Origin of the sequence: Streptosporangium sandarakinum (assembly GCF_050942225.1) — a bacterium.
Lineage (GTDB): Bacteria > Actinomycetota > Actinomycetes > Streptosporangiales > Streptosporangiaceae > Streptosporangium > Streptosporangium nondiastaticum.
Genome location: NZ_CP192034.1, coordinates 4855405 through 5086090 on the forward strand (window position 1 = coordinate 4855405; position 230686 = coordinate 5086090).

General features: G+C 73.3%; 188 protein-coding genes and 4 pseudogenes (2 of these 192 running past the window's edge). 87 read left to right on the plus strand and 105 right to left on the minus strand.

Features of this window, described 5'->3' with window-relative positions; all coding sequences use genetic code 11:
- A protein-coding gene (locus ACQP10_RS22860) for a MurR/RpiR family transcriptional regulator (protein ID WP_346022392.1) crosses the window boundary here: on the plus strand, positions 1 to 537 show its 3' portion. 357 nt of this gene lie to the left of the window's left edge; only the last 537 of its 894 coding nucleotides appear in the window; its start codon lies off the left edge, out of view; it ends in the stop codon at positions 535 to 537.
- Positions 538 to 711: 174 nt separating this feature from the next.
- On the opposite strand, the gene ACQP10_RS22865 is transcribed toward ACQP10_RS22860, so the two are convergent.
- From ACQP10_RS22865 to ACQP10_RS22900, 8 genes are all read right to left on the minus strand, one after another.
- Positions 712 to 1701, minus strand: a complete 990-nt coding sequence (locus ACQP10_RS22865; RefSeq protein WP_399501392.1) for an ABC transporter ATP-binding protein — start codon at positions 1699 to 1701, stop codon at positions 712 to 714.
- Positions 1698 to 2681: an ABC transporter ATP-binding protein gene (locus ACQP10_RS22870; protein WP_346022394.1), complete on the minus strand. Its 984-nt coding sequence runs from the start codon at positions 2679 to 2681 to the stop codon at positions 1698 to 1700. Before ACQP10_RS22870 ends, ACQP10_RS22865 begins: the two co-directional genes overlap by 4 nt.
- Complete coding sequence (locus ACQP10_RS22875; RefSeq protein ID WP_399501390.1) at positions 2678 to 3508, minus strand: ABC transporter permease; 831 nt, start codon at positions 3506 to 3508, stop codon at positions 2678 to 2680. Before ACQP10_RS22875 ends, ACQP10_RS22870 begins: the two co-directional genes overlap by 4 nt.
- On the minus strand, positions 3505 to 4485 hold the full coding sequence (locus tag ACQP10_RS22880; RefSeq protein ID WP_346022396.1) for an ABC transporter permease: 981 nt from the start codon (positions 4483 to 4485) through the stop codon (positions 3505 to 3507). The genes ACQP10_RS22875 and ACQP10_RS22880 overlap by 4 nt, the downstream gene beginning before the upstream one ends.
- Positions 4482 to 6113: an ABC transporter substrate-binding protein gene (locus ACQP10_RS22885; protein WP_433539683.1), complete on the minus strand. Its 1632-nt coding sequence runs from the start codon at positions 6111 to 6113 to the stop codon at positions 4482 to 4484. The genes ACQP10_RS22880 and ACQP10_RS22885 overlap by 4 nt, the downstream gene beginning before the upstream one ends.
- An 8-nt stretch (positions 6114 to 6121) precedes the next feature.
- The gene (locus ACQP10_RS22890) at positions 6122 to 6832 is read right to left on the minus strand and encodes a PIG-L deacetylase family protein (protein ID WP_433539684.1); all 711 of its coding nucleotides are present in this window, start codon (positions 6830 to 6832) and stop codon (positions 6122 to 6124) included.
- The gene (locus ACQP10_RS22895) at positions 6829 to 7764 is read right to left on the minus strand and encodes a GNAT family N-acetyltransferase (protein WP_346022399.1); all 936 of its coding nucleotides are present in this window, start codon (positions 7762 to 7764) and stop codon (positions 6829 to 6831) included. The genes ACQP10_RS22890 and ACQP10_RS22895 overlap by 4 nt, the downstream gene beginning before the upstream one ends.
- A gap of 837 nt (positions 7765 to 8601) precedes the next feature.
- The gene (locus ACQP10_RS22900) at positions 8602 to 11124 is read right to left on the minus strand and encodes a collagenase (protein ID WP_433539685.1); all 2523 of its coding nucleotides are present in this window, start codon (positions 11122 to 11124) and stop codon (positions 8602 to 8604) included.
- A gap of 366 nt (positions 11125 to 11490) precedes the next feature.
- On the opposite strand from ACQP10_RS22900, the gene ACQP10_RS22905 reads away from it, so the two are divergent.
- The 6 genes from ACQP10_RS22905 (at position 11491) to ACQP10_RS22930 (ending at position 18369) form a co-directional block, all read left to right on the plus strand.
- Positions 11491 to 12444, plus strand: coding sequence for a LysR family transcriptional regulator (locus ACQP10_RS22905; RefSeq protein ID WP_346022401.1), 954 nt, complete (start codon positions 11491 to 11493; stop codon positions 12442 to 12444).
- 178 nt (positions 12445 to 12622) lie between these two features.
- A complete protein-coding gene (locus tag ACQP10_RS22910) occupies positions 12623 to 14326 on the plus strand; it encodes an ABC transporter substrate-binding protein (RefSeq protein ID WP_433539686.1) in 1704 nt (567 codons plus the stop codon).
- Positions 14323 to 15276, plus strand: a complete 954-nt coding sequence (locus ACQP10_RS22915) for an ABC transporter permease (RefSeq protein WP_433539687.1) — start codon at positions 14323 to 14325, stop codon at positions 15274 to 15276. Before ACQP10_RS22910 ends, ACQP10_RS22915 begins: the two co-directional genes overlap by 4 nt.
- A complete protein-coding gene (locus ACQP10_RS22920) occupies positions 15273 to 16262 on the plus strand; it encodes an ABC transporter permease (protein ID WP_433539688.1) in 990 nt (329 codons plus the stop codon). Before ACQP10_RS22915 ends, ACQP10_RS22920 begins: the two co-directional genes overlap by 4 nt.
- Complete coding sequence (locus ACQP10_RS22925; RefSeq protein WP_433539689.1) at positions 16259 to 17365, plus strand: ABC transporter ATP-binding protein; 1107 nt, start codon at positions 16259 to 16261, stop codon at positions 17363 to 17365. Before ACQP10_RS22920 ends, ACQP10_RS22925 begins: the two co-directional genes overlap by 4 nt.
- Positions 17362 to 18369 (plus strand): ABC transporter ATP-binding protein, encoded by a 1008-nt coding sequence (locus ACQP10_RS22930; protein WP_433539690.1) that lies wholly within the window; start codon positions 17362 to 17364, stop codon positions 18367 to 18369. Before ACQP10_RS22925 ends, ACQP10_RS22930 begins: the two co-directional genes overlap by 4 nt.
- Positions 18370 to 18672: 303 nt before the next feature.
- Here ACQP10_RS22930 and ACQP10_RS22935 read toward each other — a convergent pair whose 3' ends face one another.
- Entirely contained in the window at positions 18673 to 19155 is a 483-nt protein-coding gene (locus ACQP10_RS22935) for a hypothetical protein (RefSeq protein ID WP_179828295.1), read from the minus strand.
- 349 nt (positions 19156 to 19504) lie between these two features.
- Between ACQP10_RS22935 and ACQP10_RS22940 the strand changes: the two genes are divergently transcribed.
- A complete protein-coding gene (locus ACQP10_RS22940) occupies positions 19505 to 20374 on the plus strand; it encodes an alpha/beta fold hydrolase (protein ID WP_389999099.1) in 870 nt (289 codons plus the stop codon).
- Between the two features lie 154 nt (positions 20375 to 20528).
- Here the strand turns inward: ACQP10_RS22940 and ACQP10_RS22945 are convergent, their stop codons facing one another.
- The 4 genes and pseudogenes from ACQP10_RS22945 to murQ form a co-directional block, all read right to left on the minus strand.
- Positions 20529 to 21410: an alpha/beta fold hydrolase gene (locus ACQP10_RS22945; protein WP_389999102.1), complete on the minus strand. Its 882-nt coding sequence runs from the start codon at positions 21408 to 21410 to the stop codon at positions 20529 to 20531.
- Between the two features lie 147 nt (positions 21411 to 21557).
- A complete protein-coding gene (locus tag ACQP10_RS22950; RefSeq protein WP_346022406.1) occupies positions 21558 to 22313 on the minus strand; it encodes a VOC family protein in 756 nt (251 codons plus the stop codon).
- A gap of 16 nt (positions 22314 to 22329) precedes the next feature.
- Positions 22330 to 23414: pseudogene (locus ACQP10_RS22955) on the minus strand (serine hydrolase domain-containing protein).
- Positions 23407 to 24351 (minus strand): N-acetylmuramic acid 6-phosphate etherase, encoded by a 945-nt coding sequence (gene murQ, locus ACQP10_RS22960; protein WP_346022408.1) that lies wholly within the window; start codon positions 24349 to 24351, stop codon positions 23407 to 23409. The pseudogene ACQP10_RS22955 and the gene murQ overlap by 8 nt, the downstream one beginning before the upstream one ends.
- A 67-nt stretch (positions 24352 to 24418) precedes the next feature.
- Between murQ and ACQP10_RS22965 the strand changes: the two genes are divergently transcribed.
- Positions 24419 to 25639: an exo-beta-N-acetylmuramidase NamZ family protein gene (locus ACQP10_RS22965; protein ID WP_389999112.1), complete on the plus strand. Its 1221-nt coding sequence runs from the start codon at positions 24419 to 24421 to the stop codon at positions 25637 to 25639.
- A gap of 187 nt (positions 25640 to 25826) precedes the next feature.
- Here the strand turns inward: ACQP10_RS22965 and ACQP10_RS22970 are convergent, their stop codons facing one another.
- The 6 genes from ACQP10_RS22970 to ACQP10_RS22995 all read right to left on the minus strand — a co-directional run bounded on the left by ACQP10_RS22970 (position 25827) and on the right by ACQP10_RS22995 (position 32862).
- Positions 25827 to 26828 carry a GNAT family N-acetyltransferase gene (locus tag ACQP10_RS22970; protein WP_433539691.1) on the minus strand — a complete coding sequence of 334 codons (1002 nt, stop codon included), beginning with the start codon at positions 26826 to 26828 and terminating at the stop codon, positions 25827 to 25829.
- 5 nt (positions 26829 to 26833) lie between these two features.
- Entirely contained in the window at positions 26834 to 27844 is a 1011-nt protein-coding gene (locus ACQP10_RS22975; protein WP_346022411.1) for an ABC transporter ATP-binding protein, read from the minus strand.
- Entirely contained in the window at positions 27841 to 28998 is a 1158-nt protein-coding gene (locus ACQP10_RS22980) for an ABC transporter ATP-binding protein (RefSeq protein WP_433539692.1), read from the minus strand. The genes ACQP10_RS22975 and ACQP10_RS22980 overlap by 4 nt, the downstream gene beginning before the upstream one ends.
- A gap of 103 nt (positions 28999 to 29101) precedes the next feature.
- On the minus strand, positions 29102 to 30034 hold the full coding sequence (locus ACQP10_RS22985) for an ABC transporter permease (RefSeq protein ID WP_246424771.1): 933 nt from the start codon (positions 30032 to 30034) through the stop codon (positions 29102 to 29104).
- Positions 30031 to 31038, minus strand: coding sequence for an ABC transporter permease (locus ACQP10_RS22990; RefSeq protein WP_346022413.1), 1008 nt, complete (start codon positions 31036 to 31038; stop codon positions 30031 to 30033). Before ACQP10_RS22990 ends, ACQP10_RS22985 begins: the two co-directional genes overlap by 4 nt.
- Before the next feature lie 3 nt (positions 31039 to 31041).
- Positions 31042 to 32862 (minus strand): ABC transporter substrate-binding protein, encoded by a 1821-nt coding sequence (locus ACQP10_RS22995; RefSeq protein ID WP_346022414.1) that lies wholly within the window; start codon positions 32860 to 32862, stop codon positions 31042 to 31044.
- A gap of 320 nt (positions 32863 to 33182) precedes the next feature.
- Here ACQP10_RS22995 and ACQP10_RS23000 point away from each other — a divergent pair, with 320 nt between their 5' ends.
- The 3 genes from ACQP10_RS23000 to menC are packed head-to-tail and all read left to right on the plus strand — an operon-like array spanning position 33183 to position 35645.
- Positions 33183 to 33623 (plus strand): histone-like nucleoid-structuring protein Lsr2, encoded by a 441-nt coding sequence (locus ACQP10_RS23000; RefSeq protein WP_389999128.1) that lies wholly within the window; start codon positions 33183 to 33185, stop codon positions 33621 to 33623.
- 41 nt (positions 33624 to 33664) lie between these two features.
- Entirely contained in the window at positions 33665 to 34513 is an 849-nt protein-coding gene (locus ACQP10_RS23005; protein ID WP_346022416.1) for a GNAT family N-acetyltransferase, read from the plus strand.
- 31 nt (positions 34514 to 34544) lie between these two features.
- Complete coding sequence (gene menC / locus ACQP10_RS23010) at positions 34545 to 35645, plus strand: o-succinylbenzoate synthase (protein WP_346022417.1); 1101 nt, start codon at positions 34545 to 34547, stop codon at positions 35643 to 35645.
- Positions 35646 to 35702: 57 nt separating this feature from the next.
- On the opposite strand, the gene ACQP10_RS23015 is transcribed toward menC, so the two are convergent.
- The gene (locus tag ACQP10_RS23015) at positions 35703 to 36488 is read right to left on the minus strand and encodes a hypothetical protein (protein WP_433539693.1); all 786 of its coding nucleotides are present in this window, start codon (positions 36486 to 36488) and stop codon (positions 35703 to 35705) included.
- Positions 36489 to 36786: 298 nt separating this feature from the next.
- The gene (locus ACQP10_RS23020) at positions 36787 to 37332 is read right to left on the minus strand and encodes a ferritin-like domain-containing protein (RefSeq protein WP_179828279.1); all 546 of its coding nucleotides are present in this window, start codon (positions 37330 to 37332) and stop codon (positions 36787 to 36789) included.
- Positions 37333 to 37569: 237 nt separating this feature from the next.
- Between ACQP10_RS23020 and ACQP10_RS23025 the strand changes: the two genes are divergently transcribed.
- Positions 37570 to 38655: a YihY/virulence factor BrkB family protein gene (locus ACQP10_RS23025; protein WP_246424770.1), complete on the plus strand. Its 1086-nt coding sequence runs from the start codon at positions 37570 to 37572 to the stop codon at positions 38653 to 38655.
- Positions 38656 to 38765: 110 nt separating this feature from the next.
- On the opposite strand, the gene ACQP10_RS23030 is transcribed toward ACQP10_RS23025, so the two are convergent.
- The 3 genes and pseudogenes from ACQP10_RS23030 to ACQP10_RS23040 form a co-directional block, all read right to left on the minus strand.
- Positions 38766 to 40832 (minus strand): xanthine dehydrogenase family protein molybdopterin-binding subunit, encoded by a 2067-nt coding sequence (locus ACQP10_RS23030; RefSeq protein ID WP_433539694.1) that lies wholly within the window; start codon positions 40830 to 40832, stop codon positions 38766 to 38768.
- 92 nt (positions 40833 to 40924) lie between these two features.
- Positions 40925 to 41074: pseudogene (locus ACQP10_RS23035) on the minus strand (hypothetical protein); the annotation flags it as partial.
- Between the two features lie 81 nt (positions 41075 to 41155).
- A complete protein-coding gene (locus ACQP10_RS23040; RefSeq protein ID WP_346022421.1) occupies positions 41156 to 41569 on the minus strand; it encodes an SRPBCC family protein in 414 nt (137 codons plus the stop codon).
- Between the two features lie 336 nt (positions 41570 to 41905).
- Here ACQP10_RS23040 and ACQP10_RS23045 point away from each other — a divergent pair, with 336 nt between their 5' ends.
- The 7 genes from ACQP10_RS23045 to ACQP10_RS23075 all read left to right on the plus strand — a co-directional run bounded on the left by ACQP10_RS23045 (position 41906) and on the right by ACQP10_RS23075 (position 48210).
- On the plus strand, positions 41906 to 42556 hold the full coding sequence (locus ACQP10_RS23045) for an RNA polymerase sigma factor (protein ID WP_346022422.1): 651 nt from the start codon (positions 41906 to 41908) through the stop codon (positions 42554 to 42556).
- A 41-nt stretch (positions 42557 to 42597) separates the two neighbouring features.
- Positions 42598 to 42879 (plus strand): anti-sigma factor family protein, encoded by a 282-nt coding sequence (locus ACQP10_RS23050; RefSeq protein WP_179828274.1) that lies wholly within the window; start codon positions 42598 to 42600, stop codon positions 42877 to 42879.
- A gap of 110 nt (positions 42880 to 42989) precedes the next feature.
- The gene (locus ACQP10_RS23055) at positions 42990 to 44405 is read left to right on the plus strand and encodes a glutamate-cysteine ligase family protein (RefSeq protein WP_433539695.1); all 1416 of its coding nucleotides are present in this window, start codon (positions 42990 to 42992) and stop codon (positions 44403 to 44405) included.
- Positions 44406 to 44534: 129 nt separating this feature from the next.
- Positions 44535 to 45857 (plus strand): ergothioneine biosynthesis protein EgtB, encoded by a 1323-nt coding sequence (egtB, locus tag ACQP10_RS23060; RefSeq protein ID WP_433541935.1) that lies wholly within the window; start codon positions 44535 to 44537, stop codon positions 45855 to 45857.
- A 63-nt stretch (positions 45858 to 45920) separates the two neighbouring features.
- Positions 45921 to 46715, plus strand: coding sequence for an ergothioneine biosynthesis protein EgtC (gene egtC / locus ACQP10_RS23065; protein WP_433539696.1), 795 nt, complete (start codon positions 45921 to 45923; stop codon positions 46713 to 46715).
- 34 nt (positions 46716 to 46749) lie between these two features.
- The gene (egtD, locus tag ACQP10_RS23070; RefSeq protein WP_346022425.1) at positions 46750 to 47730 is read left to right on the plus strand and encodes an L-histidine N(alpha)-methyltransferase; all 981 of its coding nucleotides are present in this window, start codon (positions 46750 to 46752) and stop codon (positions 47728 to 47730) included.
- Between the two features lie 126 nt (positions 47731 to 47856).
- On the plus strand, positions 47857 to 48210 hold the full coding sequence (locus tag ACQP10_RS23075; RefSeq protein WP_312873647.1) for a hypothetical protein: 354 nt from the start codon (positions 47857 to 47859) through the stop codon (positions 48208 to 48210).
- A 4-nt stretch (positions 48211 to 48214) separates the two neighbouring features.
- Here the strand turns inward: ACQP10_RS23075 and ACQP10_RS23080 are convergent, their stop codons facing one another.
- On the minus strand, positions 48215 to 48886 hold the full coding sequence (locus ACQP10_RS23080) for an Lrp/AsnC family transcriptional regulator (protein ID WP_433539697.1): 672 nt from the start codon (positions 48884 to 48886) through the stop codon (positions 48215 to 48217).
- A gap of 119 nt (positions 48887 to 49005) precedes the next feature.
- Here ACQP10_RS23080 and ACQP10_RS23085 point away from each other — a divergent pair, with 119 nt between their 5' ends.
- From ACQP10_RS23085 to ACQP10_RS23115, 7 genes are read left to right on the plus strand one after another with little or no spacing between them, the layout of a single operon-like run.
- Positions 49006 to 50619: an ABC transporter substrate-binding protein gene (locus tag ACQP10_RS23085; RefSeq protein ID WP_346022426.1), complete on the plus strand. Its 1614-nt coding sequence runs from the start codon at positions 49006 to 49008 to the stop codon at positions 50617 to 50619.
- Between the two features lie 9 nt (positions 50620 to 50628).
- A complete protein-coding gene (locus ACQP10_RS23090; RefSeq protein ID WP_346022427.1) occupies positions 50629 to 51726 on the plus strand; it encodes an ABC transporter permease in 1098 nt (365 codons plus the stop codon).
- Positions 51723 to 51845 (plus strand): hypothetical protein, encoded by a 123-nt coding sequence (locus ACQP10_RS23095; RefSeq protein ID WP_433539698.1) that lies wholly within the window; start codon positions 51723 to 51725, stop codon positions 51843 to 51845. The genes ACQP10_RS23090 and ACQP10_RS23095 overlap by 4 nt, the downstream gene beginning before the upstream one ends.
- Entirely contained in the window at positions 51842 to 52681 is an 840-nt protein-coding gene (locus ACQP10_RS23100) for an ABC transporter permease (RefSeq protein ID WP_179828265.1), read from the plus strand. Before ACQP10_RS23095 ends, ACQP10_RS23100 begins: the two co-directional genes overlap by 4 nt.
- Entirely contained in the window at positions 52678 to 53448 is a 771-nt protein-coding gene (locus ACQP10_RS23105) for an ABC transporter ATP-binding protein (protein ID WP_346022428.1), read from the plus strand. The genes ACQP10_RS23100 and ACQP10_RS23105 overlap by 4 nt, the downstream gene beginning before the upstream one ends.
- On the plus strand, positions 53445 to 54359 hold the full coding sequence (locus ACQP10_RS23110) for an ABC transporter ATP-binding protein (protein ID WP_179828261.1): 915 nt from the start codon (positions 53445 to 53447) through the stop codon (positions 54357 to 54359). Before ACQP10_RS23105 ends, ACQP10_RS23110 begins: the two co-directional genes overlap by 4 nt.
- Complete coding sequence (locus ACQP10_RS23115; protein ID WP_346022429.1) at positions 54356 to 55339, plus strand: M24 family metallopeptidase; 984 nt, start codon at positions 54356 to 54358, stop codon at positions 55337 to 55339. The genes ACQP10_RS23110 and ACQP10_RS23115 overlap by 4 nt, the downstream gene beginning before the upstream one ends.
- 178 nt (positions 55340 to 55517) lie before the next feature.
- On the opposite strand, the gene ACQP10_RS23120 is transcribed toward ACQP10_RS23115, so the two are convergent.
- Together ACQP10_RS23120 and ACQP10_RS23125 are read right to left on the minus strand one after the other, a co-directional pair.
- A complete protein-coding gene (locus ACQP10_RS23120) occupies positions 55518 to 57845 on the minus strand; it encodes an ATP-binding protein (protein WP_433541936.1) in 2328 nt (775 codons plus the stop codon).
- Positions 57761 to 58504 (minus strand): annotated as a pseudogene (locus tag ACQP10_RS23125) (AfsR/SARP family transcriptional regulator); the annotation flags it as partial. The pseudogene ACQP10_RS23125 and the gene ACQP10_RS23120, both read right to left, overlap by 85 nt.
- Before the next feature lie 209 nt (positions 58505 to 58713).
- Here ACQP10_RS23125 and ACQP10_RS23130 point away from each other — a divergent pair.
- Positions 58714 to 59721, plus strand: coding sequence for a M23 family metallopeptidase (locus ACQP10_RS23130; protein WP_346022431.1), 1008 nt, complete (start codon positions 58714 to 58716; stop codon positions 59719 to 59721).
- Positions 59722 to 60214: 493 nt separating this feature from the next.
- Here ACQP10_RS23130 and ACQP10_RS23135 read toward each other — a convergent pair whose 3' ends face one another.
- Positions 60215 to 61138, minus strand: a complete 924-nt coding sequence (locus ACQP10_RS23135) for an SDR family oxidoreductase (protein ID WP_346022432.1) — start codon at positions 61136 to 61138, stop codon at positions 60215 to 60217.
- Between the two features lie 172 nt (positions 61139 to 61310).
- On the opposite strand from ACQP10_RS23135, the gene ACQP10_RS23140 reads away from it, so the two are divergent.
- The 4 genes from ACQP10_RS23140 to ACQP10_RS23155 are packed head-to-tail and all read left to right on the plus strand — an operon-like array spanning position 61311 to position 68986.
- On the plus strand, positions 61311 to 64613 hold the full coding sequence (locus tag ACQP10_RS23140) for an FtsX-like permease family protein (RefSeq protein WP_433539699.1): 3303 nt from the start codon (positions 61311 to 61313) through the stop codon (positions 64611 to 64613).
- On the plus strand, positions 64610 to 67240 hold the full coding sequence (locus tag ACQP10_RS23145) for an FtsX-like permease family protein (RefSeq protein ID WP_433539700.1): 2631 nt from the start codon (positions 64610 to 64612) through the stop codon (positions 67238 to 67240). The genes ACQP10_RS23140 and ACQP10_RS23145 overlap by 4 nt, the downstream gene beginning before the upstream one ends.
- A complete protein-coding gene (locus ACQP10_RS23150; RefSeq protein WP_433539701.1) occupies positions 67237 to 68256 on the plus strand; it encodes an ABC transporter ATP-binding protein in 1020 nt (339 codons plus the stop codon). Before ACQP10_RS23145 ends, ACQP10_RS23150 begins: the two co-directional genes overlap by 4 nt.
- Positions 68249 to 68986, plus strand: a complete 738-nt coding sequence (locus ACQP10_RS23155) for an ABC transporter ATP-binding protein (protein WP_246424769.1) — start codon at positions 68249 to 68251, stop codon at positions 68984 to 68986. Before ACQP10_RS23150 ends, ACQP10_RS23155 begins: the two co-directional genes overlap by 8 nt.
- Before the next feature lie 94 nt (positions 68987 to 69080).
- Here ACQP10_RS23155 and ACQP10_RS23160 read toward each other — a convergent pair whose 3' ends face one another.
- Positions 69081 to 72527 carry a phosphodiester glycosidase family protein gene (locus ACQP10_RS23160; protein ID WP_433539702.1) on the minus strand — a complete coding sequence of 1149 codons (3447 nt, stop codon included), beginning with the start codon at positions 72525 to 72527 and terminating at the stop codon, positions 69081 to 69083.
- A gap of 466 nt (positions 72528 to 72993) precedes the next feature.
- Here ACQP10_RS23160 and ACQP10_RS23165 point away from each other — a divergent pair, with 466 nt between their 5' ends.
- Together ACQP10_RS23165 and ACQP10_RS23170 are read left to right on the plus strand one after the other, a co-directional pair.
- Positions 72994 to 75567 (plus strand): M4 family metallopeptidase, encoded by a 2574-nt coding sequence (locus ACQP10_RS23165; RefSeq protein ID WP_433539703.1) that lies wholly within the window; start codon positions 72994 to 72996, stop codon positions 75565 to 75567.
- Between the two features lie 186 nt (positions 75568 to 75753).
- Positions 75754 to 78315, plus strand: a complete 2562-nt coding sequence (locus ACQP10_RS23170; RefSeq protein WP_346022437.1) for a M4 family metallopeptidase — start codon at positions 75754 to 75756, stop codon at positions 78313 to 78315.
- Between the two features lie 87 nt (positions 78316 to 78402).
- Here ACQP10_RS23170 and ACQP10_RS23175 read toward each other — a convergent pair whose 3' ends face one another.
- Positions 78403 to 80271, minus strand: a complete 1869-nt coding sequence (locus ACQP10_RS23175; RefSeq protein ID WP_346022438.1) for a S8 family serine peptidase — start codon at positions 80269 to 80271, stop codon at positions 78403 to 78405.
- Positions 80272 to 80578: 307 nt separating this feature from the next.
- Here ACQP10_RS23175 and ACQP10_RS23180 point away from each other — a divergent pair, with 307 nt between their 5' ends.
- A complete protein-coding gene (locus ACQP10_RS23180; protein ID WP_346022439.1) occupies positions 80579 to 81592 on the plus strand; it encodes a zinc-dependent alcohol dehydrogenase in 1014 nt (337 codons plus the stop codon).
- A gap of 44 nt (positions 81593 to 81636) precedes the next feature.
- Here the strand turns inward: ACQP10_RS23180 and ACQP10_RS23185 are convergent, their stop codons facing one another.
- Positions 81637 to 82869: a PP2C family protein-serine/threonine phosphatase gene (locus ACQP10_RS23185; protein WP_433539704.1), complete on the minus strand. Its 1233-nt coding sequence runs from the start codon at positions 82867 to 82869 to the stop codon at positions 81637 to 81639.
- A gap of 449 nt (positions 82870 to 83318) precedes the next feature.
- On the opposite strand from ACQP10_RS23185, the gene ACQP10_RS23190 reads away from it, so the two are divergent.
- From ACQP10_RS23190 to ACQP10_RS23215, 6 genes are all read left to right on the plus strand, one after another.
- On the plus strand, positions 83319 to 83888 hold the full coding sequence (locus ACQP10_RS23190) for a hemerythrin domain-containing protein (RefSeq protein ID WP_346022441.1): 570 nt from the start codon (positions 83319 to 83321) through the stop codon (positions 83886 to 83888).
- A 119-nt stretch (positions 83889 to 84007) separates the two neighbouring features.
- Positions 84008 to 85123, plus strand: a complete 1116-nt coding sequence (locus ACQP10_RS23195) for a S1 family peptidase (protein ID WP_346022442.1) — start codon at positions 84008 to 84010, stop codon at positions 85121 to 85123.
- Between the two features lie 195 nt (positions 85124 to 85318).
- Positions 85319 to 85888 (plus strand): snapalysin family zinc-dependent metalloprotease, encoded by a 570-nt coding sequence (locus ACQP10_RS23200; RefSeq protein WP_433539705.1) that lies wholly within the window; start codon positions 85319 to 85321, stop codon positions 85886 to 85888.
- 227 nt (positions 85889 to 86115) lie between these two features.
- Positions 86116 to 86784 carry a PadR family transcriptional regulator gene (locus ACQP10_RS23205; protein ID WP_346022444.1) on the plus strand — a complete coding sequence of 223 codons (669 nt, stop codon included), beginning with the start codon at positions 86116 to 86118 and terminating at the stop codon, positions 86782 to 86784.
- Between the two features lie 169 nt (positions 86785 to 86953).
- On the plus strand, positions 86954 to 87634 hold the full coding sequence (locus ACQP10_RS23210) for a class I SAM-dependent methyltransferase (protein ID WP_399501367.1): 681 nt from the start codon (positions 86954 to 86956) through the stop codon (positions 87632 to 87634).
- Positions 87635 to 87674: 40 nt separating this feature from the next.
- Entirely contained in the window at positions 87675 to 88109 is a 435-nt protein-coding gene (locus tag ACQP10_RS23215) for a CBS domain-containing protein (RefSeq protein WP_346022446.1), read from the plus strand.
- An 83-nt stretch (positions 88110 to 88192) separates the two neighbouring features.
- Here ACQP10_RS23215 and ACQP10_RS23220 read toward each other — a convergent pair whose 3' ends face one another.
- The gene (locus tag ACQP10_RS23220) at positions 88193 to 89299 is read right to left on the minus strand and encodes a serine hydrolase domain-containing protein (RefSeq protein WP_433539706.1); all 1107 of its coding nucleotides are present in this window, start codon (positions 89297 to 89299) and stop codon (positions 88193 to 88195) included.
- 161 nt (positions 89300 to 89460) lie between these two features.
- Between ACQP10_RS23220 and ACQP10_RS23225 the strand changes: the two genes are divergently transcribed.
- The 3 genes from ACQP10_RS23225 (at position 89461) to ACQP10_RS23235 (ending at position 91799) form a co-directional block, all read left to right on the plus strand.
- Positions 89461 to 89994, plus strand: a complete 534-nt coding sequence (locus ACQP10_RS23225) for a hypothetical protein (RefSeq protein ID WP_346022448.1) — start codon at positions 89461 to 89463, stop codon at positions 89992 to 89994.
- A 24-nt stretch (positions 89995 to 90018) separates the two neighbouring features.
- Positions 90019 to 91131, plus strand: a complete 1113-nt coding sequence (locus tag ACQP10_RS23230) for a DUF4037 domain-containing protein (protein ID WP_346022449.1) — start codon at positions 90019 to 90021, stop codon at positions 91129 to 91131.
- Between the two features lie 227 nt (positions 91132 to 91358).
- Positions 91359 to 91799: an SRPBCC family protein gene (locus ACQP10_RS23235; protein WP_346022450.1), complete on the plus strand. Its 441-nt coding sequence runs from the start codon at positions 91359 to 91361 to the stop codon at positions 91797 to 91799.
- Positions 91800 to 91876: 77 nt separating this feature from the next.
- Here ACQP10_RS23235 and ACQP10_RS23240 read toward each other — a convergent pair whose 3' ends face one another.
- The 6 genes from ACQP10_RS23240 to ACQP10_RS23265 form a co-directional block, all read right to left on the minus strand.
- Positions 91877 to 92491 (minus strand): FxsA family protein, encoded by a 615-nt coding sequence (locus tag ACQP10_RS23240; RefSeq protein ID WP_399501365.1) that lies wholly within the window; start codon positions 92489 to 92491, stop codon positions 91877 to 91879.
- A 239-nt stretch (positions 92492 to 92730) separates the two neighbouring features.
- Complete coding sequence (locus ACQP10_RS23245) at positions 92731 to 93474, minus strand: polyprenol monophosphomannose synthase (protein ID WP_179828212.1); 744 nt, start codon at positions 93472 to 93474, stop codon at positions 92731 to 92733.
- On the minus strand, positions 93474 to 95135 hold the full coding sequence (gene lnt, locus ACQP10_RS23250) for an apolipoprotein N-acyltransferase (RefSeq protein ID WP_399501364.1): 1662 nt from the start codon (positions 95133 to 95135) through the stop codon (positions 93474 to 93476). Before lnt ends, ACQP10_RS23245 begins: the two co-directional genes overlap by 1 nt.
- A gap of 591 nt (positions 95136 to 95726) precedes the next feature.
- Positions 95727 to 98054: a HelD family protein gene (locus ACQP10_RS23255; RefSeq protein WP_346022453.1), complete on the minus strand. Its 2328-nt coding sequence runs from the start codon at positions 98052 to 98054 to the stop codon at positions 95727 to 95729.
- Between the two features lie 436 nt (positions 98055 to 98490).
- Entirely contained in the window at positions 98491 to 98958 is a 468-nt protein-coding gene (locus tag ACQP10_RS23260; protein WP_179828206.1) for an Lrp/AsnC family transcriptional regulator, read from the minus strand.
- Between the two features lie 77 nt (positions 98959 to 99035).
- Positions 99036 to 100805: a sensor histidine kinase gene (locus ACQP10_RS23265; protein WP_399501363.1), complete on the minus strand. Its 1770-nt coding sequence runs from the start codon at positions 100803 to 100805 to the stop codon at positions 99036 to 99038.
- 193 nt (positions 100806 to 100998) lie between these two features.
- On the opposite strand from ACQP10_RS23265, the gene ACQP10_RS23270 reads away from it, so the two are divergent.
- Positions 100999 to 102414 carry a dihydrolipoyl dehydrogenase family protein gene (locus tag ACQP10_RS23270; RefSeq protein WP_433541937.1) on the plus strand — a complete coding sequence of 472 codons (1416 nt, stop codon included), beginning with the start codon at positions 100999 to 101001 and terminating at the stop codon, positions 102412 to 102414.
- A 463-nt stretch (positions 102415 to 102877) separates the two neighbouring features.
- Positions 102878 to 103627, plus strand: a complete 750-nt coding sequence (locus tag ACQP10_RS23275; RefSeq protein ID WP_399501361.1) for a hypothetical protein — start codon at positions 102878 to 102880, stop codon at positions 103625 to 103627.
- A 170-nt stretch (positions 103628 to 103797) separates the two neighbouring features.
- On the opposite strand, the gene ACQP10_RS23280 is transcribed toward ACQP10_RS23275, so the two are convergent.
- A complete protein-coding gene (locus ACQP10_RS23280; protein WP_346022457.1) occupies positions 103798 to 104943 on the minus strand; it encodes an acyl-CoA dehydrogenase family protein in 1146 nt (381 codons plus the stop codon).
- Positions 104944 to 105017: 74 nt separating this feature from the next.
- Entirely contained in the window at positions 105018 to 106133 is a 1116-nt protein-coding gene (locus ACQP10_RS23285) for a M24 family metallopeptidase (RefSeq protein WP_179828196.1), read from the minus strand.
- A 234-nt stretch (positions 106134 to 106367) separates the two neighbouring features.
- Between ACQP10_RS23285 and ACQP10_RS23290 the strand changes: the two genes are divergently transcribed.
- The 3 genes from ACQP10_RS23290 to ACQP10_RS23300 all read left to right on the plus strand — a co-directional run bounded on the left by ACQP10_RS23290 (position 106368) and on the right by ACQP10_RS23300 (position 110343).
- Positions 106368 to 107597 carry a PP2C family protein-serine/threonine phosphatase gene (locus ACQP10_RS23290; RefSeq protein ID WP_346022458.1) on the plus strand — a complete coding sequence of 410 codons (1230 nt, stop codon included), beginning with the start codon at positions 106368 to 106370 and terminating at the stop codon, positions 107595 to 107597.
- 85 nt (positions 107598 to 107682) lie between these two features.
- On the plus strand, positions 107683 to 108591 hold the full coding sequence (locus ACQP10_RS23295) for a 5'-3' exonuclease (protein ID WP_433539707.1): 909 nt from the start codon (positions 107683 to 107685) through the stop codon (positions 108589 to 108591).
- A gap of 345 nt (positions 108592 to 108936) precedes the next feature.
- Positions 108937 to 110343, plus strand: coding sequence for an RNB domain-containing ribonuclease (locus ACQP10_RS23300; protein WP_399501357.1), 1407 nt, complete (start codon positions 108937 to 108939; stop codon positions 110341 to 110343).
- Between the two features lie 117 nt (positions 110344 to 110460).
- Here ACQP10_RS23300 and ACQP10_RS23305 read toward each other — a convergent pair whose 3' ends face one another.
- The 8 genes from ACQP10_RS23305 to ACQP10_RS23340 form a co-directional block, all read right to left on the minus strand.
- Positions 110461 to 110628, minus strand: coding sequence for a hypothetical protein (locus ACQP10_RS23305; protein ID WP_346022461.1), 168 nt, complete (start codon positions 110626 to 110628; stop codon positions 110461 to 110463).
- 255 nt (positions 110629 to 110883) lie between these two features.
- Positions 110884 to 113613 carry a DEAD/DEAH box helicase gene (locus ACQP10_RS23310; protein WP_346022462.1) on the minus strand — a complete coding sequence of 910 codons (2730 nt, stop codon included), beginning with the start codon at positions 113611 to 113613 and terminating at the stop codon, positions 110884 to 110886.
- A gap of 60 nt (positions 113614 to 113673) precedes the next feature.
- Positions 113674 to 114549: a diacylglycerol kinase gene (locus ACQP10_RS23315; protein ID WP_346022463.1), complete on the minus strand. Its 876-nt coding sequence runs from the start codon at positions 114547 to 114549 to the stop codon at positions 113674 to 113676.
- A 17-nt stretch (positions 114550 to 114566) separates the two neighbouring features.
- On the minus strand, positions 114567 to 115469 hold the full coding sequence (gene tatC / locus ACQP10_RS23320; protein WP_346022464.1) for a twin-arginine translocase subunit TatC: 903 nt from the start codon (positions 115467 to 115469) through the stop codon (positions 114567 to 114569).
- A 56-nt stretch (positions 115470 to 115525) separates the two neighbouring features.
- Positions 115526 to 115840, minus strand: a complete 315-nt coding sequence (gene tatA / locus ACQP10_RS23325) for a Sec-independent protein translocase subunit TatA (protein WP_179828180.1) — start codon at positions 115838 to 115840, stop codon at positions 115526 to 115528.
- Between the two features lie 65 nt (positions 115841 to 115905).
- Positions 115906 to 116115: a hypothetical protein gene (locus ACQP10_RS23330; protein ID WP_179828178.1), complete on the minus strand. Its 210-nt coding sequence runs from the start codon at positions 116113 to 116115 to the stop codon at positions 115906 to 115908.
- A gap of 55 nt (positions 116116 to 116170) precedes the next feature.
- Positions 116171 to 117124: a helix-turn-helix transcriptional regulator gene (locus ACQP10_RS23335; RefSeq protein ID WP_179828176.1), complete on the minus strand. Its 954-nt coding sequence runs from the start codon at positions 117122 to 117124 to the stop codon at positions 116171 to 116173.
- A gap of 136 nt (positions 117125 to 117260) precedes the next feature.
- Positions 117261 to 118220: a helix-turn-helix transcriptional regulator gene (locus ACQP10_RS23340; RefSeq protein WP_179828174.1), complete on the minus strand. Its 960-nt coding sequence runs from the start codon at positions 118218 to 118220 to the stop codon at positions 117261 to 117263.
- Positions 118221 to 118259: 39 nt separating this feature from the next.
- On the opposite strand from ACQP10_RS23340, the gene ACQP10_RS23345 reads away from it, so the two are divergent.
- From ACQP10_RS23345 to ACQP10_RS23360, 4 genes are all read left to right on the plus strand, one after another.
- Positions 118260 to 119405 carry a DUF3866 family protein gene (locus tag ACQP10_RS23345; protein WP_433539708.1) on the plus strand — a complete coding sequence of 382 codons (1146 nt, stop codon included), beginning with the start codon at positions 118260 to 118262 and terminating at the stop codon, positions 119403 to 119405.
- Between the two features lie 341 nt (positions 119406 to 119746).
- Entirely contained in the window at positions 119747 to 119872 is a 126-nt protein-coding gene (locus tag ACQP10_RS23350; protein WP_346022466.1) for a hypothetical protein, read from the plus strand.
- A gap of 268 nt (positions 119873 to 120140) precedes the next feature.
- Positions 120141 to 122954 (plus strand): carbohydrate-binding protein, encoded by a 2814-nt coding sequence (locus ACQP10_RS23355; protein WP_433539709.1) that lies wholly within the window; start codon positions 120141 to 120143, stop codon positions 122952 to 122954.
- Between the two features lie 83 nt (positions 122955 to 123037).
- A complete protein-coding gene (locus tag ACQP10_RS23360) occupies positions 123038 to 125131 on the plus strand; it encodes a ThuA domain-containing protein (protein ID WP_433539710.1) in 2094 nt (697 codons plus the stop codon).
- 244 nt (positions 125132 to 125375) lie between these two features.
- On the opposite strand, the gene ACQP10_RS23365 is transcribed toward ACQP10_RS23360, so the two are convergent.
- The 5 genes from ACQP10_RS23365 to prcB form a co-directional block, all read right to left on the minus strand.
- Positions 125376 to 126329: an FKBP-type peptidyl-prolyl cis-trans isomerase gene (locus ACQP10_RS23365; protein WP_179828161.1), complete on the minus strand. Its 954-nt coding sequence runs from the start codon at positions 126327 to 126329 to the stop codon at positions 125376 to 125378.
- Between the two features lie 95 nt (positions 126330 to 126424).
- A complete protein-coding gene (gene pafA, locus ACQP10_RS23370) occupies positions 126425 to 127783 on the minus strand; it encodes a Pup--protein ligase (protein WP_346022469.1) in 1359 nt (452 codons plus the stop codon).
- Positions 127784 to 128028: 245 nt separating this feature from the next.
- Positions 128029 to 128574, minus strand: a complete 546-nt coding sequence (locus ACQP10_RS23375; RefSeq protein WP_433539711.1) for a hypothetical protein — start codon at positions 128572 to 128574, stop codon at positions 128029 to 128031.
- 116 nt (positions 128575 to 128690) lie between these two features.
- Entirely contained in the window at positions 128691 to 129506 is an 816-nt protein-coding gene (gene prcA, locus ACQP10_RS23380; RefSeq protein ID WP_386150844.1) for a proteasome subunit alpha, read from the minus strand.
- 19 nt (positions 129507 to 129525) lie between these two features.
- A complete protein-coding gene (gene prcB, locus ACQP10_RS23385) occupies positions 129526 to 130344 on the minus strand; it encodes a proteasome subunit beta (protein WP_179828885.1) in 819 nt (272 codons plus the stop codon).
- Between the two features lie 214 nt (positions 130345 to 130558).
- Between prcB and ACQP10_RS23390 the strand changes: the two genes are divergently transcribed.
- The 7 genes from ACQP10_RS23390 to ACQP10_RS23420 all read left to right on the plus strand — a co-directional run bounded on the left by ACQP10_RS23390 (position 130559) and on the right by ACQP10_RS23420 (position 140764).
- Positions 130559 to 131938 carry an extracellular solute-binding protein gene (locus ACQP10_RS23390; RefSeq protein ID WP_433539712.1) on the plus strand — a complete coding sequence of 460 codons (1380 nt, stop codon included), beginning with the start codon at positions 130559 to 130561 and terminating at the stop codon, positions 131936 to 131938.
- A gap of 317 nt (positions 131939 to 132255) precedes the next feature.
- The gene (locus ACQP10_RS23395; RefSeq protein ID WP_346022472.1) at positions 132256 to 133140 is read left to right on the plus strand and encodes a carbohydrate ABC transporter permease; all 885 of its coding nucleotides are present in this window, start codon (positions 132256 to 132258) and stop codon (positions 133138 to 133140) included.
- The gene (locus ACQP10_RS23400; RefSeq protein WP_433539713.1) at positions 133137 to 134087 is read left to right on the plus strand and encodes a carbohydrate ABC transporter permease; all 951 of its coding nucleotides are present in this window, start codon (positions 133137 to 133139) and stop codon (positions 134085 to 134087) included. The genes ACQP10_RS23395 and ACQP10_RS23400 overlap by 4 nt, the downstream gene beginning before the upstream one ends.
- On the plus strand, positions 134084 to 135166 hold the full coding sequence (locus tag ACQP10_RS23405; RefSeq protein ID WP_433539714.1) for an ABC transporter ATP-binding protein: 1083 nt from the start codon (positions 134084 to 134086) through the stop codon (positions 135164 to 135166). The genes ACQP10_RS23400 and ACQP10_RS23405 overlap by 4 nt, the downstream gene beginning before the upstream one ends.
- Positions 135163 to 136371, plus strand: coding sequence for a CehA/McbA family metallohydrolase (locus ACQP10_RS23410; protein ID WP_433539715.1), 1209 nt, complete (start codon positions 135163 to 135165; stop codon positions 136369 to 136371). Before ACQP10_RS23405 ends, ACQP10_RS23410 begins: the two co-directional genes overlap by 4 nt.
- The gene (locus ACQP10_RS23415) at positions 136362 to 137450 is read left to right on the plus strand and encodes a Gfo/Idh/MocA family protein (RefSeq protein ID WP_346022476.1); all 1089 of its coding nucleotides are present in this window, start codon (positions 136362 to 136364) and stop codon (positions 137448 to 137450) included. The genes ACQP10_RS23410 and ACQP10_RS23415 overlap by 10 nt, the downstream gene beginning before the upstream one ends.
- Before the next feature lie 86 nt (positions 137451 to 137536).
- Complete coding sequence (locus ACQP10_RS23420) at positions 137537 to 140764, plus strand: alpha-mannosidase (protein WP_433539716.1); 3228 nt, start codon at positions 137537 to 137539, stop codon at positions 140762 to 140764.
- A 184-nt stretch (positions 140765 to 140948) separates the two neighbouring features.
- On the opposite strand, the gene ACQP10_RS23425 is transcribed toward ACQP10_RS23420, so the two are convergent.
- The gene (locus ACQP10_RS23425) at positions 140949 to 141158 is read right to left on the minus strand and encodes a ubiquitin-like protein Pup (protein ID WP_179828145.1); all 210 of its coding nucleotides are present in this window, start codon (positions 141156 to 141158) and stop codon (positions 140949 to 140951) included.
- A 458-nt stretch (positions 141159 to 141616) separates the two neighbouring features.
- Between ACQP10_RS23425 and ACQP10_RS23430 the strand changes: the two genes are divergently transcribed.
- A complete protein-coding gene (locus tag ACQP10_RS23430) occupies positions 141617 to 142354 on the plus strand; it encodes a serine/threonine-protein kinase (protein ID WP_433539717.1) in 738 nt (245 codons plus the stop codon).
- Between the two features lie 101 nt (positions 142355 to 142455).
- Here ACQP10_RS23430 and dop read toward each other — a convergent pair whose 3' ends face one another.
- From dop to ACQP10_RS23450, 4 genes are all read right to left on the minus strand, one after another.
- Complete coding sequence (gene dop / locus ACQP10_RS23435) at positions 142456 to 143973, minus strand: depupylase/deamidase Dop (protein ID WP_179828141.1); 1518 nt, start codon at positions 143971 to 143973, stop codon at positions 142456 to 142458.
- Positions 143974 to 144059: 86 nt separating this feature from the next.
- Entirely contained in the window at positions 144060 to 145322 is a 1263-nt protein-coding gene (locus ACQP10_RS23440) for an acyltransferase family protein (protein ID WP_433539718.1), read from the minus strand.
- Between the two features lie 309 nt (positions 145323 to 145631).
- On the minus strand, positions 145632 to 147395 hold the full coding sequence (gene arc / locus ACQP10_RS23445) for a proteasome ATPase (RefSeq protein WP_179828137.1): 1764 nt from the start codon (positions 147393 to 147395) through the stop codon (positions 145632 to 145634).
- Between the two features lie 206 nt (positions 147396 to 147601).
- Entirely contained in the window at positions 147602 to 148468 is an 867-nt protein-coding gene (locus ACQP10_RS23450) for a tRNA (adenine-N1)-methyltransferase (protein ID WP_179828127.1), read from the minus strand.
- 115 nt (positions 148469 to 148583) lie between these two features.
- Here ACQP10_RS23450 and ACQP10_RS23455 point away from each other — a divergent pair, with 115 nt between their 5' ends.
- Positions 148584 to 149690, plus strand: coding sequence for a GNAT family N-acetyltransferase (locus ACQP10_RS23455; RefSeq protein ID WP_346022479.1), 1107 nt, complete (start codon positions 148584 to 148586; stop codon positions 149688 to 149690).
- A 94-nt stretch (positions 149691 to 149784) separates the two neighbouring features.
- On the opposite strand, the gene ACQP10_RS23460 is transcribed toward ACQP10_RS23455, so the two are convergent.
- Both ACQP10_RS23460 and ACQP10_RS23465 read right to left on the minus strand, forming a co-directional pair.
- Positions 149785 to 151113: an FHA domain-containing protein gene (locus ACQP10_RS23460; RefSeq protein WP_433539719.1), complete on the minus strand. Its 1329-nt coding sequence runs from the start codon at positions 151111 to 151113 to the stop codon at positions 149785 to 149787.
- 337 nt (positions 151114 to 151450) lie between these two features.
- The gene (locus tag ACQP10_RS23465) at positions 151451 to 152542 is read right to left on the minus strand and encodes a site-2 protease family protein (protein ID WP_346023216.1); all 1092 of its coding nucleotides are present in this window, start codon (positions 152540 to 152542) and stop codon (positions 151451 to 151453) included.
- A gap of 170 nt (positions 152543 to 152712) precedes the next feature.
- Between ACQP10_RS23465 and ACQP10_RS23470 the strand changes: the two genes are divergently transcribed.
- A complete protein-coding gene (locus ACQP10_RS23470) occupies positions 152713 to 153582 on the plus strand; it encodes a RecB family exonuclease (RefSeq protein ID WP_179828121.1) in 870 nt (289 codons plus the stop codon).
- Between the two features lie 244 nt (positions 153583 to 153826).
- Positions 153827 to 154513 (plus strand): response regulator transcription factor, encoded by a 687-nt coding sequence (locus ACQP10_RS23475; protein WP_346022481.1) that lies wholly within the window; start codon positions 153827 to 153829, stop codon positions 154511 to 154513.
- Between the two features lie 159 nt (positions 154514 to 154672).
- Here the strand turns inward: ACQP10_RS23475 and ACQP10_RS23480 are convergent, their stop codons facing one another.
- Positions 154673 to 155977, minus strand: coding sequence for an aspartate aminotransferase family protein (locus tag ACQP10_RS23480; protein ID WP_346022482.1), 1305 nt, complete (start codon positions 155975 to 155977; stop codon positions 154673 to 154675).
- Between the two features lie 131 nt (positions 155978 to 156108).
- Here ACQP10_RS23480 and ACQP10_RS23485 point away from each other — a divergent pair, with 131 nt between their 5' ends.
- Positions 156109 to 157041, plus strand: a complete 933-nt coding sequence (locus tag ACQP10_RS23485; RefSeq protein WP_346022483.1) for a LysR family transcriptional regulator — start codon at positions 156109 to 156111, stop codon at positions 157039 to 157041.
- Positions 157042 to 157091: 50 nt separating this feature from the next.
- Here ACQP10_RS23485 and ACQP10_RS23490 read toward each other — a convergent pair whose 3' ends face one another.
- On the minus strand, positions 157092 to 157979 hold the full coding sequence (locus tag ACQP10_RS23490; RefSeq protein WP_433539720.1) for a LysR family transcriptional regulator: 888 nt from the start codon (positions 157977 to 157979) through the stop codon (positions 157092 to 157094).
- Between the two features lie 181 nt (positions 157980 to 158160).
- On the opposite strand from ACQP10_RS23490, the gene ACQP10_RS23495 reads away from it, so the two are divergent.
- Positions 158161 to 158982 carry a GNAT family N-acetyltransferase gene (locus ACQP10_RS23495; RefSeq protein WP_346022485.1) on the plus strand — a complete coding sequence of 274 codons (822 nt, stop codon included), beginning with the start codon at positions 158161 to 158163 and terminating at the stop codon, positions 158980 to 158982.
- Positions 158983 to 159161: 179 nt separating this feature from the next.
- Here the strand turns inward: ACQP10_RS23495 and ACQP10_RS23500 are convergent, their stop codons facing one another.
- From ACQP10_RS23500 to metH, 7 genes are all read right to left on the minus strand, one after another.
- Entirely contained in the window at positions 159162 to 160217 is a 1056-nt protein-coding gene (locus ACQP10_RS23500; RefSeq protein ID WP_312873635.1) for an ABC transporter ATP-binding protein, read from the minus strand.
- On the minus strand, positions 160214 to 161269 hold the full coding sequence (locus tag ACQP10_RS23505; RefSeq protein WP_346022486.1) for an ABC transporter ATP-binding protein: 1056 nt from the start codon (positions 161267 to 161269) through the stop codon (positions 160214 to 160216). Before ACQP10_RS23505 ends, ACQP10_RS23500 begins: the two co-directional genes overlap by 4 nt.
- Positions 161266 to 162279, minus strand: coding sequence for an ABC transporter permease (locus ACQP10_RS23510; protein ID WP_346022487.1), 1014 nt, complete (start codon positions 162277 to 162279; stop codon positions 161266 to 161268). The genes ACQP10_RS23505 and ACQP10_RS23510 overlap by 4 nt, the downstream gene beginning before the upstream one ends.
- Before the next feature lie 78 nt (positions 162280 to 162357).
- Positions 162358 to 164136, minus strand: coding sequence for an ABC transporter substrate-binding protein (locus ACQP10_RS23515; protein WP_346022488.1), 1779 nt, complete (start codon positions 164134 to 164136; stop codon positions 162358 to 162360).
- 68 nt (positions 164137 to 164204) lie between these two features.
- On the minus strand, positions 164205 to 165215 hold the full coding sequence (locus tag ACQP10_RS23520; protein ID WP_346022489.1) for an ABC transporter permease: 1011 nt from the start codon (positions 165213 to 165215) through the stop codon (positions 164205 to 164207).
- A gap of 1032 nt (positions 165216 to 166247) precedes the next feature.
- Complete coding sequence (locus ACQP10_RS23525; protein ID WP_346022491.1) at positions 166248 to 166898, minus strand: HAD family hydrolase; 651 nt, start codon at positions 166896 to 166898, stop codon at positions 166248 to 166250.
- Between the two features lie 22 nt (positions 166899 to 166920).
- The gene (gene metH, locus ACQP10_RS23530) at positions 166921 to 170385 is read right to left on the minus strand and encodes a methionine synthase (RefSeq protein ID WP_433539721.1); all 3465 of its coding nucleotides are present in this window, start codon (positions 170383 to 170385) and stop codon (positions 166921 to 166923) included.
- A 247-nt stretch (positions 170386 to 170632) separates the two neighbouring features.
- Here metH and ACQP10_RS23535 point away from each other — a divergent pair, with 247 nt between their 5' ends.
- Both ACQP10_RS23535 and ACQP10_RS23540 read left to right on the plus strand, forming a co-directional pair.
- Positions 170633 to 171487 (plus strand): PAC2 family protein, encoded by an 855-nt coding sequence (locus ACQP10_RS23535; RefSeq protein ID WP_179828102.1) that lies wholly within the window; start codon positions 170633 to 170635, stop codon positions 171485 to 171487.
- A 422-nt stretch (positions 171488 to 171909) separates the two neighbouring features.
- Entirely contained in the window at positions 171910 to 172515 is a 606-nt protein-coding gene (locus ACQP10_RS23540) for a hypothetical protein (RefSeq protein ID WP_389999325.1), read from the plus strand.
- A 125-nt stretch (positions 172516 to 172640) separates the two neighbouring features.
- Here ACQP10_RS23540 and ACQP10_RS23545 read toward each other — a convergent pair whose 3' ends face one another.
- The 6 genes from ACQP10_RS23545 to ACQP10_RS23570 all read right to left on the minus strand — a co-directional run bounded on the left by ACQP10_RS23545 (position 172641) and on the right by ACQP10_RS23570 (position 181903).
- Positions 172641 to 173777 (minus strand): uroporphyrinogen-III synthase, encoded by a 1137-nt coding sequence (locus ACQP10_RS23545; RefSeq protein WP_386150909.1) that lies wholly within the window; start codon positions 173775 to 173777, stop codon positions 172641 to 172643.
- Between the two features lie 91 nt (positions 173778 to 173868).
- Positions 173869 to 174282 carry a nitrite reductase small subunit NirD gene (gene nirD / locus ACQP10_RS23550; protein WP_346022495.1) on the minus strand — a complete coding sequence of 138 codons (414 nt, stop codon included), beginning with the start codon at positions 174280 to 174282 and terminating at the stop codon, positions 173869 to 173871.
- Positions 174279 to 176762: a nitrite reductase large subunit NirB gene (nirB, locus tag ACQP10_RS23555; protein ID WP_433539722.1), complete on the minus strand. Its 2484-nt coding sequence runs from the start codon at positions 176760 to 176762 to the stop codon at positions 174279 to 174281. Before nirB ends, nirD begins: the two co-directional genes overlap by 4 nt.
- Complete coding sequence (locus tag ACQP10_RS23560) at positions 176759 to 178237, minus strand: FAD-dependent oxidoreductase (RefSeq protein ID WP_389999333.1); 1479 nt, start codon at positions 178235 to 178237, stop codon at positions 176759 to 176761. The genes nirB and ACQP10_RS23560 overlap by 4 nt, the downstream gene beginning before the upstream one ends.
- Positions 178234 to 180375, minus strand: coding sequence for a molybdopterin oxidoreductase family protein (locus ACQP10_RS23565; RefSeq protein WP_433539723.1), 2142 nt, complete (start codon positions 180373 to 180375; stop codon positions 178234 to 178236). The genes ACQP10_RS23560 and ACQP10_RS23565 overlap by 4 nt, the downstream gene beginning before the upstream one ends.
- Before the next feature lie 205 nt (positions 180376 to 180580).
- The gene (locus ACQP10_RS23570; RefSeq protein WP_346022499.1) at positions 180581 to 181903 is read right to left on the minus strand and encodes an MFS transporter; all 1323 of its coding nucleotides are present in this window, start codon (positions 181901 to 181903) and stop codon (positions 180581 to 180583) included.
- A 289-nt stretch (positions 181904 to 182192) separates the two neighbouring features.
- On the opposite strand from ACQP10_RS23570, the gene def reads away from it, so the two are divergent.
- Together def and ACQP10_RS23580 are read left to right on the plus strand one after the other, a co-directional pair.
- Positions 182193 to 182672 (plus strand): peptide deformylase, encoded by a 480-nt coding sequence (gene def / locus ACQP10_RS23575; RefSeq protein WP_346022500.1) that lies wholly within the window; start codon positions 182193 to 182195, stop codon positions 182670 to 182672.
- A gap of 217 nt (positions 182673 to 182889) precedes the next feature.
- Positions 182890 to 183093, plus strand: a complete 204-nt coding sequence (locus ACQP10_RS23580; RefSeq protein ID WP_179828083.1) for a cold-shock protein — start codon at positions 182890 to 182892, stop codon at positions 183091 to 183093.
- A 95-nt stretch (positions 183094 to 183188) separates the two neighbouring features.
- Here the strand turns inward: ACQP10_RS23580 and ACQP10_RS23585 are convergent, their stop codons facing one another.
- Positions 183189 to 184025 carry an MBL fold metallo-hydrolase gene (locus ACQP10_RS23585; RefSeq protein ID WP_346022501.1) on the minus strand — a complete coding sequence of 279 codons (837 nt, stop codon included), beginning with the start codon at positions 184023 to 184025 and terminating at the stop codon, positions 183189 to 183191.
- 118 nt (positions 184026 to 184143) lie between these two features.
- Here ACQP10_RS23585 and ACQP10_RS23590 point away from each other — a divergent pair, with 118 nt between their 5' ends.
- Positions 184144 to 185154, plus strand: a complete 1011-nt coding sequence (locus tag ACQP10_RS23590; protein ID WP_433539724.1) for a GlxA family transcriptional regulator — start codon at positions 184144 to 184146, stop codon at positions 185152 to 185154.
- Between the two features lie 160 nt (positions 185155 to 185314).
- Here ACQP10_RS23590 and mshC read toward each other — a convergent pair.
- The 4 genes and pseudogenes from mshC to ACQP10_RS23610 form a co-directional block, all read right to left on the minus strand.
- Positions 185315 to 186541 (minus strand): annotated as a pseudogene (mshC, locus tag ACQP10_RS23595) (cysteine--1-D-myo-inosityl 2-amino-2-deoxy-alpha-D-glucopyranoside ligase); the annotation flags it as partial.
- Positions 186542 to 186666: 125 nt separating this feature from the next.
- Positions 186667 to 187428 carry an SCO1664 family protein gene (locus ACQP10_RS23600; RefSeq protein WP_179828075.1) on the minus strand — a complete coding sequence of 254 codons (762 nt, stop codon included), beginning with the start codon at positions 187426 to 187428 and terminating at the stop codon, positions 186667 to 186669.
- Complete coding sequence (locus ACQP10_RS23605; protein WP_433539725.1) at positions 187425 to 187997, minus strand: DUF3090 domain-containing protein; 573 nt, start codon at positions 187995 to 187997, stop codon at positions 187425 to 187427. Before ACQP10_RS23605 ends, ACQP10_RS23600 begins: the two co-directional genes overlap by 4 nt.
- A gap of 10 nt (positions 187998 to 188007) precedes the next feature.
- The gene (locus ACQP10_RS23610; RefSeq protein WP_346022503.1) at positions 188008 to 188706 is read right to left on the minus strand and encodes a histidine phosphatase family protein; all 699 of its coding nucleotides are present in this window, start codon (positions 188704 to 188706) and stop codon (positions 188008 to 188010) included.
- Positions 188707 to 188771: 65 nt separating this feature from the next.
- On the opposite strand from ACQP10_RS23610, the gene ACQP10_RS23615 reads away from it, so the two are divergent.
- Together ACQP10_RS23615 and ACQP10_RS23620 are read left to right on the plus strand one after the other, a co-directional pair.
- On the plus strand, positions 188772 to 189716 hold the full coding sequence (locus ACQP10_RS23615; protein WP_346022504.1) for an aldo/keto reductase: 945 nt from the start codon (positions 188772 to 188774) through the stop codon (positions 189714 to 189716).
- Between the two features lie 285 nt (positions 189717 to 190001).
- A complete protein-coding gene (locus ACQP10_RS23620; protein ID WP_433539726.1) occupies positions 190002 to 190958 on the plus strand; it encodes a hypothetical protein in 957 nt (318 codons plus the stop codon).
- Between the two features lie 189 nt (positions 190959 to 191147).
- On the opposite strand, the gene fabI is transcribed toward ACQP10_RS23620, so the two are convergent.
- Positions 191148 to 191912, minus strand: a complete 765-nt coding sequence (fabI, locus tag ACQP10_RS23625) for an enoyl-ACP reductase FabI (RefSeq protein ID WP_179828064.1) — start codon at positions 191910 to 191912, stop codon at positions 191148 to 191150.
- 2 nt (positions 191913 to 191914) lie between these two features.
- Positions 191915 to 192619 (minus strand): beta-ketoacyl-ACP reductase, encoded by a 705-nt coding sequence (locus ACQP10_RS23630; RefSeq protein WP_346022506.1) that lies wholly within the window; start codon positions 192617 to 192619, stop codon positions 191915 to 191917.
- A gap of 77 nt (positions 192620 to 192696) precedes the next feature.
- On the opposite strand from ACQP10_RS23630, the gene ACQP10_RS23635 reads away from it, so the two are divergent.
- Both ACQP10_RS23635 and ACQP10_RS23640 read left to right on the plus strand, forming a co-directional pair.
- Positions 192697 to 194196 (plus strand): TldD/PmbA family protein, encoded by a 1500-nt coding sequence (locus ACQP10_RS23635; protein WP_346022507.1) that lies wholly within the window; start codon positions 192697 to 192699, stop codon positions 194194 to 194196.
- Complete coding sequence (locus ACQP10_RS23640) at positions 194193 to 195560, plus strand: metallopeptidase TldD-related protein (protein WP_346022508.1); 1368 nt, start codon at positions 194193 to 194195, stop codon at positions 195558 to 195560. The genes ACQP10_RS23635 and ACQP10_RS23640 overlap by 4 nt, the downstream gene beginning before the upstream one ends.
- A gap of 48 nt (positions 195561 to 195608) precedes the next feature.
- Here the strand turns inward: ACQP10_RS23640 and ACQP10_RS23645 are convergent, their stop codons facing one another.
- The gene (locus ACQP10_RS23645) at positions 195609 to 195821 is read right to left on the minus strand and encodes a dodecin (RefSeq protein ID WP_179828059.1); all 213 of its coding nucleotides are present in this window, start codon (positions 195819 to 195821) and stop codon (positions 195609 to 195611) included.
- An 84-nt stretch (positions 195822 to 195905) separates the two neighbouring features.
- On the opposite strand from ACQP10_RS23645, the gene ACQP10_RS23650 reads away from it, so the two are divergent.
- Positions 195906 to 196217, plus strand: coding sequence for a DUF3099 domain-containing protein (locus ACQP10_RS23650; protein WP_179828057.1), 312 nt, complete (start codon positions 195906 to 195908; stop codon positions 196215 to 196217).
- A gap of 321 nt (positions 196218 to 196538) precedes the next feature.
- On the opposite strand, the gene ACQP10_RS23655 is transcribed toward ACQP10_RS23650, so the two are convergent.
- The 5 genes from ACQP10_RS23655 to ACQP10_RS23675 all read right to left on the minus strand — a co-directional run bounded on the left by ACQP10_RS23655 (position 196539) and on the right by ACQP10_RS23675 (position 200957).
- Positions 196539 to 196790, minus strand: a complete 252-nt coding sequence (locus tag ACQP10_RS23655; protein WP_179828056.1) for a DUF6457 domain-containing protein — start codon at positions 196788 to 196790, stop codon at positions 196539 to 196541.
- A 4-nt stretch (positions 196791 to 196794) separates the two neighbouring features.
- Positions 196795 to 197364 (minus strand): molybdenum cofactor guanylyltransferase, encoded by a 570-nt coding sequence (gene mobA, locus ACQP10_RS23660; protein WP_346023217.1) that lies wholly within the window; start codon positions 197362 to 197364, stop codon positions 196795 to 196797.
- Entirely contained in the window at positions 197361 to 198350 is a 990-nt protein-coding gene (gene moaA, locus ACQP10_RS23665; RefSeq protein ID WP_346022509.1) for a GTP 3',8-cyclase MoaA, read from the minus strand. Before moaA ends, mobA begins: the two co-directional genes overlap by 4 nt.
- Positions 198351 to 198635: 285 nt before the next feature.
- The gene (locus tag ACQP10_RS23670) at positions 198636 to 199823 is read right to left on the minus strand and encodes an RtcB family protein (protein ID WP_346022510.1); all 1188 of its coding nucleotides are present in this window, start codon (positions 199821 to 199823) and stop codon (positions 198636 to 198638) included.
- A gap of 237 nt (positions 199824 to 200060) precedes the next feature.
- Positions 200061 to 200957 (minus strand): UbiA family prenyltransferase, encoded by an 897-nt coding sequence (locus ACQP10_RS23675; protein WP_346023218.1) that lies wholly within the window; start codon positions 200955 to 200957, stop codon positions 200061 to 200063.
- 193 nt (positions 200958 to 201150) lie between these two features.
- Here ACQP10_RS23675 and ACQP10_RS23680 point away from each other — a divergent pair, with 193 nt between their 5' ends.
- The 4 genes from ACQP10_RS23680 to ACQP10_RS23695 are packed head-to-tail and all read left to right on the plus strand — an operon-like array spanning position 201151 to position 203869.
- A complete protein-coding gene (locus tag ACQP10_RS23680) occupies positions 201151 to 202296 on the plus strand; it encodes a type III polyketide synthase (RefSeq protein WP_433539727.1) in 1146 nt (381 codons plus the stop codon).
- 6 nt (positions 202297 to 202302) lie between these two features.
- Positions 202303 to 202860: an isoprenylcysteine carboxyl methyltransferase family protein gene (locus ACQP10_RS23685; protein WP_433539728.1), complete on the plus strand. Its 558-nt coding sequence runs from the start codon at positions 202303 to 202305 to the stop codon at positions 202858 to 202860.
- On the plus strand, positions 202857 to 203663 hold the full coding sequence (locus ACQP10_RS23690; RefSeq protein ID WP_433539729.1) for an NAD(P)/FAD-dependent oxidoreductase: 807 nt from the start codon (positions 202857 to 202859) through the stop codon (positions 203661 to 203663). Before ACQP10_RS23685 ends, ACQP10_RS23690 begins: the two co-directional genes overlap by 4 nt.
- A complete protein-coding gene (locus tag ACQP10_RS23695; protein WP_433539730.1) occupies positions 203648 to 203869 on the plus strand; it encodes a hypothetical protein in 222 nt (73 codons plus the stop codon). The genes ACQP10_RS23690 and ACQP10_RS23695 overlap by 16 nt, the downstream gene beginning before the upstream one ends.
- Positions 203870 to 203999: 130 nt before the next feature.
- Here the strand turns inward: ACQP10_RS23695 and ACQP10_RS23700 are convergent, their stop codons facing one another.
- Positions 204000 to 204962, minus strand: coding sequence for a hypothetical protein (locus tag ACQP10_RS23700; RefSeq protein ID WP_433539731.1), 963 nt, complete (start codon positions 204960 to 204962; stop codon positions 204000 to 204002).
- Between the two features lie 167 nt (positions 204963 to 205129).
- Positions 205130 to 206965 carry an AMP-dependent synthetase/ligase gene (locus ACQP10_RS23705; RefSeq protein ID WP_389999368.1) on the minus strand — a complete coding sequence of 612 codons (1836 nt, stop codon included), beginning with the start codon at positions 206963 to 206965 and terminating at the stop codon, positions 205130 to 205132.
- Between the two features lie 263 nt (positions 206966 to 207228).
- Between ACQP10_RS23705 and ACQP10_RS23710 the strand changes: the two genes are divergently transcribed.
- Positions 207229 to 208737, plus strand: a complete 1509-nt coding sequence (locus ACQP10_RS23710; RefSeq protein ID WP_433539732.1) for a peptide MFS transporter — start codon at positions 207229 to 207231, stop codon at positions 208735 to 208737.
- Between the two features lie 40 nt (positions 208738 to 208777).
- Positions 208778 to 209398 (plus strand): trimeric intracellular cation channel family protein, encoded by a 621-nt coding sequence (locus ACQP10_RS23715; protein WP_346022515.1) that lies wholly within the window; start codon positions 208778 to 208780, stop codon positions 209396 to 209398.
- 123 nt (positions 209399 to 209521) lie between these two features.
- Here ACQP10_RS23715 and ACQP10_RS23720 read toward each other — a convergent pair whose 3' ends face one another.
- Positions 209522 to 210955, minus strand: a complete 1434-nt coding sequence (locus tag ACQP10_RS23720; protein ID WP_346022516.1) for a PLP-dependent aminotransferase family protein — start codon at positions 210953 to 210955, stop codon at positions 209522 to 209524.
- Between the two features lie 77 nt (positions 210956 to 211032).
- On the opposite strand from ACQP10_RS23720, the gene ACQP10_RS23725 reads away from it, so the two are divergent.
- Positions 211033 to 211638 (plus strand): YczE/YyaS/YitT family protein, encoded by a 606-nt coding sequence (locus tag ACQP10_RS23725; RefSeq protein WP_346022517.1) that lies wholly within the window; start codon positions 211033 to 211035, stop codon positions 211636 to 211638.
- 166 nt (positions 211639 to 211804) lie between these two features.
- Entirely contained in the window at positions 211805 to 213574 is a 1770-nt protein-coding gene (locus tag ACQP10_RS23730) for a glycoside hydrolase family 15 protein (protein ID WP_433539733.1), read from the plus strand.
- A 178-nt stretch (positions 213575 to 213752) separates the two neighbouring features.
- On the opposite strand, the gene ACQP10_RS23735 is transcribed toward ACQP10_RS23730, so the two are convergent.
- Both ACQP10_RS23735 and ACQP10_RS23740 read right to left on the minus strand, forming a co-directional pair.
- The gene (locus tag ACQP10_RS23735) at positions 213753 to 214703 is read right to left on the minus strand and encodes a hypothetical protein (RefSeq protein ID WP_399501330.1); all 951 of its coding nucleotides are present in this window, start codon (positions 214701 to 214703) and stop codon (positions 213753 to 213755) included.
- A 23-nt stretch (positions 214704 to 214726) separates the two neighbouring features.
- Positions 214727 to 215701, minus strand: a complete 975-nt coding sequence (locus ACQP10_RS23740; protein ID WP_346022520.1) for a S66 peptidase family protein — start codon at positions 215699 to 215701, stop codon at positions 214727 to 214729.
- A 30-nt stretch (positions 215702 to 215731) separates the two neighbouring features.
- Between ACQP10_RS23740 and ACQP10_RS23745 the strand changes: the two genes are divergently transcribed.
- A complete protein-coding gene (locus tag ACQP10_RS23745; RefSeq protein ID WP_346022521.1) occupies positions 215732 to 216613 on the plus strand; it encodes a sulfotransferase family protein in 882 nt (293 codons plus the stop codon).
- A gap of 69 nt (positions 216614 to 216682) precedes the next feature.
- On the opposite strand, the gene ACQP10_RS23750 is transcribed toward ACQP10_RS23745, so the two are convergent.
- The 5 genes from ACQP10_RS23750 to ACQP10_RS23770 form a co-directional block, all read right to left on the minus strand.
- Positions 216683 to 218554, minus strand: coding sequence for an ABC transporter ATP-binding protein (locus tag ACQP10_RS23750; protein ID WP_389999387.1), 1872 nt, complete (start codon positions 218552 to 218554; stop codon positions 216683 to 216685).
- A gap of 51 nt (positions 218555 to 218605) precedes the next feature.
- Positions 218606 to 219415 carry an enoyl-CoA hydratase/isomerase family protein gene (locus ACQP10_RS23755; protein WP_346022523.1) on the minus strand — a complete coding sequence of 270 codons (810 nt, stop codon included), beginning with the start codon at positions 219413 to 219415 and terminating at the stop codon, positions 218606 to 218608.
- 132 nt (positions 219416 to 219547) lie between these two features.
- On the minus strand, positions 219548 to 219763 hold the full coding sequence (locus ACQP10_RS23760) for a helix-turn-helix domain-containing protein (protein ID WP_030507271.1): 216 nt from the start codon (positions 219761 to 219763) through the stop codon (positions 219548 to 219550).
- Positions 219764 to 219877: 114 nt separating this feature from the next.
- A complete protein-coding gene (locus ACQP10_RS23765; RefSeq protein ID WP_179828021.1) occupies positions 219878 to 221473 on the minus strand; it encodes an ABC-F family ATP-binding cassette domain-containing protein in 1596 nt (531 codons plus the stop codon).
- Positions 221474 to 221705: 232 nt separating this feature from the next.
- Positions 221706 to 222362, minus strand: a complete 657-nt coding sequence (locus tag ACQP10_RS23770) for an acVLRF1 family peptidyl-tRNA hydrolase (RefSeq protein WP_389999392.1) — start codon at positions 222360 to 222362, stop codon at positions 221706 to 221708.
- Positions 222363 to 222584: 222 nt separating this feature from the next.
- Between ACQP10_RS23770 and ACQP10_RS23775 the strand changes: the two genes are divergently transcribed.
- Complete coding sequence (locus ACQP10_RS23775; protein ID WP_346022525.1) at positions 222585 to 223682, plus strand: EAL domain-containing protein; 1098 nt, start codon at positions 222585 to 222587, stop codon at positions 223680 to 223682.
- Positions 223683 to 223942: 260 nt separating this feature from the next.
- Complete coding sequence (locus tag ACQP10_RS23780) at positions 223943 to 224785, plus strand: siderophore-interacting protein (protein WP_179828016.1); 843 nt, start codon at positions 223943 to 223945, stop codon at positions 224783 to 224785.
- 66 nt (positions 224786 to 224851) lie between these two features.
- On the opposite strand, the gene ACQP10_RS23785 is transcribed toward ACQP10_RS23780, so the two are convergent.
- From ACQP10_RS23785 to ACQP10_RS23815, 7 genes are all read right to left on the minus strand, one after another.
- Positions 224852 to 225457, minus strand: a complete 606-nt coding sequence (locus ACQP10_RS23785) for a response regulator transcription factor (protein WP_346022526.1) — start codon at positions 225455 to 225457, stop codon at positions 224852 to 224854.
- On the minus strand, positions 225454 to 226590 hold the full coding sequence (locus tag ACQP10_RS23790; RefSeq protein ID WP_433539734.1) for a sensor histidine kinase: 1137 nt from the start codon (positions 226588 to 226590) through the stop codon (positions 225454 to 225456). Before ACQP10_RS23790 ends, ACQP10_RS23785 begins: the two co-directional genes overlap by 4 nt.
- A 26-nt stretch (positions 226591 to 226616) precedes the next feature.
- A complete protein-coding gene (locus tag ACQP10_RS23795) occupies positions 226617 to 227351 on the minus strand; it encodes an ABC transporter permease (protein ID WP_433539735.1) in 735 nt (244 codons plus the stop codon).
- Positions 227348 to 228235 carry an ABC transporter ATP-binding protein gene (locus ACQP10_RS23800; RefSeq protein ID WP_179828009.1) on the minus strand — a complete coding sequence of 296 codons (888 nt, stop codon included), beginning with the start codon at positions 228233 to 228235 and terminating at the stop codon, positions 227348 to 227350. Before ACQP10_RS23800 ends, ACQP10_RS23795 begins: the two co-directional genes overlap by 4 nt.
- A 159-nt stretch (positions 228236 to 228394) precedes the next feature.
- On the minus strand, positions 228395 to 229240 hold the full coding sequence (gene hisG / locus ACQP10_RS23805) for an ATP phosphoribosyltransferase (RefSeq protein ID WP_179828006.1): 846 nt from the start codon (positions 229238 to 229240) through the stop codon (positions 228395 to 228397).
- Between the two features lie 63 nt (positions 229241 to 229303).
- On the minus strand, positions 229304 to 229567 hold the full coding sequence (locus ACQP10_RS23810) for a phosphoribosyl-ATP diphosphatase (RefSeq protein ID WP_012892448.1): 264 nt from the start codon (positions 229565 to 229567) through the stop codon (positions 229304 to 229306).
- Between the two features lie 239 nt (positions 229568 to 229806).
- Positions 229807 to 230686: the 3' portion of a DEAD/DEAH box helicase gene (locus tag ACQP10_RS23815; protein ID WP_346023219.1), read on the minus strand. It continues 731 nt past the right edge of the window; the window shows 880 of its 1611 coding nt (coding positions 732-1611); its start codon lies beyond the right edge, outside the window; the stop codon is at positions 229807 to 229809.

Here is a 230686-nt window from a genome sequence, read left to right on the forward strand (position 1 = left end):
ACCTCGGCCCAGCTGAACCCCGACCGGCTGGGCGCGGTGATCGAGGCCGTCGCCGCGGCCCGCCGGGTGGACGTCTACGGCGTGGGCGCCTCCGGGCTCGTCGCGGTCGACATGGAGCAGAAGCTGATGCGCATCGGCCTGTCCGGCCACGCGTTCACCGACTCCCACCTCGCGCTGACCAGCTCGGCCCTGCTCCGGGCGCAGGACGTGGCGGTGGGGGTGAGCACCTCCGGGGAGACGCCGGACGTGCTGGCGCCGATGCGGGTGGCGCGCAAGGCGGGCGCGGCCACGGTCGCGATCACCAACAACCCGCGCTCGTCGCTGGCGGAGCTGGCCGACCACGTCCTGGTCTCGGCGGGCCGGGAGACCGCGTTCCGGCCCGGCGCGCTGGCCAGCCGGATCAGCCAGCTGCTGATCGTCGACTGCATCTTCGTCGGCATCGCCCAGCGCACCTTCGAGACCTCGGAGGCGGCGCTGCGGGCGACCCGGGACGTGGTGGACGAGTACGTCGCCGACACCCGCCGCCGCAACAGGTAGACCGGGGCGGCACCGGCCGGTCGCGTCCTCCAGGTACGGTGGGGCCGCCCGGGTCGGCCGCTCGCCGTACGGAGCCGCCGGCACACGGAACCCGAAGAACCTGGCAAGCCGGTAAAAGCACGGGTTCGCATCTCCGGGTGGGCCGGGTCCTGAGCCTCCGGACGGCGGGCGGGTCTAGCGGCTGAGCGCCGTGCCGGCCTGCCAGCAGTGCGTCCAGCGTCCCTCGCCCAGTTCCGTACGCCCCGGCACCTCGGTCGAGCACACCGGCAACGCCACCGGACAGCGCGGATGGAACCGGCAGCCGCCCGGCGGGTCGATCAGGCTGGGCGGCTCGCCGTGCCGCTCGCCCGCGGGCGGCGCCACCCGGTCGGGATCCGGCGCCGACTCCAGCAGCAGCCGCGTGTACGGGTGCCGCGGCGACTGCGTGAGCTCCTCGCTCGGCCCGCTCTCGATCAGCCGTCCCGCGTACATGACCGTGATGTCCTCGGCGAAGTAACGGGCGCTGGCGATGTCGTGCGTGATGTAGAGCAGCGCCAGCCCGTTCTCCCGCGCCAGCCCTTCCAGCAGCCGCAGCACGCCGAGCCTGATGGAGACGTCCAGCATCGACACGGGCTCGTCGGCGATCAGCGCGATGGGCCGCACCGCCAGCGCCCGCGCGATCGCCACCCGCTGCCGCTGACCGCCGGACAGCTCGTGCGGCATTTTGTCCATGAACTGCTCGACCGGGGTGAGGCTGACGCGTTCGAGCAGCTCGGCGACCTGCTCGCGCTCCTCGGCGTCGGAGCGGGCGTGCCCGTGCAGGCGCAGGGGCCTGGCCAGGTGGTAGCGGACCCGGTGGAAGGGGTTCAAGGAGGCGAAGGGGTCCTGAAAGATGAGCTGGACCTGGCGCCGGTACTCCTTGAAGGCGGCGCCGCGGTGGGCGCGTACCGGCTCGCCGCGCAGCAGCACCTCGCCGGACGTGACCGGATAGACCTGGGCCAGCAGCCGCGCGACCGTGCTCTTGCCGCAGCCGCTCTCCCCGACCAGCGCCGTCACCGAGCCGGCCCGCAGCGCGATCGAGACGTCCTCCACCGCCCGCACCGGCGGCCGCTTGCCGAAGCGGCCTCGGGGACCGCGGGCGGCGGTGAAGTGCTTGGTGAGGTTGCGCCCCTCCAGGATGCTCATGACACTCCCCTCCCGTCGTTGAGCAGGCACGCGACCTCACCGTCCGCCTCCGCCCTGAGCACGGGCAGGCTCTCGGAGCACTCCGCCACCGCCATCGCGCACCTGGGGTGGAAGGCGCAGCCCGGTGGCGGCGAGCGCAGGTCGGGCGGGACTCCGGGAATGCCGAGCAGCTCCTCGCGCGGCCCGCGCAGGCGGGGGAACGAGCGCAGCAGCCCCAGCGTGTACGGATGCCGCGGCGCCCGGTGCAGCGCCTTGGCCGTCCCGGTCTCCACGACCCGGCCCGCGTACATGATGGCGATCCTGTCGGAGATCTCCATGAGCAGGGACAGGTCGTGGGTGATGAAGACGACCGCGAAGCCGTACTCCTCCCGTAACGCCCTGATCTCCGCGAGGATGTCGCGCTGCACCACCACGTCGAGCGCGGTCGTCGGCTCGTCCATGATGATGATCTCGGGGTTGAGCGCGAGCGCGATGGCGATGGCGGCACGCTGGCGCATGCCCCCTGACAGCTCGTGCGGGTAGGAGCGGCGGCGGTCGGCGCTGATGCCGACGCGCTGCAGCAGCTCCACCGACCGCTCGGTGCGCTCGTTGCGGGACATGCGGGGCGCGTGGACGCGCAGCACGTCGTCGATCTGGGCGCCCACGGTGATGACCGGGTTGAGGGAGTTCATGGCGCTCTGGAAGACGACCGCCAGCTCCTTCCAGCGGAAGGCGCGCAGCTCGTTCCCGCCCAGGGCGAGCACGTCCACGGCCGAGCCGTCCTGGCGGCGATAGACGACCGACCCCGACGTGATCGAGGCGGGCGGGCGCAGCAGCCGGGCCACCGCGTTCGCCAGCGTGGACTTGCCGCTCCCGCTCTCGCCCGCCAGGCCCAGGATCTCGCCGCGGCGCAGGTCGAGCGAGACGCCGGACACCGCGTGCACGGCTCCGGAGCCGGACAGGTAGTCCACCCCGAGGCCGCGGATCTCCAGGACGTTCATGCGCGTGCCTTCCGGGGGGCCTTGATCGTGCGCAGCCGCGGGTTGGCGATCTCGTCGATGCCGAAGTTCACCAGGGCCAGGCCGGTGCCGATGAGCGCGATGCACAGGCCGGGCGGGATGAACCACCACCAGGCCCCGATGAGCAGCGCCTGCCCGTTCTGCGCGAAGTACAGCATGCTGCCCCAGCTCACCGTGGACAGGTCGGCCAGGCCCAGGAACGACAGCCCGGCCTCGGCCAGGATCGCCGCGACCACGGTGGCCAGGAAGCTGGTGGCGATGACGGGCAGAAGGACCGGCAGGATCTCGTAGAAGACGATCCGCAGCGGCCCTTCGCCGCTCGCCCTGGCGGCCTGGACGTAGTCGCGCCGGCGTACCGACAGGGTCTGGGCGCGCAGCACCCGCGCGCCCCAGGCCCAGCCGGTCACCGCGATCACCACGGCGACCGAGGCCACGCCGCGCTGCGGGAGATAGCCGGCCAGCACGATGATCAGCGGGAGGGCGGGCAGCACGAGGAAGATGTTGGTCAGCACCGACAGTGCCTCGTCCACGGCGCCGCCGACGTAGCCGCCGACCAGGCCGACCGCGACCGCCAGCACCGTGGCGATGAGCGCCGACAGCACGCCGACGCCGAGCGAGACGCGGGCGCCGTACACGATCTGGACGAGGATGTCCTGCCCGGTCTGCGTGGTGCCGAGCCAGTGCTCCGCCGACGGGCCCTGGAGCCCGTCCTCGCTGGTGGCGGCGGGATCGGTCCCGATGAGCAGCGGCCCGAGGACGGCCATCAGCGCGAAGAAGACCAGGATCCCGGCCCCGATCTTGATCTTCATTCCGTCTCCTGCCTGGTCCGGGGGTCGAGCACCACGTACGCCAGGTCGGCCAGGAAGTTGGCGACGAGCACGGCCAGCGAGATGACGAGGAAGATGCCCTGCATGAGCGGGAAGTCCTCGTTCTCCACGCCCTTGAGCAGCATCGAGCCGATGCCGGGGTAGGAGAAGACGATCTCCGTCAGCACCGAGCCGCCCACCACGAAGCCGAGCGAGAGCGCGAAGCTGGTGATGTTCGGCAGGATCGCGTTGCGGGCGGCGTAGGCCCACATGACCCGGCGCGAGGTCAGCCCCTTGGCCTCGGCCATCACCACGTAGTCCTCGCCGAGCGTGGTCACCATGACGTTGCGCATGCCGAGGATCCGGTCGGCCATGGAGGCCAGCACGATCGTGATCGCCGGCAGCGTCGCGTGGTAGAGCACGCTCCCCGCGAACTCACCGGTCAGCCCCGGCATCACGTCCAGCCCGTACGCCCGGCTGACCGGGAACCACTGCAACGTCACCCCGAAGACGAACACCAGCGCCAGCGCGACCCAGAAGTACGGCACCGCGTGCATGAACGTGGCCGCCGGCAGCACCCCGTCCAGCCAGGTGCCGCGCTTCCACGCCATGATCACGCCCAGGGAGGTGCCGATCAGGTAGCTGATCAGCGTGGCGACGCCGACGAGCCCGACCGTCCACGGCAGGCTGTCCGCGATCACCGTCGAGACCTCGGTGGGGAAGAACGTGATCGAGCGGCCCAGCTCGCCATGAGCGAGGTTGCCCAGATAGTCCAGGTACTGCCGCCACGGGCTGGCGTCACTGATGCCGAACGCCCTGCGCATCGCGTCGATGGCGGCCGGGTCGACGTTCCCCTTCATCCGGGCCACCAGCAGCTCCACCGGGTCCCCCGGCATGAGCCGGGGGATCAGGAAGTTCAGCGTGATGGCGGCCCAGGCCGTCAGGAGGTAGAAACCGAGCCGCCGGGCCAGGAACCTCAATTGCCGGCCGGCTTCAGGTGCAGCAGCACCACGGCCGCGTCGGGCGAGGTATAGGGCGACGGCATCGCGTACGGGTCCTGCTCGGAGGGCCAGCCCACGTACTTGTCGGTCCGGTACTGCGCCCACGACGGGCTGTAGAACAGCGGCAGCGTGGGCGCCTTCTCCATCATGATCCTGCTCAGGCCCTGGGTGGCCTTCTGCTGCTCGGTCTCGTCCTCGGTTGCGGCGTACGCGTCGATCAGCCTGTCGGTCTCGGTGTCCTTCCACCGCTCGTAGTTGCCGGTGGCGGCCTCGCCCACGGGCTTGGCCAGCCCGCCGAAGAGCATCGAGCGCATCTGGAAGTACGGGGTCGGCCCGGACGCGGTGGCCCTGATCGACAGGTCGTAGTCGCCCTTGCCGACCTTGGACACCCAGTCCTGGAACGCCACTCCCCTGGTCTCGACCGTGATCCCGATCTTGGCCAGGTCCTCGCGGATGAGCTGGGCGGCGTTCACCCAGTCGGTGAACGGCGACGGCACCAGCAGGGTGAACTTCAGCTGCGCCGGATCGACGTCCTTGAGCAGCTCCTTGGCCTTCTCGACGTCGACCTTGTAGGCGGCGTCGCGGTACTCGGGCGGCACGTACGCCTCCCCGCCCGGCATCGGTACGCCGGTCGGGTGCGCGACCTTGGTGTATCCCCGCTCGGCCACCCGGACGATCTTGTCCCGATCGATGGCGAGGCTCATGGCGGCGCGCACCTCGGGCTTGGCCAGCACGGGGTCGGTCAGGTTCGGCAGCAGCGTCACCACGCCCTCCGGCGGGAAGTAGAACTTGTTCTGCTCCGGCTTGCCCTGCACGTAGATCTTCTGGATGTCCGGCACGAACGCGCCCGCCCAGTCCACCTCACCCTGCCGCAGCGCCGTCTGGAGGGCGTTGGCCGTGTACGCCGGGAACCGCAGCACCGGCACCTCCGGCTTGCCCGGCTGCCAGTAGGACGGGTTCTTGACCAGCTCGTACAGCTGCGCCGAGAACTTCGACAGCGTGTACGGCCCCGTCCCGACCGGCTTGGGGTTGGTGAAGGTGGACGGGTCCTTCTCCTTCTCCCACACGTGCTTGGGCACGATGGGCGAGCTGCCGGCGATGTTGAAGAGCTTGGCGTACGAGGTGTTGCCGAAGTCGAGGCGCACCTTGTCGGGCGCGAGCGCCTCGGCTCCCTCGATCTCCAGCGCGTTCCTGTTGAGCTGCGGATGCTTCTTCAGCATTTGGAACGTGAAGGCCACGTCGTCGGCGGTGAACGGCTGCCCGTCGGACCACTTCACGCCCGGCCGCAGCGTGAACGTCACCGACCTGCCCTTGTTCGACCACTTGTGGTCAAGCGCCAGCCAGGGCGTGATCTCCCCCGGCTTGAGCTTGTTGAAGTACATGAGGGTCTCGTGGATCATCCCGCTGGTGCCGAAGTTCACGCCTTCGAGGTGGTACGGGTTGAAGTCCTCCTGGAACGTACCCGCGTCCACGGCGTGGATCACCAGCGGCGGCGCGTCCCCGCTCCCGGCGGAGCCACCGCCGCCGGCACCGCCACCGCCACCGGAACATCCCGCCAGCGCCAGCGCGGCCAGCACCGCCGCGATCCGGCTCGCCGGTCGGCTCATCGGCCGCCTCATGCGGAGGCCCCCTTCCCGAAGTACTTCGTGCGCAGCCGCCGCGAGCCCTTCGGGGCGGCGAAGGCCTGCGCGCGGCCGAACCCGGCCGGCGCGCCGCGCACGATCGTCAGCGCGCGGTAGTAGTCGACGTACGGGAAGCCGTAGGTCTCGCCCCTGGCGTAGGCGTAGCCGGTGATCGCCTGTGACCACAGTTCGTACGCCTCCTCGCTCAGCTCGACGAACACGTCGGGCGCGTAGCCCTCGGCGTCCTCCCAGTTGTCGGCGTAGTAGAGCTCGTTCGCCCAGTAGGCCGGATGCTCGCGCTCCAGGGTCTTCAGACCGCCGTAGAAGCGGGCGTCCTCGACGACCCGGTGGGTGCGGGCGTGGTCCTTGTGGATGGAGGCGCTCCAGTGCGTCAGGATCACGTCCGGCCGCAGCTCCCTGATGATGTCGCCGACGCGCATCTTGGTCTCGTCGTCCTCGGGCAGCAGGCCGTCCTCGTGGTCGAGGAACCTGACGCCGGCGCCGATCCGGTCCGCGAAGGTCTCGGCCTCCTCGCGCTTCTGCTTGGCGTAGTCGGCGACGGTCATGCGCGGGTGGCCGCGCTCGCCGAGGGTCAGGTGCAGGAGCGTCGCGCGGTCGCCGCGCAGCACGTGCTGGGCGAGCACGGCGCCCGCGGTCAGGTCCAGGTCGCCCGCGTGGGCCCCGATGGCGAGAACATGTGTCATGCGGACCGCCTCATCACGTGGAACCTTCTGGTGATCTCGTAGCCCGCCTTGGTGTAGAGGTGGCCGGCCGGGCTGGTCTCGCCGGTCCACAGGAACCAGGACGAATGCAGCCCTTCGGCGCGCATCCTGGTCATGGTGAGGTGGAGGAGGATCTTGCCGAGGCCGGTGCCGCGCAGGCCGGGGTCGACGCCGAAGGGGCCGAAGCGCTCGGGGATGCCGCGGTAGGCCGCGTACAGGGCGAAGCCAACTATGTGATCTTTTTTCGCGATAACGATGCGTTCGGGATCGCGGTGCCGCCGGACGGCTTCGCCCCAGTCGGGGTTGAAGGCGTCGGCCGCGAAACGGATCAGCTCAGGCAGCTCGCCGACGGCGGGGCTGCGGAAGACGTACCCCTCGCGCTCGCGCTCGCCGATCAGCTCGTGCACCTCGGACGGGGCTTGGTAGCCGACGAGAGTGCGGTCCATGGCGACCGGCGAGTAGAGCGTCTGGAAGCCGAGCTCGCCCAGCAGCCGGTATCCGCCGGGATAGAGTTCGGCGTCCGCGCCCGGCAGCACGTAGTTGGGGGTGTACGACGAGAAGTCCACCTTCGTGCGGCCGAGGCCCTCCAGGAACGCCACCGCCTCGCCCACCAGCCGCCGGCCCAGGCCGCCGCCGCGGCGCTCGGGGACGACGAAGAAAAACGGGATCCAGCCGACGTCCGGCTCCAGGTCGGTGCCGGGCGCCAGGGGGATCAGGCGGCGGACGGCGTACGCGCAGCCCACCACGTCGTCCCCGTCCACGGCCACGCGCAGGCCCTCGGGGTCGAAGTTGGGGTCGAGCAGCACGCAGTCCCTGAACCAGGCGGACGTCGTCGGGTCGGCGGACATGCTGCGGTTCCAGGCGTTGACCAGCGAGGTCTCATCGCCGGACCGGAAAGGGCGGACTGTGACCATGGGGAGCGGTCCTTTCACCTTTCGGCACTTCTCTCACAGCTTTCCCACCGTCAACCGGTCAGGTCAAGGAGATTTCGGAAGAAATTTTCCAATGAACCGGACACCTTGAAAATTGTTTTCTCCTGCGGTATCCATGGATGGTCGCCCCTGCCCGAGGTGTGCCCGAGGTGGTCCTTCCCGTCCTGGCGGAGGCGTTCGAGGACCGCTCGGTGCGTGCTCGTACGCCCTGTCACTCGACGTCAGTACCTGGCGCCGCCAGACCCGCGAAGTGCGTGGAGGCGGCACGAACCATCGACGAACGACACGGCGCGGCACCAAGACGCCGCCTCATGCAGAGCGGTACGCGGATCTTCCACCGGGCACCGCCGACGCCTTCGTCGTGGCCGTCGCCGAGAAGTTCCGCGCGGTCGGCATCGCGACGCTGGACCGCCGGCACTTCGGCGCCGTCCGGCCCGGCCACGTGCCAGCCCTCATTCTGCTGCCATGGCTGCCCGATCCAACGCGGAGCGGTCGTCCGTCCCACCGTTCAGCGCCACCGCCGAATCCGTAACGAGACGATAACGACTCCACTTTTTACGCCCCCCACGATGACCCTGCTGGAAATTAAGACATTTATCTAAATTTCCGTCTTTTGTATCCTCAGGAAAACCATCCTGTTTTCCAGCGGCGTGTACTCCGGTCGACTCGTCGTCCGGCGGTGCGGGCCGCAAAGACAATCGTTCGACTCGGAGCGCCGGGAACCGCCGTGGCCCGCACGTCCCGGTGGGGGACGTGCGGGCCGGATGGACCGGGCCGCCGGGGCGGGACGTGCGGGCCACGGCGGGGTTCAGGCCGTCGTCAGTACTCGACCTTGACGCTGGCTCCGGTGAAGGACTGCGCCGCGTGAAGGCTGATGTAGACGTAGCCGGCCGGTGGGTTGGTGATGGTCAGGGTCTCGGCGTTGCCCGGGTTGGCCGACCGGGCGGTGTAGGTCGTGGTGGTGGCCCAGGAGGCGGGGCTGTAGTAGAGGTCGGCGTTCCCGGTGCCCCCGGAGACGGTGATGGTCAGCTTCGGGGTGCCCGCGGGGACGCTGAGGTAGAAGTAGGCGTAGTTCCCCGAGGCCGCCGACACGTTGCCGCGCTGGCAGTTCCTGCCCAGCTCGTCGGTCCGGGGGGCGGTGCACTCGGGGGTGCCGGTTCCGCCGGTGGACACCGTGACCTGCTGCGTGCTCGTCCCGGTGGCGCCCTTGTCGTCGGTGACGGTGAGCTTCACCGGGTAGGTGCCGGAGGCGGCGTAGGTGTGCGAGGGGTTGGCCGCGGTCGACGTCGCCCCGTCACCGAACTCCCAGCGGCGGGAGGCGATCGTCCCGTCGGGGTCGGACGAGGTGTCGGCGAAGGTCACGGCGAGGCCGGTGGCGGTGGCGGTGAAGCTCGCGCTCGGCGTCTGGTTGCCGCTCCCGCCGCCCGCGCAGGCGCCGGAGGCGCAGGCCGCCAGCCACGTCTGCCAGTCGCTGTCGTAGCGGCTGCCGATGGTGCCGGTCAGGAAGGTGCGGGCGGCGTTCCAGTTGCCGGTGCGGTAGTGGCCGAGGACGGTGGCGACGTCGGCGGGGTGCTTTTCGAACATGTACCGCGCGGCGAGGTAGCCCCAGCGGTAGATGCGGGTGGTGTCGTGGGAGTAGGTGGTGTTCCACAGCGTGCTGAGCGCGTAGGTGCGCTTGGCCGCCTCGGTGATCGCGGCGTCGTAGACGACCCCGCGGTAGGAGTAGGAGACGTACTCGGCGAAGCCCTCGATCCACCAGATGGTCGGCGTGGTGACGCCGGCGTTGAAGTCGCCGTACATGTCGAACCGGCCGTCGAGGTAGTGGGTGTACTCGTGGTTGAGGTTCCAGATCTCGAAGGCCGGCCGTACCCATTCGGCCTCGTAGGCGATGAACCTCGGCTGGTTGCCGGAGGCGGACGGGTCGCCCTCCAGGTACATGCCGCCGTTGTCGGTGTCGATGCCGAACATCGCGCCGGCGTAGGTCTGGTAGTCGGTGCTGGAGTCGAAGACGCAGACCTCGATGGTGGTGTTGTTGTCGCCGGAGACCGGGCGGCCGCCGTCCTTGACGAGGTTGTGGAAGTAGGCGTCCTGGCTGGTGAGGCTGCGGCAGCTGTCGGCGAGCTGGGCCGGCGTCATGTCCTGGGCGCGGATCTTGATGCTGGGGCTGCAGGTGTGGTTGACGGTCAGGACGTTGGCGGCCAGGGTCTGCTGCAGGTTGCAGGTGCCGTAGGAGGAGCAGTTGGCCTTGTCGTAGGCGTCGGTCATCTCGGCCACGCCGACCCAGAGCGGGGCGGTGGGCCCGGTGATCCGGCTGCGGGAGAGCAGGTCCTTGGCCATCGGCCGGACCTTGGCCTGCAGGGCGGTGTGCTGCAGGAAGCGGCCGAGCTCACGGCCGGCGTTGGAGGTCAGGTAGCCGCGGCCGGTGCCGAGCAGCGACAGGTTCTTCGTCGCGAAGGCGCCGAGGGTGTCGATGACGCTCGGATCGGCCTGGACCGCGGTGACGAACGCCGGGACCTGGTGGCCGCGGAAGAGCACCGTGTAGACGTTGTTGACCGCGTTGAGCATCCACCAGTGGGCGTCGTAGGAGCTGTCGTAGCCGTTGAGCAGGCGCTTGACGACTCCGAGGTAGCGGTCGTTCTGCTGGGCGCTGTCGATCAGGGTGACCGCCTCGGAGAGCACCTCGCCGTTGGCGTCGCTGACCGTGAAGGCCCTGGAGCTGCCGAAGAAGCCGTCGAGGCCGGCGCGGATCGCGGTCTGCAGGGTGGGCCCGTAGGTGCCCACGGTGGCGGAGTCGTACCACTGCACGTAGTAGCCGGCCCGCAGGTACAGCACGAGCTGGGCGGTGCCGGTGCTGTTGTCGCCGGGGTAGCTGACGGCGTTGTCGCGCAACGCGTAGGCGACGCCGGCCATCTGCGACTCGCGGAAGGCGGAGTAGGCGTCACCGCCGGTCAGGTTGAACAGCGTGTTGACGCAGTCGGTGGTCGAGGACTTGATCTGCTGGACGAGGGCGCTGCCGGACTTTCCGGTGAAGTCGCTCACGTTGCACGCCGCCGTGGCGGCCGTCGTCTTCGCCGACTTCGCCGAGGGGCGGGGATGCTCCGACGTGCGGGCGGGCGTGTCGACGGTGCGCCGCAGCGCGTCGTCCGACGCCGGCAGCGGGGGGCGTGCCTCGACCTTCAACGGGGACGCCTGCGCGTGCCGGGCGTCGTCGGCCGCGTCCACGCCGACGGGCGGGGGCTTGTCGGCGGTGCGGGCGGTCGCGGGGGCGGCCACGGGAGCGGGGACGGCGGCCGCCGCGGGGGACGCCGCCAGCGGCTGGAGGACGATTCCCAGGGCGAACACGGGTGTGAGGAGCGACCGCAGACGCTTCCCGAGTTCACCGAGGGGCGGTTTGATCGACAACTGAACCTCCGGGGGGGTGTTCACGACGGCGCGCGAGATCGGTCCGGTCAGCCGGGTCAGGGGGGTGGGGGCCGGCGGCCCACGGGGTCAGGGGGGTCGCCGGCCTTCGGGGTCTCCGCCCCCGAAGGGACCGGGGAGCACGTCTTCCGCGACCTCACGGCCGGGCGCGGGCCGTCGCCGTGGGGCGGCGCGGGCTCCCCCGCTATGGGTTTCGCGACCCGGCGCCTTTGCCGGTTCGCGCGCTTACGTCGCAGTTTGCTCGGGAAGTTCATGCGATGGTCATCAGCCGTCACATAATTCTTGGCTATGGAGCTCGACATCAGGCATCTCCGTACGATCTGTGCGATAGCGGAGATGGGGAGCGTCACCCGCGCCGCCGCCCGGCTGGGCCTGTCCCAGCCGGCCATGACCAACCAGCTGCGCCGGGTCGAGGAGATCGTCGGCGGGGCGCTGTTCGTGCGCAGCCACTCCGGCGTGCAGCCGACTCCGCTGGGACGGCAGGTCATCGCCCGCGCCCGCATCGTCCTGACGGAGGTGGACGCGCTCTTCGGTGACCTGCGCGTCCCCACCGCGGTGGAGACCCTCCGGCTGGGCTGCGTGCACCTGTCCTGCGTGGGGAGCATCGTCGACCGGGTCGGTGAGAGGCTGCGCGGGCACGAGATCTCGCTGCGCATCGAGCCCTCGGCGACGCTGCTGGCCACGGCGCTCGCGCAGGGACAGCTCGACGTGGCCCTGCTGGGCGTCGTCGAGGGGTTCGACATCACGCTGACGGCGCCGGTCGCCAGCCGTACCCTCGTCCCCCGGTATCCGATATTCGTCGCCCTGTCGGAGGGTCACCGGCTGGCCGAACGGGAGGAGGTCCTGCTCTCCGACCTGCGGGACGAGCACTGGATCAGCCCGCCGGGCGCCGACGACGGCTCGCTCGCAGCGCTGCGCGCCGCCTGCCGCGCGGCCGGGTTCGAGCCCGACGTGCGCTACGACGCCCCGAGCGGCGCGGGCCGGCCGCTGGTGGCGGCGGGCCTGGGGGTCCGCCTGGTCGATCCCACCTGGCCCGCCGCGCCCGGTACGGTCGTCCGCCCGCTCGCCGGCCAGCCGCAGACCGCCAAGCTGACCGTGGCCTGGCGCCGGGACCGGCTGGGCACCGAGCAGGCGGCGGAGCTCTACCGCGGCCTCGCCGCCGCGTACACCGACCACCTGGACGACAATCCGTTATTCCGGCGCTGGTGGGACGCCCATCCCGAGGTGCATCCGCTCATCTGACGACCGGATCGGGGCCGCCGGGCCGGGCCCCGGAAATCCGTCGGGCCGGGACCGGGAAAACGAGGGAATGCCGGATCGGGCTAATTACGAATCGGTAACGCACTATTGCCGGTAATATTTCACATTACTATGTTACGTGTCACTCTCGCTCTCCCCCCACAACGATGCGGAGTGACACATGTCCGTGAAGACCACGACGGCCCCCTGCCTCCTCGCGCTGGCGGTGCTGTTCGGCACGGCGGCCTGCGGCGGCGGGACACCCGCCGCCGAGCGGTCCGGAAACGGCTCCCGGCCCCCGGCGGGTGAGGCCGCCAGGGGCGGGACCCTCACGATCCTGTCCAACCAGGACTTCTCCCACCTCGACCCGACCCGCAACTGGACGATGCCGGAGATGGACTTCGGCCTGCGCTACCTCTACCGCTCCCTCGTCACCTACAAGGCCGAGCCGGGACCGGCCGGCCTGCAGATCGTCCCGGACCTCGCCACCACCGTCGGCGAGATGTCCGACGGCGGCAGGACCTGGACCTTCACCCTCAAGGAGGGCCTCAAGTACGAGGACGGCTCGCCGATCGTGGCCGCCGACGTCAAGTACAACGTGGAGCGGTCCTTCGCCCCCGAGCTGCCCGGCGGCCCCAACTACGCCCGCCTGGTCCTGGCCGGCGGCGAGAAGTACCGGGGCCCCTACCGGGACGGCTCGCTGAAGTCGATCGAGACGCCCGACGAGAAGACGATCGTCTTCCACCTCGACCGCCCCGTCGCCGAGTTCCCGTACTACGCCACCCTGCCGACCTTCGCGCCGGTGCCCCGGGCCAGGGACACCAAGGCGCAGTACGACAACCGCGTCTTCTCCTCAGGACCGTACAAGATCGACACCTACGACCGGGGCAGGCAGCTCGTGCTCAGCCGGAACGAGCACTGGGATCCCGCCACCGACCCGGTCCGCAAGGCGCTGCCGGACAGGGTCGTCGTCAAGCAGGGCCTGCGGCAGAGCGTGATCGTGGACCGGCTCATCGCCGACCAGGGCGAGGACCGGACCGCGGTCACCTACGCCGACGTCAACGGCGAGAGCTTCGCCAAGATCCTCACCAATCCCAAGGTCAGGGCGCGCTTCCACAACGAGATCCGGGGCTGCACCGACACCCTGGCCATGAACACCGCCAAGGCGCCCTTCGACAACCCGAAGTTCCGCCTGGCCCTGCAGTACGCGATCGACAAGGAGGCGTACCAGACCGTCAAGGGCGGCCCGGCCTCCGGCACGGTCGCCACCGCCTACCTGCCGCCGTCGCTCTCCGGCGGCGTCCCGCAGGACACCCTGAAGATCCCGCCGACCGGTGACGTGGCGAAGGCCAAGGCGCTGATCGCCGAGTCCGGCGTGGCGATGCCGGTGAAGGTCACGCTGTCCGCCTCCACCGGCGACAAGGGAGCCGCCACCGCGATCCAGGAGTCGCTCAAGCGCGTCGGCGTCGAGACCGAGATCAGCACCTTCGACCCGTCGGTCTACTACGACACCATCGGCGACACCGCCAGGTTCGACGGGCTGGCCCTGTACGGCTGGTGCCAGGACTACCCGTCCGGGTCCTCCTTCATCCCGATGCTCTTCGACGGCCGCACCATCACCGACAAGGGCAACAGCGGCAACGTGTCGCTGTTCCGGGACCGGGAGACCATGGACCGGATCGACGGGATCCGGGCCATGACCGACCTGAAGGCGGCCGACCGCGCCTGGGTGGACCTGGACGCCGCGATCATGCGGAAGACCCCGATGATCCCCCTGCTCTGGCTCCGCAAGCCGCTGCTCACCGGCTCCAAGGTCGGCGGCGCGTTCGGCCACCTGATCTGGTCCGGCCAGTTCGACTACGCCGCCCTCGGGGTCGGGAAGTGACCACCGCCGCGCCGCGGGAGGCCGCGGCGGCCGTCGCGGCCCCCGCCGTCCGGGGCCGCTCCCCCGGACGGATCGCCTACGAGCGGCTCCGCCGCGACCCTGCCGCGCTCCTCGGCCTCGCCATCGTGACGGTCTTCGTCGTGACGGCGCTGGCCGCCCCGCTGCTGGCCGGGCTCAACGGCTGGCGGCCCGAGACCTTCGACAAGAGCGCGATCGACCAGGCGCTCGGCGGGGTGCCGAAGGGCGACTTCGGCGGCATCGGCGCCGAGCACTGGCTCGGCGTCGAGCCGGGCAACGGCCGCGACGTCTTCAGCCGCATCGTGTACGGCGCGCGGGTGTCGTTGCTGATCGCGGTCGCCGCCACGGCCGTCACCGTGCTCACCGGCACCGCGGCCGGCCTGGTCGCGGGGTACTTCGGCGGCAGGATCGACACCGTGCTCAGCCGGATCATGGACCTGGTGATGTCCTTCCCGAGCCTGATCTTCATGCTGGCCCTGCTGTCCATCGCGCCGGGCACCGACCGCGTGCTGCTGCTCGTGCTGATCATGAGCATGTTCAGCTGGCCGTACGTCGGGCGCATCGTGCGCGGGCAGACGCTGAGCGTCCGGCACCGGGAGTTCGTGGACGCCGCGCGGGTCAACGGGGCGATGGGGCCGCACATCCTGCTGAGGGAGATCCTGCCCAACATCGCCGCGCCGATCCTCGTCTACACGACACTGGCGATCCCGGCCAACATCGGCACCGAGGCCGCGCTGTCCTTCCTCGGCGTCGGCGTGCGGCCCCCCACCCCCTCGTGGGGCCAGATGATCGACAACGGGCTGCTGTGGTACCAGGTCGCGCCGACGTACTTCATGATCCCCTGCGTCTGCCTGTTCCTGACCGTGCTGGCCTTCACCCTGCTGGGCGACGCGCTGCGCGACGCCCTCGACCCGAAGGGAGGCGGCCGATGACCCGCTACCTGCTGCGGCGGCTCGCCGCGGTGGCGGGCGTGCTGCTCGTCATCTGCGCGGTGACCTTCGCCGTCTTCTACGTGCTCCCCTCGGACCCGGCCGCCCACGCCTGCGGCAAGACCTGCACCCCCGAGCAGGTGGCGCTGGTGCGCACGCAGATGGGCCTGGACAGGCCGGTGTACGAGCAGTTCGGCGGCTACGTGACCGGCATCTTCACCGGCCGCACGCTGGGCGACGGCCCGGCCGCGCTGGAGTGCTCGGTCCCCTGTTTCGGCTACTCCTACCAGAACGCGCTGCCCGTCTGGGACCTGCTGACCGACCGCCTGCCGGTGAGCGTCTCGCTGGCCCTCGGCGCGGCCGTGCTCTGGCTGGCCGGCGGCCTGGCCGTCGGGCTGGTCGCCGCCCTGCGCCGGGGGACCACGCTCGACCGCTCGCTCATGGCGGCCACGCTGGCCTCCGCCTCGGCACCGGTCTACTTCACCGCGATGATGCTGCTGCTGGTCCTGGTCCAGCGACTCGAATGGCTGCCCTACCCCGACTACCGGCCGATCTCCGAGGGCCCGGCCGCCTGGGCGGGCAACCTGCTGCTGCCCTGGATGACGCTCGCCAGCCTGTACGCCGCCATGTACGCCCGGCTCACCCGGGCCTCGATGATCGAGACGATGGCGGAGCCGTACATCAGGACGGCCCGCGCCAAAGGCCTGTACGAGCGGACCGTCGTCACCAAGCACGGCCTGCGCTCGGCGCTCACCCCCATCGTGACGATCTTCGGCATGGACCTGGGCGGGCTGCTCGCCGGGGCCGTCATCACCGAGCACGTCTTCGGACTGCCCGGCGTCGGCCAGCTCACCTACGACGCGATCTTCAAGGCCGACCAGCCCGTCGTGCTCGGCGTCACCCTGCTGGCGGCGTTCTTCATCACCCTGGCCAACCTCGGCGTGGACCTCGTCTACGCGGTGATCGACCCCCGTGTGAGGTACGCGTGATCCTGCGAGTGAGAGACCTGCGGGTCGCGTTCCCCGCCGGGACCGCGGTGGACGGGATCGGCTTCGACCTGGACCGGGGCCGCACGCTCGGCGTCGTCGGCGAGTCCGGCTCCGGCAAGTCGGTGTCGTCGCTGGCGATCATGGGCCTGCACCGCGAGGCGGCCGTCTCCGGCTCGATCGTCTTCGACGGCGAGGAACTGGTGGGCGCGCCCGCCTCACGCCTCCGCGAACTGCGCGGCCGCAGGATGGCGATGGTCTTCCAGGATCCGCTGTCGTCGCTGCACCCCTTCTACACCGTCGGCGAGCAGATCGCCGAGGCGTACCGGCTGCACCTGCGCGCCTCGCGCCGGGTGGCGCGGGAACGCGCGGTGGAGATGCTGGCCGAGGTGGGCATCCCCGAGCCGAGGCGGCGCGCGGGCGAGCACCCCCACCGTTTCTCCGGCGGCATGCGGCAGCGCGTGATGATCGCGATGGCCCTGTCCTGCGAGCCGGACCTGCTCATCGCCGACGAGCCGACCACCGCCCTGGACGTGACCGTGCAGGCGCAGATCCTCGAACTGATCAAGAGGATCCAGCAGGACCGCGGCATCGCCGTCATGTTGATCACCCATGACCTGGGCGTCGTGGCGCGGGTCGCCGACGAGGTCCTGGTGATGTACGGCGGCCGCACCGTCGAGCACGCCCCGGTGCGGGAGATCTTCAGGGCTCCCCGTCACCCCTACACGCAGGGCCTGCTCGCCTCCGCCCCCCGCCTGACGGCCGGAAGCGCGGAAGGCTCACCGGATCCGGCCGCCGGGGGCGCGGCGGGCCCGGCCGCCGGGGGACGGCTGCGGGCCATCCCCGGCAGCCCGCCGTCGCTGCTCGCGCCGCCGCCCGGCTGCCGGTTCCACCCCCGCTGCGCCCGCTACGCCGCGACCCCCGAAGACGCCTGCGTCACCGAGGCGCCTGAGCTTCGCGAGTTCCGCGGGCCCCTTGAGATCCACGAGATCCGGGAGATCCATACGGGCCGCGCGCTCCGTCCGGCCGGCCCGGAAGGCGCTCCGGCTGGCCCGGTCCACCGTACGGCCTGCCACCTGACCGGAACCCTCGGAGGCCCACGATGACCGGAGCGCCGCCTACCCGCCCGGACGGCGCGCCGGGCACCGTACCCGACGCGGCGCCGGACGCCGGGCGCCGGTCCACGCCGTTGCTGTCCGTACGGGACCTGCGGATGACCTTCGGGAAGCGGAACGGGGTCAGGGCCGTGGACGGCGTCACCTTCGACGTGTGGCCGGGAGAGACCCTCGGCCTGGTCGGGGAGTCCGGCTGCGGCAAGTCCACCACCGGCCGGATGATCGTCCGGCTGCTGGAGCCCACCAGCGGCACCGTCGTCTTCGACGGCCGCGACATCACCCGGCTCGGCCCGCGCGACATGCGCCCGTTCCGCCGCGACATACAGATGATCTTTCAGGACCCGTTCGCGTCGCTGAACCCCCGCCAGACCGTCGAGCGGATCGTCTCCGGCCCGACGCGGCTGCTGGACCGGCGCGGTGTGATCGAGCTTCTGGAGATGGTCGGCCTGGGCGCGGAGCACGCCGACCGCTACCCGCACGAGTTCTCCGGCGGCCAGGCCCAGCGCATCGGCATCGCCCGCGCGTTGGCGTCCCGACCCAGGCTGATCGTCTGCGACGAACCGGTCTCAGCGCTGGACGTGTCGATCCAGGCGCAGATCGTCAACCTGCTCGCCGACCTTCAGCGGGAGTTGGACCTGGCGTACCTGTTCATCGCCCACGACCTGTCGGTGGTGCGGCACGTGTGCGACCGGGTCGCGGTGATGTATCTCGGCCGCGTCGTGGAGATCGGCTCCCGCGACGCCGTCTACACCGCCCCGGCACACCCCTACACCCGGGCCCTGCTGTCGGCCGTACCGGTCCCCGACCCCGAGGTGGAACTCGTCCGCGAGCGGATCGTCCTGCCGGGCGACCCTCCCAGCCCGGCCGACCCGCCCCCGGGCTGCTCCTTCAACCCGCGCTGCGCCATGGCCCGGGACGTCTGCCGGGCCGAGGCCCCTCCGCTCGAAATCCACGGACCGGGAGAGAGGGAGGTGGCTTGCCACTTCGCCGGCTGACGGCGTCGCTCGCCTCCGTGCGTCCGGCGAACCCGCCGGACGCACGGAACACGCGGGAGCTTCGGACCCGGAACGCGTGGAAGCTCCGGGTCCGGAACCGCGCGGAAGCCGAACGCGCGGAAGCCGAACGCGCGGAAGCCGAACGCGCGGAAGCCGAACGCGCGGAAGCCGAACGCGGTCGCGCGCTCCCGCCGGCCCGACGACCCGGCCGGTCCCCCGAGCCGGTCACCCGAGTCGCCCATCCGAGCCGGTCACCCGAGTCGCCCATCCGAGCCGGTCATCCGGGCCGTTCATCCGGGCCGGTCAGTAGACGACGGGCACGTCCACGGAGACGGACGTCGGGCCGGGCAGGGGCGTGCCGCCTCCGCCTCCGGGGCCCGCGGGGCCGGGGGTGATCGTCACCGTGGCGCGGACCGTGGACCCGGAGGCCACGGTCGTGGTGACGCCCTCGACGGTGAAGACGTTGTTCCAGATGCTCAGGGCCCGGTGCCCGGAGCCGAGGAAGAGGCCGCCGACGATCGCGCCGGAGACCTCCGCGCCGACGTCGCGGGGGTTGACCGGCGGCTCGGAGATGCCGAGGGCGCCGACGATCCCGTACACGCGTACCCGGTCGCCGGTGACGTCCGCGCACGCCTTGACGTTCAGGCCCTGGATCGGTCCCGAGGTGCTGCACGTGGTCGTCGTCGTGAGGGTCGCGGCCGACGCGGGGGCGGCCGTGGCGAGCCCCCCGGCCACGACCGTCCCCGCCGCCAGGAACGCGAGACCACGCTTGGCGATCTGGTTCATCGAATTCCTCCAATGGAACGGGGCCCGGCCCCGTGCCGGGCGCCCGTACAGAGAAGATGTCATATGTGAAATTGCACATAAAGATCTTCGAGCCGAAGAGCAGGAAAACCGCCTGGAACGGTCCCGTGACGCCGTGATGACGCGTCCTCGCACAACAGAACGGCGGCGCGGCGGAACGGCGGCCATGACCGAGTGACGGGCGAGGCGGACGGTCGAGGCGGACGGGCGGAGGCGGACGGGCGCGCGGGACGCGGCCGGTCGCGGAAGGCGCCGCGCGATCTGCGGTTTGGATCTCGCGTCGGCTGGAAGGGGCCTTTCGACCGGATCCACGACCGGAGGGAGACACGGGATGTTCGAGGGGTTCGCCGAGGAGCGGGTCGACACCGGCGAGGCGGAGCTGTTCGTCCGGCACGGCGGCTCCGGGCCGCCGCTGCTGCTCCTGCACGGCCACCCCCGCACCCACGCGACCTGGCATCGGGTCGCGCCGCTGCTCGCGGACGGCTTCACCGTGGTCTGCCCGGACCTGCGCGGCTACGGCCGCTCGTCGAAACCGCCGACCACTCCCGATCACGAGCCCTACTCCAAGCGGGCGATGGCCCGCGACTGCGTGGCGCTGATGCGCGCGCTCGGCCACGAGCGGTTCGCCGTCGCCGGCCACGACCGGGGCGCCTACGTGGCGCAGCGGGTGGCGATGGACCACCCGGACGCCGCCGCCCGCCTCGTCGTGATGGACGCGGTGCCGATCGGCGAGGCGCTCGACCGGGCCGACGCCCGGTTCGCCGCCGCGTGGTGGCACTGGTTCTTCCTCGGGCAGACCGACAAGCCCGCCGAACGGGTGATCAACGCCGATCCCGACGCCTGGTACCGGGCGACGCCGGAGCAGATGGGCGCCGAGGCGTACGAGGACTACCGGCGGGCGATCCACGACCCGGCCACCGTCCACGCGATGTGCGAGGACTACCGCGCGGGGCTCGGCGTCGACCGGGCCGCCGACGACGCCGACCGCCGGGCGGACCGAAAGATCACCTGCCCGGTCCTGTTCCTGTGGTCCGAGCGGGACGACATGGAGGACCTCTACGGTGACCCGCTGGCGATCTGGCGCGACTGGGCCGGCGACGTCCGCGGCGCCTCGATCGACTCCGGCCATCACATGGCCGAGGAGGCCCCGGCCGAGCTGGCCGCCGAGCTGCGCCGCTTCCTCGGCGCGCGGCCGGTCTGAGATCCGCCCCGGGCGGGTCACCGGTCCGGAGGTCTCGCCGTCCCGGGTCGGGCCACCGGCCGGGGGCGTCCCGCGCGCGTCACCGGCCGGCGGGGACGCTCCGGACGGGCGCCCGCCTCCTGGCCGATGGCGCCCGTGCCCGCAGGGATCGCCGTCAGGCCGGGAGCACCTCGCGCAGCCGGGCGGCGAACGCCTCGGCCTCGGCGCCGAAGCCCCCGTGGTCGCCGGGGAACACCTCGGGCCGCCCGCCCAGCCTCTCGGCCAGGGCGAGGGTCGCCCGGTACGGCGGCTCGCCCTCCGACGCCTCCCCCACCGCCGTCACCACCCGGACCCCGGACGTCCTGAGCGCGTCGAGGTCGGGGGTGTGGCCGGAGAACGGCGGCACCTCGTACCCGATGAAGAACTCCATGTTCGCCGCCGTGCGGGCCATGATCGCGGCGGTCTCGGGGTCCGGCTCCCCCTGCGGTGCGGCGGCGTCGCCCTGACCGGTGTCCCCGTCCCCGGCGTCTTCGCCGTGGTCGTCGCCGCCCATCCCCATCCCCATGGCGAAGACCCCCATCGCCTGCCCGGCGCCTCCCTCGCGGAAGGCGTCCGCCACGTCCCGCATGAGGGCACGCCAGTGGTCGCGGTCGGGCAGCAGCTCGAAGACGGGCGGCTCGTGGGCGACCATCGCGCGGACCCGCCCGGGGTGGCGGGCGGCCAGCTCCAGGCCGATCACCGCGCCGGAGCTGTTGCCGAAGACGCAGGCCGGCTCGTCCTCGGTGACGCCCACGGCCGTCAGCAGGCGGTTGGCGTCGTCGGCGTGGACGGCGATGCTCTGCGGCTCCGGCGGCCCGTCAAGGGGGCTGCGCGAGTTGCCGCGCCGATCGTAGGTGACCACCGTGTACCGGTCGGCGAGCCGGTCGGCCAGGCCCGCGTACCCGGCGGCGTCATAGACACCGCCGCAGATCAGCAGCAGGACGGGGCCGGAGCCGCGGACCTCGTAGTAGAGGTTCGCGCCCGGCACCGGCAGGCTGTCCGTCTTCACGTTCTTCATGTCGTCACTCCAAGGGTCATGTGTCGCTGCTCCGCCCGATCCGGCCGGTACACCCATGGGTCGGAGCCGGGGCCGCCCTCTTGACATGCCCGCAGGAGGAATCCGGAGAAATTTTCGGCCCTCCGTGCGGGCCCCGCGAGCGGCGGGTCAGTCGCGGCCCTGCCAGGTCGTCACGCACGCCTCGTTGCCCTCGACGTCGGCCAGGACCCAGAAGGCGGGCGCCCGGGAGTCGGACACCAGCACTCCCCCGGCGGCCAGTGCCGCCCGGATGCGGTGCGGCGCCTCGTCGTGGGGGACGGAGACGTCGAAGTGGATCCGGTTGCGCTGGGGCCGCGGAGCGTCCATCTGCTGGAACCAGATCGCCGGGCCCTGGCCCACCGGATCGACGAGCGGGTCCTCGGGGCCGGTTGCGCCGGCCTCGTCGGTGTAGCCCATGACGGCCTTCCAGAACGGGCGGACCGCGGCGATGTCGAGCGCGTCGATGGCGATCTCGAGGATCTGGTCCGATCGGGTTTCCCGGCCGGCGGCCTCCTGGCCGGTGGTCTCCGGGCCGGTGCGCAGGCCCAGCTCGCCCACGGCGGCGGAGATCCGGTGGGCGAGCTCGATCTCCCGCTGTGTCACCGTGGCCGTCGCGAGCGACTGGAGCGTGAGGACCACCCGGTCGCCGCGCACGTCCATCCAGAGGCTCCCGTCGGCCCGGTCACCGGCCGCGGCGGCGGCCCGGGCGGCGACGTCGGTCCCGCGCGCCAGCGACGGCACGGGCACCGACGTGCGGAGCGCGCCGAGGACGTAACGCCAGCCGGCGTCGCCGACGGCGTCGGAGATCTCCCGGCGGGTCGGCTTCCCGGGGCGGCCGGAGAGGTCATCGGCTCCGGAGGGATCACTGAGGGGATTCTCGGTCATCCCGCCATGATCGCACCTACCCGTGTCCACCGGCCGCCGACAGGCGCAGCGCCTCGGCGGCGACGGCGTGGCGCAGGTCGCGGATGCCCGCGCGGCCCCGCAGCGGGTGGACGTTGTTGGTCAGCAGTACGGCCGTCAGCGCCCGGCCGGGGTCCACCACCACCGACGTGCCGGTGAAACCGGAGTGGCCGTAGGCGTCGGCGAGCGGGCCGACGATGGCCGGGTCGCCGATCCGCACCCCGAGCCCGTGGCGGAAGGCCGCGCCGCGCACCCCCTGGTCGCGGGTCATCTCGGCGACCGACTCCGGCCGCAGGATCGGGGCGCCGCCGGTGCGCAGGGTCTCGGCGAACCGCAGCACGTCGTCGGCGGTGGCGAAGATCCCGGCGTGCCCGGCGACGCCGCCCAGGTCGTAGGCGGTCTCGTCGTGGACCTCGCCGCGCACGCACCCGGATCCGGGTCGCCCGGGCTGGTCCTCGGTGGCGGCGATCCGGTGGCGCAGTTCCGCCGCGGGCCGGTAGCCGGTGTCGGCCAGGCCGAGCGGGCCGGTGACCCGGGCCCGCAGCAGCTCGTCCAGGGGCGCTCCCCGGCGATCTCCGCCACCCGGCCCGCGGTGATCATGCCCACGTCGGAGTAGACGTAGCCGCCGCCGAGCGGGCCCGCGGGCGGCGTGGCCAGGACGTGCGCGAGATGCGCGAGGTGCGCGGCGCGGGAGCCGTCGCCGGCGCCGGCGGCCTCGTGGCCGGGGGCGCGGCTGGGCGGCAGTCCGGCGGTGTGGGTGAGCAGGTGTCGCATGGTGACGCCGGCGGGCGCGCCGGGCAGCCGGGCGGCGACCGGCTCGTCCAGGCCGAGCAGGCCGTCCTCGGCGAGCGACAGGATGACGGCCGTGGTGAAGAGCTTGGTGACGGACGCCAGGTCGAAGATCGAATCGCGGCGGGCGGGCGGCCGGTCGTCGGCGAGTTTCCCGGAGGCGTCGGCGTGGCGGACCAGTTCCCCGGCCGCCGCGGCCGCCACCACGTCGCCGCCGACGGCGATCACGGCGACCGCCGCCGAGCAGGCGTCCGGTACGGCCGCCGCCAGGATGCCGCCGAGCCGGTCAGGCATGCCGCACGTCCTCGGGGGCCCGCTCCCCCAGCGCCGCGCCGTCCGACCGGGCGTCCTCCAGCCGGTCACCGTGCGCGGCGAGCAGGTCCCGGGCCGCGTCGGCGCCGATCCCGTGCTCGATCACCAGCACCGCGACCTTGACGTTCCACTCCGCCTCCTCCAGCGCGGCGCGGGCCGCGGTGAGGTCTGCGCCGGTGAGGCCGGAGACCATGCGGGTGGCCCGGCCCTCCAGCTTGGAGTTCATCGCCGACACCTCGATCATGGTGTTCCCGTAGGTGCGGCCCAGCTTGACCATGGTGATGGTGGACACCATGTTCAGCACCAGCTTCTGCGCGGTCCCGGCCTTGAGACGGGTCGAGCCGGTCACCACCTCCGGGCCGACGACGACCTCGATCGGGTGCGCGGCGGCCGCGGACAGAGGGGTGTCGGCGTTGCAGGACAGGCCGACGGTCAGCGCGCCGCGGCGTTCCGCCTCGCCGAGCGCGCCGATCACGAACGGCGCCCGGCCGCTGGCGGAGACGCCCATCACCGAGTCGAGCGGGCCCACCTCCAGGCGGGTGATGGCGGCGACGCCGGCGGCGTCGTCGTCCTCGGCGCCCTCGACCGAACGGGTCAGCGCGGGCTCGCCGCCGGCGATGACGCCCTGCACAACCTCGGGGTCGGTGCCGAAGGTCGGCGGGCACTCGGAGGCGTCCAGCACGGCCAGCCGGCCGGAGGTCCCCGCGCCCACGTAGATCAGACGTCCGCCCCGCCGCATCCGGTCGGCGACGGCGTCGATGGCGGCCGAGATCGCCGGTACGGCGGTGGCCACGGCGGCGGGCACCGTGGCGTCGGCCGCGTTCATCAGCCGGGCCACCTGCTCGGTCGAGAGCCTGTCGATCTGGCCGTAGCGCGGATCGCTCTGCTCGGTGGACAGGTCGGCGAGTGGATCAATCATGACGCCCCATGTCGCTAATTTTCACCAGAGTCTTCTATTCTGCAAATTATCTTCTATGAATGGAGCGATGTCACTCGTGCGGACCGGAATCGAACGAGTTGTTCACGACCCCGACCTCCTCGGCGGTGGGCGGATCGGCCTCGTCACCAACCCCACCGGGGTGCTGCCCGACCTCACCCCGGGCGTGACCGCCCTGCTGTCGGCGGGCGTGCCGGTGACCGCGCTGTTCAGCCCGGAGCACGGGGTGCGCGGCGCCGCCCAGGACGGTCACGGCGAGGCGGCGGGCACCGACCCGGCCACCGGCCTGCCGGTCCTCGACACCTACGGCGCCGGGAGCGCGGCCCTGGACGAGCTGGTGGAGGCGGCGAAGGTCGACACCCTCGTCTTCGACATCGCCGACATCGGGACGCGGTTCTACACCTACGTCTGGACGATGTACGACCTCATGGCCTCCGCCGCGCGGCTCGGGGTGCGCTTCGCCGTACTGGACCGGCCCAACCCGCTCGGCGGGACCGTCGCGGAGGGGCCGCTCCTCGACCCCGCCTTCGCCAGCTTCGTGGGACGCGCGGCGATCCCGCTGCGGCACGGGCTGACCGCGGGCGAGCTGGCGCGGCACGTCAACCGCTCCATCGGCGCGGACCTGCTGGTCGTCGCGGCCGAGGGGTGGCGGCGCGACATGCCGCACGCGGCCACCGGCCTGCCCTGGGTGATGCCCTCGGCGAACATGCCGACCCCGGACACCGCGCTGGTCTATCCCGGCACCGGCCTGTTCGAGGGCACGAACCTGTCGGAGGGCCGCGGCACGACCCGCCCCTTCGAGCTGATCGGCGCGCCCTACCTCGACGAGCGGTTCGCCGCCGGGCTGAACGCCCTGGACCTGCCGGGGGTACGGTTCCGCGACGCGTGGTTCACCCCGGCCTTCCGCAAGCACGCGGGTGTGGCCGTGCGGGGCGTGCAGCTCCACGTGCACGACGCCGGGGCGTTCCGGCCGGTGCTGACGGGGGTCGCGATGCTGCACCTGGCGCGCTCGCTGCACCCGGAGGAGTTCGCCTGGCGGCGCGGTGACGCCGGGCCGGGCGAGGAGACCGGGCAGGGCGAGGGAACCGGGCAGGGCGAGGGGAACGCCGGACCGGCCGGGGAGAACGCCCGGCCGTACTTCGCCGACCTGCTGTGGGGGTCGGACTCGCTGCGCCGCGTCCTGGACGCCGGGGACGACCCGCGCGGGCTGTGCCCGCCGCCGTGCCACCCGGAGGTCTGGACGGGCGGCGACCCGCTCCTCTACCGCTGATCCCGCGGGTCCGCGGGTCACCGGCCCGCGGACCGCGGATTCCGCGAACCGGCGGGGCACCGGCCCATCCGGCCCGTGACCCGCCGGCCCATGACCCCCCGGCCCGTCGCCCTCACCGGCCCGGACCGGCGCCCCTCGGCGTTCCGGTCTGCGGGCCGCCGGTGTTCGGGCCGTTGACATCCGGCCGTCACCGCAGGGTGCGGCGGTAGAGCCAGAAGACCCGCTCGGCTCGCGCGCCCGCCGCCCGGGAGTAGAACCCCAGCGGTCCCACCCAGCCGATCTGCGCGCTCTCCTGGCCCGCCGCCCGCTGCTCCGCCAGGCAGCGGCGCAGCAGCACCCGGCCGACGCCCAGCCCGCGCGCGGCCGGGGCGGTGCCCATCGGGCCGAACCAGGCGGGCCTGGCGCCCCAGGCGGCGAAGCCGATGATCTCCGAGCCGCGCACGGCGTAGTGGCAGCCGCCGGCGTGCTCGGCCTCCCAGGCCCAGTTGTCGTTCCAGTGCTCGCGGACGAAGGCGAGCAGCGCGTCGCGGTCACCGGGGCCGGCCGTGCGGACCTCGCGGAGCTCGACGCCCGACTCCGCCAGCCGGGCGGCGTCGGCGTCGGTGGACAGGTCGGCGTCGGCGGCCAGGCCGGCGGTCATGTTCCAGGCGACGTCGTAGCGCTCGTAGCCCATCCTCTCGGCGAGGGCCGCCGCCGGGGTGTAGCGCACGTCGATCCCGGGCCAGGCGTAGCAGGGCGGGTTGCCCGCGAAGCGGGCCTCGGCCGCCCCCTGCCCGCGCAGCCACTCCTCGGCCGCGGCGACCAGCGCGCGGCCCCGCCCGGCGCCCCGCGCGCGGGGGTGCACGGCCAGCAGGTCGATGTGCCCGGCCGACGGGTCGCGTCCGGAGACGGAGGCGAAGACGACGCCGGTGAGGTCACCGGTGACCAGTGCGGTCCAGCGGCGTTCCGCCGGCGGCGCCGACAGGCTCGCCACCAGGTCCGGGGCCTCGGCCGCGTCCAGGGTGAGCGCGGCCGCGGCCAGCTCGCCGAGCGCCGCCGCGTCGTCCGGGCCGGCCTCGCGGATACCGGCCCCGGGGACTCCCCGGGGCTCGCCCGGAACCCCGGGGGCGCCCGCCGGGTTCCCGGCCGCGGACGCGCCGGATGTGCCGGGCGCGGCGAACGTGCCGTCACCTCCCACGGGACTCACCATCGCCCTCACCCTCGCTCGATCGGTGTGGCCACGACGTCGCGGCGCCGAGGGTGGAAGCAGGCGTGCTCCTGTGGGAACTCCTCGTCCCGGCCCAGCACCGGCGGCTCGCTCTCGCAGCGGTCGGTGCGGAACGGGCAGCGCCGGGCGAACAGGCAGCCCGCGTCGTGGTGGCTCTCGTCCAGCGCCTCGGTCGGCACCACCGGCTGCTCGCCCGGCCGCTCCAGGCCGTGCAGCACCGGGATCGCCGACAACAGCGACTGGGTGTAGGGGTGGACGGGCGCGGAGATGATCGTGTCCACGTTCCCCCGCTCGATGACCTGCCCGCGGTAGATGACGTAGAGCTCGCCGTCGTCGCCGATGTAGCGGGCGGTCGCCACGTCGTGGGTGATGAACAGCACGCTCACGCCGAGCCGCTCGCGCAGGTCCTTCAGCAGCGCGAGGATGCCCAGCCGGAGCGAGACGTCGATCATGGAGACGGCCTCGTCGGCGACGAGCATCTCCGGGTCCACGGTCAGCGCGCGGGCGATGACCACGCGCTGGCGCATGCCGCCGGACAGCTGGTGCGGGTAGCGCGGCAGCACGTAGCCCGGGTCCAGCCCGACCAGCGCCAGCAGCTCCTCGGCGCGCTCGTCGACCCACGAGCGGGGCCGTCCGGTCTGCCCGGCGCGCAGCGACAGCGGCGCGTCCAGCGTCTGGTGGATGGTGCGGGTCGGGTTGAGCGCCGAGTACGGGTCCTGGTGGATCATCTGGATCCGCCGGAAGTACGGCTGGCGCTTCCGGGGCCGCAGCGACGACATCGGGGTGCCGTCGATGGTGATCTCGCCGGAGTCGTAGGTCTCCAGCCCGGCGATGATGCGGCCCAGCGTCGTCTTGCCGCAGCCGGACTCGCCGATGAACGACACCGCCCCGCCCTTGGGGATGGTGAAGTCGACGCCGCGCAGCGCCCTCACCTCGCGGCCGGCGAGCACGCCGCCGCGCTGTTTGAAGGTCTTGGTGATGTTCTGCCCGGTGATCACGGCTGTTCCCCCCGCGTTCCCTGTACCCCGGCCGGCTCCCCGGCCCCTGCGGCCCCCGCGGTTCCCACGGCCCCCGCGGACTCCGGCGCGTCCGCGGTCTCCGCCGGATGCGCGGCGTCCGGTACGGCGTCCTGTGCGGCGTCCGCCCCGGCCGTGGCCGTACCCGCCGTGTCCGCGCCCGTGTCCGCGGCGGCGACCGCGTGGCAGGCCGTGATCGACGGGCCCCGGACGACGACCGGCGGCTCCTCGGTCTCGCAGACGTCCATGCGCAGCGCGCAGCGCTCCCGGAAGACGCAGCCCCGCGCCGGGACGGTGCCCAGCGTCGGCGGGCGGCCGGGCAGGGCCCGCGCCTCGTCGATGTCGCCGAGCAGGCGCGGGATGGCCCGGATGAGTCCCTGGGTGTAGGGGTGGCGGGGCGCGCTCAGCACGTCCATGGTGGGGCCCTGCTCGACGAGCCGCCCGCCGTACATGACGGCCAGCCGGTCGGCGACCTCGGCGACCACGCCGAGGTCGTGGGTGATGACGAGGGTGGTCAGGCCGCGCTCGGCGTGGACCTCGCGGACGATCCGCAGGATGTTCGCCTGCGTGATCATGTCGAGCGCGGTCGTCGGCTCGTCCAGCACCACCAGGTGGGCGTTGAGCACCAGCGCGAGCATGATGCCGACCCGCTGGCGCATGCCGCCCGACAGCTCGTGCTGGTGGGAGTCGAGGACGCGGGCGCCGTCCAGGCCCATCCGGCCCAGCAGGTCCTTGGCGTCCCGGACCAGGCCGCGCAGGTCCTCGATCTCGTGCGAGCGGCCCAGGTCGAGGAGCTGCTTGCCGACGGTCTTGAGCGGGTTGAGGGAGTTCTGGGCGGCCTGGAAGACGTAGCCGATGTGCCGGCCGCGCGCCTTGCGCAGGTCCTCGCCGCGCAGCTTCACCACGTCGCCGAGGCCGTCGATCTCCACGCTGCCGGCGCTGATCCTGCCCGGCGGCTGGACCGCGTTGAGCAGCGACAGCGCCAGCGTGGACTTGCCGGAGCCGGACTCGCCGACCACGCCGGTGATGGTGCCGGCGGGCAACTCCAGGTCGATGCCGCGGACCGCGGGCAGCTCCCCGGCGGGCGTCCGGTAGACGACGGTCAGTCCGTCGACGCGCACCCCGGGGGCCTTCATCGCGCTCGCCACATTCGCCGTATTTCCAGCTTTCCCCGCGTTCCCGGTTCTCCCGGCGTTCCCCGCGTTCCTCGCGGCGGTGTTCTCGGTGGTGGGCACCCGGTCACTCCTCACGCAGGCGGGGGTTGAAGATCTCGTCCATCGCGTCGACGACGAGCACGATGCCCAGGGTGAGCAGCAGGATCGCCAGCAGCGGCGCCATGAGGTACGGCAGCGCGGCCGGCGACGACATCGCCCCTCCCCCGAACACCGCGAGGTTGAGCATCACGCCCCAGTTGTTGGCGTCGAACGGCAGCACGCCCAGGAAGAACAGGCCGACCTGGGCGTACACCGCGCCCGTGACGGAGATGAGCATGTTCATCGCGATGAAGGGGGCCATGCTGGGCAGCAACTCGCGGCCGATGATGTGCGTGGTGGACAGCCCGAGGCCGCGGGCGGCCTCGATGAAGCCGCGCTCGCGCAGCGACAGGGTCTGCGAACGCACCGCCCGCGCCACGCCGCCCCAGCCGAGCAGGCCGAGCACCAGGCCCATCTCGAGGGCGCTGGTGAACTTCCACACCGTGGACAGCACCAGCAGCAGCGGCAGGCCGGGGATGGTGAGCTTCATGTCGGTGATACGCATGAGCACGGTGTCCCAGCGGCCGCGCCGGAACCCGGCGAACAGCCCGATCGCCGCGCCAAGCACCACCGTGATGACGGCGGTGACCAGGGCGGTCAGCAGGACGTAGCGCGACCCGGTGATGAGCAGCGCGAGCACGTCGGTGCCCTCGAAGTCGGTGCCGAAGGGGTGCTCCCAGCTCGGCGGCGCGTACAGCGCGGCGGTGTCGCGGGGCAGGTGGTCGGGGTAGAACATCGGCCCGAACACGCCCATGAGGGCGAACCCGGCCACGATGACCGCGCCGAGCATGCGGCTGGGCTTGCGCCGCAGCACCCGCCAGACGCCGCGCCAGAAGTTGCGGCGCAGGGCCGCGCGTCCGGTGCCCGGACCGGCGCCGCCCGCGGCGCCGCCAGCCGCCGTGATGGTCTGCGCTGTCATGGGGCCCCCTCGCCGCCGCGCACCCGCGGGTCGATGACGGTGTAGAACAGGTCGGCCACGATGTTCGCGACGATGATCGCCCCGGTGATCAGCAGGAACGCCCCGCCCATCAGGGCGTAGTCACGGTTGGTGATGCTGTCGATGAGCATCAGCCCCAGGCCGGGATAGTTGAAGATCCGCTCGATGAAGATCGCGCCACCGAACAACATGCCCAGCGACAGGGCCAGGATCGTGAACAGCGGCAGGATCGCGTTGCGGGCGATGTAGCGGAAGACGATGCCGCGCTTCATGCCGCGCAGTTCGGCGGCGAGGATGAAATCGTCGCCGAGTACGGTGACCACGCTCGACTTCATCGCCAGGATCCAGCCGCCGTAGGAGGCCAGCGCGTAGGTCAGCACCGGCAGCGTGGCGTACTGGATCAGCGAGCCGATGTAGCCGGCGTTGAGGCCCGGCTCGTACATGATGTCGGCGGTGCCGCCCGCCGGCAGGATCGGGATCAGCGTGGTGAAGATCGCCATCAGCAGCAACGCGAGCACGTACTGCGGGACGCCGTGCAGCAGCGACCCGGAGATCGCCAGGGCGTCGCCGAGCTTGCCGGAGCGGCGGACCGCGGCGTAGACGCCGAGGACGACGCCGACCAGGAAGCTCAGCAGCGTGCCGGCCAGCACGGGCAGGATCGTCCACTTCGCCGCGGAGAACAGCACGGTGGACACGCCCACGCCCGGGACGGTGAGCGACTGGCCCAGGTCGAGGCGGAACAGGCCGGCCATATAGTCCACGTACTGCTGCCACAGGCCGCCCGACGGGGCGAAGCCGTAGAGGACCTCGACGGCCCGCTGCGCGGCCTCGGGGGACATGCCCTGCTCGACCAGCTTCTCGTACTTGGCGGCCATGGGGTCGCCGGGGACGCTGCGGATGACGAAGAAGCTGACCGTGGTGACGATCAGGATCATGACGAGCCCGCGGGCCAGGTGACCCGCGAGCCGTCGGATGAGCACCGTCATGCGTTACTGCTTCTTCTTGACCATGCCGAGCTGGATCCACACGCCGGCGGGCTGGCGGAGCAGGTCACTCTCGTTCTCCGGGAAGCCGGTGAAACGGTTGGTGTTGACGAACTGGGTGTTGACGTAGTCCCAGAGCTGGACCACCGGCAGGTCCTGGTTGGCCGCCTTGGCGAGCTTGCCGACGATGACCTTCTGCTCGTCACCGGAGACCGAGTTCAGCTGGGCGGTCAGCTCACCGGGATTGATCTTCTCGCCGTCGACCTCGATGGTCTCCGGGCCGCCCATCCAGTTGCCGCTCTTGCCGGCTTCGGCGTGCTTGACCTTGCCACTGAGGATCGACCAGCCGTTGGAGGGACCGTAGAGGCGCTGGAAGATGTTGTACGGCGCGGGCCCGAGGGCGATCAGCCAGAACCCGACGTCGTACTTGCCGGCCGCGAGCTCCTCCAGGTAGATCGGGTAGTCGGCAACGCTCAGGACCTCGGCGTCGATGCCGGCCGCGTTGAGCTGGCTGGTGATCGCCTTGGCGCCGGAGACCCAGTCGGAGAACGGCGCCGGGACGTTGATGGTGAACTTCCACGGCTTGCCGTCGGGCAGCGTCCACTTGCCGCCCTCCTTCTTGAGGCCGGCCTCCTTGAACTCCTCCTCCGCCTTGGCCACGTCCAGCTTGTAGGGCTCCAGCTTGCCGAGCTCGTCGCCGAGCCAGTCGGCGGCGGGCTTCTGGTGGATGCCGGTGGTGGTGACGGCCGGGGTACCGCCCTCGGGAGAGGCGATCTTGGTGATCTCGTCGCGGTTGATCAGGTAGGCCAGGCCGCGCCGCACGTGGACGTTGTCGTAGGGCTTCTTGGACTGGTTGAACGCCAGGCCCAGCGCCACCGGGGAGAAGCCCTTGACGACGCCGTTGCCGGGCGTGGCGGAGATGCGCTTCATCACGTCGGTGGGCACCGCGGTGAACGGCGCGCTGTCGAGCTTGCCGGCGATGAGGTAGTTCCAGATCTGCTCGTTGCCGGTGTAGTTGAGCAGCTTGACCTGGTCGGGGCCGACGTTCGCGGCGTTGTAGAAGTTCTTGTTCTTGACCAGCAGCGCCTCGCCGGGGTTCATCCGCTCCAGCGTGTAGGGGCCGGCGGAGACGTCCTTGGGCGGGGCGAAGGCGAGGACCTTCTCCGCCAGCGCGGTGATCTCCTCGCGGGCCTTGTCGGCGTCGGCGCCCTCGCCGCGGGCGGCCTTGAGCTTGTCCCAGAAGTCGGCGGGCAGCACGCTCTCCCAGACGTGCTTGGGCACGACCGCACTGTCCATGACGCCGCGCACGAACGTGACGCTGGGGTTCTTCATGTCCTGGGTGATCTTGACGGTCTTGTCGTCGACCACCTCGACCTCGGAGGCCGCGCCGGCCGCGCCCGGGGTGATGGCGAAGGCGGTGCTGCCCTGGGTGTAGGCGAGGGCGATGGAGAACTTGACGTCCTCGGCGGTGACCGGCTTGCCGTCGGACCACTTGTTGTTCGGCTGCAGGTGCAGGGTGATCGAGGAGTTGTCCGGTGCGATCTCCCAGCTCGCCGCGATGCCCGGGTAGAACTGGTTCGGGTCGGTCAGGTGGTTCTTCGTCCAGGCGAGCTTCATGACGTTGTAGCCGGCGAACGCGTTGCCCTTGGGGCTCCACGGGTTGAACGGGCCGTTGACGTCGAGGCCGGGCTTGTTGCCGTCGATCGTGGTGTAGAGGCCACCACCCCCGCCGGCGCCGCCCGCGGCGGGCTTGTCTCCGGTGTTGCCGCTGCACGCCGTGACGGCGGCGAGGCCGAGCAGTGCCGCTACGGCCGCTAGTCGCTTCATGAACCACTCCGTTGGGGCTTACGTGGCCGGGATAGCCGGGGTTGACCGGACCCTATGGTCGCCCCGCGAGGGGCGTCAATAATCTCCAGGTGTTGTGAGAATCCTGTAACTTTCCTTCATCGCCCATCGGGGGCCCTGGAGAGCCTCTCCCTGACACGGCACGCCCGCGCCGGCCGCGCGGGGGACGTCCAGGGAGGCTACCCGCCAATGGGTCAGGAAGCGGCAAAGAGCCCGTCAAGTGCGTGAACGGCCCCGCGGGGCGCGGCATGATGCCCGCTCGTGACCGAGACGGAACGCAGCTCACCGGAAAGGGGCCGGCCGTGGCGCAGAAGGTGATCCTGGTCGACGACCTCGACCACTCCGAGGGCACCGACGTGGCGAGGCGGGAGTTCTCCCTGCTGAACCGGACCTTCGCCATCGACCTGTCCGACGACAACCAGCGGCGGCTGCGCGAGGCCCTCGGCCTGATCGAGAAGGTCCTGGAGAGCTCCCGGGAGGTCAGGCAGGCGTCGCGGGCGCGGCGGCCCGCCGACTCCCCCGTCCGCCTGCGCGGGCACACCACCACCGACGTCCGCGAGTGGGCCCGCGAGCAGGGCCTGGAGGTGCCGGTCCGGGGCCGCGTCCCGGAGGAGGTGCTCGACCGGTTCCTCGCCGCCCACCCCGACGCCGTACCGGACCGGGAGGACGCGCCGGAGCGGGCGGCCGGGGCGTCGGGACGGCGGGCCCGGACGGAGCGGGACGAGGCGCCGGAGACGGCGTAGGAACCCGCGCCGGGAACCCGCGCTACGCTCCCTTGGGGGAGGTGAGCGAGCTGGTCACGGGGGTCGGCACGGGTGATGGAGGCGGCCTCGACGTGCGCGAGCTGCGCGACGTCGGGGAGTTCGAGGACGCCGTGCGGCTGTTCGACGCGATCTGGCACCCCGATCCGGGCAACCGGCCGATCACGGCGGAGCTGATGCGGGCGCTGTCGCACGCGGGCAACTACGTCGCGGGCGCCTACGAGGGCGGGCGGCTGGCGGGAGCGTCGGTGGCGTTCCTGGCCGCCCCGATCGGCCGGGCGCTGCACTCCCACGTCACCGGCGCCCTCCCCGGCCGCGGCGCCGGCCTCGCGCTGAAGCTGCACCAGCGCGCCTGGGCGCTGGAGCGGGGCCTGGACCGCATCGCCTGGACCTACGACCCGCTGGTGCGCCGCAACGCCCACTTCAACCTGGCCAAGCTCGGCGCCCGCGCCGAGGAGTACCTCCCGTCGTTCTACGGGGCCATGGACGACGCGATCAACGCCGGGGACGAGTCGGACCGGCTGCTCGCCGTGTGGCACCTTTCGGAGCCGCGCGTGCTGGCCGCCGCGCGGGGCGAGCCGTACGTCCCGGAGGTGCCCGCGGACGCGGTGGCCGGCCTGGCCGTCCTGGACGGCCTGCCGTCGCCGGTCCCGGCCGGGGCCTGGGCCGGGGCCCGTACCGTGCTGGTGGCGGTGCCCGAGGACGTCGAGGCGCTGCGCCGGGCCGACCCGGACGCGGCCCGGGCGTGGCGGCGCGCCGTACGGGAGGTGCTGGGCGGGCTGCTGGCGGAGGGCGCCCTGGTCGCCGGCTTCGACCGCCGGGCCGGCTACGTCGTGGAACGGCCCGGACCGGCGGGACGGTCCGGATCATGAGTGAGAGGAGAGGCGGCGCGGGCCGCACACCATGAAGATCACCGGAATCGAGCTGCGGCGGATCGCGATGCCGCTGGTGGCGCCGTTCCGCACCTCGTTCGGCACGGAGACCGAGCGCGACGTGCTGCTCGTGCGGGTCGTCACCCCCGGCGCCGAGGGCTGGGGCGAGTGCGTGGCCATGTCGGAGCCGCTGTACTCCTCCGAGTACGTGGACGGCGCCGCCGACGCGCTGCGCCGCTTCCTGATCCCCGCCCTGCCCGCGCACGCCGACGCCGAGGCCGTGAACCGGGCGATGGAGCCGTTCAAGGGCCACCGCATGGCCAAGGCCGCCCTGGAGACCGCCGTGCTGGACGCGTCGCTCCGCGCCTCGGGGCGGTCCCTCGGCTCGTTCCTCGGCGCCTCCCGCGACCGGGTGCCCTGCGGCGTGTCGGTCGGCATCATGGACTCGATCCCCGAGCTGCTCGACACCGTGGCGGGCTACCTGGACGAGGGGTACGTCCGGGTCAAGCTGAAGATCCAGCCGGGCTGGGACGTGGAGCCGGTGCGGGCCGTGCGCGAGCGGTTCGGCCCCGACCTGCTCCTGCAGGTCGACGCCAACGCCGCCTACACCCTCGGCGACGCCCCCCGGCTGGCCGCGCTCGACGCCTTCGGCCTGCTGCTCGTCGAGCAGCCGCTGGCCGACGACGACCTGGTGCAGCACGCCCGGCTCGCCCGGCGGATCGCCACCCCGATCTGCCTGGACGAGTCGATCGAGTCGGCCCGGCACGCCGCCGCCGCCATCTCCCTGGGCGCGTGCTCGATCATCAACGTCAAGCCCGGCCGGGTGGGCGGCTACCTGGAGGCCCGCCGCATCCACGATCTGGCCCGCGCCCACGGGGTGACGCTGTGGTGCGGCGGGATGCTGGAGACCGGCGTCGGCCGCGCCGCCAACCTCGCCCTGGCCGCGCTGCCCGGCTTCACCCTGCCGGGCGACACCTCCGCCTCGCGCCGTTACTTCGCCACCGACGTCACCGCCCCGTTCGAGCTGCGCGACGGCCACCTCGACGTCCCCACCGGCCCCGGCATCGGCGTCGACCCGCTGCCCGGCGTCCTGGACGAGGTCACCGTCTCCACGGAGTGGATCCCGCTCTGACCCGGCGGGGAGCGCCCCGACCCACCCCGGTGCGCTCCCCGGAAGCCCGGCGGGCCCTCACTGCTTCGGCGTGCCGGTGCCCAGGTCGGGGACGAACTGGGTCATGCACCCCATGGGGTCGTCCGCCGTGCCGCAGAGGACCGGCCAGGTGAGGAACGGCCCGTACTTGAGCTGCCGGTTGACCCCCCCGCTGGGGTTGAAGGCGCTGTCCGGGCCGTACTTGCCGTGCGTGCCGAACCTGCCGGCGAAGGGCACCGCCGGGCGGTCCTCGGCCCGGTCCGGCCCGGCCGCCCCGGCCGTGCCGCCCCCCTGCCCGGAGGAGGGGGCCGACTGCGACTGGCTCTGCCTGGACGGAGCCTGCCCGCCGCGCTCCTTCGACGCCCCCATCCTCCCCGGACGGCTGCGGCCCACGGCCTCCCGCCCGGCGAACCGCCCCCGTCCCTTGCCGGTCGCCTCCTCGGAGGTGGACGCGTCCTCGTCCCGCTGCGGCGCGGCGGCCTGCCGCCTCGGTGCGGCGTGCCGCCGCGACGCGTCCTGCCGCTCGGCCGAGGCCCTGCCCCGCCGCTCGGACAGCCTCCCGCCCTGCCGTCCGGGGGCCGCCCTGTCCTGCCGGAACGCGGCGTCGTCCCGCCGGGCGCCGGAGCCGTGCGCGCCGGGGCCCCGGGCGCTCGACCCTCGGCCGCCGGGACCGTGGACGCCGGGATCGTGGGCGCCGGGGGCCCGGACGCCGGTGACCGGTTCCCCGGCCGTGAACCCGGCGGTGTCCGCCCGGCAGACGCCCCCCGGCACGGCGAGGAGGGCGGTGCCCAGGGCGGCGAGCGACAGCTTCGCCATTGTGCCCACCGAAGAACTCATAATTAGTCCTTTCCGGACATTTCATCCTATTAATGCGCCACGCATCTTCTAAACCGCCGGTCACCAGATACCCGGCCACTTTCTGCGATAACGAGAAATAGTTAATCGTGGCGTTTGATTTATGGATGGAGCCGGAAATTTACCGGTGGAATCAACGGCGATACCGCGTTGTGGTCGTCACCCTCCGACGCCCAAGGCCGCGCAACGCGCCGGAAGCGGCCCGCCCAAGCGCGCGACGCGCCGGAAGCGGCCCGCCCGGAACGGCGTGGGACACGGGAGGGGCGGCTCAGCTCCCGAGCGCGGCGGGAAGCCTCTCCAGCAGGCCCTTGAGGTCGTCGGCGTGCTCCTCCTCCTGGGCGAGGAGATCCTCGAAGACGCGCCGGGTGGTCACGTCCCGGTCGCCGAGCCACTGGACGATCTCGGTGTAGGAGGCGATGGCGACCCGCTCGGCCACCAGGTCCTCTTTGATCATTTCGACGAGGTCGAGGCTCTCGTCGTACTCGGCGTGCGAGCGCAGGGTCAGCGTCTCGGGGTTGAAGTCCGGTTCGCCGCCGAGCTGCACGATGCGCTGGGCGAGACGGTCGGCGTGCTCCTGCTCCTCCGCCGCGTGCTCCAGGAACTCCGCGGCCACCGGCTCCGCGTAGAGCCCGGTGGCGGTGTAGTAGTGCCGCTTGTATCGGAGCACGCAGACCAGTTCCGTGGCCAGCGCCTCGTTGCACACCTGGATCACCCGCGGAAGGTCGGCGCCGTAGGCGGACGTGATCGGCCCCTTGCCGATCTCCTGGCGGGCCCGGGCGCGGATCTCCTTGATGTCGGTGAGAAATTCAGCCATATGCCCCCTCTAACCCATCTCGCCCCTTTTATGCCGGTTTTTGCCATTCTCCCGGAGGCCGCCGATCCGGAACGGCTGCCCGGCCGCCGGCCCTCCCCGCGAAGCCCTCCACGCAGAGCCCTCCACGCTCCCCGGACGGTGTCAGGACCGTTACCGGCGGGCCGGTTCGCCGTACGGCTCCCCGGGTAGTCGCAGACGACCATGGGAACCGCGACGGAAGTGCCGCAGACACGGAGCATGAGCGGCGAGCAGCTGTCGGCCGACCACGCCTGGGTCACCCTGCGCAGGTACGGCCGCTGGCACCTCGTGCGTGACTCCTTCGCCAGGTTCAGGTACGGCGAGGGCATGACCAACTCGCGGGCGCTGGCCTTCCAGATCTGCCTGTCGATCATCCCCGGCGCCATCGCGCTGGTGGGGCTGAGCTCGGTGGTCAACCAGGAGCACCTGGGCGAGGTGCTGGAGCTCACCCTGAGCCGGATCGCACCCGGTGCCGGGGCGGACGCCGTCCGGGACGTGCTCTCCGAAAGCCACCGGCAGGCGGGCCACGCCGGGGGCACCGTGGCGCTGTGGCTCGGCCTGTGCACCGCGCTGGTCTCGCTGACCGGCGCCATGGCCCAGGTGGAGCGGGGCGCCAACCGCATCTACGGCGTGGAGCGCGACCGCCCGTTCCACCGCAAGTACGGCAGGGCCCTGGTGATGGCGCTGACCGCGGGCGCGTTCATGACCGCGGGCTTCGTGGTGATGGTGGGCGGCGGCGCGATCGGCCGGGCGCTCGCCCAGGTCTACGACTGGGGTGGGGCCGAGTTGCGGGCGTTCACGCTGGTGCGCTGGCCGGTCGGGTTCCTGCTGGCGGTGCTGTCGGCGTCGGTGCTGTTCCGCGCCGCGCCGCGGCGCAGGCAGCCGGGCCACACCTGGCTCGCGTTCGGCGCCCTGGTCTCGATCGCCCTGTGGACGGTGTTCACGCTGCTGCTGGCGCTCTACATCGAGGGCAGCGGCACCTTCGGCTCCACCTACGGCCCGCTCACCGCCGTCATGGCGCTGATGCTGTGGTCGTTCCTCAGCTCGATGGCGCTCTTCCTCGGGCTGGCCTTCGCCGCGCAGATGGAGGCGTGCCGGGCCGGGAACGCCCGGCCGACCGAGCCGGACCCCGGGCCCACGGCCGAGGAGGAACGCGAGCCGCTGGTGGGCGCCGCCGGGACCGCCGTGGCGGACACCGTACGGCGGGTCACCGGGCTCCTGCGGGAGACCCCGGAGAGCCCTGAACAGCGCGCGTCCCGAGGTCGGGTCCCGGAGAACCCCGAACGACGCGCGTCCCGAGGGTGAGATCCCGGAGAGCCCCGAACGGCGCGCGTCCCGAGGGTGAGATCCCGGAGAGCCCCGGACGGCGCGCGTCCCGAGGGTGAGGCCCCGGGGAGCGGGGCCTCCGGCGCCGCTCAGCCGGGCTCCGCCGGGTCGTCCCCGCGCAGGAGCGACCACACCGCCTGGGAGGTGAGCGGGGTGGCGGTGACCCCGGTGGCGATCTCGGGCACGGCCGCCGCCACCGCGTTGCCGATCGCCGCGGGCGGGCCGATCGTGCCCGCCTCCCCCACCCCCTTCATGCCGCCCGGAGTGATGGGCGAGGGCGTCTGGGTCAGGACGACCTCGATGTCCGGCACCTCCCGCGTCGTCGGCGGGAAGTAGTCGGCGGCCGGCTGCCCGTCGGTGGAGTGGACGACCTCCTCGGTCAGCGCCATGCCGATCCCCTGGGCGATCGCGCCGCGCAGCTGGCCCTCGACGATCGCCGGGTTGACGAGCGTCCCGGAGTCGCCGACCACCCAGTACCCCTCGACCTCGACCGCGCCGGTCTCCACGTCTACGGCCACCGCCGCCGCGTGTGCCCCGTAGGCGTAGGTGTAGCCGGCGGGGTCGTGGGTGACGCGCTCCTCCAGCCCCGGCGGCACGCCCTCGGGCAGATCCCAGCCGCGCCAGGCCGACAGGGCGATCTCGCGCAGGGTCCGGCACGAGGCCGGGTCGCCCTTCACCCGGACGGCCCCGTCGTCGATCTCCAGGTCGTCGCCGGAGACCTCCAGCTGGTGGGCGGCGATGGCGACGATCCGGTCGCGCAGCAGCCGGGCGGCGCGGTTCAGGGCGCCGCCGCCGACCACGAGGGAGCGGCTGGCGATGGAGCCGATCGAGGAGTACGGCGTGGCCGCGGTGTCGCCGAGCACCACCTGGACCCGGTCCAGCGGCACGCCCACGCCGTCCGCGGCGAGCTGGGCGAGCGTCGTCTCTATGCCCTGCCCCATCCCGGCCACCCCGGCGTGCACGACGAGCGAGGCGTCGGGCTCCATCCGCACGATCGCGGTCTCGAACCCGCCCGCGGCCTGGCCCGCGGCCTTGAGGCCCATGGACGGCCCCATGCCGGTGGCCTCCACGTGGCAGGAGAACCCGACGCCGCGCCTGCGCCCGTCACGCGGCGGCCCGACCCGGGCCATCTCCCGCACCCGGCGCAGGGCCGCGGGGTAGTCGCCGCTGTCGTAGGACTGCCAGGTGCGGGTGGCGGCGGGCAGATCGTCGGGGCCGATCATGTTGCGCAGCCGCAGCTCGACGGGGTCGGCCCCCAGCAGCCGCGCCGCCTCGTCCACCAGCCGCTCCCTGGTCCAGGTCACCTCCGGCTGACCGAAGCCCCGGTAGGAGCCGGTCGGGGTGGTGGTGGTGACGGCGGCGCGCACCCTCGCGCCGGCCCGCTCGAACCGGTAGGGGCCGGGCAGCATGATGGCCGACACGGCGAGCGGGCTGATCCCGACGTTCGACGGATGGGCGCCCAGGTCGCCGAGGATGTCGCAGTGCAGGGCGACGAAGCCGCCGTCGGCGGTGAACGCCAGGCGGCCCCGGTGGACGGCGTCGCGGGCCGCCAGGGTGGCGGACAGGTGCTCGGCGCGCGTCTCCGACCAGCGCACCGGGCGGCCGAGCCGCAGGGCGGCCAGGCAGACGAGCGCCTCGTCGGGGTAGAGGTGCTCCTTCGCGCCGAACCCTCCCCCGATGTCGCAGCCGATCACCCGCACCGCGTTGAGGGGCAGGCCCAGGGCCTCGGCCGCGTGGTCGCGCACGTGGTGCGGGGCCTGGGCGGCGGCCCAGATCGTGAGCGTGCCGTCGGAGGGGTCGGCCGCGATCCCGCGCGGCTCGATCGGGCTCGGCGCGGCCCGGCCCAGGCGGAACGTCATCTCCACGACGTGGTCGGCGGCGGCGATCGCCGCCTCGCAGTCGGTGTCGCCGACCTCGAAGTCGGTCACCAGGTTGGTGCCCCAGGCGGGGTACAGCAGTGGGGCGCCGTCGCGGACGGCGTTCTCCACGCCGACCACGGCGGGCAGTTCCTCGATGGCGAGGCCGATCAGGTCGGCGGCGTCCCGGGCGGCCTCCGGGGTCCGCGCCACGACGACGGCGAGCGGCTGCCCGGCGTAGCGGATCTCCTCGTCCAGCACCGGGTAGGAGGACTCGCGCTGCCCCGGCGCGACCGCCACGCACGGCAGCCGCGCGCCCGCCGCGTCGGCGGGGTGATGACGCCGAGCACCCCCGCGGCGGAGCGGGCGGCCTCGGTGTCGCATCCGGTGAGCCGTCCGTGGGCGACGGGACTGCGCACGATCACCGCGTGCGCGGCGTCCGGCGGCCCGACGCCGCCGACGTATCTCCCGCGCCCGGTGAGCAGCCGCCCGTCCTCGCGGCGGGGGGCCCGCGCGCCGACGTAGGGGTGATGATCAGCCATGGACCCGATTCTGAGCGCCGCCCGCCCCCTCGCCAAGACCGTCGTGCCGTACGGCGGCGCGGCGGCCCGCACCGCCGGCCGTCAGCCGGCCGGGCTGTCGGTCTGCCGGCCCACCTGCGTGGCCAGCTTCTCCAGGCTCTCGTCGAGGGAGCGGTGGACCTCCTCGGCGGACGGGGCGTGCTCCTCGTCGAAGAACGACAGGTGGATGGTCACCTCGCTCCCCCCGGCGCCGCTGTCGGCGATCTGGAGCCAGCCGCTGTAGCTGGCGTCGTCGCGGGTGCCCCACTCCAGCCGGAGCTGCTCCGGGACGGCCCGCAACAGGCCGCGGGAGTCCTGCCCGGTGTCGTCCTCGTGCACGGTCACCGCCGGCGGCTCCTCGGCGCGCACGTGCAGTTCGCGGGGCAGCCAGTCGTCGAGCCGGTCCAGGTCGCTCACCTCGTCGAACACGATCTCCGCGGTCGCGGGCATGGTGCGGGAACGCTCGTACTCACTCATCGCAATCGTCACTCCCTGTCACGGAAACGTCGAACGGCCCCTTACCCGCCGTCGGCCCGTCCATCCCTGGACCGTCCGTTCCCGGGGCCTCCGCCCCGTGACACGCGCGGAACAGACGCGCGGGCGTGTAACGGACGGCGCCGTCGCGGGACGGTACCGGTGCGGGCGGCACGGCGGAGCCGGCAGGGCCGGCGGGGCCAGCCGGCTCCGTCCCCGGCCCCCGCGGCACCGGCGGACGCCGTCAGGTGTCGGTTCCGCCGGGTACGGGAATCCTCCTGTCCGGGTCGTTCGCTCTCCGGGAGAACGCCTCGGACGCCGGAGCGGGAGGAGAGGGTCGTGGAGTCCTTCGCGGACGGCGGGCTGCCTCCCGACGACGTGGTGGTGGCGGCGCTGCGGGCCGGGGACGAGGCGATGTTCGCGACGCTGCTGGACACCTGGTCGCGCGGGATGCTGTGGCTGGCCCGTTCCCACGTGTCCACCAACGACTCGGCGCAGGAGGTCGTCCAGGACACCTGGCTGGCGGTCATCCGGGGCATCGACGCCTTCGAGGGCCGTTCGTCGGTCAAGACGTGGGTCTACCGGATCCTGGTCAACACGGCCAGGAAGCGCGGCGTCCGGGAGAACCGCGTGGTCCCGTGGAGCAGCGCGTTCGAGCATGAGAGCCCGACCGTCGAGCCCGCGCGTTTCCAGGGCGCCGACGACCCTTTCCCGGGCTTCTGGAAGGACGTCCCGGCGGCCTGGCCCACCCCCGAGGGCGAGGTCCTGGCCGCCGAGGTGCGCGGCCTGATCACCAAGGCCCTGGCGGAGCTGCCTTCCCGGCAGCGGGTCGTGATCACCCTTCGTGACGTCGAGGGGTGCACCTCCGAGGAGGTGTGCGAGATCCTGGAGATCTCCCCCGCCAACCAGCGGGTCCTGCTGCACCGCGCCCGGGCGGCCGTGCGCGGGCGGCTGGAGGAGTATTTCGAGACGGCGGGACGGTCGGCGTAGTGAAAACGGTTCAGGTTCGAGACGGTGAGGCGGTCGGCGCTGTGAAGCGGTTCAGCTGCGACGAGGTGGTGGAACTCGTCACCGCCTACCTGGAGGGCGACCTCGACGAGACCACCCGGTGCCTGTTCGCCGAGCACCTGTCCGGGTGCGAGGGCTGCGCGCGCTACCTCGGCCAGATCCGCGCCACCGCGGACGCCCTGGGCGCCCTCGGCGCCTCCGGTCCCGGCGCGGGCGGGGAGCCGTCCCGCCCGCCGTCCGACGGGCTTCCGCGGAGCGCGCGGGAGCGGCTGCTGGGGGCCTTCCGCGAGCACCGGCGCTCCTGAGGGCCGCCGCGGCCCCTCCCCCGCCCGGGAAATTCATCGCGCCTCCGGTGTAACGCCCGCGCCCCTGCCGGGTCTGTAGTCCCGTACCCGTCAGGCGGGAGGGGCGGCCGATGAACGGTCTGGTGACCGGGGAGACTCCGATCCGGGACGCCGCGGAGGTGGAGGACTTCGCGCGCCGTTGCTTCGGCGGCGGCCCCGGCGACCGGCTGGGGATAGAGCTTGAGTTCCTGGTCTTCGACCTCGGGAGCCCGGCGAGCCAGGTCCCCCTGGACAGGGTCGCCGCCGCGCTGCCGCCGCTGCCCGGCGGGAGCCGGGTGACGTTCGAGCCGGGCGGGCAGCTGGAGCTCTCCGGGCCGGCGGGCCCGCTGCCGGAGGCCGTCGCCCGGATCGCCGCGGACGTCGACGCGGCGCGCGGAGCGCTGCGGGAGGCCGGCCTGGCGCTGGCCGGGGCGGGCCTCGACCCGGTACGGCCCGCCAGGCGGCAGCTCCGCCTGCCCCGCTACGACGCGATGGCGGCGTTCTTCGGCTCGCCGTACGGGCCGCTGATGATGTGCTCGACCGCGTCCGTCCAGGTGAACGTAGACCTGGGTGAACGGCCCGAGGCGCGCTGGGAGCGGGCGCACCTGCTGGGGCCGGTCCTGAGCGCGGCCTTCGCCAACTCGCCGCTGCTGGAGGGCGGGCCGTGCGGGTGGATGTCGGGCCGCCAGGTGGTGTGGGAGCGTCTCGACCCGACGCGGACGGCGCCCGTCCCCCTCCGGGGGGATCCGGTGGCGGCGTGGCGGGACTACCTCCTCGACGCCCGGGTGATGCTCGTGCGCGAGGAGGACGGGGACGGCGAGCGGTACCGCCCGGTCGGCGACGGGTCGTCCCTGCGCGACTGGCTGGCCGCGTCCCGGGCCGCCCCCGCCCGCCCGGCGTCGGTAGTCCCGCCCCGCCCCGCGCCCGGGTCGCCGGGCCCGTCGTACGGCTCGCCGCCGCGTCCGGCCGCCTCCGCGGCCTCCGCGGCGCCCTCGTACGCCGGACGCGGCCTGCCCGCGCGCCCGCCCACCCTGGCGGACCTGGCCTACCACGCCACCACGGTCTTCCCCCCGGTACGGCCGCGCGGCTGGCTGGAGATCCGCTATCTCGACGCGCAGCACCCGGCGTGGTGGCCGGTGTGCGCGGCGGTGACCCACGCGCTCGTGACGGACGACCTGGCGGCCGGCGCGGCGCTGGCCGCGGCGGAGCCGTACGCGGGGAGCTGGGCGCGGGTGGCGCGGCACGGCCTGGCGGACCCCGGGCTGCGCGCGGCGGCCGACGCCTGCTTCCGAGCCGCCCTCGCCGCGCTGCCCCGGCTGGGCGCGCCGCCCGCGCTGGTCCGCCGGACGGAGGCGTTCGCCGACCGGTACGTGACACCCGGCAGGTCCCCGGCCGCGGACCTGCTCGACCTGTTCGGCGCGACCGCCCCGGCGGGCCGGGCGGCGGAGCCGGAGCGGAACCTGGCGGCCTGGCTGGCCGGCGAGGAGGGGTGGACGTACGCGGCGTGACGGCCGGCCCACGGGCGCACGCGAGCGGCGCGGGCCGTACCGGGCGGCGCGGGCCACCGTACGGGCGGCACGCGGGACGGACGGTGAGGAGGACGCGGGGTGACGAAGGAGATGAGCGGGTTGGGCAGGATGATCGTTGACGGGACCGACGCGGACCGCCTCAAGGAGCGGATCGCCGCCGAGCTGATCGCGGTGCGCGGCAGGTCGCTGGCCTACACCGACGCCGAGGACGACCTGCTGGTGCGGCAGCACTCGCCGCTGATGTCGCCGCTGGTGTGGGACCTGGCGCACGTCGGCAACTACGAGGAGCTGTGGGTGCTGCGCGAGGCCGGCGGGATCACCCCGCTGCGGCCGGAGATCGACGACCTGTACGACGCGTTCAGGCATCCGCGCCGGGACCGGCCCTCCCTGCCGATCCTGGGGCCGGCCGAGGCGCGCCGCTACATCGAGGGCGTGCGCGGCCGGGTGCTGGACGTCCTGGACGGCTTCGACCCGGGCGACCCCGACCCGCTGCGCCGCGACGGCTTCGTCTTCGGCCTGGTCATCCAGCACGAGCACCAGCACGACGAGACGATGCTCGCCACCCTCCAGCTCTCCGGCGAGCCGGGCCTGGTGCGCGACGCCGAGCTGCCGCCCGGCCGCCCCGGCGGGCCGGAGGAGGTGTTCGTGCCCGCGGGCCCCTTCCTGATGGGCACCTCCACGCTGCCGTGGGCCTACGACAACGAGCGGCCCGCCCACCCGGTGGACCTGCCCGCCTACTGGATCGACCGGTTCCCCGTCGGCAACGCCGCCTACGCCGCGTTCGTCGAGGACGGCGGCTACGACGACCCGCGGTGGTGGAGCGAGGAGGGCGGGCGCTGGCTGCGCGAGAGCCGGGCCCGCGCGCCGCTGTTCTGGATCAGGGACGGCGGCGCCTGGTGGCGCACCCGCTTCGGCCGGACCGAGCCGGTCCCCATGGACGAGCCGGTGCAGCACGTGTGCTGGTACGAGGCCGAGGCGTACGCCCGCTGGGCCGGCAGGAGGCTGCCCACCGAGGCCGAGTGGGAGAAGGCGTGCGGGTGGGACCCGGCGGCCGGGCGGGCGCGGACCTACCCGTGGGGCGACGACGACCCCGGGCCCGGCCGGGCGAACCTGGGGCACCGGGCCGCGCGGCCGGCGCCGCTGGGGGCCTACCCCGCCGGGGCGAGCGCCTACGGCGCCGAGCAGATGGTCGGGGACGTGTGGGAGTGGACCGCCTCGCACTTCCTGCCCTACCCGGGCTTCCGCAGCTTCCCCTACCGGGAGTACAGCGAGGTCTTCTTCGGCCCCGGCCACCGGGTGCTGCGCGGCGGCTCCTGGGCGGCCGACCCGGCGGCGGTCCGCGCCACGTTCCGCAACTGGGACCTGCCGATCCGGCGGCAGATCTTCTCCGGGTTCCGCTGCGCCCGGTCGGCGTCCGCGGAGGAGTCCTGACATGTCGATACATGTTCGTTGGAGGGGCCCGACCCGCCGGCCCGCGGCCCGGGAGGACGCCTGATGTGCCGGCACGCCGCCTGGCTGGGCGCCCTCCGGTCCCTGGCCTCGCTGATCCACGAGCCAGAGCACGGGCTGCTGCGGCAGTCCTACGCGCCCCGAATGCAGCGCCACGGCCGGGTCAACGCCGACGGTTTCGGCATGGGCTGGTACGACGGGTCCCTTCCCGAACCGGTCCGCTACCGCCGCGCCGTCCCGATGTGGACCGACGCCAACCTGCCCGCCCTGGCCCGTGCCGCCCGCTCGGGGTGCCTGCTGGCGGCGGTGCGCACGGCCACCGTGGGCATGCCGATCGAGGAGACCGCGACCGCGCCCTTCACCGACGGCCCGTGGCTGCTCAGCCACAACGGCCGCGTCGCCCGGGACGCGCTGCGGGACCTGGCCGACGACGCGCCGAGCGCCTGCGACTCCGCGTGGGTGGCCGCGGCGGTGTTCGCCCGGCGGCGTGAGGGCCGGCCGCTCGGCGAGTCCCTCGCCGAAGTCGTCGTCCACGCCGGGGCCAAGGACCCCGGTGCCCGCCTGAACCTGCTGGCCTGCGACGGCGCCGCGCTCGCCGCGACCACCTGGGGCGACACGCTCTTCCTGCGCGCGGACCTCCCCGGCCCGGACCTGCCGCACCCGGGCTCGTTGCTCCCCGGCTCATCGCTCCCGGGCTCGCGGCCCCAGGGCTCCCTCCACGCCGGCGGAGGCGTGCTCGTGGCGAGCGAGCCGCTGGACGACCGGCCGGGCTGGCGGGCCGTACCGGACCGGCACCTCCTGCTCGTCTCCGCCGGCGGCGTGGAGCTCCTGCCGCTGTGACCGCCGTCCCGTCCACCGACCCAGGGAGGTTCCCGTGACAGTCACCCGCCAGGCCGTGGAGCTGATCGACCATCTCGACCGCGGCTACCTGCGCCAGTCCCTCGAACACGACGTCCGCACCGGGCTGACGGCCGCGGCCAAGTGGCTGCCGCCCAAGTGGTTCTACGACGCGGCGGGCAGCGAGCTGTTCTCGCGCATCACCCGGCTGCCGGAGTACTACCCCACGCGCCGCGAGCTGGTCGTCCTGCGCGGGCACGCCGACGAGATCGCCCGGCTGAGCGGCGCCGACACCCTGGTCGAGCTGGGTTCGGGCACCAGCGAGAAGACCGTCCTGCTGCTGGACGCCATGGAACGGGCGGGCACGCTGCGCGCCTACACGCCGGTGGACGTCGACGCCGTCACGCTGGGCGACGCCGCGCGCCGGCTCGCCGCCCGCTACCCGGGGGTGACCGTGCGGGCGGTGCGCGCCGACTTCGAGCGGCACCTGGCGCTGCTGCCCAGGGCCGGGCGGCGGATGGTGGCCTTCCTCGGCGGCACCGTCGGCAACCTCGACCCGGCGGCGCGCGAGGTGTTCCTCACCGGGCTGCGCGCCACGCTGGCGCCGGGCGACACCCTGCTGCTCGGGGCCGACCTGGTCAAGGACACCGGGAGGCTGGTGCGCGCCTACGACGACGCGGCCGGGGTGACGGCCGCGTTCAACCGCAACGTGCTGCGCGTGCTCAACCGGGAGCTGGGGGCGGACTTCGACCCGGAGGCGTTCGCCCACGTCGCCCTCTACGACGTGCGCAACGACTGGATCGAGATGCGGCTGCGCGCGACCCGGGACATGCGGGTGCGGATCGGCGACCTGGGCCTTTCGGTCCCGTTCACCGCCGGTGAGGAGACCCGCACCGAGATCAGCGCCAAGTTCCGCCCGGACGGCCTGCGCCGGGAGCTGTCCCGGGCCGGGTTCACGGTGATCCGCTTCCTGACCGACCCGGACGGGGACTTCGCCCTGGTGCTGGCGGGGACCTGAGCGGGTCTCGGCCGTCCCTCCGGAGCGGGGAGGCGGCTGGACACATCACCATCCCGGCGTCCCCCCGCCGGGCGAAACGTCCAGGGTCGGTTGCGTGAGCCCGGCGGAGCGGCACGATGCTGAGACGTGAACGACAGCGATCTCCTCAATCTCGACGGCCGCAGGTTCGTCATGGTCAGCTCGACGGCCAGCGAGGTGGACCCGGCCGGGCCCACCGAGTTCTCCTACCGGGAGTCCGGTGGGGTCATCTGGGGCGACTACACCGGTGACACGGTGGTCCACGGGCGGTTCGTCGGCACCCGGGACGGCGACCGGATCGAAATCTCCTACGTCCACCTGCTCAAGAGCGGGGAACGCGCCGGCGGGCGCAGCGGCAGCCGCATCGAGCCCCGCGACGGCGGCCGCCTCCGCCTGGTGGAGGAGTTCACGTTCACCGGGGACGACACGGTGCACGTGAGCGTGTGCGACGAGGTCGTCTGACCGGTCAGCCGTCCCGCTGGAGCCGGCCGCGGCCCTCGGCCGCGCCCACGAAACGCATCTTGCCCAGCGGCACCTCGCCCCCCGGGCCCGCGGCGCTCCCGGAGCCCGCGGGTCCGGTGGGCTCCGGGGCCGCACGGCGGGCGGCCCGCCCACCCGCCCGGTCCCCCGGCAGCACGTAGGGCCTCCTGATCACCTCGTCCAGGATGAAGACCGTCTCGGTCGCCTTGACCGCCGGGATGCCCGCCAGCCGTTCGGTCACCATGGCGTGCACGGCGGCGACGTCGGCCATCCGCACCTGGATCATGGCGTCGTGCTGGCCGGTGGTGATCGCGCAGTACTCCACCTCGGGCATCGCCGCGAGCTCCGCGCGGAACTGGCGCCACATCTGCTGCCGGACGGTCACGAAGATCAGCGCGGTGATGCCCAGCCCCGCTCGGACGTGGTCGATCTCGGCGGTGAACCGCCTGATCGCGCCGTCGGCGCGCAGCGCCTCGAACCGGGTGTAGGCGTTCGCCCGCGAGATGCCGACGCGCTCGGCGAGGGCCGCGACGGAGATCCTGCCGTTCTCCCGCAGCACTTCGAGGATCTTCAGGTGCGTGGCGTCGAGCTCGAGGCCGATGCCGATCCGTCCAGGCTGGGCGCCTCCGCGAGCCGGATTGCTTGATGTTTCGGTCATGCCCGTACCTCTCGGCCGAGATTCGTCTCGGCTTTCCGCCCTGTGCTGGACTTTCTGCCGGACAATACTGGACGATCGGCGACCAAACGTCCATATGGACCAATTTCGGAGGATACAAAATGGCGACCCGTTCTCGGCGCCCGGGGGCGAAGGCGGCCCTGCTGCCGGTGCTGCTCACCGGCGCCCTCGCCCTCGCCGCCTGCTCAGGCGGCGGCTCGTCTTCGGCTCCCGCGTCCGGAGGCGGCGGAGGCGCCGGTTCCAAGACGCTGGTGATCGACACCTCCTTCGACCTGAAGACGGCCGACCCCGGGCGCACCTACGAGCCCACCGGCCTGATCGTCGGCAAGGCGACCTACGAGACCCTGCTCACCTTCGAGGGCTCCGACGTCACCAAGCCGGTGCCGGCCCTCGCGGAGTCGTTCGAGCTGTCCAAGGACGGCAAGACGCTCACCCTGAAGCTCCGCAAGGACGCCACGTTCGCCGACGGCTCCCCGGTGACCGCCGACGACGTCGTCTTCTCCCTGAACCGGGTGCGCGACATGAAGGGCACGCCGTCCTTCCTGCTCGACGGCGTCGAGGTCGCCAAGACCGACGACACGACGATCACCCTGACCTCGGCGAAGGCCAACGCGGCGCTGCCGTACATCCTGCCCAACCCCGCGCTGGGCATCCTCAACTCCAAGGTCGCCAAGGAGCACGGCGCCACCACCGACCCGGGCGACAAGGCCGAGCAGTACCTCAACTCCGCGTCGGCGGGCTCCGGGCCGTACACCATCGAGTCGTTCAACGTCAGCAGCCAGGTGGTGCTGCGGGCCAACGCGAAGTACTGGGGCCAGGCCAAGCCGGCCTACGACAAGGTCGTGATCCGCAACGTCGAGGCGGCGACCCAGAAGCTCAACATCTCCCGCGGCGACAGCCAGGTCGCGCTGAACCTCTCCGGCGACCAGGTCGCCGGGATCACCGGCGGCCTGCAGGTCACGAGGACGGCGTCGGCCAACGTCATCTTCCTGCTGGCCAACCGGGACCCCTCGGTCAGCAAGGTCACCTCCGATCCCAAGTTCGCCGAGGCCGTCCGCAAGGGCGTCGACTACGCGGGCCTGCTGGAGCTGGCCGGCGAGGGCTCGGTGCAGGCGCCCGGCGTCATCCCGTCGATGCTGCTCGGCGCGCTCCCGCCGGAGGCCGCCGCCGGGCGCGACGTCGAGGGCGCCAAGGCCGCCCTGAAGGAGAGCGGCCTGGTGAACCCGACGGTCAAGCTGGAGTACCCCAGCGAACTGACCGTCAACGGCCTGTCCTTCCAGCCCTTCGCCGAGCGGATCCAGGCCAACCTCAAGGAGGTCGGCATCACGGTGGACCTTGCCCCCGCGCCGGTCACCACCGCCCTGGACAACTACCGCAACGGCAAGGAGGAGCTGGGCCTGTGGTACTGGGGCCCCGACTACCCCGACCCCAGCGACTACCTGTCGTTCCTGCCCGGCAAGCTGGTGGGCCTGCGGGCCGGATGGAAGGCGGGCGCCGACAAGGAGCTGGAGGCGGCGGGCGACAAGGCCGCCGCCGAGGTCGGCGACGACGCGCGCAAGCAGGCGTACTCCGACATCCAGACGAAGCTGAACGCCTCCGGCCCGTTCATCCCGCTCATCCAGCCCGGCCAGAACATCGTGACGGCCGCCTCCGTCACCGGCCTGAAGTTCAACCCGGTGTGGACCGTCGACGTCGCCGACCTCGGCGTCAAGTAAGGACCGTCAGTGTCGATCAAGCGTCCACCGGCGACGGGTGACGATCCGAAGGCGGCCCGGCGGGAGCCGGGCCGCCGCGGCGCCCGGAGCCCGCTGGCCCGCTTCCTGGTCCGCAGGGTGCTCACCGCGCTGCTGCTGGCGGTGGGCATCACGCTGGTCACCTTCGTGCTGACCAACCTGGTCCCCGGCGACCCCGTCGCGGCCAACCTCGGCCAGCGCGCCCTGGGCGACCCGGCGATCGTCGCCCAGTGGCGGACCGAGCACGGGCTGGACAAGCCTCTCCCCGAGCAGTACCTGCTGCACCTGCGGGGAGTCGTCCAGGGCGACCTCGGGACGAGTCAGCAGAGCCACCGCCCGGTCATGGACGACCTGGCCGATTCGGTGCCGGCCACCCTGGAACTGGCCGGCGCCGCGATTCTGATCTCCATCGTCGTGGGCGTGGCGTTCGGCGTCGTCGCGGCGCTGCGCCGCGACCGGCTCTCCGACCACGTGCTGCGCGTCCTCAGCCTGTTCGGCATCTCCGTGCCCACGTTCTGGCTGGCACTGACGGCGTTCTACGTCCTCTTCTACCGGCTGCAGATCGCTCCGGGCAGCGGTCGCATCGACCCGGGCCTGACCCCGCCGCCGCACGTCACCGGCCTTTACACCCTCGACGCCGCCCTCGCGGGCCAGTGGGACGTGTTCTCCTCGGCCGTGGGTCACCTGGTCACCCCGGCGCTGGTGCTCGCCCTGTACACGATCGGCCTGCTGACCCGGTTCACCCGGTCGGCGGTGCTGGAGGTGCTGGGCCAGGACCACGTGCGCGCCGGGCGGGCCAAGGGACTGCCGCCGCGGGTGATCCTGTTCCGCTACGTGCTGCGCCCGGCGCTGGTGCCGGTCATCACGGTCGCGGGCCTGGCCTTCGGCAGTCTGCTGTCCGGCACCGTCCTGGTCGAGGCGATCTTCGCCTGGCCGGGTGTGGGGCAGTACGCCTACAAGAGCGCGACCACCCTGGACCTGCCCGCCGTCATGGGCGTCGGCCTGGTCGTGGGCGGGGTCTACCTCGTCATCAACCTGATCGTCGACGTCCTGTACGGCGTCATCGACCCCCGAGTGAGACTGTCGTGACCCCTTCCCTCCCCGATGCCCTCCCCGATGCCCTCCCCGGCGCCGTCCCCGACAGTGCCCCCGACGGCGTCCTCGACGGCGTCCTCGACGGCCGGGACGCCCCGCGGAGGCCGCGGTGAAGCTCCCCCGCGCGTGGCGGCAGCCGCTGGCGATCACCGGTGGGGTCATCGCGCTCGCCTGGTTCGTGATCGCGCTGTGCGCCCCGCTGCTGGCCCCGCACGACCCGCTCGCCCAGGAGCTGCCGCGGCTGGCGCCGCCGGGCCCCGGCCACTGGTTCGGCACCGACCAGCTCGGCCGCGACATCCTCAGCAGGGTCATGTACGGCGCGCGTCTGTCGATCCCCCTGACGCTGCTGCTGGTCGCGATGTCGGTGCTGGTGGGCGGCCTCCTAGGCGCCATTTCCGGATATTTCGGTAAATGGGTGGATGAGACGATCATGCGGTTCGCCGACCTCGTCTTCGCCTTCCCCACCGTCATCCTGGCCATGGTCGTCGCCGCCGCGCTCGGCGCGAGCCTCGCCAACGCCGTGCTGGCCGTCCTCGTCGTCGCCTGGCCCGCCTACGCCCGCGTCACCCGCGGCCTGGTGCTGGGCGTACGGCAACGCGAGTTCGTGCTGAGCGGGCGGCTGCTGGGGTTCTCCGCCTGGCGATCCCTGCGCGTGGACGTGCTGCCGAACGTCACCGGGCCGATCCTGGTGCTGGCGACCCTGGACATCGGCACCGCGCTGCTTCTGCTGTCCGGCCTGTCCTTCCTCGGGCTCGGCGCCAAGCCGCCGTCCCCCGAGTGGGGCGCCATGGTCGCCTCCGGCGTGGAGGTCTTCGACAGCTGGTGGGTGGCGGCCTTCCCCGGCCTCGCCATCCTGACCGTGGTGCTCGCCTTCAACTTCCTGGGTGACACGCTGCGTGACGCCCTCGATCCGCGGACCGCCCGGGCCATCAAGGAGCGTGCGCTGTGACTCTCGCGATCTCCGATCTGAAGGTCTCCCTCGGCGGCAGGGAGGTCCTGCGCGGCGTCGACCTCGAACTGCGCGCCGGCCGGGTGCACGGGCTGGCCGGCGAGAGCGGCTCGGGCAAGACGATGACGGGACTGGCCGTCCTCGGCCTGCTCCCGCACGGGGCGCGGGTGAGCGGCCGGATCACCCTGGGCGAGCGCGACCTGCTCGCCATGACCCCCCGGCAGCTCAACGCGGTACGCGGCGGCGAGGTCGCCATGGTCTTCCAGGACCCGGCGACCAGCCTGCACCCGATGCTCACGATCGGCCGCCAGCTCACCGAGCACATGCGCCACCACCTGCGCCTGGACCGGCGGCAGGCACAGGCCAGGGCCGCCGACCTGCTGCGCCAGGTGCGCATCCCGGGCGCGGAGGAGGCCCTCGGCCGCTACCCGCACCAGTTCTCCGGGGGCATGCGCCAGCGCATCGCGATCGCGGTGGCGCTGGCCTGCTCGCCGAAGGTGCTCATCGCCGACGAGCCGACGACCGCGCTCGACGTGACCGTCCAGGCCGGGATCCTGCGGCTGCTGCGCGGCCTGTGCGACGACCTGGACCTGGCCGTGCTGCTCGTCACCCACGACCTCGGCGTGATGTCCGCGGTCGCCGACGAGGTGAGCGTGATGCGGGACGGCGTGGTCGTGGAGACCGGCCCGCGCGCACAGGTGCTGCGCGACCCGGCCCACCCCTACACCCGCGCCCTGCTGGACTCGCTACCCGGGGAGACCTCATGACGCTGCTGAGCGTGAACGACCTCGTCGTCGAGCACCGCACCCCCGGCCGCCCCGTGGTGCGCGCCGTGGCCGGAGCCGGCCTGACCGTCGAGGCGGGCGAGGTCGTCGGCCTCGTCGGGGAGTCGGGGTGCGGCAAGTCGACGCTGGCCCGCGCGGTGTGCGGGCTGGCCCCGGTGACCGAGGGGACGATCTCCTTCGACGGCCGTACGGTGACCCCGCTGGGCCTGCGCCGCAGGGACCGGTCGCTGACCGGGATCCAGATGGTCTTCCAGGACCCCTACTCCTCGCTGAACCCGCGGCGGCGGGTGGGCGCGCAGATCGCCGACGGACTGCGCGCGGCGGGCGACACCACGACCACGCCCACCGACATGCTGGAGCGGGTGGGGCTGCCCGGCGACTTCGCCGGCCGTCACCCGCACGAGTTCTCCGGCGGGCAGCGGCAGCGGATCGCGATCGCCCGGGCGCTCGCCGCCCGGCCGTCGCTGCTGATCGGCGACGAACCCATCTCGGCGCTCGACGCCTCCGCCCAGGCACAGGTGGCCACGCTCATGCGGGACCTCGCGGTCTCCGCGGGCGCGGGACTGCTGTTCATCAGCCACGACCTGTCGGTGGTGCGGCTGATCGCCGACCGGATCGCGGTGATGTATCTCGGGAAGATCGTGGAGGTGGGCCGTACCGCTGAGGTCTGGCGCGACCCCCGCCACCCCTACACCCGGGCGCTGCTGGGTGCGATCCCGGCGCCCGACGGCGCGGGGGTGCTGCCGGCGGAGCTGGCCGGGGACGTGCCGGACCCGGCCGACCCGCCGTCCGGCTGCCGGTTCCACCCGCGCTGCCCGGTGGCGATGGACGTCTGCCGGGAACGCGAGCCGGCGTTCGGCCCGGTCGCCTGCTGGCTGCACGAACCCCGATGATCGATGAGGTGCGCCGCAGGATGGCCGAGGAGGGGGTCGACGCCCTGGTGCTGCGCCCCTCCCCCGACTTCCGCTACCTGGGCGGCCTGGACGACGGGTACGACGGGTATCTCGTCCTGACCGGCGAGGGGCCGCCCGTCGCCGCGGCCGGTCCGCGGGAGGCGGCGGCGCTCCTCCCGGCCGCCGTCCGCCGCGTCGGGGTGGACCCCGAGATGCGGGCCCGGGAGCTGTTCTCGTTGCCGGTGGACGCCGAACTGGTGCTGGCGTCGTCCGTGCTCGCCCCGCTGCGGCTCCGCCGGGGACCGGCGGAGATCGCGGCGACCGGGCGGGCCGCCGCGGCGGCGGACGCGGTGCTGTCCGCGGCCCGCGGGCTGGCATGGTTCGGCGCCACCGAACGCGCGATGGCGCGGCGGCTGCGGGCCGCGCTGGCCGAGGCCGGGTGCGAGGAGACGCTGTCGGTGCTCGTCGCCGCGGGCGAGCACACCGCGCTGCCCCGGCACGCGGCGTGCGACCGCGTGATCAATCCTGGTGACGCGCTGCTGGTGTCGGTGTGCGGCAGATGGGACGGCCACTGCGCGGAGGTGGCCCGCGTGTTCGCGGTGGCCGAGCCGCCGGAGGACTTCGAGGCGATGTACTCGGTCGTCCTGGCCGCGCAGCGGGCCGCCCTGGACGCGGTACGGCCCGGCGTGACGGCCGCGGAGGTCGGCCGGGCCGTCCGGGAGGTGATCGACGGCAGCGGCTACGGCGAGTACGCCGGCCGGCGGCCGGGGCGCGGTGTGGGCCGCAGCCACGAGGAGAGCCCGTGGCTGGTCCCCGGCGACGGGACGGTGCTCGAACCCGGTACGACGATCTGCCTGGAACCGGCGATCTACCTGCCGGAGCTGTTCGGCGCGCGGGTGGCCGACGTCGTCGTCTGCGCTCCGGAGGGCGGCCGGCGGCTCAGCTCGCTCCCCTGGGAACTGTGCGTCGTCGACCACTGAGGGACGCCGGACCCGACGGCCGGCGACTCGGCTCGCTCCCGGTACCGATCCCGGCCCCGGCGCACCGCTGAGCATGCCCGCGCCGCCCGCGCGCACCCGCCGTACTTCCTCGCACTCCCCCGTCCGCCTCTGACGGGACCGCCGGGGACCGGCCCGGAAAGGACGCCCCGGCGGCCGGTCACCGGACCGGGGGTGGCGCGCAGGCCGCGGACCGGATCCCGCCGCCCGCCCCGCCCCGCAGCTCCTGCCGGAGCGCGCGGGCGTGGTGCAGGTAGTCGCGGGCCAGCCCGGTACGGCCGGCCGACCGGTGCAGCTCCCCGAGCCGCTGGACCGCGGCGGCCTCCCCGCTGCGGTCGCCGAGCTGCTGGAAGATCTCCAGGGACCGCTGGAGCTGCGCCGAGGCGTGCGACCGGTCGCCGCGGGTCACCTGCAGGCCGCCCAGGTTCTGCAGGGCGTAGGCGCCGCAGTGCCGGTCGCCGAGCTCCTCGAAGATGTCCAGGGCGTACCCCTGGAAGCGCATCGCCTCCTCGGCGTCGGCCGCCAGGTCGTGCAGCCGCCCGAGCTGCATCGACACGCACGCCTCCCGGTGCGGGTCGCCGATCTCCCTGGCCAGCCGCAGCGCCCCGCCCAGCCAGGCCGAGGCCCGGCCCAGGTCGCGCAGGACCAGGCAGACCCGGCCGACGGCCTGCCGGACGTAGGCCTCGCCGCCGCGGTCCTCCAGGGCGGCGAAGATCGCGAGAGCCATCCGGAAGTGGCCGAGCGCCTCGACGTGGCGGCCGCGGAAGTGGTCCACCGCCCCCAGCCCGCAGATCGAGACCGCCTCCCCTCGCGCGTCGCCCAGCTCGCGGAAGATCACCCGGGACCGCGCGAACATCTCCCCCGCCTCGGCGTAGCGGTCCTGGTAGAGGCCGACCTGGGCCAGGCCGCGGAGCATGGCGGCCTCCCCGCCGCGGTCACCGGACCGGCGGGCCGCCTCCAGCGCGGCCCGGTGCGTGCTCCGCCACTCGTCGAAGTGGCACCGCAGGTCGAAGTAGGGCACCAGGGCGGCGGCGAGTCCCCAGGCGGCCCCGGCGAGCCCGGCGTCGGCGGCCAGCCGTACGGCCTCCGCCAGGGTCTCCCGCTCGGCGTCGAACCACGGCAGCGGGTCGGCCGGCAGGCTCGCGGCGGTCTCGCCGTCCGGCCGCCAGCGGGGTTCGCCCGCCGGGGCCAGGCTGAACAGGGTGGTCGGCAGCCGCGCCATGGCGCTCCCGGCGAGGACGGTCCACCCGTCGAGCACCCGGGCGAGGGCGTCCGTACCACCGGCGCCGCCGGGGCCACCGGGGCCGCCGGCCAGCTCCCGGGCGCTGCACCGGGCGAGGCCGGGCAGCAGGTAGCGGGGCCGGCCGAGCGCGTCGGTCCCCGCGAGCCGCAGCAGGTTGGCGTCGACGAGGGCGTCGGTGACGTCGTCGGCCCGGTCCCGGCCGAGCACGGCCCCGACCACCCAGCCGGGCAGCGGCCTCGTCCCGAGGAGGCCGAGCGCCCCGAAGGCCCGGGCGGCGTCGCCGGGCAGCGTCCGGTAGCTGCGGTCGAAACTGCCGCGCACCTCCAGGTCTCCGGCCCGCAGCTCGCCCAGGCGGTTCGCCTCGTCCGCGAGCCGCCGCCGCAGCACGGCCAGCGGCCAGCCGGGCCGGGCGGCCAGCCGGGCCCCGGCGATCCTGACGGCGAGCGGCAGGTGGTCGCAGGCCCGCAGGATCTCCGCGGCGGCCTCCCGCTCCCGGCGCACCCGGTCGGCGCCCGCGATCCTGCCCAGCAGTTCCTCGGCCTCCGCGGGGGTGAGGGCGTCGAGGTCGATCTGCAGCGCCCCGGGCAGCTCGGTGATGCGCCGGCGGCTCGTCACGACGACCGCGCAGCCGCTGCCCGGCAGCAGGGGCCGTACCTGCGCGGCGTCGGCGGCGTCGTCGAGCACCACGAGCGCCGGCCGCCCGGCCAGCAGCGACCGGTACAGCGCGGAGCGCTCGCGGGTGGTGGGCGGCAGGCCGGCTCCGCCGGTCCCCAGCGCGCGCAGCGCCTCGGCCAGCAGTTCACCGGGGTCGGCGGGGGTGGGCGCGGTGCCGCCGAGATCGAGGTAGAGCTGCCCTCCGGGATAGGCGCGGCGTACGGCGTGCGCGCAGTGGACGGCCAGCGCCGTCTTGCCGGCTCCCGGCGGACCGGCCACCACCGCGACGGCCGGCGGCCCGTCCGGCGGCCTCCTCTCGCGGGACAGCGCCCGGGTGAGGGCCGAGACGGTCCCGGTCCGGCCGGTGAAGTCCGGGATGTCCGGGGGAGCTGGCGCGGGACGGTGACCGGCGGGGGCGGCGCGGCCTCCGCCGCGGGCCGTCCGGCCAGGATGTCCGCGTGCACCCGCCGCAGTCCGGCGCCCGGCTCGACGCCCAGCTCGGTGACGAGCTGCCGGCGGGCCGCGGCGTAGGCGTCCAGGGCCTCGGCCTGCCGCCCGGCGGCGTCCAGGGCGAGCATCAGCCGCCCCCAGAGGTCCTCCCGGAAGGGGTGCTCCCTCAGCAGCCCGCGCAGCCCGGCGACCGCCTCGGCGTGCCGCCCGCGCTCCATCCGCAGGACGGTCAGCTCCTCGGAGGCGGAGAGCCGCAGCCCGGCCAGCGACTCCAGCCGGGCGTCCCACAGGGGGCTGCCGGGCAGGTCGGCCAGCGGGGCGCCGCGCCACAGCGCGAGCGCCCGGTCCAGCAGCCCGGCCGGGTCCTCCGCCCGGCCCGCCGCCTCCGGCCCGCCCTCCGTCCCCGATGCTGCGTCCCCGCGGATCTCCGCGTCTCCCCCGGCCCGCGCCGCCGCCCGCGCCCCGGCCACGAGGTCCTCGAAGAGGAGGACGTCGAGCTGCCCGGCGGGCACCTCGAACAGGTAACCGGACGGCCGGGCCAGGATGCGGGCGCCGCCCGTCGCGCCGAGGACCGCGCGCAGGGAGCTGACGTAGGTGCGGAGGTTGGCCAGGGCCGACCTCGGCCGGCTCAGCGGCCACAGGATCTCGGCCAGGTGGTCCGCGGCGACCGCCCGGTTGGCGTCGAGCAGCAGCGAGGCCAGCAGGATCCGGGACTTCGTGCCCGCGATGCGCAGGGGCCGCCCCGGGGGGCCGACCTCCAGCGGGCCGAGCACCCTGAACGCGGGCCGATCAACCGCCATGACCGCACCTACCTCTCACGGGAGGCGTCGCAACCATTTCACCGGGCCGTATCACCCGGGGCTGACAGGGCTTTATAGGGATTCTGGATGTTTCATATGCGCCGCAGGCCGACGCTGGTCCGCAGCGGGAGCCTTCCGGAAGATCCAACAGACAGTGCATGGCGCCGGTCAAGGCTCTTCACCCCCCGCATCTCGCGGAAAGGATCGATATGAGACTCACAGGAGTGCTCACCACGGGATTCGCCCTGCTGGTCGGGCTCGCGGGCGCGACCGCGGCCGCGCCGGGCGCCGTCGCCGCGACGGGACTCACGGCCGTCACGGCCACCGCGGCCGTCACGGACTACGACCCGGAGCTCGAGGGAGCCGACCCGCCGAACGACCCGTCCGTCGAGCTGCCGCCGACGACGCTGGCGACGCCCGGCTTCCAGATGCCCTTCCCCTGCGGGCAGTCCTGGACCGGCAACTCCAGCGCGAGCAGCGCCCACCAGTCGTGGGAGATCGACTTCAACCGGGGCGGCACCGCCGACGCGGACAAGGGCGACACCGTCGTCGCCGCCGCGGCGGGCACCGTGGTGATCTCCGCCCACCAGGGCTCGACCAACGGCTACGGCAACCTGGTCAAGATCGACCACGGCGGCGGCTGGACCAGCTACTACGCGCACCTGGACACCCGGTCGGTCAGCGCGGGCGCCACCGTCAGCCAGGGCCAGAAGATCGGCACGGTCGGCAACACCAGCAAGCCGGGCAACAACATCTCGCCCCACCTGCACTACGAGGTGCGCCTCGGCACCAGCTACCCGTCCAACATCCAGAAGGCCGTCTTCAACGGCACCACGTTCGGTTACCCGGCCCAGACGCTGACGTCCAAGAACGGCTGCGGCTCCGGCGGCACCAACCCGTACACCGCGCAGGAGGTCTGCGGCAGCGGCTACAGCGTGATCGACAGCGCCGCCCTCGGCACCGCCGGCACGGTCTACCTGCTCTACAACGCCTCCAACGGCTACAACTGCGTGGTCACCCTCAAGAAGACCTCACTGGGCACGGACACCGCCACCACCGCCTACCTGGAGGTCCAGGGCAAGACCCGCGTCACCGACTCCGGCAGCTACGGCTACTACGCCGGACCGGTACGGGCCGCCGCCGCCGACAAGTGCGTCAAATGGGGAGGCAAGGCGGGCTCCTCCACCTACGACAGCCCCTTCGAACACTGCGGCTGACGAACCGGTCCCGAGGGCCTGCCCTCCCCTGAGGACCGGCTCTCCCCGAGGGACGGCCCGCCGCTGAGAGCCGGCTCCCCCGAGGGACGGCTCGCCCTTGAGGGCCGGCCCGAGCCGGGAGCAGGCCCGAGCCGGGAAACCCGGGCCTCGCCGGGAACCGGCGCCTTCTGAGCCCCGGCGGACCCCCGCCCGGAACGCCACCGGGACGCCGCGGGGGGCCCGCCGGACGAACCGCCTCCGCCACCCGTGGCCGGAGGCGGTCCTTTCATGTTCCCCGGACCGGGGACACGTCCCGGGCCCGGCGCCACGACCGGCCGGGGGACGCGGCTCAACCCGGAATCGTCCCCCGAGGCGTCCCGGTGATACGCCGTGGAACCCCGTCCGCCCAGGGATACGCCGGGATCGGAGCCGATATCCGGAATATCCCTGGGTTCTGCGCGCGATTGTCAGACGGCATTTCAGATATTTCCGGATATATGGATATTCCGGGTTGTCAGGCGTCGCGGCCGGGGACGCGGCCGTTCTGCAGGGCGTTGGGCGCCGCCCTGGCCACCAGGTCCGGGATCACCGCGCCCAGCTCGGCCGGCTCCCAGCGCGATCCCTTGTCCACGCCCGGCCCGGCGTGCCAGCCCTCCGCCACGCTGATCGAACCGCCGCGCACGTTGAAGACGCGGCCGGTGACGCCCGCGGCCTCCGCGCTGGCCAGCCACACGGCCAGCGGGGCGATGTCCTCCGGGTGCAGGTCGCCGAAGCTCTGGGTGGCGCCGCCGCCCCTGCCGGGCGCGAGGTTCTCGGTCATCCGGGTCAGCGCGGTGGGGGCGAGGGCGTTGACGGTCACGCCGTACCGGCCCAGTTCCTGGGCGGCGATGACGGTCAGCGCCGCGATGCCCGCCTTGGCGGCGCCGTAGTTGGCCTGCCCGGGGTTGCCGTAGATGCCCGACGAGGACGTGGTGTTGATGACGCGGCCGTGCACGGGCGCGCCCGCCTTGGAACGCTCGCGCCAGTGGGCGGCGGCGTGCCGCAGCGGGGCGAACGTGCCGCGCAGGTGGACCCGGACCACCGCGTCCCACTCGTCGGCGGTCATGTTGACCAGCATCCGGTCGCGCAGGATGCCCGCGTTGTTGACCAGGACGTTCAGGTCGCCGAAGTGCTCGACGGCGGCCCGGACGAGCCTGCCCGCGCCGTCGAAGTCGGAGACGTCCTCGCCGTTGACGATCGCCTCGCCGCCCAGGGCGCGGATCTCCTCGGCGACCTCGTGGGCCGGTCCGGCAGACGCGCCGGCGCCGTCCACCCCGGCGCCGAGGTCGTTGACGACCACCCTGGCGCCCTGGCGGGCGAACTCCAGCGCGTGGCCGCGCCCGATGCCCCGGGCCGCCCCCGTGACGACGACCACCAGTCCCTCGACGATGCCGCTCATCCGTCCTCCTTCGCGGGGACACGCCCCAACCGAATGTCACGATTTCGATATCACATCGGGGTTGCCCGGCAGTATCGGGTCGATCACCGTATCCGCCCTCATATTGATCATCCGCCTTCCCGACGGGAGCGTGCGTACATCGGGGTGTGGCGCGCACACGGGAGGCGGTTGCATGCGGGGGCTGACGCCGTTACCGCTCAGACGCGCCCTCGGCGAGCCGCTCCTGCTGCTCGCCGCCCTGGGTGCGGTCCTGCTCGCCACCACGGCTCTCGCCGGGCTGGCCGGGTACGCCGTCTCGGCGACGGACGCCGGCGTGCGCCGGACGCTGGGGACCGTGCCTGCGGGGACCGCCGCGACCGTGGTGACCGCCCCGGTTCGCGGCGGTTCCTTCCCCGCCACCGACCGGGCGGTGCGCGCCCAGGCCGCGGCGACCTACACCGGCCTGCCGGTCGAGGTGACGCTGAGCGCGCAGTCCGACTCGTACGCGATGCCGGGCCAGGAGCGCAGGAAGCGGCCGGAGCTGTTGCGCTTCGGTGTCCACCGGGGACTGCGGGAGCACGCCCGCCTGGTGCGGGGCTCCTGGCCGGCCGCGGGACGCGACGGGACGGCCGCGGGACGCGGCGGGACGGTGGAGGCCGCGGTGACCGGGGCGGTGGCGAGCGCCACCGGCTTCTCCGCCGGGGACGTGATCACGGTGGAGGGGCGGCTGGACCACCGGAGGGTACGGGTCCGGATCACCGGCGTGTTCGAGCTGGACGACCCGTACTCCGACCGCTGGGACGGCGAGCCGCTGCTCACCCGGGGTTCCGAGGTCGGCGACTACGTCACCCACGGGCCGCTGATGGTGCCCGAGGAGACGTTCGTCGCCCGGTTCGCGCCGGGTGTCACCGCGCGCTGGCTCGTCGTGCCGGACCTGCGGCCGGTGCCGCGCGAGCGGCTGCTGCCGCTGGCCGCCGGGGCCGGCCGCTTCCAGGAGGCGCTGCGGGCGCGGCCCGGCTGCGAGGACTGCTCGACGGCCACCCACCTGCCGGACCGGCTGACCCGGCTGGCCACCGCCACCCTGGTGGCCCGGTCCACGATGCTGGTTCCGGTGCTGGAGCTGCTGCTGCTCGCCGCCTACGCGCTGGTGCTGACCGCCCGGCTGCTGGCCGACCACCGGCGGATGGAGACGGCGCTGCTGCGCTCCCGCGGCGCGGGTACCCGGTGGCTGGCGCTGGCGGCCGCGGGCGAGGCCCTGCTGGTGACGCTGCCCTGCGCGGTCGTCGCGCCGCTGCTGGCCCCCTGGCTGCTCCGCGCGGCCGGGGCGCTCACCGGCGCCGATGTACGGCCCGGCCCGGAGGCCGGGCCGGTGCTCCACACCGTGTCCGCGGCGGTCGCGCTGGGCTGCGCCGTCCTGCTCACGCTGCCGGCGCTGCGCGGCGCCCGCCGGACCTACGTGGCCGACCAGGCGGCGCGCGGGCGCGGCGAGCGGTACGGCGCGGCGCAGCGGGCCGGCGCCGACCTGGCGCTGCTCGGCGTGGCCGCGCTCGCGGTCTGGCAGCTCCGCCGCTACGGCTCGACGGTCACCGCCACCGCCGGGGGCGGCCTCGGCATCGACCCGCTGATCGTGGCCGGTCCCGCGGCGGCCCTGCTGTGCGGCGGGCTGCTGGCGCTGCGGGTGATCCCGCCGGTCTCCCGGGTCGCCGAGCGGATCACGGCGCGCCGCACCGGGCTGGCGCCCGCGCTGGGCACCTGGCAGGTGAGCCGCCGGCCGGCCCGCCGCTCGGGGCCCGCGCTGCTGCTGACCATGGCGGTCGCCGTCGGCGTGGTCAGCGTCGCGACCGTCGCCACCTGGCGGGCCTCCCAGCGGGACCAGGCCGGGCACCTGGCCGGCGCCGACCTGCGGGTGGCGTCGCCGCCGAACGGCGTGGCGCTCGGGCCGCTCGGCCGGGCGGCGGCCTACCGGGCGCTGCCCGGCGTGGTGTCGCTCAGCCCGGCCTACCGCGCCGGGAGCGACCTGGCGGGCGAGGAGGTCACGCTGCTGGCGGTGGACGCCGCCGACCTGCCCGGCATGCTCAGGCTGCGCCCCGACCTGTCGGCCGACCCGGTGGCGGCGCTCGCCACCCGGCTGGCCGCCGCGCGGCCCGACCTGCCGGGGCTGCCGATCCCGGGCCGGCCGGAGCGGCTGACCCTGCGGACCCGGCTGACCGTGGACGACCCGGCCCTGGCCGACGAGTACGGGGCCGTCCCGCTGACGCTGGTGATCGCCGACGCCGAGGGGGTCCGGCACCCGGTGCGGGTCGTCCTCGGACCGGGTGAGAGCCGGCCGACGGCGGACCTGTCGGCCCTTCGCGGCCGCGCCGGCCGGCTGGCCTATCCGCTGACCGTCGCCGCGATCGTCCTGGACGTGCCGCTGCCGGCGACGGGCAGCGGCCTGGAGCTGGCCGTGGAGCGGATCGAGACGGACGCGGGCACGGCGGTGACCCCGCCGCCGGGGACCCGGCTGGCCCACGGCGCCGCGACCGGGTACGCCGCCGAGCGGCGCTACGACACCGGCCGGGGACTGTTCGCGATCGGGTTCGACGCCCCCGCGCCCCGGGACCCGTACGACGCGCTCGCGCCGCAGCGGGTCACGTTCGTCCCGGTCCGCGCGGCCGTCCCGGACGCCGGGCTGTTCACCGCCGAGGGCTCGCCGCAGGGCCCGTTCCTCGGCCCGCTGCCGGTGGTGGTCACCGCCGACCTGGCCGCCGGGCGGAACCTCACCACCGGGTCGCGGGCCACGGTGACCCTCGACCGGAGGCCCACTCTGATCACGGTCGCCGGGATCGTGGCGAAGGTGCCCGGCACGCCGCCGGACCGGCCCGCCGTGCTGGTCGACTGGCGGACGATGCAGTCCTGGGACCTGCTGGCGCACCGGGCCCCGCGCCCGCCCGCCGAGTGGTGGCTGGGCACGGGCGGGGCGGACACCTCGGCCGCCGCGGCCGAGCTGGGCCGCCACCGGGAGTGGGACGTGACCGTGGTGGACCTGTCGTCGCTGGCCCGCGGCCTCCGGGACGACCCGCTGGCCGCCGGGCTGCAGGGGGCGCTGGTCCTGGGCTTCCTCGCGGCGCTGGTCTTCGCCGCGCTCGGGTTCGCGGTCGACGCCGCGGTGACGCTCAGGGAGCGGGCCGCCGAGTTCGCCGTGCTGCGCGCGCTCGGCATGGGCTTCCGCCAGGTGCTCGGGCTGCTGCTGGTGGAGCAGGCGTTCCTGATCGGCCTGTCCCTGGCCGCCGGGACGGCGGTGGCGTTGGCGGTCGCCGCCCTGGTGGTGCCGCACCTGGTGCTGACCGGCCAGGCGACGGCCGTCACCCCGGAGGTGACGCTGGAGATCCCGCCGCTGCCGGCGCTGGCCCTCCTCGCCGGGGTGGCCGCGCTGCTGCTGGTGATCGTCGCCGGGCTGGCCGGCGCGCTGCGCCGCGGGACGGGCCGCGCCCCGCTGATCGGGGAGGACCGGTGAACCCCTGGCCACTGGTGCGGGCCCATCGGGGCGTCGCCGCCGTACTGCTGCTGCTGACGCTCAGCGCCTGCCTGCTGCTCGCCGCCGTCCCGAAGGCCACCCGGTCCGCCTACGACGGGGCGCTGCACGACGTCACCGCCACCGCGGCGGCCGGGGTCGGCGACCTGGTGGTGGTCAGCCCCCGCCGGGCCGGCCCGGACGCGCCGGTCACCCGCGGATCCCTGCTGGCGATGGAGCGGAGCCTGCGGGCCGCCCTGCCCGCCGAGCTGTCCGCCGTGACGGCCCCGCCCGGTTCCGGCTCCGGCCACCATTCCCTGCGCAAGACCCGCGAGCCGATCGCGTCGGTGGACGGGGAGCCCCGCAACTACCAGTACCTCGACCTGGGCTGGCTGTCGGACGCCGCGGCGCGGGTCCGCTACGTTGCCGGCCGGCCGCCGGGCCCGCCCGCGCGGCTCGGCGACGGGCCGCTGCTGGAGGTGGCGCTGGCCCGCGAGCCCGCCGCGGAGATGCGGCTGGGCGTCGGCGCGACCGTGCTGCTCGGCGGGCCGCAGCCGCTGGCGGCCCGGGTCAGCGGCCTGTTCGAGCCGGTGCGGCCGGGCGACCGGTACTGGGAGCACAACACCTCCGTGCGGCGGGTGGTGAAGATCCGCCCGCCGAGGTCGGAGATCGACGACCGGTACGTCACCGGGCTGGTGTCCGACGCGAGCCTGCCGGTGCTGGGCCGGCTGTACGCGAACACGACCTACCGGTGGGTGTTCGACATCGATCGGCCCGCGTTGCGCGCCGCGCGGATCCCGAAGCTGGCCGAGGCGGTGCGGGCGTTCCGCGGCGCCGTGCCGGTCGCGATCCGCGGGTCCTCGCCGGGCGCGCTGGAGACCTCCTTCGACGAGCTGCTGACCGGCTACCTCGGCAGGGTCCGCGCCGCCGACGCCCTGCTGCTCCTCGTCCTCGGCGGGCTGATGGCCGTGGCGCTGGGGGTGATCGCGCTCGCCGTACGGCTGCTGGGCGACCGGATGCGGCTGAGCCTGGCGCTGGCCCGCGCCCGGGGCGCCTCCCTGGCCCGGGTCGCGGCGACGGCGACGGCGGTGACCTCGGCGGCCGCCGTGCCGGGCGCCGCGGCGGGATACGCGCTGTCCTACGCGGTGCCGGGCGAGGTCACCGCGGTCACGCATCTCGGACCGCTGTCCGTGGCGGCGGCCGCGGCCCTGTTCGCCGCCGGGCAGGCGGTCGCCGCCCACCGGCTGCCGCTCGGCGAGCGGCGCGCCGACGTCGCGGCCGTGCGGCCCTCGCCCCGGCGGATCGCGGCGGAGGCGGCGGTCGTCGTGGTCGCCCTCATCGGCGCCTACCTGCTGCGCTCGCGCGGGCTCGGCACGGGGACGGGCGGCGCTTCCGGGCCGGGCGGCGGTTCCGCTCCGGGGACGGGTGAAGGGACCGATCCGTTCCCGCTGCTGGCGCCGGCCGGGCTGGCCGTGGCCGCGGCGCTGGTCGTGCTGCGCTGCCATTCGCTGCCGCTCCGCCTGGCCGTGCGTCTGGCGGCCCGGACGCGGTCGGCCGTCCCCTTCCTCGGCCTAGCCCTGGCGGCCCGGTCCAGGCCCGTCTCGGCGCTGCCGGTGCTGGTCCTGCTGCCCGCGCTCGCGGTGTCGGTGTTCGGCGCGACGGTCTCCGGCGAGCTGACCGCCACCCAGGAGGCCGCCGCCTGGCAGCGGACCGGGGCGCCCGCCCGGCTGGACGCCGACCTGCCCTTCTCCCCGGAGGCGATCGAGCGGGTCCGGCGCGTGCCGGGGGTGCGGCGGGTCCTGCCCGCGACGCGGACCTCCGTACGCCTGGACGAGGAGTTCCCGACGGCCACGGTGCTGGCGGTGGACGTCCGCGCCTACCGGGCCGTGCTGCGCGACGCGCCGGTCGTCCTGCCGGACGCGCCGGTGCTGGTCTCGCCGGAGCTGGCGGGCCGCGGCGCGATCGAGGCGCCCGGCGTCCCGCCGCGCCTGTCCCCCGGCGGGGTCGTCACCGGCCTGGCGGCGGCGTACGGCAGCGGCCCGCTGATCGTGGTCCCGCCGGGCGGCGCCCTGCCCAACACGCTGCTCGTCGAGGGCGACGGGCTGGACGGCGGGCGGCTGCTGGCGGCGGCGGCCCAGCCCGGGGCCCTGGCGCGGACCTTCGAGGGCGCGCTCACCGAGATCACCCGGACCCCGCTGACCACGACGTTCCGCCGCGCCCTGGCGGTCGTCACGGCCGCGCTGGCTTGCTACGCGCTGGCCGCCGTGGCCGTCGCCCTGGTGGCCGGCGCGGCCGACCGGGCCGGGGCGCTGTCCCACCTGTGCGCCCTGGGCCTGCCCGAGTCCCAGGCCCGCCGCCTGACCGTGCTGGAGGTCTCCCCGATGATCCTGCTGTCCACCGCGGCCGGGCTGCTGCTCGGCCTGGCCCTGCCCGCCGTGCTCGGGCCGGGTCTCGACCTGCGCGTCTTCACCGGCGACCTCGCCGCGGCCGGCCGGCCGCCCGGCCCGGCCGTGCCGGTCCTGCTGGCCTGCGGGGTGGCCGCGGCGACCGTGCTGGGGGCCTTCCTGCACCCGGTCCCCGGCCGCCGGGGCTCCCTGGGCACGGCGCTGCGGGCGGGTGACCTCGGGTGAGCCCGCCGCGGGAGCCCGCGCTGGCCGACCTGGAGGCGGAGGCCGCCCGGCACCGGCCCGCCTTCGGCCGGGACGCGCACGTGCTGTGCGACAACCTGGTCCGAATCTACAAGACCGAGGGCGTCGAGGTGGTCGCCCTTCAGGGGCTCGACCTGGTGATCGACGCCGGGGAGCTGGTCGCGATCGTCGGGGCCTCCGGCTCGGGCAAGTCGACCCTGCTGAACGTGCTGTCCGGGCTGGACGTGCCGACCGCCGGGGTCGCCCGGGTGGCGGGGGTGGACCTGCTGTCGATGACGGCGCGCGACCGGCTGCGGTACCGGCGCGAGGTGGTCGGCTTCGTCTGGCAGCAGACCACCCGCAACCTGCTGCCGTACCTGACCGCCGCGGAGAACGTCGAGCTGCCGATGCGGCTGGCGGGCGGGCGCCGCCGCGACCGGGCGGCGCGCGCCGGCGAGCTGCTGGAGCTGCTGGGCGTCGCGGACCGCGCGCGGCTGCGGCCCGGGGAGATGTCCGGCGGCGAGCAGCAGCGGACGGCCATCGCCGTCGCCCTGGCCAACGCGCCGAAGGTGATCCTGGCCGACGAGCCGACCGGCGAGCTGGACGGCGAGACGTCCGAGGAGGTGTTCGCCGCGCTGCGCCGGGTCAACCGCGAGCTGGGCGTCACCGCGGTGATCGTCACCCACGACCCGGCGGTCGCCGGGCGGGTGGACCGTACGGTCGGCATCAGGGACGGGCGGACCAGCAGCGAGACGCTCCGGCGGGCGTCCTCCGACGGGCGGATCGTCGCCGAGGAGTACGCGGTGCTCGACCGGGCCGGCCGCCTGCAGCTGCCCCGGGACTTCACGGCCGCGCTGCGCATGGAGCGCCGGGTCCGCCTGGCGCTGGAGCGCGACCACATCGGGGTCTGGCCGCAGGACGCCGAAAGGGAGCCGGGAGGGGCCGCGGACGGGCCGGAGCCGGGTGGAGAAGAGCGAGGGGGCGCCGTGAGCGGGCCGGGGAGGACCGGGGATGGGTGAGCCGCTGGTCGTCGCGGAGGGCCTGCGCAAGGTCTACCGGAGCGGCCCGAAGGAGGTCGTGGCGCTGGACGGGGTGTCCTTCCACGCCGTGCCGGGCGAGCTGGTCGCGATCCGCGGCCGGTCCGGGTCGGGCAAGACCACCCTGCTGAACCTCGTCGGCGGGCTGGATCGGCCGGACGCGGGGCGGGTGACGGTCGCCGGGCACGAGGTCACCGCCCTGCCGGAGGACGGCCTGCGGGTGCTGCGCCGGGACGTGATCGGGCACGTCTTCCAGTCGTTCGGGCTGATCCCGATCCTGTCGGCGGCCGAGAACGTGGGGGTGCCGATGCGGCTGGCCCGGGTCCCGGCGGCCGAGCGCGAGGAGCGCGTCCGGGTACTGCTGTCCCTGGTCGGGCTGGACGGCCACGCGAACCAGCGGCCCCACGAGCTGTCCGGCGGCCAGCGGCAGCGGGTGGCCGTGGCCCGCGCGCTGGCCAACCGGCCCCGTCTGCTGATCGCCGACGAGCCGACCGGCCAGCTCGACTCGCAGACCGGGCGTCAGGTCATGCGGCTGATCCGCGCGCTGGTGGGCAGCGAGGGCGTCACCGCGCTGGTCGCCACGCACGACCCCGGCCTGATCTCGCTGGCCGACCGGGTGCTGGAGCTGCGTGACGGCGTCCTGCACGGTGACGACTCCCGCGGTGACGGCCCGCGCGGCGGCGAGGCCGGAGCCTCCGCCGCCGCGCCCTGACCGGCGGCCCCGTACGCGACGGGGCCGGTCCGGTCCCGTACGCGACGGGGCCGGACCGGTCCCGTACGCGACGGGGCCGGACCGGTCCCGCGGGTCAGGCGGCCGAGCGGGCGGCCAGCTCGACCGTCGCCCGGCGGGTGACGCCGTTGACGGTGACCGCGACGACGACCTGCCCGGAGCGCAGCGCGGTGAGCGTGCCGGTCTCCGGGTCGAGCACCGCGACGTGCCAGGGCTTGGCGCCGGCGCGGGAGCCGACGTGCAGGTTCGGCGAGCCGGACCAGTCGGCCGAGACGGGGTGGGCGACGGGCACCCGGCGTCCGTCCTGCGTCACGGCCGCCGACACCTCGGCGGGCCGGCCGATCTCCACCGAGGCGGGTGCGGTGAGGGTCAGCTCGTCGACGTGCGGGCGGACCTGCGCGCCGATCCACTGCGGCGCGTCGGTGAACCAGTTGCGCCGCACGTGCTCGGCCTCCTTCTCCGTCACCGGGTCGACGCCCCACAGCGACCAGCCGGTGAAGCCGCCGTCATCGGCGGCGGTGGCCGGGTTCTTGCCGGAGTTGCCGTTGATGAAGTACGGCACGGCGTCGACCCGCGAGGCGTGGAAGGTGCCGACGTGGCCGCCGATGAACGCGGCGCCCTTGCCGGTGACGTGCTGGAAGTCGGCCAGCCAGCCCTCCACCAGCGCGGCCTCCTTGCGGTCGCCGAGCTGGCTGCCCTTGCCGGGCGTCGGGTCGCGCGGCGGCACGTGGAACAGCACGGTCACCGAGCCGATCGAGGGGTCCTTCGCGGCCGCGTCGAGCCGCTCGCGGAACATCGCCATCTGGTCGAACCCGCCGCCGCGCAGGTTCAGGCGCGAGGTGTCGAGGGTGATGAACCGGGTCCCCTTGTGGTCGAAGGAGGCGTGGGTGTCGCCGAAGACGGCTTCGAAGTTGTCGATCTTCCCGCCCATCACCTCGTGGTTGCCGGGCACGTAGCGGTACGGCAGCTCACCGCCGAGCTCCTCGTCCAGGATCCGCTTGGCCAGCGCGAAGTCCTCCGGGGACGCCTCGTCCACGAGGTCGCCGTCGATGACGAGGAAGTCGGGCTTCGCCGCCCTGACCTCGCGCAGGGTGCGGCGGACGTTCGCCACGATGTCGCTGTCGGGGGACCGTCCCACGAACTGCCCGTCGGACATGACGGCGAACCGCCACGGCATGGCGGCCACCGCGGCGCCGCTGCGGACGACCGGGTCGGCGACCTTGGGGGCCGCCGGGGCCGTCACCTCCGGCGTCACCTTGGCGACGAGCCCGTCGACGGTGATCTCGCCCTTGTAGCTGTGGTCGGCCGCGGTCTCGGCGACGTAGAAGCGGCGGAGCTTCAGCGGGTGGTTCACACCCGGCGGGACGGTGAACTCGACGTACTTCCAGCCGGTCCAGGTGAGGTACGGCCCGCGCAGGATCTGCGACTGGCCCTGGGCGTCGTAGAACTCCAGGCTCGGCCACTCCCCGTGCCCGGCCGAGTTGATCCACATGCCGAACGCCTGCGGCTGGCCCGGCACGGTGATCTGCGCCGGAGGGCTGGCGTAGGCGGCGCGCGTCGCGGTGGACTGCGTGAAGTCGTAGCTGAGCTTCAGCCCGCCGCCGTCGTGGCCGGGGGCCGCCGACAGCGACCCGGTGGCCCGGGCGGCGGCGAACGTCCAGGAGGCGGCGTCGTCGAAGGCGGCGACCGGGACGTCCTGGTAGCCGACGGTCACCGGCACCGCCGCGCTGATCTTGCCGACGCGTACGGTGACCAGGCCGGAGCCGGTCCCCTTCCTGGCCTTCACGGTGAACAGGCCGTGCTCGGCGGGGGTGACGTCGAACAGGGCGGCGTCGTAGTCGAGGCGCACGTCGGCGGGCTCGACGGGCGCGGAGTTGCCGTTGCGGTCGTAGCCGACCACGCCGAAGGAGCCCGTGGCGCCCTCGCCGGCGAGGCCGACCCGGTCGGCGGTGGCGCCGAGCCGTTCCAGGGGCTGCAGGACGGTGAGCTCGATCTTCCCGGTGGCGCCGCCGCGCGAGGCGGTGACGGTCGTCTGTCCGGGCACCAGGGCGTGGAAGACGCCGTCGCGGCCGACGAGCCCGTGCACGGCCGGTGTGACCCGCCAGGCCGCGTCGCCCTTGGCCGGGCCGTACGTCTCGTCGTAACCGGCGGCGGTGAGCCTGCGGGTGAGGCCGGGGAAGACGCGCTCGGTGCGGCCGCCCGCGACCGGGCCGGTGCCGGGGGCCCTGGCCGGGTCGGCGGCGGTCTCCACCCAGAAGCCCTTGAGCTTCCCGCTGCCCTCGGGGGCGTAGATGGCCAGGCCGTTGGGGACGTGGCGCTCCTCGCCGTCGGAGGGGCTGTTCTCCACCTGGGCGTCGGCGGAGCCGGGCTCGCGGGCGAGCATCGTGGAGGAGCCGCCGCCGTCGAAGTTGATCGCGTCGTGCGCGCCGAGCTCGGTCATCATCCCGGCGAGCTCGTCGAGGGTGACGCCGCGGCTGTCGGCCTGACGGCCGTCCACGGTGAGCAGGTACATCTTCCGGCCGTCGGCGGAGAACCCGACGGCGGTGCGGGGGTGGGCGGCGTTGTCGGAGGAGTGCTGGACGACGCCGTCCTTGACGAGGATCGTGCTGCCGCCGACGGCGGTCCGCACGGCCCGGCCGTCGGAGGCCTTGGGCTGGTACCTGACGTCGACGCGGTCGCCGGGCTTCAGCGCGGCCAGCGCCGCCGCCCCGGCGTCGCGGCCGAGCAGGATCGAGGTGCCGGCCGGGATCGGGCCGCTCCCGGCGGCGGAGCGGACCTCGGCGACGGCGCCGTCGCGCAGCACGACCTCGGTGACCGAGGCGGCACCCGCGACCGCGCGGCCGCGGTCGTAGGAGCCCCACAGCGGGGTGAACAGGCCGACGCCGCCGGCCTGGATGAGCTGGTTGAACTGGGTCAGGGTGATCGGGGCGCCGCCGTCCGGGGTCGCGGTGCCGTCGAAGTTCATCTGCAGCACGCGGCCGATGCCGTCGGGGGTGACGGCGACGGCGTTGGAGTGGCCGGCGACCGGCGACTGGACCAGCTCACCGTCGCGGACTCCGGCGCCCTGGGCCGCGCCGGAGTTGTTGATGTCGAAGAAGTCGCCGTTGACGGCGGCGACGGCGCGGGTGCGCCGTACCGGGCCGGACAGCGGCTCGGTCTTCGAGACCTCCCCGGAGGAGACGTAGCCGACGCGCGCGCCGCCGGTGAGGTCGGCGGTGATCGCGTCGGCGCGCAGCCAGCCGGCGGCGTCGTAGGTGTCGAAGGAGGTCAGTGTGACGCCCGGCGCGACGGGCCTGGTCTTCCTGTCGGTCTCCAGCCGCTGCGCGCCGGGGGCGACGAGCAGGGTGGAGGTCTCCCGGGCGGAGGAGGCGGGGGCCGCGTCCTCGACGAGGGCGGGCTGCGGTGGCCGGGGGTCGGCCTGGGCGGGTCCGGCGGCGCCGAGCGCCAGCAGGGGGGCGATGAGGGCCACGGCCGTGAGGCGGGGGTGGTGACGTGAACGCACGATCGAACTCAACCGCGTCATGGTTACAAGTTTCAAGTCTACAAAGTGTCATAAAAGAAAATTTCACGATCTCCGCGGCGGCGCGATCGTCCCGGCCCGCCCACGCCGCTCGCCCTTCCCGCCCTCCTTCCCGCCGCTCCGGCTCCCGCGACCTCCCGGCCCCGCACCCCCAGCGCCCCCGGCATCCAGCACCCAGCACCCAGCACCCAGCACCCAGCACCCAGCACCCGAAGATAACCGCATTTGTCATGCCGGAACCGGCTTCACGCCCTTATCTCCACGAAATTCTTCCGTTTCTCAAATCCTTTATGGTGCCAATTTTCCCATCCTCCCTAAAATGCCCCGAAGGCGTTGACGAACGCGCCAAAGCCGCCTCATGTCCCGGAAATCCGGCTGGACGCGGATATCCTCCGGAAGAGCCCGTGATCATCATCCAGGAGGACCGGGAGGTGATCATCGCAGTAACGTCCAGGAAAAGGAGCAGCGCGTGAAACGCTCCATCAAGTTCACGCTATTGACCGCGATAACCGGTATTTCGCTGATATCCCCCGTCACGCCGGCGGTGGGCCGCGCCGTTCCCGCCCAGCCGCCCGCCCCCTCCCCCGAGGACCCGCGCACGTCGGCGGACCGCTTCATCCAGTCGCAGCCGCCCCCCCTGTTCACGGCCCCCACCGACGAGTTCCACCGGCAGGAGGACTTCGTGGGCGCGGGGGGCCTCCACTACATCCCCTACACCCGCACCCATGACGGCCTGCCGGTCTTCGGCGGCGACTTCGTCGTCGTCAGCAACAACAACGGCGGCCTGCTGAGCACCTTCATCGCCCAGCGTCAGCCGCTCACCCTGGACACCACCCCGGAGATCACCCCGGCCCGGGCCGCGGCGATCTCCCGGAGGCAGATCACCGATCCCCACCGGGTCTCCGCCCCGCGACTGCTGGTGCTCGCCCGGGGCTCCGGACGGCTGGCCTACGAGACCGTCGTGACCGGCCGGGACCGCACCCAGGGCTTCGTCTCCACCCGGAGCAGCAGGATCCCGAGCAAGATGCACGTCTTCGTCGACGCCAAGACCGGCGAGGTCATCTTCAAGGACGACGAGGTCAAGACCGAGGACATCGTGCGGCCCTCCTCCGAAGCCCCCGGGACCCCCGGGACAGCCGGCACCTCCGGGACCACCCGGACCCCCGGGACCACCCGGGAACCGCGCCGGGCCACACCCGGCGACGGGACGGGCTACTACAACGGCCCGGTCGCCATCGGCACCTCCAAGTCCGGCACGACGTACTCGATGACCGACTCCACCCGCTCGGGCGTCCAGTGCGGCGGTCAGAACGGCTCCGCCTACACCAAGTCCACCGACACCTGGGGCAACGGCTCGGGCACCAGCCTGGAGACCGCCTGCGTGGACGGCCTGTACGCGGTGAACGCCGAATGGGACATGCTCAGGTCCTGGCTCGGCCGCAACGGCATCAACGGCACCGGCGGCGGCTACCCGGTCCAGGTCGGCCTGGACGACGTCAACGCCTACTGGACCGGCGAGTACGCCAACTTCGGCCACACGCAGGACGGCCGGCGCCAGGTGACGCCGATCGACGTGGTCGCCCACGAGTTCGGGCACGCGATCTTCCAGAACACGCCCGGCGGCGCGATCGGCGACAACGAGAAGGGCGGGCTCAACGAGTCCACCGGCGACATCTACGGCGCGCTGACGGAGTTCTACGCCAACGGGAAGGCGCCCTATGACACACCCGACTTCAGCGTCGGCGAGAAGGCCGACCTCGTCGGGGGCGGCCCGATCCGCTACATGTACAAGCCGTCGCTGATCTCCGGCAACCCCGACTGCTACTCCTCCTCGGTCCCCGGCCTGGAGGTGCACGCCGGGGCCGGGGTGCAGAACCACTGGTTCTACCTCCTCGCCGAGGGCACCAACCCGACCGACGGCCAGCCGGCCAGCCCGACCTGCAACAACACCACGCTGACCGGCATCGGCATCCAGAAGGCCGGCCAGATCTTCATGAGCGCGCTGAACCGCAAGACCGACACCTGGACCCACCAGCTCGTCCGCAAGGCGACCCTGCAGGCCGCGCTGGAACTGTTCTCCGGCTCCTGCGCCGAGTTCAACGCGGTCAAGGGCGCCTGGGACGCCGTCAGCGTCCCGGCCGCCTCCGGCGAGCCCACCACCTGCACGGGCGGCGGGAGCAGCGGGGGCGGGGGCGGCGTCAGCGACTTCTCGCTGACGCTCAACCCGCAGACGGTGAGCGCGCAGCCCGGGCAGCGGTCGACGGTCGCGGTGACCACGCAGACGACCTCGGGGAGCGCGCAGCGCGTGACGTTCTCGGCCTCCGGCCTGCCGTCGGGCGCGACCGCCTCCTTCGACCCGGCGTCGGTGACCTCCGGCGGCTCGTCCACCATGACGATCACGGTCCCCGCGGGCGTCTCCTCCGGCAGCCACAAGGTGATCGTCACCGGTGACGGCTCGGGGCTGGACCGTACGGCCGCACTCGTCCTGACGGTCGGCGCGGCGGGCGGCATCGTCTTCGACGACACCTTCGAGACCAGCCTGAACTGGACGGCGAACCCGAGCGGCACCGACACCGCCACCGCCGGCCGGTGGGAACGCGGCGTCCCGCAGCCCACCTCCTCCGGTCAGACCCCGCTGCAGCTCACCGCCTTCGCGGGCCGGAACGACCTGGTCACCGGCCGCCTGGCGGGCGCCTCGGCGGGCGACTACGACATCGACGGCGGGACGACCACCGTCCGCTCGCCGGAGATCACGCTGCCGCCCGGGAAGCTGACGCTGACGTTCTCCTGGTATCTCGCCCACCTGGACAACGCCACCGGCGACGACTTCTTCCAGCTCAGGGTCCTGTCCGGGACGTCCAGCACCCTGGTGTTCCGGCGGCTCGGCTCACCGGTCGGCCGCCCCGGCGCCTGGCAGGCCGCGACGATCGACCTGTCCGGCTACGCCGGCAAGCCCGTCCGGCTGCTGTTCGAGGCCGCCGACAACGCGACGCCGAGCCTCATCGAAGCCGCCGTCGACAACGTGCGGATCACCAGATCCTGAACCGGCTCCGTCCCGGCCCGGTCCTCTCCCGCGGGCGAGGACCGGGCCGGGCGGACGGGTGCGGAGACACCCCGCTCCGCGTCCCACGCGGCGGCGCCCTCCGTGAGCCGGCCGTACGGCGGGCGCGGGCGGCCGGTGACCGTGCTCCGATCCTGTCCGGACCGTCACCTGAGAAAAGGAAGCGTGATGAGACGTTCTTTCATCTCCGTGTTCACCGGCCTTCTGGTCGCCCTGTCCACCGCGCCGGCCGCGCCGCCCGCGCCGGCCCTCGCCGATCCGGCTCCGGCCTTCACCGATCCGGCCCCGGGGTCCTCCGCCATCCGGCCCACCGACGACCAGCCCCTGGTGGCCGCCGATCGCATGATCGACGCCCGGCCCGACGCCCTGCACGCCTCGGAGAAGGACGAGTTCTACCACAAGGAGGTCATCGCCGGCCTGAACAACACCTTCTACGTCCCCTACGAGCGCACCTACAACGGCCTGCCGGTCATCGGCGGCGACTTCGTCGTGGTCACCAACGCCAGCGGCGGGGTGCTGAGCACCTCCGTCTCCCAGACCGAGACGCTGAACCTCTCCACCGTCCCCCGGCTCACCCGCGTCCGGGCCTCCCGGATCGCCCGGGCCCAGCTGCCGCGGGTGACGGCGTCCACCCGCCCGGAGCTGGTGGTGCTGGCCCGCGGCCGCGGGATCCTCGCCTACCGGGTGATCGTCACCGGCCGGAAGGCCAATGTGCCCAGCAAGCTGCGCGTCCTGGTCGACGCCCGCACCGGCGAGGTGCTGGAGAAGTCCGACGAGGTCATGAGCGAGGAACCGGCCGGATCGGCTCCCCGCCGCACCACGGCGCCCGAGCCCGCCCCCTCCCCCGCCCCGGCGTCCACCACGACGCCCGTCCCCATCTCCGGGCTCCCCGCACCCGTCTCGTTCCTCTTCGGGCTGGGGGCGAGCTACTACAACGGCCCGGTCAGCATCAACACCAGGCAGCTCAACACGACGTACTCGATGAGCGACGCCGTCCGCTCGGGGGTGAGCTGCGGCGGCCAGAACGGCTCCGTATTCGTCAGCGCCGACAACAGCTGGGGTGACGGCTCGGGCGGCAACCTGGAGACCGCCTGCGTGGACGCCCTGTACGCCATCGGCAAGGAGTGGGACATGCTGGGCGCCTGGCTGGGCCGTAACGGGCTCAACGGCACCGGCGGCGGGTACCCGGCGCGGGTCGGCTTGAACGAGGTCAACGCCTACTGGGCCGGCAACTACGCCAACTTCGGCCGTTCCGCGGACGGCCGGCGCCAGGCCACGTCGCTGGACATCGTGGCCCACGAGTTCGGCCACTCCGTCTTCCAGACCACCCCGGGCGGCTCGACCGGGAGCAACGAGAAGGCGATGCTCAACGAGTCGACCGGCGACATCCTGGCCACGCTGACGAAGTTCTACGCCAACGAGCAGCCGCCCTACGACGTGCCGGACTACGCCATCGGCTCGAAGGCCGACCTGCTGGGCGGCGGCCCGGTCCGCTACCTGTACAAGCCGTCGCTGGTCACCGGCAACCCCGACTGCTACTCCCCCTCGGTGCTCACCCTGGAGCCGCACGCCGGGGCCGGGGTGCAGAACCACTGGTTCTACCTCCTCGCCGAGGGCAGCAACCCGACCAACGGCCAGCCGGTCAGCCCCACCTGCAACGGAGGCCGGGTCACCGGCGTCGGCAACCGGAAGGCCGGGCAGATCTTCATGAGCGCGCTGTTGCGCAAGACCGACACCTGGACCCACCAGCTCGTCCGCAGGGCCACCCTGCAGTCCTCGCTGGAACTGTTCCCCGACTCCTGCGTCGAGTTCAACGCGGCCAGGGCCGCCTGGGACGCCGTCGGCGTCCCGGCCGCGCCGGGCGAGCCCTCCGGCTGTGTGTCGGGCAACGACTTCGACCTGTCCATCGACCCGGCGTCGGCCGGCGTGGAGCCGGGACAGGAGGTCACCGCGACGGTCACGACCCGGACCACGGCGGGCGACCCGCAGGCCATGAAGTTCTCGGTCTCCGGGCTGCCGGACGGGACGGCCGTCTCCTTCAGCCCGGAGTCGGTGTCCTCGGGCGAGTCCACGAAGCTGAGCGTCCTGATCCCGGCCGGCGCGCCGCACGGCTCCTACAGCGCGCAGATCCTCGCCGACGGGGCCCACCTCGACCGGACGGTCACCTTCACGATCACCGTCGACGGCGGTAGCAACCTCGTCTTCTACGACGACTTCGACACCGACCTGGGCTGGGCGGTGAACCCGAGCGGCACCGACACCGCCACCGCCGGCCGGTGGGAGCGCGACGTCCCGCAGCCCACCTTCTCCGGCCGGGTCCCGCTGCAGCTCGCCGCCTCCGCGGGTCAGTACGACCTGGTCACCGGCCACCTGGCGGGCAACCGGCCGGGAGCCGGCGACGTCGACGGCGGCGTGACCACCATCCGGTCCCGGGAGATCGCCCTGCCGCCCGGCACGCTGACGATGACGTTCGCGTGGTACTTCGCCCACCTGGCCAACTCCAGCGGCAGGGACCACCTGCGGGTCCGGGTGGTCTCCCCGACCCGGGACACCGTGGTGCTCCAGCGGTACGGCGCCGCCACCCTCCGGCCCGGCCGGTGGCAGACCGCGACGGTGAACCTGTCGGACTTCGCCGGGCAGACGGTCCGCATCGTGGTCGAGGCCGCCGACGACATGCCCGACAGCCTCGTCGAGGCCGGGATCGACGACGTGCGGATCACCACGTCCTGACCCGGTACGCCGTGCGGCCCCGGCCTCCTCGGTGAGGCCGGGGCCGAACGGCGTGCGACCTCACCGAGGACGCCGGGGCGGGCCGGATCAGCCGACGGCCCGCAGGGCGTCGACGACGCCGTAGCCGAAGAAGCCGTTGCGGATCGAGGTGCCCTCGCACACCTGGGTCGTGGTGATCTCCCCGCCGCCGATCAGCCGCCGGACGTAGGTGTGGGCGGCCGGGACGGGGCAGGGCCGCCGGGTGGCGGTCGTCCTCAGCCGCCGCTCCACGACGTCCGGGGAAAGGGTCTTGCCGCCGTGCACCGGGTCGGGCACGCCGTACCGGCTGACGATCAGTGCCGCCACGCCGGCGGCGCGCGGGGAGGCCATGGAGGTGCCCTGGAGGTACTCGTAGTAGCCGCAGACGCGGCCCCGGCAGCTGCGCACGACGTCGTCTGCCCGGGGCGAGCCGTCGGGGGCCAGCTCACCCTTCTTCTCGGCAACCGCCCTGGGATAGGCCGCGAGCGTCGCCCTGGTGATGTTCTGGGTCCGGCCCTGCGTGTCGTAGACGTCGCCGCCGGGGGCGGCGAGGTGGACGTAACCGTCACCGTAGTCGGAGTAGTACGCCTTGCGGCCGCTGATGCCGGTGGCCGAGATCGCGATCACGTGGTCCCCCTCGCTCGGCATGGAGAGACAGCCCGGCGAGATGAGCCGGTTGCGGGACCGCTGCCCGGCCACCCGGGCGAAGTCGGGGCTGGCGATGTCGAGGACCTGCTTGGTGTAGTCGCTGGCGCCGTTGCCCACGGCCGAGACCAGGGTGACGTTCCGGTCATGGGCGTAGTCGAGGGCCCGCTGGACGGCCGTGATGACCGTCCGCTGCTCCTGGCGCTCCTCAGGGGTGTCGGCGGGGTTGTCGGTGCAGTTGAACAGCCAGGGGTCGACGTAGTAGCTCATGTTGACCACGTCGACGCCGTTGTCGGCGGCGTAGGTCAGCGCGTCCACGGTCGGCTGGAGGAAGAAGTAGCCGCTGTCCTGGCCGACCCGCAGGCTGACGATCGACGCGCCGGGCGCCACGCCCGCGATGCCCAGACCGTTGATCGGGGAGGCGATCGAGGACGCCACGTGCGTGCCGTGGCCGTTCTCGTCGACGGTGACCGGGTCGGTGCAGGACTTGTCCGGCTCCTGCTCACACGGGCCGTCGAGCTCCTTGCCGTTGGCGTCGGCCGGCACGTCGACGGTGAAGTTGCGGCTCAGCGTGAAGTTGTAGTTCGCCGCGATGTCGGGGTGGGTGGCGTCCACGCCGGTGTCGAGGACGCCGACCAGCACGTCGTGGGTGCCCCGCGACCGCCGGTAGGAGCCGGTGACGGTCGCGTGGATCTGCCGCATGTCCCACTGCCTGCCGGCCAGCGGCTCGGGCCGGAGGGCGGACGCGCCGGAGTCCGCGAGATCGGGCTCGTCCCCCCGGGCCGTGGCGTACCGGGCCTCCCCGGGACCGGCCTCCCCAGGACCGGCTTCCCCGGCGCCACGGGCGGACGCGGCACGGACGACTCCGGCGTGGGCGGACGCGGCACGGGGGGCGGAGGAGACGGCGGCGGACAGGAGGCCGCCCGTCCCGCCGGCCCCGGCGAGGCTCTCCCGCCCGGCCCGTCCCGGCCCGGTCGGCTGCGGGACCCGGCCGATGACCACGTCGCGGGCGACGCCCTCGATCCGGGGATCGGCCCGGAGCGCGCCGGCGAATCCGGGAGAGGCCGCGGTGACGGTGGCGACGCCGACGGCGGTGTTCTCCCTGACGACGGCGCCGCCCGCCGCCAGGACGGCCCGCCGGGCGTCGGCGGCGCTCACGCCCCCTCGGTACAGGACCACGTACTCGTTCCTGTGCCCCTCCCCGGGCGCCGTGTCCGGCCTCCGCGTCTGCGCCGGGGCCGCCAGTGTGGCCGCGGCGAGGGCGGCGGCGGCGATGACGATGACGCGCTTCACGCATACCTCCGTGTCGGGTTCTCCTCCCGCCAATGCGAATTCACCGGCGGGGCGATGCATAGGCCAGGGAATTGCAACCCGGTACGGCAAGGCAAGGACCGGCGGCTTTTCGCGCCGTGTCCGGACGTTAAGCGTGCCGGAGCGTTAACCGCGCCGCCATGTCACCACCAGCATGTTCCTTTTTCGGAAATGTTCCTCTAACGTATGGAATTCCATTGTCCGCATGGGTTCGGAAGCGCGGCCTCGGGCCGGTGCGCCGGCCGTACGGCCCCTTTTCCGGGCCGTCCCCGCATCCGGAAGGTGAGAAGTGAGAGCGTTCGTCATCACCGAACCGCGCCGGTGTTCGGTGCTGGACGTCGAGCCGCCGGTCCCGGCGCCCGGCCAGGTCGTCGTGGACGTGGAGCGGGCCGGGTTGTGCGGCACCGACGTCGAGTTCTTCACCGGCGAGATGGCCTATCTCCACCAGGGCCACGCGCGCTACCCGATGCGCGTCGGGCACGAGTGGTGCGGGACCGTCGCCGCCGTGGGCGAGGGCGTGGACGAGCGCTGGATCGGCAGGCGCGTCACCGGCGACACCATGCTCGGCTGCGGCCGGTGCCGCCGCTGCCGCGCGGGGCGGCGGCACGTGTGCGACGCCCGCCACGAGATCGGCATCCGCGGCGGGTGGCCGGGCGCCCTGGCCGAGCAGGTGGCGGTGCCGGTCACGGCGCTGCACCCGCTGCCGGAGGAGGTCGACACGGTGGCCGGCGCCATGGTGGAGCCGGGCGGCAACGCGCTGCGGGCCGTACAGGCGGCGGAGGTGGAGCCGGGTGACCGGGTGCTGGTGGCCGGTCCCGGCGCGATCGGGCTGCTGGCGGCCTCGTTCGCGCTGGCCCAGGGGGCGGAGGTGCACGTCCTGGGTGTCTCGGAGCGGTCGCTGGCGTTCGCCCGCACGCTCGGGGCGCACGGGGCCTGGACGGCCGAGCGGCTGCCCGCCCTGCCGTTCGACGCGGTGATCGACGCCACCACCTCCCCCGGCCTGCCGGCGCGGGCCCTGGAACTGGTGGAGCCGGGCGGGCGGGTGGTCTGCATCGGCCTGGCGCCGGACCCCAGCACGATCGACACCCGGGCGATGGTGCTCAAGGACGTCACGATGACGGGGGTGCTGAGCGGCTCCGGCGGGCTCGCCGAGACGATCGAGCACTACGCCTGCGGGGAGGTGGACCCGCGCCCGCTGGTGGCCGCCACGGTCGGCCTGGAGGAGGTGGCCGGCGTGCTGGCGGGCTCACGCCCGGCCGGGGCGGGCCAGGGGCCGAAGATCCACGTCGATCCGCGGCGATGACCGGCGGGGCGCCCGCGGCGGCGATCGGAGGGTGCCGGAGGACGTCACAGGTGCAGTGCCCGCTGGGCCGAGCCGCGCCACTCCACGAACAGGACGGTGGCGTCGTCCTGCAGTTTGTGCTCGTGGTATTCGAGCAGCTGGTGGACGAGGCGGCGCAGGATCTCGGAGATGGGCAGCCCGGCGGAGTTCTGGCGGACGACGAAGTCGACGAAACGCTCCAGCCCGAACTCCCGCCCCTCGTGGTCGCGGGCCTCGATGATGCCGTCGGTGTAGAACAGCAGCCGGTCGCCGGGCTCCAACTGCTCCTTGCAGAGGGTCACCGGCAGGCCGAGGTCGAGGCCCATGGGGTGCGCGGGCCGGCAGTCCAGGGTGCCGACCCAGCGGCCGTCCCTGATCAGCACCGGCGGGTGGTGGCCGCGGTTGACCCAGGTCAGCTCGCCCGTCGCGGTGTCGAGGTGGGCCAGGATCGCGGTGGCGAACCGGTGGGCCCGGCCGAACTGCTCGACCAGGACCCGCTCGACGTTCTTGCTCGCCTCGACGAGGTCCGCCCCCTGGCGGCGGCTGTTGCGGCAGGCGGAGACCGCGAGGCTGGCGGTGATCCCGGCGGCGGTGTCGTGGCCCATGGCGTCGAAGATCGCCAGGTGCACCATGTCGCCGGCGACGGCGTAGTCGAAGGCGTCGCCGCCCACCTCGTAGGCCGGCTCCTGGGCGGCGCTGATCGCCACCTCCTCGTTGGCGAAGGTCTGCAGCGGCATGAGGTTCCACTGCATCTCGGCCGCGACGTTCATCGGGCGGGTGCGCACGAGCCGGGCGTAGGAGTCGCTGTGACCGCGCTTGCTCTCGAGGATCAGCGCGGCCAGCGACGCGAGGGCCTTGATGTCGGAAAGGGCCTGGTCGTCCGGGATCCGGGCGCTGACGCGGAGGACGCCGAGGCGTTCCGTGCCGTTCAGCAGCGGCACCCACCACCACTCCACGCGGCCGTCATCACCGGTCTTCGGCAGGATCCGCACCTCCTGGAAGGCCCGGCCGGCGAGGGTGGTGTCGACGCGCAGTTCCTCCGGCCCGGAACCCTCGTTCCCGGCCGCGTCGAGCCCGCGGCCGGTCAGGAGGCGCAGGACCTCCTTCTGGAGGTCGGCGATGTACATCCGCACGTCGAACAGGCTGGCGTGTGCGGCGTGCTCGTTGACCAGTGAGGGCAGCCTTTCGAGCGCGATCAGGTGGCTGGCGGCCAGCAGGCCGGTCAGCATCCGGGCCGTGTCCCTGGGAGTGTCGGTCATCTGGCTCCCGTCTCGCGTGGACGGTCCGCGCGTCCACGGCCTCTTTCCGGGAGGTCGCGGCCCCGCCGGTGGGCGGGTGAACGGAACGCCTGCCGCGAAGCTGCCCCGAAACCAGCAGGCTATGTAAGGTTCCCCTCTACCTGGAAAAATAGCCGAAATCCTGGCCCGCTCCCCCATCGGGGATGCCGTCTCCGGGACGTACGGGAGAGCCGCCCGCGGACGGGACGGCCGGCGCGGTGGAGCGCGCCGCCCCGGGACACGCGGGACGTCCGGGCGCCCGGCCGGCGACCGCGCCGCCGCGGGGCGGTCATCGGCCGGGTATCGGGAGGAAAAGATTGCCCTCCCCCACCGTGCCCGTCACGGCCGCCCCGGCCCCGCTGTGGTCTCGTCGATGACGGAGGGGAAGCCGCCACGGAGCCATGTCGAGATCGTGTGGAGAGGAAGCCCGGATGACCACGGAGCAGGAGACGGACGTCATCAGCGTGCTGACGCACGACCACCGCGAGGTGGAGGAGATGTTCAGCGAGCTGGAACGGCTGGACGGGGCCGACGCCGAGCGGCGCGGGAAGCTGACCGAGCGGGTCATCACCGAACTGGTCCGCCACTCGGTCGCCGAGGAGGCCTACCTGTACCCGGCCGCGCGCGAGCTGATCCCGGGCGGGAACGAGCTGGCCGACCGGGAGATCGCCGAGCACGCCCAGGCCGAGCGGACGATGAAGGAGCTGGAGGGGACCGATCCCGCCGACCCCCGGCACGTCACCCTGATGGCCCGGCTCATGCGGGAGATCCGCGCGCACATCCAGGAGGAGGAGCACGAGCTCTTCCCCCTGCTGCGCGGCAACGCCTCCGCCTCCCAGCTCGCCGAACTGGGCCACAAGGTTCAGGCGATGAAGAAGATCGCTCCTACCCGGCCGCACCCGGCCGCGCCGGACAGGCCGCCGGCCAACAAGATCATGAACCCGCTCACCGGTCTGGTCGACCGGATGCGCGACGCCCTCACCGGACGCGGCAGGGAATGAGGCGACCGGGCCCGGCGGACCTCGGCCGGGCCCCATAACACGGAGATAGGGGGTTTTTGGCAGATCCCGCCGAAGCGCTCCGGCCAATACTTTGACAGCACCCCTCACAAGGAGTGCTGATGTTCAGTCGACGTACCCTCCTGACCGGAGCCACCGCCGCCCTGGCCCTCGCGGCCTCCCTGTCGCCCACCGCGGCACAGGCCGCCCCCGCACCCCTCCCCCCGGCCGCCATGGACGCCCTCCAGCGCGACCTGGGCATCACCGCCGAGCAGGCCGTGCAGCGGCTGGCCAACGAGTCCCGCGCCATCGGCGTGCAGGCCAACCTGACCAAGGCGCTCGGCGCCAAGTACGCGGGGGCGTGGTTCAACGCCGACGCCTCGCAGTTCCTCGTCGCCACCAGCGACGCCGCCCAGGCCCCCACCATCAAGGCGCAGGGCGCCCAGCCCGTCGTCGTCGGCCGGTCGCTGGCCGACCTCGACGCGGTCAAGACCAGGCTCGACCAGGCCCCCGAGGCCGCCAGGGCCAAGGCGGCCCTGTGGTACGTCGACGTCCCGACCAACAGCGTCGTGGTCGAGGCCGCCGACCAGGCCGCCGGTGAGGCCCTCGTCGCCGCGGCCGGCCTGAGCCGGGACGCGGTCCAGGTCAAGGTCAGCGCCGAGCAGCCCAAGACGTTCATGGACCTCATCGGCGGCAGCGCGTACTACATCAACGGCACCAGCCGCTGCAGCATCGGCTTCGCCGTCACCCGGTCGGGCAGCCCCGGCTTCGTCAGCGCGGGCCACTGCGGCCGGACCGGCGCCACCACCACCAACCCGTCCGGCACCTTCGCCGGCTCGTCGTTCCCCGGCAACGACTACTCCTACATCTCCACCCCGGGCCACAACCCCACGCCGTACGTGCGCGGCTCCGGCGGCTCCCTGGTCACCGTCCGCGGCTCGTCCGTGGCGGCGATCGGCTCCTCGGTCTGCCGCTCCGGCTCCACCACCGGCTGGCGCTGCGGCACGATCCAGCAGTACAACGCGACCGTGAACTACGCCCAGGGCACGGTCACCGGCCTGACCCGCACCAACGCGTGCGCCGAGCCCGGCGACTCCGGCGGTTCGTTCATCTCGGGCAACCAGGCCCAGGGCATGACCTCCGGCGGCTCGGGCAACTGCTCCTCCGGCGGCACGACCTACTTCCAGCCCGTCAACGAGGTCCTCAGCGCCTACAGCCTGACCCTCAAGGTCGGCTGACCGTCCTTCTCGACACTCATGACGACGCTGCGCGTCGCGGCTCGAGGGCTCATCACCCGGTGTCTTCCCTCGTCACTCCGCCGCTTCGCGGCTGCGTTCCTCAGTCCAGACACCGGCCCCCCCTCGCAGTCCCCCGTCAGGGCGAGGCTCCCTCGCCCTGACGGGCACCCCCCAACGGCCGAGGAGGCTCCCCAGATGTCCAGGATCATCCGCGCCCTCGCCGCCCTCCTGGTAGGGTTCGCCGCTCTGGTGGCGATCTCGCCCGCCTCGTCCGCGCAGGCGGCCGGGGCCGACGCCGGGCAGGCGGTGGCGGCGCGCGTGCTGCGCTACGACGCCAGCCGGGCCGCCGAGTTCCGCACGGCGGTCGACCAGGCCGCGCAGATCTGGAACTCCAGTGTTTCCAACGTGCGCCTGGTGGCCGGCACCCCCGCGGACTTCGTCGTCCTGGCCGACTACGGATGGCCCCGCACCCAGCCGGTCAGCCTGGGCCGGGGGACCATCTGGATGGGCAGGCAGGCCACCGCTGAGGGCCACAACCCGCTGCGCATCGCCACCCACGAGATCGGTCACATCCTGGGCCTGCCGGACCGGCGCACCGGTCTGTGCACGGACCTGATGTCCGGCGCGAGCGCGGGTACCAGCTGCACCAACCCCTACCCGAACGCGACCGAGAAGGCCCAGGTGGAGCGGAACTTCGCCGGTTTCGCCCCGGCGATCCGCTTCGGCGAGATCTACGTCGACAGCCCCGAGGCCGCCCTGCGGTAACCCTTCCGGCTGCGACCCGGCATCCCCTCCGAGCGGCGGCCGGCCCGGACGATCCGTTCGTCCGGGCCGGCCGTTCGCGTGCCCGGACCCGTCGCCGGGTCCGGAGCGGCACCGGGGAGCGGGGGAGCCGGAGGACCCGGGGAACGCGGAGAGTCCGGCGGGCACCCCTGGCCGCTTTCATACTCGTGTGCGTATACTCGTAGACGAGTATGAAAGCGGGGGCAGGTATGACCAAGCGCCGCAAAGTGAGCAACATGCTCGGCCTGGCCGTGCTCTCGGCGGTCGTCGCCAAGCCGATGCACCCCTACGAGATCGCCTCGGTGCTGCGCGAGCGCGGCAAGGACCGGGACATGAAGATCAAGTGGGGCTCGCTCTACACCGTGGTGCGCAACCTGGAGAAGCACGGTTTCCTCGCCGTGGCCGGGACCGTCCGGGACGGCGCGCACCCCGAACGGACGATCTACCGCATCACCGAAGCCGGACGCCGGGAGTACGCGGACTGGACCCGCGAGCTGCTCGCCGAGCCGGATCGGGAGCCGCCGAGGTTCGAGGCCGGGCTTTCGGTGATGGGGGTGATCCACCCGGACGAGGTGGCCGTCCTGTTGCGGCGGCGGCTCGACGCGCTGGAGCGGGAGATCGGCGACCAGCGGGAGGCGCTGGCCGGATGCGCCGGGGTGCCGCGGCTCTTCCTCGTCGAGGCCGAGTTCGACCTGGCCATGCGCGAGGCCGAGGCGACCTGGACCCGCTCGCTGCTGGAGGAGCTCGTCACGGATTCCTTCCCGGGCCTTTCGGCGTGGCGGGAGTGGCACGAGACGGGCCGGATGCCGGCGGAGATCACCGCCCTCGCGGAAGGGACCGGTCCGGCCGACCGTCCCGGGAAGGAAGACCCGCCCTAGAGGAACCGGAAGAAGAGGAGACCCGGCGGGGTGGTGCAACACCGCCGCCGGGTCGTCTACCTCGAACCGACGCCCGCGGAACGGAACCCGGCCACGAGGTGGCAACGGCAACGATAGCCGGGTTCTCCGGGGAGCGGTTCGGACACCCCCATCCGAAACCGGAGGAACCATGGAGAGAATACGTCTCACCCAGACCCAGGCGTGGCAGATGGAGGGCGCGGCGGCACGGTGGTACGCCCGCCAGCGCGCCTCGGCCCCCCAGCTCGCCGCGGTCCGCCGATACGCCGCGCGGCTCGCCGAGGGCCTGCCCGCCGGGGCGGCCGTGCTGGAGGTGGCCCCCGGCCCGGGATACCTGGCCGTCGAGCTGGCCGCGCTCGGGTTCGCGGTGACCGCGCTGGACCTCAGCCGCACGTTCGTGGAGATCACCGCCGAGAACGCCCGCCGGGCCGGCGTGCGCGTCGCCGTGCACCACGGCGACGCGGCAGACCCGCCCTTCGCCGACGGGTCCTTCGACCTCGTCGTCTGCCAGGCCGCCTTCAAGAACTTCGGCCGGCCGGTCCGGGTCCTGGACCAGATGCACCGCGTCCTGCGCGACGGCGGGACGGCGGTGATCCACGACATGAACAGGGACGCCACCTCCGCCGACATCGACGAGGAGGTCGCCCGGATGGGGCTCAGCCCGCTGAACGCCTTCCTGACGAAGGTCCCGCTGAGGGGACTCCGGAACCGCGCCTACTCCCGGGAGCGCTTCGAGGCCCTCGCGGCCGAGAGCGCCTTCGGGACCTGCGACGTCCGGGCCGAGGGAATCGGCCTGGAGGTCCGGCTGACCAGAAGCGACATATGGGTATAAATCCACCTAGAAGCATCGGCCGATCTTTCGGGGGGCATCGATGAGCACAGCGGAAACCGGCAAGAAGGCCCGGGATGTGATGCACCAAGGCTGCGAGTGCGTCGGTGAGCACGAGAACCTGCGCACGGCCGCGCGGATGATGCGCGACATGGGCGTCGGCGCGTTGCCGATCTGCGGCGACGACGACCGGCTCAAGGGGATCCTCACCGACCGCGACATCGTGGTGAAGTGCTGCGCCGAGGGCAAGGACCTCGAACGGACCACGGCCGGCGAACTGGCCCACGGCCTGGTGTGGGTGGACGCCGACACCAGCGTCGAGGAGGCGCTGAGCAAGATGGAGCAGCACCGGATCAAGCGACTGCCGGTGATCGAGAACCATCGCATCATCGGCATGATCAGCGAGGCCGACCTGGCCAAGGAGCTGCCCGACAGCAAGCTGGCCGAGTTCGTCCACCGCATCTACGCGCCCGCCTGACCGGACCGCCCGGCAGACGCGCGGGGGACCCCGGCCGGCCGGGGTCCCCTGGGACCTCTCCTCGCAGGGCCTTCTCCCCGGCCTCAGCGCAGCGCGCAGAGGGTGGCGTCGGCGAGGTCGAGGAGCCGGGGCGTGATCTCGCTCGGGTGGCGATTGATCGCGAGAGTGACCTGGCGGCGACCGTCGGGGCTGGAGGCCGCGATCGTGCGGTAGCCGTTGAAGCCGCCGCCGTGCCCGACCCAGGTGCCCGCGCAGTGCTTCAGTTCGGTCTCGTACAGCCCGAGCCCGGCGTCGGCGCCCGGCCACATGCGCGCCGGATCCGCGGGGACCGTCGTACGCATCTCCTTGAGCTGGGCCGCGGGCAGCAGCCTGCCGCCGAGCAACGCGGCCCAGAAGCGGTTCAGATCGGAGGTCGTCGACACGAGCGCGCCCGCCGCGCCGCCGTAGGTCATGTTCCACTTGGTGGTGTCGTACCGCTTGCCCTCGTCGTAGACGTAACCGTGCGCGTGCCGCCCCGGGATACGCGGGTTGTCGCCCGGCCACCACGTCCCGGTGAGCTTCAGCGGCCTGAGGATCCGCCGCGTGATCTCCGTGCCGATGTCGTTGCCCGTGGCCTGCTTCACGATCATGGCCAGGAGGGCGTAGTTGGTGCTCGAATAGTTCCACGGCTTGTCCGACCGCGGTACGCGCAGCCCGATCGCGAACAGGTCGTCGGGCTCGAAGTGCTTGAAGCGGTCACGCAAGGCGTCGATCTCGTCCGAGGACGTGTAGTCGCCGAGCCCGCTCGTGTGCCGGAGCAGGTCCCTCACGGTGATCTTCTCGTTCGGGAGGTACCGCGTCAGGGGCGTGTCCAGGCTGATCTCGCCCTCCGCCACGAGCTGGAGCACCACCGTCGCCGTGAACGACTTGGTGATGCTGCCCACCCTGATCCGCTCGTCACCGCGCATCCGTCGGCCCGCGAGGATGTCCGCCACCCCGCTGCCCAGTGACACCTGCCTGCACGCCGGGGAGCTGACCGTCGCGAGGATGCCCGGCGTGCCCCCCGCCTTCACGATCGCGTCGAGCGACCGTTGCAGCGCGCTCGTGTCGCATCCCCGTGTCGCGGCCGACGCCTCCGGCGCCACTCCGGCCGTCACCGTCCCCACAGCCGCGGCCAGTGCCAGCGCCGCGGCGGCTCTCGTGTTTCTCATGCCCCCAGTTTTCGATGTCCCGCGCGGATCCGCCTCGTGCTTCAGGCCCGACCTGCTCCTCCCGGAGGACCAGCGGGTCGCCCCTCGTGCGGCGGCGTCCGACGGCGGCGGACCCGCCGCCCCTCGTCCCGGTACAGGCGGCACGACACTAGGTTGGACCTGTGACGACCCTCGCCCAGCTTCGCAAGGCCGCCCTTTCTCACCCCGAGACCGCCGAGCAGGTCATCGACTCAGGAGTCGTCGAATTCACCGTGCACGAGAAGCGGTTCGCGTCGATGGGCGAAGACGGCCTGGTGGAACTCCGCCTCCCCGCGCCGGATACGGACGAGGTCCTTGCCGCGCATCCGGCAGCGCAGCCGCTGACCCGCGGCGCGACGCCGGTCGGCGTACGTGTCCCGATCGGGGACATCAACGGTCAGCAGCTCAACCACTGGGTGCGTCGCGCCTGGCTTTCGCAGGCGCCGAAGCGACTGGCAGCGCGAGTGGCCGCCGGGGACACCGCGACGCCCGGTGAGGTCGGCGACCTGCCCAGGGCCATCGGAGGGCCCGCCACCCGGGCCCTCACCGGCGCAGGCATCACCACGCTCGCCCAGGTCGCCGCCCTGACCGACGCCGAACTGCTGACGATGCACGGAGTCGGCCCGAAGGCTGTTCGCATTCTCCGGGCGCGGCTGATATCCGGTGGATCCGCGTGACGCGTCGTTGGCACAGTAAGCGATATGGTCACACCTGCTGCCCCTTTCGTCCCCGGCCTTGAGCTCGCGAGGACTCTGTACGAGGAGGCGGTGAGGCCGATCCTCGACACCGCCTATCCCGGGCTTCGGTACGCGGCCGCCCGGATCGGCGCGGGGTCCGAGGTCCTGGGATTCGACACCGCGCGCTCGGCCGACCATGACTGGGGACCTCGACTCGAGCTCTTCCTCACCCCCGAGGACGCGGTACGCCACGGTGGGCGGATCCGCGACCTCCTGGCGCAGCGGTTGCCGAAACAGGTGCGTGGATGGCCCACCCACTTCCGCCGCAGCAGCGATCCACTCGATCCGGTCGGCCATATGGAGCTGACCGAGGGCCCGGTCGACCACCGGGTCTCGGTGCACGAGGTGGGCTCCTGGCTGACCGCACGGCTGGGCCCTCGCGCGGCGGCCTGGGGCGATGTGGGACCGGCGATCGGCGACTGGCCGGCGCTGCCGCAGCAGAGACTGGCCGAGGTGACCGGCGGTGTGGTGTTCCGCGACGATCCGGGTGATCTCACCGCGGCCAGGCGACGGCTGGCGTGGTACCCGGAACAGGTCTGGCGCTACCTGCTGGCCTGCCAGTGGCAGCGGATCTCCCAGGAGGAGGCGTTCGTCGGCCGCTGCGCAGAGGTCGGGGACGATCTGGGTTCGGCCATCGTGGTCGCGCGCCTGGTCCGTGACCTGATGCGGTTGTGCCTGCTGATGGAGCGACGCTATGCGCCGTACGGCAAGTGGCTCGGCAGCGCCTTCGGGCAGCTGAGGATGGCCGGACGGCTGGCACCGTCGCTACGCGGCGCCCTGGCCGCGACCGACTACCCCGGCCGGGAGCGGCACTTGTGCGACGCGTACGAGATCGTAGGCCGGACGCACAACGCCATCGGGCTCACAGAGCCGGTGGATCCGACCCGCCGGCCCTACCACAGCCGGCCGTTCCTGGTCCTGCATGCCGAACGCTTCGCCCGGGCCCTGCTGGAGACGGTCACCGATCCCCGGTTGCGTGAGCTGCCTCTGACCGGAGGCGTGGACCAGTGGGCCGACAGCACGGACCTTCTGGATCGGCAGGACGCCATCGACGCGGCCGTGGACGCCATCGTCTGATCTCGATGCCCGTTCCCGCCGACGCGCCCTTCGTCGCGGAGCCGCCGCCCACCTGATCGGCGCCGACGGCCTGAAACGCATCGTCACCGCCGTGGACGAGGCTCCCGAGCAGCCCGCATCCCCCCGCGCGGAGGAGTCGTGCGGTGCGGGACCGGCGTCCGGGGTAAGAGATCTCACATGCCCCTGACGAGCCCCGGGGACCTTCTCACCGCCGGAGGTGTCCCACGATGACCAAGGGCCGCATCTGCGTGTCCGTGGCCGCCGACGCCCGCCCGGAGCGGGTGTTCTCCGTACTGACCGACTGGCCGCGCCACCGGGAGTGGATGGTCCTCACCCGGGCCCGGGTGACCGGCGGCGACGGCCGGAGCGCCGGGAGCCGCCTGGCGGCCTTCACCGGCGTCGGTCCCCTCGGCTTCCTCGACACCATGGAGATCACCGGGTGGGACCCGCCGCGGACCGTCGCGGTCCGGCACACCGGAGGGCTGGTGCGCGGCACCGGGGTCTTCCGGGTGCTGCCCCGCGGCGGGGGCAGCACGATCGTCTGGGAGGAGGAGCTGGACCTGCCGCTCGGCGCCGCGGGGCGGCTGGGCTGGGTCCTGCTCAGGCCGCTGAACGCGGTGCTGTTCCGCTTCTCGCTGCGCCGCCTGGCCGGGCTCAGCGGCCGGTGACCCGGACGGGCCGCGGCCGCGTGCCCGCCGGACCGGGCGACCCGCCGTGGAGCGGGCTCGGCCCGCGTCCGCCGGGCTCAGCCGCCGGTGAGGCCGCGGCGCGAGTCGTGGACCGGACCGGGGCCCGGCTCGTCGCGGATCACCTCTCCGTGGATCACCGGGCCGGAGCCGCCCGGACCATCCTGGCCGCCGGTCCCGCCGAACGGCGAACCCGCGGAGCCCGTACCGAACGGGGAACCCGCGCCGAACGGGGAACCCGCGCCGAACGGCGAGCCCGGCCCGAACGGCGAGCCGAGGCCCGGCCCGGCGGCCGACCGGGCGAGGGTGCTGCGGACCCGGCGGGCGAAGAACCAGGCGCCCAGGCGGCGGACCAGCGGCCGGGTGAGGGGCAGGAGGCACATGAGCCCCGCGATGTCGGTGAGGAAGCCCGGGGTGAGCAGCAGCATGCCGCCCGTGACGACCATGGCGCCGTCGGCGAGCTCGCGTTCGGGCATCCGGCCGTCGCGCAGCGCCTCCTGCAGGCCGCGCCACGCCCTGCGACCCTCGCGGCGGACGATCCAGGCGCCGAGAAGGCTGTCCGCCAGCAGGAGGGCCACCGTGGGCCAGCCGCCGATGACCTGCCCCGCCTGGATCAGAACCCAGATCTCCAGGATCGGGACCACCAGGAAAAGCAGGAACAGCACTAAGCGCATCTTTTCCTCAACTCATGTGACAGCCGTACGACTGTGACAACGCGCCGGGGCGTCGCCGCGTTCCACCGTTCTCCCTGACGTTCCCCGATGTCCCCCGGAGGTCATCCCGGGGTTCTCCCGGAGCCCGCGCGGGGGCTCCCGGCGTCCCGGCGGCCGGGGCCCGATGCCCAGCGCGAGCGACGCAGGCGGCCGGGGCCCGGCGCTCAGCGCGAGCGGCGCAGACGGCCGGGGCCCGGCGCTCAGCGCGAGCGGCGCAGACGGCCGGGCAACCCGGCCAGGCCCCACTGCATGATCCGCCAGAACGCCTCGACCATGATGCCCCGGCTCATCTTGCTGACCCCGGCGGTGCGCTCCACGAACACGATGGGCACCTCGGCGACGCGCAGGCCGTGGCGGACCGTGCGCAGCGTCAGGTCCACCTGGAAGCAGTAGCCCTGCGACTCCACGTCGTCCAGGCCGATCTTCTCCAGGGTGGCGGCGCGGTAGGCGCGGAAGCCCGCGGTGGCGTCGCGGACCGGGATGCCGAGCATCATCCGGGCGTAGACGTTGGCGCCGCGCGAGAGGAACTCGCGGGAGGCGGGCCAGTTGACCACCTCGCCGCCGGGCACCCACCGCGAGCCGATCACCAGGTCGGCCCCGCCGGCCAGCCGCTCCAGCAGCTTGGGCAGCTCCTCGGGCTGGTGGGAGCCGTCGGCGTCCATCTCCACCAGGACGTCGAAGCCCTCGGCCATGCCCCAGCGGAACCCCGCGATGTAGGCGGCGCCCAGACCCTGCTTGCCCGGCCGGTGCAGCGCGTGGACGTGGTCGTCGCCGGCCGCCAGCTCGTCGGCGACCGCTCCCGTGCCGTCGGGACTGGCGTCGTCGGCCACCAACACGTGCGCCTCGGGCACCGCGGCGCGCACCCTGCCCACGATCGCCGGCAGGTTCTCCCGCTCGTTGTAGGTCGGCACGACGACGAGCACCCGGCCCGGCATCCGCTCCATCACGCGTCTCCCACCTGCTGTTCGTCCCTCCCGCCCGCGGAGTGGGCAAGGTTGCGGATCCGGCGCGCCGCGACGGCGGCCATCGCGCCCGTACCCATAAGTATTAAGATCCATTCGGGCAACGCGCCAGCCCTGGTTGCGATGGTCTGCCCGGTTCTGACCGGCACGGTCAGCACGTCCATCGCGGGGACCAGCTCGCCGGTGCGCCAGACGACCTCGCCGTCCGGGTTCACCAGGGCGGAGATCCCGGTGATCGCCGAGGTCAGCACCGCCCGGTTGTGCTCGACCGCCCGCAGCTGCGACATGGCGAGCTGCTGGGGCGGCAGGTTCGTCAGCGCGTAGGTCGCGTTGTTGGTCTGCACCACCAGCGGGGTGGCCCCGGTCCTGGCGGTGTCGCCGACGACGCCGTCGTAGGCGACCTCGTAGCAGTTGATCGCCCCGACGGTCACCGGCCCGACCCGGAGGTCGCCGTCGCGGGTGCCGGGCACCGACTGCTTGCCGACCAGGGCGGCCCGCTCGAACAGGGCGAACATGAGTTCCTTGAGCGGGGTGTACTCGCCGAACGGGACCAGCTTCTGCTTGTCGTAGTACGCCCCGGGCCCGGTCACCGGGTCCCACACGATGCTGCGGGTCGCCCGGCCGTCCTCGCCGATCCCGACCACCGCGCCGACCAGCACGGGCACCCCGACGTCCTTGACGGCGTCGTCGATCTGGCGGCGGGCGAACTCGCTGCGGTAGGGGTCGATGTCGGTGGAGTTCTCCGGCAGCACGACCAGGTCGGGCTTCGGCATCCGGCCCTCCCGTACGGCGCGGGCCATCTCGTGGAGCATCCGGGTGTGGTTGCCCAGCACCACCGCCGGCTCGTTCCCGAGGGGGTTCATGCCGCGGCCGGGGACGTTGCCCTGGATGACGCCGATCCGGACCGTCCGGCCCTCGTCGCCGTGGCGGGGCACGGCGAACGCCGCGGCCGGCACGGCCAGCGCCCCGGCGAGCGCCAGCGCCAGCGGCGCCCGGCCCCGGCGTCCACCCGGCCCCGGGCCCGCCCCGGGGTCGTGCCCCGCCCGCGATGCCCACAGCCGCAGCGCGGCCAGCGCGAGCAGCCCGCCGCACAACGCCACCGCGAAGCCCACCAGCGGGGCCCCTCCGACGGCCGCGTACGGGGTGAAGACCGAGTCCCCCTGGCTGAAGGCCAGCCGTACCCAGGGGAAGCCGCCGAACGGGAACGACCCGCGGGCCTTCTCCATCGCCACCCACAGCGCGGCGCTCCACAGGGGCCACAGGGGCAGCCGGGACACCAGGGCCGATCCGGCGGCCCAGGCCGCGTAGAACAGGCTCTCAATGGCCGTCAGGCCCAGCCAGGCGTCGGTCCCGATCGGGCTCGCCCAGTGCAGCGCGGGCAGCAGGAACACGAGGCCGGTCAGCAGGCCCGGCCACACGGCGCGGCGGGCTCGCAGGCCGTACGACGCGAGCACGGCGAGCGCCACGCCGAAGGGCGCCAGGAACCACAGCCCGAGCGGCGGGAAGGACAGGAACAGCAGCAGGCCGCCCGCGACGGCCGCCGCGGCGCGGCCGGACGCCGGATGCGAGAGGAGCGCGGCCCACCGGTGGGGGGACTCCCCCGGCGCGGCCGCAGGCGGGACGGCCGTCTTCTCCTGCACCACGGGCGTGGCTCTCCTTCGGGGCGTCATGCGGGCGTCGTGCGGGCATCGGGCGCCCGGCCCCTCCGACCGGCCCGTCCGGCCCTTTTCCTAGCCCGAACGGTACCGTCCCCGGAGCACGGCGAGGAAACCACGGTCCGGGAAACGTCCCGGGACGAACCCCGGGTCTCCGGAAACGGCAACGGGGTGATCCCCGGGCGGACGGAGGCCCGCGGGATCACCCCGGCGCTTGCGGCGCTCGCACGGGAGCGGGAAGAGGGCCCGGGCCGCCCTTCGGACCGGTTCCGTCCCGTCGGCGGCGGGCGCGGATTGCCGTTGTCTACTGGGTGCCCGGGCCCCTCCTGGGTCCAACCCCCCGCCCGGAAGGGGTGCCCCGCCTCGACGGAACACCGATCCTGCGCCTGGCTGTACGGACGGGGTCTCCCCCGTCACGGGCGCAGGAGGCGGCGATGTCGAAAGGCGGCCAACCGGTCAGTCCCGTGCTGGACTGGGCAGCAAACTACCGACCCCAGCGCAGATGTCAACCGTGTCCCTAACAGCGGAAACATCAAGTTTCCGCAGCTGGGACAGGATCGGCGAGAGCCGTCAATGGTCTCATGTGATCCGATGTACCTCAAGTCGAGAGAGCGCCCCGGGCAGCGGACCGTCGTGGACGACGCCAAGGCGGCGGGTCGCCCTGGTCAGCGCGACGTAAAGATCGCTGGCCCCGCGTGGCGACTCCCCCAGGATCGCCTCCGGATCCACCACGATGACCGTGTCGAACTCCAGGCCCTTGGCCTCGGCGACGGTCAGGACCGCCGCCGGGGCGTCCAGCGCGGCGGCTCCAGGCGCGGCGACCGCGCCCGGGACCGCCCCGGTGACGAGCTCGCCGTACTTCTCCCGGCCGGTCTCCGGGACGATCACCACCGTGCGGCCCCCCTCGGCGATCTCGGCGGCGACCAGGCCGGGCAGGCGGTCCGCCGGGGAGGCCGCCCAGGGCCGGGCGCCGGTCTCGCGGACCGAGGTGGGCGCGCTCAGGCCGGGCCCGACCAGGGCGAGCACCTCCGCCGCCACGGCCATCAGCTCGGCCGGGGTGCGGTAGTTGACCGTGAGGGTCTCCTGCCGCCAGCGCCCGGCGACGTACGGGTCGAGGACGTCGCCCCAGGAGCGGGCTCCCGCCGAGGAGCCCGTCTGCGCCAGGTCGCCGACGATCGTCATCGACCGGCTGGGGACGCGGCGCATCACCATGCGCCAGTCCATCTCCGACAGCTCCTGGGCCTCGTCCACGATGACGTGGCCGAACGCCCAGGTCCGGTCGGCCGCGGCGCGCTCGGCGGTGGTGAGGTACACCTCGTCGGAGAGGTGGCGGGCGGCGAACTTCTCGGCGTCCATGATCTCCGCCAGGCCGGTCAGCTCCAGCACCTCCTTGGCGTAGGTGAGCTGGTGCTGCCGCTCGTCCTGGGCGGCGGCCCGCGCCAGGGCCTGCTCCTCCTCGGCGAACCACGCCCCGGCCCGCAGCACCGCCGGGTCGATGTCGCCGAGCAGCTCGGATGCCTCGTCCAGCAGCGGCACGTCGGAGGGGGCCCACCAGTCCTCGCCGCGCCGGGGCGGCTCGCGCAGCAACAGCTCGCGCTCGGCGGCGTCCAGCAGCCCGCCCGCGGCGTACTCCAGCCGCTCGCGCGAGGTGAACAGCCCCACCAGGAGCTGACGGGGGGTGGTGTAGGGCCACAGCCTGTTCAGCGCGGCCTTGACGGGCCGCTCGGTGCGCAGGTCCTCGCGGATGCCGGCCAGCTCGTCGTCGTCGATCACGCCCTTGCCGAGCTGCTTGGCCATCTGCCGGGCCAGGATGTTGAGCAGGTGGCGGACGAACACCGCGCGGGCCTCGTTGTGCGGCCTGCCCGAGCGGGCCGCCCGGTTGCGCGCCGCCTCCAGGGCCCGGCCGTCGAGCCTGAGGGTGTGGCCGTCGAGGCGGATCTCGACCGGCTTGCGCGGCACCCGCTGCCGCTCCCGTACGGCCCGCGCCACCACCTGGACCATGCGCGCGTCGCCCTTGACCGCGGCGACCTCCGGGCGCTCCCGGACCGTGGGGACGAGCCCGGGGTACAGCTCGGCGACCGTGGACAGCAGCACGTCGGTCTCGCCCAGCGAGGGGAGCACCTGGTCGATGTAGCGCATGAAGGTCGAGTTGGGGCCCAGGATGAGCACGCCCCGGCGGGCGAGCCGCTCCCGGTGGGTGTAGAGGAGGTAGGCCGCCCGGTGCAGGGCGACCACCGTCTTGCCGGTGCCGGGACCGCCCTGCACGACCAGCACGCCGTCCAGGTCGGAGCGGATGATGCGGTCCTGCTCGGCCTGGATGGTCGCCACGATGTCGCGCATCCGCCCGGTCCGCCGGGCGCCGAGGGAGGCCAGCAGCGCAGCCTCGCCGTTGAGGGTGGCGACGTCCTCGTCGGTGAGTCCGTCGAGGTCGAGCAGGTCGTCGTCCACCCCGACCACCGTGCGCCCCTTGGTCTGCAGGTGGCGGCGGCGGGTGACGCCCATCGACGCGGCGGGGGTGGCGCCGTAGAACGGCTGGGCCACCGGCGCCCGCCAGTCGATCAGCAGCCGGCGCTGGTCGTCGTCGGCCAGGCCGATGCGCCCGATGTAGAGGGCGGTCTGGTCGGTCTTGTCGAGCCGTCCGAAGCACAGGCCGTTCTCCACGCCCCACAGGCGGCCCAGGCGCTCGGCGTACATCCCGGCGAAGCTGTCGCGCTCGGAGCGGTTCTGGTGCGTGCCGCCGCTCCCACCCTGCGCGAGCACCTCGTCCAACTGGCGCTGGGTGCGCTCGCGGAGCACGTCGAGCCGCTCGTAGAGAGCGGAGACGTATTCCTGCTCCCGAGCGACCTCGTGTTGACGGACGGTCGCCGATCCATTATTGTTGATGCTAATGGGATGCTCCGGGCTCATTTGGCTGTTGTGACAGCCAGCCATCTTAGCAGCCTCGTCGAGGAACCCGCCTCCACACCCCGATCACAGCTTGGTCTCGGCCTCTCCGTCCTCGCCTGATCCCACGCGCTCCCCCGGCTCGTACCTCCCCCGCCCTCTGCCGCACGCACCGCCGCCCCCGGCCACCGTATGCCCGCCGCATGCCCGCCGCATGCCCGCCGTACGCCGCGCCCGTCATGCGGCCCGCTCACGTCTTCCGCCGCGCTCCCGCGCCCGTCGTACGGCCTGCCGCGCCTTCCCCGCCGCCGCACAGGCGGAAAGGACGCGACGGGCTCCCGCAAGGCTCCGTGAGGCTTCCGTGGGACCCCGCAGGCTTCCGTGAGGCCGGCGGGACTCCGTGGGGCACTCTCCAGGCCCGACGGGGCTCAGCGGGCCCCGTGGGGCTCGGCGGGCGGGGTCAGGCGTCCCCGCCGGGCCCGCCGCCCGCCGGTTCCGGGGGCCGGTGCTCGTACGGCGTGCTCAGCACGACGGTCGTCCGGGTCGATACGTTGGCGGCGGTGCGGATCTGGCTGAGCAGCTCCTCCAGCGCGAACGGCGACGCCACCCTGACCTTGAGGATGTAGCTCTCGTCACCGGCGACGCTGTGGCACGCCTCTATCGCGGCCAGGTGGGCCAGCCGGACGGGGGCGTCGTCGGCGGCGGCCGGATCGATCGGCTTGATGGACACGAACGCGGTCAGCGGGAGCCCGATCGCCTCGTAGTCGACCAGCGCGGCATATCCCCGCACCACCCCGCGTTTCTCCAGCCGACGCACCCGCTGGTGCACCGCCGACACCGACAACCCGGTCTCCTTGGCGAGGTCGGTGAAACTCATCCGGCCGTCACTCGCCAGTAATGTCACGATTCGGCGGTCGATCTCCTCCACCCGGTCAACGGTATAGCCACCCGGCGGTCTCCCGCGCCGCCCTCCGGTCACGTCATGGTCCCAACGCCGCCCGCGCCTCAGCCGCTCTCGGCCCGCGTGCCTTCCGCGTTCCCCGGGTCATGCGAGTCGCCGGCGCCCTTCGAGCCGCCGGCTTCCGCCCGTGCCGCCTTCCCGTCCGCCGCAACCCCGGCGGAGGGCTCCGCGGTCTCGCCGGAGGACGCCGGAGTCCCGCCGGAAGACGGGGCCGGGACGTCCGTCCGCTCGGCTCCGGCCTCGCCGTCGGAGACGTCCGGAGCGTCCGGGACGTCGGCGACCGGCAGGGTGAGGACGAAACGGGCGCCCTCGGTGTACTCGGTGTCCAGCCAGATCTTGCCATGGTGCTGCTCGACGATCTTCCGGCAGAGAGCCAGGCCGATCCCGGTGCCCTCGTAGGCGTCCCGGTGGTGCAGCCGCTGGAAGATCACGAAGATCTTGTCGGCGAAGTGGGCCGGGATTCCGATCCCGTTGTCGGTCAGGGAGATCCGCCACTCCCCGTCGCTCCGCTCGGCCTCGATCCGGATGTGCGGCCGTCTGCCGGGGGTGCGGAACTTCAGGGAGTTGCCGATCAGGTTCTGCCAGAGCATCACCAGCTGGGTGCGGTCGCCGACGACCACCGGCAGATCCCCCACCTCGATCTCGGCGTCCGACTCCTCCACGGCCGCCGCGAGGTTGGCCAGCGCGTGGCCGATCATCTCGTTCAGGCCAGCCGGGGCCGGCTCCTGGCGGACGCGGCCCACCCGGGAGAAGGTGAGCAGCTCGTTGATGAGCACCTGCATGCGCTTGGCGCCGTCGACGGCGAAGTCGATGTAGGTGTTCGCCCTCTCGTCGAGCTGGTCGGCGTAGCGCTGCTGGAGCATCTGGCAGAAGGAGGCGATCTTGCGCAGCGGCTCCTGCAGGTCGTGGGAGGCGACGTAGGCGAACTGCTCCAGCTCGGCGTTGGATCGTTTCAGCTCCTCGGCCTGGGCGGCGATCTGCTGCCGGGAGCCGCGGGCCTCCTCCAGCTCGGTGACGATCCGCAGCCGCATCGCCTCCATGTCGCTCGACAGCGCCGCCAGGTCGGCCGGGCCGCCGGTGTCGACGTGATGGGAGAAGTCGCCCCCGGTGACCCGGCGGGACGCCTCGCCCAGGCGCGCCAGGGGGCGGAACACCGCCACCCGCAGCAGCACCGCGACCGTGAGGATCGTCAGGAGGAAGCCGGCCAGGATGATGAAGAAGGTGGTGTCGCGGGTCGTGCGGCTCCGCTCCAGCTCGGCGCGGGCGCGGTCCCTCGCCGCGCTCCAGGCGGCGTTCTGGTCGTCGAGCGCGCGGCGGACCGCGTCGAAGGCGGCCTTGCTCCCCTCGGCCCGCAGCTGGGACACGGCCGAGGGGCCGCTGCGCCGTACGGCCTCGATCATCGGTTCGGCGTACTCGGAGCGCCACCGCTCGCTCAGCCGCTCGACCGACTCCAGCCGGCCCAGCGCCTTCTCCCCCGGCGCCACCGTCCGCACCTGCGCCGCGGCGGCCCGCTGGGCGCTCAGGCCGTCCTCGTACGGCTGGAGGAACTCCTCCTTGCCGGTGATGGCGAAGCCCCGCAGGCCGGTCTCCTGGTTCAGGAGACTCGTCTGCATGCGCTCGGCCTGGAGCCTGCCCACCGTGATCTGGTCGATGAGCCGGTTGGACGCCTGAGCCGCGGTGCGCAGCACGCTCGCGCCGAACACCGCGGATACGGCGAGCAGCACGGCCATGGCCAGCAGCACGACGTTGAACCATGTCTGCGCGTTCCAGCGGCCATGCCGGGAACGGGCGGCGCGCGCCTGGTCGGAGGTCATGACGTCTCATCTCGGGGATCCGGCCCGCGGAGGGCCGGGGAACACAACGGCTGACGAAAGATACCGGAACGGGTGGCCTTCGCCGTACCCGATCCGGACCGGCGGGTTCGGGGGCAGACAGGACGTACCGGCGGCAGGGTGGGAAGCTGGTGCGGTCGCCGCCGTACGACGGCACACGCGTCCTGTGGAGGTAATGGTGTCCGACGAGTTCGACGTGATCGTGATAGGGGCCGGCCCCGCCGGGGAGAACGTCGCCGCCCGGGCCGTCCGCGGGGGGCTGAGCGCCGCGGTGGTGGAGGAGGACCTCGCCGGCGGGGAGTGCTCCTACTGGGCGTGCGTGCCCAGCAAGGCGCTGCTGCGCCCGGTGGAGCTGGCCGCCGACGTCCGCCGGGTGCCCGGCATGTCCACGGGCCCCCTGGACGTCGCCGCGGTGCTCGCCCGCCGCGACGAGGCCGTCTCGCACCTCGACGACGCCGGGCAGGTGAAGTGGATCAAGAGCGTGCCCGCGGAGTTCGTACGGGGCCGGGGGCGGCTGAGCGGACCGCTGCGGGTCGAGGTGACCGCTCCCGGCGGCGCCGTCCGCCTGCTGACCGCCCGGCACGCGGTCGTGCTGGCCACCGGCAGCCGGGCGGCGCTCCCGCCGATCCCCGGTCTGCGGGAGGCGGCCCCCTGGACGAGCCATGAGGTGACCGTCGCCCGGGAGATCCCGAAGCGGCTCGTCGTGGTGGGCGGCGGCGTGGTGGCCTGTGAGATGACGCAGGCCATGCACGGGCTCGGCGCCGAGGAGACGACGATGCTGGTGCGGGGCCGCTCGCTGCTGGACCGGATGGAGCCGTTCGCCGGGAAGCTGCTGCGCGACTCGCTGGCCGACGGCGGCGTCGACGTCCGCTTCGGCGTCGAGGTGACGAAGGTGGAGCGGTCCGTACCGGGTGGCCCGGTGACCGTCCACCTGAGCGAGGGCCCGCCGATCACGGCCGACGAGCTGCTGATGGCCACCGGGCGCCGGCCCGCGACCGGCGACCTCGGCCTCGGCACCGTGGGCCTGCCCGAGAAGGGCCCGGTGGAGGTCGACGACAGCATGCGCGCCACCGGGGTCCCCGAGGGCTGGCTGTACGCGGTGGGAGACGTCAGCGGCCGCAACCTCCTCACCCACATGGGCAAGTACCAGGCGCGGGTGTGCGGCGACGTGATCGCGGCGCGGGTCCGGGGCGACCGCGACGACCTGCCGGGGCTGCGCGCCGTCGCCGACTCCCTCGGCGCGCCCCAGGTGGTCTTCACCGACCCGCAGGTCTGCGCGGTCGGCCGGACCGAGGCCGCCGCCCGCTCCGCGGGGTTCGACGTGCGCGTGGTGGAGTACGACCTGGCCTCGGTGACCGGGGCCTACCTGCTCGGCGAGGACTACCGGGGACGGGCGAAGGCGGTGGTGGACGAGCGCCGCCGCGTCCTGCTCGGCGTGACCTTCGTCGGCGCGGGCGTCGCCGAGCTGCTGCACTCGGCGACGATCGCGGTGACCGGCGAGGTGCCCCTCGACCGGCTGTGGCACGCCGTACCGTCCTTCCCCACGGTCAGCGAGGTCTGGCTCCGCCTCCTGGAGGAATACGGCCTCTGACCCGCGAGGGGGCGCCGGTGTCTGGACTGAGGAACGCAGGAGCGAAGCGACGGAGTGACGAGGGAAGACACCGGGCTCCAGCCCCCGAGCCGCGACACGAAGTGTCGCAATGAGCCCGCGAGGGGGCGCCGGTGTCTGGACCGAGGAGAGAGCGAGCGCAGCGAGCGAACGACGAGGGAAGACACCGGTCAAGAGCCCCCGAGCCGCGACACGAAGTGTCGCAATGAGCCCGCGAGGGGGCGCCGGTGTCTGGACCGAGGAACGCAGGAGCGAAGCGACGGAGCGACGAGGGAAGACACCGGGCAAGAGCCCCCGAGCCGCGACACGCAGTGTCGCAATGAGTACAGCAATGAGGGCAAATTTAGATAAGTTTTGCGATTTTTCTGACACCACCCGCGGGCAACATGCGGAATCACAACCGTAGAGGTGAGGTTCCATGACGCCCGGGGGGTGAGGCCGTCGCATGGGGACGAGTGATGACGCGGCGGGGTGGCCCGTGCCCCGGGAGTCCGCTCTCCCGGCGTCGGAGCAGCGGCATCCCTCCCCCGATCCTGACTTCCGGGTGCTGGATCGGCGGGAGCGGGCCGTCATCGGCCGGATGCTGGTGGGCCTGACGCTGGGCATGGCCCTCTCCCTGGCCGGTCAGACGGCCGCCGATGCGCTGCCCGCGCATGTCGTGGCCTTCTACGACCCCTACCTGTACGGCGTGCTGGTCCTGGCCATGACGCGCGGCATCTCCCGGCCCGGCTGGGCCCTGCTGATCGGCGGCCTCACCGGGGCGGGCACCGCGGCCGGTCACATGACGGCTCACGCGCTCGACCACCAGACCCCGCTCGTCCCCGGCGGCACCGAGGGCACGGGGGGCATCGGGGGCATCGGCTGGGAGATGGCGGTGCTGGCCGCCGTGCTGATCGCCTTCGGCCTGACCGGGCATCTCTGCCGCCGTCCCGGCCGGTGCGGCGACCTCGTGGTGGGAGTGCTCAGCGGGCTGCTGCTGGCCCGGTTCGCCCAGGAGCTCCGGTCGGCGGAGCTGCTGGACCGCGTGGGCTCCCTTGCGGTTCCGTGGTCGCTCGCGGCTCTGGCGGTCATGGGCCTGGCGTTGCCGGTCATCCTGCGGCCGACCGCGGCGGCGCGGGTCCGCACCGCCGCCGTCACCCTGGTCTGCGCCGTCCTCTGCGTGGTCGTCCTCTCCGCCCTGCCCCTGTCCGGCTGACCGGGAGGGCCGCCGGTGCCTCCGGCGGCCGGGAGGGTCCGGGTTCAGGGCGGTCCGCGGGGACGGGTTCCGGGGTCACGCCATCCGGAGGAGGCCGACCCGAACAGGCCGGCCCGAGGAGGCCGACCCCGAACAGACCGGCCTGAGGAGGGGCCCCGGCCTTCCCCCGATCAGCCCTTGGCGACGGCCCTGCTGATGACCAGGCGCTGGACCTGGTTGGTGCCCTCGACGATCTGCAGCACCTTCGCCTCGCGCATGTACCGCTCGACCGGGAAGTCCTCGACGTAGCCGTAGCCGCCGAGCACCTGCACCGCGTCGGTGGTGACCTTCATGCACATGTCGGTGGCGAACAGCTTGGCCATGGCGGCCTGCGTGCCGTACGGCCGGCCGGCGTCGCGCAGCCGGGCGGCGTCCAGGTAGAGGGCGCGCGCTGCGGCGATGCCGGTGGCCATGTCGGCGAGCATGAAGCCGACGCCCTGGAAGTCGGCGATCCGCGAGCCGAACTGCCGGCGCTCCCTGGCGTAGGAGGCGGCGGCGTCGAAGGCGGCCTGGGCCACGCCCACCGCGCAGGCGGCGATGCCGAGCCGCCCGCCGTCCAGGGCGGCCATGGCGATGCGGAAGCCCTCGCCCTCGGAGCCGACCAGGGCGTCGGGGCCGAGCCGCGCCGCGTCGAAGCGGACCTGGGCCGTCGGCGAGGACTTCATGCCCATCTTCCGCTCGGGCTCGCCGAACGACAGGCCCGGCGTGCCGGCCGGGACGTGGAAGCAGGAGATGCCGCGGGCCCCGTCGGGCGAGGTGCGGGCCATGAGCGTGTAGAAGTCGGCGGCGCCGCCGTGGGTGATCCACGCCTTGACCCCGTCCACCGTGTAGCCGTCGGCGTCGCGCGCGGCCCGGGTGGTCAGGGCGGCGGCGTCGGAGCCGGAGTGGGGCTCCGACAGGCAGTAGGCGCCCAGCAGCTCGCCGCCGAGCATCTCCGGCAGCAGTTCCGCTCGCTGGGCGTCGGTGCCGTAGGCGGCGACCGGGAAGCACGACAGGGTGTGCACCGACAGGCCGAGGCCGACCGCCAGCCATCCGGCCGCCAGCTCCTCGATCACCTGGAGGTAGACCTCGTACGGCTGCGCCGCGCCGCCGTGCTCCTCGGGGTAGGGCAGCCCGAGGAGGCCGGCGCGGCCCAGGGTGGTGAAGACCTCCCGGGGGAAGCGCCCGGTGGCCTCATCGGCCGCGGCCCGGGGCGCGACCTCCTTGCCGACGAGGTCGCGGACCAGGTCGATCAGGTCGTGGGCCTCGGCGGTCGGCAGAACACGTTCAACGGTCATATCCGCTCCAGGTCATGGGCGAGAGCGACAAAAAGGGTGACCGGGTTCACCGGCCACCCCGATTGTGACACTTGTTACACGATGACGAGCTCGCGAGGCCGGTGGTTGACCCGCTCGCCACCCTCCTCGGTGCAGACGAGGATGTCCTCGATGCGGGCGCCGTGGGCGCCGGGGAGATAGATGCCCGGCTCGACGGAGAAGGCGAAGCCCGGCGCCATCGGCTCGGCGTTGCCCGCGACGATGTAGGGCTCCTCGTGGGTCTCCAGGCCGATGCCGTGGCCGGTGCGGTGGATGAAGTACTCGCCGTAGCCCTCCTCGGCGATCACCTCCCGCGCGGCGGCGTCGATGGCCTCGCACGCGACGCCGGGCCGTACCGCCCGGCAGGCGGCCTCCTGGGCGCGCTGGAGCACGTCGTAGTACTTGACGAAGTCGGCCGGGGGCTCCCCGACGCAGTAGACCCGGGTGGAGTCGGAGCAGTAGCCGCTGGGCATCTGGCCGCCGATGTCCACCACGACCGGCTCCCCGGGCTGGATGACCCGGTCCGACAGCTCGTGGTGCGGGCTGGCGCCGTTGGGGCCGGAGCCGACGATGACGAAGTCGACGGTCGCGTGACCGGCGGCGACGATCGCCTCGGCGATGTCCCGCCCGACCTCCCGCTCGGTACGGCCGGCCCGCAGGAACTCGGGCACCTGGGCGTGGACGGCGTCGATGGCGGCGCCCGCCTCGCGCAGCGCGGCCACCTCGGCCGGGCTCTTGCGCATGCGCAGCCCCCGCAGGACCGTCCCGGCGAGCACCTGCTCGGCGCCGGGGAGCGCGTCGCGGAAGCGCAGCGACTGCATCGCCCACATGCGGTCGGCCAGGCCGACCCGGGAGACCCCGCCCAGCCGGGCGCCGATCGCCGCGTACGGGTCGTCGGTCTCGTCCCAGGGCACGAACTCGACGCCCAGCCGGGAGGCCGGGGAGTGCTCGGCGGCGGGCAGCTCCAGACGGGGCACCACGAGGAAGGCGTCGCCCTCGGCCGGCAGCACCAGGCAGGTGAGCCGCTCCAGCGGCAGCGCGTCGTAGCCGGTCACGTACCGCAGGTCGGGGCCGGGCGTCAGGAGCAGGGCTCCGAGCCCGGCGGCGGCGGTCGCCCGCTGGGCGTCGGCCAGGCGGGTAACGGGATACAGGTCAGCAGACTCCGTTGTCACATCGCCCAATCTAATACCGGAAGGACGAACGACGCATCCGGCCCCGGAGCACCAAGGAAAGTGCGGGAAAGCCCGGGAAACCCCACCCGGATCGCGACGACATCACTACACTCCGTTGAAGCACGATCACAATTTGTCAATAGAATGTCCGCAAGACCACACATTTCGAGAGCGAGCTAAATGGTCGGCGTAGTGGGCGGCCACCAGCCCCCCCTCCACCCACGAAACGACCACGTGACCGGTTCTGCCCCGCTGACCGCGACCGACACGACGCGGCGCCCGCGGGGAGAGCTGGACGAGCACCTGGCCGTCGAACACCACCTCCTCAGCGTCCGGCTGGCACAGGCCGAACGGCTGGGCGATCTCGGCTGGGCCGAATGGAATCTCCAGACCGGGGAGACCATCTGGTCCGACCGGGTGTACGCCATCTTCGGCCGCGATCCCGGCGAGGGGCCCATCCGCCTGGCGGACCTGGCCTCCCACGTCGAGACGGGTGACCGGGCCGGCCTGGACCGCCTGCTGCGGTCCGTCGTGCACCGGGCCGAGCCCGGCGAGACCGAGTTCCGCATCCGCCGCCGGGGCGAGATCCGCAACCTGCGGGCGGCCCTGGACCCCGTGGCGGCCGGCGGGCGCACCGCCGTGCACGGCGTGATCCAGGACGTCACCGGCCACCGCCTGGCCGAACACGGCATCGCCGAGGCGCGGCGCCGGCTGGGCGAGCTCCTCGGCCGGGCGACTCTGGAGCGGCGGCGGAGCGAGGCCCTGTGCGGGGCGCTGCTGCCCGGCCCCGCCTCCCCGCCCGGCCTGCCCGGCGCGCGGATCGAGACGCGCTACCATCCGGCCGGCGCCGAGGACGGCCTCGGCGGCGACTGGCACGACGCCGTCCCCCTGCCGGACGGCCGGATCCTGCTGGCCGTCGGCGACGTGTCCGGGCACGGCCTGCCCGCCGCCGCGGAGATGACCGTGCTGCGGCACGCGCTGACGGCACTGGCGATGACCGGCGAGCCGGCCGGCCGGCTGCTGTCGTGGCTCAACCACCTGGTGACGCACCGGATGGCCGAGGCCACCGCGACCGCCGTCGCCGGCCACCTCGACCCGGCCACCGGCGTGTTCACCTGGAGCCAGGCCGGGCACCCCGCGCCGGTCCTGGTCCGCGACGGGACGGCCGTCCAGCTCGCCCCGCCCGACGGGGTGCTGCTCGGCGCCACCCTCACCGAGCCGTACGCCTCGGCCGAGATCCGGCTGCGCGAGGACGACCTGCTGCTGCTGTTCACCGACGGCCTCGTGGAGCGGCGCGACCGCGACATCGACGACGGCGTCGCGCTGCTGCTGAAGGCGGCGGCCGGGTTGTCCGGGCTGCGCGGGGCCGGCCTGTCCGCCGGCCTCGACCGGCTGGTCGAGGCGGTCGGCGGCCCCAACCCCGAAGACGACGTCTGCGTGCTGGCGTTCGCCCCGGCCGGTTGAACGACCGCCATGCCCGAGCCGATGCCTCCAAGCGCCCGCCGGCGGCTTCTCCCGTTCCCCGACGACTTAAGGGCATGCTGATGCCATGACGACCAGTCCCCAGAAGCTCCTTCTGCTCGACACCCCCTCCCTTTACTTCCGTGCCTTCTACGGAGTCCCCGAATCGGTGACCGCGCCGGACGGCATGCCGGTCAACGCCGTCCGCGGGCTCATCGACATGATCGCCATGCTGGTCCGGGAGCACTCCCCCGGTGAACTGGTGGCCTGCATGGACGCCGACTGGCGCCCGGCCTTCCGGGTGGCGGCGATCCCCTCCTACAAGGCGCACCGGCTCGCCGCCGACGGCGGCGAGGAGGTCCCCGACACCCTGGCCCCGCAGGTGCCGGTGATCGAGCGGGTGCTCGACGCCGCCGGCATCGCCCGCATCGGGGTGCCCGGCTACGAGGCCGACGACGTGATGGGCACGTTCACCGCCCGCGCCCGCGGGCCGGTGGACATCGTCACCGGCGACCGCGACATGTTCCAGCTCGTCGACGACGCCCGGCCCGTCCGCGTCCTCTACACCGCGCGGGGCGTCAAGAACCTCCAGATCGTCGACGAGGCCGCGGTGTCCGCCCGATACGGCGTGCCGGGCCGCTCCTACGCCGACTTCGCCGTGCTGCGCGGCGACCCCAGCGACGGCCTGCCCGGCGTCGCCGGGATCGGCGACAAGACGGCGGCCGCGCTGATCACCCGGTTCGGCTCGCTGGAGGCGCTGGTCACGGCCCTGGACGACGGCGCGGGCGACCTGCCGGCCGGGCAACGCGCCAAGCTCGCCGCGGCCCGCGACTACCTGCGCGCCGCCCCCGCGGTGGTCCGGGTGGCGCACGACGCGCCGGTCCCGGAGCTCGACCTGTCCCTGCCCGCCGCGCCGCGCGACCCGGAGGCGCTCGACGCCCTGGCCGAACGGTACGGCCTGCACGGCCCGCTCAAGCGCCTGTCCGCCGTGCTCTGAGGGTCCGCGCCGCCGTACCGCCGCGCTTTGAAGGTTCGCGCCGCCGTACCGCCGCGTGCTGAGGGCCCGCGGCGGCCGTCCCGCCGCGCCCGCCCTCGGTGGGACGGCCGTACGGCGGGGCCCGGCGGAGACGGGCGCGGTGGGCATCATCGGGGCGCTGCGGGGAAGTCGTGTCCTTCGACCCCGCACCCGAAGGACGTCGAGATGCCAGGATCCACCGCCTCCGGCGCGGCCACCGGCCCCGCCGCCGGCCCGCGCCGTTCCGCCGGGCCCGCGCCGCGCTCCGGTGCGGCCGGCGCGACGGTGAACGATAGGTTGGCCCCCGTGTCCCCCAGAACCATACGGATGCCCGAAGAGTCCCATCCGCGGCTCGACGATGGTTTCGAGCGGATCCGCCGGGAGCTGCAGCTTCCCGAGGAGTTCCCTCTCGCCGTGATCGACGAGGCCGAATGGGTGGCCCAGGCACCCGTCCTGCCGGAGCTGGACCGCACCGACCTGCCGTTCATCACCATCGACCCGCCCGGCTCCATGGACCTGGACCAGGCGATGCACCTGGAGGAACGGCCCGGCGGCTACCGCGTCTGGTACGCCGTCGCCGACGTCGGGGCGTTCGTGCGGCCCGGCGGCGCGATCGACCTGGAGGCCCGCGAGCGCGGCGAGACCGTCTACCTGCCCGACGGGCGGGTGCCGCTGCACCCGCCCGTGCTGTCGGAGGGCGCGGCCAGCCTGCTGCCCGGGGTGACGCGCTCGGCCGCGCTGTGGTGCGTCGACCTCGACTCCGACGGCCGCATCGTGGGCGCCGACGTGACCCGGGCGCTGGTGCGCAGCCGCGAGCGGCTCGACTACGACTACGTGCAGGCCGCGGTGGACACCGGCACCGCCGACGGCACGCTGCGGCTGCTGGCCGAGATCGGCCGGCTCCGCCTCGCTCTGGAGCGCGACCGCGGCGGGATCAGCCTGCCCACACCCGAGCAGGAGGTCGTCCCCGACGGGGACGGCTACCGGGTGGAGCTGCGCGCCTCGCTCGACGCCGAGACGTGGAACGCCCAGATCTCGCTGCTGACCGGCATGGCCGCCGCCTCGATGATGCTGGACGCCGAGATCGGCCTGCTGCGGGTGCTGCCGCCCGCGCCGGCCGAGGAGGTCGCCCGGATGCGCCGGGCCGCCGCCGCTCTGGGCGTTTCCTGGCCGGAGGACGCCTCCTACGGCGACGTGGTGCACGGCCTGGACCCGAGGGTCCCCGAGCACGCCGCGTTCCTGCGGGAGTCCACGGTGCTGCTGCGTGGCGCCGGGTACGTCGCCTTCAACGGTGAGCCGCCCCGGCAGGCGGAGCACGCCGCGGTGGCGGCGCCGTACGCGCACGTGACCGCGCCGCTGCGGCGGCTCGTCGACCGCTACGCCACCGAGATCTGCCTGGCGGTCGCCGCGGGCGAGCCGGTGCCGGAGGGGATCCAGGCGGTCATGGGCGAGCTGCCGGACATCATGCAGGCCACCGGGCGGCGGGCGGGCGCCGCCGAGCGTGCCTGCGTGGACCTGGTGGAGGCGTTCGTGCTGCGTGACCGGGTGGGGCAGACGTTCGACGCGGTGGTGATCGACGTGGCCGACGACGGGCAGTCCGGCGTGGTCCAGGTCACCGGCCCGGCGGTGGTGGCCCGCTGCGACGGCGAGCGGCTGCCGCTGGGCGAGGCCGTCCGGGTACGGCTGACCCGCGCCGACCCGGCGACCCGGGAGGTCCGGTTCAGCGTGGCGTAGTGGCGTGGCCCCGGCGTCACGAAGGCCGCGCCCGGATCACCGGGCGCGGCCTTCGGCCGTGACGGGTCCTCCCGCGGCGGAGCCCCTGCGGGGCCCGCGCGGGCCGCCCGTCCTCGATCAACGCTTGAGGGTCCAGCCGGTGCCGACTCCCATCAGGTGCAGCGCGACGGCGAGCAATCCTGCCAGGGCGAGCGTGGCCGCGGTCACGACGGCGCCGACGGCGACACCGGCGATCTGGAAGATCAGGGCGAGGAGGAACAGGACTGCGGCGATGAGAGCGAACATGGTTACCTCCCTGAGCGGGGGTCCAAAGGGGCCTGATATCGGGATTTCCGTGGCGATCACCCAGGAAACAGACCCCGGGGCTACTTTCCGCGCACCGGCCGTCACGGGGTATTGACCGAGCGGTCAGTCTGCCGGTTCCGGGGCCCCGGTGGCCGCCGGTTCCCGGCCCGGAGCGGCGCCGCGCCCGGCCCGCGCGGAACCGGGACGCCCACACCCTGACGCCGTCGGCCCGCGCCGGTTCTCGGCGGCCCCGCGTCAGCCCACCGAGGAGTAGGCCACCACACCGCGCCGCAGGGCGTCCATCGCCTTGCCCGCCGTCTGCTTGACCTTACTGTTCGCCGGGGCCGCCTCGGCGATCTGGCCGAGCAGGTCCAGCAGTTGCTTGGTCCAGCGGACGAAGTCGCCCGCGGCCAGCTCGGAGCCGCCGATGCCGTCGCCCAGCACGGCGTCGAGGTTGTGGCCCCGCGCCCAGCGGAACGCCGCCCAGGCGAACCCGGCGTCGGGCTCCCGGAGGAAGGACAGGCCGTGGTCGCCCTCGATGGCCTCCAGCTCGGCCCACAGGCGGATCATGTCGGTCAGCGCCTGCTGCGCCTCGCCCCCGGGGAGCCTGGGCTGGCGGCCCTCGTCGGCCTGCCGGGACTCGAAGACCAGCGCGGAGACGCAGGCGGCCAGCTCGGCCGGGTCGAGGTTCTCCCAGATGCCCGCGCGCAGCGACTCGGCCGTGAGGAGGTCCAGCTCGGTGTAGAGGCGGCCCAGCCGGCGGCCCTCGGCGGTGACATGCTCGCCTTCGAGGTAGCCGAGCTGGTCCAGCACCCCGCAGACCTTGTCGAAGGTGCGGGCGATGACGTGGGAGCGGCCCTCGACGCGGCGGCGCAGACCGTCCGTCTCACGCAGCAGCTTGTAGTAGCGCTCGGCCCAGCGGGCGTGGTCCTCGCGCTCGTCGCAGCCGTGGCAGGGATGCCGGCGGATCTCCTTGCGCAGGCGCGCGATCTCCTCGTCCTCGGCGGCGTGGTCGCGCACCCTGGGCGGCTTGCCGAAGTCGCGGTCGCCGAGCTTGGCGTGCATCGAGGAGACGAGGTTGGCGCGGTCCTTGGGCGAGCGGGAGTTGAAGCCCTTGGGGATGCGCAGCCGCTCGACCGGCTCCACCGGCATCGGGAAGTCGGCCGGCGACAACTTCTTGACCTGCTTGCCGATGGTCAGCACCAGCGGGGAGGGACCGTCACCGCGGGAGTTGAGGCCCGGGTCGAGGACGAGCGCCAGGCCGGCCCGCCGCCCGCCGGGGACGCGGATGATGTCGCCGGGCCGCAGCGCCTCCAGCGAGCGCAGCGCCTGCGCCCGGCGGGCGGCGCCGCGCTGCCGCGACAGCTCGGACTCGCGGTCCGACAGCGCCCTGCGCAGCGCGGCGTACTCCTCGAAGTCGCCGAGGTGGCACGTCATCGCCTTGCGGTAGCCCTCCAGCGCCTCCTCGTGGCGGCGGAGCTGCTTGGCGATGCCGACCACGGCCCGGTCGGCCTGGAACTGCGCGAAGGACGACTCCAGCAGGGACCTGGCGCGTTCCCGGCCGACCTGGCCGACCAGGTTGACCGCCATGTTGTAGGAGGGGCGGAAACTGGAGCGCAGCGGATAGGTCCGGGTGCTGGCCAGGCCCGCGACCTGCAGCGGGTCGGTGCCCGGCTGCCACTGGACCACCGCGTGGCCCTCGACGTCGATGCCGCGCCGCCCGGCCCGCCCGGTGAGCTGGGTGTACTCGCCGGGCGTCAGGTCGGCGTGGGTCTCGCCGTTCCACTTGTCGAGCTTCTCGATCACCACCGAGCGGGCGGGCATGTTGATGCCCAGCGCGAGGGTCTCGGTGGCGAAGACGGCCTTGACGAGGTTGCGGGTGAACAACTCCTCGACGACCTCCTTGAAGGTCGGGAGCATGCCCGCATGGTGGGCGGCCAGGCCGCGTTCCAGGGCGTCGCGCCACTCGAGGTAGCCCAGCACCGCGAGGTCCTCGTCCGGCAGGTGCGCGGTGCGCTCGTCGACGATCTGGCGGATCTCGTGGCGCTCGGCGTCGGTGGTGAGCCGGATGCCGGAGAACACGCACTGGGCGACGGCGGCGTCACAGCCGGCCCGGGAGAAGATGAAGGTGATGGCGGGCAGCAGGCCCTCGGCGTCGAGCCGCTCGATGGCCGCGGCCCGGTCCGGCGGGCCGGGCCTGCGGGGCCGGGAGTAGCCGCGGCGGCCCCGGCCGAACGCCTGGCGCTCCTCGTCGCGGGCGATGCGCATCAGGGCGGGGTTGACCTGCGGGCGGCGGCCCTCCTCGTCGGCCACGAACAGGTCGTACAGGCGGTGGCCGACGAGCATGTGCTGCCAGAGCGGGACCGGGCGGTGCTCGTCGACGATGACGCTGGTGTCACCGCGGACCTCGCCCATCCACTCGCCGAACTCCTCGGCGTTGCTGACCGTGGCCGACAGGGCGACCAGCCGCACCGACTCGGGCAGGTGGATGATCACTTCTTCCCAGACCGCGCCGCGGAAGCGGTCGGCGAGGTAGTGCACCTCGTCCATGACGACGAACCCGAGGCCGGTGAGGGTGGAGGACCCGGCGTAGAGCATGTTGCGCAGGACCTCGGTGGTCATCACCACGATGGGGGCGTCGCCGTTGACGCTGTTGTCGCCGGTGAGCAGGCCGACGTCGGCGGCGCCGTACCGGCGGACCAGGTCGTTGTACTTCTGGTTGGACAGCGCCTTGATCGGGGTGGTGTAGAAGCACTTGCGGCCCTCGCTCAGGGCCAGGTGGACCGCGAACTCACCCACGACGGTCTTACCCGAGCCGGTGGGGGCGGCGACCAGGACTCCGTCGCCCGCTTCCAGGGCCCGGCAGGCGTCCAGCTGGAAGTCGTCCAGCTCGAAGTCGTACAGACCGCGGAACGAGGTCAGCGCGGGCCCGCTTTCGGCCTGGCTCTGACGGAAGGCAGCGTAACGTTCCGCTGGGGTCGTCATGCCTCCACCCTACCGACACCGGGTTTCCGGTCGGTCCGCCCGTGCCCCGCGGCAGGCGCCCTAAGCCAGGACGTTCAGCGCGCCGGGAACGATCTCGCAGGTCAGCGGGATGGGGCCGAGGCGCTCGCCGTCGGCGTAGGCGACGATGCCCGGGGCATCCAGCGTCACCCGCCGGGCGCGGTGGACGGTGACCGCGGGATGGGAGACGTGGGTGCCGCGGTACACCCGGGGGAAGGTGCGCAGGAACTCCCCGCGGGGGACGGCGCCGAGGATCGTCACGTCCAGCAGTCCGTCGTCGGGGACGGCGGCGGGGCACACCCGCATGCCGGCGCCGTAGGAGTCGGTGTTGCCGACCGCGACCAGCATCGCCTCGCGCTCGACCACCTCGCCGTCGAGGTCCAGGCGGAACGGGATGGGCCGGAAGGAGCGCAGTTCCTGGGCCAGCGCGACGACGTACTTGGCCATGCCGGGCGGCCAGGTGAGGCGGTTGGCCCGCTCGTTGACCCGCGAGTCGAAGCCGCAGGCCACCACCCCGGCGAACCACTCGTCCGCGCCGGCGCGGGCGGCGTCGACCACCCGGACCCGCCCGCGCAGCACCGTGTCGGCGGCGGCCAGGGGGTCGCGGGTCGGCAGGCCGAGCGCGGCGGCGATGTCGTTGCCGGTCCCGGCCGGGATGACGCCCAGCGGGACGTCGGTGCCGGCGACCGCCTGGACGGCCAGGTGGACCAGGCCGTCGCCGCCGAAGGCGACCAGCGCGCCGGGGGCCTCGGCGACCGCGGTGCAGGCGCGCTCCAGGGCGTCGTCGGCGGACTCGCCGAGGATCACCGAGACCTCGGCGCCGCCGCTCCGGAGCCGGTCGAGCACCGGGGCGAGCAGGCCACGGGAACGGCCGCCCCGGGCGGCGGGGTTGACGAGCAGGGCGATCTCTCCGGGCACAGACCGGAACTTATCCCCTACTTCGCCGGATCGGAATCCGTCGTGTCCGAATCGAGAGGAGAGACCTCGTCCGGCAGGGCGGACGCCTCGTCGTCGGACAGGTGGGAGAAGTCATCGCCCTTGGCCGCCGCCCTGCGCTCCCGCAGGTACATGAACCCCTCGGCGAGGGCGAACAGCAGGACCATGGGCAGGGCTAGCGCGATCATGGAGAACGGGTCGGTGCTGGGGGTGGCGATCGCCGCGAAGACGAACATGATGAAGATCACCATGCGGCGGTGAGCGGCCACCGTGGCGTGCGGCAGGACGCCGATCACGTTGAGGAACACCATCAGCAGCGGCAACTCGAAGGAGACGCCGAAGATGATGAGCATCACCAGCGCGTAGGTGAGGTAGTCGTCCATCTCCAGCAGCGGGATGGCGTTGGCCGGGGCGAACCCCAGCAGGATCGACAGCCCCTTGTCCATGATCACGTAGGCCAGCGCGGCGCCCGCGAGGAACAGCGGGATCGCCATGCCCAGGAACGTCGCCGAGTAGCGCTTCTCGTTGCGGTACAGGCCGGGGGTGACGAACGCCCAGATCTGGTAGAGCCAGACCGGGGAGGAGACGACCACCGCGAAGAGCGCGGCGACCTTCAGGTTGACGAAGAACGCCTCGAACACCCCGCGGATGGCGAACGTGCACTCGCCCTTGCGCAGCACCTGCGAGGCGGGCAGGTTGCAGTAGGGCTTCGTGATGAACGCCCAGATCGGGTCGAAGAAGACGAGCCCGATGATGATCCCGGCCACCAGGCCGAGCAACGCGATGATCAGCCGGTTGCGCAGCTCACGGAGATGGTCCATGAGCGGCATGCGCCCCTCGGCCGCGTCCTCGGACGGGACCGACCGGTTCTGCCCCGGCTTGGGCCATTTCAGCAGCGCCATTGACGAATCCCGGTCCGAGAGATGTGGTGGTTTGTCGCGCCTACTGCAGTTGGGGCCTACTGCGGCTTGGAGGCGGCCTGGGCGCGCAGGCGGGCGGCCTGCTCCTCCAGGGCGCGGGCCTGCTCCTCGACGGACTGCGCGGGCGCCGGGGCGATCTGCTGCGGAGCCGGGGCCGGAGCGGGCTGCTGAGGCTGCGGCTGGACGGTGGCGGCCGGGGCCTCGTCGTCATCGCGGAGCTTGGAGGTCTCCGCCTTGAAGATGCGCAGCGAACGGCCCAGCCCGCGGGCGGCCTCCGGCAGCTTCTTGGCGCCGAACAGCATCACCAGGATCACCCCGATGATGATCAGCTCAGTGGGTCCCAGACTGCCCATGACACATCCTTACGTGAGCGACGTGCGGTCTCTGCCCCCGATCGTACGCTGCCCGGGTGACAGACTCATCCCCTCGGCGGAGTCCGGCCGGCCGCCGAAAGCCGCGCCTCGGCGGCCCGCTCGGCGAGCAGCGCCCGGGCCGGCTCGATCCGGCGGTGGGCCCGGTCGACCTCCCGGCCCAGCTCACGGGCCGCGACCAGCACGCGAAGGCCGAGTACGGCGAGCACCGTCAGCCCGGCGAGGGCCAGCCCCGCCCCCGCGAAGATCCAGTTCATACCGGCCGATCCTACCGCCGACGGTCAAAGGATAGTTTTGGAATGTTCACTAACTTTATACGCTTTCGTACAGTTTGAGGGCCGACGCGGCGGCCTCCCGGACGCTCGCGGCCAGCGACGCGGGCGACAGCACCCGGCCCGTGTCGCCCAGCCGCAGTGCCAGCCGTACCAGCCAGCCCTGGTCGCGCGCGCGCAGCGCCACCCGCAGCCGGCCCTCGCCGAGCTCGGTGACCTCCTCGCACGGGTAGTACTCGGCGACCCAGCGCCCGGCGGGGGTCAGCTCCAGCTCCACCATCTCGTCGGTGGGAGAGGGCCGGAACACCCCGGGCGTCACCTCGCCGGGCTCGGCCCCGGCCGGCGGGTCGGCGGGCACGTCCAGCACGTCCACGGTGAGCATCCGGTCCAGCCGGAACAGCCGCACCGCCTCGGCGCGGTAACACCAGCCCGACAGGTAGGAGCGGCCGTCCACCATGACCAGCCGCATCGGGTCGACCTCGCGCGGGGTGATCTCGTCGCGGCCCGGCACGTAGTAGCGCAGCGACAGCCGCCGGCGGCGGCGCAGCGCCTCGTTGACCGTGGGCAGCGCGTCCGGGGCGGCGTCCACCTCCACCGCGACCTGGCTGCTGACCACCGCGGCGGCCTCCCCCGCGGCCCGCTCCAGCTTGGCGATGACCCGCGACAGGGCGTCGCGGTCGCCGAACTCCGGCAGCTCGGCGAGCATCCGCAGGGCCACCAGCAGCGCGCTGGCCTCGTCCACGGCGAGCCGCAGCGGCCGGGCGATGGTGTCGGCGTTGTCGATGATGATCTCGCCGCCGTCCCAGGAGACGTCGATCAGGTCGCCCGGGGTGTGGCCGGGCAGCCCGCACATCCACACCAGCTGCAGGTCGTCGATGAGCTGCTTCTCGGTCAGCCCGAAGACCTTCGCCACCTCCGGGACCTGCGCGCCCGGATGCGACATCAGGTAGGGCACCAGGGCCAGCAGCCTGGGCAGTCTGTCGGCCGTGCTCATCGCCCGCTCCGTTCCGCGCCGGCGGCACCGCGCCCGCGCACTCGCCGTTCCCCGTCGAGACCGGTGAGACCGGTGAGACCGGTGAGGCCCCGCTTCGCCGTACGGCGCCGCTCCCGCGCGGCGCGTCCCCGCGCCGTCACGCCAGGGCCCCCTTCAGCCTGCAGATCACCGCGTCGCGGGCGTCCGGCGGCCCGACCACCTCGGCGTCCGCCGCGAAGCCGACCACCCATCCGGCCAGCCGCTCGGGGTCGTTGAAGTCGATCTCCAGCTCGTCCCACCCGCCGGAGGCCGGCCGTACCTGCTTGGCCACCTGGCGCAGCCCCTGGCAGGCGCCCTCGCGGACCCGGATCAGCGCGGTACGCTCCCGGACCGTCAGCGCGTCGCTGTAGCCGACCATCGACTTCAGGTCGACGCCCTCGGGCACCACCACGTCGCCGGGGCGGCCGATCGGGGTGACCGGCCCGGTGATCCGGCTGAGCCGGAAGACCCGCGCGTCGTCGCGGTCACGGTCGTGGCCCACCATGTACCAGCGGCCGCGCCGGCTGACCACGCCCCACGGCTCCACCGTGCGGGTCAGCACGGTCTGGCTGGAGGCGGCGCGGTAGGGGAAGCGGACCGCGCGCCGGTCGCGCACGGCCTCCCACAGTGCCGGGAACGCCGGGTCCTGGGTGTCGAGCCGCAGTTCAAGGGCGCCGCCGAGCACCCCGCCGGCCTCCTCGGTCTCCACTCCCCCGGCGCGCAGCTTCAGCAGCGCCTTGCCGGCCGCCTCGGCCAGGCTGGCCCGCTGCCACACCTGGGCCGCCAGGCCCACCACGGCCGCCTCGTCGGGCTCCAGGGTGATCTCGGGCAGCTCGTAGCTCTGCCGGACGATCCGGTAGCCCGGATCCTCCTCCCAGGGGTCCTTGTGCACCTCGATCGGGATGCCGATCTCGCGCAGCTCGTTCTTGTCGCGCTCGAACATCCGCTGGAAGGCCTCGTCGTTGTCGGCGTCGTAGCCGGGCACGGCCTGGCGGATGTGGTCGGCGCTGAGCGGCCGCCGAGTGGCCAGCAGGCAGATGACGAGGTTCAGCAGCCGCTCGGTCTTCCGGCGTGACATCGGGCCTCCTTCCTGTCCAAGTGACGCTACTCTTCCCGCGTGATCAGATGGCGCAAGGGAGTGGTCGCGCGGGTCCGGCGCGAGTGGCCGGGAGCGGTGGAACTCGACGTCACCACCGAGGAGGGCGGCGCGCGAGCGCTCGCCTATCCCGCCCTGGTGGGGCGCCCCGAACCCGGCGACACGGTGCTGCTCAACACGACCGCGCTCGCGATGGGCCTCGGTACGGGAGGTTACGCCATGGTGGTGGCGCTTCCCGACAGGTTGCCGCAAGATCCTTCCGGCCCCGGACACCTGGTGAAGGCACGCTACACCCCGTTGCAGGCGACCGTGCTCGGCGTCGACGAGCAGGACTCGCCCTTCCATGATGTGCTGCGCGACGCCGACTCGCTCGACGGCATGCCGGTGATCGTCGCCGACCTGCACTCGGCGCTCCCGGCGATCCTGTGCGGCCTGTACGGCTCGCACCCGCCGCAGCCGCCGTCCGGGGACGCGCGGGACACCGGCGGGGAACCCTCCCGGCCGCCCCGGGTCGTCTACGTGATGCTCGACGGCGGCGCGCTGCCCGCCTGGTTCTCCATGTCGTGCGCGCGGCTGAGGGAGACCGGCTGGCTCGCCGGGACGGTCACGGTCGGCCAGGCGTTCGGCGGCGACATGGAGGCCGTGACCCTGCACACCGGCCTCCTCGCCGCCCGGCACGTCATGGGCGCCGACGTCGCGGTCGTCACCCAGGGGCCGGGCAACCTCGGCACCGGCACCCGGTGGGGCTTCTCCGGCGTCTCGACCGGCGAGGCGGTCAACGCCGCCGCCGTCCTGGGTGGGCGGCCGGTCGCGGCGCTGCGGGTCAGCGAGGGCGACCTGCGCGAGCGCCACATCGGGGTCTCCCACCACTCGCTGACCGCCTACGGACGGGTCGCCCTGGCCCCGGCCCAGGTCGCCGTGCCGGAGCTGCCGGGCGAGTTCGGCGAGCGGGTCGCCCGGCAGGCGGAGCCGCTGTCGGCCCGGCACGAGCTGGTGCGGGTGCCCGTGGACGGCCTGCGCGAGGCGCTCGCCGGCTGCCCGGTGCGGCTGTCGACGATGGGCCGGGGCCTGGACGAGGACCTGCCCTATTTCCTGGCGTCGGCCGCCGCCGGTCGCCACGCGGCCTCGCTGCCGACCGGGGAGGACACCGGCCCCCTGGCATCCTAGAACGCCGTTCCGCGGATCTCCGCCGTGCCGTGGACCGGCCGGGCGGGACGGTCCACGAGGCGGAACCCTGCCGAGCTCCCCGGCCGCCTTCGGGCGGCCGGCGTGACCGCCGCGCGGGATCGCCGGCGTCCCCGTGTGCGCGATGCCGGCGTGCTTTCAGCACCCCTCTTGCATTTGAACACTTCCCTTTGCCTCTTTCCGGCAATTCCGTATTCAGTTATGGCGACAGCGGCATAACTTTTGCTTGACCCTCGTCATAAGTCGAATTTAGCATCCGCGATATGACCCAGAAATGCCATCGATCAGCAGAAGTACGGGCTGCGATCGTCGGAACAGGCTTCATGGGACAGGTTCACGCCCGTGCCCTCCGGCAGGCCGGTGCCCGGCTCGCCGGAGCGGCCGGGCGGGCGGAGGAGGCCCGGGCGGTCGCCGCGGTCCCGTTCGCCTGCCGTTTCCACACCTCGTGACCGGCGCCGGAGCCGGCCTCGCCTTCGACCAGGAGCAGCCCGAGCCGCCGTGAGCCGGCGAGCGCTCCCAGGCCCCACACCCGCAAGGCGGCGACCGCCGGAAAGGAGGTTCGGCCCCGGCAGACAGGCAGGCGGCGGAAGCCGCCCCGGCCAACCGGCCCCACCCGCGCCCGAGGCGCCGAGCACCCGGGCACGCGACCCGTCAGGCACGTTGCGTCAGAAAGAAACCATGATGAATCACCCCCCAGCACGGCATCGACCAGGACGAATGGCCGCCGCCCTCGTCCTCCTCTCCGCAGGCCTCACCGCCCTCGTCACCGCGCCCGCCGGACCGGCCGCGGCCGCCGCGCCCGCCGATCCGGCCGCGGCCGCCGCCGACTTCCAGCAGGTCGCCCTCGCCAAGGGCGTGGCGGAGGTCGGCGAGCCGATGACGATCTCGGTGCTGCCCGACCGCTCGGTGCTGCACACCGCGCGCAACGGGACCCTGCGCCGCACCGACGCCGACGGCACGACGTCGGTCATCGCGAACATCCCCGTCTACACGCACGACGAGGAGGGGCTGCAGGGCGTGGCGGCGGACCCGGGCTTCTCCAGCAACCGGTACGTCTACCTCTACTACGCGCCGCCCCTGAACACCCCGGCGGGAGACGCGCCGGCCACCGGCACGGCCGCGAACTGGGCCACCTGGGCCGGTGTGAACCGGCTGTCGCGGTTCACCCTCAAGGCCGACTTCACCGTCGACATGGCCAGCCGGGTCGACGTCCTCGACGTGCCCGCCGATCGCGGCATGTGCTGCCACGTCGGCGGCGACATCGACTTCGACTCGGCCGGCAACCTCTACCTGTCGACCGGCGACGACACCAACCCGTTCGACTCGGCCGGCTACTCCCCCATCGACGAGCGGACCGACCGCAACCCGGCCTACGACGCGCAGCGGTCGGCGGGCAACACCAACGACCTGCGCGGCAAGATCCTGCGGATCAAGATGAACGCGAACGGGACGTACTCCATCCCGGCCGGCAACCTGTTCCCGCCGGGCACCGCGAACACGCGGCCCGAGATCTACGCGATGGGCTTCCGCAACCCCTTCCGGATGAGCGTGGACAAGACCACCGGCGTGGTCCACGTCGGCGACTACGGCCCGGACGCGGGCGCCACCAACCCGGACCGCGGGCCGAGCGGGCAGGTGGAGTTCGACCGCGTCACCGGCCCGGGCAACTACGGCTGGCCGTACTGCACCGGTACCAACACCGCCGCCGAGACGTACAACGAGTGGAATTTCGCCACCAACGGCACGGGCCCGAAGTACGACTGCGCCGGTGGCCCGGCGAACAACTCGTTCCGTAACACCGGACAGCAGAAGCTGCCGCCGGCCCGCCCCGCGTGGATCCGCTACGGCGGCGACGCGGGGAGCCCGCCCGAGTTCGGCGGCGGCTCGGAGTCGCCGATGGGCGGACCGGTTTACCGCTACGACGCGGGCAACCCGTCGGCCGGGAAGTTCCCCAAGACGTTCGACGGCATGCTCTTCGCCGGCGAGTTCGGCCGCGGCTGGATCAAGCCGATCAAGATCAATGCTGACGGCTCCCCGGGCGCGATCGGCGACTTCCCGTGGAACGGCAAGCAGGTCATGGACACGGCCTTCGGCCCGGACGGCGCCCTGTACGTGCTGGACTACGGCACCGGTTACTTCAACGGCGACGCCAACTCGGCGCTCTACCGCTACGACTACGTGGGCGGCGGCAACCGTGCCCCGACCGCCGTCGCCAAGGCGGACAGGACGTCCGGCGCGACGCCGCTCACCGTGACGTTCTCGTCGGCCGGCTCGTCGGATCCGGAGGGAGGCGCGCTGAGCCATTCGTGGGCGTTCGGCGACGGCGGCACGTCCACCGCCGCCAACCCCTCGCACACGTACACGGTCAACGGCACCTACACGGCGACCCTGACCGTCCGCGACCCGGAGGGCGCCACCGGCACGGCGAGTGTGCCGATCACCGTGGGCAACACCGCGCCGACGGTGACCATCCGCGAGCCCGCGCCCGGGCGGCTGACCGCCTTCGGTGACGCCGTGCCGTGGAGCGTCACGGTCACCGACCCCGAGGACGGCGCGGTCGACTGCGGCAAGGTCACCATGGCCTACGTGCTCGGCCACGACCAGCACGCGCACCAGATCACCTCGCAGAACGGCTGCTCGGGCACGATCACCATCCCGGTCGACGGTGAGCACGACGACGCGGCCAACATCTTCCCGATCTTCGACGCGTCGTACACCGACAAGGGCGGCCTGACCACTCACGCGCAGAGCATCCTGGCGCCACGGCACCGCCAGGCCGAGCATTTCAAGACCTCCTCCGGCGTCAACCTCATCGGCAAGACCCAGGCCGAGGGCGGCAAGACCGTCGGCGACATCAACAACGGCGACTGGATCGCGTTCGACCCCTACCAGCTGAGCAACGCGACCTCGTTCACCGCGCGGGTCTCCTCCGGCGGCGCGGGCGGCACCCTGCAGTTCCGCACCGGCTCGCCCACCGGCCCGGTCATCGGCTCGGCGACGGTTCCGGTGACCGGCTCGTGGGAGACGTTCACCACGGTCGGCGGCTCCATCACCGGCGCCCCCGCGGGCACCACGTCGCTCTACCTCACCTTCGCCGGATCGACGACCGCCGCGCTGTTCGACCTGGACTCCTTCACCCTCGCCACCGGCGGCGGCACGGGTCCGGTGAAGGGTCTGGCCGGCAAGTGCCTCGACGTCGCCGGCGCCAACCCCGCTGACGGAACGAAAGTCCAGCTCTACACCTGCAACAACACCGCCGCCCAGAACTGGACGGTCTCCGGACAGCAACTCAAGGCCCTGGGCAAATGCCTCGACGTCGCCGGCGGCGCCACCACCGAGGGAACGAAGATCCAGCTCTACACCTGCAACAACACCGCCGCCCAGAACTGGACACCACAACCCGACGGAACCCTGAAGAACCCCCAGTCCGGCAAATGCCTCGACGTCACCGGCGCCAACCCCGCCGACGCCACCCCGGTCACCCTGTGGACCTGCACCGGCGCACCCAACCAGAAATGGACCCTGCCCTGACCCACGGCACCGGCCACCCGACCTGACCGCAACACCCGGCGCCCGCACCCCACGCGGGCGCCGGCCCTTCGAAGAGAGGGACCATGCGCAGAATCCTCGCGGGCCTCGGCACCGCCGCCACCCTCGCCGCCTGCATGCTCTACGCCTCACCTCCGGCCGGCGCCGCCGACGCGCCGTACGACGTCCTCGTCTTCTCCAAGACCGCCGGATTCCGGCATGACGCCATCCCCGCCGGAGTCCAGGCGATCAAGGATCTGGGGGCGGCCGGCGGGTTCACCGTCACCGCCACCGAGGACGCCGCCGCGTTCACCACCGCCAACCTCGCCAGGTACGAGGCCGTCGTGTTCCTGCTCACCACCGGCGACGTGCTCGGCGACGCCCAGCAGAGCGCGTTCGAGTCCTACGTCCGCGGCGGCGGCGGCTACGTGGGCGTGCACTCCGCCGCCGACACCGAATACGACTGGCCCTTCTACGGACAGCTCGTCGGCGCCTGGTTCGCCAGCCACCCGGCCATCCAGCAGGCCGCCTCCAGGACCGAGAACCGTGCCCACCCGGCCACGGCGCACCTGCCGCGGACCTGGACCCGCACCGACGAGCTGTACAACTACCGGACCAACCCGCGTGGCTCCGCCCGCGTCCTGGCCACCCTCGACGAGTCGTCCTACTCCGGCGGCACGATGGGCGCCGACCACCCGATCACCTGGTGCAAGGGCGTCGGCACCGGACGGTCCTTCTACACCGGGTTCGGGCACACCAAGGAGTCCTACGCGCAGGCCGACTTCCGCACCGGACTGCTGGGCGGCATCCGCTACGCGGCCAGGCGCGCGCACGCGGACTGCCGGCCCGAGACCGGTTACGGCACGCTGTACGACGGGTCCACGACCGGCTGGAGGCAGTCCGGGCCCGGCGGCTTCACCGAAGCCGACGCGACGCTCTCCTCGACCGGCGGCATGGGGCTTTTCTGGTACAGCGCCAAGCAGTACACCTCGTACTCCCTCAAGGCCGACTTCCGGCTCACCGGCGACAGCAACTCCGGCATCTTCGTCGGGTTCCCCGACCCCGGCGGCGACCCGGACGTCGCGGTCGACCAGGGGTACGAGATCCAGATCGACGCCACCGACACCCCGGATCGCACCACGGGGGCGATCTACGGTTTCAAGGCCGCCGACATCGCCGCACGCGACGCCGCGCTCAACCCGCCCGGGGAATGGAACACCTACGAGATCCTCGTCGAGGGTCAGCGGCTCCGGGTCTACCTCAACGGCTCGCTCATCAACGACTTCACCAACTCCGACCCGAACCGCGGCCTCGACGGCTACATCGGCATCCAGAACCACGGCGGCGCCGACCAGGTCGCCTTCCGCAACATCCGCGTCAAGGAGACCTCGGCCACCAACGACGTGACCACGCAGGCCGAGTCCTACAGCTCCGTGAACGGCGCGCAGCCGTTCGCCAAGGCCGGCGCCAACAACGGCCAGACGCTCGGCTACATCGATCCGGGCGACTGGTCCGGCTACACCGGTGTCGACGTCGGCGGCGCCACCTCGTTCCGCGCCCGCGTCGTCTCGGGCGGGCCCGGCGGCCAGATCCAGATCCGCACCGGCTCCCCGACCGGCACCGTGCTGGGCACCGTGAACGTGCCGAACACCGGCGGCTGGGACGCCTTCGCGACCGTCAGCACCCCGCTCACCGGTGTCCCCGCCGGCAGCGCCGACGTCTACCTCACCTACACCGGTACCGGCGGCGGTCTCTTCGACGTCGACGACTTCACCTTCGTCAAGTCCGGCGGCTCGCCCACGGGCACGGGTCCGGTGAAGGGCCTGGCCGGCAAGTGCCTCGACATCGCCGGTGCCAACCCCGCCGACGGAACGAAAGTCCAGCTCTACACCTGCAACAACACCGCCGCCCAGAACTGGACGGTCTCCGGACAGCAACTCAAGGCCCTGGGCAAATGCCTCGACGTCGCCGGCGGCGCCACCACCGAGGGAACGAAGATCCAGCTCTACACCTGCAACAACACCGCCGCCCAGAACTGGACACCACAACCCGACGGAACCCTGAAGAACCCCCAGTCCGGCAAATGCCTCGACGTCACCGGCGCCAACCCCGCCGACGCCACCCCGGTCACCCTGTGGACCTGCACCGGCGCACCCAACCAGAAATGGACCCTGCCCTGACCCACGGCACCGGCCACCCGACCTGACCGCAACACCCGGCGCCCGCACCCCACGCGGGCGCCGGGTCCGTTCTTCCGGGGCCGGCCACCGTCCCGGCTCCGGCGGTTCACCCGCGGGATCGCGACCACGCCGAGATCATCGCCGCTCACCGCGGGATTTCAGGCTCTGTCCCGAAAACCCGTGCCGGGGCCGCTCTGGCGGCCCCGGCACGGGGAACGGATCGTGGACGGGTCCGGAAGCGGCCTCAGTAGGCGCCGAGGACGTCCACCGCGAAGACCAGGGTGTCGGTGCCCTTGATCTTGTCGCCGGAGCCCTGCTCGCCGTAGCCGAGGCTCGGCGGGATGCTCAGCAGCACCCGGCTGCCGACCGGGACGCCCACCAGGCCCTGGTCCCAGCCCTTGATGACCTTGCCGGTGCCGATCTGGAACATGATCGGCTGGCCGCCGCGCCCCCAGCTGCTGTCGAACTCGACGCCCGAGCCCCAGATCTTGCCGACGTACTGGACCAGGATCGACTGGCCGGCCTTGACCGCCGGGCCCGACCCCTTGATCACCGTCTTGGCGACGAGGTCCTTGGGCGCCTTCTCCTTGGTCTTGGTGTCCAGCTTCGGCGCGGCGTCGCCGCCGGGGTTCTCCAGCTTGATGCCCTTGATTCCGGCGTCGGTGGCCTTGCCCTGGACCGCCTTGTCCTTGGGCACGCCCACCACGTCGATCACGAAGACCTGCGACTGCCCGGCGGGGGCCTGCTGCTGCTGCTCGGCGGGCAGCGAGTCCTTGGCGACGACGGACAGGAAGCGGCCGCCGTCCTTGGTCTCGGCGAAGCCCTTGCGGAGGATCTCCGGGACCTGCTCGTTGAGCGTGATCAGCTGCGGCCCGCCCTCGTCATAGGTCGAGCCGATCATCTTGTTGGTCTTGCCGTCCCAGGTGTAGACGGTGAAGTTGGCGACCACGTTCGACCCCTTCTGGGCCGGGGCGCCGGCCGTACCGGGGGTGATCACCTGGTAGGAGGAGGTCTCGGCGACCTTGGCGGGGAAGGCCACGGCCGGCTTGGCGTTGGGCGCGCCGGTGACCTTCAGCGCCGAGACCGCCTCGCCGCTCGGGTTGGCGGAGTTCGCGGTGGCGGTGCCATCACCGGACCCACAGGCCGCGGCGAACATCAGGGGCAGGGCGGCCAGTACGGCCAGGCTGCGGCGACGCATAGATATCCCTCAGGCAGACGTCAGGTTCGCGTCACACTACTCGCCTTGACATAGGGTCGCGATAAATCATCGGTCGCCTTGCCGAAGCATGACCATCACATTCCGGCGATGAGCTTCTCCACCCTCTCGTCCACGCTGCGGAAGGGATCCTTGCACAGCACGGTGCGCTGCGCCTGGTCGTTGAGCTTCAGATGCACCCAGTCGACGGTGAAGTCGCGCCGCTTCTCCTGCGCCCGGCGGATGAACTCCCCGCGCAGCCGCGCCCGGGTGGTCTGCGGCGGCACCGACTTGGCCTCGAAGATCTTCAGGTCGCTGGTCACCCGCTCCACCGAGCCGCGCCGCTGCAGCAGGTAGTACAGGCCGCGGCGACGGTGCACGTCGTGGTAGGCCAGGTCCAGCTGGGCGACCCGGGGGCTCGACAGCGGCAGATCGTACTTCTCGCGGTACCGCTCGATGAGCTGGTATTTCGTCACCCAGTCGATCTCGCGGGAGACCAGGTCGAGGTTGCCGGTGTCGACGGCGTTGAGGGTGCGCTCCCACAGCTCCAGCACCCGCTCGCTGATCTCGTCACCGCCGCGGCGGTCGACGAAGTCGCGGGCCTTGGCGAGGTATTCCTGCTGGATCTCCAGCGAGGACGCCTCCCTGCCGTTGGCCAGCCTGACCCGCCGCCGCCCGGTCATGTCGTGGGAGACCTCCCGGATGGCCCGGATGGGGTTCTCCAATGACAGGTCGCGCATCACCGTGCCGGCCTCGATCATGCGCAGCACCAGGTCGGTCGCGCCGACCTTGAGCAGCATGGTCGTCTCGCTCATGTTGGAGTCGCCGACGATGACGTGCAGCCGGCGGAACCGCTCGGCGTCGGCGTGCGGCTCGTCGCGGGTGTTGATGATGGGCCGCGAGCGGGTGGTCGCGCTGGAGACGCCCTCCCAGATGTGCTCGGCCCGCTGGGAGACGCAGTAGACGGCGCCCCGGGGGGTCTGCAGCACCTTCCCCGCGCCGCAGATGATCTGCCGGGTGACCAGGAAGGGGATCAGCACGTCGGCCAGGCGGCCGAACTCGCCGTGCCGGCCCACCAGGTAGTTCTCGTGGCAACCGTAGGAGTTGCCCGCCGAGTCGGTGTTGTTCTTGAAGAGGTAGATGTCGCCGGCGATGCCCTCCTCGCGGAGCCTCTTCTCGGCGTCGACCAGCAGGCCCTCCAGGATGCGCTCCCCCGCCTTGTCGTGGGTGACGAGCTCCACGACGCTGTCGCACTCGGGGGTGGCGTACTCGGGATGGCTGCCGACGTCGAGGTAGAGACGGGCGCCGTTGCGCAGGAAGACGTTGCTCGATCGGCCCCAGGAGACGACGCGGCGGAAAAGGTAACGCGCGACCTCGTCGGGCGACAGCCGCCGCTGTCCCCTGAACGTGCAGGTGACCCCGTATTCGTTCTCAAGTCCGAAGATGCGACGGTCCATTGCCTCACACTATTCGCCGAACCCCTCCCGCGGGAGGGATCAGTGGGGGGTTTTCGGTCCTACGGCTTATGCCCGGCGCGGTGCTCGGCTAAGCACGCGCGGGCCCCGGCCGGGCGCACGGATCCCGGCCGGACAGGGGACCTCGGCCCGGCACGCCGCGGCCCGCGCCCGGGGACGTCCCCGGGCGCGGGCCGCGGCGTGGGTCCCCGGCGGCGCGCAGGACCGGCGAGGAGGGGTGAGGGGGGTCAGGGGGTGTAGATCTCGTGCAGCTTGACGATCCGGCCGCGGTAGACGGTGATCAGCGCCGGGCGCTGCATCTTCGCGGCCCGCTTCAGCAGCGTCGCGCGGGAGCAGCGCTTGGCGCCCAGGCCGCGCCTGTCGACGGTCATGTTCGCCATTCGCGACGAGCAGCCGAAGGCGCTCAGGTAGACCACGTTCCCGGCCACGGGCGAGCTGTAGGCGGTGGCGTTGCCCTCCGGCGGGCCCTCGAAGTGGCCCTCGGTGTACTTGTCCCGCACCCACTTGATCGGCTCGTACTCGGCCTCCCCGCCGGACACGTGGGTGATCCAGCCGCGCAGGATGCCGTCCTTGCGGGGGCTGATGCGCTTGGTGAAGTCGTGGCCGGGGTCGGACTGGAACGTCGTCCCGAAGATCTTCGGCGCCGGGAAGTGGGGGATCGCGGCCGCCTGGGCGGGGGCCGCCTGGGCGGGGATCACGGCCGCCTGGGCGGGGGCCGTACCGGCGGCGAGGGCGGCGCACAGGGCGGCGGCGGTCAGAACGGATCGTTTCATGACTGCTTCGACCACGGTCCCGCGCCTCCGGTTCGCCGAACCGGGATGTGATCCGTGTCACAATGCGCGGGCGCCGCGCCCCCGGCGGAGGGACGCGGCGCCCGCGGAGCGTGCGGTCAGCCGCCGGAGCCGGTGTCGATCTCCCCCTCGGGAGCGGTGGGCGGCGTCTGGGATCCGCCGTCCTGCGGCGCGGCGGGCGCGCCGGCCTCGGCGGTTCCGGCGTCCGCGGCGCCTTCCCCGGCGGACGACCCGGCCAGCAGCGCCTCCAGCCTCGGACCGGCCAGGCGCTGGAACTTGCGGTGCGGCCGGTTGCGGTCGAGCACCGCCACCTCCAGCTGCCCGGCGGGGGGACGCTCGCCACCCGGCTCGGTCAGCGCGAACAGCGCCGCCTGCAGCGCGTCGGCCAGCGACAGGCCGTCGCGGTAGCGCTCCTTGAGCCGGCCCGCGACCGCCTCGGCCTGGCCGCCCATCGCCACCAGGCCGGACTCGTCGAACACCGAGCCGTCGAAGGTGAGGCGATAGATGTGGTCCTCGTCGGCGGTGTCGCCGACCTCGGCCACCACGAGCTCCACCTCGAACGGCTTCAGCGACTCGGTGAAGATCTGGCCGAGGTTCTGCGCGTAGAGGTTGGCCAGGCCCCGGGCGGTGACGTCCTCCCGGTCGTAGGTGTAGCCGTTGATGTCGGCGTAGCGGATCCCGCCGAGGCGCAGCGCCTCGAACTCGTTGTACCGGCCGACCGCGGCGAAGCCGATCCGGTCGTAGATCTCGCTGATCTTGTGCAGGGCACGGGAGGGGTTGGGGGCGACGAACAGGATGCCGTCCTCGTACTGCAGCACGACGACGCTGCGGCCTCGCGCGATGCCCTTGCGCGCGTAGTCCGCCTTGTCCCGCATCTGCTGCTCGGGCGAGACATATCCAAAGGGTATGGACACCTGCGGTGATCCTCTCGTGTTAACGCAGCGGAGCGGTGGGACCGTCGGGGGAACTCTTCCGGCTCTCCACCATCGCCTCGACGTTCTCGGCGATCTCGTCGTCGCTCAGGCGGCGGTATCCGTCGGCGGTGAGCACCGCGACGACGGGCCAGATCCTGCGGATGACGTCGGGACCGCCGGTCGCCGAGTCGTCGTCGGCCGCGTCGTAGAGGGCCTGCAGGACCGTCAGCACGGTGTCCTCCGGGCTCGCTCCCTCGCGGTACAGCTTCTTCAGCGAACCCCGCGCGAAGATCGAGCCGGAGCCGATCGCGTGGTGCTGGTGCTGCTCGTACGGCCCGCCGCCCACGTCGTAGCTGAAGATCCGACCGCTGTCGCCGTTCGGGTCGTAGGCCACGAACAGCGGGACCACGACCAGGCCCTGCATCGCCATCGGCAGGTTGCCGCGGATCATCGTGGCCAGCCGGTTGGCCTTGCCCGCCACCGACAGCGAGCGGCCCTCGCGCTTCTCGTAGTGCTCCAGCTCGACCCGGTAAAGGCGCGCCAGCTCGATGCCGGTGCTCGCCGCGCCGGCGATGCCCATGGCCGAATGGTCGTCCAGGCGGAACACCTTCTCCATGTCACGCTGGGAGATGATGTTGCCCGACGTCGCCCTCCGATCCCCGGCGATCACCACGCCGCCGGCGCAGGTCGCCGCGACGATCGTGGTGGCATGGGGGATCTGGTCGCCGACCGGGGCCGCCAGCGTCTCGTTGCGGCCCGGCAGCAAGTCCGGCGCGTGGGACCTGACGAACTCCGAGAACGAGGAACTCCCGGTGTCGGTAAAGATGTGATTCACCATGCCGGCGGGCAGGTCCCTGTGCGATCCCACGCGACTCCCTCCAAAGGTGCGGTCCCTTATGGCCCGACCTTACTCACGTTGCCGTGCTGTCTGCACTTCCCTCGATCAGCTCAGCGCGAACCACCTGTGTCCCTCCCGTTGAATCTTTACGCCCGTGTAAGCCTGTGTAATCGTCGAGTTGTCGTGACATGCCTTACCTCCCCCTGGAGGTCACGTGAGACCCTTCCATCGGCCTGTCCTGATATCGACCCTGGCAGCCGCCGTGCTCGCCCTCTGCTCCTGCGGTTCCGGCTCCCCCTCCGACGGAGGCGTCACCCTGACCATCACGGCCAACGCCATCTCCGGCGGCAAGAACTCGGTCAGCGCCGACTGGATCAAGAACTGGGTGATCCCGAGATTCGAGGCCGCGCAGAAGCAGGCGGGGCGGGACGTGCGCGTGCTGTTCCAGCCCAACGGCGTGGACGACGAGCAGTACAAGACGAAGGTCGCGCTGGACCTGAAGTCGAGGACCGGCGCCGACGTGATCGACCTCGACGGGATCTGGGTCGGCGAGTTCGCCCAGGCCGGGTACATCAAGCCCCTCGGCGAGGTCGGCGGCGCCGCGGTGGACTCCTGGGACGGCTGGCGGCAGATCCCCGAGGCGGTGCAGGGCCTGGGCGTCTTCGAGGGCAAGAGGTACGGCGTGCCGCAGGGCACCGACGGGCGCATCCTCTACTACAACAAGAGCCTGTTCGCCAAGGCCGGCCTGCCGGAGAAGTGGCAGCCCAGGAGCTGGCAGGAGATCCTCGACGCCGGGACGGCGCTGCGCCGGCTGCCCGGCGTGACGCCGATCCAGATCAACGCCGGCACCGCGATGGGCGAGGCCACCTCGATGCAGGGCGCGCTGCCGCTGCTGGCCGGCACCGGCACCGAGATCTACGCGAACGGCAAGTGGACCGGGGCCTCCCAGGGCGTCAAGGACGTGCTGGACCTCTACCGGCGGATCTACGCGGGCGGCCTGGGCGACCCCAGGCTGCAGCAGGAGGCCAAGGGCCGCGACAAGTCCTTCGCCGAGTTCGCCGCCGGCAAGATCGGTATCCTCGCCGAGGGCGACTACTTCTGGCGCTCGGTGATCGATCCCAAGGCCGGCGTGGCCCCGATGGCCGACCGCGACAAGGCCGTGGGATACGCCAAGATCCCCGCGAGGACGCCCGGCGCGGGAATCCGCGGCCAGGACTTCGTCAGCATGTCCGGCGGCGCCGTACGGGTGCTGAACCCCTTCTCCAGGCATCCTCGTCAGGCGTGGGGGCTGCTGGCGTTCCTGCACTCGGCCGAGGCGGTCAAGGCCGAGCTGGCCGGGGCCGTCCGCGTCACCTCCCGCTCCGACGTCAACGACGAGGTCCTCGCCGGCGACCCGCTGCTGAGCTTCGTCTCCCGGGAGATCCTGCCGATCACCGCCTACCGCCCCGGTCTGGCCCTCTACCCCCAGGTGTCGGCCGCCCTGCAGGAGGCCACGGCCGACGTCGTCTCCGGCAGGTCCGTCGAGGAGGCCGCCACCGCCTACCGCACCAAACTGGAACGCCTCTCCGGCAACCCCGCCAACGTCACCAACTAGCTCGGGGGCGCCGGTGTCTGGACCGCGAGGGGGCGCCGGTGTCTGGACCGAGGAACGAAGGAGCGAAGCGACGAAGTGACGAGGGAAGACACCGGACACCAGCCCCCGAGCCGCGACACGCAGTGTCGCCATGAGCACAGCGAGGGGGCGCCGGTGTCTGGACCGAGGAACGAAGGAGCGAAGCGACGAAGTGACGAGGGAAGACACCGGACACCAGCCCCCGAGCCGCGACACGCAGTGTCGCCATGAACACAACGAGGGAAGACACCGGACACCAGCCCCCGAGCCGCGACGCGCAGCGTCGCCATGAGCACAACATGAGTACAGACGCGGCCGGCCTCGGGAGGAGCCGGGCGGTGGTGTTCGCGCTGCCGGCGCTGGTGCTCATCGGGGTCTTCCTGGTGTTCCCCGCCCTGTGGACCATCTACCTGGGTCTCACCGACTACCGGCTGACCGGCCTGGCGGCGGCGGACCCGCAGGTGGTGGGAACCGCCAACTACACCGCCGCGCTCGGCGACGAGCGGTTCCGCAGTTCCTTCTGGCTGACCGCGCAGTACGTCCTCGGTTCGGCGGTCATCGGGCAGGCGGGGCTCGGCTTCACTCTGGCATGGACGCTGCGCGGCCGGCGCGGGACCGTACGGCGGGTCGTCGAGGGACTGGTGCTGCTGTCGTGGATCCTGCCGGGCTCGGTGGTGGCGTTCCTGTGGATCGCGCTGCTGGACCGCGACGGCGGGACCCTCAACGCCCTGCTGGGCACCCCCGGCGCCGCCTGGCTGCTCGACCATCCGATGCTGTCGATCATCGTGTTCAACACCTGGCGGGGTACCGCGTTCTCGATGATGCTCTACTCGGCGGCGCTGGAGAACGTGCCCGTCTCCCACCTGGAGACCGCCCGCCTGGCCGGGGCCTCCACCCTGCAGCGACTCCGGGACGTGGTGCTGCCCCAGATCAGGGGGCACGTGCTGACCAACGTGCTGCTGACGAGCCTGTGGACGTTCAACGACTTCACGCCGTTCCTGATCACCGCGGGCGGCCCCGAGGGGCGGTCGGAGATCCTGCCGTTCTACGTCTACAACACCGCCCTGCGCGGTGGGCAGCTCGGTTTCGGCGCCGCCGTGTCCTTCCTCATCCTCCTGATCAATCTCGTCTTCGCGCTGGCCTACCTGCGCCTGCTGCGCAACCGCCGGGAGGTGGCCGTGTGAGTCCCGAACCCGCCGGGGAACCCGGTGCCCGCCCCGGACCCGCCGGGGGTTCCGGGCCCCGGACCCCGCCCGGCCCCGCCGTACCCGTCGGGCCCGCGCCCGGCCGGCGCTCACCCGTCCGCCACGCGCCCGTACGGCACGCGCTCGGCCGGATCTCCTCGGCCGCCTTCCTCGCCCTCGTCGCCGCCTTCTTCGCGCTGCCGATGCTCTGGCTGGCCTCGGCGCCGTTCGACGCCCACCCCTCCATCACGGTGTCGGTGCCGGAGTTCACGCTGGCCAACTTCCGCGCCATCCTCGCCAACCCCTACGCGGCGGGCTCCATCGTCAACTCCGTCATCCAGGCCGGCGGCGCGGCGGTCCTCGTGGTCGTCCTGGCCGCCCTGGCGGCCTACGCCCTGTCCCGGGTCCGGGTGCCCGGCCGCGACGTCCTGCTGTACGTGCTGCTGCTCCTGTCGTCGGTCGTCACCGGCACCGCCGCGATGGTGCCGATCTTCGAGCTGGCCACCCGGCTCGGTCTGGTCGACACCCATCTCGGCGTCATCCTCGTCGTCTCCGGCGGCCTCCTCCCGGCGGCGATCTTCATCCTCAAGGACTTCATGGACGCCACCCCCACCTCCTACGAGGAGTCGGCGCGGGTCTTCGGCGCCTCGCCGGCGCAGATCCTGCGCCACATCGTTGTCCCCCTCGTCCGGCCCGGCCTGGCGACGGTGGCGGTGTGGGCGGTGGCCAGCGTGTGGGGCGGCTTCCTGATGCAGTACATCCTGCTGCGCGACCCGGACAAGTCGCCCAGCGCGGTCGTGCTGTTCACCCTCTACACCGAGGGCGGCCAGCCCGACCTGCCGTTGATCTCGACCTTCTCCCTGCTCTACTCACTGCCGGTGGTACTGATGTACCTGTTCGTGAGCAGCAGGTACGGCTTCCGCTTCCATGGAGGGATCAAGCAGTGATCTCCGTGCACGGCCTGACCAAGGTGTTCCCCGGCGGCGTCCGGGCTCTCGACTCCCTCGACCTGGAGATCGGCGAGGGCGAGTTCTTCGCGCTGCTGGGGCCGTCCGGCTGCGGCAAGACCACGCTGCTGCGGACGATCGCCGGCCTGGAGACCCCCACCTCCGGGAGCGTCGTCATCGGCGGGACCGACGTGACCGCGCTGCCGCCCGGCCGCCGCGACGTCGCCATGGTCTTCCAGGACTACGCCCTGTTCCCCCACATGGACGTCACCGACAACATCGCCTACCCGCTGCGGATCAGGAAGGTCCCCCGCGACCGCCGCCGGGCCAGGGCCGCCGAGGTCGCCGGCCGGCTGAGCCTCACCGAGCTGCTCGGCAGGCGCCCCGGGCAGCTGTCGGGCGGCCAGCAGCAGCGGGTGGCGCTCGCCCGGGCCATCGCCTGCCACCCGCGGGCGTTCCTGTTCGACGAGCCGCTGTCCAGCCTCGACGCCCGGCTCCGCCTGGAGGCCCGCACCTTCCTCAAGCGTCTGCAGGACGAGCTCGGCGTCACCACCGTGTTCGTCACCCACGACCAGGGCGAGGCGCTCGCCCTGGCCCACCGGATCGCGGTCATGGACGCGGGCCGCGTCGCCCAGGTCGGCACCCCCGCCGAGGTGTTCCACCGCCCCGCCACCACCTTCGTCGCCTCCTTCATCGGCTCCACCCCGATGAACCTGCTGCCCGGGCGGATGGGGGACGGCGCGCTGCACGTGGCGGGCGCCGTACTGCCGGTCCCGGGGGACCCGCCCGGCGGCGGGGACGGGAGAGGCGCCGGGGACGGCGGGGAGATCGTGTACGGCGTGCGCCCGGAGTACACCGACCTGTCCACCACGCGGCGCGACGACGGGTTCGCCGGCGAGGTCGCCGTCCTGGAGAACCTCGGCACCGCCACCCTCGTCACCCTGGAGGGCCCCGGCCACCTCGTCCAGGCCGTCGTCCCCGAGGGCCGCGAACCGGCGCTGGGCACGACCGCCTGGGCGGTCCCCCGCCCGGGCCGCGCCCTGCTCTACCGCGACGACGTCCTGGTGGGCCGGGCATGAGGGCGCTGCGCCTGACCGGCCGCTGGAGCCTCGCGGACCGGGTCACCGGCCCGGTCCGCGGCGTGCCGTTCGAGCTGCCCGCCGGGGCCCGCGCCTTCACCGTCCGCCTGACCTACGATCGCTCCGCCGGTGTGCTGGACCTCGGCTGTGAGGGCCCGGCCGGGTTCCGCGGCTGGTCCGGCGGCGCCCGCTCGGAGTACACCGTCGCCCCCGGCTGGGCCACCCCGGGATACCTGCCCGGCGAGCCCGAGCCCGGCGAGTGGCGCGTCCTGCTGGGCCTGTACCGCGTCCCGCCGGAGGGCCTGCCGTACGAGGTGACGGTCATCCCGCACCTCGCCCCGCCCGTCGCGCCGCCCGCCCGCGCCGGGCTGCGGCCCCCGCCACCGCCGCCGCGGGCCCCCGCCGCGGTCCGCCGCGGCCTGCCCGCCCTCGGCGACCTGCGCTGGCTCGCCGGTGACCTGCACACCCACACCGTCCACTCCGACGGTTCGCTCGGCGTCTCCGAGCTCGCCTGCCTGGCCGCCGACCGCGGCCTGGACTTCCTCGCCGTCACCGACCACAACACCGTCAGCCACCACGCGGAGCTGCCCGCCGCCGCGACCTACGCCGCGATCACCCTGGTCCCCGGCCAGGAGGTCACCACCGACCTCGGCCACGCCAACGTCTTCGGCGACGTCGGCTGGATCGATTTCCGCGAACCCCCCGACCGGTGGGCCGAGACGGTCGGGGAGCGCGGCGGGATCATGTCGGTCAACCATCCCGTGGCCGCCGACTGCGCCTGGCGCCACCCCATGCGCACCCCTCCCCCGGCGGTGGAGGTGTGGCACTGGAGCTGGTGGGACCGTACCTGGGGGGCGCCGCTGGCCTGGACGCAGGCGTGGTCGCCCGGGGCCGTGCTGGTCGGCGGCAGCGACTACCACCGGCCCGAGGAGGGCCACCCGCCCGGCGACCCCACCACCTGGGTGCTCGGCCGCGACCCCCTGGACGGGCTGCGCCAGGGCGTCACCGCCGTCTCCGCCACCCCCGACGGCCCCCTGCTGCTGCGCCACGGCGACGACTTCCTCGTCGTCGGCGGCGACGGGCTCGTGCTGTGGGGACCCGGCACCCGGCGGGTCGTCGTCGGCGACCGGGTCGTCCTGCCCGCCCGGCCGGGGCCGCACCGCCTGGAGACGTACCGCAACGAGGTGATGGCGCTGTGCACGTAGTGAAGGTCGCGCTCGCCGGGCTCGGCGTCGCCGCCCAGGTGATGTACCTGCCGCTGCTGGCCAGGCGGCGGGACCTGTTCGAGGTGACCGACGTGTGCGACCTCGACCCGGCACGGGCCGAGGCCACGGGCCGCCTCACCGGCGCCCGCACGCACGCCGACCCCCTGGAGATGCTGGGCCGCGGCGGCTTCGACGCGCTGGTCGTGCTCACCGCCGGGTCCCACGGCGCCCTCGTCGCCGCCGCCCTGGAGGCCGGCTTCGCCGTACTGTGCGAGAAGCCCCTCGCCTACAGCCGGGCCGAGGCCGAGGCGCTGCGGGCCGGGCCGCTGCGGGCCGATGAGCGGCTCATGGTCGGCTACATGAAGCAGTACGACCCGGCCGTGCGGCGTGCCGCCGCCCTGCTGGCGGGGAGGGCCGTACGGCACCTCGACGTCACCGTCCTGCACCCCGCCGGCGAGGCCCAGCTCGCCTTCGCCCGTGTGCGGCCCTCCCGTCCCGCTCCCGAGGCGCTCGCGCCCTGGCTGCGGGCCGACGAGGCGGCGCTGGACGCCGCGCTCGGCCCGGACGCCCCCGCGGCGGCCCGGTCCCTCTACGCCGGCGTGGTGCTCGGCAGCCTCTGCCACGACCTGGCGCTGCTGCGGACGTTCGGCGGCCCGCCCGTCACCGTCGACCACGCCGCCGCCTGGGACGGCCCCTCGGTGGAGGTCAGCGGGGCGCTGCGCCGGGGCCGCTACGGCCTGCGCTGGCACTACCTGCCCGGTCACCCCGCCTACCGGGAGACCGTCAGCGTCCACCACGAGGACGGCACGCTGGAGCTGGTCTTCCCCTCCCCCTACCTGATGAACGCCCCCACCGTCCTGACCTCCTCCTCCCCGGACGGAGCCGCCGAGGTCAGGGCCGTCCACCGCGACGTGTCCGAGGCGTTCGAGCTGCAACTGGAGGCGTTCCACGCCCTCGTCACCGAGGGCACGCCCCCGCTCACCGGCCTCGACGGCGCCCTCGCCGACATCGTCGCCGCCCAGCAGATCATCCGGGCGGTCGCCGGACCGTCCGTCGGAGGTGAGGCACGTGACGCCTGACATCGCGACCGCGCGGACACCATCGGAGGTGAGGCGCGTGACGCCTGGCACCGCGACCGCGCGGACACCGTACGGAGGTGGGAGGCGTGACGCCTGAGACCGCCGGCGTCCCCGACGTCTCCGCCGCCCCCGGCATCGTGGTCGTCCCGCACACCCACTGGGACCGCGAGTGGTACCTGCCGTTCCAGCGCTTCCGGCTCGGCCTGGTCCGCCTGCTGGACGAGGTCCTCGACACCATGGCCGCCGACCCCGCCTACCGGTTCACCATGGACGGCCAGCTCGCCGCCCTGGAGGACTACCTGGAGATCCGCCCCGAACGGCTCGGCGAGGTGCGGCGGCTGGTCGCCGAGGGCCGCTTCGCCGCCGGGCCCTGGCTCATCCTCGCCGACGAGTTCCTCTGCTCCGGCGAGACCCTCATCCGCAACCTGGAGTACGGCATGCGCGGCGCCGAGGAGCTCGGCGGCGCCATGCGCGTCGGCTACCTGCCCGACCAGTTCGGGCACTGCGCCCAGATGCCGCAGATCCTGCGCCAGGCCGGCCTGGAGCACGCCTGCCTGTGGCGCGGGGTGCCCGCCGCCGTCGAGCGCGACGCCTTCGCCTGGGTCGGCGCCGACGGCACCGCGATCCGCACCCAGTACCTCCCCGGCGGGTACGGCAACGCCGTCGCCCTGTTCACCGGCCCGGCGGGCGACCTCGCCGACCGGCTGGCCGCCTTCGCCTCGATCATGCGGCCCTGGCACCCCGAGGGCCCGCTGCTGGCCATGTACGGCGCCGACCACAGCGCGCCGGCCGCGGACATCACCGCCGCCGGGCTGCGCCTGGCCACCCTGGAGGAGTACGTCACCGCCCACGACCCCGGCGTCTCCGGGCTGCCCGCCGTCCACGGCGAGCTGCGCTCCCACGCCCGCGCCAACATCCTGCCGGGCGTCATCTCCGCCCGGCTGCCCGCGAAAAGGCTCATGGCCCGCGCCGAACGCGTCGTCGCCCGCTACGCCGAGCCGCTCGCCGCGCTCTGGCTGCCCGGCGACACCGTCGCCGCCAGGCTGCTCGACCTGGCCTGGCGCCGCCTCATCGCCTGCAGCGGCCACGACTCCATCACCGGTTGCGGCGCCGACGAGACGGCCCAGCAGGTCGCCGCCCGCATCGCCGAGGCCGGGCAGATCGGCCAGGCCGTCGTCGACCTGGTCGCCTCCTCCCTCGCCGCCGGCACGGCCCGCGACGCCGTCGTGGTCGTCAACCCCTCCCCCTTCCGGCGCACCGGCCTCGTCCTGGCCGGCCTGCCCGAGTCCCGCCCGGTCCTGACCGGCCCCGGCGGGGCCCGCGTGGCGGCGCAGCGGCTGGAGCTGGCCCCGACCCTCCTCGACGAGACCGTCATGGACGACCTCGCGCTGCTCCTCGGCCGGGTCCACGACCGGGAGCTGTTCGGCCAGCGGATCGTCTCGTGGTCCGTGGGCGGGGATTCCGCGGCACCGTGCCCGGAGAAGGGCGAGGCCCCGGAGGGGGCGCCGCCGGCTTCCGCGGGCGGCTCCGGAGCGGTTCCGGCGGACGCCCCGGAAGGGGTCTTCACCGTCGTCGTGGCCCGCGACCCCGCCACCGGCTACGAGTACGCCGACCTGCGCGCGGCGGTCCTGGACGCCGCCGCGGCCCGGCCCGGCCCGTGGCGGGTGCGCATCGTCGCCGAACCCGTCGTCACCGTCGCCGCGCTGGTCACCGTCGAGGCGTTCGGCCGTACGGTGCTCACCCCGGCGGCCGGCGGGGGCTTCGGCGGGGAGAGCCCGGCGGTGGAGGACCCTATGGCGGGAGCGGTCCTCACCGGAGCCGGGTCCGCGGAGGACCGGTTCGCGGACGGGATCCCGCGGGACCCGTTCACGGAGTACGAGGCCGCGGACGAGATCGCGCGGGACCCGTTCGCGGAGGACGGGGCCGCGGACGGGATCCCGCGGGACCCGTTCGCGGAGGGCGGGGCCGCGCGTCCGGGAGACGTGCCGCGTTCCGCCGAGGGCGTCCTCGACAACGGCCTGCTGCGCGTCACGGTCGCCCCCGACGGCACCCTGTCGCTGCGGTCCGCCGGCGCCGAGGTCCACGGGGTGGGCCGCGTCGTGGACGGCGGCGACGCCGGGGACACCTACAACCACGCCCCGCCCCGCCACGACGTCCTCGTGGACGCCCCGTCCCGGGTGGAGGTCGAGACCCTCCACACCGGGCCGCTGGTGTCGGTGCTGGAGATCCGCCGCGAGTACGCCTGGCCCGCGCACGAGGAGGAGGACGGGCGCTCCGCCGCCCGCGAGGACGTCACCGTCACCACCAGGGCCGAGCTGAGGGCGGGCGAGCCGTACCTGCGGCTGGAGATCTCCTTCGACAACCGCTGCCGCGACCACCGGGTCCGCTGGCACGCGCCGCTGCGGCCCGGCGCCGCCGAGTCCTTCGCCGAGGGGCAGCTGTCGGTGACGCGCCGGGGGACGGCCGCCGAGGGCGGCTGCGGCGAGGAGCCGCTGCCCACCTTCCCGGCCGAGGGCTTCGTCGCCGCGGGCGGACTCGCGGTCCTGCTGGACCAGGTGACCGAGTACGAGCTGACCGGTGGGGAACTGGCGCTCACCCTGCTGCGGTCGGTGGGGCTGCTGTCACGCAACCGCAACGCCTACCGCGACGAGCCCGCCGGTCCCCAGATCGCCACCCCCGAGGCCCAGTGCCCGGGGCCGGCCGTGCTGCGCTTCGCCGTACTGCCCTGTCCCGGAGCCTGGCACGAGGCTGGGCTGCCGCGGCTGGCCGAGGAGTATCGGCATGACCTGCTGGTGGTGCCCGGCGGCGGTCCGGCCATCGGCCCGGCCGCGCGGGCGGAGGAGCGGGGCGCGGGGACGGCCGGGAACGGGACGGGGGCGGATCCGGTGGGCGGCGGAGCGGCGGGGACCCTGGACGGGACGGAGACCGGACCGGCGGGTCAGGCGGTGGACGAAACCCTGGACGGGACGCAGGCCGGCCCCGCGGGCCAGGTGGCGGAAGGAACCTTGGACGGGATGGAGGCCGGCCCCGCGGGTCAGGCGGCGGAGGGGACCTTGGACGGCGCGGGCGCGCGACTGGAGGTCGAGGGCATCGGCGTGGTGCTCACGGCGCTGCGCGAGCGGGACGGCGCGTTGGAGGCGCGTCTCGTCGCCGAGCATCCCCGCGGCACCGAGGCCGTCATCCGGGGGGCGTTCATCGCCGCCCGCCGCGCGGACCTGCTCGGGGTGCCGGGTGAGCGGCTGGAGGCCGCGGGCGGGGAGGTGCGGCTGCCGCTGCGCCCCTTCGAGATCGCGACGGTCCACCTCATCGGTTGAGCGGCGGGCCGGGCCCGCCCCGGCCGCCGCGCGCCGGATCCGTCCGGGAGACCGTCCCGGCCGCCGGTCGCCGAGCCCGGATCCGGAGGATCGGCTCGGCGGACCGGCCGCCAGGACGGGTCCCTTCCTGGTCCGTCGCCGGGACGGGCTCCCGTCCCGGCCGCGGGAACGCGGGTGACCCCGGCTATTCCCCGCCCTTCTGGATGTACGACCTGACGAACTCCTCGGCGTTCTCCTCCAGGACCTCGTCGATCTCGTCGAGGATCGCGTCGACGTCGTCCGAAAGCTTCTCGTTGCGCTCCTGGACGTCGGAGGTGTCGACCGAGGTGGTCTCCTCCGCCTCCCGTTCGGTCCGGCCGGTCTGCTTCTGGCCGCCGGTGTCCTTGCTAGCCATCTGTGGCACCTCCGCCTGGGGGACGCTTGTGCTTCCTATCTTCCCCGAAGCGACTGACATTGCGCGCGGATCGTCCCCCGATCTTTGTCCGGGGTCCGCGGCGACCGCCCAGGGGTTGTCGTCCGTCCAGAGAACCTCGTTCGTCCCCTTTAAGGCAAATATCCCCTTCTTTCGGCAACGACACCCCTGTCCGGAACGGGAAACCGTCCGGGCCCGACCCGGGAACGTTCCCGCGGCCCCCGGCGGCCGGGCCGGGGAGCCGGCGCCGCCCCGCGCCGGGAGCGGCCCCGCACGTTCTCCGCCCCGCCTCCGCGGCCTCCCTCCGGTCACACGGCCTGGACCTTCACTCTCTCCGCCGACCTCCTTTACGATGTAGATTCGCAACTTGGTCGGGTTTTCTGACAGATCGGGGGCGTGCCAGTTAGCCCGCGGGGGTGGAAAACTGAGATCATTGACCGGTGAGCACCATCGTCGACAACCGGTACAAACTCGCCTCCCCCGTCGGCCGAGGAGCGACAGGGGTCGTCTGGCGTGCCTATGACATGCTTCTGGACCGCGAGGTGGCGCTCAAGGAGATCCCGCTGCCCCCGGGACCGGACGCGGTCGAACGGCGGCGCCGGGTGGTGCGCGAGGCGCGGATGGCGGCCCGGCTGAGCCACCGGGGCATCGTGACGGTGCACAACCTGGCCGAGGAGGCCGAGCGGCTCTGGATCGTCATGGAGTTCCTGGAGGCGCTGACCCTGCACGACACGCTGGTGCAGGCGGGGCCGCTGCCGGCGGACCTGGTGGCGGCGATGGGACGGCGCCTGCTGGACGCGCTGCGGCACGCGCACGACGGCGGGGTGATCCACCGGGACATCAAGCCCGCCAACATCATGCTGACGGGCGACCGGGTGGTGCTGGCCGACTTCGGGTTCGCCGCGCCGGAGGGGGCGGCGAGCGGCTCGATGCGGGGCACGCCCGCGTTCCTCGCGCCGGAGGCCCTGCACGGGCGGGGCGGCACCCGCGAGGCCGACATGTGGTCGTTCGGGGCGACGCTGTACATGGCCGTGGAGGGGCAGACGCCGTTCCGCACGGTCAACTCGATGGCCGCGCTGGCGGAGGCGCTGCGCGGGCCGGCGCGGGCGCCGCGGCGGGCGGGCCCCTGGAGCCGGTGCTGCGGGGACTGCTGCGCAAGGACCCGCGGGCCAGGCTGAGCGCCGAGCAGGCCTCGGTCCTGCTGGCCCGGGTCCGCTGCACCAGCGCGGCCTGACCCGCCGGACGCGCCGCGCGGGGGCGCCCCCGCGCGGCGGCGGGCTCACCGGTCGCCGGTGAGGGCGCTGACCAGGTCGGCGGCGGTGCGGCAGCGGTCGAACAGCTCGCCCACGTGGGCCTTGGTGCCGCGCAGCGGCTCCAGGGTGGGGACGCGCTGCAGCGACTCGCGGCCGGGGATGTCGAAGATCACCGAGTCCCAGGACGCGGCGGCGACCGACTCGCTGAACTGGCTCAGGCAGCGGCCCCGGAAGTAGGCCCGGGTGTCGCTGGGCGGAGCCTCGATGGCCCGCTGGACCTCCTCCTCCGTGACCAGGCGCCGCATCCGCCCGCGGGCGACCAGCCGGTTGTACAGGCCGCGGTCGGGACGGATGTCGGAGTACTGCAGGTCGACGAGCTGCAGGCGCGGGTGGGACCAGGCCAGGCCGTCGCGGCTGCGGTAACCCTCCAGCAGTTCCAGCTTGGCCACCCAGTCGAGCTCACCGGCCAGCTGCATCGGGTCCTCGGCCAGGCGGGTGAGGACCGACTCCCAGCGGTCGAGGACGTCCTTGGTGACCTCGTCGACGCCGTTGCCGCTGCGTTCCTCCGCGTACTTGCGCGCCAGCTCCAGGTACTCCATCTGGAGCTGGACGGCCGTCAGCCGGCGGCCGTCGCGCATGGCGATCTCGTACTTGAGGGTCGGGTCGTGGGAGACCGCGCGCAGCGCCTGGACGGGGTTCTCCACGGAGAGGTCACGCGTGAAGTAGCCGTCCTCGATCATGGCGAGGACGAGCGCGGTGGAGCCGAGCTTGAGATAGGTGGAGATCTCCGACATGTTGGCGTCGCCGATGATGACGTGCAGGCGCCGGTACTTGTCGGGGTCGGCGTGCGGCTCGTCGCGGGTGTTGATGATCGGCCGCTTGAGCGTGGTCTCCAGGCCCACCTCGACCTCGAAGAAGTCGGCCCGCTGGCTGATCTGGAAGCCCTCGCCGCGGGAGTCCTGGCCGATGCCGACCCGGCCGGCGCCGGTGACGACCTGCCGGGACACGAAGAACGGCGTCAGGTGCCGGACGATGTCGGCGAACGGCGTGGCCCGCCGCATCAGGTAGTTCTCGTGGCAGCCGTAGGAGGCGCCCTTGTTGTCGGTGTTGTTCTTGTAGAGCTGGATGGGAGCGTTGGAGGGGATCGCCGAGGCGCGGACCGCGGCGTCCTGCATGACCCGCTCCCCCGCCTTGTCCCAGATCACCGCGGCTCGTGGGTTGGTGCACTCGGGAGTGGAGTATTCGGGATGGGCGTGGTCCACGTAGAGCCGGGCGCCGTTCGTGAGGATCACGTTGGCCAGGCCCAGGTCCTCGTCGGTGAGCTGACTCTGGTCGGCCATCTCGCGGGACAGGTCGAAGCCCCGCGCGTCACGGAGGGGGTTCTCCTCCTCGAAGTCCCACCGTGCCCGCCTGGCCCTGGCCGCGGAGGCGGCCAGGTAGGCGTTGACGACCTGGGACGAGGTCACCATCGCGTTGGCCCCCGGCTGTCCGGGCACGGAGATGCCGTATTCGGTCTCGATGCCCATCACCCGCCGTACCGTCATGCGCATCCTCTGTTCATCCGGGACTGTCTCCTCCGCCGTATATATCCCCGACCCTAGACCTTTCACTATGCCCGGTGGCCGGACAGTTATGGCAACGAAGCCTTTTCGCCCGTCGCCCAGGGATCCGGGCGGGGATTCGGGGGCGGGCCGGGTGGGAACGCCGGGGCCGCGGAGGCGACCGGCGGCGCGGGTGGGAACGCCGGCGCGGTGGCGGGGGCCGGGAACGCCTGGGCGACGGGGACCGGCGGCGGGGCGGGTACCGGCGGCGGGGCGGCCCGGCGCGTCCTCGCCCTGACGAACTCCTGGACCGGCCGCTCGGCCACCCGGTACACGAGGTAGGAGAAGGCCATCGCGGCCGCGACGGTGACCAGGGCGGTCAGCCATGGCGGGAGGGAGTCGCGCAGGGCGGGGACGATCAGCACGGCCGCCGCGGTGTGGAAGAGGTACAGGGGGTAGGTGAGCGCGCCCAGCGTGACCAGGCCGCGCCACCGCAGCCGGCGCAGCAGGCCGAGCGCGACCAGCGCCATGAGCGCGTAGAAGCCGATGACGGTGGCGGCCACGGCCCACGGGGGCACGGGCATGGCCGCGTAGCCGACCAGCCCGATCCGTCCGGCCACCCGCTCCATGGCGGCGCTGACGGCCAGCCCGGCGCTGATCCCGGCCAGGCACCACAGGACGAGGCGGGGGCCGAACCTGGTCATCAGGAAGAAGGCCATGCCGCCGACGAAGTACGGCGCGTACTTCGGCATCACGACGAGGTCCACCCACGCCTGGTCGCTGCCGGACAGGAGACCGGCAGCCAGCAGCCAGACGCCCATGAAGACCAGGCACCGGTTGAGCGTCACGCCGACGATCACCAGGATCGAGATGAGCACGTAGAAGCGGAGCTCGGCCCACAGGGACCAGTAGACGCCGGTGGCGTCGTAGACGCCGAAGGCCCGCTGCAGCATCGTGAGGTTGACCCCGTACTCGGCGGGGCTGAGCTTGGGGTCCAGGGCGGTGGCGCCGGTCAGGCCGTAGAGGGCGGCGGTGACGGCGACGCTGACCCAGTAGGCGGGGAAGAGCCGCACCAGCCGGGAGAGGGCGAACGCGCCGAGGCCGCGGCCCCAGATGCTCATCAGGATGACGAAGCCGCTGATCATGAAGAACAGCTCGACGCCGAGGATGCCGAGTCCCGAGAGGGTCGAGATCGCGGGGAAGAGCTTCGCCGGCCGCTCGCCCCACACCGAGGCGAAGGCGATGAAGTAGTGGAAGGAGAGCACCGCCAGGGCGGCGACGAAACGGAGGAGGTCCAGCTCGGCGAGACGGCCACTCCCCCGGGCCGTCCCGCGAGACCCCGCGCCGGTCACCGGATGACCGCGCCTGAATGATCACGCACGTCGGTTGGACGGCCGCTGGATCACCTGGGTTCCCGGTGGTGTGATCACACTTGTGTGACGGACGGGACGGCGGGTGCGCCGGGGCCGCCCCGCGCGCCCGGCCCGGCACCGTCGCGGCCCGGCGCGGCCCGCGGACCGCACGGTCCCGGACCGCGGCCGACAGGCCAGGACCCGCCGTACGGCCGGACACGCCGTACCGGCCCGGACACGCCTCGCGGCGCGACCCCCGCCGGGGTCGCGCCGCGAACGCGCTCGCCGTACGCCGGTGTGGCGACGGTCCTAGAGGTACTGACCGGTGTTGGCCACCGTGTCGATGGACCGGCCGGCCTCGGTGCCCTGCTTGCCCGTCACGAGGGTGCGGATGTAGACGATCCGCTCGCCCTTCTTGCCGGAGATGCGGGCCCAGTCGTCGGGGTTGGTGGTGTTGGGCAGGTCCTCGTTCTCGGAGAACTCGTCGACGCAGGCGGCCAGCAGGTGCTGGATCCGCAGGCCCTTCTGCCCGCTCTCCAGGAACTGCTTGATCGCCATCTTCTTGCTGCGGTCCACGATGTTCTGGATCATGGCCCCGGAGTTGAAGTCCTTGAAGTACAGGACCTCCTTGTCGCCGTTGGCGTAGGTCACCTCGAGGAAGCGGTTCTCCTCGCTCTCGGTGTACATCCGCTCGACGACCCTCTGGATCATCGCGGCGACGGTCGCGGTGCGGTCGCCGTTGTGCTCGGAGATGTCGTCCGGGTGCAGCGGCAGTCCCTCGGTGAGGTACTTGGAGAAGATGTCCTTGGCCGCCTCGGCGTCCGGCCGCTCGATCTTGATCTTGACGTCCAGGCGGCCGGGCCGCAGGATCGCCGGGTCGATCATGTCCTCGCGGTTGGACGCGCCGATCACGATCACGTTCTCCAGGCCCTCGACGCCGTCGATCTCGCTGAGGAGCTGGGGAACGATGGTGTTCTCGACGTCGGAGGAGACCCCCGAGCCGCGGGTCCGGAAGATCGAGTCCATCTCGTCGAAGAACACGATCACCGGGGTGCCCTCGGACGCCTTCTCACGGGCACGCTGGAAGACCAGGCGGATGTGCCGCTCGGTCTCGCCGACGTACTTGTTGAGGAGCTCCGGTCCCTTGATGTTGAGGAAGAAGCTCTTGCCGGACTGACCGGTCTTCTCCGCGACCTGCTTGGCCAGGGAGTTGGCGACGGCCTTGGCGATCAGGGTCTTGCCGCAGCCGGGCGGGCCGTACAGCAGCACACCCTTGGGAGGACGCAGCTTGTGCTCGCGGAACAGGTCGGCGTGCAGGTAGGGAAGCTCGATGGCGTCCCTGATCTGCTCGATCTGCCGCATGAGCCCGCCGATCTCCTCGTAGGAGATGTCGGGCACCTCCTCCAGGACGAGTTCCTCGACCTCGGACTTGGGGATGCGCTCGTAGACGTAGCCGGAGCGCGATTCCATCAGCAGCGAGTCGCCGGCGCGGATCGGCTGGTCGAGCAGCGACTCCGCCAGCCGCACCACCCGTTCCTCGTCGGCGTGCGAGATCACCAGCGCGCGCTGGCCGTCCTCAAGGAGCTCCTTGAGCATCACGATCTCGCCGATCTCCTCGTATCCGAGGGCCTCCACCACGTTGAGCGCCTCGTTCAGCATGACCTCCTGGCCACGCTTGAGCGACTCGACGTCCACCGCGGGGCTGACGTTCACTCGGAGCTTGCGGCCGCCGGTGAAGACCTCCACCGTGCCGTCTTCTCTGGCCTCGAGGAAGACGCCGAACCCGGACGGCGGCTGCGCCAACCGGTCGACCTCTTCCTTGAGCGCGACGATCTGGTCTCTGGCCTCCTTGAGGGTCGACACCAGACGCTCGTTCTGACCGGTGACGGCCGCGAGATTCGCCTGCACCTCATGGAGACGCTCTTCGAGGACTCTGGCCTGCCGGGGAGACTCCGTCAGCTTCCGACGCAACGCGGTGATCTCCTCCTGCAGGAAGGAGACCTGCGTTCTGAGGTCAGCGACCTCCCGTTCGCGCTGCGCGGCCCGAGCTTCGGCGTCATCGCGAGCTGCCACGGCGTCACCTCCTTCCCAGTCGAGACCGACTACTCAAAACCCTACCCATCCGGGGGCTGTCAGTTACCTGGTAGAGCAGTGTTCGTATAGCTACATTAAGTATTTGGCGATTAATCCCTTATGAAGCGGTTAGTGCGTAGAAGCATAAGAACACGACCATCTGGTGTCATGTAACACGCCTACGTGCTCTCGTGGCTGAATCGTCATCATGCGGTGGAAGTCGAGTCCTCGCCATACGCTCCCTTTGCCGGACGCCTACGCCGGGGTGGTGGGGTCACCCCGTCCGCCATGCGACGGGCGGTGACGAGGAATCCGGTGTGCCCGACCATCCGGTGGTCGGGCCGTACGGCGAGCCCCTCGACGTGCCAGTCGCGAACCAGGGTCTCCCACGCGTGGGGCTCGGTGAAACTCCCGTGTTCGCGCAGAGTTTCGACCGTTCGCGACAACTGCGTGGTGGTCGCCACATAACAGCAGATCACCCCGCCGGGCGTGAGCGCCTTGGCCGCGGCGTCCACGCACTCCCACGGCGCGAGCATGTCGAGAATGATCCGGTCGACGTCACTCTCGTCGAGCGCTTCGGCGAAGTCCCCGACCACCAGGCGCCACTGCTCCATCGGGCCGCCGTAGAACTTCTCCACGTTCTTGGTGGCCACCTCCGCGAAGTCCGCGCGCCGCTCGTAGGACGTCACCTTGCCCTCCGTGCCCACCGCGCGCAGCAGGAAACACGTCAGCGCGCCGGAGCCGACCCCCGCCTCGACGACGCGCGCGCCGGGGAAGACGTCGGCCATCGCGACGATCTGCGCCGAGTCCTTGGGGTAGATGACCGCCGCGCCGCGCGGCATGGAAAGCGTGTAGTCCTGGAGCAGGTGCCGGAACGCGAGGTACTGGGTGCCGCCGGACGAACGGACCACCGACCCCTCGGGCTGCCCGATGAGGTCGCTGTGCGGGATCGCACCCTTGTGGGTGTGGAAGACCCCGTCCTCCTTCAGCGTCACCGTGTGGCGCTTGTTCTTGGGATCGGTGAGCTGAACCTGATCCCCGGCCCTGAAGGGCCCATGCCTGCGAAAACCCATGAACGCAAGGTTATCGGCGCGCGGGGTGCCCCCGGTCCCGGGCGGCGGGGCCGCCGGACGCGCGGAGGAGGCAATTCGTTCGCTCCTTTCGGGAGGAACTGATAGCACTTGGAGGGTGTTCCCCAGAGACGTCATCCCCGCCGGTTCCGTCCTCCTGCGCGAGGCGACCCCCGCCGACCTGGAACCGATGGTCAGGGCCTGCGCCGATCCGCTGATCATCCGGTTCGTCCCGAGCGTCCGGGTGCCGTACACCCTCGCCGACGCGTCCTCCTACCTGGAGGTCGCCGGGCGGACATGGGGCAACGGCGGCGCCTCCTTCGCCGTGGCGGACGCCGGCACCGGCGAGTGGCTGGGCAACATCAGCCTCAAGCCGTCCGACCCGCGCGGCAACACCGAGGTCGGCTACCTCATCGCGCCGTGGGCGCGGGGCCGCGGCGTCGCCACCGCGGCCACCCGGGCGCTGACGGAGCGCGCCTTCGCCCACGGGGTGGCGCGCGTGGAGCTGCTGGCCGACGTGGAGAACCTCCCCAGCCAGCGGGTCGCGATGGCCGCCGGCTTCGGCCGCGAGGGCGTGCGGCGCGCGGCCGAGCCCCGCCGCGACGGCACCCGCGGCGACCTGGCGTCCTTCGCCCGGCTGGCCGGCGACTCGGGTGAGCGGGAACGGTCGTTCCTCCCGGACCTGCCCGGCGGCTCGCTGACCGACGGCGTCGTACGGCTGACGCCGCTGGAGGCCGGCGACGCCGACGACTACCACGCCCTGCAGAGCCTGCCGGACGTCGCGGCCCACAGCGTCCCGCCGGAGGCGCCCGATCCCGACGACAGCGAGCGGTTCTGCCGGGAGGCGGGCATGCTGTGGCTGGCCGGCGAGCGGGTCGAGCTCGCCGTACGGGACGCCGCCACCGGCGCCTTCGCCGGGCACATCCAGCTCAGCGCGGTCATCCCCCCGCTGGGCGAGGCCATGACCGGCTACAGCATGCTGCCGGAGTTCCGGGGCAGGGGGTTCGCCTCCCGCGCGGTGGACCTGCTCACGGAGTGGGCGCTGACGCACACCCCGCTGGCCCGGATCGTGGCCGGCACCTCGCCGGACAACATCGCCTCCCACCGCGTGCTGGAGCGCGCGGGCTTCACCCGGGAGGCGCTGCTGCACGGCAGGCTCCCCGGCCCCGGCGGCACGCGCGTGGACGACCTGCTGTGGTACCGCGCCCGGACGGCCGGGGCCTGACGGACCGGCCCGCCCGGACGGCCCAGGGGCCTACCCGGGCGGGGCGGCGCCTCCCCGGGGCCGGGGAGGCGCGGGGAGGACGCCCGGGGGCCGGTCAGCGGTTGCGGTGCGACTCGTAGCGCATGGTGCGGGAGACCCCGATCCGCACGGTCGTGCCGGGCATGATCGTGACCGGCTCGTTCGGCGGGATGTCGTAGAAGTTGGGGTCGCCCGGCGGCTGGATCTGCGTGCCGTTGACCGAGCCGAGGTCGATCAGGTTGACGTCCCAGCCGTCCAGCGCCACCCGCAGGTGGCGGCGTGACACCGAGCCGTCGGGGCTGGTGACCTTCGCCGGGCGGACCGAGCCGTCGGTGACCTCCGGGGCCCGGTCGGGGTCGCGGCCGACGAGGTGGTCGGCGTCGAGGCGCAGGGTCATCCCGTCGTCGAGGAGCAGCACGCCCAGCGGCGGGCGCGGCCCCTGGTAGGGGGCGAGCGAGCGCTGCACGAGGGCGATGCCGCACACCGCGCAGTACGGCACGCGCGGGTCGTTGAAGTGGTCGTTCTTGCAGTCGACCCCGTAGACCAGCGGCTGCGCCGCGGGGGCGGCCTCCGGCTCGGGCGCCGCCTGCGGGCCGCCCTGCGCCGGCGGCTCGGGGGCGAACGGGCGCTCACGGGACTCGGGCTCGAACGACCCGGCGGGCCCGCCGCCCTCCATGGCCCCCGTGGGCTCCAGGGCGTCCGTCTCCCGCGGCGCGACGGCCGGGATCGGGCCGGACACCGGACCCTGCTGCGGCGGGACCTGCGGTCCCGGCTCGGGGTGCCACGCCTGCTGCTCCGGCCGCGGCGGCGGCGGGACCGGGATCGGCGGGACGGGGTCGGGGGGACCCATCGGGTAGGGCGCGGGCGGCGGGGCCTCCGTCGCGGGCGCCTCCGCCTGCCGCGGCACTGCGCTCCGGGCCGCGGGCGGGGCCCCGGCGCCGGCCGGGTCGCACAGGATGCCGCCGCCGACGACCACGCCGCCGTCCAGCCGGGCCAGCGGATGCGCCGGGCCGGCCTCCGGCAGGCGCAGCTCGATGCCGGTGACCGGGCCGGGGACCAGCCGGTCCGACCAGGTGAGCGCGTCGCGCCCGGCGAGCCGCACCTCTCCGCCCGGGCCGGTGACCGCCGCGGAGGCGGGTCCGCTGACCAGGACGGCCACCCCGTCGCCCACGGGCCCGGCGACGGCGCACGCGACGGGCTCGCCCATCATGACGGCCAGCACCTGGGCCACCCGGCGGGCCAGTGCCCGGCCGTCACCGCCGGAGGCGGCGGTGTCGTGCAGCGCCGCGAGGAGGTCCGCGGCGACGGTCTCGGCCGCGTCGCACACCAGCAGCAGGCCCTCCACGCGGGCGACCAGTCCGCTGCCCGGCAGCGGGCGCACCGTTCCCAGGCCGTCCCCGCTCACCGAGCACCCCCGGCGTGACGGCCCCGTCCTTCGGTGTGGGGAGAAAACGCGGCTCGTTTCTGCATTCTGTCCTCTGAGTCTCGGTGGCTGGGATGGGGCGTCCGGCCGGCCCGGGGCGGGGATGCGGCGGACCGACATCGCCGATCATTCCAGGCCGTAGGAAAAAGTACAGCAGACGGCCGCGGGACGGGCTCCCTCCCGGCCTCGGCGACCTCGCCCGGACCACCGGCTCGTGCCGCGCGGGAGGCGGGAGACGGCCCTCCGGCTCCCTGACCGTGACGCGGCCCATGGCTCCGGCCGCGCCACGCGGGCGGCTGGCCCGGGCCGCCGGCGCGGATCAGACGCCGCTGAACATCCGGTTGACGTCGGAGGTGGCGAGCACCCCGAAGACGGTGCCGTCGCGCTCCACCAGGAGGTACTCCCCCGCCGGGGACTGGCGCATGGCGTCGATCAGGGACTCCCCCACCAGGTCGGCGGCCAGCACCAGCGACGGGTCGAGGCCGCGCGCCAGCGAGCCCGCCGTCACCCAGGGACGGCGGTGCTCCGGGGTGGCCTCGACCGCCGCCTCGTTGACGATGCCCGTCGGGCGGCCGTCGTGGTCGACCACGACCACCGCGCCCGCGCGCGCCTCGGCGGCCCGGCGCAGCGCCTCGGCCAGCGGCACGTCCCCGGTCACGGCGACGGCCCGGCGGGCCAGGGAGCGGGCGTTCAGCTGGGGGATGCGGGCCCGCAGCTTGGCGCCCTGCAGTGCCTGGGTGGCGCCGATCCAGATGAAGCTGGCCAGCAGCACCGACCAGATGACCATGCCCCAGCTGGGGTCCTGGCCGCTCATCAGCGCCAGGCTGACCGGCACCGCGATCAGGACGACGGCCAGCACGCGGCCCGTCCAGGCCGCCGCGATCGTGCCCGAGCCGGGGCTGCGGGTCGCCTTCCAGACCCCGGCGCGCAGCATGCGCCCGCCGTCCAGCGGCAGGCCGGGCAGGAGGTTGAAGATCCCGACGACCAGGTTGGCGAGCCAGAGCTGGAAGACCAGGACGCCGAGGACGGTGCCGGGGTCGATGAACATCGAGGCGGCGTAGCCGGCGGCGCCCAGGCCCAGCGACAGCAGCGGCCCGGCGAAGGCGACCATGAACTCCCTGCCGGGCGTCTCCGGCTCGCGCTCGATCTCCGAGACGCCGCCGAGGAGGTAGAGGGTGACGCGCCGGACCGGCAGGCCGTACATCTTGGCGACCACGCAGTGCGACAGCTCGTGCAGCAGCACCGACACGTACAGCAGGACCGCGAAGACGAAGGAGACGACGTACGTCATCGGGAGGCTGAGCTGCGGCAGCCGGTAGGCCACGACCTCCTGGAAGGTGAACGTGATGAACGCCGCGACCAGCAGCCAGGTCGGCGAGACATAGACCGGGATGCCGAACGGCCGTCCCATCCGCAGCCCGGGATTTTCCTGGCGCGGGCTCTCGCTGCTCACCGCTGGCTCACCGTTCCTCGCTCGCTCGCGTCTGTTGGCCTTGATGCTACGCGCCGCCCACGCCGGGCGCGGACGCCCGCGGCCCACCCCGGGCCCAAACTGTCGTCACCGTGACCTACAGTGCGGACATGTCACTGACCGAGCCCACGATCATCGGAGCGCTGTCGCCGTCCCGCGCCGGGGACTTCATGACGTGCCCGCTGCTGTACCGGTTCCGTGTGGTCGACCGGCTTCCCGAGCCGCCGTCGCCCGCCGCGGTGCGCGGCACGGTCGTCCACTCGGTGCTGGAGCGCCTGTACGACCTGCCGGCGCCGGGTCGTACGGTGGCCGCGGCCCTCGATCTGCTGGAGCCGCAGTGGCACAGGCTCCTCGAGGAGGAGCCCGCCTACGCCGGCATGTTCTCCGGGGAGAAGGAGCGGGCCGAGTGGCTGGCCGGGGCCCGCGCCATGCTGGAGCGCTACTTCACCCTGGAGGACCCCACCTGCCTGGAGCCCGCCGAGCGGGAGCTGTACGTCGAGGCGGTGCTCGACAGCGGCCTGATGCTGCGGGGTTTCATCGACCGGCTGGACGTCGCGCCCACCGGCGAGGTCCGCGTGGTCGACTACAAGACCGGCAGCGCGCCGGGGCCGGCCTTCGAGGCCAAGGCGCTGTTCCAGATGAAGTTCTACGCGCTGACGCTGTGGCGGCTGCACGGGTCGGTGCCGCGCCTGCTGCAGCTGATGTACCTCGGCGGCGAGGGCGAGGTGCTGCGCTACGCCCCCGACGAGGCCGACCTGCTGGCCACCGAGCGCAAGGTGCAGGCGCTGTGGGCGGCCATCGAGCGGGCGCTGGAGACCGGCGAGTGGCGTCCACGGCCCAGCCGGCTGTGCGACTGGTGCAACTACCGTGAGCTGTGCCCGGAGTTCGGCGGCACTCCCCCGCCGGTGCCCGAGCGGCAGCCGGGCGACACCGTGCGCAGCACCCGCCGCACGCCCAGGGCCGCCACCGACGAGCTCTGAGGCCCGACGTACCAGGCCGGCCGGCGGGCTCCGGGACCGGCCGTGCCGTCCCGGCCGGGCGTGCGGCGGCGTGCGGGACCGGTGACGGCCGCGGCGCCGCGGGGCCGGGCCTCTCCCCGGAACGGACCCGGCGCGGGCTCGCGGCGCCGGAGGGCACGCCGCGCCTCTATGGTGGAGTTCCGCGGATCGGCCCGTGCGGAGGGCCGCTCCGAGGCCGGCGCCCGGTTCCCCTCGAAGGTGTGTGATGACGATCAGAGTGCTGCTGGTCGATGACCAGCCACTGCTGCGCACCGGTTTCCGCCTCATCCTGGAGGCCGAGCCGGAGATCACCGTCGTCGGCGAGGCCGGGGACGGCAAGGCCGCCCAGGAGCAGGCGAGGGCGCTGCTGCCCGACGTGATCCTGATGGACGTCCGGATGCCCGGCGTGGACGGCATCGACGCCACCCGCCGGATCGTCCGGGAGGCGGCGCACGGCGCCCACGTGCCCAGGGTGCTGGTGCTGACCACGTTCGACCTGGACGAGTACATCGTGGAGGCGCTGCGCGCCGGGGCCAGCGGCTTCCTGCTCAAGGACGTCCCGCCCGAGGAGCTGGTGCAGGCCATCCGGGTGGTCGCGGCGGGCGACGCCATCGTCGCGCCGAGCGTCACCCGGCGGCTGCTCGACCGGTTCGGCGCGCACCTGCCGTCCACCCGCCGCCCGTCGGCCCCGGTCCGGCTGGAGCGCCTCACCGAGCGCGAGCTGGAGGTGCTGCGGCTGATCGCCCGGGGCATGTCCAACGCCGAGATCGCCGCCGAGCTGGTGGTGAGCGAGACGACCGTCAAGACGCACGTCGGCAACGTCCTCACCAAGCTGGGCCTGCGCGACCGGGTGCAGGCCGTGGTCCTGGCCTACGAGACCGGTCTGATCACCCCGGGCACCACCTTCTCCTAGGAACCGTTCGGAGCCGGTCACCTCCACCGAGGTGGTGTACGAGCCGCCACCGCGTGATCCGTTCTCGCCGGTCACGCGGTACGGCCGTCCTCATCTCACGACGCCCCGCCCTCCGGCGGGCCGATGCCGGCGGCGACGGGTGCGGGGCGCCGGTTCACCTCACCCGGCGGCGTCGAGCACCGCTTTGAGCGACGCCTCGAGGATGTCCACGCCGAGGTGCAGTTCGTCTTCCTTGATCGTGAGAGGCGGGGCGATGCGGAAGATGCCGCCCATCTCGGGTAGCTGGACGATGTTCATGTGCAGGCCTCGTTCGAGACAGGCCGCGGTGATCGCCTTACCCAGTGCGTCGGCGGGCGCCTTGCTCTTCTTGTCCTTGACGAGCTCGATGCCTTGGAGCAGGCCACGGCCGCGAACGTCACCGACGACCTCGTAGTCGTCGCGCAGCGCCAGCAGCCGGCCGGTGAGCTGGCCGCCCAGCGTCGCGGCACGCTCCGTGAGGTTCTCGCGCTCGACGACGTCGAGGACCGTCAGCGCGACGGCGGCCGCCAAGGGGTCGGAGACGTGGGTGGTGTAGAAGAGGAAACCCCGGTCGTGGCAGACCCGCTCGATCTCGTCGGTCGTGATGACGGCCGCCACGGGCAGTCCGGCTCCCAAGGTCTTCGACAACGTCAGGATGTCGGGCGCGACCCCGTCGCGCTCGAACGCGTACATCGTTCCGGTGCGGCCGAGGCCGGTCTGCGCCTCGTCCAGGATGAGCAGCATCCCGCGTTCGTCGCACATCTCCTTGAGACGGCGCAGATACCCCGGCGGCAGGTCGATGATCCCGCCTGAGGAAAGGATGGGCTCGATGAGGCAGGCGGCGAGGCTCCCGGCGGACTGCCGGTCGACCAGGGCGAAGCCGTAGGCGAGCTCGGCCTCCCAGTCGTATGACCCGTCGGAGGACCGGAACGGCGAACGATAGGCGTTCGGCGTGGGCAGCGCCAGGTTGCCCGGCGTCGGGGGTCCGTAGCCATGCCGCCCGGCGGAGAAGGTCGCGGCGGCGGCCCCCTGGGTCATACCGTGCCATGAGCGGTCGAAGGAGACGATCTCGAAGCGGCCGGTGGACAGCTTGGCCATCTTGATCGCGGCCTCGTTCGCCTCGGCTCCCGTGGTGAGCAGCATCATCTTGCCGAGCGCCGGGGGCAGGGTCGCGGTGAGCCTGTCGGCGAGCTCCAGCACGGGAGCGCTGAGCATGCCGCTGAAGAGGTGGTCCAGCGACGCGACCGCGGACGAGACCGTCGCCACGATGTCCGGGTGCGCATGGCCGAGGATGGAACTCATCTGCCCTGAGGTGAAGTCGAGGATCGGCGTGCCCTGGCGATCGAAGACATACGCACCGGAGGCTCGTTCGATGACCCGCGGGGTGAAGCCGGTTCCGTAGCGGATCAGGAGGCGGTCCGCCTCGTCCCAAAACGTCGTGTCCATCGTCAACCCTCTCTCACCGCGTCCGAGACGACGTCGGATCTTCTGCTCGGTGACATCTTCCATCGACGACAAAACTCGTAACAAGCAAACAAATACGACTTATCATTCGGTATTGCCTTACGATCGATGCCATGCTCAACCCGCAACGCCTCGCTATCCTGCGCGCGGTCCTGGCCGCCGGATCGATCAACCAGGCGGCACGGAACCTCAGCTACTCCCCCGCGACGATCAGCCAGCACATGACCGCCCTGGCGAAGGAGACCGGGCTGGTCCTTTTCGAGAAGCAGGGACGCGGTATCAGCCCCACCGATGCCGCGCGGCACCTGGCAGACCAAGCTCAGTCGCTCCTCGCCGACTTCGGACGCCTCGAACGTGTCGTCGCGGACCTCCGGAGCGGTCAGGCGCAGCATCTGGCGATCACCTGCTTCGCCTCCGCGGCCGAGCGGTGGATCCCAGAGGTCGTGCGGACCGTTCGCCGGCACCGGCCGAACCTCACCGTCGAGATCAGCCTCAACGAACCCGTCGACGGGCGCGGTCGCCGACGGCCGGACCTCGACATCCGGACCGAGCCCACCGACGGAGCCGAGGTGCACCTTGACGGCTACCAGCGTCATGAACTCGCCGTCGAGGAACTCGTCGCCGTGCTCCCCGCCGACCACCCCCTCGCCGATGCCCGCGAACTCGCTTTCCGGGACCTCGAAGGCGAGCCCTGGGTGGACCACGACATCTACGACAGCCCGATCGGGCAGATCATCCTGACCGCTTGCAGGGCCGCCGGATTCACGCCGCGCTATGCCGCCCGCCTGGACGACCACCGGGCGGCGCTGCGACTGGTGGAGACGGGCATCGGCGTCACCGTCATGCCACGCCTGGCCGTCGCGGAGCTCCCCGGCGGAGTCGTCGCCAGGCCCGTGGTCCGCCCCACCGTCTTCCGGCGCATCGTCGTCCACGCCCGCCAGGACCGACGGCGCGGCGACCTCATCGCCCGCGCGGTGGCACAGCTTCGCGACAGCGCCCGCAAGGTGGTACCGGCGGAGACCTCACCGACGGGGAACGGCTCCTGATCGAGCCTCACCCGCCCCCGGGCGAGCGGGGCCCGGCCCCGGACCCGCGGTCACGGCGTCGGCGGGTGGCCCGCCGGGGCGGGCTGGCGCAGCTCGGCGAGAATCCGGGAGAGCACCGGCCGGGTGTCGGCGCGCCGCCAGGCGACGGCGACGGTGCACCGCCGGTCGCCGGAGAGCGGCACGAACACCACCCCGGTGCGGGCGTAGTGCTCGTCGGTGCTCTGCGACAGCAGGGCGATCCCCTGACCCGACGCCACCAGCTCCAGGGTCTCCTCGATGGCGCCGGACCCGATCTCACCGGCGATGTCCGTCACGCCGAGCGATCCGGGGCCGCGGAAGTCCCGCCAGACCGGGTCGGGACTGCACGGCACCACCCACACCCGGCCGCCCAGGTCGGCCGGATCGAGGACGGAGGCCCGGGAGAGCGGGTCGCCGGCGGGCACCGCGACGGCCCGGCGGTCGGCGCTGACGACCATGAGGCCCAGGACGTCATCGGTCAGCGGCGGCCACACCACGGCCAGGTCGCTGGTCCCGGCCAGCAGGCCGCAGGAGGGGTCGTCGAAGTCGAAGCGGCGCAGCCGTACGTCCCGGCCGGAGGCCCGCCGTACCGCGCCGAGCAGCGTCGAGGTGCGCGTCCCCGCCGCCTCGCCCATGAAGCCCACGGTGAGGCCGGGGGCGTCCCCGGCGAGCAGGGCCTCGAACTCGTCGGCGGCGGCGGTCACCGCGGCCGCGTGGGCCAGCACTCCGGCGCCCAGCTCGGTCAGGCGGGCGCCGTCGCGGTCGCGGACCAGCAGCGGCCGGCCCGCCGCGGCCTCCAGGCGGCGCACCGCGGCGCTCACCGTCGGCTGGCTGACCCCGAGCGCGGCGGCGGCCCCGCGGAAGGAGCCGGCGCGGGCGACGGCGACGAACGCCCGTACGGCGGGCAGCGTGATGTCCACCCCGGGATGATAGCCGTCGGCTATCGGCATAGCGGGAAACTGTCGGACCGGCCGGCGTCCCGTACCCGAGGATCGTCCGGTGATGTTCGCGGGACGGGCGAGCCGCCCGGACGGGCCGGGCCCGCCGCGACGGCGCTCCCCGGCACCGTGGCCGGGGCGCCCGGGACCTTGGAGGAATGTGATGGTGATCCGGGAGCTGACGTCCGGCGACCTCGACGGCTGCCTGCGGCTCGCCGAGGACAGGCGCTGGGGCCGGGAGGAGCGCAAGTGGCGTTTCCTGCTGGAGGGCGGCGAGGGGTACGGGATCGTGGACGGCGCCGGGGATCTGGTGGCGACCGCGATCCTGACCCGGTACGGAGGTCGCACCGCGGCGGTCAGCATGGTGCTGGTGGCCTCACGCCTCGCGCGGCAGGGCCTGGGCACCCGGCTGATCGCGCACGTGCTGGACCGGGCGGACGGCCTGACCGTCTTCCTGAATGCCACCGCCCAGGGGCGGCCCCTGTACGAGAAGCTGGGGTTCCGGGTGACCGGCGGGGCCTCCATGCACGTGGGGGTCTTCACCGGGCCGCCGTCGGGCGTCTCCCGCGCCGCGCGGCCGGAGGACCTGAAGGCGATCGCCGACCTGGACGCCGAGGTCGTGGGCGCGGACCGGTCCGATCTGCTGCGGCGCTACGCGGGCTTCGCCGAGGAGATCCGGGTGATCGACGACGGCCGGGGCGTGTCGGGGTACGCGGGGATGTGGCGCAACGTCACCAACACGGTCGTCGGCCCCGTGGTCGCGGCCGGCCCGGAGGACGCCCGCGCCCTGATCGCCGACCTCGCCGCGCGGGCCGGGCGGCCGGTGCGGCTGGAGGTCGAGGACCGGCGCCCGGAGCTGGCGGCGTGGCTGGACGGCCACGGCGTGACCGCGGGCATGCGGACGTCGGACATGGTCGCCGGGTCCGGGCCGCTGCCCGGTGACCGGTCGCGGTTCTTCGCCCCGGTCATGTCGGCGCTCGGCTGAGGTGCCCGCGGGCCGAGGGGCCGGGCGCCGGGGCCGGACGGGCCGTGGACCGGACGCGGACGCGGGGCCGATCGGGACGAGGGGCCGGGCGCGGGGAGGGACGCCGGGCGCCGGGACGAGGCGTGCTCGTCCCGGCGTCGCGCGGGATGGCCGGCCGGGCGGTCTCCCCCGGCGGGCGGTCAGGCCGGGACGGTCTCCCCCGGGGCGGGCCTGGCGGCGGCGCCGGGGGCGTTCTCCGGGAAGTGGCAGGCGACCTGGTGGCCGGTGGCCAGCTCGACCAGCGGCGGCTCCACCGTCTTGCAGACCTCCTGGGCCTTCCAGCACCGGGTGTGGAAGCGGCAGGCGGGCGGCGGGTTGAGCGGGCTGGGCACGTCGCCCTGGAGCCGGATGCGCTCGCGGTCCTTGCGCCGGGCCGGGTCGGGGACCGGCACCGCCGACATCAGCGCGTTGGTGTACGGGTGCATGGGCGACTCGTACAGGTCCTTGCGGTCGGCCAGCTCGACGATCTTGCCGAGGTACATGACCGCGACCCGGTCGCTGATGTGCCGGATGACCGACAGGTCGTGCGCGACGATGACGTAGGTCAGGTCGAGCTCGTTCTGCAGGTCCTCCAGGAGGTTGACCACCTGCGCCTGGATCGACACGTCGAGGGCGGAGACCGGCTCGTCGGCGATGATGAGCTTGGGCTTGAGCGCGAGCGTGCGGGCGATGCCGATACGCTGGCGCTGCCCGCCGGAGAACTCGTGCGGGTAGCGGTTGTAGTGCTCGGGGTTGAGCCCGACCAGCTCCAGGATCTCCTGGACGGCCTTCTTGATGCCCTGCTCGGTCTTGATGCCCTGGATGCGGAAGGGCGCGCTGACGATGGCGCCCACCGTGTGCCGGGGGTTGAGCGAGGAGTAGGGGTCCTGGAAGATCATCTGCATGTCGCGGCGGAGCGGCCGCAGCGACGACTGCGACCTGTGGGTGATGTCCTCGCCCTCGAACACGATCTTCCCGCCGGTCGGCTCCAGCAGGCGGGTGATCAGGCGGCCGGTGGTGCTCTTGCCGCAGCCGGACTCGCCCACCAGGCCGAGCGTCTCTCCCTTGCGGACGTCGAAGCTGACTCCGTCGACCGCCTTGACCGCGCCGACCTGACGCCTGAGCAGGCCCTTGGTCACCGGGAAGTGCTTCTGCAGCCCCTGGACGGACAGCAGCGCACCGGGATCGGTCACCGCAGCGCCCTTGTCGTCAGTCACGTGCTCTCCAACATCGGCTTGATCTCGTTTTCCCAGATGGCCCGCCGCTCCGCGGGCGGCATGTGGCAGCGGACCAGGTGGCCGCCCTCGGTCTCGGCGAGCTGGGGCACCTCGGTGGTGGCCTTGCCCCCGGTGCGGCCCTCGTAGGCGCAGCGCGGGTTGAAGGCGCAGCCGGTCGGCACGTTGATCAGGGAGGGCGGGCTGCCCTTGATCGGCATCAGCCGCTCGGTGGGCTCGCGGTCCAGGCGGGGCATGGAGCCCAGCAGGCCCCAGGTGTAGGGGTGCTCGGGACGGTAGAAGATGTCCTCGGCGCTGCCGTACTCGACGCACCTGCCGCCGTACATCACCAGGATGTCGTCGGAGAGCTCGGCGACCACGCCGAGGTCGTGGGTGATGACGATCAGCGCGGAGTTGAACTCGCGCTGCAGATCGAGCATCAGGTCCAGGATCTGCGCCTGGACCGTCACGTCGAGGGCGGTGGTGGGCTCGTCGGCGATCAGCAGCTCGGGGTCGCACGACAGGGCCATGGCGATCATGGCGCGCTGGCGCATGCCGCCGGAGAACTCGTGCGGGTAGCTGTCGACTCGCTTGTCGGGCTGCGGGATGCCCACCCGGCCGAGCATGTCGATGGCGTGCTTGCGGGCCACCTGCTTGCTGACCTTGTGGTGGATCCGGTACGCCTCGATGATCTGGGCACCGACCGTGTAGTACGGGTGCATGGACGACAGCGGGTCCTGGAAGATCATCGCCATCTTCTTGCCGCGCAGCGTCCGCACGTGGTCGATGCTCGCCCCGACGAGCTCCTCGCCGTCCAGCCAGATCTCACCGGAGATCTTCGCCCGGCCGCCCTTGTGCAGGCCGAGGATGCCGAGGCTGGTCACGCTCTTGCCGGAGCCGGACTCGCCCACGATGCCCAGGGTCTTGCCCCGATCGAGCTTGAACGACAGGCCGTCGACCGACTTGACGACCCCGTCCTCGGTCGGGAAGTGGATGCGCAGGTCGCGCAGCTCCAGGAAGGAGTCGGGCGCGGAGGAACCGGGCGCCGTCGTCATGAGAGCCTCACCCTCGGGTCGACCACCGCGTACAGGATGTCCACGATGAGGTTGGCCAGGACGATGAAGAAGGCCGCGAACATGGTCACGCCGAGCACGACCGGCAGGTCGTTGCCGCGGATCGCGTCGATGACCAGCTTGCCGACGCCGGGGATGGAGAAGGTGCTCTCAGTGAGCACGGCTCCGCCCAGCAGCAGGCCGACGTCGAGTCCGAAGATGGTGAGGATCGGGGTCAGCGTGGCGCGCAGGGCGTGCTTGGTGACGACCGTGCTCTCCTTGAGGCCCTTGGCCCGGGCCGTGCGGATGTAGTCCTCGCCCATGGTCTCCAGCATGCCCGCCCGGGTGAGCCGGGCGTACAGGGCCGCGTAGAGGAACGCCAGGGTGATCCAGGGCAGGACCAGCGCCTGGAACCAGGCGACGGGGTTCTCGGAGATCGAGGTGTAGGTGCCGCCGCCGGGGAAGATCCCGAGCGTGTAGGCGAACACCGACAGGGAGACCAGGCCGGTGAAGTAGATGGGCAGCGAGACGCCGGCGAGCGCCACGGTCATGGCCGCGCGGTCGAGCGCGGTGCCGCGTCTCAGCGCGGAGACGATGCCGATGCTGACGCCGGCGATGAGCCAGAGGATCGCCGCCCCCGCGGCCAGCGACATCGTCGCGGGCAGCCGGTCGAGCAGCGTCGGCCAGACCGGCTGGTTGTTGTTGAAGGAGTAGCCGAAGCAGGGCGCCGGGCACTCGGCCTTGCGCGGGCCGAGCGAGTAGTCCTCGCCGGCGACGATGCCCTTGGCGAACCGCCCGTACTGCACGATGAGCGGGTCGTCCAGGTGCAGTCGCTTGACGGCGCCCTGGATCGCCTCGGGGGTGGCATCCCGTCCGACGTAGCGCGACGCCATGCCCTCGGGGGTCTGTCCCAGGGCCCGTGGGATGAGAAAGAAGATCGCGAAGGTGGCCGCGCTGACGACAGCGAGCATCAGCACGGCGGCGATCACGCGGCGGACGATGAATGCGACCACGATCGTTCGGCCGGGTGCCCGGGAGGGTCGCTCCCGGGCACCGTGGCCTTCACCTGCCTTTGGCTAGCTAGAGAAGGACTACTGCTGCTTGACGCCGAGCCACGTGTAGTCGTACATGCCGTAGGCCGGGTGCACGTACACGTTGGTCAGGTTCGAGGGGCGGAAGAGAAGCGTCTTCTCGTAGACGAACGGCATGAACGCCGCCGACTCCATGACCTTCTTGTCGACCTGGGTCCAGATCTCGTTGCGGGCCGTCGTGTCGGTGGTCTGGATGCCCTTGTCGAGCAGCTCGTTCACGGTCGGGTCGTCCAGCTCCATCATGTTGTAGTTGCCAGAGTCCTTGATGAAGCGACCGTCGACGATCTGCGACAGGAAGCCGAAGCCGGACGGCCAGTCGGAGCCCCAGCCGGCGATCATGATGCCCAGGTTGTTCTTGTGCACGAACTCCGGCTTGCCGGCGTACTGCGAGCTCCAGTCACCCGAGGGGTACTTCTTGATCGTGGCCTTGATGCCGACCCGGTCGAGCGAGGCCTGCAGGGCCTCGGCGACCTGGACCTCCTTGACTCGGTCACCGCGGACCGCGATGTTGGTCTCGAAGCCGTTCGGCTGGCCGCAGGCCGTGAGGCTCTCCTTGGCCTTGGCCAGGTCGCCCTTGTGGTCGGCACCGTTGGGGTACAGGTCGAACGGCTTGTAGCCGACGGTGGTCGGGGTCATCGCGGTGCTGCCGATGTCACCGCCGAGCGGGCCGCCCCACGGCGCCTGGGTGGCGACCTTGTCGGTGGCGTACTGCACGGCCTTGCGGCACTCGATGTTGTCGAACGGCTTGACCTTGGTCGACATCATCGCGTAGCGGTTGAACGGCGTGTACGGGTTGTCCGACGAGTTCTTCAGCTCGGGCTTGCCGACGATCTTGGCGCGGGCCGCGGGCTGGACGCCGGTGCCGCCCAGGTCGACGTGGATCTGCCCGTTGAGCAGACGCTGGTCGATGTCGTCGGCGTTCTGCTTGTACTGCACCTCGATGCGGTCCGGCAGCTGCTTGCGGGTGGTGTCGGTCGAGGGGTCCCAGTTCTCGTTCTTGACGAGGTTCAGCTGCTTGCCGACCTCGTAGCTCTCGAACTTGTAGGGGCCGGTCGAGGCGACGTTCTTCTCGTAGTCGAGACCGGTGTCCTTGGCCTGCGGCACCGGAGCCGACTGCGGGTTGGCGACCAGGAAGTCGAACTCCGAGAACGGGGCCTTGAGCTTGAAGACGACGGTGTAGTCGTCGGGGGTCTCGACGCCCTTGAAGTCGTCGAGGTTCTTGTCCTTGTACGGACCCTTGTAGCCCTCGGCGTCGAGGTACTGGGCGAAGTACTTCGGGCCGTCGGTGAGCTCGGAGGTGAAGTTGCTGCGGGCGATGGCGTACTTGACGTCGGCGGCCTTGACCTCGGTGCCGTCGTCGTACTTGATGCCCTTCTTCAGCTTGTAGGTCCAGGTCTTGCCGTCCTCGCTGGCCTGGCCGGGGCCCTCGGCGAGGTCGGGGACGAGCTTCAGTCCCTCCTCACCCGGGGCGGGCTGGTAGGTCATCAGCGGGCGGGCGTACAGCCGCGAGAAGTTCCAGTTCCAGGCGTAGTAGGTGTTGCCCGGGTCCGTGGAGTCCGGCTCGTCCGTCAGGGCGAACTTGAGCGTGCCGCCCTTGGCGTCGGAGGCGTTGACGAGCTTGGTGTAGGCGTCGTTGAAGGCCGTGCCGGAGGCTCCGGTGCCCTGGTTGCCCGAGCCCGTGTTGTTGCCACCGCCGCCGGCCGTGCCGCCGCAGGCGGCAAGACCCATGCTCAGCGTGGTACCCAGCGCGGCGAGCGCAAGGGCTTTGGTCTTCCTCATCGTGGTGGTACACCCCTTGTCGTGAAGTGGCGGTGGTGGAGACGAACGGTCGCGACGGTCGCTTCGCGCTACCTGGCTCGCGGGTCGAGGGCGTCCCGCAGCCCGTCGCCCAGGAGGTTGAAGGCCATCACGGTAATGAAGATCGCGAGACCGGGAACGATCATGAAGTGCGGGGCGATCTGGTAGTAGTCGACCGCCCGGGTGAGCATGCCGCCCCAGGACGCCTGGGGCTCGTTCACACCCACGCCGAGGAACGACAGCGACGCCTCGAACATGATGTTGGTGGGGATGAGCAGCGTGGAGTAGACCAGGATCGGCGCCACGAGGTTCGGGAACACCTCGCGGAAGATGATGTAGCGGTTCGTCGCCCCCAGCGAGCGGGCGGCGTCGACGAACTCGCGCTCGCGCAGCGACAGTGTCTGGCCGCGCACGATGCGCGCGATGTAGGGCCAGCTGAAGAACCCGATGATGAACACGATCACCGCGATGCGCAGCGCGTTGCCCTTCATGCCGAGCGCCTGGTCGGGCAGCGCGCCGACGATGGCGATCGCGAACAGCAGCAGCGGGAAGGCCAGGAAGACGTCCATCAGCCGGCTGATGACCGTGTCGATCCAGCCGCCGAAGTAGCCGGCGAGCACGCCCAGCAGCGCGCCGATCACCACCGAGACGAGCGTGGCGAGGAAGGCGACCAGCAGCGAGATCTGCGCGCCCGACAGGATGCGGGCGAAGATGTCGCGGCCGTTGACCGGCTCCAGGCCGAAGGGGTGCTCCAGGCTGATGCCGCCGAAGGGAGCCGTCGGCGCGCTGGTCATCGGGTCGATGAGGTCGTTGTTGGGGATGTTGGGCGAGTCGCCGAAGAGGGCGATCAGTCCTCCGAAGGGGCGCTCCGCGAAGATCGCCACCAGAACGAGGAACACCACCACGACGGCGCCCGCGACGGCGGCCTTGTCGCGCTTGAGGCGAGTCCAGGCGATCTGGCCGAGCGAACGGCCTTCGATGGCCTTTCCGCCCGTCCCCTGGAGAACGGCCTCCGGCTGGGCCTCCATGGCCTGCCCGGAGACGTCGAGCGGTGTGGTCATGCGTGTGGCCCCCTGGATCCCAGACGACGTTGTCCGACGGGTGCGCCCGGGTGGGGTGCGCCCTCCTGCTGTTCCGAACCGCGCTCACGGTCCTGGACGCAGAATCTATGGGCTGATCTGCGCAGACCAACCCCTGAGGGCGCTATGTGGCTCAACTGTGATTCATGCGCAATTCATTTGTTTTGATCTTGGGCCGAATGTCAGGAAGCCGTTCCGCTTCTGTCTCGGATTCGTGACATTGCACTGAGGGGTAACTCAGTGTCAACCGATCCCACGTCGCTTGAGGATGTCCTCGATCTCCGAGAAGTCGTCATCGGAGGAGGCGGCCTGCTTCCCTGCCGGTTTCCCGGCGGGCTTCGCACCGGGCCGGGCCATGGGCTGGGTGCCGGATCCGGCGGCGGGCCGGGCGGGGTCGGCGGGCGCCGCCCCGGGACGCGGCAGCGGCCGGGTGCCCGAGGAGCCCCGTACGGCGCCGCCCCCGGCGGCCCCCGCTCCCCGGCCGGCGCCTCCGCGCCCCGCCCGGTCCCGGACGTCCGCAGCCGGCGGCCGCGCACCGCCCCGGTCACCACGAACAGCACCGCCGACAGCCCGGCCAGGGCCACCCCCGCCCACACCATTGGGTTGAGCGCCACGCCGGTGACGAACCCGACGATCGCCGTGCCGATCCGCCAGAGGGTGGGCAGCGCGCCCGTCAAATAGGCGGCCAGCGGCAGCAGCGACCACGCCACCCCCCGCAGTCCGGCCAGCACCCCCCTGCGGCGCATCCCCAGGAAGCTGAGCAGCAACCCCACCCCGGTCAACCCGGCGCAGAGCGGCAACCATGCGATCTGTTCGAACGACATAGCGGACCGTCCCTCGTATCGGCGTACCCGTCTTCCATCCTGGCACGCGGGATCGCGGGGGTTCCTCCTCCCGGGGGAGGGATGATCCCCTAGGGGACGGCCCCGGGAGCGGCGGCGGTCTCTCGGGGATCTCCCCGGTTCGGCGGGCCCTCCGAAGGTGTGCCCCGGCCCTCCCCGCGGGCGGCCCGGGTCAGGCGGCGCCGAGGACGTGCGCCCGGAGCACCTCGACGTCGACCTCGTGCAGGGAGTCCACGACGAGGCGGCCGGGGGCCGAGGGGATCGGCAGCACGCTGGGCACGGCCACCACCCGGCAGCCGGCGGCGGTCGCCGCGGTCACGCCGTTCGGGGAGTCCTCCAGGGCGACGCACCGGGCGGCGGCCACCCCCAGCAGGCGGGTGGCCGTGAGGTACGGCTCGGGGTCCGGCTTGGTCCGCGCCACGTCGTCGCCGGTCACCACGCGGTCGAAGTGGTGGCGGCCGATGAAGGCCAGGCAGGCGTCGGCGATCGGCCGGACCGAGGAGGTGACCAGGGCCGTGGGCAGGCCGGCCCGCCGTACGGCCGTCAGCAGCTCGGCGGCGCCCGGCATCATCTCCACGCCGGCGGACAGCCTGCGGGTCATGCCCTCCAGCATCCACGTCTCCACGTCGGCCGGGTCGGTGGCCGAACCGGTGACCCTGAGCATGTGGCCCACGGCGGCCGGCATGGAGCCGCCCACCAGGTGCCGCTGGTCGGCGTGGCTCCACTCGCCGCCGAGCCGCGCCATCACCTCGCTCTCGACCTCGAACCACACCTTCTCGCTGTCCACGAGAAGCCCGTCCATGTCGAACAGAACCGCGTCCATGTATCGGTGGAATCCTTGACGGTCAGACGTTGAAGTAGTTGGCCTCGGGGTGGTGCGCGACGAGCGCGGAGGTCGACTGCTCGGGGTGCAGCTGGAACTCCTCCGACAGGCTCACCCCGATCCGGCCGGGGTCCAGCAGCCCGGTGAGCTGCACCTGGTCCTCCAGATTGGGGCAGGCGGGGTAGCCGAAGGAGTAGCGGCAGCCGGTGACGTCGACCTTCAGCATGGCCTCCAGCGACTCGTCGCCGCCGATGCCGAGCTCGGAGCGGACCCGGGCGTGCCAGTACTCGGCCAGCGCCTCGGTGAGCTGCACCGAAAGGCCGTGCAGCTCCAGGTAGTCGCGGTAGGCGTCCTTGGCGAACAGCTCGGCGGTGGCCTCGGCGATCCGGCTTCCCATCGTGACGATCTGGAAGGCGACCACGTCGGTCTCGCCGGACTCCCGGGGACGGAAGAAGTCCGACAGGCACAGGTGCCGGTCGCGCCGCTGGCGCGGGAAGGTGAACCTGGTCCGCTCGCCGCCCGCGTCGTCCAGGATCACCAGGGAGTCGCCCTCGCTGACGCACGGGAAGTAGCCGTAGACGACCGCCGCCTCCAGCAGCCCCTCGGTCTGCATCCGGTCCAGCCACATCCGCAGGCGCGGCCTGCCCTGGGTCTCGACCAGCTCCTCGTAGGAGGGGCCCTCGCCGCCGCGGGCGGCCTTGAGGCCCCACTGGCCCATGAACGTCGCCCGCTCGTCCAGGAACGCGGCGTAGTCGGCGAGCGGGATGCCCTTGACCACGCGGTCGCCGTGGAAGGGGGCGACCGGCACGGGGTTGGCGGTGCTCACGTCGGAGCGGGCGGGCAGCTCCTCCACCGGGGTGCGCTTCAGGGTCGCGCCGGTCTTGACGCGCCGCTGCCGCAGCGGCGGCAGGGCCGCGCCGTCCTCGCCGCGCTTGACCGCCATGAAGGCGTCCATCAGCCGCAGCCCCTCGAAGGCGTCGCGGGCGTAGCGGACCTCGCCCTCGAACAGCTCGGCGAGGTCCTGCTCGACGTAGGCGCGGGTCAGCGCGGCGCCGCCGAGCAGCACGGGGTATCTGCCGGCCAGTCCCCGGGAGTTCATCTCCTCGAGGTTCTCCTTCATCACGACCGTGGACTTCACCAGCAGCCCGGACATGCCGATCACGTCGGCCCGCTGCTCCTCGGCGGCCTCCAGGATCACCGACACCGGCTGCTTGATGCCGAGGTTGACGACCTCGTAGCCGTTGTTGGACAGGATGATGTCCACCAGGTTCTTGCCGATGTCGTGCACGTCGCCCTTGACGGTGGCCAGCACGATGCGGCCCTTGGTCTCGCCCTCGACGCGGTCCATGTGGGGCTCCAGGTAGGCCACGGCGGCCTTCATCACCTCGGCCGACTGGAGTACGAACGGCAGCTGCATCTGCCCCGAGCCGAACAGCTCGCCGACGGTCTTCATGCCGTCGAGCAGCACGTCGTTGACGATCTCCAGGGCGGGACGCCGGGTGAGGGCCTCGTCGAGGTCGGCCTCCAGGCCCTTGCGCTCGCCGTCGACGATGCGGCGCTTGAGCCGCTCCCACAGCGGCAGCGCGGCCAGCTCCTCGGCCCGGCCGGCCTTCACCGCGGCGGCGTCGACGCCCTCGAACAGCTCCATGAACCGCTGCAGCGGGTCGTAGCCCTCGCGGCGGCGGTCGTAGATCATGTCCAGGGCGACCTGGCGCTGCTCGTCGGGGATCCGGGCCATCGGCAGGATCTTGGAGGCGTGCACGATCGCCGAGTCGAGGCCGGCGTTGACGCACTCGTTGAGGAAGACGCTGTTGAGGACGACCCGCGCGGCCGGGTTGAGGCCGAAGGAGATGTTGGACAGCCCGAGGACCGTCTGCACGCCCGGGTGGCGGCGCTTGATCTCGCGGATCGCCTCGATCGTCTCGGCGCCGTCGCGGCGGGTCTCCTCCTGGCCGGTGGCGATGGGGAAGGTGAGGGCGTCGATGACGATGTCCTCGACCCGCATCCCCCAGTTGGCGGTGAGGTCCGCGATGAGGCGGTCGGCGACCCCGACCTTCCACTCGGCGGTGCGGGCCTGGCCCTCCTCGTCGATGGTCAGCGCCATGACGGCGGTGCCGTGCTCGCGGACCAGCTGCATGATCCTGGTGAAGCGGGAGTCGGGGCCGTCGCCGTCCTCGTAGTTGACCGAGTTGACGATCGCGCGGCCGCCGAGCGCCTCCAGCCCGGCTTCGAGGACGGCGGGCTCGGTGGAGTCGAGCACGATGGGCAGCGTGGAGGCGGTGGCGAAGCGGAACGCCAGCTCCCGCATGTCGGCCACGCCGTCGCGGCCGACGTAGTCGATGCACAGGTCGAGCATGTGCGCGCCGTCGCGGGCCTGGGCCCGGGCGATCTCGACGCACTCCTCCCAGTCGCCGGCGAGCATCGCCTCGCGGAACGCCTTGGAGCCGTTGGCGTTGGTGCGCTCGCCGATGGCGAGGTAGGAGGTGTCCTGGCGGAAGGGGACGGTCTGGTAGAGGGAGGCGGCGCCGGGCTCGGGGCGCGGGCGCCGCGCCGCGACCTCCCGGCCGCGCACCCGCTCGACCACCCGGCGCAGGTGCTCGGGGGTGGTGCCGCAGCAGCCGCCGACCAGCGACAGGCCGAAGTCACGGACGAAGTGGTCGTGGGCGGCGGCCAGCTCGTCGGGGGCGAGGGGGTAGTGGGCGCCGTCGGCGGTCAGCACCGGCAGCCCGGCGTTGGGCATGCAGGACAGCCGCACCCGGGCGTGGCGCGCGAGGTAGCGCAGGTGCTCGCTCATCTCGGCCGGGCCGGTGGCGCAGTTGAGGCCGATGACGTCGACGCCGAGCGGCTCGATCGACGTCAGCGCCGCGCCGATCTCCGAGCCGAGCAGCATCGCGCCGTTGGTCTCGATCGTCACCTGGGCGATGATCGGCACGTCGCGGCCGGCCTCGGCGACGGCCCGCCGCGCGCCGACGACGGCGGCCTTGACCTGGAGGAGGTCCTGGGCGGTCTCGATGATCAGGGCGTCGGCGCCGCCGGAGATCAGGCCGGCCGCGTTCGCCTGGTAGGCGTCGCGCAGCTCGCCGTACGGCTTGTGCCCGAGGGTGGGCAGCTTGGTGCCCGGGCCGATGGAGCCGAGGACGAAGCGGGGGTGGTCGGGGGTGGACCAGGCGTCCGCGGCCTCCCTGGCGACGCGGGCCCCGGCCTCGGAGTACTCGAAGACCCGGTCGGCGATGTCGTACTCGCCCAGCGCGCTGAGGTTGGCGCCGAAGGTGTTGGTCTCGACGCAGTCGACGCCGACCTCGAAGTAGGCCTCGTGCACGGCGCGGACGATGTCGGGGCGGGTGACGTTGAGGACCTCGTTGCAGCCCTCGTGGCCCTCGAAGTCGTCGAGGCCGACGTCGTGGGCCTGGAGCATCGTCCCCATGGCCCCGTCGGCGACCATCACGCGCTGGGACAGGACGTCACGGAAGGACGGGATGCTCGTCATGGCCCCAAGGGTACTAACCGATCCGCCCTCGGTCGCTCATGACGGTGTCCGGATGCTGACATCGGAGTGACCGGATGCTGAACCGCCCGCCCCGGGCGTCCTCCTCCCGGAACCCTCGTCCGGCCGGGGCCCCGGAGCCCGGGCGGGGCGGGGAAGGGGCCCGTGTCCTGGGAATTCGGTGATGTCCACCGCACCGCATAGGCTTATGCGGTAGACGGCCATGGCGAGGCGAAGAAGGAGGCCGCGCGTGATCGAACTCGAAGGTCTACCCAAGCTCGTCGACCCGGTGCTGATCGCCGCGTTCGAGGGGTGGAACGACGCGGGCGAGGCCTCGAGCGGAGTGATCGCGCACCTCGAGAACGAGTGGAAGGCGACCCCGCTGGTCTCCTTCGACCCCGAGGACTACTACGACTTCCAGGTCACCCGCCCGATCGTGGAGATGGGCGACGGGCTGACCAGGTCGATCACCTGGCCGACCACCCGGCTGCTGGTGGCCCGGCCGCCGGGGGCCGACCGCGACGTGGTGCTGCTGCGCGGCATCGAGCCCAACATGCGCTGGCGCACGTTCTGCCAGGAGATCACCGAGGTCTGCCGTCACGTGGGGGTGGAGCTGGCGGTGCTGCTCGGCGCGCTGCTCAACGACTCCCCGCACACCCGTCCGGTGCCGATCGTGGGCTCGGCGAGCGACGAGGACCTGGCACGGGCGATCAACCTGGAGCTGAGTCGCTACGAAGGGCCGACCGGCGTCGTCGGCGTGCTCCAGCACATTCTGGGGGCCTCCGGGATACCGGCGGTCTCGCTGTGGGCGTCGGTGCCGCACTACGTCGCCCAGCCGCCCAACCCCAAGGCCACCATGGCGCTGCTGCGCCGCCTGGAGGACCTGCTCGACATCCCGATGCCGCTGGGCGACCTGGCCGAGGAGTCCAGGGCGTGGGAGAACGGCGTGGACGAGCTGGCCTCCCAGGACAGCGAGGTGGCCGAGTACGTCAAGGAGCTGGAGGAGCGCAAGGACGCCGCGGAGCTGCCCGAGGCCAGCGGCGACGCCATCGCCGCCGAGTTCGAGCGCTACCTCCGCCGCCGCGACCGCGACGGCGACGGCTGAGACCCCGGACCTAGGCCCGGGACGGCACCCGGGCCCGGAACGACGCCGGATCCGGGCGCGGCCCCGGAGACCATTCCCATGCCCGTGACGACGCCGGAACCGGGCACGGGCCCGGAGACCATGCCCGGGACGGCGCCGGAGCCACACCCGCGTCCCGGCCGGGAGCGCGCCGGCGGTCGCGGGCCAGGTCGGCGGGCCGCGCCCTCCGGAAAAACACTCAGCGCATCGTTATCGTCACTCCACCCCCGGCGCGCCCGCGCGGGACCATAATCGGCCCCACCCGGTTCGGCCGCGGGCCGTCCGCCGGGTAACCGCTCCGCAACGATTCGACGACCCGGAGGAACACACCTTCGTAAACTCCGGTGAACGACCCCTCCCCCACGCCGCACATTGTCCGGGTGACTGCGCACGTTAGGGCAACCATGGCGACTCCCCAGCTCGACCCCCGTCGGCTCGACCCCTACCAGAAGGCCCAGGAGACGCGGCGCCGCGTCCTTGAGCTGGCCGGGCTGATGAAACGCGAGGACGGCGAGAACGCCGCCTCCTCCCCCCGCGCGGGCGGCGCCGCCCCCGGCCAGGCGGTCGACATGTTCCTCGCCCTGCTGCAGGACCGACTGCCGGTCTGGCTGCGCCTCCTCGACGACCTGGGGTACCTGGTCGGCCGGGGCGAGGTCGGCGGCAACCTTCTGCCCGTCACGCGGGCCGGCATCGACTACTACGTCGAGGTGCAGTCGGCGGCGCTGCCGGTCTTCAGCTCCCCCTCCGTCACGGTGCGCTTCCGCGAGGCGCTGCGCGACTCCGCGATGGGGCCGATGGCGGAGGTGGTGCCGCTGACCGCCTATCTCGCGGCCGAGCAGGGCGCGGGCCGGGTCTCCCCCGGCGTGGACCCGGTCGCCAGCGCGCGGCTGCTGCTGGCCGGGTGCTTCCGTCACGCCTACTACGAGATGCTCGTCGGCGCCGCCTCGCTGCCCTCGCGCGACGCCGCCGCCGGGGAGATCATCCGGGAACTGAGGCTGGACCCGTCCTGAGGCCGCCCGCCCCGCCGGGTGCGAGGGCGCGGGGCCGCCCGGCGGCACCGGCGTCCATGACGGCCTGAGCGGCGCCGGCCCCCGCCGGGCGGCGCCGCGGTCGCGAGAAGGCGGGCCGGACGGCGTCAGGCGGCGCCGCGTTCGCAGGCCAGGCGGTAGCCGCGCTTGATGACCGTCTCGACGATGCCGGACCGGCCCAGCGCCCGGCGCAGCCGGGTGACGGCCATCTCGACGGCGTGTTCGGCGGAGTCGCGGGACGTGGCGCCGGGCAGCACGGTCCGCAGCTCCGAGCGGGCCACCACGTGTCCCGGCCTGACGGCCAGGCGCTTGAGCACCGCCATGGGGGCGGGCGGCAGCGTCCGCAGGTCGCCGTCCACGGCGACGGCGTGCCCGCGGATCTCCAGCTCGCAACCGGCGGCGACCAGGCGGGTGACGCCGTGCTCGGGCAGGTGCCGGGCGAGGGCGCGGGCCAGCGCGCCCAGGCGGGGCCGTTCCGGGCACACCACCGGCACTCCCCTGGCCAGCAGGGGCCCGGCGGTGACCTGGCCCACGCAGGCCGCGACGACCGGGCCGGCGAACGCGGCGACGAGCGCCTCCTCCAGCCCCTCGGCGCGGGCCGCGGCGAGCATGGCCAGCACGGCGGGGGCGCTGGTGAAGGCCACCGCGTCCACCGCACCGGTGACCGTCTGGCTGATCAGGCGGCGCAGCGGCGAGGGGTCGCGGTAGGGCAGCCAGCGGTAGACCGGCACCTCGACGACCTCGGCCCCGGCCGCGCGCAGCTCCGCCACGAAGCCGGTCAGCGGCTCGCCGTGCAGCTGTACGGCGACGCGGCGCCCGGTGAGGTCCTGGGCGAGGAGGTGGCGTTTGATCTCCTCGCACGACTCGGCGGGCGCCGTCCAGTGGTCGTCCAGTCCGGCGGCCCGGACCGCGCCGCGCGCCTTGGGGCCGCGGGTCAGCAGCCGGGCGCGGGACAGGTGCGCCGCCAGGTCGCCCGACAGTCCCCAGCCCTCGGCGGCGGCCGTCCAGCCCCGGAAGCCGACACCGGTGGTGATCACCACGTCGTCGATCGGGCCGGACAGGGCCTCCCGGGTCGCGGCCAGCAGGCCGGCGTCCTCCTCCAGGGGGACGAGCCGGATCGCCGGGGCCCGCACGACCCGCGCGCCGCGCCGCTCCAGCAGGGCGCAGAACTCCTCGCGCCGCCGGGTCGCGGTGACCCCGACGGTGAAGCCGGCCAGCGCGTCGGGCGCGGTCTCGGGGGACACGGCGGCGCGGCCCGCGAGCGCCCCTCCCCCGCCGGGGGACGCTCCGCGCCCGCCCCGGTCACGGCGCGTCCCGGGATCGCCGCGGCTCCGGTCACGGCGCGCCCACCTCCACCGCGCCGCCCGAGAGCCGTACCGGATAGGTCGGTACGGCCACCGCCGGGTCGTCCAGGCAGGCCCCGGTGGCCAGGGAGAACGTCTGCCGGTGCATGGGTGAGATCACGACGGGCGAGCCGCCGCGGGTGCCGACGATCCCCCGGGAGAGGACCTGGGCGCCGCTGAACGGGTCGTGGTTGCCGATCGCGAACAACTCGCCGTCGAAGGTGCGGAACAGCGCGATCTGGTGGCGGCCGACGAGCGCGCACACCCCGCGTTCGGGCAGCAGGTCGGTGTAGGCGCACACCGGTGTCCAGCGCGGCGCCGCGTCCTCCCCGGGCGGGCCCCCGGACGGGGCAGCAGGCGGGGTTCCGGGCGGGGCGGCGGGCGGCGGCTCGTGGAGAACGGTCATCGGGTGACCTCCAGCGGGATGAGGACGGGCTTGATCTGGTCGCGTTCGGTCTCGAAGGCGATCGACGGGTCGGGGGTCTGCGGGGCGTTGACGAAGGAGACGAAGCGCCGCAGCTTGCCGGGGTCGTCGAGGACGGCGCGCCACTCGTCGGTGTAGGAGGCGACGTGCCGCTCCATCTGGGCGTCGAGGTCGGCGCAGATGCCGAGGGAGTCCTCCAGGACGACCCGCCTGACGTGGTCGAGGCCCTGCTGCTCCAGCCACGCCGAGGTCCGCTGGAGCCGGTCGGCGGTGCGGATGTAGAACATCAGGAACCGGTCGACGACGCGGACGAGCTCGCCGGTGTCCAGGTCGGCGGCGAACAGGTCGGCGTGGCGGGGGGAGAACCCTCCGTTGCCGCCGACGTAGAGGTTCCAGCCCTTCTCGGTGGCGATGATCCCGAAGTCCTTGCCCCGCGCCTCGGCGCACTCGCGGGCGCAGCCGGAGACGGCCGACTTGATCTTGTGCGGTGAGCGCAGGCCCCGGTAGCGCAGTTCCAGGGCGACGGCCAGCGCCGCCGAGTCCTGCACGCCGTAGCGGCACCAGGTGGAGCCGACACACGACTTCACCGTGCGCAGCGCCTTGCCGTACGCGTGGCCGGACTCGAACCCGGCGTCGACCAGGCGCCGCCAGATGAGCGGGAGCTGCTCCACCCGGGCGCCCAGCAGGTCGATCCGCTGCCCTCCGGTGATCTTGGTGTAGAGGCCGAAGTCGCGGGCCACCTCGCCGATCACGATCAGTCTGTCGGCGGTGATCTCCCCGCCGGGGACGCGCGGCACGACCGAGTAGGTGCCGTTGCGCTGGATGTTGGCCAGGAAGTGGTCGTTGGTGTCCTGCAGGGCGGCCTGCTCGCCGTCGAGGATGTGGCCGCCGCCCAGCGAGGCCAGGATCGAGGCGACGGCGGGCTTGCACACGTCGCAGCCGCGGCCGGTGCCGTGCTCGGCGATGAGCCGGGAGAAGGTGGTGATGCCGCGCACCCGCACGATGTCGAACAGCTCGGCCCGGCTGTGCGTGAAGTGCTCGCACAGGGCGGTGGAGACCTCGACGCCCGCCCCGGCGAGGATCTTCCGCAGCGCCGGGACGCAGCTGCCGCAGGTCGTCCCGGCGCGGGTGCGGGACTTGATTCCGGCGACGTCGGTGAGCCCCTCCCCGGCGATGGCGGCGCGGACCCGCCCGGCGGTGACGTTGTTGCAGGAGCAGACCTGCGCGTCGTCGGGGACGTCGAGGCCGGCCGGGCCGCCGGTGAACAGCAGCTCACCCGGCGCGGCCGGCAGGTCGCGGCCGACGAAGGGCCGCAGCGTGTCGTACGGCGCGGCGTCGCCGACGCAGACGCCGCCGAGCAGGGTGCGGGCGTCGTCGCTGACCAGGAGCTTCTGGTAGACGCCGCCGACGGGGTCCATGAAGGTGACGTCCAGCGCGCCCTCGGCGGCGCCGAACTGGGCGACCTCCACGCCGAGCAGCTTGAGCCTGGTGGAGGTGTCGGCCCGGGTGAAGACCGCCTCACCGCCGAGGACGCGGTCGGCGGCCACCTCGGCCATCGTGAGACACGGTCCGGCCAGGCCGTAGACGACGCCGTCGTGCAGGGCGCACTCGCCGACGGCGTAGACCGCCGGGTCGGAGGTGCGCATGCCGTCGTCGACGACGACGCCGCCGCGCTCGCCGACCGCCAGGCCGGCCTGACGGGCCAGTTCGTCGCGCGGCCGGACGCCCGCGGAGAAGACCACCACCTGGGCCTCGATCGTCTCGCCGTCGGAGGTGACGAGGCCGGCGACCCGCCCGTCCGGCCCGGCGACGACCTCCCGCACGCCGGTCCCGGTGTGGACGGCCAGGCCCAGCGCCTCGATGTGGCGGCGCAGCACGGCGCCGCCGCCCTCGTCGACCTGCCGGGGCATGAGCCGGCCGGCCATCTCCACGACGTGGGTGGTCAGGCCGAGGCCGCGCAGCGCGTCGGCGGCCTCCAGCCCCAGCAGGCCGCCGCCGACGACGACCCCGGCGCGGGCGCGGACGCCGGCGCAGGCGGCCCTGATCGCGTCCAGGTCGTCGATCGTCCGGTAGGTGAAGCAGCCGGGCAGGTCGCGGCCGGTGACCGGCGGGACGAAGGGGCTGGAGCCGGTGGCCAGCACCAGGGTGTCGTAGGGCTCGGTGTGGCCGTCGGCGGTGGTCACCGTACGGGCCTCCCGGTCGACTCCGACGACCGGACGGCCGAGACGCAGCTCCACCCCCTCGGGCACCGGGTAGGTGAGGTCCTCGGCGGTGCGGCCGGACAGGTAGGAGGTCAGCGCCACCCGGTCGTAGGCGGCTCTCGGCTCCTCGCCCAGCACCGTGACGCGCCCGGCGAAGCCGCCGGCGGCCAGCGCCTCGGTCAGGCGGGCGGCGGCCGGGCCGTGCCCCACCACGACGAGCCTGGTCCCGGCTCCGGCGGGGAGATGGTCGGAAGATCTCATGCGGGTATGCCCTCCTGCTCGCACAGCCAGCCGACGATGCCCTCCACGGCGTCGCGGCAGCTTCCGCAGCCGGTCGTGGCGCGGGTCGCGGCGGCCACCGCCGCGACGTCCCTGGCGCCCGACTCCCAGCAGCTCCGGATCCGGCCCTTGGTGACGTTGTTGCACTGGCAGACACGCGCGGTGTCCGGCATCCGGACCGGGCTGTCGGCGGCGGCGCCGGCGAGGCCGGGGAACAGCAGCCCGGCCCGGTCGGCGGGCAGCGGGCCGCCGTGGTCGAACAGCCGGGTCACGGTGCCCACCGCGGGCGTCTCGCCGAGGAGGATCGCGCCGACCAGGCGGCCGTCGCGGATGACGAGCTTGCGGTAGGTGCCCCGGGTCCGGTGGCTGAACCGCACGATCTCGGCCTCGTCCTCGGTCAGGTGGGTCTCGCCCATCGCCGCCAGCTCCACGCCGCGCGCCTTGAGCCGCGTCACCAGCCGCGAGCCGCGGTAGCGGGCGGTCCTGTCCGTGGCGGTCACCAGGCCGGCGACCACGGCCGCCTGCTCCCATGCCGGGGCGACCAGGCCGTAGACGACGCCGTCGTGCTCGGCGCACTCGCCGATCGCGAAGATCGACGGGTCGCCGGTGCGCATCTCGTCGTCCACGACGACGCCGCGGGCCACCGCGAGCCCGGCGTCCCGGGCCAGCCGGGTCACCGGCCGCACGCCGCAGGCGAGGACCACCAGGTCGGCCTCGACGACCTCCCCCTCTCCGGACTCCCCGGCCCCGGACGGGCTCGCCGCCGTCGCTCCCGCCGTCCCGGCCGCGGTTCCCCTCCCGGCCCCGGCGGCGAGCCGTACGCCGCCGTCGAGGATCTCCCGGACGGTCACGCCGGTACGGATCTCCACGCCCAGCCCGGCCAGGCTCTCCCCGAGCACCAGCCCGGCCTCGGCGTCGAGCTGGCGCTCCATCAGGTGGCCGGCCAGGTGCAGCAGCGTCACCGGCAGCCCGCGCCCGGCCAGGCCGCGGGCGGCCTCCACACCGAGCAGGCCGCCGCCGACGACCACCGCGCGCCGCGCCGTACCGGCCGCGGCGAGGATCGCCTCGCAGTCGCCCATCGTCCGGAACGCCACGGCCCGCTCCGCACCCGGCAGCGGCGGCACCACCGCCTCGCCGCCGGTGGCCAGCACGAGCACGTCGTACGGCTCGCGCCGGCCGCAGGCGGTCAGCACCTCCCGCGCCTCCCGGTCGATCGCGGTCACCTCGACGCCGGGCAGGGCCGTCACCGCGTGGTCGGCGTACCACTCCGCGTCCAGCATCCACACCTGGCCGGGCGTCATCGTCCCGGCCAGCACGTTCGACAGCAGCGCCCGGTTGTAGGGCCGCCCGGTCTCGGCGCCGAACACGGTGATCCGGATGTGCGGGTCGCGGGCGCGGACCTCGCTCACCAGGCGCGCGCCGGCCATCCCGTTGCCCACCACCACCAGCCGGGTCACGCGGCACGCTCCAGGCGGACCGCGCAGACCTTGAACTCCGGCATCCGCGACACCGGGTCCAGCGCCGGGTTGGTGAGGAGGTTCGCCCCCGCCCAGTGGAACGGCATGAACACCGTGTCCGGGCGGATCGCCGGGCTGATCCTGGCCACCGCCTCGGCCGTCCCCCGGCGGCCGACCACCCGCACCCGCCCGCCGGGTTCCACCTCCAGCCGCTCGGCGAGGTCGGGGTGCAGTTCCACGAAGAGCTCCGGGGCCGCCTCGTTCAGCGCGGCGATCCGCCTGGTCTGGGCGCCGCTCTGGTAGTGCGCCAGCACCCGGCCGGTCGTCAGGTACAGCGGGTGGTCGTCGTCGACGTCCTCCTCGGGCGGGCGGTGCTCGACCGGCGTGAACCTGGCGCGGCCGTCGGGGGTGGCGAAGCGGTCCAGGAACGGCCGGGGCGTGCCCGGGTGGCCGGTGTCCGGGCAGGGCCAGAACACGCCCGTCTCCGCGGCGATCCGCTCGTAGGTGATGCCCGAGTAGTCGGCGATCCCCCCGGCCGAGGCCCGCCGCAGCTCGTCGAAGACCTCGCGCGGCTCGGCGGGGAAGCCCTCCGGGCCGCGCAGCCGGGCCGCCAGGCCCCGGAGGATCTCCAGGTCGCCGCGGACCCCGGGCGGCGGCGCGACGGCCCGGCGGCGCAGCAGCACCCGGCCCTCCAGGTTGGTCATCGTGCCGTCCTCCTCGGCCCACTGGGTGCTGGGCAGGACGACGTCGGCCATCGCCGCCGTCTCGGACAGGACGAAGTCGGAGACGACGAGCAGGTCCAGGGAGGCGAGCCGCTCGGCGACGCGCCCGGCGTCGGGCGCCGAGATCACCGGGTTGGAGCCGAACAGCAGCAGCGCCCGGGGGCCCGCGGCGGTACCGAGGGCGTCCAGCAGTTCGTAGGCGGACCGGCCGGGACCGGGCAGCTCGCCGGGGTCGACGCCCCACACGGCGGCCACGTGGGCGCGGGCGGCGGGGTCATCGATCCTGCGGTAGCCCGGGAGCTGGTCGGCCTTCTGGCCGTGCTCGCGGCCGCCCTGGCCGTTGCCCTGGCCGGTGACGCAGCCGTAGCCGGACCCCTCGCGGCCGGGCAGGCCCAGGGCGAGGGCGAGGTTGATGAACGCGCTGACGGTGTCGGTGCCCTTGGCGTGCTGCTCGGCGCCGCGGCCGGTGAGGATCATCGCCCGGCGGGCGTCGCCGAGGATCGCCGCGGCCTGGCGCATGCGGGCGACGGGCACCCCGGTGATCCGCTCCACCCGCTCGGGCCACCAGGCGGCGGCCGAGGCGCTCACCCGCTCGAACCCGGTGGTGCGGGCGGCCACGTACGCCTCGTCCACGTGCCCCTCGGTGATCACGATGTGCAGCAGGCCCATGGCCAGCGCCAGGTCGGTGCCGGGGACCGGCTGCAGGTGCAGGTCGGCCCGCCGGGCGGTGGCGGTGGCCCGGGGGTCGATGACGACGAGCCGGCCGCCCCGCTCCCGCATCGCGGTCAGGTGCCGCACGAACGGCGGCATGGTCTCGGCCATGTTGCCGCCCGCGACGAGGATCGCGTCGGCGCCGGCCAGGTCGGTGATCGGGAACGGCAGGCCGCGGTCCATGCCGAAGGCGCGGTTGGCGGCCGCGGCGGCCGAGGACATGCAGAACCGGCCGTTGTAGTCGATCTGGCTGGTGCGCAGCACGACCCGGGCGAACTTGCCGAGCTGGTAGGCCTTCTCGTTGGTGAGCCCGCCGCCGCCGAACACGGCCACGCCGTCGGGGCCGTGCTCCGCCCGCACCGCGCGGATCCGCTCCGCGACGGTGTCGAGCGCCTCGTCCCAGGTCGCGGGGCGGCCGTCCACGAGCGGGGTGGTGAGGCGCCGGTCGCGGCCCAGCAGCTCCCCGGCGGTCCAGCCCTTCTGGCACAGCCCGCCGGCGTTCGCCGGGACGTCGTGCCTCGGGGTGATCGTCACGGTCGCCTCCGCGGTCTCCCCTACGGCTCCGACTGCTCCCGCTGCTCCGACTGCTCCCGCTGCTCCGACGGCTCCGGCGGCGACGTTCATGCCGCACTGCAGGGCGCAGTACGGGCAGTGCGTCGCCGTACCCGCCCTCACAGGCGCGGGAGCGGCGGGTGAGATCGTCATGCGTCCGATGGTGCTTTCAGGCGGTTTCACCGCTGGGTCCCCTCTGTTACCGGTGTGCTACAAGCCGCCAACGCGGTTCACGTCGGCGATCGACGGGTGTGAGCCACGCCGCCGGCGGCCCGCGCGGGCGGGCGGACAGCCGGACGGCCGGGCGGACGGCCTCCACGGCGTACGGCCCGCGGACGGGCGGCCGGGCGCGGACGGCTCACACCCGGGCGGCCGCCAGGCCCGCCACCGGACCGGCCGACCGCAGGTAGCAGGCCCACGTCAGCAGCGCGCACACGACGTAGAAGCCGGCGAAGGCGGCCAGCGCGGCGCCCGCGCCGCCGGTCCCGGCGATCGAGCCGCCGAACCCGCGGTTGATGAAGAAACCGCCGAACGCGCCGATCGCGGAGATGATCCCGACCGCGGCCGAGGCGTCGCGCCGGCCGGCGGCCAGGGCGGCCTCGTGGGCGGGCGTGCCGGGCGCGAGCCCCGCGGTGGCCTTGGCCCGGAAGATCGCCGGGATCATGCGGTAGGTGGAGCCGTTGCCGATCCCGGTGGCGGCGACCAGGAGCAGGTAGGCGCCGAAGAACAGGACGAAGTCGTGCCGGGCCAGGCCCTGCCACACCAGTGCGGCCACGGCCGCCATGGCGGCGAAGCCGGCGAGCGTCACCCGCGCCCCGCCGAGCCGGTCCGACAGCCGGCCGCCCGCCGGGCGGACCAGCGAGCCGAGGAGCGGGCCGAGGAAGGCCAGCCAGACCAGGGAGGCCAGCTCGGGGAACTGGCTCCTGATGAGGAGCGGCAGCGCGGTGGAATAGCCGATGAAGGAGCCGAAGGTGCCGATGTAGAGGAGGGACATGATCCACGTCTGGGCCCGTCCGGCGATCCTCAGCTGCTCGCGCGCCGGGGCGCGGGCGGACGACAGGTTGTCCATGAGGAAGAACGCGCCGAGCGCGGCGGCGAGGATGAAGGGGATCCAGAACAACCCGGCGGCGGCCAGCCCGAAGGCGCCGATCACCAGGGGCATGAGGAGCTGGACGGAGCTGACGCCGATGTTGCCGCCGGCCGCGTTGAGGCCGAGCGCCGCTCCCTGCCGCTCCTGGGGGTAGAAGTGGGTGATGTTGGCCATGCTGGAGGCGAAGTTGCCGCCGCCCAGGCCCGCGGTGGCCGCGATCACCAGGAACGCCCAGTACGGCGTGGCGGGGTCGCTCACCGCGACGGCCAGCAGCACGGCGGGGACGAGCAGGAGCAGCACGCTGACGACGGTGAAGTTGCGGCCGCCGAACCTCGCCGGGCCGAAGGTGTAGGGGACGCGCAGCGCCGAGCCCACCAGGTTGGGCAGGGAGACGATCCAGAAGAGCTGGTCGGTGGAGAACCGGTAGGAGCCGAGGTGCACGGCGACGATGCTCCACACCGTCCACAGCGTGAAGCCGAGGTGCTCGGCGAAGATCGAGAAAGCGAGGTTGCGCCGCGCGATCCTCCGGCCCGTATAGGCCCAGAACCCGGGGTCGTCGGGCCGCCACTCGGCGATCCAGCGGTTCGCCATCGTTCCTCCTGCTCGCTGTCGGACCGCCGGGCGCCGTTCACCCAGCAAGATCAGCAGGCATCATAGGGGGGCTGGTTACTCACTTTCGTGACTTGGGGTAGTGAGCCGGTTAAATACGGCCAACCACGGAAACACGTGGTGCACGGGCCGCACGGATGAAACATCCCGGACATCCGGCGGCGGTACGGCCCGCCGGGGAGGACCCGGTGATCCGCGGTTGAGACGGCGCCGAAGCGGGAATCGTCCGCCTGACCTTTCGCCTGTCGTTTCGCCGCCCCGGGGAGTGCGCGTGGCCGTCCAGCCGATCCGACTGTTCGCCGATCCTGTCCTGCGCACCGCCGCCGAACCGGTGACCGTCTTCGACCGGACCCTGCGGGAGCTGGTCAAGTCGCTCCAGGCCACGCTGCGCGCCGGCGCCGGGCGGGCGGGCCTGGCCGCCCCGCAGATCGGCGTCCCGCTGCGGGTCTTCGTCTACGACGTGGACGGCCGGTCCGGCCACCTGGTCAACCCGCGCGTCGAGGCGTCCGAGCGCACGGTGCTGGCCGACGAGGCGTGTCTGTCGGCGCCCGGCGTCTGGTGGCCGCTGGAGCGTTCCTACATGGTCACCGCGCGCGGGCGCGACATGTACGGCAAGCCCGTCACCGTCCGCGGTCTGGGCACGCTCGCGCGGGTCCTGCAGCACGAGGCCGACCACCTCGACGGCGTCCTGTTCATCGACCGCCTGCCCGAGGACGAGCGCGAACGCTTCCTGCAGGAGGTCTCCTCCTGAGTGTCGGTGTCATTCGCCGCCGGAAGCATGTAGAGTCTGATTGTTGCAGTCGCAGTTCTTGATGACGCTTGACGACGGTTGTCAGCTCAGGTGTTCCGGGAAGCCGCCGACAACGGGCGCCCCATTTTCTCCGGTGATTCTGGCGGATACGTGGTGGTCCGCGCAGCCCCGAGCCGTCACCTGACGGCTCGGTGAGACTAGATCAGGAGAAACAGTTTTGTCTGAGGGCACCGTCAAGTGGTTCAACGCCGAAAAGGGCTTCGGATTCATCGCGCCGGATGACGGCAGCGCCGACGTCTTCGTGCACTACTCGGCCATCGCCTCCAGCGGCTACCGCAGCCTGGAGGAGAACCAGCGTGTCAGCTTCGTCACCACGCAGGGCCAGAAGGGCCCGCAGGCCGAGCAGGTCCAGCCCCTCTAATCTGGGCTGACCAGCTCGACCGGCCCCAGGGGCCGTGGGCTTCCATCCGGGCCCGTACCGCTTCGGCGGTGCGGGCCCGGACTCGTTCTCCGGCGTCAAAGGGCGACGACGGCGCTCCGGCCGGGGCTCAGCAGGGTGAGCCGGTCGGCGAGCCCGGCCCGGCCGAACGCCTCACGCAGCTCGTCGCCGCCCTCGGTGAAGTGGCCCCAGCCCTCGAAGTGCAGCGGAACCACGTGCCGGGCGCCGAGGAGGGCCGCCGCCTCGGCGGCCTGGGCGCCGGTGAGCGTGAGGTGGCCGTCGATCAGCGCGGTCCGCGCCGCGCCCGCGAAGAGGACCGCCACGTCGATCGGGCCGGTCCGCGCGGCTATCTCGCGCACGATCCGGAGAGAGGCGTTGTCCCCGCTGACGTAGACGGTCGGCAGGTCCTCCCCCGACAGCACGAACCCGGCGACCTCGCCGACCAGGTGCTCGCTGCCCTCCGGTCCGTGCAGGGCCGGCACCCGGGTCACGCGCAGCGTGCCCCCGCCGGGGCGCGGCAGGTCGGCGTGCTCCCAGAGGGCGAGCGCGCGGGCGGTCCCGGCCAGCCGTACGGCGGCGCCCGCGGTGGTCAGTACGAGCGGCGCCTCGGCGAGGTAGGCGCGGCCGGAGACGTCGAGGTTGTCCGGGTGCTGGTCGTGCGAGAGCAGGACGGCGTCGATCGGCCCGAGCCGCGGGGGCCGCAGGGCGGGCGGGGCCGTCTTGACGAGGACCCGCCCCGGGCCGACCGGGTACTCCCCCGGCTCGTCGAAGGCCGGGTCGGTGAGCAGGCGGAGTCCGCCGATCTCCAGTACGGCGGTGGGCCCGCCGAGCAGGTGGACGCCGAGTCCCCGGCCCGCTCCGGCTGACGGGACGGATGTCGGGGAAGGGGCGGATGGCGAGGTGCGGTGGTTCATGCCGATGATCATCCCGTTTGACCGCTATGCCCCGGGAGTGGCCTGAAAGCCATCCTGCGATAGGTTCACGCCATGCGAGAGCCGTACGGGGACCGTGTGAAGGCGATGTGGGGGCTAGATGAGCGCGCGTGACCCGCTGGCCGTCGCGGTGCTGATGTTCGACCGCGCGCCGCTGTTCGAGACCAGCGTGCCGATCAGCGTCTTCGGCGGCGGCCGTCCCGGCGCCGGCGTCCCCCGGTTCGACGTGCGCGCGGTCGCCTGCGACCCGGGGCCCCTGCGCACCAGCGCGGGCGTCACGTTCCGCGCCCCGCACGGGCTGGAGGCGCTGGAGACGGCCTCCACGGTCGTCGTGCCGAGCTGGCGGATCGCCGACGAGCGGCCGCCGGAGACGGTGCTCGGCGCGCTGCGGGCCGCGCACGCCGACGGCGCCGTGGTCGTGGGGCTGTGCCTGGGGGCGTTCGTGCTGGCGGCGGCGGGACTCCTGGACGGCAGGCGGGCCGCCACCCACTGGATGTTCGCGCCCGCCCTCGCGGCCCTCCACCCGGAGGTGCGGGTGGACGCGTCGGTCCTGTTCGTCGACGACGGCGGCATCCTCACCTCCGCGGGCACGGCCGCCGGCATCGACGCCTGCCTGCACCTGGTGCGGCGCCGGTTCGGGGCCCGGGCGGCCGGTGCGATCGCCCGCCGCATGGTCGTCCCGCCGCAGCGCAGCGGCGGGCAGGCGCAGTACATCGAGCGGCCCCTGCCCGAGCCGGAGACCGGCGACCCGCTGGGCGAGGTGCTCGCCCACGCCATCCGGCACCTCGACGACCCCGGCCTCGACGTGGACGCCCTGGCGGGCCGGGCGTTCATGAGCCGGCGCAGCTTCGACCGGCGCTTCCGGGCGCTGACCGGCAGTTCACCGTTGCAGTGGCTGCTGGCGCAGCGTGTCATGCAGGCGCAACGGCTGCTGGAGGGCACCGGGCTGAGTGTGGACGAGGTCGCCCGCAGGGTGGGCTTCGCGAACGGCGTCGCGCTGCGCCCGCATTTCCGCCGCCTGGTCGGCGTCGCACCGCAGACCTACCGCGGCACCTTCCGGACCGGCGACGCGTTCCGAGCCGGCCGTCCCGCCGGGACCGGCGGCGTCTGAGGCCCCGGCGGATCCGGCGCTACGCCTTCCGGTGACACCCGACTCCCCGCCGGGCCCGGCGCGTGTCGCGGACCGGCGGCGCCCGAGGCCCCGCCCCGGTCCCGCGTGACGTCCGCGCGGGACCGGCGAGGCCGGTGTCAGCTCGGCCGGCCGGTGAGGCGGCTTTAGAGGAGACGCCCAGCAGGGCGTCGGTGAGGTCGCGGACCAGCGCGGGCGCCTGCGGCTCGGCCCCGCCGCCGGCCAGGGCCTCCTCAGCCCAGGCGTCGACCGCGGCGAGCGCCCCGGGGGTGTCGAGGTCGTCGGCCAGCCGGGCGCGGACCTCGCCGAGCAGGGCCAGGGCCTCGGGGCCCGCGGGCAGCGCCGCGGCGGAGCGCCAGCGGGCCAGCCGGGCCTCGGCGGCGGCGAGCTGGCCGTCGGTCCACTCCCAGTCGGCGCGATAGTGGTGGGCCAGCAGGGCCAGCCGGATGGCCATCGGGTCGGTCTCCTCGCGCAGCCGCGAGACGAACACGAGGTTGCCCTTGGACTTCGACATCTTCTCGCCGTCCAGGGCGACCATGCCAGCGTGCACGTACGCCCTGGCGAAGGGCCACTCGCCGCAGGCGACGTGCCCCTCGTGGGCGCCGCACTCGTGGTGCGGGAAGATCAGGTCGGAGCCGCCGCCCGCGACGTCGAAACCGCTGCCGAGGTTGGCCAGCGCGATCGCGGTGCACTCGACGTGCCAGCCCGGCCGGCCCGGCCCGAACGGCGAGGGCCACGAGGGCTCACCGGGGCGCTCGGCGCGCCAGAGCAGCCAGTCGAGGGGGTGCTTCTTGCCCTCCCGGCCGGGGTCGCCGCCCCGCTCGGCGGACAGGGCCAGCATCGTCTCCTCGGAGTATCCGGAGACGGCGCCGAACTTGGGGGCGGCGGCGACGTCGAAGTAGACGTCGCCGCCGAGGTCGTAGGTGGCGCCCTTGTCGCGCAGGGTCTCGATGAGCTCGACGACCTGGCCGATCACCTCGGTCACGCCGACGTACTCGCGCGGCGGGATGATCCGCAGCGCCTCCATGTCGGTGCGGAACAGCCGGATCTCCCGCTCGGCGAGGTCACGCCAGTCGATCCCGGTCTTCTCGGCGCGCTCCAGCAGCGGGTCGTCCACGTCGGTGGTGTTCTGGGTGAAGTGCACCTCGTGGCCGCCGTCCCGCCAGACACGGTTGACCATGTCGAAGGCGAGATAGGTGTTGGCGTGGCCGAGGTGGGTCGCGTCGTAGGGGGTGATGCCGCAGACGTACATCCGCGCCTCGGGGCCCGGCCGGGTGGGGACGACCTCACCGGCGGCGGTGTCGAACAGCCGCAACGGAACACCGGCACCGGGAAGCGGAGGGACCTTCGGCGCAGACCACGATTTCATATCAGGGAGCCTATCCAGCAGACAGACCGCCCCGATCATCTCGGGGCGGTGGACACACAAGGGGCAATAACCTCAACCGCCGTGACGCACCGGCTCATTCCATCCGGGGACGGCACCGGGCGACGTCAGATGGGGGGCCAGGGGATGGCGGGCCAGTCCTGGGAGGGCAGGGGGTGCAGGCCGGTGTCGAGGAGCCTGCGGACCCTGACCCAGGTGGCCTCGACCTCGGCGAGGGTGAGCAGCTCGCGCAGCCGGCGGCCGAGCCGGCCCTGCTCCAGGTCACGCTCCAGGCGGGCCAGGACGTTCATGGCCTCGCGCGACAGGGGCTTGCCGCGCCACTGCCACAGCACGGTGCGCAGCTTGTCGTCGGCGGAGAAGCAGACGCCGTGGTCGACGCCGTAGACGTGCCCGTCGGGCAGCGGGAGCAGGTGGCCGCCCTTGCGGTCGGCGTTGTTGATGACCGCGTCGAAGACGGCCATCCGGCGCAGGGCGGGCTGGCGCCCGCGGATCAGCGCCATCAGGTCGGCCTCGGGGTCGGCGTCGACCCACAGCTGGCACATGCCGGGGCCGAAGGGGCCGTCGCGGTAGACGGTGGGCGGCACGATCCGCCAGCCGGTCGCCGCCGACACCTCGAAGGCGGCCACCTCCCGGGCCGCCAGGGTGCCGTCGGGGAAGTCCCACAGGGGACGCTCTCCCCGTACGGGTTTGTAGACGCAGGCGGCGGCCAGCCCGCCGTGCCGGATCGAACAGTAGAGCGTCATGTTGGTCGCCTCGACCAGCCGTCCGGCGATCTCCAGATGCCCCTCGCGGAGCAGACGCAGCGCGGTCTCGTCGTCCATTCCCGCCGTGGGCGCCGCGCTCAGCGCAGGCTCGCTCTCGGCACTCATTCGCCTCCCTCGCCCGGTGAAACGCTCTTACCCCGATAACCGTTGAGACGCACGCAGATATGCCCCTCGGCGTCGAGCGGCTGGCCGCACAGCGGGCACGGCGGGCGCCCGGCGGCGACGAGGGCCAGGGCGCGCTTGCTGAACGCGCGGGCCGCGCCGGGGGTGATGTGCACCCGGAGCAGGGCCGGCTCGGCGAGCTCCTCCTCGAACGCCTCGCCCTCGGCGGCGACCTCCTGGGCCTCGATGACCACCATGGAGGCGTCGGCGTCCCAGGCGAGCGCCATCGTGCCGACCCGGAAGTCCTCGCTGATCGGCGTGTCGAGCGGGTCGTTGTCGGTGAGCGCGAGCGGAGCGGCGGCGGGCACCTCCGCGGTGCCCCCGCTGCGCCGCAGCACCTCGTCGAGAAGCTCGTCCAGACGGTCGGCCAGCGCCGCGACCTGGAACTTCTCCAGGGCGACGGTGGTCAGCCCGCCCTGTCCCCGTGCCTGGAGGAAGAAGGCGCGTGATCCCGGCTGCCCAACGGCACCGGCCACGAATCTGTCGGGCGGATCGTAGTCGAAGACCGGCATAGTCCTGACCTTACGTCGTCCCGGCTCCGCCGCCGACGGCGGCGTCGCTTCCGGACGGGTTTTCTCCCCCGCCGGCGTCCTCCGTACCCTCGGGGGGCCGCAGCCCGGCCACGTCTCCCCCGACGTCGTTGAGCCTGAGCACGAAGGGGCGCATGGGGGTGTAGCGGATCGCGGTGAGCGACGCCGGGTCGGCGGCTATCCGCTGGAACTGGTCCAGGTGGAGTCCCATGGCGTCGGCCACGATCGCCTTGATGACGTCCCCGTGGCTGCAGACGAGGTAGACGGCCTTCGGGCCCAGCCGCTCGTTCCACTCCCTGACGGCGCTCACCGCGCGGTGCTGGACCGCCGCGAGGGACTCCCCGCCGGGGAAGGTGACGGCGCTGGGGTGGTTCTGAACGACCGGCCAGAGGGGATCCTTGGCGAGCTCGCCGAGCGGGCGGCCGGTCCAGTCCCCGTAGCGGCACTCGCCGAACCGCTCGTCGGTCCGCACCGGCGTCTCCCGGCCGGCGGCGACCGCCTGGGCCGTCTCCTGGCAGCGTTCCAGCGGGCTGGAGACGATCGCGTCGAGGTCCAGGGCCGAGAGCCGGGAGGCCAGCGCCCCGGCCTGCTCGCGGCCCCGGTCGCTGAGATGGACTCCGGGGGTCCAGCCGGCCAGCACCGGGCCGGTGAGGTGGGTGAGGCCGTGTCTGGCCAGCAGCAGGGTCGTCACGCGGCCAAGTCTTGCAGGCGGCGCTCCACTACTTTTAACTGGCCGGACGGTAACCTGGCCGGATCATGGAGCAGCGCTATGTGGGCCGGAGCGGGCTGTCGGTCTCCCGCCTCGGACTGGGGACGATGACGTGGGGGCGCGACACCGCCGCTGAGGAGGCCGCGGCCCAGCTCCGCGCCTTCGCCGAGGCCGGCGGCACGCTCATCGACACCGCGGACGTCTACACCGGCGGCGAGACCGAGAAGCTGCTGGGCCGGCTGCTCCGCGACACGGTGCCGCGGTCGCGGCTGGTGCTGTCCACCAAGGCCGTGCTCACCCCGGCCGGCCGCCGGCCCCGGGACGCCTCCAGGCGGCACCTGATCGCCGCCGCCGACGCCTCGCTGGCCCGCCTCGGCGTGGACGAGGTGGACCTGTGGCAGCTGCACGCCTTCGACCCCGAGGTGCCGCTGGAGGAGACCCTGGCCGCGGTGGACACCATCGTGGCGTCGGGGCGGGCGGCGTACGCGGGGGTCTGCGACTACACGGGCTGGCAGCTGGCCGCGGCCGCGGCCGGGCAGCGGGCGGTCCCCGGCCGGGCGCCGATCGTCGCGGCGCAGGTCGAGTACTCCCTGCTGGCCAGGGACGCCGAGCGCGAGCTGATCCCGGCGGCCGAGTACGCCGGCGCCGGCGTGCTGGCCTGGTCCCCGCTCGGCAGGGGCGTCCTGACCGGCAAATACCGCACGGGCGTCCCCGCCGGGTCGCGGGCGGCCACCCCGCACTTCGCCGACTTCGTCAAGCCGTACCTGGACGAGCGGTCGCGCCGGGTCGTGGAGTCGGTGGCGACCGCGGCCGAGGGCCTGGGCGTCTCGCCGCTCTCGGTCGCGCTGTCCTGGGTGCGCGACCAGCCGGGGGTCGTCGCGGCCATCGTCGGCGCCCGCACCTCCGCCCAGCTCTCCGGAGCGCTCCAGTCCGAGGAGCTGACGCTGCCCCTGGAGATCAGGGAGGCGCTGGACGACGTCTCGGCCGACTGAGGCCGCCGGGACGGGCGCGGCCGGACCGGCGTTCGCCCGCGGCGGCCCGGTCACGCTGACCCGCGCGGCTGTTCGCGTGAGACGGTCCGCGTGAGACGGTCCGCGTGAGGCGGGCGCGGCCGGGCGGAACAAGACGGGACAGAACCAGAATCGATCTCGTTTATCACGCGTCGATACCGAATCGTCCCTTCATCTGGCGAGACCGGCCCTTCCCGCAAAACTGTCGATTGGCGCATCGGGGGGGAGCCCGATGGCCGGCGAGGCGACGTTGGGCGAGGGGGACCGTTGCGAACTGCGATCTCGGCCGGTGCGCTCGTGCTCGCGCTGATCGGAGCCCTCCTCCTGGCCGCCGCGGCGCCCGCGGGGGCCGCCGCGTGGTCGGCGCAGCCGGGCTGCGAGCGCCGGGGCCCGCTGGGCGGCGTGACCGGCGGGCTGTGCGACACCCTCGGCACCGTCGGCGACACCGTCGGCAAGGCGGTGGACGGCGTCGGCAAGGCGGTCGACGGCGTCGTGGACCGCGCGGCCGAGACGGTGGACACCGGACGGTTCGGCGTCACCGCCGAGACCACCACCGGCAGCGGCGACTCCCGCCTCGGCGTCGAGGCCGACGTCGGCGTCACCACCGGCACCGGAGCGGAGACCTCAGGCGCCACCTCCCGGTCCGCCGGCCCGGGCGAGGACCCCTCCACGCCGGGAGACGGCGCGGCCGGACCGGCCACCGCCGCGCCGCGTCCCTCCGCCGGCGCCTGCGCCCCCGCGGCCTCCTCCGGATGCGCGGACCCGGCCGAGCGCTCCGTCCGGAAGCCTCCTTCGAGCGAGGCCCGGCCGACCGCGAGGCCGCTCCCCCGCCCCTCGCGGAGCGGCGATCCCGAGCAGGCCGTACGACGGGACGCGCCGTCCGGACCGGTCCGCCCGACGGCGGTCCCGGCCGTCCACGACACGGGCTCCGGGCCGGTGACCGCCGAGCCTTCCCCCCCGGTGGCCGACCCCGAGGCTCCGCGGGTGGAGCTGCTGTGGCCGGGCGCCGGGATGCGCGAGCTGCGCGACCGGATGCCCGCGGACCGGCCCGTCAGGCCCACCCGGTCGTCCGATCCGGCCGGCACGGCGCTCACCATCGTGCTGCTCGTCGTGGCGATCCTCGCGGTCCGCCTGCTGTACGTCCGGCGCGGCGGCGCGGAGTCGATGCCGTTCGAGCCGCTGCGGCTGGGCCGGCACCGGACGGCATCGGCCTCCCGCCTCTGAGCGGACGAGCGGCACGCGGCGTGGACGCGTCCGCGGAAGGCCGCCAGCTCATGGGGGTGCGTCGCGCCTCGCCGCACCGGTGGCCGGGGCTCGCCTGGAGCGGGGCGCGTGGGTCCGCGAGGCGCCGGAGACAGGGGAGGGCGGCCCGATCGCGCCGCCCTCCCCCATCTCCGCCCGTCGTACGGCCCGTCAGCCTCCGATCGCGTGCACGCCCCCGTCGACGTGCACGATCTCGCCGGTCGTGGCGGGGAACCAGTCGGACAGCAGCGCCAGGCACGCCTTGGCGGCGGGCACGGTGTCGCCCAGGTCCCAGCCGAGCGGCGCCTTGCCGGGCCAGCTGTCCTCGAACTCGGTGAAGCCCGGGATGCTCTTGGCGGCCATGGTGCGCAGCGGCCCGGCCGCCACGAGGTTGACCCGGATGCCGTGCCCGCCGAGGTCGCGGGCGAGGTATCGGGAGCAGGACTCCAGGCCGGCCTTGGCCACGCCCATCCAGTCGTAGACGGGCCAGGCCTTGCTGGCGTCGAAGTCGAGGCCGACGATCGCGCCGCCCTCCTTCATCAGCGGCAGGCAGGCCTGGGCGAGCGCCTTGAACGAGTAGGTGGAGACGTGCAGGGCGGTGGCGACGTCCTCCCACGGCGTGTTGAGGAAGTTACCGCCCAGGCAGCTCTGCGGGGCGAAGCCGATGGAGTGGACGACGCCGTCGAGCCCCCCGACGTGCTCGCCGACCCGGTCGGCCAGCGAGTCGAGGTGCTCGGTGTTCTGCACGTCGAGCTCGATCACCGGCGGCGGCTCGGGAAGCCGTTTGGCGATCCGCTCGACCAGGCTGAGCCGGCCGAAGCCGGTCAGCACGACCTGCGCCCCCTCCTCCTGGGCCATCTTCGCCACGGAGAAGGCGATCGAGGACTCGGTCAGCACGCCGGTGACCAGGATGCGCTTGCCTTCGAGGATTCCCATGCTCAGTGCCCCATTCCCAGGCCGCCGTCGACGGGGATGACCGCCCCGGTGATGTAGGCGGCGTCTTCGCTCGTCAGGAACCTGACCACGCGGGCGACCTCGTCGGCGCTCGCGTAGCGGCCCAGCGGGATGTTCTTACGGATCTGCTCCTGGTGCGCCTCCTCCAGCGCGGCCGTCATGTCGGTCTCCACGAAGCCCGGGGCGACGACGTTGACGGTGATGCCGCGCGAGCCGAGCTCGCGCGCCGCGGAGCGGGCGAAGCCGATCATGCCGGCCTTGGAGGCGGCGTAGTTGGTCTGGCCGGCGGAGCCCAGCATGGCCACCACCGAGGAGATCAGCACCACCCTGCCGCGCTTGAGGCGCAGCATGCCGCGGGTGGCGCGCTTGACCACCCGGTAGGCGCCGGTCAGGTTGGCGTCGATGACGTCGGTGAAGGCGTCCTCCTTCATCAGCGGAAGCAGGGTGTCGCGGGTGATGCCCGCGTTGGCGACGAGCACCTCGACCGGGCCCTGCTCGGCCTCGACCTTTCCGAACGCCTCATCGACGTCGGCCGCGCTGGTCACGTCGCACCGCACGGCGAGGAAGCCCTCCGGGGGCTCCCCGGAACGGTACGTCACGGCGACCGAGTCACCGGCCCTGGCGAGTTCGCGGGCGATCGCGAGGCCTATGCCGCGATTGCCGCCGGTTACGAGAACAGATCGAGCCATGAAAGTGACGCTATCGGCTACCGGGGGGTAAACCTCTTGTCCGCCAGGGACAAGATCACAGGGCTAGGATCGTCGACATGCGCCAGATCGACTCCGATTTCCTCGCCCTTCCCCTGGAACGGCTGGCCGACGCGGCCCTGCAGCGCGCCCGCGACCTCGGCGCCGAACACGCCGACTTCCGGCTGGAGCGCATCCGGTCGGAGGTGCTGCGGCTGTCGGACGCCTCGCTGGAAGGTTCCATGGACGCCGACGACCTGGGCTACGCCGTACGGGTCGTCAAGGACGGCACCTGGGGCTTCGCCGCGGGCATCGACCTCACCCCCGAGGCGGCGGCGCGGGTCGCCGAGCAGGCGGTGGAGGTGGCGGTCGTCTCCGCTGCGGTCAACCGCGAGCCCGTCGAGCTGGCCCCCGAGCCGGTCCACGCCGACGTCACCTGGGTCTCCTCCTACCAGATCGACCCGTTCGAGGTGCCGGCGCGCGACAAGGCGGCGCTGCTCGCCGAGTGGTCGGACGGCCTGCTGCGCGACCCCCGCGTGGACCACGTCCGGGCCTACCTCAACCAGGTCAAGGAACAGAAGTTCTACGCCGACACCGCCGGAACGGTGACCACCCAGCAGCGGGTGCGCCTGCACCCGTACCTGGAGGCGACGAAGGTCGAGGACGACCGCTTCGACTCGATGCGCACCCTCGCCCCGCCGGCCGGCCGGGGCTACGAGTACCTCACCGGCACCGGCTGGGACTTCCCCGCCGAGCTGGCCGCCCTCCCCGAGCACCTCGCCGAGAAGCTCAAGGCGCCCTCCGTCGAGGCCGGCGACTACGACCTGGTCGTCGACCCGTCGAACCTGTGGCTGACGATCCACGAGTCCATCGGGCACGCCACCGAGCTGGACCGGGCCCTGGGTTACGAGGCCGCCTACGCCGGCACCAGCTTCGCCACCTTCGACCGGCTCGGCTCGCTGGTGTACGGCTCGCCGGTGATGAACGTGACGGGCGACCGCACGGTCGAGCACGGCCTGGCGACCGTCGGCTACGACGACGAGGGCGTGGCGACCCGGGAGTTCGACATCGTCTCCGGCGGGATCCTGACCGGCTACCAGCTCGACCGGCGGATGGCGCTGCTCAAGGGCCTGGGCGCCTCGAACGGCTGCGCCTTCGCCGACTCCCCCGGGCACATGCCCATGCAGCGCATGGCCAACGTCTCGCTGCGGCCCGCCGACGGCGGCCCCTCCACCGAGGAGCTGATCTCCGGCGTGGAGCGCGGCGTCTACGTCGTGGGCGACAAGAGCTGGTCCATCGACATGCAGCGGTACAACTTCCAGTTCACCGGCCAGCGGTTCTACCGGATCGAGAACGGCCGGCTCGCCGGGCAGCTCCGCGACGTCGCCTACCAGGCCACGACCACCGACTTCTGGCGGTCGATGGAGGCCGTCGGCGGGCCGCAGACCTACGTCCTGGGCGGCGCGTTCAACTGCGGCAAGGGCCAGCCCGGCCAGGTCGCCGCGGTCAGCCACGGCTGCCCGTCGGCGCTCTTCCGCGGCGTGCGCATCCTCAACACCCTCAAGGAGAGTGGCAAGTGAGCCCCCAGGAGATGATCGAGAAGGCTCTCGACCTCTCCACGGCCGACGACGTCGTGGTGATCGCAGACGAGAGCTCCAGCGCCAACCTGCGCTTCGCGGGCAACACGCTGACCACCAACGGCGTGACCCGCTCGACGCGGCTCACCGTGATCTCGGTGGCCGGGCGCGGCGTGGGCGTGGTCTCACGGTCGGCGGTCCGCCCCGAGCAGCTCGCCGACATCGTCGCCGAGGCCGACCACGCCGCCGAGGACGCCGCCCCGGCCGAGGACGCCCGGCCCCTGGTCGAGGGGACCCGTTCGGCCGACTGGGACGACCCCGCCGAACCCACCTCCATCGGGGTGTTCGGCGCCTTCGCCCCCGCGCTGGGCGAGGCGTTCGCCGCCGCCGAGGCGGGCGGGCGCAGGCTGTACGGCTTCGCCGAGCACATCGTGACCACGACCTACGTCGGCACCTCGGCCGGGACCCGGCTGCGTCACACCCAGCCCACCGGCCGGCTGGAGCTCAACGCCAAGTCGGCCGACATGAAGCGCTCGGCCTGGACGGGCGTGGCCACCCGTGACTTCGCCGACGTCGACGTGGCGGCGCTGGACGCCTCGCTGGCCCGGCGGCTGGAGTGGTCCAAGCGGCGGATCGACCTGCCCGCGGGCCGGTACGAGACGCTGCTCCCGCCGTCGGCCGTGGCCGACCTCATGATCTACATGTACTGGACGGCCGGCGCCCGGGACGCCATGGAGGGCCGCACGGTCTTCGCGAAGCCCGGCGGCGGCACCCGCGTCGGGGAGTCGCTGGCGCGGCTTCCGGTCCGCCTGTACAGCGACCCGGCCGCGGCGGGCGCCGAGTGCGCGCCGTTCGTGGTGGCGCACTCCTCCGGCCGGCAGAGCTCGGTGTTCGACAACGGCCTGCCGCTGGCGCCCACCGACTGGATCTCCGGCGGCGCGCTGTCCGGCCTGATCCAGACCCGGCACTCGGCCGAGCTGACCGGCCTTCCGGTGACCCCGGCCGTCGACAACCTCCTCATGGAAGGGCCCGAGGGCGGCCGGTCGCTGGAGGAGATGATCGCCTCCACCGAGCGCGGCCTGCTGCTCACCTGCCTGTGGTACATCCGCGAGGTCGACCCGCAGAGCCTGCTGGTGACCGGGCTGACCCGCGACGGCGTCTACCTGGTGGAGAACGGCGAGGTCGTGGGCGAGGTGAACAACTTCCGCTTCAACGAGAGCCCGGTCGACCTCCTCGGTCGCCTCACCGAGGTCGGCGCCGCCGTGCGGACCCTGCCCCGGGAGTGGAACGACTACTTCACCCGCACCGTCATGCCGCCGGTCCGGGTGCCGGACTTCAACATGTCCACGGTCAGCCAGGCCAGCTGACCGTCTCCGCCGTACGGCGGGGCCCCGCCCCGGGGCCCCGCCGTACGGTCAGGCGTCCTCCAGGCGGAAGCCGACCTTCAGCCCGACCTGGAAGTGCCCGACCTCACCGTCGACGATGTGCCCCCTGACCTCGGTCACCTCGAACCAGTCGAGGTGACGCAGGGTCTGTGAGGCGCGCCGGATGCCGTTGCGGACGGCCGCCTCGATGCTCTCCTCCGAGGTGCCGACGATCTCGGTCACCCGGTACGTTCGATCCGTCATACCGTCCTCCTCCAGGGCCATGATCGCACGGCCGTCCGCGAGGCCCGGGTTGGACCCGCCCCGGCCGGGGTCTAGGTTGGAAACGTGAAGGTATGGCACAAGCGCCGGACGGTCCACCAGGTCACCGATGCCCGCCCGTCCCTGACCGAGGACATCGGCAAGCGTGAGAAGAACTACCTGATCAAGATGGGGATCCGGCTGGTCTGCCTGATCCTCGCCTTCACGGTGCCCGCCCCGCTGCCCGTGCGGCTCCTGCTCTTCGCGGGGGCGATCTTTTTGCCGTACGTTGCCGTGATCGGGGCCAACGCCCCGCAGAAGGGCGTCCCGGTTGACTCGGACATGCACGAAACGGGACAGAGCGAAATACCACGCCACCGACGCGAGATCGGGTCGTGACTAACTCTTGACGTACCTCGGGGGTAGTAGGTGTACGCTTTAGCCAAGTGCCCTGGTCCCCCGTCGGGGCACTGGTGCCGGCGTTCCGGGCCCCCGTCGGAACGCCGATGAAGCGACGCCGGGTGGTTTGCCCCCGTAACCACCCGGCGTCGCCTTTCTTTTCCCACTTTTCTTTTCCCGCCCTCTTCTCCGGCGCGAATGCTCCCGGGCGCGAAGGCGGAGACCGGACGATCTCGCCGCCCTCCGGCGTGACGGCGGGCACCAGACGGCCTCGCCGCCCTCCGGCGTGACGGCGGTGACCAGGCGGTGACTAGGCGGTGACTAGGCGGTCTCGCCGCCGGCCCGCCGCTCCCAGTCCCTGGCCAGCCCGGTCAGCCGCTCCACCGCGTCCGACGGCGCCGTACCCGCGCCCTGGGCCAGCCCGAGGAGATAGGCCGTCAGCGGCGCGGCCGGGCGGGTCACGCCGTGCGCGACCTCCTTGGTCAGGTCCAGCAGCGCGTCGCGGTCGACCGCCGAGGGGTCGATGCCCAGCTCGCGGCAGGCCAGGGTGGTCCACTCCGTCAGTACGTTCAACTGTTCACTCCTTGTTCGGAATCGGTCCGGTTCCACTCCGGGCACGCAGCAGGTCGTCCATGGTGTCGCAGTCGAACCACGGCGCGCCGCCGAGATGGAGCCTGGCGGGCGCCAGGGGGGCGAGCAGCCCGTGCAGGGAGCGCCCGTCGTAACGCGCGAGGGCCCGGGCGAGCTCGGCGGTGCGCCAGGCCCCGGCGAGCCACTGCTCGCGGCCGTCGTCGTCGATGAGCACCGCCCCGGGGTCGGCCGCCTCCAGCAGCGCCCGGACGTGCTCGGCGGCGAGGAACGGCAGGTCGGCCGCGAGCAGCGCGACCAGCGGCGCGGTCACCTCGGCCAGCCCCGCCCGCAGCGCCGGGACCGGCCCGCCGCCGGGCGGGTCCTCCCGCAGGAAGACCGCCTGCGGCAGGCCCGGGCGGCGCGGCCCGACGACGATGAGCCGTTCGGCGTCGGGCACCGCCGCCGCGACCGTCTCGATCAGCGGGCGGCCGCCGACGGGCATGCCGGGCTTGTCACGGCCGCCGAGCCTCCTGGCCTGGCCGCCGGCCAGCACGCACGCGTCGTAGCGCACGCTCAGCCGCCGATGGCCGACATCGGCCGGGACGGCTGCAGGAAGGCCGGGTCGTCGATGCCGTGGCCCGCCCTCTTGCCGCGGACCGCGGCCGTCCACCGCTCGGCGAGCTCGTCGTCCCCGGCGCCGGAGCGCATGGCCGCGCGCAGGTCGGACTCCTCGGTGGCGAACAGGCAGTTGCGGATCTGGCCGTCGGCGGTGAGCCGTACGCGGTCGCAGGCGCCGCAGAACGGCCGGGTGACGGAGCCGATCACCCCGACCCTGGCCGGTCCGCCGTCGACGACGAACAGCTCCGCCGGGGCGCTGCCGCGCTCCACCGGGGAGTCGGGGACCAGGTCGAAGGACTCCTTCAGCAGCGCGAGGATCTCGTCGGCCGTGATCATGTCGTCCCGGCGCCAGCCGTGCTGGGCGTCCAGCGGCATCTGCTCGATGAACCGCAGCTCGTATCCCCGCTCCAGGCAGTGGCGCAGCAGCGGCACCGCCTCGTGGTCGTTGACGCCGCGCATCAGCACCGTGTTGACCTTGACCGGGCGCAGCCCGGCGGCCTCGGCGGCGGCCAGGCCGTCGAGGACGTCGGCGAGGCGGTCGCGGTGCGCGAGCCGTTTGAAGGTCTCGCGGTCGAGGGTGTCGAGGGAGACGTTCACCCGGTGCAGGCCCGCCGCGGCGAGCGGGGCGGCCAGCCGGGCCAGTCCGATGCCGTTGGTGGTCAGCGAGACCTGGGGGGTGGGGTCCAGCGCCGCGGTGCGGGTCACGATGTCGAGGAGCTCGCGGCGGAGCAGCGGCTCGCCGCCGGTGTAGCGGACCTCGGTGATGCCGAGCCGCTCCACGCCGATGGTCACCAGGCGGACGATCTCGTCCGCGGTCAGCAACCCGGCCTTGGGCAGCCAGTCGAGGCCCTCGGGCGGCATGCAGTAGGAGCACCGCAGGTTGCAGCGGTCCGTGAGGGACACCCGCAGGTCCGTCGCCACCCGGCCGAACGAGTCCTGCAACATGGGACGTCACCTCCCTTGTCAGCGCTGGTCGGACGGGGCCGGCCTGGGCCGGCCCGGTGCGCCCATGAAACCACGTCCAACCGTTGAGAACATCATCGGTGGATCGCTGATTCCGCGGGCGGACGCCCATTCTCCCGCACCGGTGCCGGCCCGCCATCCCCTGATCGGACCCGGGTCTCCCCTGCTCGGGCCCGGGGAGCGGCCTCGACCGGCCCCGACCGGCCCAGGCCGGCCGGGGCCGCTCCCCGGGCCGGACCTCCCTGGGAGATGCTCGTCACATCGCCGTCAGCCCTTGACGCAGACGAGCTGGCGCAGCCGGGCGACGACCTCGACCAGGTCGGACTGCGCGGCCATGACGGACCGGATGTCCTTGTAGGCGGCGGGGATCTCGTCGATCACGCCGGTGTCCTTGCGGCACTCCACTCCGTCGGTCTGCGCCTTGAGGTCGGCGAGGGTGAAGGTCCGCTTCGCCTTGTTGCGGCTCATCCGGCGACCGGCACCGTGTGAGGCGGAGTTGAACGCCGAGGCGTTCCCCAGGCCCTTCACGATGTAGGTGCCGGTCGCCATCGAGCCGGGGATGATGCCGAGATCGCCGGATCCCGCGCGGATCGCGCCCTTGCGGGTGACGAGCACATCCACGTCGTCGTACCGCTCCTCGGCCACGTAGTTGTGGTGGCAGGAGATCGGCTGCTCGAAGGTGACACCCGGCAGGTGGCGCCGGAGCACGCCGCAGGCCAGGGCCATCATGACCGTCCGGTTGCGCCGCGCGTAGTCCTGCGCCCAGAACAGGTCGCGGCGGTAGGCGTCCATCTGCGGCGTGCCCGCGACGAACACCGCGAGGTCGCGGTCGGGCAGGTCCTGGTTGTGCGGCAGTGCCCGGGCCCGCTCGATGTGGTACTCCGCCAGTTCCTTGCCGATGTTGCGGGAGCCGGAGTGCAGCACGACCCAGATCGCGTCGCGGTCGTCGGCGCAGATCTCCAGGAAGTGGTTGCCGCCGCCGAGGGTGCCCATCTGCGCCTCGGCCCGCTCCCGCTTCGGGCGCACGGCCGGGGCGAGACGATCGAAGTCCTTCCAGAAGTCCGCCCAGCCGGCGGTCGGGACCCCGTGCAGCCTGACCGGGTCGACCGGGTTCTTGTGGAGGCCGAAGCCGACCGGGATCGCCTGCTCCAGCTTCGAGCGCAGGTAACCGAGATCGTCGGGGAGGTTCGCGGCGGTGAGGGAGGTCTTCACCGCGGTCATGCCGCAGCCGATGTCCACCCCGACCGCGGCGGGCGAGACGGCGTCCCGCATGGCGATGACCGAGCCGACCGTCGCGCCCTTGCCGTGGTGGACGTCGGGCATCACGGCGACGCCGTGGGTCCAGGGGAGGTTCGCCACATTGCGCAGCTGCCGCATCACCTCGGGCTCGACCCCGTCGGGGTCGGCCCACATTCGGATCGGGGCCCGCCCTCCGGCCACCTCGTTGTACGCCATCACCGCATCGCCTCCTTCCGTACGGTCGACCGATCGCTCACAATGACGCCAGAACGCCCGGGAAGCCGCAACCGGTTAAAGATCCCGGCGGCCGCCGCCGGAGCCGCGACCACCGGACCGGCCGCGGTGGACCACGAGGTCAGGGCGGTTTCCGGGAGCCGATGAGCGGGAGCCCGGAGATGTGCTCTCCGCATGGCCCGCCGTGGCCGGTGACCGTGGCCGGAGGGGTGACCGGCGTCAGGCGGCGGTGATCTCGGTGCCGCGGGCCAGCAGCAGGACCACCCCGACCGCGGCCACCGCGATCGCCGTGGCGAACGGGACGCGCGGCGATCGCCCGCCCAGCAGCGTCCCGGCGCCGGTGAGCGCGACGGCCGCGGCGAGGGCGGCCCAGCCTCCCGCGCCGGGCGGCCCCGGCGGGGCGAGGGCCAGCACCGCCGTGGCCAGCAGCAGCGGCAGCGGGACCAGCACGCGGACGCGGGCCTCGCCGAGCCGCTGCGGCCAGCCGCGGACCCCGGTGGCGAGGTCGGCCGGGATGTCGGGCAGGACGTTGGCCAGGTGCGCGCCGCAGCCGAGCAGCGCTGCGGCCAGGACCGCCCACCAGGCGGGCAAGGGGTGGCCCGGCAGCCCGAGGGCCACGAACGCCGGCAGCGAGCCGAACCCCACGGCGTACGGCAGCCACGACAGCGCGGTGGCCTTGAGCCGCAGGTCGTAGGCCCAGGCGGCGGCCACGCCGGCCAGGTGCGCGGTCCCGGCGGCGGGCCCGGAGGCCAGGGAGAGCGGCACGCACAGCGCCGCGGCGACCGCGGCGGCGGCCCACACCGTCCGCGCGCCCACCGCGCCCTCGGCGACCGGCTTGCCGGTACGGCCGGCGGCGACGTCGCGCCCGGCGTCCACCGCGTCGTTGCACCAGCCGATCGACAGCTGCCCGGACAGCACCGCGGCGGCCACCAGGACGCACCCGGCGGCGTCGCGGCCGCTCGCCACGGCGAGGGCGGCCACCATGGCGGTGACCGCCACGGTCGGCCCGGGATGGCAGGCCCGCGCCAGCGCCCACGCCACCCGGATCGCGCCCGCCGGTCCCCGGCGGCCCTCCCGCCCGGCGGGGCGCCCATGCTCCCGCGAACGCCCGCTCATCGTCACGGACCGATCGTAGAGGGGAGGACCTCGCGGCCACCCGGACGGTGCGGGCCGCCGGGCCGGGGCGGCGCGTCGCCGCCTGGGGCGGGCGGGACGTCACACTACCGTTAGGACGGGTGAGGCATGTCACAGTCGTAGGTGGGCAAGGAGACCGGTGTCCGCTTTCCTCCGTGCGGGGGGTACCTGCCACATGACGCGAATCGCCGCGGTACGCGGCGCGCTGCCACCGAACCGCTACTCCCAGGCCGAGATCACCGACGCCGTCGCGCGGATGTGCGGGCTCGAAGGCACCGGCAGGCGGCTGCTGGACCGCCTGCACGCGAGCGCCCGGGTCCGTTCGCGGCACCTGGCCCTCCCTCTCGACGGGTACGCCAAGCTCGACGGGTTCGGCGCGGCCAACGACGTGTTCGTCGAGACCGCCGTGGACCTGGGCGCCGAGGCGGTCGGCGCGGCGCTGGACGCGGCGGGCCTCGAACCCCGCGACGTCGACATGATCATGTTCACCTCGGTGACCGGCGTCGCCGCCCCCTCGGTGGACGCCCGGCTGGTCGGCCGCCTGGGGCTGCGCCCCGACGTCAAGCGGGTGCCCGTGTTCGGGCTCGGCTGCGTGGCGGGGGCCGCCGGGATCTCCCGGGTGCACGACTACCTGCGCGGCTGGCCCGACCACGTGGCCGTGCTGCTGTCGGTGGAGTTGTGCTCGCTGACCCTGCAGCGCGACGACGTCTCCCCGGCCAACATGGTCGCCGGCGCGCTGTTCGGCGACGGCGCGGCGGCGGTGGTGGCCTGCGGCGACGAGCGGGACGACGGGAGCGGCGCGGTGGCGCCCGCGGCGGGCGCCGGTGCGGGGACGTCCGCGGCGGTGGGCGGCGGTCCCCTCAACGGCCGCGCGGCGGACGGCGGGGCGGGTCCGCGGGTGGTGGCGACCCGCAGCCACCTGTACCCCGACTCCGGGCACGTGATGGGCTGGGACGTCCGCGACGGCGGCTTCAAGGTGCTGCTCGACCCGGGCGTGCCCGACGTGGTGCGCGCCTACCTCGCCGACGACGTGCACGGCTTCCTGTCCGACCACGGCCTCACCGCCTCCGACGTGACGGCGTGGGTGTGCCATCCCGGGGGCCCGAAGGTGCTGGAGGCCGTCTCCGAGTCGCTGGACCTGCCCGTCGGCGCGCTGGACGTCACCTGGCGTTCGCTGGCCGAGGTGGGCAACCTGTCGTCCTCCTCGGTGCTGCACGTGCTGCGCGACACCATCGCCCTGCGGCCGCCGCCGGGCACCCCGGGGCTGCTCATCGCGATGGGCCCCGGATTCTGCTCGGAACTCGTCCTGTTGCGCTGGTAGGGGCCGATGACCTGGCATCTCTCGACGTGGTACCTGCTGCTCGTGCTGCTCGTCGGGGCCGAGCGGCTCGCCGAACTGGTGGTCGCCCGCCGCAACGCCCGCTGGAGCCTGGCCCGGGGCGGGGTGGTGTACGGCCGGGGCCACTACCCGTGGATGGTCGCCCTGCACACCGGGTTGCTCGCCGGGTGCCTGCTGGAGGCCGGGCCGGCCGGCCGCCCGTTCGTCCCGGCGCTGGGCTGGCCGATGCTGGCCGTGGTCGCCGCCGCCCAGGCGCTGCGCTGGTGGTGCATCGCGGCGCTGGGCCCGCGCTGGAACACCCAGGTGATCGTGGTGCCGGGCCTGCCGCTGGTGGAGCGGGGCCCGTACCGGCTGTCCTGGCTGCGCCACCCCAACTATGTGGCGGTGGCCGCCGAGGGCGCGGCGCTGCCGCTGGTGCACGGCGCCTGGGTCACCGCGGCCGTCTTCACCGTGCTCAACGCCGCGCTGATGGTGGTGCGGATCCGGTGTGAGGACGCCGCGCTGGCCGTGGCGGCCCCGCCGGTGCCCGGGCGGGCCCCGGCGTGATCGACGTGCTGGTCGCCGGCGGCGGGCCGGCGGGCCTGGCCACCGCCATCCACGCGACGCTGGCGGGCATGGAGGCGGTCGTGGTCGAGCCCCGCCTCGCGCCGGTGGACAAGGCGTGCGGCGAGGGGCTGATGCCGAGCGGCGTCGCCGCGCTGCGGGCGCTGGGCGTGCGGCCGCCGGGCCGGGCGCTGCGCGGCATCAGCTATCTCGACGGGCGGCACCGGGCGCAGGCGGCCTTCCGCGACGGGCCCGGGCTCGGGGTGCGGCGCACGGAGCTGCACGCCGCGCTGTCGGCGCGCGCCGCCGAACTGGGGGTGAAGGTCCTCCCCGGCCGGGTGGAGGAGGTGCGGCAGGACGGCGAGGGGGTCCGGGCCGCCGGGCTGCGCGCCCGCTGGCTGGTGGCCGCCGACGGCCTGCACTCCCCCGTGCGGGCCATGCTGGAACTCGGCCTGCCCGATCCGGGGCCGCGCCGGTACGGCCTGCGGCGGCACTACCGCGTCGCCCCCTGGAGCGACTTCGTGGAGGTCCACTGGGCCGCGGACGGCGAGGCGTACGTGACGCCGGTGGGCGACGAGCTGGTCGGGGTGGCCGTGCTGAGCTCGCGGCGGCGCGGCTACGCCGAGCACCTGGCGGACTTCCCCGCGCTGCTGGAGCGGCTGGGCGGCCGGGCCGTGACCCCGGTGCGCGGGGCCGGTCCGCTGCGCCAGCGGGTCCGCGCCCGCGTCGCCGGCCGGGTGCTGCTGGTCGGCGACGCGGCCGGGTACGTCGACGCGCTGACCGGCGAGGGGTGTCCCTGGCGCTGACGTCGGCGCGGGTGCTGGTGGGCTGCCTGCGGGCCGGCGCCCCGCAGTCCTACGAGGGCGCCTGGCTGCGGCTGTCGCGGCGGCACCGGCTGCTCACCGGGGCGCTGGTGTCGGCCCGCAGGCACCGGGCGGTGCCCCGGCTGGTGGTCCCGGCGGCGCAGCGGCTGCCCGCCGTGTTCGGCGCGGTCGTGCACGCCCTGGCCTGAGCCGGAGCCGGAGCCGGAGCCGCGCCCGGTGCGGTCGGCGGCCGTGTCCGTGGCCGCTTCCGGAGGGCGCCTGTGCGGGCCGTGGAGCACGGCGGGCGCCGGGGCCCGTGTCCGTTCCGGGGCCCGGCCGCTACCGGCCGCCGGTCGGGTGGATGACGCTCAGCCGGGGGGCGTGGCCGGACGTCCCGGCGTACCGGATCCGCCAGTCGCCGCCTCCCCCGCGGGCCGCGCCCGGCATTCGGCGGGTGAAGCGTCCCTGCCGGTCGGTGGTGGCCGAGGCCGCCGTCGTCCAGCTCTCCCGCCCCTCCTCCCGGTGCAGGATCTCGACGGGCTGGCCGGGGAACGGGGCGTAGTCGAGGTAGCCCTGCGGATCGACCCGGTTCAGCACGCCCGTGACCTTCACGTCCCGGCCCTCTCGGCCCTCCCGGACAGCCTCGATCGAGCTGAACCGGGTGGCGCGTTTCAGCTCGAACCGGGCGTAACCGGTGGCCGAGGCGCCGCCGGCGCCCTTGACGGTCGCGATGACCATCCAGGGTCCGGCGGGGTACCAGCGGTTGAGCTGCTTGTCGGGCAGGAACCGCCACGTCTCCCACCCGCCGCCGTTCTCCGTCGCAGGCTCGGCGGGCGCCCCGGGCGCGCCGGGGACCGCGAGGGCGGTGAGCGCCCCGGGCGCAGCAGGCGCAGCAGGCGCGGCGGGCACGGCCGCGACACGGGCGGCCTGGGTCCGGCGCCCGCCGCCGGTCCTCCGTACGGCGAGCGCCCGGGGAACGGCGGGACGCGAGAAGACGGCGTGGGCCGGGATCGGCGTCCCCCACTGCTGGACGGTGGGCGGCAGGGGCTCGGGCCGGAGCACCGTGCCGCCGGCGGGCGGGGTGCCCGGCTCGACCCGGACGGCCACCGCGTCCGGCCCGGCGGCCCCGCGGGCGACCACGTCGATCACCAGGCGCAGGGAACCGGCCGGGCCGACCACGGGGGTGCCGGGGCGCAGGGTCACGGAACGGATCACCGGCTCCTCGGCGGCGGTGGCGGGCCCCGCCTGGGCGGACAGGGCGGCCCCCGACGCCAGGAGCGGCAGAAGGAGTCTCATAGCCATGGCCAGGACGTTAGGAAACGCCCGGTAACGACCGGGCAGGCGACACACGCCCGGTTGGCAAAACGACGGCTCCCGGCCGCGCCGCGCCCCGCCACCGGCCCCGGCCTCCCGTGGGGACCCGGCCCGTTCCCGCCGGGGGACGCCGCGCCCCGGCGGTGCCGCGCCCGTCAGTCGCGGTACAGCTCGTCGATGATCCCGGCGTACTTGGCGTGCACGACCCGGCGCTTGAGCTTGAGGCTGGGGGTCAGCTCCTCGGTCTCGGCGGTCCACTCGGCCGGCAGCAGCCGCCAGCGCTTGACCTGCTGGACGCGGGCCAGCCGCTCGTTGGCGGCGGCGACGGCGGCCCCGACCTCCGCCAGGACCTCGGGGTGCCCGGCGAGGCCGGCGAGGTCGGTGGCGGGGATGCCGCGGCTGCGGGCCCAGCCGGCGGCGACCTCGCCGTCGAGGGTGAGGATCGCCACCGGGTACGGCCTGCCGTCGCCGTAGGCGAGGGCCTGGCCGATCAGCGGGTGCTCCTTGAGGTGGTTCTCGATGTTGGCCGGGGAGATGTTCTCGCCGCCGGCGGTGATGATGAGCTCCTTCTTGCGGTCCACGATGCGGATGAAACCGTCGTCGTCGATCGTGCCGATGTCGCCGGTGTGCAGCCAGCCGTCCTCGTCGATGAGCTCGGCGGTCGCCTCGGGGCGGTTCAGGTAGCCGCGGGTGTTGGCGGGGCTGCGGGTGAGGATCTCCCCGTCCTCGGCGATGCGGACCTCCACGCCCGGCCCGGCCTGGCCGACCGTGCCGAGTTTGTAGCGGTCCGGGGCGTTGGCGGTGAAGGCGCCCGTCGTCTCGGTCATGCCGTACACGTCCAGCACGCACAGGCCGAGGCCGGCGAAGAAGCGCTGGACCTCCAGCGGCATCGGCGCGGCGGCGCTGCCCAGCCAGGCGGCGTCGCCGAGGCCGATCATGGAGCGGATCATCGACAGCAACCCGGCGTCGGCGCGCTCGTAGGCGGCCCGCACCTCGGGCGAGGGCGTGCCGCCGTACTGCCCGGCCTCCATGTGGGCGAGCCCGGCGGCCATGGCCTCGCGCACGGCCCGCTGCTGCTCCTCCGGCTGGGAGACCAGCAGCGCCTGCAGGCGGGCCATCATCTTCTCCCACACGCGCGGCACGCCGAAGAACAGCACCGGCCTCACCTGGCCGAGGACCGCGCCGAGGCGGGCCATGTCGGTGCAGAAGTGGGTGTGGGAGATCTTCAGCAGCGGCAGGTAGAGGCTGAGGACCCGCTCGGCGATGTGCGCGTAGGTGAGGTAGGAGATCTGCGTGCCGCGCTGCGGCAGGTCGGCCATCCGGGTGGTGGCCACCACCTCGAACAGCACGTTGGCGTGGGTCAGCGGCACGCCCTTGGGGTTTCCGGTGGTGCCGGAGGTGTAGAGCACGGTCAGGACGTCGCCGGGCCGGGCGGCCCGCCAGCGGGCCTCGACGGCGGCGGGGTCGGCGGCGAGCCGCTCGCGGCCCAGGGCCAGGAAGTCGTCCCAGGCGAGGAACCGGTCGCCGGCCGGGGCCCCCTCCAGCACGATGACCTTCTCCAGGGCGGGGAGGCGGTCGAGCACCGGCTCCCACGTGGCCAGTTCCTCAGGCCCGCCCAGCACCGCGATCCGTGCGCCGATGTCACCCGCGACGAAGGCCACCTGCTCGGGGGTGAAGGTCGCGTAGACCGAGCAGGAGACGCCCCCGGCGTGCACCGTGCCCAGGTCGGCCAGGACGTGCTCGCTGCGGTTGACCATCATCAACGCGACCGCCTCGCCGGGCCGCAGCCCCAGGGCGGCGAGGCCGGCGGCGATCTCCAGGACGCGGCGGCGGGCGTCGGCGTAGGTGAGGGTGACCCAGCCGTCGCCGTCGGGGTCGGAGTAGGCGGGGGCGCCGGGATGGTGCTCGGCCGCCTCCCGCAGCAGGTCGCAGACCGTACGGCCGCCGATCTCCCGCTCGATCTCCGCGCGCTCTTCGAGGACACCCGCCATGACGCCTCCGCACCGTGTTCGCAACGTGTTCGCCCGCCCGGTTGGGATGCATCGCACCACACGCCGCGGACCTGGGACAAGGCCCAAAGTCGAGGAGCGGGCCGGTCCGGGACGGGTGGTGCCCGCCGATGCGCCCACCGGGTCGGAAACGCCCATGACCTGCACGAACACCCCCGAACGGGATGCTCACGGCCGGGACAGGACACCCCGTTCCGCTACGTAGGGTGGAGTGTCATCACGCGACGAGGCCGGGGGGCTCACACATGTCCGCGGAGACCCGCACCGAGGAGAAGACCTTCTTCGGACATCCACGTGGCCTGGCCACGCTGTTCGGCACCGAGATGTGGGAACGCTTCAGCTGGTACGGCCTGCGCGCCATCCTGGCCACCTTCATGGCCGCCTCCCCCGCCGCGTCGGGCCTGGGGCTCTCGCAGCAGACCGCCACGGCGCTCGTCGGCGTCTACGGCGCGCTGATCTATCTCGTGGCGCTGCCGGGGGGCTGGATCGCCGACCGGATCCTGGGGGCCCGGCGGGCGGTGCTGTGGGGCGGCTTCATCATCATGTGCGGCCACATCAGCATGGCGATCCCGGTGAACGGAGGCGCCTTCGTCGCCCTGGGCCTGCTGCTCATCATCACCGGCACGGGGCTGCTGAAGCCGAACATCTCCGCGATGGTCGGCAAGCTGTACCCGGAGGACGAGGACGCGCGCCGGGACGCCGGCTTCTCGATCTTCTACCTCGGCATCAACATCGGCGCCTTCGCCGCGCCGCTCGTCGTGGGCTGGCTCGCCTCCGGCGACCGCTGGCACCTGGGCTTCAGCGCGGCGGCGGTCGGCATGGCGCTGGGGCTGTGGCAGTACGCGGCGGGTCGCCGCCACCTGCGGGGCGCGGGCGACGCGCCCGGCCACCGGCTGACCCCGCGCGAGCGGCGGCGCTTCGCCACCGCGGCCGCGGGCGCCGCCGTCGCGGTGGCCGGCGCGCTGGCGCTCTGGGCGGCCTCCGGAACGTTCAGCCTGGGTGCGTTCTCGCTGGTGGTGACCCTGCTCATCGTCGCCGTGCCGGTGGGCTACTTCGCCTACATCCTGCTCGGCAGCCACAACCTGACCGAGGACGAGCGTTCGGGGATGAAGGCCTACATCTGGCTGTTCGCCGCCGCGGCGGTCTTCTGGATGCTCTACGACCTCGCCCCGACCGTGCTGCTGTTCTTCGCCCAGGACCGCACCGACCTGTCGCTGTTCGGCTTCGGGATCACCGCGGCGACCACCCAGGCGTTCAACCCGCTGTTCATCGCGATCCTCGTCCCCGTCTTCGCGGCGCTCTGGGTCAAGCTGGGCAACCGGGTGACGGCCCCGCACAAGTTCGCCTTCGCCCTGTTCATGAACGGGCTGAGCTTCGTGGTCATGGCGCTGGCCGCCAAGCTGGCCGAGCAGGGCAGGATCTCGGTGTGGTGGCTGGTGCTGGTCTACCTCGTGCAGGTCTTCGGCGAGCTGGCGCTGAGCCCGGTCGGGCTGTCGATCACCACCAGGCTCGCCCCCGCGGCGTTCAAGGGCCAGATGCTGGGGGTGTGGTTCATCGCCATCGCGGTGGGCGACGCGGTGGGCGGGCAGACCGCGCGGCTGCGCGACTACGTGTCGGAGCCCATGTACTTCCTGACGCTGGCGCTGATCGCGCTCGCCGCAGGCGCGCTGATGTTCGCGTTCGTCCCCCGGCTCAACCGGCTGATGCGGGAGCATCACCAGGAGGAGGCGGCGGCCGGGTCGCCTCCTGCCTGAAACGGCGATCACATATATCCGGTCATGGGATGATTAGACGGTGAGCCACGCCCTCGATCTCATCGGAATCTTCGTCTTCGCGCTCACCGGGGCGCTGGTCGGTGTCCGCCGCCGGCTGGACGTGGTGGGCATGACCGTGCTGGCGGAGATGACCGCGCTGGGCGGCGGGATCCTGCGTGACCTGATCCTCAACGTGCGGCCCGCGGCCTTCTCCAGCACCGGCTACGTGGTCGTGCCGGCCGTGGCCGCTGCGATCGTGTTCTTCTGGCATCCCCATGTGGAGCGGGTGATGCCCGCGGTGGACGTGCTCGACGCGGCGGGGCTGGGCCTGTTCTGCGCGGTCGGCACCGAGAAGGCGATGAACTACGGCCTCAGCCCGCTGCACGGCGCCCTGCTCGGCGTCACCACCGCGGTCGGCGGCGGCATCCTGCGCGACGTCCTGGCCGGGCAGATCCCCCTCCTGCTGTACGACCGCCAGCTGTACGCGGTGCCGGCCATGCTCGGCTCGGCGGTCATGGCCGCGCTCTACACCCTCGACCTGCACGGCTGGCCGGCCACGCTGGCCTCGGCGGTGCTGGCCTTCGGGCTGCGCATCGCCGCCATGCGGCTGCGGCTGCGCGCGCCGCTGGCCCGGGGCGTGGCCTCCGACCAGGGCCCCTGACCCCTCGACCGCGGCCCCGGCCCGCCCTCGCGGCGTCCGGACGGCCCGCACGGCGTCCGGACCGCACAGCCGGCGACGGCCCGCACAGCCGGCGACGGCCCGCTCACCCGGCGGCGGGGCGGCTCAGAGGACCGGGGTGAGCGGCTCGGCGGGGCGGGCGCCGTACGGGCCCCTGACCCTGGCCTCGGCGATGCGCGCCACCGCCTCGGCGATGACCGGCGGCGGCTGGGTGAACGGCAGGCGCAGTCGGCCCTCCAGCGCGCCGTCCATCCCGAACCAGGGGCCCGGGGCGAGCCGCACGCCGTGGCAGGCCGCCGCGTCGGCGAGCGAGACGGCCGACGGGCCGGGCAGCCGCGCCCACAGCGCGCCGCCGCCGGCGGGCACGGTGAAGGTCAGGTCGGGCAGGTGCTCGGCCAGCGCGGCGACCAGGGCCGCGCGGGAGGCGCCGAGGGTCCGGCGGCGGTCGGCCCTGGCCTCCTCGATCCGGGAGAACAGCTCGGTCACCACGAGCTGCTCGAACGCCGGGCTGGCGATGTCCACGGCGGCGCGCAGCACGGCCAGGCGGCGCACCATGGCGGCGGTCGCGCGGACCCACCCGATGCGCAGGCCGCCCCACCACAGCTTGGACGCCGATCCGACGCTGATCACCCGCCCGTCGGTGTCGAAGGCGCCCAGCGGAGCGGTGCGGGGCACCTCGTCGAGGGCCAGCTCGCTCCAGGTCTCGTCCACGATGAGGGTGGTGCCGTGCCGCCTGGCCTCGCCGACCAGGCCGGCCCGGACGGCGTCGTCCATCAGGTGGCCGGTCGGGTTCTGGAAGTCGGGGATCACGTAGGCCAGGCGGGCCGCCGACTGGCGCAGCGCGGAGGTGAGCAGGTCGAGGTGCCAGCCGCCGTCGGGGACGCCGACCGGGACGATCCGCGCGCCGCGCGTCCTGGCGGCGTCGATCGCGTGCGGGTAGGTCGGCGACTCCAGCAGCACCGGGTCGCCCGGCGTCAGCAGCATCGTCATCACCAGGTGGATCGCCTGCTGGGCGCCGGTGGTGACGAGGATCTGCTCGGGGCGGGTGGCCAGGCCCCGGTGGGTGTAGCGGGCCGCGATCGCCTCGCGCAGCGGGGTGATCCCGGGGGGCTCGTAGCCCGTGCCGAGCGTGCGGCACAGGTAGCGCTCGGTGGCCGCCGCGACGGCCTCGGGCAGCAGCGGGGTGGCCGGCGGCGCGGCGGCGTGCAGCGGCAGCAGGCCGTCGTCCCCGGAGGCGATCCAGGGGTTGTCGGCGCCCATCTCGGAGGGCCGCGGCAGCGCCGTCCAGCTTCCCGCGCCCTGCCTGCTCTCCAGGTAGCCCTGCTCGCGCAGGCGGTCGTAGGCCGCGGTCACGGTGGTGCGGCTGACGCCCAGCTCCTGGGCGAGGTGGCGCTCGGCGGGGAGGCGGACCCGCACGGGCAGCCGGCCGTCGAGGATCAGCGACCGCACCGTCTCGGCCAGCACCCGGTAGTACGGCCGGGCGCCGGGGTCGATCGCCACCAGGCGAGCCAGTTGCGGGCCGCTCAGATACCGGTTCACCTACGCCACTATAAGGCCATTTTCCGATGATTGGCCCTTTTGCCAAGCATCAATGGCCTTGAAGAATCAAGGCCATTATGAGCGAAGCATCCCTTCCATCCCTGGGCTCCCTGCCGAACCGTCTCCTGCGCCTGTACGCGGGCCTCGCGCTGTACGGCACCGGCATCGCCCTGCAGATCGAATCGCGCCTCGGCGGAAGCCCCTGGGACGTCTTCCACCAGGGCCTGGCCGTCCACCTGGGCCTCTCGGTCGGCATGTGGATCATCATCGTGGGCGCCCTGGTCATGCTGCTGTGGATCCCGCTGCGGCAGAGGCCCGGGATCGGCACCATCAGCAACGTCATCCTCGTCGGCGTGTTCGCCGACGCGGTCATGTGGCTGGTCCCGGAGCCCGGCCCGCTGGCCGTGCGCTGGGCCTGCCTGCTGGCCGGGGTCGTGGTCACCGCCGCGGCGACCGGCCTGTACATCGGGGCCGGGCTCGGCCCCGGCCCGCGAGACGGGCTGATGACCGGCCTGAACCGGCTGGGCCTGAGCATCCGTACGGCCCGTACCCTCATCGAGATCACGGTGCTGGCCGTGGGCTGGCTGCTCGGCGGCGTCGTGGGCGTCGGCACCGTGGTGTTCGCCCTGGCCATCGGGCCCCTGACCCAGTTCTTCATGCCGCGCATGCGGCCGCGCGGCTGAGCACGGCCGGGCGCGGCCAGGCGCCGCCAGGCGTCGCCGGGCCGTGACCGGGACCGGGGCAGGCGCCGGACCGGGACCTGGACGGGCGCCGGGCCGGGACCGGGCCGAGACCGGAGCATCGGCCGGGGCAGGGCTGATCCGCCGCCGCCGGGGTAGCGTCGGTGCCATGCGGATCGAGGACTACGCGCTCATCGGCGACATGCAGTCGGCCGCCCTGATCGGGCGGGACGGCTCCATCGACTGGCTCTGCCTGCCACGTTTCGACTCCCCGGCGTGCTTCGCGGCGCTGCTCGGCGACAAGTACAACGGGCAGTGGTGGGTGGGCCCCTCCGGTCACGAGCGGCCGCCCGCCACCCGGCGGCGCTACCGGGGCGAGACGCTGATCCTGGAGAGCGAGTGGGACACCCCCACCGGCACGGTCCGGGTGATCGACTTCATGCCCGCCCGGCACGCCAACCCCGACCTGGTCAGGATCGTGGAGGGCGTGTCGGGGACCGTGGAGATGTCCACCGAGATCCGCGTCCGCTTCGACTACGGCCGCATCGTGCCCTGGGTGCGCCGCACCGACGGGCTGCTGCACGCCGTCGGCGGCCCCGACTCGATCTGGCTGCACTCCCCCGTACCGCTGCACGGCGGCGACTACGCCCACCGGGCGAGGTTCACCGTCTCGGCGGGCGAGCGGGTGCCGTTCGTGTTCACCTGGCATCCCTCCCACCAGCCCAGGCCCGTGGAGATCGACCCGTTCGAGCAGCTCACCGAGACGGTGGGGCTGTGGGAGGAGTGGGTGGAGCAGTGCACCTACCAGGGTCCCTGGCGCGAGGCCGTGGTCCGCTCCCTGATCACGCTCAAGGCGCTCACCTACGAGCCCACCGGCGGCATCGTCGCCGCCCCCACCACCTCGCTGCCCGAGGACATCGGCGGGGTCCGCAACTGGGACTACCGCTTCTGCTGGCTGCGTGACGCCACCATGACGCTGGACGCGCTCATCGGCGCCGGCTACCTCGGCGAGGCCCGCTCCTGGCGCGCCTGGCTGCTGCGGGCCATCGCCGGCCGCGCCCAGGACCTGCAGATCATGTACAGCGTCTCCGGGGAGCGGCGACTGACCGAGCTGGAGCTCGACTGGCTGCCGGGCTACGAGGACTCCCGCCCGGTCCGGATCGGCAACGGCGCGGTCACCCAGCTCCAGCTCGACGTCTACGGGGAGGTGATGAACTCCCTGCACCTGTCGCGCGCCTCGGGCATGGAGCCCGACGACCGGGCCTGGACCATCCAGCTGGAGCTGATGGACTACGTGGAGGCCCACTGGGACGAGCCCGACGAGGGGTTGTGGGAGGTCCGCGGCCCGCGCCGTCACTTCACCCACTCCAAGGTGATGTGCTGGGTCGCGCTCGACCGGGCCATCAGGCAGGTGGAGGACTTCGGCCGGCCGGGGCCGGTGGAGCGGTGGCAGACGCTGCGCGAGCAGATCCACGCCGAGGTCTGCGACAAGGCGTTCGACACGGCCCGCAACACCTTCACCCAGTCGTACGGCTCGCGGGAGCTGGACGCCGCGCTGCTGATGATCCCGATGGTCGGGTTCCTGCCGCCGGACGACCCGCGGGTGGTCGGCACGGTGGAGGCGATCCAGCGGGAGCTGATGGCCGACGGCTTCGTGCGGCGCTACCCGGTGTCGGAGGACGGCAACCTCGACGGCCTGCCCGGCGGCGAGGGCGCGTTCCTGGCGTGCAGCTTCTGGCTGGCCGAGGCGTTGGCGATGATCGGCCGCAGGGAGGAGGCCGTGGAGCTGTTCGAGCGCCTGCTGTCGCTGCGCAACGACGTGGGCCTGCTCGCCGAGGAGTACGATCCCCGCCACGGCCGCCTGGTGGGGAACTTCCCGCAGGCGTTCAGCCACGTGCCGCTGATCCACGCCGCCCGCGCGCTCGCCGGGGACGACTGACCGGTACGGCCCGCCTCCTCCCGCCGCCTGCGCGCGGGACGCGGTGAGGCGCCCGGCGCGGAGCCTTCCCGCCCGGCGCGGAGCCTTCCCGCCCGGCGCGGAGCCTTCCCGCCCGGCGCGGAGCCTTCCCGTCGGGCGCGGGACGCGCGGTACGGCGGGCCCGCCGTACCGCCCCGGGTCAGCGCTCGGGGGTCTCGGCGTCGGGCCGGACGGCCAGGGCGGCGATGACGCGGGCGAACTCCGGCGGCGGGGCCACCACCAGGCGGACCTGCCCGTCCTGGGCGATCAGGTCGGCCCGTACCAGGGCGAGCCCGCCGTCGTGCCACCAGTAGACGTGCGGGCTGAGGGCGTCGTCGCGCCGCTCGAACTCCCGCTGGGCGAACAGCCTCAGCCGCTCGATCGCGCGGACCACGCCGATGCCCTCGACCGGGTGGACGACCACGGTGGCCGGACCGGTCAGCGCGACCAGCGCGCCGTCGGCCGGGAGGGGCAGGTGCTCGTCCAGGCGGCGCAGGCAGGCGGCGGCGCCCGCGCCGTCCAGGCTCAGGACCGTGACGCCGCCGAGGTCGGCCTCGGTGACCGAGGATCGCCCGCCGCCGGCGTTGCCCGCGGCCAGCTCCAGGGCCTGGGCGGCGGTGACCGGCCAGCAGCCGGCCTCCTCCGGGCGGACCGGCCGCTCGGCCGCGCCGTGCCCGACGGTCAGCACCTCCACCAGGTCCGCGGCCAGGTGCCGGCCGACCACGAGGCCGTCGTCCAGGCCGTCGTCGAAGCGGACGCGGGTGCCCAGCAGCGGGCCGGCCTGGGCCAGGTCGCAGGCGTCGAACGGCTCGTCCGCCGTGGCCAGCGCGTGGGAGAGGTGCCCGGAGACCAGCACCGGCCAGTCCTCCCGCGACCGGCGGCGCGCCTCGGCGCGCAGGCCCGTCAGCCGGACCTCGATCGTGCGGGGGCCGGACAGGGTCAGCGTGGCGCCGCCGGGCTCGAAGGAACAGTCGTAGCCGAGGGTGTCGGCGACGAGGGCGAGCAGGGAGTCGAGGTCGACCTCCTCGACCGGGCGGGCCGGAGCGGCCTGAGCCGCCGGGTTCACCGAGGTCACGGCCCGTCGATCACGGTGCCGCCGGAACAGCCTCACGCACTTTTCCCCTCTCCCGTTCGCTAGGTCCGCACCCAGGGTGCCTTCCCGGGATCGGTGAGTGAGCCCGTCAGAGAGCACGATTCTGCATCAATAGCACCAAGTGCCCCCAACTGCACACTGAACTGTGGTGTCCCGTGGCCCACCGGAAGCCCGGCGATCACCGGCACCCCGAGCGGCGCGAGCCGCTCGACGAGCGTCGGGTAGGGGTCGCCGCAGCCCACCCAGGAACCCAGGGCGAACCCGGCCGCACCGTCCAGCGAGCCCGAACGCAGGAGCTGGGTGAGCATCCGGTCGATGCGGTAGGGCTCCTCGGCGATGTCCTCCAGCAGGACGATCCGGCCCCGGGCCCGCATCCGATGCGGCGTGCCACACAGGGCGGCCAGCAGACTGAGGTTACCGCCCGTCACCGGTGCGACGGCCCGCCCCGGGACGACGACCCGGTCGCCGGTGATCGGCCCGGGTTCGCCGAACAGCGCGGCGGCGAGGTGCTCCAGGGTGCGGGGCTCGGAGCCGGCGGGGCCGCTGAGCACGTCGCAGGCCGGCATCGGGCCGAACAGGGAGGCCAGCCCGAGCTCGACGGCGAACGCCTGGTGCAGCGCGGTGACGTCGCTGGAGCCGACGAGGGTCTTGGGCCCCGCGGCCCGCATGGCCTCCCAGTCGATCAGGTGCAGGATCCGCGAGGCGCCGTAGCCGCCCCGGCCGCAGAACACCGCGGCGACCGCCGGGTCGCACCAGGCCCGCTGCAGGTCGGCGGCCCGGTCTGCGTCGGAGCCGGCGAGGTAGCGGTCACGGTCGAGGGCGTGCTCGCCCATGACGACCTTCAGCCCCAGCTCCTCCAGCACGCCGGCGCCGCGCCGCAGCTGCGCCGGGTCGGGCGGGCCGCAGGGGCAGACCACCGCGACCGTGTCTCCGGGACGCAGCCGGGGCGGGACGACGGCGGGCCGGACGGCCGCGCCGTCCGCAGATGCTGGTGTGGGCAGGGCCGGTTCGTTCACGCTGGAAACGGTGCCACACTGGGCACACATATGCGACCTCCGCCCCACATCCTCGTGGTCAACGGCATCAAGGTCCGCCAGCCGGTGTTCGTGCTCGCCGCCCCGCACTCCGGCTCGGACCTGCTGGCCCGCGCCCTGAAACGCTCCCCCGGCTTCCACGTCACGATCGGCCGCGCCCCGGTCGCCCACGTGGTGTACGCCTTCGCCCGGCGCCCCTCCATCGCGGGCCGGGGCATGGGAGCCACCCGGGTGCTGCGCGACGCCCTGGCCGAGTCCTGGCAGATCGTCCCCGGCGCCTGCGGTGAGTGCCCGGCCGCCTGCCGGGAGGCGGGTGGCGTGACCGGCGCCGGGCCGTGCGCGGCGCCGGGCGCGGTGGCGCGGTTCGGCGACGCCAGCCCCGACCTGATCTACAGCGCCCAGGTGCTGCTACAGGCGTTCCCCGACGCCCGGTTCGTCCAGCTGATCAGGGACGGCAGGGACGTGGTGGCCGACATGCTGGCCGACCCGGCGGCGCTGGCGTGGTTCAAGCCCGCCATGCTGAGCGAGGAGGCCGAGTTCCCCAACCCGTTCCTCGGCGTCAACGCCGCCGAGCACCGCGACCGCTGGAAGGCGATGCCCACGGCGGGCAAGTGCGCGTTGCGCTGGCGCAGCGCGGTCCGGCTGTCGGCCGCGCTCCACCGCGACCTGCCGCGCGGGCAACTGCTGACCCTGCGCTACGAGGAGCTGGCCTCCTCCCCCGCCCGGGCCGCTGAGGAGCTGTCGGCCTTCCTCCAGGCGCGGGTGTCCAAGGTCGCCCTGTACGGCGGGCGCGCCCCGAAGACCGGCGTCTGGCGGAGCAGGCTGCACGGCGAGGACGCCGCCCTGGTGGAGAAGGTGGCCCGCACCGAGCTCGCCCGCCTGGGCTACCGGTGATCCCGCACCCGGTCCGCGTCCTGTCGGTGACCGTCGCGCGGTCCGCCGTATCCGGGCCGCGCGGAGAGGTCACTCGCCGCTGAACTGGGTGCGGTAGAGCTCGGCGTAGACGGCGCCGCCGGCCAGCAGCTCCTCGTGGCGGCCCCGCTCCACCACCCGGCCGTCGGCGATCACCAGGATCTGGTCGGCCTCGCGGACGGTGGACAGCCGGTGCGCGATGACCAGGGAGGTCCGGCCGTCCAGCGCGGTCTTCAGGGCCCGCTGGACCGCGGCCTCGGACTCGGAGTCGAGGTGGGCGGTGGCCTCGTCGAGGACGACCACCCGGGGCGCCTTGAGCAGCAGCCGGGCCAGGGCCAGGCGCTGCTTCTCGCCGCCGGACAGGCGGTAGCCCCGGTCGCCCACCACGGTCTCCAGGCCCTCGGGCAGCGCCTCGACCAGATCGGCGATCTGCGCGGCGCGCAGGGCCTCCCAGATCTCCTCCTCGGTGGCCCCGGGCCTGGCGTAGGCGAGGTTGGCCCCGATGGTGTCGTGGAAGAGGTGGGCGTCCTGCATCACCACGCCCACGGTGTCGCGCAGGGACTCGAAGGTGGCGTCGCGCACGTCCAGGCCGTTGATGCGCACGGCCCCCTCGTTCACGTCGTACAGCCGCGAGACCAGGCTGGTGATGGTGGTCTTGCCGGCGCCGGAGGGGCCGACCAGCGCGATCATCTGGCCCGGCCGGGCGGTGAAGGAGATGTCCCGCAGCACCTCGTGGCCGGGCCCGGGGTCGGGGCGGGCCACCGACTCCAGCGAGGCCAGCGACACCTCGGAGGCCGCGGGGTAGGTGAACCGGACGCCGTCGAACTCGACCGCGGCGGGCCCGTCCGGAACGGACCGGGCGTCGGGCCGCTCGGCGACCATGGGCTTCAGGTCGAGCACCTCGAAGACCCGGTCGAAGCTGACCAGCGCGGTCATCACGTCCACGTGCACGTTGGACAGGCTCGTCAGCGGGCCGTACAGGCGCATCAGCAGGGCGGCGAGCGCCACCAGGGTGCCGAGCTCGAAGGCGCCGTCGATGGCCAGCAGGCCGCCCCCTCCGTAGACCAGCGCGGTGGCCAGGGCCGCGACCAGGCCGAGCGCGACGCGGAAGACCGTGCCGTACATGGCGACGGTGACGCCGACGTCGCGCACCCGCCCGGCCCGGCTGCCGAAGTCGGCGGCCTCCTCGTCGGGGCGGCCGTACAGCTTGGCGACCATGGCGCCGGCGACGTTGAACCGCTCGGTCATCAGGGAGCTCATCTCGGCGTCGAGCTGCATCTGCTCGCGGGTCAGGCCGGACATCTTCCGGCCCACCCAGCGGGCCGGGAAGAGGAAGACCGGCAGCAGCACCAGGGCGACCAGGGTGATCTGCCACGACAGCGCGAGCATCGCGCCGAGCACCAGCACGAGCATGACCACGTTGGACACCACCGACGACAGGGTGCTGGTCAGCGCCCGCTGGGCGCCGATCACGTCGGTGTTCAGCCGGGAGACCAGGGCGCCGGTCTGGGTGCGCATGAAGAACGCCACCGGCATCCGCTGCACGTGGTCGAAGACCTCGGTGCGCAGGTTGTAGATCAGGCCCTCGCCGACCCGGGCGGAGAACCAGCGCTGGACGAGGGTGAGCCCCGCGTCGGCGAGCGCCAGGACCGCGATGACCCCGGAGAGGGCGAGCACCACGCCGGGCCGCTTCTGGGCGATGCCGTCGTCGATGATCGCCTTCATCAGCAGCGGGTTGGCGATCACGATGACCGAGCCCGCCACGACCAGTACCAGGAACGCCGTTATCTGCCGGGCGAACGGCCGCGCGTAGCGCGCTATGCGCCTGACCGTGCCCGGCGCCAGACGCTCCTTGGTCACCGAGCTGTCGCGCCGCAGCGAGCGCATCGCCTGGGGGCCGAAACCCCCGCCCATCATCGCCATGTGGCCTCCTCCATCGGAAGGAGCACCGGCCGGGATCTTTCCATTCCGCCGTCAGCTTCCGGCGAACAGCGCCTTGACCCGGGCGACCTGCTCGTGCCGCTCGGCGGCGGTCTGCTCCTCCAGCGTGCGGCCCGCGGCGCCCTGGAGCAGGCGCTTTGTCGCCGTCGCGGCGTCACGGTTCACCGCCAGCAGCGCGGCGGCCAGGTCGCGTACGGCGCCGGCCAGGTCGTCCGGAGCGACCACGAGCTCGGCCAGGCCCAGCCGGGCGGCCTCCTCGGCTCCCACGATGCGGGCGGTGAGGCAGATCTCCAGGGCCCTGGGCAGGCCGACGATGTCGACCAGCGGCTTGGTGCCGGTCAGGTCGGGCACCAGCCCGAGGGCGGGCTCCTTCATGCACAGCTTGGCGTCGTCGGCGAGGACGCGCAGGTCACAGGCGAGGGCGAGCTGGAAGCCGGCGCCGATCGCGTGCCCCTGGACGGCCGCGATCGAGACGATGTCGGGGCGGCGCAGCCACAGGAACCCCCGTTGCGCCTGGGCTATCCGCTGCTCGAAGGCCGAGTCGCCGAGCGTCGCGGAGGACGCGAACGACCCCTGGCCCGGCACCCCTTCCGGGGTGAACATCCGCAGGTCGATCCCTGCCGAGAAGGACGGCCCCTCACCCCTGACCACGACGACCCTCACCTGCTGCGGCAGGCTGTCACCGATCCGGGCCAGCGCCGACCAGGTCGCGAACGTCTGAGCGTTCCGCTTGTCCGGCCGGTCCAGCGTGATCGTCGCGATCTCGCCGTCCACCTCGTAGCGCAGACCGGCCTCCTCCGGGGAGGCCCCTTCCGCGCTTCCCGTGAACACCGCTTCCGTCATGGCTCGCTCTCCCCGCTGCCGTCTTCCGTCTCGCCCGAGCCTATCGACTCTCCAGAACGAGGTTCTACAGGCCCGAGCGGGACGTCTCAGCGTGGGGGACGAGCGGCTGCGGTCGCGCGTTCCGAGGCGGTGTCAGCGCTTCGACTTACCCCGGGTGGCGCCGCCGCGCCCTCGCAGAGTCACACCGGACTCGCTCAGGATGCGGTGGATGAAGCCGTACGACCGGCCGGTCGAAGCAGCCAGGGCGCGGATGCTCTCACCCGCGCTGTAGCGCTTCTTCAGGTCGGCGGCCAGTTTTTCACGGTCGGCCCCGGTGACCCGGGTGCCTTTCTTGAGAGTCTCGGCCACGAGTACCTCCTGTAGTGCCAGACTTCCGCAGCGTTACTCACGCCATGATCAGTCATTTCAGCGCGATCGGCTACCTACTCCATGGGAAAAGATCCGTACCCGCTCAAATTAAGATCAGGCAAGTGCCACAAGATCGGAAAATTCATCACTCCAAGCATCTTCGACTCCGTCAGGTAGCAAGATCACCCTATCGGGTCGTAGTGCCTCTACTGCGCCCTCATCGTGCGTGACGAGAACAATCGCCCCAGAATAGGACTTTAGTGCAGTGAGGACCTGCTCGCGGCTGGCGGGATCGAGGTTGTTGGTGGGCTCGTCGAGCAGCAGCACGTTGGCCGCGGACAGCACCAGGGTGGCCAGGGCCAGCCGGGTCTTCTCCCCACCGGACAGCACCCCGGCCGGTTTGTCCACGTCGTCCCCGGTGAACAGGAACGATCCGAGGACCTTGCGCAGCTCGACGTCGGCCAGCTCGCTGGCCGAGCGCATGTTCTCCAGCACGGTCCGGTCGGGGTCGATGGTCTCGTGTTCCTGGGCGTAGTAGCCCAGCTTGAGGCCGTGGCCGGGCCTGACGGCGCCGGTGTCGGGCTGCTCCAGGCCGCCCAGGATGCGCAGCAGGGTGGTCTTGCCGGCGCCGTTCAGGCCGAGGATGACGACCCTGCTGCCCCGGTCGACCGCGGCGTCGACACCGGTGAAGACCTCCAGCGAGCCGTAGGACTTCGACAGGTCCTCGGCGGTGATCGGCGTGCGCCCGCACGGAGCGGGCTGCGGGAAGCGCAGCCGGGCGACCTTGTCGCCCTGCCGCTCGGCCTCCAGGCCCGACAGCAGCCGCTCGGCGCGGCGCTGCATGTCCTGGGCCGCCTTGGCCTTGGTGGCCTTGGCGCGCATCCGGTCGGCCTGCGACAGCAGGGCCGCGGCCTGCTTCTCCGCGTTGGCGCGCTCGCGCCTCCTGCGCTTCTCGTCGGTCTCCCGCTGGGTCAGGTAGGCCTTCCAGCCGACGTTGTAGGTGTCGACCACCGCGCGGTTGGCGTCGAGGTACAGGACCCGGTTTACCGTCGCTTCAAGAAGCCCGACGTCGTGGCTGATAATGATCAAGCCGCCCTGATGGGATCGTAAAAAATCACGAAGCCACCCGATTGAGTCGGCATCGAGGTGGTTTGTCGGCTCGTCAAGCAGGAGAGTCTCCGCCCCGCTGAACAGGATCCGCGCCAGCTCCACCCGCCTGCGCTGGCCTCCCGACAGGGTGGAGAGCGGTTGCCCGAGCACCCGGTCGGGCAGCCCGAGGCTGGAGGCGATCGAGGCCGCCTCCGACTCGGCGGCGTATCCCCCCAGGACGTGCAGCCGGTCCTCCAGCCGCCCGTAGGCCCGCACCGCCCGGTCGCGGGTCCGCTCGTCCGCCGAGGACATGCCCGCCTCGGCGGCGCGCAGCTCGCGCAGCACCTCGTCCAGCCCGCGGGCCGACAGGATGCGGTCGCGGGCCAGCACGTCCAGGTCGCCGGTGCGGGGGTCCTGCGGGAGGTAGCCGACCGCGCCGGTGGTGGTCACCGTGCCCGCCGCGGGCAGCGCCTCTCCGGCCAGCACCTTGGTCAGGGTGGTCTTGCCCGCGCCGTTGCGGCCGACGAGCCCGATCTTGTCGCCCGGGTTGACCCGGAACGACGCGCCCTCGATGAGCAGCCGGGCCCCGGCACGCAGCTCGATGTCAGAAGCCACGATCATGTTGAGAAAACACTCCAGAATGGGATGGAACGGCTCGCCGTACTGCCGAACTGCCGAAGTACCGCCGAACCCGCCGTCGTGTGCTCCTCAGGCTCCCGGCCCGGCCGTCTCGCCTCGTGGGGCGGCGTCAATCGGAAGTGCGCATACCGATCAGTGTACGGCGCGCGTGCGACGGCTCTTCCCAGGTCGCGCCGACCGGCCGCCCAGGACGGGCGCGGCGGGGCACGACCGGTCAGGTCGGGTCGACCAGCCGGATCCGGACCGCGCGGAACAGGCCCGGGGCGGTCCGCAGCACGGCCAGCCGGGGGTCGGGGACCGTCAGGAAGGGCCCGGCCTCCAGCGCGAAGACCGCCTCCAGCCTGCGGTCGGCCCGCAGCGCGTCCACCGCGCGCCGGTCGCCGCCCAGGACCACCGCCTCCAGCTCGGCCAGACGCGGCGAAAGGACGCGCAGCGCGACCTCGGCCGCCGCCGCGTGGGCCTCGCTCACCTGCTTTTCCCTGCGCCGGGCGAACCGCTGCTGGGACCAGCCGCCCGCCGCGCTGCGCCCGTGCACGAGCCGCGAGCCCACCTTGGACGCGAGGAGCGTCTCCCCCTGGAAGACCCCGGCCGCGTGGCCGCCGAGCCGTACCAGCAGCACGCCGACCCGGCGCTCGGCGCGCGCGTGGGTGATCAGCCGCGCCAGCGGGCCGCCACCGGAGGACGTCAGCGGCGGGAACGGCACGTGACACTCGGCCACCGCGCCGTCCGCGGCCGCCAGCCGCACGACCTCGTCGCCGGCCGTCGTCTCCAGGAGGCCGTGCCGGGCCGCGAAGCCGTCGATCCAGCGGCCGAGCCGCTCCGGTCCCACCGACACCCAGCGGGCCCCGCCTCCGGCCGGTCGTGACGTCATGGAAGCCGACCATACCGGCCCCGTCTCCACTCGGGACCCGGCCGGGCGGGTGACGTCTCCACCGCGGGCGCACCCGGCCGGCACGTCCCCGGCGGCGTCCGGCCCGCCGCGGTGACGTTTCCGCCACGTCGTCCGGCCGGTCGGCGCAACCCCGGGAGAAAACTCGGTGAACATCCCCGCACCCGGTTCAGGAGCACACCGCGGAGGCCTCATCCTCGGAACGTGCCGAGTAGAACGTCCCCTTTCTCGCCGGCCCCCGGACCCGCCGCCGCGAACCCCGCCCCCGTCGTCGACCTCGACACCGGGGGCGTCATCGCCCTCCAGCCCGCGGTCCGGGGCGAGAACCTCTCCTCGGTACTGCAGGCGATCCCGCACGTCACCGGGGCCGAGACCCGCATGCCGCTGCTGCTGCCCCTGCCGTCGGCGGTGGTGATCGGCGGCTCGGCCGCGCTGGCGCCGCTGCACGAGGCCCTGCGCGTCCGCGGGCGGCGCCCTCCGGAGGTGATCCTGCTGGTGCGGGGCGACTTCGCCCGGATCGAGCGCCGGACCCTTCTCACCGGGCTGACGGGGCTGCGCGCCGTCGGCTACCTGACGGCGATCGGCGACCTCGGCGCCGGTCACGTCCCGCTGGACCTGCTCGCCGACGCCGCGCCGTACCTGGCGGCGCTCTCACCCGCGCTGATGGCCGAGGTGCCGCGGGACCGGCGGCGCGCGGCGCTCGCGGAGTCCCTCTCGGCCCTCGCGCGCGGGCTCGGCGTCCACATGCTCGCCCCTGCCGTGGCCGGGGAGGCCCAGCTGGCCGCGGTGCGCTCCTGGGGGGTACGGCTGGCGCAGGGGCCGCTTCTGGTCCCCGGGCCGTCCGGTCGGGTACACGTGCCGCTGCCCGTCGTCGAGCGGGAGCCTGCGGCGGCCCCGCTCGGCCCTCGTGTCCAGGACTTCCTGCTTCCGGCGGTGACGCTGCCCTGCGAGGCGACCGCCGAGGAGGCGGTGGCGGCGTTCGGCGGGGAGCCGTCGATCACCAGCGTGGTACTGGTGGACGAGTACCAGCGTCCCCGGGCGAGCCTCGACCGGGGACGCTTCCTGCTGGCCATCGCCAGCCGCTTCGGGCACGCGCTGCACGCCCGCAGGCCCGCCGCGCGCCTGGCCGCCCCGGCTCGCGTGGTCCCCAGGTCCACCCCGGCCATCGCCGCCATGCGGACCGCCGGGCACGACCCGGCGCGCGTCTACGACGACCTGGTGGTCACCGACGAGATGGGCCGCTGCATCGGGATCGTCCGCGTCTCGGACCTCATCCGCCACGTCGCGTCCGGCGCTCGCTGACCCTCTCCCCGCCCCGGCCTCGTCTCCCGCCCGCCGTCCCGGCCCCCGTCGCGCTGTCACCCACCCTCGCCGCCCTGGCTGGATCCGCGAAAGGCCCGGTCCTTTACGTTGTAGATTCAGAAATCAAGACTTCGTACGGCTACGACCGCACCGGAAAACACCCCGGAGGCATGGGGCGCGGGATGCCCCTGGAGGATCAAGTCCGACAAATACTCGTATGATACGAATTAGGTGAACCTAATTTTCATACCGGAGTGATCATGGCAGAGGGCAGACCGGTGCGCAGGGCGACCCGCGGCGAGGTGGTGCGGGTGGAGCGGCTCACCCCGCACATGATCCGGGTGGTGCTCGGCGGCGACGGCCTGGCCGGGTTCGAGGCGGGCGAGTTCACCGACCACTACGTGAAGCTGCTGTTCCCCCCGGCCGGGGTGGCCTACCCCGAGCCGTTCGACCTGGCGGCCGTCCAGCGCGACCTGCCCCGCGAGCAGTGGCCCACCACGCGGACCTACACGGTCCGGGCGTGGGACCCCGTGGCGCGCGAGCTGACGCTCGACTTCGTCCACCACGGCGACAGCGGCCTGGCCGGCCCCTGGGCGGCCCGGGTGCGGCCCGGTGACGAGATCCACTTCCTCGGCCCCGGCGGGGCCTACGCGCCCGACCCCGAGGCCGGCTGGCACCTGATGGCGGGCGACGAGAGCGCCCTGCCGGCCATCGCCGCCGCGCTGGAGCGCCTGCCCGCCACGGCCCGCGCCCACGTGTTCCTGGAGGTGGCCGGGCCGGAGGAGGAGCAGCCGCTGAACCACCCGGCGGACGCGGAGATCGTGTGGCTGCACCGCGGTGACGCGCCGGTCGGCGAGGCGCTGGTCGCCGCCGTGCGGGCCCTGGACTTCCCCGAGGGCGAGCCGCACGTCTTCGTGCACGGCGAGGCGGGGTTCGTCCGGGACCTGCGCCGCCACCTGCGGGCCGAGCGCGGCCTGCCGCTGTCGCGGCTGTCCATCTCCGGCTACTGGCGCGCGGGCCGCGACGACGAGTCCTGGCGGGCCACCAAGAAGGAGTGGAACCGGCGGATCGAGGAGGAGGAGACCGCGCTGCTGTCGGCCTGAGGCTCGACGTCCGGGGGCGGCGGCGCGGGGGTCCTGATCCGGGATCGGGGCCGGCCCGTCACGGAGTCAGAGCCAGCCCTGCGACCGGGCGCGCCGAACCGCCTCGATGCGGTTGCGGGCGTGGGTCTTGTGGATGGCCGAGGACAGGTAGTTGCGGACCGTGCCCTCCGACAGGTGCAGGCGCCCGGCGATGTCGCCGACGGTGGAGCCGTCCGCGGCGGCGGCCAGGACGTCGCACTCGCGGGGCGACAGCGGGTTCGGCCCGGCGCTCAGCGCCGCCGCGGCCAGGTCCGGGTCGATGACCCGCTCACCGCGTCGCACCCGCCGTACGGCGGCGGCGAGCTCGCTCGCCGGGCGGTCCTTGACCAGGAAGGCCACCGCCCCGGCCTCCATCGCCCGGCGCAGGTAGCCGGGGCGGCCGAAGGTCGTCAGGATCACGATCTTGCAGTCCGGCACCTCCTCGCGGATCATCGCCGCGGCCGTGATGCCGTCGCCGCCGGGCATCTCGATGTCGAGCAGCGCGACGTCCGGGCGGACCTCGCGCGCCACGGCGACCGCCTCCGGGCCGGAGGCGGCCTCCCCCACGACCTCGATGTCGGGCTCCAGCCCGAGCAGGGACACCAGTGCGCCCCGGACCATCGCCTGGTCCTCCGCCAGCAGCACCCTGATCACGTCCGCGCCTCCCCCGCCGCCGCGGGGACCGTGACCCGCAGGACGAACCCGTCCTTCCGCGGCCCGGCGCTGACCACGCCGCCGGCCGCCTCCACCCGCTCGGCCAGGCCGCGCAGCCCGCTGCCCGGCTCGTACGGCTCCGCCCCGCGCCCGTCGTCGGCGATCTCCAGCACGGTGACGTCGCCGCCGGAGATCACACCGATCTCGCACCGGCTCGCCCGGGCGTGCCGTATGACGTTGGTGACGCCCTCCCGCACCGCCCAGCCGAGCAGGCCGTCCAGCGCCTCGGGCAGCGGCGTGCCCGCCAGGCGGACCGTCACGTGCGTCCCGGCGGCCTCCAGGGCCGCGCGGGCGCCGTCCAGCTCCTCCGGCAGGCCGCGCCTGCGGTAGCCGGCGACGGCCTCGCGCACCTCGACCAGCGCCTTCCTGGCCACCGCCTCGACATCGTGGATCTCCGGCAGCGCCCGCTCCGAGCCCTCCTCCGCCAGCCGCCCGGCCAGCTCGCTCTTCAGCACGATGAGCGACAGGCTGTGACCGAGCAGGTCGTGCAGGTCGCGGGCGATGCGCAGCCGCTCCTCGCTCGCCGCCAGCCGGGCCACCTCCTCCTGCGCCCGGCGCAGCTGGGTCACCAGCAGCCGGGTGGAGCGCATGCCCCGGAACAGCACGCCGAGGGTGACGGCCTGCAGCAGCAGCAGGAGGGTCATGCCGGGGTCGTGGTCCCTGAGCAGGCCGATCAGCAGGACGGTGGCGCCCATCGCGGCGATCCCGGCCATCGACGCGCGCGGTGGCAGCAGGACGCCGTGCACCACGGCCATGAAGATCGGCAGGGCCAGCCAGCCGCCGCCGAAGGCCGCCGCCAGCACGACGGCCAGGACCGTGGCGGCGCCCAGCAGCCGGTAGGTCGCCCGGCCGGGATCGCCGAAGGCCCGCACGGCCAGCACGGCGGCGACGTAGCAGGCCACGAAGGCGACCAGCCCGAGCGCGCCCCACGCGGCGCTCGCGCCGGTCACCTCTCCGGTGGTGATCTCCAGGATCGGGAAGCACAGGTACGTCAGGCCGATCGAGAGCCTGGCCAGCAGCAGGAGGCGGTCGCGGTCCACCCCGCGGAGGACCCGGGCAGGGGGGATGTTCACATCGGGAATCCTCCCATCGGGAGATCTCAGGCGCGCGCGGTGGCCCGCCGGTAGGCGAGGACCGCGATCACCCCCAGGACGGCCGCCCAGACGACGACGGCCAGGGCGTCACCCGTCGGCAGGCCGTCCCCGGCGACGATGCCGCGTCCCATGCCGGCGTAGTCGGCGGACGGCAGCACCCGGGCGACGCTCCGCATGCCCTCGGGCATGACCTCCAGCGGGATCCACAGGCCGCCGAGGAGCGCCAGCCCGAACATCCCGATCATCGACACGGGCTGCGCGGTGTCGGGGGGCAGCAGCGAGCCGATGGTCAGGCCCAGCGCCGCGAACGGCGCCACGCCGAGCCACATGGCCGCCAGCAGGCCGAGCCACCGCCCCGGAGGCAGCGACACGCCCTGGACCAGCACGGCGGCGGCGCAGACGAGCAGGATGGCCGGCAGCACCAGCAGCATCGAGGCGACCAGCTTGGTCGTGATGATCTTCCAGCCGGACAGCGGGGTGATCTGGAGCTGGCGCAGCCAGCCGCTCCCGCGCTCCTGCGCCCACGGCACGGCGGTGCTCATCAGTGAGGCGGCGAGCGCGCCGTAGGCGCTCATCGAGACCATGAAGTACGCCTTGCCGCTCAGCCCCCCGGCGGCGACCTCACCGCCGTAGATGCCGGAGAAGACGAGGTAGAAGGCCACCGGGAAGGCCACGACGAAGATGACATAGCGCTTGTTGCGCAGCATCCGCAGGAGTTCGATCCTGATGTAGTCCGTCATCGGGACTCCTGGACGAGTGAGAGGAAGGCGTCTTCGAGGTCGGCGCCGTCGATCCGCAGGTCGCGGACCTCCAGCGTGGTGCCCCGGTAGAGGGCCGCGACGGTGGCGTCCGGGTCGGCGGTGCGGAGCGTGGCGGTGCCGGCGGAGATCTCCACGGCGGAGACGCCGGGCAGCGCCTCCAGGCCGGCCGCCGCCTGGCCGCCGAGGGTGAAGCGGACGGTGTGCCCGCCCGCCCCGGCCTTGATCTCGGCGGCGGTGCCGTCGGCCACGACGCGGCCCCCGGCCACCACGATCACCCGGTCGGAGTTCTCGTCGGCCTCCTGGAGGTAGTGGGTGGCGAACAGGACGGTCCTGCCGCCCTCGGCGTAGGAGCGCATGGCCTCCCAGAACCGCAGCCGCGACTCCACGTCCATGGCGGCGGTGGGCTCGTCCAGCACCAGCAGCCTGGGCGCGCCGGCGATGGCCAGGGCGAATCTGACCCGCTGGGTCTGTCCCCCGGACAGCTTGGCGGCCCGGCGCCCGGCCAGGCCGGTGAGGTCGGCCATCTCCAGGACCTCGTCCAGGCCGAGCGGGGATGGGTAGAGCCGCCGCACGAAGGCGACCAGCTCCCGGACGGTGAGCTCGGGGATGAGCTCGCCGCTCTGCAGCATGGCGCCGACCTCTCCCCTGGCGACGGCCTCGTCCGGGGAGTGCCCGAAGACCTCGATGCGGCCCCGCGTGGGGCGCAGCAGCCCGAGCAGCATGTTGATCGAGGTGGACTTGCCGGCCCCGTTGGGCCCGAGCAGGGCGACGGTCCGGCCGGCCTCGACGGTCAGGTCCAGGCCGTCCACGGCGAGCACGTCGCCGTAGCGTCTGCTCACGTCGGCGAAGGCGATGGCGTTCATGAGCGCAACGCTAGGGACGTCCGGGCGCGGATCTCAGTGCCCGTCGTCCGTGATCGGCGGTGACATTTGTCAGATCCGCCGGCCGGCCTCCCGCCGCGGGCCGTACGGCGGGCGGCGGGAGGCCGGCCGGGGACGGCACGCGGCCGGACGGGGCGGGTTTCAGAGGCGGCAGGCGAAGATGGCGGTGACCAGGATGGCCTTCGCGCCGATCTCCCAGAGCCGGTCCATCACCTGCTGGTGCCCCTTGCGCGGCACCATGGCGCGGACCGCCACCCAGCCCTCCCGGTGCAGCGGGGAGACCGTGGGCCCCTCCATGCCGGGGGTCAGGGCGATGGCCTCCTCGATCCGCTCGACGCGGATGTCGTAGTCCATCATCACGTAGTCGCGGGCCACCAGCACGCCGCGCAGGCGGCGCAGGAGTTGCTCCAGCCCCTGGGTCTCGGGAGCGCCGACCCGCCTGATCAGCACCGCCTCGGAGCGGGCGATCGGCTCGCCGAACACCTGCAGGCCCATGTTGCGCAGCGTGGTTCCGGTCTCGACGACGTCGGCCACGGCGTCGGCCACGCCCAGCCGGACGGCGGTCTCGACCGCGCCGTCCAGCTTGATCACCCGGGCGTCCACGCCCTGTTCGGCGAGGTACGCCTCCAGCAGGCCGGCGTAGGCGGTGGCGACGCGCCTGCCCTTGAGGTCGGCGACGCCGGAGAAGCGGCCCGGGTCGGCGGCGAAGCGGAAGGTGGAGCCGCCGAAGCCGAGCGGCAGGATCTCCTCGACCTGCGCGCCGGAGTCGCGGAGCATGTCGCGGCCGGTGATCCCGGCGTCGAGCGTGCCCTCGCCGACGTAGACGGCGATGTCCTTGGGGCGCAGGAAGAACAGCTCGCAGGAGTTGTCGGGGTCGACGACCACCAGTTCCTTGCTGTCCCTGCGCGGGCGGTAGCCGGCTTCCTTGAGCATGGTCTGGGCGCCCTCGGTGAGGGCCCCCTTGTTGGGGACGGCGAGACGCAGCATGGCGTGGAAGTTCCTTACACGGGTGGAAGAGGTGTCACGGGAGCCGGAGCCGGGCGCGCCGGCTCACAGATGCTTGTAGACCTCGTCCAGCCCGATCCCTTTGGCGATCATGAGAACCTGCACGTGGTAGAGGAGCTGGGAGATCTCCTCCGCGGCCCGCTCGTTCGACTCGTGCTCGGCGGCCATCCAGCTCTCGGCGGCCTCCTCGACGACCTTCTTGCCGATGGCATGGACCCCGGCGTCCAGCGCGGCCACGGTCCCCGACCCCTCGGGCCGGGTGCGCGCCTTGTCGGACAGCTCGGCGTACAGCTCTTCGAAGGTCTTCATCGTCTCTTCTCGAAGTCGTCGGACGTACGCGTCAAGGGTAGCCGGACCCCGGGACCGGCGGGGCGGGTGTTCGCACTTCGGGACGGGTGCGGGGACGACGGCCCGCGCCGGGCGGGCGGGTCCGGGATGCTTCGTCCCGGATCCGCGCCCGGTCGCCCTGGCCGGGCGGACGCGAAAGGGCCGGTACGGCATCGCCGTACCGGCCCCTCCGGTCAGATCAGGACGCGCGCCGGCGACCCTCAGCGGCCGTGGTGGCGGTTGCCGCGCCCCTCGGGGCGGCCCCCGGAGCGGAACGGCTCCCGGTCACCGCGGAACGGCTCCCGGTCCCCACCGGAGCGGCCGGAACGGTAACCGCCGCCCTGGCGCTCGCCGCCGCGGCGGCCGGGCCTGGAGTCGGGGTGGCCGTCGAGGCGGCGCTCGGCGCGGTACTGGCCGCGCAGCTCCGAGACGTTCCCGCGGGGCTCGCCGGCGCCGCGCTCGCGGGAGCGGTGGCCGTCCTCGCCGTGGGCGGACCGCTCACGGAACCGGCGCGGGCCGCGGCCGCCGCCGCCGAAGCCACCGCCGCCGCCGCGGCGCTCGCGCTGCTTGGGCGCGGGGGCCGCGGGCTCCCAGACCGGGACCGGCTCGCCGCTGGGCGTGCGCGCCCCGGCGATCTCCGAAAGACGCGGGTGGCCCGGGGTGACCCGCAGGCGGAACGGCTTGATGCCCGCGCGGCGGGCCATCGTGTCGGTGGAGCGGCGCTCGCTGGGGAGCACCAGCGTCATGACGGTGCCCTTCTCCCCCGCGCGGGCCGTACGGCCGCCGCGGTGCAGGTAGCTCTTGTGGTCCTGCGGCGGGTCGACGTGCAGCACGAGGCTGATGTTGTCGACGTGGATGCCGCGGGCGGCGACGTCGGTGCAGACCAGGACGTCGATCGCGCCTTCCTTGAACTCTGCCAGGATGCGGGTGCGCTGGTTCTGGCGCTTGCCGCCGTGCAGGCCGCCGGCCCGGACGCCGACCTGGGCGAGCTGCTTGCACAGCCGGTCGACGCCGTGCTGGGTGCGCGCGAACACGATGGTGCGGCCCTCGCGGTTGGCGATCTCGGCGGTCACCGCGAACTTGTCGTCGCGGTGGACCTCC

Bases quoted from the DNA above. Each gene is read 5' to 3' on its own strand.
- ACQP10_RS22865 (WP_399501392.1), bottom strand. From the start codon at position 1,701: ATGAGCATCCTGGAGGGGCGCAACCTCACCAAGCACTTCACCGCCGCC.
- ACQP10_RS22870 (WP_346022394.1), bottom strand. From the start codon at position 2,681: ATGAACGTCCTGGAGATCCGCGGCCTCGGGGTGGACTACCTGTCCGGC.
- ACQP10_RS22875 (WP_399501390.1), bottom strand. From the start codon at position 3,508: ATGAAGATCAAGATCGGGGCCGGGATCCTGGTCTTCTTCGCGCTGATG.
- ACQP10_RS22885 (WP_433539683.1), bottom strand. From the start codon at position 6,113: ATGAGCCGACCGGCGAGCCGGATCGCGGCGGTGCTGGCCGCGCTGGCG.
- ACQP10_RS22890 (WP_433539684.1), bottom strand. From the start codon at position 6,832: ATGACACATGTTCTCGCCATCGGGGCCCACGCGGGCGACCTGGACCTG.
- ACQP10_RS22895 (WP_346022399.1), bottom strand. From the start codon at position 7,764: ATGGTCACAGTCCGCCCTTTCCGGTCCGGCGATGAGACCTCGCTGGTC.
- ACQP10_RS22905 (WP_346022401.1), top strand. From the start codon at position 11,491: ATGGAGCTCGACATCAGGCATCTCCGTACGATCTGTGCGATAGCGGAG.
- ACQP10_RS22910 (WP_433539686.1), top strand. From the start codon at position 12,623: ATGTCCGTGAAGACCACGACGGCCCCCTGCCTCCTCGCGCTGGCGGTG.
- ACQP10_RS22920 (WP_433539688.1), top strand. From the start codon at position 15,273: ATGACCCGCTACCTGCTGCGGCGGCTCGCCGCGGTGGCGGGCGTGCTG.
- ACQP10_RS22930 (WP_433539690.1), top strand. From the start codon at position 17,362: ATGACCGGAGCGCCGCCTACCCGCCCGGACGGCGCGCCGGGCACCGTA.
- ACQP10_RS22935 (WP_179828295.1), bottom strand. From the start codon at position 19,155: ATGAACCAGATCGCCAAGCGTGGTCTCGCGTTCCTGGCGGCGGGGACG.
- ACQP10_RS22940 (WP_389999099.1), top strand. From the start codon at position 19,505: ATGTTCGAGGGGTTCGCCGAGGAGCGGGTCGACACCGGCGAGGCGGAG.
- ACQP10_RS22945 (WP_389999102.1), bottom strand. From the start codon at position 21,410: ATGAAGAACGTGAAGACGGACAGCCTGCCGGTGCCGGGCGCGAACCTC.
- ACQP10_RS22950 (WP_346022406.1), bottom strand. From the start codon at position 22,313: ATGACCGAGAATCCCCTCAGTGATCCCTCCGGAGCCGATGACCTCTCC.
- murQ (WP_346022408.1), bottom strand. From the start codon at position 24,351: ATGATTGATCCACTCGCCGACCTGTCCACCGAGCAGAGCGATCCGCGC.
- ACQP10_RS22965 (WP_389999112.1), top strand. From the start codon at position 24,419: ATGTCACTCGTGCGGACCGGAATCGAACGAGTTGTTCACGACCCCGAC.
- ACQP10_RS22970 (WP_433539691.1), bottom strand. From the start codon at position 26,828: ATGGTGAGTCCCGTGGGAGGTGACGGCACGTTCGCCGCGCCCGGCACA.
- ACQP10_RS22980 (WP_433539692.1), bottom strand. From the start codon at position 28,998: ATGAAGGCCCCCGGGGTGCGCGTCGACGGACTGACCGTCGTCTACCGG.
- ACQP10_RS22985 (WP_246424771.1), bottom strand. From the start codon at position 30,034: ATGACAGCGCAGACCATCACGGCGGCTGGCGGCGCCGCGGGCGGCGCC.
- ACQP10_RS22990 (WP_346022413.1), bottom strand. From the start codon at position 31,038: ATGACGGTGCTCATCCGACGGCTCGCGGGTCACCTGGCCCGCGGGCTC.
- ACQP10_RS22995 (WP_346022414.1), bottom strand. From the start codon at position 32,862: ATGAAGCGACTAGCGGCCGTAGCGGCACTGCTCGGCCTCGCCGCCGTC.
- menC (WP_346022417.1), top strand. From the start codon at position 34,545: ATGAAGATCACCGGAATCGAGCTGCGGCGGATCGCGATGCCGCTGGTG.
- ACQP10_RS23020 (WP_179828279.1), bottom strand. From the start codon at position 37,332: ATGGCTGAATTTCTCACCGACATCAAGGAGATCCGCGCCCGGGCCCGC.
- ACQP10_RS23025 (WP_246424770.1), top strand. From the start codon at position 37,570: ATGAGCGGCGAGCAGCTGTCGGCCGACCACGCCTGGGTCACCCTGCGC.
- ACQP10_RS23040 (WP_346022421.1), bottom strand. From the start codon at position 41,569: ATGAGTGAGTACGAGCGTTCCCGCACCATGCCCGCGACCGCGGAGATC.
- ACQP10_RS23055 (WP_433539695.1), top strand. From the start codon at position 42,990: ATGAACGGTCTGGTGACCGGGGAGACTCCGATCCGGGACGCCGCGGAG.
- egtB (WP_433541935.1), top strand. From the start codon at position 44,535: ATGATCGTTGACGGGACCGACGCGGACCGCCTCAAGGAGCGGATCGCC.
- egtC (WP_433539696.1), top strand. From the start codon at position 45,921: ATGTGCCGGCACGCCGCCTGGCTGGGCGCCCTCCGGTCCCTGGCCTCG.
- ACQP10_RS23080 (WP_433539697.1), bottom strand. From the start codon at position 48,886: ATGACCGAAACATCAAGCAATCCGGCTCGCGGAGGCGCCCAGCCTGGA.
- ACQP10_RS23085 (WP_346022426.1), top strand. From the start codon at position 49,006: ATGGCGACCCGTTCTCGGCGCCCGGGGGCGAAGGCGGCCCTGCTGCCG.
- ACQP10_RS23110 (WP_179828261.1), top strand. From the start codon at position 53,445: ATGACGCTGCTGAGCGTGAACGACCTCGTCGTCGAGCACCGCACCCCC.
- ACQP10_RS23115 (WP_346022429.1), top strand. From the start codon at position 54,356: ATGATCGATGAGGTGCGCCGCAGGATGGCCGAGGAGGGGGTCGACGCC.
- ACQP10_RS23130 (WP_346022431.1), top strand. From the start codon at position 58,714: ATGAGACTCACAGGAGTGCTCACCACGGGATTCGCCCTGCTGGTCGGG.
- ACQP10_RS23135 (WP_346022432.1), bottom strand. From the start codon at position 61,138: ATGAGCGGCATCGTCGAGGGACTGGTGGTCGTCGTCACGGGGGCGGCC.
- ACQP10_RS23140 (WP_433539699.1), top strand. From the start codon at position 61,311: ATGCGGGGGCTGACGCCGTTACCGCTCAGACGCGCCCTCGGCGAGCCG.
- ACQP10_RS23155 (WP_246424769.1), top strand. From the start codon at position 68,249: ATGGGTGAGCCGCTGGTCGTCGCGGAGGGCCTGCGCAAGGTCTACCGG.
- ACQP10_RS23160 (WP_433539702.1), bottom strand. From the start codon at position 72,527: ATGACGCGGTTGAGTTCGATCGTGCGTTCACGTCACCACCCCCGCCTC.
- ACQP10_RS23170 (WP_346022437.1), top strand. From the start codon at position 75,754: ATGAGACGTTCTTTCATCTCCGTGTTCACCGGCCTTCTGGTCGCCCTG.
- ACQP10_RS23185 (WP_433539704.1), bottom strand. From the start codon at position 82,869: ATGACCGACACTCCCAGGGACACGGCCCGGATGCTGACCGGCCTGCTG.
- ACQP10_RS23190 (WP_346022441.1), top strand. From the start codon at position 83,319: ATGACCACGGAGCAGGAGACGGACGTCATCAGCGTGCTGACGCACGAC.
- ACQP10_RS23195 (WP_346022442.1), top strand. From the start codon at position 84,008: ATGTTCAGTCGACGTACCCTCCTGACCGGAGCCACCGCCGCCCTGGCC.
- ACQP10_RS23200 (WP_433539705.1), top strand. From the start codon at position 85,319: ATGTCCAGGATCATCCGCGCCCTCGCCGCCCTCCTGGTAGGGTTCGCC.
- ACQP10_RS23205 (WP_346022444.1), top strand. From the start codon at position 86,116: ATGACCAAGCGCCGCAAAGTGAGCAACATGCTCGGCCTGGCCGTGCTC.
- ACQP10_RS23210 (WP_399501367.1), top strand. From the start codon at position 86,954: ATGGAGAGAATACGTCTCACCCAGACCCAGGCGTGGCAGATGGAGGGC.
- ACQP10_RS23215 (WP_346022446.1), top strand. From the start codon at position 87,675: ATGAGCACAGCGGAAACCGGCAAGAAGGCCCGGGATGTGATGCACCAA.
- ACQP10_RS23220 (WP_433539706.1), bottom strand. From the start codon at position 89,299: ATGAGAAACACGAGAGCCGCCGCGGCGCTGGCACTGGCCGCGGCTGTG.
- ACQP10_RS23230 (WP_346022449.1), top strand. From the start codon at position 90,019: ATGGTCACACCTGCTGCCCCTTTCGTCCCCGGCCTTGAGCTCGCGAGG.
- ACQP10_RS23235 (WP_346022450.1), top strand. From the start codon at position 91,359: ATGACCAAGGGCCGCATCTGCGTGTCCGTGGCCGCCGACGCCCGCCCG.
- ACQP10_RS23240 (WP_399501365.1), bottom strand. From the start codon at position 92,491: ATGCGCTTAGTGCTGTTCCTGCTTTTCCTGGTGGTCCCGATCCTGGAG.
- ACQP10_RS23245 (WP_179828212.1), bottom strand. From the start codon at position 93,474: ATGGAGCGGATGCCGGGCCGGGTGCTCGTCGTCGTGCCGACCTACAAC.
- ACQP10_RS23255 (WP_346022453.1), bottom strand. From the start codon at position 98,054: ATGAGCCCGGAGCATCCCATTAGCATCAACAATAATGGATCGGCGACC.
- ACQP10_RS23265 (WP_399501363.1), bottom strand. From the start codon at position 100,805: ATGACCTCCGACCAGGCGCGCGCCGCCCGTTCCCGGCATGGCCGCTGG.
- ACQP10_RS23270 (WP_433541937.1), top strand. From the start codon at position 100,999: ATGGTGTCCGACGAGTTCGACGTGATCGTGATAGGGGCCGGCCCCGCC.
- ACQP10_RS23275 (WP_399501361.1), top strand. From the start codon at position 102,878: ATGGGGACGAGTGATGACGCGGCGGGGTGGCCCGTGCCCCGGGAGTCC.
- ACQP10_RS23280 (WP_346022457.1), bottom strand. From the start codon at position 104,943: ATGACCGTTGAACGTGTTCTGCCGACCGCCGAGGCCCACGACCTGATC.
- ACQP10_RS23295 (WP_433539707.1), top strand. From the start codon at position 107,683: ATGACGACCAGTCCCCAGAAGCTCCTTCTGCTCGACACCCCCTCCCTT.
- ACQP10_RS23300 (WP_399501357.1), top strand. From the start codon at position 108,937: ATGCCCGAAGAGTCCCATCCGCGGCTCGACGATGGTTTCGAGCGGATC.
- ACQP10_RS23305 (WP_346022461.1), bottom strand. From the start codon at position 110,628: ATGTTCGCTCTCATCGCCGCAGTCCTGTTCCTCCTCGCCCTGATCTTC.
- ACQP10_RS23310 (WP_346022462.1), bottom strand. From the start codon at position 113,613: ATGACGACCCCAGCGGAACGTTACGCTGCCTTCCGTCAGAGCCAGGCC.
- tatC (WP_346022464.1), bottom strand. From the start codon at position 115,469: ATGGCGCTGCTGAAATGGCCCAAGCCGGGGCAGAACCGGTCGGTCCCG.
- tatA (WP_179828180.1), bottom strand. From the start codon at position 115,840: ATGGGCAGTCTGGGACCCACTGAGCTGATCATCATCGGGGTGATCCTG.
- ACQP10_RS23330 (WP_179828178.1), bottom strand. From the start codon at position 116,115: ATGAACTGGATCTTCGCGGGGGCGGGGCTGGCCCTCGCCGGGCTGACG.
- ACQP10_RS23335 (WP_179828176.1), bottom strand. From the start codon at position 117,124: ATGAGCACGGCCGACAGACTGCCCAGGCTGCTGGCCCTGGTGCCCTAC.
- ACQP10_RS23340 (WP_179828174.1), bottom strand. From the start codon at position 118,220: ATGTCACGCCGGAAGACCGAGCGGCTGCTGAACCTCGTCATCTGCCTG.
- ACQP10_RS23350 (WP_346022466.1), top strand. From the start codon at position 119,747: ATGGGACAGGTTCACGCCCGTGCCCTCCGGCAGGCCGGTGCCCGGCTC.
- ACQP10_RS23355 (WP_433539709.1), top strand. From the start codon at position 120,141: ATGGCCGCCGCCCTCGTCCTCCTCTCCGCAGGCCTCACCGCCCTCGTC.
- ACQP10_RS23360 (WP_433539710.1), top strand. From the start codon at position 123,038: ATGCGCAGAATCCTCGCGGGCCTCGGCACCGCCGCCACCCTCGCCGCC.
- ACQP10_RS23365 (WP_179828161.1), bottom strand. From the start codon at position 126,329: ATGCGTCGCCGCAGCCTGGCCGTACTGGCCGCCCTGCCCCTGATGTTC.
- pafA (WP_346022469.1), bottom strand. From the start codon at position 127,783: ATGGACCGTCGCATCTTCGGACTTGAGAACGAATACGGGGTCACCTGC.
- ACQP10_RS23375 (WP_433539711.1), bottom strand. From the start codon at position 128,574: ATGAAACGATCCGTTCTGACCGCCGCCGCCCTGTGCGCCGCCCTCGCC.
- prcB (WP_179828885.1), bottom strand. From the start codon at position 130,344: ATGGTGAATCACATCTTTACCGACACCGGGAGTTCCTCGTTCTCGGAG.
- ACQP10_RS23395 (WP_346022472.1), top strand. From the start codon at position 132,256: ATGAGTACAGACGCGGCCGGCCTCGGGAGGAGCCGGGCGGTGGTGTTC.
- ACQP10_RS23410 (WP_433539715.1), top strand. From the start codon at position 135,163: ATGAGGGCGCTGCGCCTGACCGGCCGCTGGAGCCTCGCGGACCGGGTC.
- ACQP10_RS23425 (WP_179828145.1), bottom strand. From the start codon at position 141,158: ATGGCTAGCAAGGACACCGGCGGCCAGAAGCAGACCGGCCGGACCGAA.
- dop (WP_179828141.1), bottom strand. From the start codon at position 143,973: ATGACGGTACGGCGGGTGATGGGCATCGAGACCGAATACGGCATCTCC.
- ACQP10_RS23450 (WP_179828127.1), bottom strand. From the start codon at position 148,468: ATGGGTTTTCGCAGGCATGGGCCCTTCAGGGCCGGGGATCAGGTTCAG.
- ACQP10_RS23465 (WP_346023216.1), bottom strand. From the start codon at position 152,542: ATGGGACGGCCGTTCGGCATCCCGGTCTATGTCTCGCCGACCTGGCTG.
- ACQP10_RS23470 (WP_179828121.1), top strand. From the start codon at position 152,713: ATGTCACTGACCGAGCCCACGATCATCGGAGCGCTGTCGCCGTCCCGC.
- ACQP10_RS23475 (WP_346022481.1), top strand. From the start codon at position 153,827: ATGACGATCAGAGTGCTGCTGGTCGATGACCAGCCACTGCTGCGCACC.
- ACQP10_RS23480 (WP_346022482.1), bottom strand. From the start codon at position 155,977: ATGGACACGACGTTTTGGGACGAGGCGGACCGCCTCCTGATCCGCTAC.
- ACQP10_RS23485 (WP_346022483.1), top strand. From the start codon at position 156,109: ATGCTCAACCCGCAACGCCTCGCTATCCTGCGCGCGGTCCTGGCCGCC.
- ACQP10_RS23495 (WP_346022485.1), top strand. From the start codon at position 158,161: ATGGTGATCCGGGAGCTGACGTCCGGCGACCTCGACGGCTGCCTGCGG.
- ACQP10_RS23505 (WP_346022486.1), bottom strand. From the start codon at position 161,269: ATGACGACGGCGCCCGGTTCCTCCGCGCCCGACTCCTTCCTGGAGCTG.
- ACQP10_RS23515 (WP_346022488.1), bottom strand. From the start codon at position 164,136: ATGAGGAAGACCAAAGCCCTTGCGCTCGCCGCGCTGGGTACCACGCTG.
- ACQP10_RS23520 (WP_346022489.1), bottom strand. From the start codon at position 165,215: ATGACCACACCGCTCGACGTCTCCGGGCAGGCCATGGAGGCCCAGCCG.
- ACQP10_RS23525 (WP_346022491.1), bottom strand. From the start codon at position 166,898: ATGGACGCGGTTCTGTTCGACATGGACGGGCTTCTCGTGGACAGCGAG.
- metH (WP_433539721.1), bottom strand. From the start codon at position 170,385: ATGACGAGCATCCCGTCCTTCCGTGACGTCCTGTCCCAGCGCGTGATG.
- ACQP10_RS23540 (WP_389999325.1), top strand. From the start codon at position 171,910: ATGGCGACTCCCCAGCTCGACCCCCGTCGGCTCGACCCCTACCAGAAG.
- nirD (WP_346022495.1), bottom strand. From the start codon at position 174,282: ATGACCGTTCTCCACGAGCCGCCGCCCGCCGCCCCGCCCGGAACCCCG.
- nirB (WP_433539722.1), bottom strand. From the start codon at position 176,762: ATGAGATCTTCCGACCATCTCCCCGCCGGAGCCGGGACCAGGCTCGTC.
- ACQP10_RS23565 (WP_433539723.1), bottom strand. From the start codon at position 180,375: ATGACGATCTCACCCGCCGCTCCCGCGCCTGTGAGGGCGGGTACGGCG.
- ACQP10_RS23570 (WP_346022499.1), bottom strand. From the start codon at position 181,903: ATGGCGAACCGCTGGATCGCCGAGTGGCGGCCCGACGACCCCGGGTTC.
- ACQP10_RS23585 (WP_346022501.1), bottom strand. From the start codon at position 184,025: ATGAACCACCGCACCTCGCCATCCGCCCCTTCCCCGACATCCGTCCCG.
- ACQP10_RS23590 (WP_433539724.1), top strand. From the start codon at position 184,144: ATGAGCGCGCGTGACCCGCTGGCCGTCGCGGTGCTGATGTTCGACCGC.
- ACQP10_RS23600 (WP_179828075.1), bottom strand. From the start codon at position 187,428: ATGAGTGCCGAGAGCGAGCCTGCGCTGAGCGCGGCGCCCACGGCGGGA.
- ACQP10_RS23605 (WP_433539725.1), bottom strand. From the start codon at position 187,997: ATGCCGGTCTTCGACTACGATCCGCCCGACAGATTCGTGGCCGGTGCC.
- ACQP10_RS23615 (WP_346022504.1), top strand. From the start codon at position 188,772: ATGGAGCAGCGCTATGTGGGCCGGAGCGGGCTGTCGGTCTCCCGCCTC.
- fabI (WP_179828064.1), bottom strand. From the start codon at position 191,912: ATGGGAATCCTCGAAGGCAAGCGCATCCTGGTCACCGGCGTGCTGACC.
- ACQP10_RS23630 (WP_346022506.1), bottom strand. From the start codon at position 192,619: ATGGCTCGATCTGTTCTCGTAACCGGCGGCAATCGCGGCATAGGCCTC.
- ACQP10_RS23635 (WP_346022507.1), top strand. From the start codon at position 192,697: ATGCGCCAGATCGACTCCGATTTCCTCGCCCTTCCCCTGGAACGGCTG.
- ACQP10_RS23645 (WP_179828059.1), bottom strand. From the start codon at position 195,821: ATGACGGATCGAACGTACCGGGTGACCGAGATCGTCGGCACCTCGGAG.
- moaA (WP_346022509.1), bottom strand. From the start codon at position 198,350: ATGTTGCAGGACTCGTTCGGCCGGGTGGCGACGGACCTGCGGGTGTCC.
- ACQP10_RS23670 (WP_346022510.1), bottom strand. From the start codon at position 199,823: ATGGCGTACAACGAGGTGGCCGGAGGGCGGGCCCCGATCCGAATGTGG.
- ACQP10_RS23675 (WP_346023218.1), bottom strand. From the start codon at position 200,957: ATGAGCGGGCGTTCGCGGGAGCATGGGCGCCCCGCCGGGCGGGAGGGC.
- ACQP10_RS23680 (WP_433539727.1), top strand. From the start codon at position 201,151: ATGACGCGAATCGCCGCGGTACGCGGCGCGCTGCCACCGAACCGCTAC.
- ACQP10_RS23685 (WP_433539728.1), top strand. From the start codon at position 202,303: ATGACCTGGCATCTCTCGACGTGGTACCTGCTGCTCGTGCTGCTCGTC.
- ACQP10_RS23700 (WP_433539731.1), bottom strand. From the start codon at position 204,962: ATGGCTATGAGACTCCTTCTGCCGCTCCTGGCGTCGGGGGCCGCCCTG.
- ACQP10_RS23705 (WP_389999368.1), bottom strand. From the start codon at position 206,965: ATGGCGGGTGTCCTCGAAGAGCGCGCGGAGATCGAGCGGGAGATCGGC.
- ACQP10_RS23710 (WP_433539732.1), top strand. From the start codon at position 207,229: ATGTCCGCGGAGACCCGCACCGAGGAGAAGACCTTCTTCGGACATCCA.
- ACQP10_RS23725 (WP_346022517.1), top strand. From the start codon at position 211,033: ATGAGCGAAGCATCCCTTCCATCCCTGGGCTCCCTGCCGAACCGTCTC.
- ACQP10_RS23730 (WP_433539733.1), top strand. From the start codon at position 211,805: ATGCGGATCGAGGACTACGCGCTCATCGGCGACATGCAGTCGGCCGCC.
- ACQP10_RS23745 (WP_346022521.1), top strand. From the start codon at position 215,732: ATGCGACCTCCGCCCCACATCCTCGTGGTCAACGGCATCAAGGTCCGC.
- ACQP10_RS23750 (WP_389999387.1), bottom strand. From the start codon at position 218,554: ATGGCGATGATGGGCGGGGGTTTCGGCCCCCAGGCGATGCGCTCGCTG.
- ACQP10_RS23755 (WP_346022523.1), bottom strand. From the start codon at position 219,415: ATGACGGAAGCGGTGTTCACGGGAAGCGCGGAAGGGGCCTCCCCGGAG.
- ACQP10_RS23765 (WP_179828021.1), bottom strand. From the start codon at position 221,473: ATGATCGTGGCTTCTGACATCGAGCTGCGTGCCGGGGCCCGGCTGCTC.
- ACQP10_RS23770 (WP_389999392.1), bottom strand. From the start codon at position 222,362: ATGACGTCACGACCGGCCGGAGGCGGGGCCCGCTGGGTGTCGGTGGGA.
- ACQP10_RS23780 (WP_179828016.1), top strand. From the start codon at position 223,943: ATGGCAGAGGGCAGACCGGTGCGCAGGGCGACCCGCGGCGAGGTGGTG.
- ACQP10_RS23795 (WP_433539735.1), bottom strand. From the start codon at position 227,351: ATGACGGACTACATCAGGATCGAACTCCTGCGGATGCTGCGCAACAAG.
- ACQP10_RS23800 (WP_179828009.1), bottom strand. From the start codon at position 228,235: ATGAACGCCATCGCCTTCGCCGACGTGAGCAGACGCTACGGCGACGTG.
- hisG (WP_179828006.1), bottom strand. From the start codon at position 229,240: ATGCTGCGTCTCGCCGTCCCCAACAAGGGGGCCCTCACCGAGGGCGCC.
- ACQP10_RS23810 (WP_012892448.1), bottom strand. From the start codon at position 229,567: ATGAAGACCTTCGAAGAGCTGTACGCCGAGCTGTCCGACAAGGCGCGC.